The 230,686-nt window shown below is 71.6% G+C and carries 96 protein-coding genes (1 of these 96 only partly in view); 59 read left to right on the top strand and 37 right to left on the bottom strand.

Annotation, left to right across the window (positions count from 1 at the left end):
- The 21 genes from ACQEU1_RS09420 to ACQEU1_RS09320 form a co-directional block, all read left to right on the top strand.
- Positions 1 to 20,703, top strand: partial view of a type I polyketide synthase gene (locus ACQEU1_RS09420; RefSeq protein WP_433198384.1) — the 3' portion only. The gene continues 6,249 nt to the left of window position 1, outside the view; only the last 20,703 of its 26,952 coding nucleotides appear in the window; its start codon lies off the left edge, out of view; it ends in the stop codon at positions 20,701 to 20,703.
- A gap of 195 nt (positions 20,704 to 20,898) precedes the next feature.
- A complete protein-coding gene (locus ACQEU1_RS09415) occupies positions 20,899 to 41,451 on the top strand; it encodes a type I polyketide synthase (RefSeq protein ID WP_433198382.1) in 20,553 nt (6,850 codons plus the stop codon).
- A gap of 10 nt (positions 41,452 to 41,461) precedes the next feature.
- Complete coding sequence (locus tag ACQEU1_RS09410) at positions 41,462 to 61,864, top strand: type I polyketide synthase (protein ID WP_433198380.1); 20,403 nt, start codon at positions 41,462 to 41,464, stop codon at positions 61,862 to 61,864.
- A 265-nt stretch (positions 61,865 to 62,129) separates the two neighbouring features.
- Positions 62,130 to 68,408 carry an SDR family NAD(P)-dependent oxidoreductase gene (locus tag ACQEU1_RS09405; protein WP_433198378.1) on the top strand — a complete coding sequence of 2,093 codons (6,279 nt, stop codon included), beginning with the start codon at positions 62,130 to 62,132 and terminating at the stop codon, positions 68,406 to 68,408.
- A gap of 43 nt (positions 68,409 to 68,451) precedes the next feature.
- Complete coding sequence (locus tag ACQEU1_RS09400) at positions 68,452 to 88,098, top strand: type I polyketide synthase (RefSeq protein ID WP_433198376.1); 19,647 nt, start codon at positions 68,452 to 68,454, stop codon at positions 88,096 to 88,098.
- Positions 88,099 to 88,137: 39 nt separating this feature from the next.
- On the top strand, positions 88,138 to 103,017 hold the full coding sequence (locus tag ACQEU1_RS09395; protein WP_433198374.1) for an SDR family NAD(P)-dependent oxidoreductase: 14,880 nt from the start codon (positions 88,138 to 88,140) through the stop codon (positions 103,015 to 103,017).
- A 2-nt stretch (positions 103,018 to 103,019) separates the two neighbouring features.
- On the top strand, positions 103,020 to 113,777 hold the full coding sequence (locus tag ACQEU1_RS09390; protein WP_433198372.1) for an SDR family NAD(P)-dependent oxidoreductase: 10,758 nt from the start codon (positions 103,020 to 103,022) through the stop codon (positions 113,775 to 113,777).
- A gap of 111 nt (positions 113,778 to 113,888) precedes the next feature.
- Positions 113,889 to 114,683: a thioesterase II family protein gene (locus ACQEU1_RS09385; protein ID WP_433198370.1), complete on the top strand. Its 795-nt coding sequence runs from the start codon at positions 113,889 to 113,891 to the stop codon at positions 114,681 to 114,683.
- Positions 114,684 to 114,892: 209 nt separating this feature from the next.
- The gene (locus tag ACQEU1_RS09380) at positions 114,893 to 116,377 is read left to right on the top strand and encodes a class I adenylate-forming enzyme family protein (RefSeq protein ID WP_433198368.1); all 1,485 of its coding nucleotides are present in this window, start codon (positions 114,893 to 114,895) and stop codon (positions 116,375 to 116,377) included.
- Between the two features lie 136 nt (positions 116,378 to 116,513).
- Complete coding sequence (locus ACQEU1_RS09375; protein ID WP_433198366.1) at positions 116,514 to 117,407, top strand: ACP S-malonyltransferase; 894 nt, start codon at positions 116,514 to 116,516, stop codon at positions 117,405 to 117,407.
- A 9-nt stretch (positions 117,408 to 117,416) separates the two neighbouring features.
- On the top strand, positions 117,417 to 118,520 hold the full coding sequence (locus ACQEU1_RS09370; protein ID WP_433198364.1) for an agmatinase family protein: 1,104 nt from the start codon (positions 117,417 to 117,419) through the stop codon (positions 118,518 to 118,520).
- Between the two features lie 38 nt (positions 118,521 to 118,558).
- Entirely contained in the window at positions 118,559 to 119,779 is a 1,221-nt protein-coding gene (locus ACQEU1_RS09365) for a glycosyltransferase (RefSeq protein WP_433198362.1), read from the top strand.
- Between the two features lie 129 nt (positions 119,780 to 119,908).
- On the top strand, positions 119,909 to 120,781 hold the full coding sequence (locus ACQEU1_RS09360; RefSeq protein ID WP_433198360.1) for an aminoglycoside phosphotransferase family protein: 873 nt from the start codon (positions 119,909 to 119,911) through the stop codon (positions 120,779 to 120,781).
- Between the two features lie 192 nt (positions 120,782 to 120,973).
- On the top strand, positions 120,974 to 121,243 hold the full coding sequence (locus ACQEU1_RS09355) for a hypothetical protein (RefSeq protein ID WP_433198358.1): 270 nt from the start codon (positions 120,974 to 120,976) through the stop codon (positions 121,241 to 121,243).
- Between the two features lie 263 nt (positions 121,244 to 121,506).
- Entirely contained in the window at positions 121,507 to 128,058 is a 6,552-nt protein-coding gene (locus ACQEU1_RS09350; RefSeq protein ID WP_433198357.1) for an SDR family oxidoreductase, read from the top strand.
- A complete protein-coding gene (locus ACQEU1_RS09345; RefSeq protein ID WP_433198355.1) occupies positions 128,046 to 131,723 on the top strand; it encodes a beta-ketoacyl synthase N-terminal-like domain-containing protein in 3,678 nt (1,225 codons plus the stop codon). The genes ACQEU1_RS09350 and ACQEU1_RS09345 overlap by 13 nt, the downstream gene beginning before the upstream one ends.
- Entirely contained in the window at positions 131,723 to 131,983 is a 261-nt protein-coding gene (locus tag ACQEU1_RS09340; protein WP_036014077.1) for an acyl carrier protein, read from the top strand. The genes ACQEU1_RS09345 and ACQEU1_RS09340 overlap by 1 nt, the downstream gene beginning before the upstream one ends.
- Positions 131,976 to 132,743, top strand: coding sequence for an alpha/beta fold hydrolase (locus tag ACQEU1_RS09335; protein WP_433198352.1), 768 nt, complete (start codon positions 131,976 to 131,978; stop codon positions 132,741 to 132,743). Before ACQEU1_RS09340 ends, ACQEU1_RS09335 begins: the two co-directional genes overlap by 8 nt.
- On the top strand, positions 132,740 to 133,918 hold the full coding sequence (locus ACQEU1_RS09330; RefSeq protein ID WP_433198350.1) for a glycosyltransferase: 1,179 nt from the start codon (positions 132,740 to 132,742) through the stop codon (positions 133,916 to 133,918). The genes ACQEU1_RS09335 and ACQEU1_RS09330 overlap by 4 nt, the downstream gene beginning before the upstream one ends.
- On the top strand, positions 133,915 to 135,648 hold the full coding sequence (locus tag ACQEU1_RS09325) for a methyltransferase domain-containing protein (RefSeq protein WP_433198348.1): 1,734 nt from the start codon (positions 133,915 to 133,917) through the stop codon (positions 135,646 to 135,648). The genes ACQEU1_RS09330 and ACQEU1_RS09325 overlap by 4 nt, the downstream gene beginning before the upstream one ends.
- Complete coding sequence (locus ACQEU1_RS09320; RefSeq protein ID WP_433198346.1) at positions 135,645 to 136,415, top strand: hypothetical protein; 771 nt, start codon at positions 135,645 to 135,647, stop codon at positions 136,413 to 136,415. Before ACQEU1_RS09325 ends, ACQEU1_RS09320 begins: the two co-directional genes overlap by 4 nt.
- Here ACQEU1_RS09320 and ACQEU1_RS09315 read toward each other — a convergent pair.
- The 4 genes from ACQEU1_RS09315 to ACQEU1_RS09300 form a co-directional block, all read right to left on the bottom strand.
- Positions 136,393 to 138,633 carry a glycoside hydrolase family 3 N-terminal domain-containing protein gene (locus ACQEU1_RS09315; protein ID WP_433198344.1) on the bottom strand — a complete coding sequence of 747 codons (2,241 nt, stop codon included), beginning with the start codon at positions 138,631 to 138,633 and terminating at the stop codon, positions 136,393 to 136,395. The two genes, ACQEU1_RS09320 and ACQEU1_RS09315, sit on opposite strands and share 23 nt — an antisense overlap.
- A 257-nt stretch (positions 138,634 to 138,890) precedes the next feature.
- On the bottom strand, positions 138,891 to 139,388 hold the full coding sequence (locus tag ACQEU1_RS09310; RefSeq protein ID WP_433198342.1) for a COG4315 family predicted lipoprotein: 498 nt from the start codon (positions 139,386 to 139,388) through the stop codon (positions 138,891 to 138,893).
- A gap of 249 nt (positions 139,389 to 139,637) precedes the next feature.
- Positions 139,638 to 140,255 carry a TetR/AcrR family transcriptional regulator gene (locus ACQEU1_RS09305; RefSeq protein WP_433198340.1) on the bottom strand — a complete coding sequence of 206 codons (618 nt, stop codon included), beginning with the start codon at positions 140,253 to 140,255 and terminating at the stop codon, positions 139,638 to 139,640.
- Between the two features lie 91 nt (positions 140,256 to 140,346).
- Complete coding sequence (locus ACQEU1_RS09300) at positions 140,347 to 140,934, bottom strand: D-alanyl-D-alanine carboxypeptidase family protein (protein ID WP_433198338.1); 588 nt, start codon at positions 140,932 to 140,934, stop codon at positions 140,347 to 140,349.
- 280 nt (positions 140,935 to 141,214) lie between these two features.
- On the opposite strand from ACQEU1_RS09300, the gene ACQEU1_RS09295 reads away from it, so the two are divergent.
- From ACQEU1_RS09295 to ACQEU1_RS09280, 4 genes are all read left to right on the top strand, one after another.
- Positions 141,215 to 141,571, top strand: coding sequence for an SSI family serine proteinase inhibitor (locus tag ACQEU1_RS09295; RefSeq protein ID WP_433198336.1), 357 nt, complete (start codon positions 141,215 to 141,217; stop codon positions 141,569 to 141,571).
- 132 nt (positions 141,572 to 141,703) lie between these two features.
- Positions 141,704 to 142,801, top strand: coding sequence for a calcium:proton antiporter (locus ACQEU1_RS09290; RefSeq protein ID WP_433198334.1), 1,098 nt, complete (start codon positions 141,704 to 141,706; stop codon positions 142,799 to 142,801).
- A 136-nt stretch (positions 142,802 to 142,937) separates the two neighbouring features.
- Positions 142,938 to 144,272 carry an FAD-binding oxidoreductase gene (locus ACQEU1_RS09285; RefSeq protein WP_433198332.1) on the top strand — a complete coding sequence of 445 codons (1,335 nt, stop codon included), beginning with the start codon at positions 142,938 to 142,940 and terminating at the stop codon, positions 144,270 to 144,272.
- Positions 144,273 to 144,381: 109 nt separating this feature from the next.
- Positions 144,382 to 145,512, top strand: a complete 1,131-nt coding sequence (locus tag ACQEU1_RS09280; RefSeq protein WP_433198330.1) for a lipase family protein — start codon at positions 144,382 to 144,384, stop codon at positions 145,510 to 145,512.
- Here the strand turns inward: ACQEU1_RS09280 and ACQEU1_RS09275 are convergent.
- Positions 145,502 to 145,954: a DUF3291 domain-containing protein gene (locus ACQEU1_RS09275; RefSeq protein ID WP_433198328.1), complete on the bottom strand. Its 453-nt coding sequence runs from the start codon at positions 145,952 to 145,954 to the stop codon at positions 145,502 to 145,504. The two genes, ACQEU1_RS09280 and ACQEU1_RS09275, sit on opposite strands and share 11 nt — an antisense overlap.
- 25 nt (positions 145,955 to 145,979) lie before the next feature.
- Here ACQEU1_RS09275 and ACQEU1_RS09270 point away from each other — a divergent pair, with 25 nt between their 5' ends.
- The 13 genes from ACQEU1_RS09270 to ACQEU1_RS09210 all read left to right on the top strand — a co-directional run bounded on the left by ACQEU1_RS09270 (position 145,980) and on the right by ACQEU1_RS09210 (position 159,669).
- Positions 145,980 to 146,909 carry a D-2-hydroxyacid dehydrogenase family protein gene (locus tag ACQEU1_RS09270; protein ID WP_433198326.1) on the top strand — a complete coding sequence of 310 codons (930 nt, stop codon included), beginning with the start codon at positions 145,980 to 145,982 and terminating at the stop codon, positions 146,907 to 146,909.
- A gap of 34 nt (positions 146,910 to 146,943) precedes the next feature.
- Complete coding sequence (locus ACQEU1_RS09265; protein WP_433198324.1) at positions 146,944 to 147,399, top strand: SRPBCC family protein; 456 nt, start codon at positions 146,944 to 146,946, stop codon at positions 147,397 to 147,399.
- Between the two features lie 254 nt (positions 147,400 to 147,653).
- A complete protein-coding gene (locus ACQEU1_RS09260) occupies positions 147,654 to 148,742 on the top strand; it encodes a mandelate racemase/muconate lactonizing enzyme family protein (protein ID WP_433198322.1) in 1,089 nt (362 codons plus the stop codon).
- A 44-nt stretch (positions 148,743 to 148,786) separates the two neighbouring features.
- On the top strand, positions 148,787 to 150,742 hold the full coding sequence (locus ACQEU1_RS09255) for a fibronectin type III domain-containing protein (RefSeq protein ID WP_433198320.1): 1,956 nt from the start codon (positions 148,787 to 148,789) through the stop codon (positions 150,740 to 150,742).
- A gap of 17 nt (positions 150,743 to 150,759) precedes the next feature.
- The gene (locus tag ACQEU1_RS09250) at positions 150,760 to 151,719 is read left to right on the top strand and encodes a carbohydrate ABC transporter permease (protein WP_433198318.1); all 960 of its coding nucleotides are present in this window, start codon (positions 150,760 to 150,762) and stop codon (positions 151,717 to 151,719) included.
- A 10-nt stretch (positions 151,720 to 151,729) separates the two neighbouring features.
- Positions 151,730 to 152,611: a carbohydrate ABC transporter permease gene (locus ACQEU1_RS09245; RefSeq protein ID WP_433198316.1), complete on the top strand. Its 882-nt coding sequence runs from the start codon at positions 151,730 to 151,732 to the stop codon at positions 152,609 to 152,611.
- On the top strand, positions 152,608 to 154,761 hold the full coding sequence (locus ACQEU1_RS09240; protein ID WP_433198314.1) for a glycosyl hydrolase family 95 catalytic domain-containing protein: 2,154 nt from the start codon (positions 152,608 to 152,610) through the stop codon (positions 154,759 to 154,761). Before ACQEU1_RS09245 ends, ACQEU1_RS09240 begins: the two co-directional genes overlap by 4 nt.
- A complete protein-coding gene (locus ACQEU1_RS09235; protein ID WP_433198312.1) occupies positions 154,755 to 155,660 on the top strand; it encodes an acetylxylan esterase in 906 nt (301 codons plus the stop codon). The genes ACQEU1_RS09240 and ACQEU1_RS09235 overlap by 7 nt, the downstream gene beginning before the upstream one ends.
- The gene (locus tag ACQEU1_RS09230) at positions 155,657 to 157,003 is read left to right on the top strand and encodes an ABC transporter substrate-binding protein (RefSeq protein WP_433198310.1); all 1,347 of its coding nucleotides are present in this window, start codon (positions 155,657 to 155,659) and stop codon (positions 157,001 to 157,003) included. The genes ACQEU1_RS09235 and ACQEU1_RS09230 overlap by 4 nt, the downstream gene beginning before the upstream one ends.
- Positions 157,004 to 157,045: 42 nt before the next feature.
- A complete protein-coding gene (locus tag ACQEU1_RS09225; RefSeq protein ID WP_433198308.1) occupies positions 157,046 to 157,675 on the top strand; it encodes a GntR family transcriptional regulator in 630 nt (209 codons plus the stop codon).
- Positions 157,676 to 157,754: 79 nt separating this feature from the next.
- On the top strand, positions 157,755 to 158,882 hold the full coding sequence (locus tag ACQEU1_RS09220) for an MFS transporter (protein ID WP_433198306.1): 1,128 nt from the start codon (positions 157,755 to 157,757) through the stop codon (positions 158,880 to 158,882).
- The gene (locus tag ACQEU1_RS09215; RefSeq protein WP_433198304.1) at positions 158,879 to 159,298 is read left to right on the top strand and encodes a Dabb family protein; all 420 of its coding nucleotides are present in this window, start codon (positions 158,879 to 158,881) and stop codon (positions 159,296 to 159,298) included. Before ACQEU1_RS09220 ends, ACQEU1_RS09215 begins: the two co-directional genes overlap by 4 nt.
- Entirely contained in the window at positions 159,298 to 159,669 is a 372-nt protein-coding gene (locus tag ACQEU1_RS09210; RefSeq protein ID WP_433198302.1) for an ester cyclase, read from the top strand. The genes ACQEU1_RS09215 and ACQEU1_RS09210 overlap by 1 nt, the downstream gene beginning before the upstream one ends.
- Here the strand turns inward: ACQEU1_RS09210 and ACQEU1_RS09205 are convergent.
- Positions 159,666 to 162,263, bottom strand: coding sequence for a helix-turn-helix transcriptional regulator (locus ACQEU1_RS09205; RefSeq protein ID WP_433198300.1), 2,598 nt, complete (start codon positions 162,261 to 162,263; stop codon positions 159,666 to 159,668). The two genes, ACQEU1_RS09210 and ACQEU1_RS09205, sit on opposite strands and share 4 nt — an antisense overlap.
- A 140-nt stretch (positions 162,264 to 162,403) precedes the next feature.
- On the opposite strand from ACQEU1_RS09205, the gene ACQEU1_RS09200 reads away from it, so the two are divergent.
- From ACQEU1_RS09200 to ACQEU1_RS09190, 3 genes are all read left to right on the top strand, one after another.
- The gene (locus tag ACQEU1_RS09200) at positions 162,404 to 164,272 is read left to right on the top strand and encodes a protein-arginine deiminase family protein (protein ID WP_433198298.1); all 1,869 of its coding nucleotides are present in this window, start codon (positions 162,404 to 162,406) and stop codon (positions 164,270 to 164,272) included.
- A 25-nt stretch (positions 164,273 to 164,297) separates the two neighbouring features.
- Positions 164,298 to 165,662, top strand: coding sequence for a M14 family zinc carboxypeptidase (locus tag ACQEU1_RS09195; protein WP_433198296.1), 1,365 nt, complete (start codon positions 164,298 to 164,300; stop codon positions 165,660 to 165,662).
- A gap of 81 nt (positions 165,663 to 165,743) precedes the next feature.
- Positions 165,744 to 166,136, top strand: coding sequence for a DUF6292 family protein (locus tag ACQEU1_RS09190; protein ID WP_433198294.1), 393 nt, complete (start codon positions 165,744 to 165,746; stop codon positions 166,134 to 166,136).
- Between the two features lie 85 nt (positions 166,137 to 166,221).
- Here the strand turns inward: ACQEU1_RS09190 and ACQEU1_RS09185 are convergent, their stop codons facing one another.
- Both ACQEU1_RS09185 and ACQEU1_RS09180 read right to left on the bottom strand, forming a co-directional pair.
- A complete protein-coding gene (locus ACQEU1_RS09185) occupies positions 166,222 to 168,036 on the bottom strand; it encodes a ricin-type beta-trefoil lectin domain protein (protein WP_433198292.1) in 1,815 nt (604 codons plus the stop codon).
- A 46-nt stretch (positions 168,037 to 168,082) separates the two neighbouring features.
- A complete protein-coding gene (locus tag ACQEU1_RS09180) occupies positions 168,083 to 169,939 on the bottom strand; it encodes a discoidin domain-containing protein (RefSeq protein WP_433198290.1) in 1,857 nt (618 codons plus the stop codon).
- A 117-nt stretch (positions 169,940 to 170,056) separates the two neighbouring features.
- On the opposite strand from ACQEU1_RS09180, the gene ACQEU1_RS09175 reads away from it, so the two are divergent.
- Complete coding sequence (locus tag ACQEU1_RS09175) at positions 170,057 to 171,058, top strand: LacI family DNA-binding transcriptional regulator (RefSeq protein ID WP_433198288.1); 1,002 nt, start codon at positions 170,057 to 170,059, stop codon at positions 171,056 to 171,058.
- On the opposite strand, the gene ACQEU1_RS09170 is transcribed toward ACQEU1_RS09175, so the two are convergent.
- From ACQEU1_RS09170 to ACQEU1_RS09095, 16 genes are all read right to left on the bottom strand, one after another.
- Positions 171,055 to 171,495 carry a hypothetical protein gene (locus ACQEU1_RS09170; RefSeq protein WP_433198286.1) on the bottom strand — a complete coding sequence of 147 codons (441 nt, stop codon included), beginning with the start codon at positions 171,493 to 171,495 and terminating at the stop codon, positions 171,055 to 171,057. The genes ACQEU1_RS09175 and ACQEU1_RS09170 overlap by 4 nt on opposite strands.
- A 204-nt stretch (positions 171,496 to 171,699) precedes the next feature.
- Positions 171,700 to 171,975, bottom strand: coding sequence for a hypothetical protein (locus ACQEU1_RS09165; RefSeq protein ID WP_433198284.1), 276 nt, complete (start codon positions 171,973 to 171,975; stop codon positions 171,700 to 171,702).
- 40 nt (positions 171,976 to 172,015) lie between these two features.
- Positions 172,016 to 174,319 carry a glycosyl hydrolase family 95 catalytic domain-containing protein gene (locus ACQEU1_RS09160; RefSeq protein WP_433198282.1) on the bottom strand — a complete coding sequence of 768 codons (2,304 nt, stop codon included), beginning with the start codon at positions 174,317 to 174,319 and terminating at the stop codon, positions 172,016 to 172,018.
- A gap of 49 nt (positions 174,320 to 174,368) precedes the next feature.
- Complete coding sequence (locus ACQEU1_RS09155; RefSeq protein ID WP_433198280.1) at positions 174,369 to 176,504, bottom strand: hypothetical protein; 2,136 nt, start codon at positions 176,502 to 176,504, stop codon at positions 174,369 to 174,371.
- A 412-nt stretch (positions 176,505 to 176,916) separates the two neighbouring features.
- Positions 176,917 to 178,128, bottom strand: coding sequence for an ATP-grasp domain-containing protein (locus ACQEU1_RS09150; protein WP_433198278.1), 1,212 nt, complete (start codon positions 178,126 to 178,128; stop codon positions 176,917 to 176,919).
- The gene (locus ACQEU1_RS09145; protein WP_433198276.1) at positions 178,121 to 179,341 is read right to left on the bottom strand and encodes an MFS transporter; all 1,221 of its coding nucleotides are present in this window, start codon (positions 179,339 to 179,341) and stop codon (positions 178,121 to 178,123) included. The genes ACQEU1_RS09150 and ACQEU1_RS09145 overlap by 8 nt, the downstream gene beginning before the upstream one ends.
- Positions 179,338 to 180,447 carry an aminotransferase class V-fold PLP-dependent enzyme gene (locus ACQEU1_RS09140; protein ID WP_433198274.1) on the bottom strand — a complete coding sequence of 370 codons (1,110 nt, stop codon included), beginning with the start codon at positions 180,445 to 180,447 and terminating at the stop codon, positions 179,338 to 179,340. The genes ACQEU1_RS09145 and ACQEU1_RS09140 overlap by 4 nt, the downstream gene beginning before the upstream one ends.
- A gap of 10 nt (positions 180,448 to 180,457) precedes the next feature.
- Entirely contained in the window at positions 180,458 to 181,417 is a 960-nt protein-coding gene (locus tag ACQEU1_RS09135) for a proline dehydrogenase family protein (RefSeq protein WP_433198272.1), read from the bottom strand.
- Positions 181,414 to 182,541 (bottom strand): fatty acid desaturase, encoded by a 1,128-nt coding sequence (locus ACQEU1_RS09130; RefSeq protein ID WP_433198270.1) that lies wholly within the window; start codon positions 182,539 to 182,541, stop codon positions 181,414 to 181,416. Before ACQEU1_RS09130 ends, ACQEU1_RS09135 begins: the two co-directional genes overlap by 4 nt.
- A 136-nt stretch (positions 182,542 to 182,677) precedes the next feature.
- The gene (locus ACQEU1_RS09125; protein WP_433198268.1) at positions 182,678 to 184,573 is read right to left on the bottom strand and encodes a prolyl oligopeptidase family serine peptidase; all 1,896 of its coding nucleotides are present in this window, start codon (positions 184,571 to 184,573) and stop codon (positions 182,678 to 182,680) included.
- 28 nt (positions 184,574 to 184,601) lie between these two features.
- Positions 184,602 to 185,591, bottom strand: a complete 990-nt coding sequence (locus tag ACQEU1_RS09120) for an enolase C-terminal domain-like protein (RefSeq protein ID WP_433198266.1) — start codon at positions 185,589 to 185,591, stop codon at positions 184,602 to 184,604.
- On the bottom strand, positions 185,588 to 186,817 hold the full coding sequence (locus ACQEU1_RS09115) for an ATP-grasp domain-containing protein (protein ID WP_433198264.1): 1,230 nt from the start codon (positions 186,815 to 186,817) through the stop codon (positions 185,588 to 185,590). The genes ACQEU1_RS09120 and ACQEU1_RS09115 overlap by 4 nt, the downstream gene beginning before the upstream one ends.
- 27 nt (positions 186,818 to 186,844) lie before the next feature.
- The gene (locus tag ACQEU1_RS09110; protein WP_433198262.1) at positions 186,845 to 188,098 is read right to left on the bottom strand and encodes an ATP-grasp domain-containing protein; all 1,254 of its coding nucleotides are present in this window, start codon (positions 188,096 to 188,098) and stop codon (positions 186,845 to 186,847) included.
- A gap of 37 nt (positions 188,099 to 188,135) precedes the next feature.
- Positions 188,136 to 188,708 carry an aspartyl/asparaginyl beta-hydroxylase domain-containing protein gene (locus ACQEU1_RS09105; protein ID WP_433198260.1) on the bottom strand — a complete coding sequence of 191 codons (573 nt, stop codon included), beginning with the start codon at positions 188,706 to 188,708 and terminating at the stop codon, positions 188,136 to 188,138.
- Between the two features lie 49 nt (positions 188,709 to 188,757).
- Entirely contained in the window at positions 188,758 to 189,969 is a 1,212-nt protein-coding gene (locus ACQEU1_RS09100; RefSeq protein ID WP_433198258.1) for an MFS transporter, read from the bottom strand.
- Complete coding sequence (locus ACQEU1_RS09095; RefSeq protein ID WP_433198256.1) at positions 189,960 to 191,288, bottom strand: hypothetical protein; 1,329 nt, start codon at positions 191,286 to 191,288, stop codon at positions 189,960 to 189,962. Before ACQEU1_RS09095 ends, ACQEU1_RS09100 begins: the two co-directional genes overlap by 10 nt.
- Positions 191,289 to 191,909: 621 nt before the next feature.
- Between ACQEU1_RS09095 and ACQEU1_RS09090 the strand changes: the two genes are divergently transcribed.
- The 8 genes from ACQEU1_RS09090 to ACQEU1_RS09055 are packed head-to-tail and all read left to right on the top strand — an operon-like array spanning position 191,910 to position 205,799.
- A complete protein-coding gene (locus ACQEU1_RS09090; RefSeq protein ID WP_433198254.1) occupies positions 191,910 to 193,541 on the top strand; it encodes an MBL fold metallo-hydrolase in 1,632 nt (543 codons plus the stop codon).
- 2 nt (positions 193,542 to 193,543) lie between these two features.
- Positions 193,544 to 194,782, top strand: a complete 1,239-nt coding sequence (locus ACQEU1_RS09085) for a hypothetical protein (RefSeq protein WP_433198252.1) — start codon at positions 193,544 to 193,546, stop codon at positions 194,780 to 194,782.
- A 13-nt stretch (positions 194,783 to 194,795) separates the two neighbouring features.
- Positions 194,796 to 198,380 (top strand): non-ribosomal peptide synthetase, encoded by a 3,585-nt coding sequence (locus tag ACQEU1_RS09080; protein ID WP_433198250.1) that lies wholly within the window; start codon positions 194,796 to 194,798, stop codon positions 198,378 to 198,380.
- A complete protein-coding gene (locus ACQEU1_RS09075; protein ID WP_433198248.1) occupies positions 198,377 to 201,241 on the top strand; it encodes a type I polyketide synthase in 2,865 nt (954 codons plus the stop codon). The genes ACQEU1_RS09080 and ACQEU1_RS09075 overlap by 4 nt, the downstream gene beginning before the upstream one ends.
- Positions 201,238 to 202,935 (top strand): non-ribosomal peptide synthetase, encoded by a 1,698-nt coding sequence (locus ACQEU1_RS09070; RefSeq protein ID WP_433198246.1) that lies wholly within the window; start codon positions 201,238 to 201,240, stop codon positions 202,933 to 202,935. The genes ACQEU1_RS09075 and ACQEU1_RS09070 overlap by 4 nt, the downstream gene beginning before the upstream one ends.
- Entirely contained in the window at positions 202,932 to 203,687 is a 756-nt protein-coding gene (locus tag ACQEU1_RS09065; RefSeq protein ID WP_433198244.1) for a thioesterase II family protein, read from the top strand. The genes ACQEU1_RS09070 and ACQEU1_RS09065 overlap by 4 nt, the downstream gene beginning before the upstream one ends.
- Positions 203,684 to 204,511 carry a GNAT family N-acetyltransferase gene (locus ACQEU1_RS09060; protein WP_433198242.1) on the top strand — a complete coding sequence of 276 codons (828 nt, stop codon included), beginning with the start codon at positions 203,684 to 203,686 and terminating at the stop codon, positions 204,509 to 204,511. Before ACQEU1_RS09065 ends, ACQEU1_RS09060 begins: the two co-directional genes overlap by 4 nt.
- Positions 204,512 to 204,542: 31 nt before the next feature.
- Positions 204,543 to 205,799, top strand: a complete 1,257-nt coding sequence (locus tag ACQEU1_RS09055; protein ID WP_433198240.1) for an ATP-grasp domain-containing protein — start codon at positions 204,543 to 204,545, stop codon at positions 205,797 to 205,799.
- Here ACQEU1_RS09055 and ACQEU1_RS09050 read toward each other — a convergent pair.
- The 3 genes from ACQEU1_RS09050 to ACQEU1_RS09040 are packed head-to-tail and all read right to left on the bottom strand — an operon-like array spanning position 205,787 to position 209,438.
- Positions 205,787 to 207,622, bottom strand: a complete 1,836-nt coding sequence (locus ACQEU1_RS09050) for a glycoside hydrolase family 9 protein (RefSeq protein WP_433198238.1) — start codon at positions 207,620 to 207,622, stop codon at positions 205,787 to 205,789. The genes ACQEU1_RS09055 and ACQEU1_RS09050 overlap by 13 nt on opposite strands.
- Before the next feature lie 32 nt (positions 207,623 to 207,654).
- Complete coding sequence (locus ACQEU1_RS09045) at positions 207,655 to 208,776, bottom strand: sensor histidine kinase (protein ID WP_433198236.1); 1,122 nt, start codon at positions 208,774 to 208,776, stop codon at positions 207,655 to 207,657.
- Positions 208,773 to 209,438: a response regulator transcription factor gene (locus tag ACQEU1_RS09040; protein WP_433198234.1), complete on the bottom strand. Its 666-nt coding sequence runs from the start codon at positions 209,436 to 209,438 to the stop codon at positions 208,773 to 208,775. Before ACQEU1_RS09040 ends, ACQEU1_RS09045 begins: the two co-directional genes overlap by 4 nt.
- Positions 209,439 to 209,678: 240 nt before the next feature.
- Between ACQEU1_RS09040 and ACQEU1_RS09035 the strand changes: the two genes are divergently transcribed.
- Positions 209,679 to 210,173 carry a MarR family winged helix-turn-helix transcriptional regulator gene (locus ACQEU1_RS09035; RefSeq protein ID WP_433198232.1) on the top strand — a complete coding sequence of 165 codons (495 nt, stop codon included), beginning with the start codon at positions 209,679 to 209,681 and terminating at the stop codon, positions 210,171 to 210,173.
- A gap of 118 nt (positions 210,174 to 210,291) precedes the next feature.
- On the opposite strand, the gene ACQEU1_RS09030 is transcribed toward ACQEU1_RS09035, so the two are convergent.
- Positions 210,292 to 211,518, bottom strand: a complete 1,227-nt coding sequence (locus tag ACQEU1_RS09030; protein ID WP_433198230.1) for an FAD-dependent monooxygenase — start codon at positions 211,516 to 211,518, stop codon at positions 210,292 to 210,294.
- Between the two features lie 92 nt (positions 211,519 to 211,610).
- Positions 211,611 to 214,799: a BTAD domain-containing putative transcriptional regulator gene (locus ACQEU1_RS09025; protein ID WP_433198228.1), complete on the bottom strand. Its 3,189-nt coding sequence runs from the start codon at positions 214,797 to 214,799 to the stop codon at positions 211,611 to 211,613.
- A 135-nt stretch (positions 214,800 to 214,934) separates the two neighbouring features.
- Here ACQEU1_RS09025 and ACQEU1_RS09020 point away from each other — a divergent pair, with 135 nt between their 5' ends.
- From ACQEU1_RS09020 to ACQEU1_RS09010, 3 genes are all read left to right on the top strand, one after another.
- The gene (locus ACQEU1_RS09020; RefSeq protein ID WP_433198226.1) at positions 214,935 to 215,624 is read left to right on the top strand and encodes a DUF998 domain-containing protein; all 690 of its coding nucleotides are present in this window, start codon (positions 214,935 to 214,937) and stop codon (positions 215,622 to 215,624) included.
- A gap of 71 nt (positions 215,625 to 215,695) precedes the next feature.
- Positions 215,696 to 216,337: a TetR/AcrR family transcriptional regulator gene (locus tag ACQEU1_RS09015; protein ID WP_433198224.1), complete on the top strand. Its 642-nt coding sequence runs from the start codon at positions 215,696 to 215,698 to the stop codon at positions 216,335 to 216,337.
- Positions 216,334 to 218,781, top strand: a complete 2,448-nt coding sequence (locus ACQEU1_RS09010) for a carboxylesterase family protein (protein WP_433198222.1) — start codon at positions 216,334 to 216,336, stop codon at positions 218,779 to 218,781. Before ACQEU1_RS09015 ends, ACQEU1_RS09010 begins: the two co-directional genes overlap by 4 nt.
- 6 nt (positions 218,782 to 218,787) lie before the next feature.
- Here ACQEU1_RS09010 and ACQEU1_RS09005 read toward each other — a convergent pair whose 3' ends face one another.
- Genes ACQEU1_RS09005 through ACQEU1_RS08970 form a run of 8 tightly spaced genes read right to left on the bottom strand, consistent with a single transcriptional unit; the run spans position 218,788 to position 225,178 of the window.
- Positions 218,788 to 219,627 carry an LLM class flavin-dependent oxidoreductase gene (locus tag ACQEU1_RS09005; RefSeq protein WP_433198220.1) on the bottom strand — a complete coding sequence of 280 codons (840 nt, stop codon included), beginning with the start codon at positions 219,625 to 219,627 and terminating at the stop codon, positions 218,788 to 218,790.
- A complete protein-coding gene (locus ACQEU1_RS09000) occupies positions 219,624 to 220,979 on the bottom strand; it encodes a class I adenylate-forming enzyme family protein (protein WP_433198218.1) in 1,356 nt (451 codons plus the stop codon). Before ACQEU1_RS09000 ends, ACQEU1_RS09005 begins: the two co-directional genes overlap by 4 nt.
- Positions 220,976 to 221,500, bottom strand: a complete 525-nt coding sequence (locus ACQEU1_RS08995) for a hypothetical protein (RefSeq protein WP_433198216.1) — start codon at positions 221,498 to 221,500, stop codon at positions 220,976 to 220,978. The genes ACQEU1_RS09000 and ACQEU1_RS08995 overlap by 4 nt, the downstream gene beginning before the upstream one ends.
- Positions 221,500 to 222,621, bottom strand: coding sequence for a beta-ketoacyl synthase N-terminal-like domain-containing protein (locus tag ACQEU1_RS08990; protein WP_433198214.1), 1,122 nt, complete (start codon positions 222,619 to 222,621; stop codon positions 221,500 to 221,502). Before ACQEU1_RS08990 ends, ACQEU1_RS08995 begins: the two co-directional genes overlap by 1 nt.
- Positions 222,615 to 223,121: a 3-hydroxyacyl-ACP dehydratase FabZ family protein gene (locus ACQEU1_RS08985; protein ID WP_433198212.1), complete on the bottom strand. Its 507-nt coding sequence runs from the start codon at positions 223,119 to 223,121 to the stop codon at positions 222,615 to 222,617. The genes ACQEU1_RS08990 and ACQEU1_RS08985 overlap by 7 nt, the downstream gene beginning before the upstream one ends.
- Positions 223,090 to 223,545: an acyl-CoA thioesterase gene (locus ACQEU1_RS08980; protein ID WP_433198210.1), complete on the bottom strand. Its 456-nt coding sequence runs from the start codon at positions 223,543 to 223,545 to the stop codon at positions 223,090 to 223,092. Before ACQEU1_RS08980 ends, ACQEU1_RS08985 begins: the two co-directional genes overlap by 32 nt.
- Positions 223,542 to 224,918 (bottom strand): aminotransferase class III-fold pyridoxal phosphate-dependent enzyme, encoded by a 1,377-nt coding sequence (locus tag ACQEU1_RS08975; RefSeq protein WP_433198208.1) that lies wholly within the window; start codon positions 224,916 to 224,918, stop codon positions 223,542 to 223,544. The genes ACQEU1_RS08980 and ACQEU1_RS08975 overlap by 4 nt, the downstream gene beginning before the upstream one ends.
- On the bottom strand, positions 224,915 to 225,178 hold the full coding sequence (locus ACQEU1_RS08970; RefSeq protein WP_433198206.1) for an acyl carrier protein: 264 nt from the start codon (positions 225,176 to 225,178) through the stop codon (positions 224,915 to 224,917). The genes ACQEU1_RS08975 and ACQEU1_RS08970 overlap by 4 nt, the downstream gene beginning before the upstream one ends.
- A gap of 470 nt (positions 225,179 to 225,648) precedes the next feature.
- Here ACQEU1_RS08970 and ACQEU1_RS08965 point away from each other — a divergent pair, with 470 nt between their 5' ends.
- From ACQEU1_RS08965 to ACQEU1_RS08945, 5 genes are read left to right on the top strand one after another with little or no spacing between them, the layout of a single operon-like run.
- Positions 225,649 to 226,179, top strand: a complete 531-nt coding sequence (locus tag ACQEU1_RS08965) for a nucleoside 2-deoxyribosyltransferase (protein ID WP_433198201.1) — start codon at positions 225,649 to 225,651, stop codon at positions 226,177 to 226,179.
- 30 nt (positions 226,180 to 226,209) lie between these two features.
- Positions 226,210 to 227,061: a dihydroorotate dehydrogenase gene (locus ACQEU1_RS08960; RefSeq protein ID WP_433198199.1), complete on the top strand. Its 852-nt coding sequence runs from the start codon at positions 226,210 to 226,212 to the stop codon at positions 227,059 to 227,061.
- Positions 227,058 to 227,855 carry a creatininase family protein gene (locus tag ACQEU1_RS08955; RefSeq protein ID WP_433198197.1) on the top strand — a complete coding sequence of 266 codons (798 nt, stop codon included), beginning with the start codon at positions 227,058 to 227,060 and terminating at the stop codon, positions 227,853 to 227,855. Before ACQEU1_RS08960 ends, ACQEU1_RS08955 begins: the two co-directional genes overlap by 4 nt.
- Positions 227,852 to 229,171 carry a hypothetical protein gene (locus tag ACQEU1_RS08950; RefSeq protein WP_433198195.1) on the top strand — a complete coding sequence of 440 codons (1,320 nt, stop codon included), beginning with the start codon at positions 227,852 to 227,854 and terminating at the stop codon, positions 229,169 to 229,171. The genes ACQEU1_RS08955 and ACQEU1_RS08950 overlap by 4 nt, the downstream gene beginning before the upstream one ends.
- Before the next feature lie 41 nt (positions 229,172 to 229,212).
- Positions 229,213 to 230,658 (top strand): MFS transporter, encoded by a 1,446-nt coding sequence (locus ACQEU1_RS08945; protein WP_433198193.1) that lies wholly within the window; start codon positions 229,213 to 229,215, stop codon positions 230,656 to 230,658.
- Positions 230,659 to 230,686 lie beyond the last annotated feature (28 nt).

Below are 230,686 nucleotides of genomic sequence, written 5' to 3'. Positions count from 1 at the left end.
GCCGAGCTGGAGACCGTGCTGCGCGGCGAGTCCGAGCCAGCGACCGGCGGCCGGCTCGCGTTCCTGTTCACCGGACAGGGCAGCCAGCGGGCCGGGATGGGCCGGGAGCTGTACGACGCGTTCCCCGTCTTCGCGGACGCCTTCGACGACGTGTGCGACCTGGTCGACGTGCGGATCGACGACCAGGAGACGCTGAACCGCACGGAGTTCACGCAGCCGGCGATCTTCGCGCTCGAGGTGGCGTTGTTCCGGTTGGTGGAGTCGTGGGGTGTTCGGCCGGACTTCTTGGCTGGGCATTCGATTGGTGAGATCGCTGCGGCTCATGTGGCCGGGGTGTTGTCGCTGGAGGATGCGGCGACGTTGATCAGTGCGCGTGCGCGGTTGATGCAGGCGCTGCCGGAAGGCGGCGCGATGGTGGCTTTGCAGGCCACCGAGGCGGAGGTTTTGCCGCTGCTGACGGACCTTGTGTCGATTGCGGCGGTCAACGGGCCGAATTCTGTTGTGGTGGCGGGTGACGAGGCCGCTGTCGAGCAGGTGATAGCGCAGTTCGCGGACCGGAAGTCGAAGCGACTTGCCGTGTCGCACGCGTTCCACTCGCCGTTGATGGAACCGATGCTGGACGACTTCCGGGCCGTGGTGTCGAAGCTGACGTTCCACGAGCCTCGGATCGCGATGCTGGGCGAGGTGACGGACCCCGAGTACTGGGTTCGGCACGTCCGGGACGCGGTGCGGTTCGCCGACGCGATCACGACTCTGGAGGGTCGGGGCGTCTCGACGTTCCTGGAGCTGGGGCCGGACGGTGTGCTCACCGCGATGGGTGCGGAGAGCGTCACGGACGCGGTGCTGGTCGCCGGTTTGCGCAAGGGCAGGCCGGAGGCCGAGTCGCTGGTGCGCGCGGTCGGCACGGCGCACGCCCGCGGGATCGAGGTCGACTGGGCGGCGTACTTCGCCGGGTCCGGTGCGCGGCGGGTGGAGCTGCCGACGTACGCGTTCCAGCGCGAGTGGTTCTGGCTCGGCGCGGAGCCGCGTGACTCGGGCTGGGGATATCGGGTCGAGTGGCGGCCGGTCACCGTTTCCGGGCGGGCCACCGGACGGTGGTTGGTGGTCGCTGACCAGGACGAGTCGGCGTTGGTCGACGGGCTCGTGGCGCGTGGTCTTGATGTCGTCGTCGCGGGCCCGGACTCGGTGCCGGACGGCGACTTCGACGGTGTGTTGTCGTTGTGCGCGGACGTGTTCGACACGATCTCGCTGGTGCGTCGTCTCGACGTGAAGCTGTGGTGTGCGACGCGTGGCGCGGTGTCGACCGGTCGTGACGACGTCGTGGTCGATCCGGAGCTGACCCAGCTCTGGGGGCTCGGCCGGGCCGCCGCGCTGGAGCACTCGAACCGCTGGGGTGGCCTGGTCGACCTGCCAGAGCTGGACGACCGGGCGCTCGACCGCCTGGTCGCGGTGCTGGCGGGGAGCGAGGACCAGGTCGCGATCCGGCCGTCCGGTGTGTTCGGCAGGAGGCTGGTGTCGGCGAGCGTCGGCACCACCGAGTGGTCGCCGCGCGGCACGGTGCTGATCACCGGTGGCACCGGTGCGCTCGGCAGCCGGGTGGCGAGGTGGCTCGCGGGTGCGGGCGCCGAGCACCTGGTGCTGACGTCGCGCCGGGGCATGGACGCCCCTGGCGCGGCCGAACTGGTGGCGGAGCTGGGCGTTCCCGTCACGGTGGTCGCCTGCGACGTGGGGGATCGGGACGCGTTGGCGGCGGTGCTGGCGGAGTACCCGCCGGACGCTGTCGTGCACACGGCGGGCACCGAGATCTCCGCTCCGCTGGCGGAGCAGGACCTGGCCGAGTTCAAGCTGGTGCTGGCCGCGAAGGTCGACGGCGCCAGGAACCTCGACGCGCTGGTCGGCGACGTCGACGCGTTCGTGACGTTCTCGTCGATCTCCGGTATCTGGGGCAGTGGTGGCCAGGCTGCCTATGGCGCCGCGAACGCCTACCTCGACGGCCTCACGGAGTCGCGCCGGGCGCGTGGGCTGAACGCCGTGTCGGTCGCCTGGGGTGCGTGGGCCGACGGTGGCATGGCCACCGAAGGCGACACCGAGGAGCACCTGCGGGCGCGCGGAGTCCGTTTGATGGCGCCGGATCTGGCGCTCGCGGAGCTGCGGCGGGCGGTCGGGTCGAACGCCGGTGCGGTCGTGGTCGCGGATGTGGAGTGGGAGAAGTTCGCCCCGCTCTTCACGTCCGTGCGGCCGAGCCCGTTCCTGGGCGATCTTCCCCAGGTGCGGCAGGCCCTGTCGGCCGTTCCTGCCGGGAACGCGGACGTGGTGGCCCGGTTGCGAGGTCTGTCCGAGAGCGACCAGCGGCACCTGCTGGTGGAGCTGGTGCGCGAGCACGTGTCCGCCGTGCTGGGCGCGAAGGACGTCGTGGAGTCCGGGCGGGCGTTCAAGGACCTCGGGTTCGACTCGTTGACCGCGGTCGAGTTCCGCGGCGCCATTGCCACCGCTACCGGGCTGAAGCTGCCGGCCACGGTGGTGTTCGACTACCCGACGCCGGCCGCGCTGGCCGAGCACCTGCGGTCCGAGCTCGTCGGGGCCCAGCTGGAGGTGGTGGACGCGACGGCGGTCCGGTCGGACGAGCCGATCGCGATCGTGGCCATGGCCTGCCGGTACCCCGGTGGCGTCACGACCCCGGAAGCCCTGTGGCAGCTGCTGATCGACAACGGTGACGCCGTGACCGCGTTCCCTGCCGACCGCGGCTGGGACCTGGCGGACCTCTACGACCCGGACCCGGACGCCCCTGGCAAGTCGTACGCCCGTGAAGGCGCGTTCCTGCACGACGTGGCGTCGTTCGACCCGGCGTTCTTCGGGATCTCGCCGCGTGAGGCGCTGGCGATGGACCCGCAGCAGCGGTTGTTGCTGGAGACGTCGTGGGAGGCGTTCGAGCGGGCCGGGATCGATCCGACGTCGTTGCGGGGCGGTCAGGTCGGTGTCTTCGCGGGTACCAACGGCCAGGACTACGCGCTGCAGGTTGGTGCCGTGCCGGCGGAGCTGGAGGGCTACTTCGGGACCGGTAACGCGGCGAGTGTGTTCTCCGGCCGCATTTCTTACACCTTTGGTTTTGAGGGGCCTGCGGTCACGGTCGACACGGCGTGTTCGTCTTCGTTGGTGGCGTTGCACTTGGCGGTGCAGGCGCTGCGCAACGGTGAGTGTTCGTTGGCTCTTGCCGGTGGCGTGACGATCATGTCGTCGCCGGCTGCGTTCATCGACTTCTCCCGTCAGCGCGGACTCGCGCTGGACGGGCGGTGCAAGGCCTTCGCCGCCGGTGCCGACGGCACGGCGTGGGGCGAAGGCGTCGGCATGCTGCTCGTCGAGCGGTTGTCGGACGCTCAGCGCAACGGCCACGAAGTGCTGGCCGTGGTTCGTGGTTCCGCGATCAACCAGGACGGCGCGTCGAACGGTTTGACGGCGCCGAACGGTCCTTCGCAGCAGCGGGTGATCCGCAAGGCGCTGGCCAACGCCGGTTTGTCCACTTCGGATGTTGACGTGGTGGAGGCGCACGGCACGGGTACCGCGCTGGGTGACCCGATCGAGGCGCAGGCCCTGCTTGCCACTTACGGCCAGGACCGTGATGTGCCGCTGCTGCTCGGCTCGATGAAGTCGAACATCGGCCACACGCAGGCCGCCGCCGGTGTCGCCGCGGTCATGAAGGCCGTCCTGGCGATGCAGCACGGTGTGGTGCCCAAGACGTTGCACGTGGACGCGCCTTCGCCACAGATCGACTGGAGCGCCGGTGCGGTCGAGCTGGCCACGGAGACCGTGGCGTGGCCCGAGACGGGTCACGCGCGCCGGGTCGGTGTGTCGTCGTTCGGCTACAGCGGTACGAACGCGCACGCGATCATCGAGCAGGCTCCGGTGGTCGAAGGTGCTGTGGAGCGCGTTGCTCCCGCCGTGGTGCCGGTGGTGCTGTCGGGCAAGACTCCCGAGGCGTTGCAGGCGCAGGCGGCGTCGCTGCTGGAGTACTCGGGTGATCTGGCGGATCTCGGGTTCTCGCTGGCCACCGGCCGGGCCCGGCTGGAGCACCGGGCGGTGCTCGCGGTCACGGACGATCTGAGGGCCGAGCTGGAGACCGTGGTCAACGGCTCGTCGACCGCTGCCTCCGAGGGCCGGTTGGCGATCCTGTTCACCGGTCAGGGCAGTCAGCGGGCCGGGATGGGCCGCGAGCTCTACGACGCGTTCCCCGCTTACGCCAAGGCGTTCGACGAGATCGCTGCTCTGGTCGACGTGCGCGACGAGGACCTGGACCGAACCGAGTTCACCCAGCCGGCGATCTTCGCGCTGGAAGTGGCGCTCTACCGGTTGGTGGAGTCGTGGGGTGTTCGCCCGGACTTCCTGGCCGGCCATTCGATCGGTGAGATCGCGGCGGCCCACGTTTCCGGCGTGCTGTCGCTGGAGGACGCGGCGACGTTGATCAGCGCTCGTGCCCGTCTGATGCAGGCTCTGCCTGAGGGCGGCGCGATGGTCGCCTTGCAGGCCACCGAGGACGAGGTCACGCCACATCTGTCCGACCTGGTGTCGATCGCCGCGATCAACGGCCCGCAGTCGGTCGTCGTCGCGGGTGACGAGGCTGGGGTCGAGCAGGTCGTGGCGCAGTTCCCGGGCCGCAAGTCGAAGCGCCTGGCCGTGTCGCACGCGTTCCACTCGCCGTTGATGGACCCGATGCTGGACGACTTCCGGGCCGTGGTCTCGGAGTTGACGTTCAACGAGCCTCGGATCGCGATGCTGGGCGAGGTGACGGACCCCGAGTACTGGGTGCGGCACGTCCGTGGCACGGTCCGGTTCGCGGACGCTGTGCGGGCGCTGGAATCCGATGGTGTGTCGACGTTCCTGGAGCTGGGACCGGACGGTGTGCTCACGGCGATGGGTGCCGAGAGCGTCACGGACGCGGTGCTGGTCGCCGGGCTGCGCAAGGGACGGCCGGAGGCGGAGTCCCTGGTGCGGGCGGTCGGTGCGGTGCACAGCCGTGGCGTGCCGGTGGACTGGGCCGCGTACTTCGCGGGCTCCGGTGCACGGCGGGTGGAGCTGCCGACGTACGCGTTCCAGCGCGAGCGGTTCTGGCTCGAAGGCACCGGCGCGGTCGTCGGACTGGACTCGGCCGAGCACCCGTTGCTGGGCGCGGTCTTCCTGATGCCCGACGGTGGCGTGCTGGGTACGGCGAGGCTGTCCACGACGTCGCACCGCTGGCTGGCCGACCACGTGGTGGCCGGGTCCGTGGTGGTGCCGGGGACCGCGTTGCTGGAACTGGTGATCCGCACCGGCGACGAGGTCGGTTGCGGGCACGTGGAAGAGCTGCTGTTGCAGCAGCCACTGGTTTTGACCGACGCCGGTGTGAGCGTTCGGGTGTCCGTCGGTGAGCTCGACGGTGGAAGGCGTTCGGTCACCCTGCAGGCGCAGGACGGCGATGTCTGGACGACCCATGCGGTCGGTGTGCTGACGGAGTCCGAGGCAGCTGACTTCGAGCTGAACGAGTGGCCGCCGGCCGGTGCGACCGCGCTGGAGATCACTGATCTCTACGACGGTCTGGCCGCGAGCGGACTGCTGTACGGGCCGGTGTTCCGCGGGCTGAAGGCGGCGTGGAAGTCGGGCGACGACCTCTTCGCCGAGGTCGCGCTGCCCGAGTCCGAGCTGCGCCAGGCCGCTGGGTTCGGTGTGCACCCGGCGCTGCTGGACTCGGTGCTGCACGCGCTGGGGATCGAGCAGACCGGGACGGGCACGGTGCCGTTCTCGTGGAACGACGTGCACCTGTTCGCCTCCGGGGCCGCCGTGCTCCGCGCCCGGATCTCGTTCGCGAGCAACGGCTCCGTCACGGTGCTGGCCGCGGACGGTGCCGGTGCCCCGGTGCTGCGCGTCGACTCGCTGGCGTTGCGGGAGATCGGTTCGGTGCGCAAGGCCGCCGACCCGCTGTACGCGGTCGAGTGGACGGCGCTGCCGGTCGAGGAGCTCGAGTCGGTCACCGACGTGCTGGTGGTCCCGGAAGGTGACCCGCGCGCGGTGACGGCCGCGGTGCTGGCCGAGCTGCAGACGTTCCTGGCGAGCGACCGCGACCAGCTCGTGGTGGTGACCTCCGGCGCGGTGTCGGTGGGTGGCGAGGACGTGACCTCGCTCGCGCACGCCGCGGTGTCCGGCCTGGTGCGCTCGGCGCAGATCGAGAACCCGGACCGGCTGCTGCTGGTGGACACCGATGACCCCGCGACCGTGCCGCCGATCAGCGGCGAGCAGGAGTCGGCGGTGCGAGCGGGCCAGATCTTCGTGCCGCGCCTTGCCGCCGTCGCGCCGGCCGCCGAGGCCAGGACGCTCGACGGCACCGTGCTGATCACCGGTGGTACCGGTGGGCTGGGCGCGGAGCTGGCTCGTCACCTGGTTGCCGAGCACGGTGTTCGGCGTTTGGTGCTGACCTCTCGCCGTGGCCTGGCCGCGCCGGGCGCGGCCGAACTGGTGGCGGAGCTGGACGCGCAGGTCGACGTCGTGGCCTGTGACGTGTCCGACCGCTCTGCCCTGGCCGCGGTGCTCGCGGGGATCGAGGATCTCACCGGTGTCGTGCACACGGCCGGTGTGCTGGATGACGGCGTGCTGGAGTCGTTGACGCCGGAGCGGTTCGACACGGTGTTCGCGCCCAAGGTCGACGCCGCGTTGCACCTGCACGAGCTGACCCAGGACCTGGACCTGGCGATGTTCGTCCTGTTCTCGTCGGCATCGGGTGCGCTCGGCGCACCGGGCCAGGCGAACTACGCGGCTGCGAACACGTTCCTGGACGGCCTGGCGGCACATCGCCGGGCGCAGGGCCTGGCCGCGGTGTCGATGGCCTGGGGTGTCTGGGAGCAGACCACGGGCATGGGTGCGGGGCTGTCGGCCGCGGACCTGGCCCGGATCGCACGGGCGGGCATGCCGGCGTTGCCGATCGCGGACGGCATGGCGTTGTTCGACGCCGGTCTGCGCGCGGACGCGGCACTGGTGGTGCCGATGAAGCTCGACACCGCGGTGCTGCGGACGAGCGCTGAGGTTCCCGCGTTGCTGCGGGGCCTGGTGCGGGCACCGAAGCGTCGTACCGCGGCGAAGTCGTCGGCGGAGTCGCGCCAGTGGTCGGCCCAGTTGCGCGGACTGTCCACCGAGGACCAGGATCGCCTGCTGCTGGACCTGGTCCGCACGCAGGTGGCGACGGTGCTCGGGTACCGCGACCTGAACATGGTCGAGCCCGGACGTGGCCTGGTCGAGATGGGCTTGGACTCGTTGTCCGCGGTGGAGTTGCGCAACGCGCTCGGTGCCGCGACCGGTCTGCGCCTGCCGGCGACGGTGGTGTTCGACTACCCGACCTCGATCGCACTGGCGGCGCACCTGCGCACCGGCCTGGTGGGCGAGGAGGAGGTCGTCGAGGCGATCGTGCCAGTGCGCGTCACCGACGACGACCCGATCGTGATCGTCGGCATGGCCTGCCGCTTCCCCGGTGGCGTCACGTCGCCGGAGGACCTCTGGCGGCTGGTCGACTCCGGGACCGACGCCATCTCGTCCTTCCCGATCAACCGCGGCTGGGACGTCGACGGGCTCTACGACCCGAACCCCGACGCCGCCGGCAAGAGCTACACCCGTTCTGGTGGCTTCCTGCACGACGCGGGCGAGTTCGACCCCGCGCTGTTCGGCATCACCCGGCGCGAGGCGCTGGCGATGGACCCGCAGCAGCGACTGCTGCTGGAGATCTCCTGGGAGGCGTTCGAACGGGCGGGTATCGACCCGATTGGGGTGCGGGGCAGCAGGACGGGTGTGTTCGCCGGCCTGATGTACCACGACTACGCGACCGGGCCGATCACGATTCCCGAGGAGGTCAGCGGCTACGTCGGCACCGGTGTGTCCGGCAGCGTGCTGTCCGGCCGGGTGTCCTACACGTTCGGGCTGGAAGGCCCGGCCATCACCGTCGACACCGCGTGCTCGTCCTCGTTGGTGGCACTGCACCTGGCGGTTCAGGCGCTGCGGTCCGGTGAGTGCGACCTCGCGCTGGCCGGTGGTGTGACCGTGATGGCGACGCCGGAGACGTTCGTCGACTTCTCGCGTCAGCGCGGGCTGTCGGCGGATGGCCGGTCGAAGGCCTACGCGGCTTCGGCGGACGGTGTCGGCTGGTCCGAGGGCGTCGGCATGCTCCTGGTGGAGCGGCTGTCCGATGCTCGTCGCAACGGGCACGAGGTTCTTGCGGTCGTGCGGGGTTCGGCGGTGAACCAGGACGGCGCGTCGAGCACGTTGACGGCGCCGAACGGTCCGTCGCAGCAGCGGGTGATCCGGCAAGCGCTTGCGAACGCTGGTCTGTCCACTTCGGACGTCGATGTGATCGAGGGCCACGGCACCGGCACGAAGCTGGGTGACCCGATCGAGGCTCAGGCACTGCTCGCCACCTACGGTCAGGACCGCGAGCGGCCGGTGCTGCTCGGGTCGCTGAAGTCGAACATCGGCCACTCGCAGGCCGCGGCCGGCGTCGGTGGCGTGATCAAGATGGTGATGGCGCTGCAGCACGGCGTCGCGCCCAAGACGTTGCACGCGGAAGAGCCGACCCCGCACGTGGACTGGGAGTCCGGTGCTGTCGAGCTGCTGACCGAGACGCGGGACTGGCCCGTGGTCGACCGGCCGCGTCGTGCTGCGGTGTCGTCGTTCGGCATCGGTGGCACCAACGCGCACACGATCATCGAGCAGGCCCCGGCGTTCTCCGCGCCGGTCGTGGAGCGCAAGCCGTTGCCCGTGGTTCCGGTCGTGCTGTCCGGCAAGACCGCGGCTGCCGTGCAGGCCCAGGCGGATCGGCTGCTGGGCGTCACCGCTGATCTCGCGGATCTCGGGTTCTCGTCGGTGACGACCCGTGCGTTGCTGGAGCACCGTGCTGTGGTGGTCGCGGCGGATCACGATGATCTGCGTGCCGGGTTGCGGAACCTGTCTCCGGGTTCGGTGGCTGGTGGCCGGTTGGCGTTCCTGTTCACGGGTCAGGGCAGTCAGCGGGTTGGGATGGGCCGTGAGTTGTACGACGCGTTCCCTGCTTATGCGAAGGCTTTTGACGAGGTCGCGGCGTTGGTGGACGTCCGTGACGATCAGCTTGATCGGACCGAGTTCACGCAGCCGGCGATCTTCGCGCTCGAGGTGGCGTTGTTCCGACTGGTGGAGTCGTGGGGTGTTCGGCCTGACTTCCTGGCTGGGCACTCGATCGGTGAGATCGCTGCGGCTCACGTGGCCGGGGTGTTGTCGCTGGAGGATGCGGCGACGTTGATCAGCGCTCGTGCCCGTCTGATGCAGGCGTTGCCTGAGGGCGGCGCGATGGTGGCTTTGCAGGCCACTGAGGCGGAAGTGCTGCCGCACCTGACCGAGTTGGTGTCGATTGCGGCGGTCAACGGGCCGAATTCTGTTGTGGTCGCGGGTGATGAGGCTGCCGTTGAGCAGGTGGTGGCGCAGTTCGCTGATCGCAAGTCGAAGCGTTTGGCTGTGTCGCACGCGTTCCACTCGCCGTTGATGGATCCGATGTTGGACGACTTCCGGGCTGTGGTCTCGGGGTTGACGTTCCACGAGCCTCGGATCGCGATGCTGGGTGACGTCACCGATCCCGAGTACTGGGTGCGGCACGTTCGCGAGGCGGTCCGGTTCTCCGAGGCGGTCACGACCCTGGAGGACCAGGGCGTGTCGACGTTCCTGGAGCTGGGGCCGGACGGTGTGCTCACCGCGATGGGTGCGGAGAGCGTGACGGACGCGGTGCTGGTCGCTGGGCTGCGGAAGGGCCGGTCGGAGGCCGAGTCGCTGGTGCGGGCGTTGGGTGTCCTGCACGAGCGCGGGCAGGTCGTCGACTGGACCGCCTACTTCGCCGGTTCGGGTGCCGCGAAGACCGTGTTGCCGACCTACGCGTTCCAGCACGAGTGGTTCTGGCTCGGTGCGGAGTCGCGTGATTCCGGGTGGGGTTACCGGGTCGAGTGGAAGCCGGTCACCGTCTCCGGACGAGACGCCGGACGGTGGCTGGTGGTCGCCGACCAGGACGAGTCGGCGTTGGTCGACGGGCTCGTGGCGCGTGGCCTCGACGTGGTCGTCACGGGCCCGGGTTCGATGCCCGAAGGCGACTTCGACGGTGTGTTGTCGTTGTGCGCGGACGTGCTCGACACGGTGTCGTTGGCCCGTGGTCTTGACGTGAAGTTGTGGTGCGTCACCCGTGGTGCGGTGTCGACCGGCCGTGACGACGTCGTGGTCGTGCCGGAGCTGGCCCAGATCTGGGGCCTCGGCCGGGTGGTCGCGCTGGAGCACTCCGACCGCTGGGGTGGTCTGGTCGACCTGCCGTCCACTGTGGACGACGCGGTGCTCGACCGGCTCGTCGCGGTCCTGACGGGTGGCGAGGACGAGGTCGCGATCCGGGCCGACGGCGTATTCGGCCGCCGGCTCGCACCCGCCCAGGCCGGCACCGCCGAGTGGTCGCCTCGTGGCACGGTGCTGATCACCGGTGGTACGGGTGCGCTCGGCAGCCGGGTCGCGCGGTGGCTCGCGGGCGCCGGTGCTGAGCACCTGGTGCTGACGTCCCGCCGGGGCATGGACGCCCCTGGCGCGGCCGAACTGGTGGCGGAGCTGGGCATTCCGGTCACGGTGGTGGCCTGCGACGTGGCGGATCGCGACGCGGTCGCCGCCCTGCTCGCCGAGTACCCGCCGGACGCCGTCGTGCACGCGGCGGGCGTGGAGATCTTCTCGCCGCTGGCCGAGCAGGATCTGACCGAGTTCGGGAACGTGCTGGCCGCGAAGGTCGACGGTGCCAGGATTCTCGACGAGCTGGTCGGCGACGTGGACGCGTTCGTGCTGTTCTCGTCGATCGCGGGTGTCTGGGGTGCCGGCGGTCAGGCTGCCTACGCGGCCGCGAACGCCTACCTGGACGCCTTGGCCGAGTCGCGCCGGGCTCGTGGGCTGAGCGCGGTGTCGGTCGCCTGGGGTGCGTGGGCCGACGGTGGCATGGCCACCGAGGGCGGTGCCGAGGAGCACCTGCGGGCGCGTGGAATTCGTTTGATGGCGCCGGATCTGGCGCTGGCCGAGCTGCGTCGTGCGGTCGGCTCGAATGCCGGTGCGGTGGTCGTCGCGGATGTGGAGTGGGAGAAGTTCGCCCCGCTGTTCACGTCCGTGCGGCCGAGCCCGCTGCTGGCGGATCTTCCCCAGGTGCGCAAGGCACTGACTTCCGGTCCGGTCGGGAACCCCGACGTGGTCGCCCGGTTGCGGGGGCTGTCCGAGAGCGAGCAGCGGCACCTGCTGGTGGAGCTGGTGCGCGAGCAGGTCTCCGCTGTGCTGGGTGCGGACGACGCCGTCGACTCCGGGCGGGCGTTCAAGGACCTCGGGTTCGACTCGCTGACCGCGGTGGAGTTCCGCGGCGCGATCGCCACCGCGACCGGGCTGAAGCTGCCGGCCACGCTGGTGTTCGACTACCCGACGCCGGTCGTGCTCGCCGAGCACCTGCGGTCGGAGCTCGTCGGCGCACAGGTCGAGGTCGTGGAGACGGCCGCGGTCCGGACGGACGAGCCGATCGCGATCGTGGCGATGGCGTGCCGGTTCCCCGGTGGTGTCACGTCTCCCGAGCAGTTGTGGGACCTCGTGTTCGACGGTGTCGACACGGTGACCGGGTTCCCGGCCGACCGAGGCTGGGACCTGGCGGACCTGTACGACCCGGACCCGGACGCGGTGGGCAAGTCGTACGCCCGTGAGGGTGCGTTCGTCGACGGTGTCGGTGACTTCGACCCGGTGTTCTTCGGGATCTCGCCGCGTGAGGCGCTGGCGATGGATCCGCAGCAGCGGTTGTTGCTGGAGACGTCGTGGGAGGCCTTCGAACGGGCTGGGATCGACCCGACGTCGTTGCGGGGCGGTCAGGTCGGTGTCTTCGCGGGTACGAACGGGCAGGACTACGGCTCGCAGCTGATGTCGCTGCCGGCTGAGGTCGAGGGCTACTTCGGCACCGGCACGGCGGCGAGTGTGTTCTCCGGCCGGATCTCGTACACGTTCGGCTTCGAGGGGCCGGCGGTCACGGTTGACACCGCCTGCTCGTCGTCGCTGGTGGCTCTGCACCTCGCGGCCCAGGCGCTGCGCACCGGTGAGTGCGACCTGGCGTTGGCCGGTGGCGTGACGATCATGTCGTCGCCTGCGGCGTTCGTGGACTTCTCCCGTCAGCGCGGGCTTGCGATCGACGGGCGGTGCAAGGCCTTCGCGGACGGTGCCGATGGCACGTCGTGGGGCGAGGGTGCCGGCATGCTGCTCGTGGAGCGGTTGTCGGACGCTCAGCGCAACGGCCACGAGGTGCTGGCCGTCATCCGGGGCAGCGCCGTGAACCAGGACGGTGCCTCGAACGGATTGACGGCGCCGAACGGTCCGTCGCAGCAGCGGGTGATCCGCAAGGCGCTGGCGAACGCAGGTCTGTCCACTTCGGATGTTGACGTGGTGGAGGCGCACGGCACGGGTACGGCTTTGGGTGACCCGATCGAGGCGCAGGCCCTGCTGGCCACCTACGGCCAGGACCGCCAGACGCCGTTGCTGCTGGGTTCGGTGAAGTCGAACATCGGGCACACGCAGGCCGCCGCCGGTGTCGCCGCGGTGATCAAGGCCGTGCTGGCCATGCGGCACGGGATCGTGCCGAAGACGCTGCACGTGGACGAGCCGTCGGCGCAGATCGACTGGACCTCCGGTGCCGTTGAGCTGGCGACCGAGACCACGCCGTGGCCCGAGACGGGACGCGCCCGCCGGGTCGGTGTGTCGTCGTTCGGCTACAGCGGTACCAATGCGCACGCGATCATCGAGCAGGCTCCGGTGGTCGAGGGCACCGTGGTGGAGCGCGTCGCTCCGGCGGTGGTGCCGGTGGTGCTGTCGGGCAAGACGCCCGAGGCGCTGCAGGCCCAGGCGGACCAGTTGCTGGACTACTCCGGTGACCTGGCGGATCTCGGGTTCTCGTCGGTGACGACCCGTGCGTTGCTGGAGCACCGTGCGGTGGTCGTCGCTGCGGATCACGAGGATCTGCGTGCCGGGTTGCGCAACCTGTCTCCGGGGTCGGTGGCCGGTGGCCGGTTGGCGTTCTTGTTCACCGGTCAGGGCAGTCAGCGTGCCGGGATGGGTCGTGAGTTGTACGACGCGTTCCCTGCTTATGCGAAGGCTTTTGACGAGGTTGCGGCTCTGGTTGATGTGCGGGACGAGGAGTTGGACCGCACGGAGTTCACGCAGCCGGCGATCTTCGCGCTTGAGGTGGCGTTGTTCCGGTTGGTGGAGTCGTGGGGTGTTCGGCCTGACTTCTTGGCGGGGCATTCGATCGGTGAGATCGCTGCGGCTCATGTGGCTGGGGTGTTGTCGCTGGAGGACGCGGCGACGTTGATCTCGGCTCGTGCTCGTTTGATGCAGGCGTTGCCTGAGGGTGGCGCGATGGTGGCTTTGCAGGCCACCGAGGACGAGGTCCTGCCGCACCTGACCGAGCTGGTGTCCATTGCCGCGATCAACGGACCGAATGCCGTTGTGGTCGCAGGTGATGAGGCTGCCGTCGAGCAGGTGGTGGCGCAGTTCGCGGACCGCAAGTCGAAGCGTTTGGCTGTGTCGCACGCGTTCCACTCGCCGTTGATGGACCCGATGCTGGACGACTTCCGGGCCGTGGTCACGGGGCTGACGTTCAACCAGCCTCAGATTCCGATGCTCGGCGAGGTGACGGACCCCGAGTACTGGGTGCGGCACGTTCGCGAGGCGGTGCGGTTCGCTGACGCGGTCACGACTCTGGAAGGCCGGGGCGTCTCCACGTTCCTGGAACTGGGGCCGGACGGCGTGCTCACCGCGATGGGCGCCGAAAGTGTTACCGACGCGGTGCTGGTCGCTGGGCTGCGGAAGGGCAGGCCGGAGGCTGAGTCGTTGGTGCGGGCGGTCGGTGCGGTGCACAGCCGTGGCGTGGCGGTGGACTGGGCCGCGTACTTCGCGGGTTCCGGTGCGCGGCGGGTGGAGCTGCCGACGTACGCGTTCCAGCGCGAGCGGTTCTGGCTGGAGGGCTCCGGCCACGTGGCCGCAGCGAGCTCGGCCGTGCATCCGCTGCTGGACGCGGTGCTGCCGATGCCCGACGGCGGAGTGGTCGGCACCGCGAAGCTGACGCTCGGCACGCACCGCTGGCTGGCCGACCACGTGGTGGCCGGGTCCGTGGTGGTGCCGGGAACGGCGTTGCTGGAGCTGGCGATTCGCACCGGCGACGAGGTCGGTTGCGGGCACGTCGAAGAGCTGCTGTTGCAGCAGCCACTGGTTTTGACCGACGCCGGTGCGAGTGTGCGGGTGTCGGTCGGGGAGCTGGACGCCGGTCGGCGGTCGGTGTCCGTGCTGACGAACGAGGGCGACGTCTGGACGACCCACGCGGTCGGTGTGCTGACGGAGTCCGAAGCGTCGGACTTCGAGCTGAGCGAGTGGCCGCCTGCCGGCGCGACGGCGTTGGAGATCACCGATCTCTACGACGGGCTGGCCGAGGGTGGCTTGGCCTACGGGCCGGTGTTCCGCGGCCTGAAGGCGGCGTGGAAGTCGGGCGACGACCTCTTCGCCGAGGTCGAGCTGCCCGAGTCGGAGCAGCGCCACGCCGCAGGGTTCGGCGTGCATCCGGCCCTGCTCGACTCGGTGCTGCACGCGCTGGGGATCGGGCAGACCGGGACCGGCATGGTGCCGTTCTCCTGGAACGACGTGCACCTGTTCGCGTCCGGCGCCGCCGTGCTGCGGGCGCGGATCTCGCCGCAGGGCAACGGTGTGGTGTCGGTGCTGGCCGCGGACGGGGCCGGTGCCCCGGTGCTGCGCGCCGACTCGCTGACGTTGCGGGAGATCAGCTCCGTGCGCAAGGCCGCCGACCCGCTCTACGCGGTCGAGTGGACCGAGCTGCCGGCCGAGGACTTCGAGCAGGCCACTGATCTTCTGGTGGTCCCCGCGGGCGACACCCACGAGGTGATCGCCTCGGTGCTGGCCGAGCTGCACGCGTTCCTCGCGAGCGACCGCGACCAGCTCGTGGTCGTCACCTCCGGCGCCGTGTCGGTGGCGGGGGAGGACGTGACCTCGCTCGCGCACGCCGCGGTGTCCGGCCTGATCCGCACCGCGCAGTCCGAGAACCCGGACCGGTTCCTGCTGGTGGACACCGATGATCCCGCGACCGTCCCGCCGGTCAGCGGCGAACTCGAGACGGCGGTGCGGGCCGGCAAGGTCTACGTGCCGCGGCTCGTCGCCGTCGCACCGGCGGACGAGGCCAGGACGCTCGACGGCACCGTGCTGATCACCGGTGGTACCGGTGGGCTGGGTGCCGAGCTGGCGCGTCATCTCGTTGCCGAGCACGGGGTCCGGCACCTGGTGCTGACCTCTCGCCGTGGCCTGGACGCGCCGGGCGCGGCCGAGTTGGTCGCCGAGCTGGACGCGCAGGTCGATGTCGTGGCCTGTGACGTGTCTGATCGTGACGCGCTCGCGGCGGTGATCGCGGACATCGACTCGTTGAGCGGTGTCGTGCACACGGCCGGTGTGCTGGACGACGGCGTGCTGGAGTCGCTGACGCCGGAACGCTTCGCCACGGTGTTCGGTGCGAAGGCCGACGCCGCGTTGCACCTGCACGAGCTGACGCGCGATCGGGACCTGGCGATGTTCGTCCTGTTCTCGTCGTCGTCGGGCGTGCTCGGCGCTCCCGGCCAGGCGAACTACGCGGCGGCCAACACGTTCCTCGACGGCCTCGCCGCCCATCGCCGGGCACACGGCCTGGCCGCGGTGTCGATGGCCTGGGGCGTGTGGGAACAGACCACGGGCATGGGTGCCGGGCTGTCGGCCGCCGACCTCGCCCGGATCGCACGGGCGGGCATGCCCGCGCTGCCGATCGCGGACGGGATGGCGTTGTTCGACGCCGGCCTGCGCACGGATGCCGCGCTGGTGGTGCCGATGAAGCTCGACACCGCCGTGCTGCGGACGAGCGCAGACGTGCCACCGTTGCTGCGGGGCCTGGTCCGTGCGCCGAAGCGTCGTGCGGCCGCGAAGTCGTCGGCGGAGTCGCGGCAGTGGTCGAAGCAGCTGCATGGTCTGTCCACTGAGGACCAGGACAGGCTGCTGCTGGACCTGGTGCGCACGCAGGTGGCCACCGTGCTCGGCTACCGCGACCAGAACGTGGTCGAACCGGGGCGTGGCCTGGTCGAGATGGGCCTGGACTCGCTGTCCGCGGTCGAGCTCCGCAACGCGCTCGGCGCCGCGACGGGTCTGCGCCTGCCCGCGACGGTGGTGTTCGACTACCCGACCTCGATCGCACTGGCGACGCACCTCCGCACGGAACTCGTGGGAGAGGAAGAAGTCGTCGAGGCGGTCGTGCCCGTGAAGGTCGTCGACAACGACCCGATCGTGATCGTCGGCATGGCCTGCCGGTTCCCCGGCGGCGTCGCGTCGCCGGAGGACCTCTGGCGGCTGGTGGTCGACGGCGAGGACGCGATCTCCGGGTTCCCGACCAGCCGAGGCTGGGACATCGACGGGCTGTACGACCCGGACCCCGGTGCCATCGGCAAGACCTACACCCGGTCCGGCGGCTTCCTGCACGACGCCGACGAGTTCGATCCCGCGTTCTTCGGGATCTCACCGCGTGAGGCCCTCGCGATGGACCCGCAGCAACGACTGCTGCTGGAGACGTCGTGGGAGACGTTCGAACGCGCGGGCATCGACCCTGCGAAGGTGCGGGGGAGCAGGACGGGAGTGTTCGCCGGCCTGATGTACCACGACTACGCGACCGGGCTGGACGCCATCCCGGACGAGGTCGAGGGCTACCTCGGCACCGGTACCTCCGGCAGCGTCGTGTCCGGCCGCATCTCCTACACCTTCGGGCTGGAAGGCCCGGCGGTCACGGTCGACACCGCCTGCTCGTCGTCGCTCGTCGCCCTGCACTGGGCAGTACAGGCACTGCGGTCCGGTGAGTGCGACCTCGCGCTGGCCGGTGGCGTGACCGTCATGGCCACGCCGGAGACCTTCGTCGACTTCTCGCGTCAGCGCGGGCTCTCGGCGGACGGCCGGTCGAAGGCCTACGCGGCCTCCGCGGACGGCGTCGGCTGGTCCGAGGGCGTCGGCATGCTCCTGGTGGAACGGCTTTCGGACGCGCGCCGCAACGGGCACGAGGTGCTCGCGGTGGTGCGGGGTTCCGCGATCAACCAGGACGGCGCGTCGAGCACGCTGACCGCGCCGAACGGCCCGTCGCAGCAGCGGGTCATCCGCCAGGCGCTCGCCAACGCCGGTCTGTCCACTTCGGACGTCGACGTGATCGAGGGCCACGGCACCGGCACCCCGCTCGGTGACCCGATCGAGGCGCAGGCACTGCTCGCCACCTACGGCCAGGACCGCGACGAACCGGTGCTGCTCGGGTCGCTGAAGTCCAACATCGGCCACTCGCAGGCCGCGGCCGGCGTCGGCGGCGTGATCAAGATGGTGATGGCGCTCCGGCACGGCATCGCGCCGAAGACGCTGCACGCGGACGAGCCGACCCCGCACGTCGACTGGGCCTCCGGCTCGGTCGACCTGCTGACCGAGACGCGGGACTGGCCCGCCGTCGACCGGCCGCGCCGCGCCGCGGTGTCGTCGTTCGGCATCAGCGGGACCAACGCGCACACGATCATCGAGCAGGCTCCCGCCGCGGAACCGGCGAAGGCCGAGCGGAAGCCGTTGCCGCTGGTGCCGGTCGTGCTGTCGGCCAAGTCGCCGGAAGCGTTGCGGGAGCAGGCGGATCGCCTGGCCGGGTTCGCTCCGGTGGACCTGACGGACGTCGGCTTCTCGCTGGCGACGTCGCGGGCCCGGTTCGAGCACCGGGCCGTGGTGGTCGCCGCGGACCAGGACGACCTGGTTCGCGAACTGGCCTCGGTCGAACCCGTGGCGGTGGCACCCGGCCGGTTGGCGTTCCTGTTCACCGGCCAGGGCAGTCAGCGCGTGGGCATGGGTCGTGAGCTGTACAACGCGTTCCCGGCATATGCCAAGGCTTTTGACGAGGTCGCGGCTCTGGTCGATGTGCGGGACGAGGAGCTGGACCGCACGGAGTTCACCCAGCCGGCGATCTTCGCGCTGGAAGTGGCGTTGTTCCGGTTGGTGGAGTCGTGGGGTGTTCGGCCTGACTTCCTGGCTGGGCATTCGATCGGTGAGATCGCTGCGGCTCATGTGGCTGGGGTGTTGTCGCTGGAGGACGCGGCGACGTTGATCTCGGCTCGTGCTCGGTTGATGCAGGCTCTGCCTGAGGGCGGGGCGATGGTGGCTTTGCAGGCCACCGAGGACGAGGTCACGCCTCACCTGGGTGAGCTGGTCTCGCTGGCCGCGATCAACGGGCCGGACGCGGTGGTCGTCGCCGGTGACGAGGCCGCGGTGGAGCAGGTGGTCGCGCGGTTCGCGGACCGCAAGTCGAAGCGTTTGGCTGTGTCGCACGCGTTCCACTCGCCGTTGATGGACCCGATGCTCGATGACTTCCGTGCGGTGGTTTCGGAACTGACGTTCCACGAGCCGCAGATCGCGATGCTGGGCGAGGTGACGGACCCCGAGTACTGGGTGCGGCACGTGCGCGGCACGGTCCGGTTCGCCGACGCGGTCGCGGAGCTGGCGGAACGGGGTGTGTCGACGTTCCTGGAGCTCGGCCCGGACGCGGTGCTGTCCGCCATGGGTGGCGGGCCGGAGTTCGTGCCGGCCCTGCGCAAGGGCCGTGAGGAGACGCGGGCGCTGCTGACCGCGCTCGGCAAGGTGCACGCCCGAGGTGTCGAGGTCGACTGGGCGAAGTTCTTCGCCGGCACGGGTGCGCGGCGGGTCGACCTGCCCACGTACGCGTTCCAGCACGAGCACTTCTGGCTGGGCGGCGACACCCGGCGCCGGTCGGTGGAGTCCAACTACCGCTACCAGGTGGGCTGGACGCCCGTCGAGACCGGTGCTGCCGCGACCGGACGCTGGCTCGCCGTCGGCGAGGTGGACGCGGACGTGTTCGCCGGTCTGACCGCACGAGGCGTCGAGATCGTCCCGGTCAGCGCGTCGACCGACCGGACGATGCTGACCGAGCTGCTGATGACCGAAGGGCCGGCGGACGGGGTGCTGTCGTTCGTCGACGACGCCGCGTCGATGGTCGTGCTGGTGCAGGCGCTCGGCGACGCGGTGATCGACGCTCCACTGTGGAGCGTCACGCGGCACGCCGTGGTGGTGGGCGACGAGAGCGTCGACCCGGTGGCCGCCGGCCTGTGGGGCCTCGGCCGGGTGGTCGCGCTGGAGCACCCCGACCGCTGGGGCGGGTCGATCGACCTGCCGTCCACTGTGGACGAAAAGGCGCTCGACCGGTTCGTCGCCGTCCTGACGGGAACCGAGGACCAGGTCGCGATCCGGGCGGACGGCGTGTTCGGCCGCAGGCTCGCCGCCGCACCCGCGCACGCCGGTGCGGAGGAGTGGACGCCGCGCGGCACGGTGCTGATCACCGGCGGCACGGGTGCGCTGGGCGGGCACGTGGCCCGGTGGCTCGCGGGAGCGGGCGCCGAGCACCTGGTGCTCACCTCGCGCCGCGGCCCGGACGCGCCGGGTGCGCAGGACCTGGTCTCGGAGCTCGAAGGACTCGGCGCGAAGGTGACCGTGCTGGCGTGCGACATCGCCGACCGGTCGTCGGTCGAGTCGCTGGTGGAGCTGTACCCGCCGGACACCGTCGTGCACGCGGCGGGCACCGACCTGTTCTGCCCGATCGAGGAGCACGACCTGACGGAGTTCGGCGGCGTGCTGGCGGCCAAGGTCGACGGCGCGGTGCACCTGGACGAGCTGCTGGGCGACCGGGAGCTGGACGCGTTCGTGCTGTTCGCGTCGATCGCCGGCACGTGGGGCAGCGGCGGGCAGGCGGCGTACTCGGCCGCGAACGCCGCGCTCGACGGACTGGCCGAGTCGCGGCGGGCGCGCGGGCTCACGGCGCTGTCGGTGTCGTGGGGACCGTGGGCGGACGGCGGGATGGCGGACAGCGAGGTGGCGGAGCACCTGCGCCGCCGCGGCGTGACCGCGATGTCCGCCGAACGCGCGGTGTCCGCGTTGCGCGAGTCGATGGCGCAACGGGACACCACGATCACCCTGGCCGACGTGGACTGGACGCTCTTCTCCGCGGTGTTCGAGTCGGCGAGGCCGGCCCCGCTGCTCGCGAAGCTGACCGAGACGGCGGACAAGCCCGCCGCGCAGGACACCGGCCAGCCGGACCTGGTGCACAAGCTGGCCGCGGTCAGCCCGATGGAACGGGACCGGCTGCTGCTGGACGCCGTGCGGGCCAGGGTGGCCGCGGTGCTCGGCCACAGCGGGATCGACGCGGTGCAACCGGACCGCCCGTTCGGCGAGCTCGGCTTCGACTCGCTGTCCGCGGTGGAGCTGCGCAACACGCTGGGCGCGGCGACCGGGTTGTCGCTACCGGCCACGTTGATCTTCGACTACCCGACGTCGACCGCCCTGGTCGGCTACCTCAGCGACCAGATGGGGCTGACCGAACAGGTGGCCACTCCGGTGCTGGACGAGCTGGAACGGCTGGAGGGCGTCGCCGTGCGCACCGAACTGGACGACGACGTGCGCGCCAGTGTGGTGAAGCGGTTGCAGGCTCTCCTGGCCCGGTACACACCCGCAGAGGGTGAGGACGGCATCAACGACCGGCTCGACACGGCCGACGACGATGAGATCTTCGCCTTCATCGACAACGAGCTCGGCGCCTGAGAAAGGCCGTATTTCTAAGGTTTTCCCAACTGTTTCTTTAGGGATTTCCCGATTCTTTTCAGAACGGGGGCCGTAGGGGACGCGTAGGGGGCCGTCAGGGGTGTTGTCCCTGACGGCCCCCTCGTTAGTTTTCGGACCAGAGGTCTGTCGGACTTACCCCGAGACGTGCCGGTTGCCCTGAAGAGGTGGCGTTGAATGTCCAACGAGCAGAAGCTTCGCGACTACCTCAAGCGGGTGACGGCGGACCTGCACAACACACGCCAGCGCCTGCAGGCGGTGGAGGCGAAGGGGCATGAGCCCATCGCGATCGTCGCGATGGACTGCCGCTTCGCGGGTGGTGTCTCGTCCCCGGACGAGCTTTGGGACTTCGTCGTCGCGGAACGGGACGCCATCGCGCCGTTCCCGACCGACCGCGGCTGGGACGTCGAGACGCTCTACCACCCCGACCCCGACCACCAGGGCACGTCCTACGTCGCCGAGGGTGCCTTCGTCGACGGCGTGGCGGACTTCGATCCCGGGTTCTTCGGCATCTCGCCGCGCGAGGCCCTGGCGATGGACCCGCAGCAGCGCCTGCTGCTGGAGACCGCCTGGCAGACCTTCGAGCGGGCCGGCGTCGACCCGCAGACGTTGCGCGGCAGCCGGACCGGTGTGTTCACCTCCACCAACGGCCAGGACTACGTCACGCTGTTCGAGGGCGACACGCCGGACGGCCTGGAAGGGCACCTCGGCACCGGCAACGCGGCGAGCATGTTCTCGGGCCGCATCTCCTACACGTTCGGCTTCGAGGGCCCCGCGGTCACGCTCGACACGGCCTGCTCCGGCTCGCTCGTCGCCCTGCACCTCGCGGTTCAGGCGCTGCGCAACGGCGAGTGCGACCTGGCGCTCGCCGGCGGCGTGACGATCATGTCCTCGCCCGCCGCGTTCATCGACTTCTCCCGCCAGCGCGGCCTCGCGATGGACGGGCGCTGCAAGTCGTTCGCGGCCGCCGCGGACGGCACGGCGTGGGGCGAGGGCGTCGGCATGCTGCTCGTCGAGCGGCTCTCGGACGCCCAGCGCAACGGCCACCAGGTCCTCGCCGTCGTGCGCGGCATCGCGGTCAACCAGGACGGCGCGTCCAACGGCCTCACCGCCCCGAACGGCCCGTCGCAGCAGCGCGTCATCAAGCAGGCGCTGGCCGACGCGCGACTGTCCTCTGTGGACGTCGATGTGCTCGAGGCGCACGGCACGGGCACCGCGCTGGGTGACCCGATCGAGGCGCAGGCTGTGCTCGCCACCTACGGCCAGGACCGCGAGACCCCGCTGCTGCTGGCCTCGGTCAAGTCGAACATCGGTCACACGCAGGCCGCCGCCGGTGTCGCCGCCGTGATCAAGGCCGTCCAGTCGCTGCGGCACGGCCTGGTGCCGAAGACGCTGCACGTGGACGAGCCGTCGAAGCAGATCGACTGGACCGCCGGTGCCGTCGCGCTCGCCACGGAGGCCACGCCGTGGCCGGAGACGGGCCGTGCCCGCCGCGTGGGCGTGTCGTCGTTCGGCTACAGCGGCACCAACGCACACGCGATCCTGGAGCAGGCGCCCGAGCAGGACGCCACCGAGGAGCCGCGCGCCGAGCTGCCGGTCGTGCCGGTGCTGGTCTCCGGCAAGACCGAGAACGCCCTGCGCGCGAACGCCGCCAAGCTCGCCGAGGCGCTGCGGGACGGGGCCGACCTCACCGACCTCGCGTTCTCCGCCGCGACCCGGCGGACCCACCACGCCCACCGGGCCACGGTCGTCGCCACGGGGGCGGAGGACCTGCTCGCCGCGCTCGACGCGCTGGCCACCGACGCGCCTCTGCCGGAGGCGGCCGTCAAGGGCCGTACCGCGATCCTGTTCACCGGGCAGGGCAGCCAGCGCATCGCGATGGGGCAGCAGCTGCACGCCGCGTTCCCGGTGTTCGCCGAGGCGTTCGACGCCGTCCGCGCCCACCTGGACCCGAAGCTCGGCGAGGCACTGTCCACTCAGGACCTGCTGAACCGCACCGAGTTCACCCAGCCCGCCCTGTTCGCGATCGAGGTCGCGCTCTACCGCCTCGTCGAGTCGTGGGGCGTGCGCCCGGACTTCCTGGCCGGCCACTCGATCGGTGAGATCGCCGCCGCGCACGTCGCCGGCGTGCTGTCCCTGGAGGACGCGGCCGCACTGGTCAGCGCACGGGGCCGGCTCATGCAGGCGCTGCCGGGCAGCGGTGCCATGCTCGCGTTGCAGGCCACCGAGGAAGAGGTGCTGCCGCACCTCACCGACGCCGTCTCGATCGCCGCGGTCAACGGCCCGCGCGCTGTCGTCGTCGCGGGCGCCGAGGACGCCGTCGAGCGGATCGCCGCGCAGTTCCCGGACCGCAAGGCCAAGCGGCTCAGCGTGTCGCACGCGTTCCACTCGCCGCAGATGGACGGCATGCTCGACGACTTCCGCGCGGTGGTCTCGAAGCTGACGTTCAACGCCCCGTCGATCTCCATCGTGTCCACGCTGACCGGCGCGCTCGTCACGTCCGACGAGATCACCTCGCCGGAGTACTGGGTGCGGCACGTGCGCGAGGCCGTCCGGTTCGCCGACGCCGTGCGCGCACTGGAGACCGAAGGCGTCACGACGTTCCTCGAGCTCGGCCCGGACGGCGTGCTCACCGCGATGGGCGCGGACAGCGTCCAGAGCGCGGTGCTCGTGTCCGCGCTGCGCAAGGACCGCGACGAGGTCGCGACCATCGTGTCCGCGCTCGGCCGGATCCACGGCCGAGGCGTGCGCGTCGACTGGTCCGCCTACTTCGCGGGCTCCGGCGCGCAGGCGATCTCGTTGCCCACCTACGCGTTCCAGCGCGACCGGTTCTGGATCGACGCCACCGGCGCCGTGCACGACGTGACGGCCGCCGGTCTCGGCTCGGCCGACCACCCGCTGCTCGGCGCCGTGCTCTCCACCCCCAACGGCGGAACGCTGTTCACCGCCAGACTCTCCCGCTCCTCGCACGCCTGGCTCGCCGACCACGTCGTCGCGGGCAACGTCGTCGTTCCCGGCACCGCGATCGTCGAGCTCGCCATCCGCGCGGGCGACCAGATCAACTGCGGCTACCTGGACGAGCTGCTGCTGCAGGCACCGCTGGTGCTGCCGGCCAAGGGCGCGGTCACGCTGTGCATCTCGGTCGCCGAGGCGGACGCCTCCGGCCGCCGCGCGGTCACCGTCTACACGCGACCGGACGGCGAGGACGACGCCGCGTGGACCACCCACGCGATCGGTGTCCTGGCCGAGGACGAGGTGACGGCGGGCTTCGACCTGAAGACGTGGCCGCCGGCCGGCGCCGAGGAGATCGAGCTCGACGGCGTCTACGACGACCTCGCGGCCGCCGGTCTGGTGTACGGCCCGGTGTTCCGCGGCCTGCAGGCGGCCTGGCGCTCCGGCGACGACGTGTACGCCGAGGTGGCGCTGCCCGAGTCGGAGCACCGGCAGGCGGCCAAGTTCGGGCTGCACCCGGCGTTGCTGGACTCGGTGCTGCACGCACTGGGACTGGAGGCGGAGAAGGGCCAGGGCGGTTCGCTGCCGTTCTCCTGGAACGGTGTCAGCCTCTTCGCCTCCGGCGCCTCGGTGCTGCGCGCCAAGATCTCGCCGAGCGGGCAGGGCGACGCGGTCTCCGTCAAGGTCGCCGACGAGACCGGCACGCCGGTCGCGCAGGTCGACTCGCTGGTGCTGCGGCCGATCGGCGGTCAGCTCAAGGCGGGGTCCGGTCAGCCGGACTCGTTGTTCCGCATCGACTGGAACCCGCTCTCCTTGGAGCGCGAGGGCAGCGCGGTGCGCGTCGTCACGGTGGTCGCGCCGGACGGCGAGACCCGCGACGTCGTCGCCGGCGTGCTGGCCGACGTGCAGGCCTTCCTGGCCGAGGACCACGAGTCGGTGCTGGCCGTGGTCACGAGCGGCGGCGCGGCCGTGCTGCCCGGCGAGGACGTGCCGAACCTGGCGCACGCCGCGGTGTCCGGCCTCGTCCGGGCCGCGCAGTCCGAGCACGTCGACCGGATCGTGCTGATCGACGCCGACATGCCGGGTGAGCTCGACGACCTGCTGCCGGCCATCGCGGCCTCCGGCGAGAGCGAGGTCGCCGTCCGCGGCGGCAAGGCGTTCGTGCCGCGGCTCGCCCGTGGTTTCGCCGGCTCGGTCACGCCGTTCGCCGGCGACGAGCCGTGGCGCCTCGACTTCACCGAGCAGGGCACGTTCGACAACCTCGTCACCATCCCGTGGCCCCAGGCCATGGACGACCTGGAGCCCAACCAGGTCCGCATCGCCGTGCGCGCGGCGGGCGTCAACTTCCGCGACGTCATGAACGCGCTCGGCATGTACCCCGGCGACGCGGGCCTGATGGGCCTCGAGGCCGCCGGTGTCGTGCTCGCCGTCGGGTCCGAAGTGGACGGTCTCACGCCCGGCGACCGGGTGATGGGCATGATGGACGCCGCCTTCGGCCCGGTCGCGATCGCCGACGAGCGGATGGTCTGCCCGATGCCCGCGGGCTGGACCTACGCCGAGGCGGCCGGTGTCCCGCTGGTGTTCCTCACCGCGCTGTACGGCCTCGGCGACCTCGCCGGCCTGCAGGCGGGCGAGTCGGTCCTGATCCACGCCGCCGCCGGTGGTGTCGGCATGGCCGCGACGCAGGTCGCCCGCCAGCTCGGCGCCGAGGTGTTCGGCACCGCGAGCACCGGCAAGTGGCACATCCTGCGCCAGGCCGGGATCCCGGACGACCACATCGCGTCCTCGCGCACCACGGAGTTCGAGCAGCAGTTCGCCGCCGTCACCGGTGGCCGCGGCGTCGACGTCGTGCTGGACGCGCTGTCGGGCGAGTTCGTCGACGCCTCGCTGCGGCTGACCGGCATGGGCGGTGGCGGCCGGTTCGTCGAGATGGGCAAGACCGACGTCCGCGACGCCGACGAGGTCGCCACCCAGTACCCCGGTGTCCGCTACCGGGCGTTCGACCTGATCGAGGCAGGCCCCGACCGCATCCGCGAGATGCTCTACCAGCTCTACGACTGGTTCAGCGCGGGCGTGCTGCACCCGTCGCCGGTCACCGCGTGGGACCTGCACCGCGCACCGGAGGCGTTCCGGTACCTGGGCCAGGCCAAGAACATCGGCAAGGTCGTGCTCACGATTCCGGCACCGCTCGACCCCGAGGGCGCGGTGCTGGTCACCGGTGGCACGGGTGGTCTGGGCGCCGAGCTGGCACGTCACCTGGTGACCGTGCGCGGAGTCCGGCACCTGGTGCTGACGTCGCGGCGCGGCCTGGACGCGCCGGGTGCGGCCGAGCTGGTCGCGGAACTCGACGCACGAGTCGACGTCGTCGCCTGTGACGTCTCCGATCGCGATGCGCTCGCCGCGGTGATCGCCGGCATCGAGAACCTCACCGGTGTCGTGCACACGGCCGGTGTTCTCGACGACGGCGTGGTGGAGTCGCTGACGCCGGAACGCATCGGCACCGTCTTCGGCCCGAAGGCCGACGCCGCCCTGCACCTGCACGAGCTGACCCGTGACCGCGACCTGGCGATGTTCGCCCTGTTCTCGTCCACGGCCGGTGTGCTGGGGTCGCCGGGCCAGGCGAACTACGCGGCCGCCAACAGCTACCTCAACGGCCTCGCCGCCCACCGCCGTTCCCTCGGCCTGCCCGCCGTCTCGCTGGTGTGGGGCCTGTGGAGCTCGCACGTCGGCATGGGTTCCGGCCTGACCAAGGCGGACCTCGCCAGGATGGCGCGGGCCGGCATGCCGGCGATGTCGATCGCCGAGGGCTTCGCGCTCTACGACTCGGCGCTCGTGCTGGACGAGGCCGTCGCCGTGCCGATGAAGCTCGACCTCGCCGCGCTGCGCGGAGCCGACGACCTGCACCCGTTGCTGCGCGGCCTGGTCCGCACGCAGCACCGGCGTGCCTCGGCGGCGGGCGGCAAGTCCGAGCCGTCGTCGTGGACTACCCGGCTCGCCGGCCGTTCCCCGGCCGAGCAGGACGAACTGCTGCTGGAACTGGTGCGCGGCCAGGTCGCGGTGGTGCTCGGGTTCTCCTCGGCCCAGCAGGTCCAGGTGACCCGCGGACTGGTCGAGATGGGCCTGGACTCGTTGTCCGCGGTCGAGCTGCGCAACACGCTGAGCGTCGCGACGGGCCTGCGGCTGCCGGCCACCGTGGTGTTCGACTACCCGACGCCGCAGGCCCTCGCCGTGCACCTGCGCGGAGAGCTGGCCTCGTCGGCCGGCGAGGCGCCCGTGCAGGTGGTGGCCGCGACCGTGGGCTCGGACGAGCCGATCGCGATCGTGTCGATGGCCTGCCGCTTCCCCGGTGGCGTCCGGTCGCCGGAGGACCTGTGGAACCTCGTGGCCACGGGCGGTGACGCGATCGCGCCGTTGCCCGTCGACCGCGGCTGGCTGTTGCAGCACCTGGACTTCGACGTCGCCGGTGGCGGTTTCGTCGACCACGCCATGGACTTCGACGCCGACTTCTTCGGCATCTCGCCGCGCGAGGCGCTGGCGATGGAGCCCCAGCAGCGGTTGTTGCTGGAGACCTCGTGGGAGGTCTTCGAACGGGCCGGGATCGACCCGGCGACCGTGCGCGGCAGCCAGGCGGGCGTGTTCATCGGCGGTAGCGCCACGGACTACGGTTCCGCGGGCCAGGTCGTGCCGGACGAGCTGGCGGGGCTGCTGCTCACCGGCAGCACCCCGAGCGTGATGTCCGGCCGGATCGCCTACACCTTCGGTCTCGAAGGCCCCGCGCTCACCGTCGACACCGCGTGCTCGTCGTCCTTGGTCGCGATCCACCTGGCCACGCAGGCACTGCGCCGCGGCGAGTGCGACTTCGCGCTGGCCGGTGGCGTCATGGTGCTGTCGACGCCGTCGCTCTTCGCCGAGTTCGCCAAGCAGAACGGGCTCTCGCCGGACGGTCGCTGCAAGGCCTTCTCGGCCGACGCGGACGGCACCGGCTGGTCCGAGGGCGTCGGCATGATCATGCTCGAACGGCTGTCGGACGCGAAGCGCAACGGGCACGAGGTGCTCGCGGTGGTCCGCGGCTCGGCCGTCAACCAGGACGGTGCGTCGAGCACGCTGACCGCGCCGAACGGTCCGTCGCAGCAGCGAGTCATCCGCCAGGCGCTGGCCAACTCCGGTCTGTCCACTTCGGACGTAGACGTGGTCGAGGCGCACGGCACCGGCACGAAGCTCGGTGACCCGATCGAGGCGCAGGCCGTGCTCGCGACCTACGGTCAGGACCGCGAGGAGCCGATCCTCCTGGGTTCGCTCAAGTCGAACATCGGCCACTCGCAGTCCGCCGCCGGTGTCGGTGGCGTGATCAAGATGGTGATGGCGCTGCGGCACGGTGTCGTGCCGAAGACGCTGCACGCCGAGGAGCCTTCCCCGCACGTGGACTGGGAGTCCGGTGCGGTCGAGCTGCTGACCGAGTCGCGGTCGTGGCCGGACCGCGGGCGTCCGCGCCGTGCGGGTGTGTCGTCGTTCGGCATCGGTGGCACCAACGCGCACCTGATCGTCGAGCAGGCGCCGGCCGCCCGTCCGGTGACCGTCGAGCACAAGCCGTTGCCGCTGGTGCCGGTCGTGCTGTCGGCGAAGACGCCGGAAGCGGTGCGGGAGCAGGCGGAGCGCCTTGCTGGCGCGGAGCAGGTGGACCTGACGGACCTCGGCTTCTCGCTCGCGACGACGCGGGCCACGTTCGACCACCGGGCCGTCGTTGTCGCCGCCGACCAGGACGACCTGGTTCGCGAACTGGCCGCGGTCGAACCCGCGACGGTCGTGCCCGGTCGGCTGGCGTTCCTCTTCACGGGTCAGGGCAGCCAGCGGGCCGGGATGGGCCGTGAGCTGTACGACGCGTTCCCCGTCTACGCCAAGGCCTTCGACGAGGTCGCCGCGCTGGTGGACGTGCGGGACGACGAGCTGGACCGCACCGAGTTCACCCAGCCCGCGATCTTCGCGCTGGAAGTGGCGCTGTACCGCCTGGTCGAGTCGTGGGGCATCCGCCCGGACTTCCTGGCCGGGCACTCGATCGGTGAGATCGCGGCGGCTCACGTGGCCGGTGTCCTCTCGCTGACGGACGCGGCCACGTTGATCAGTGCGCGTGCTCGGTTGATGCAGGCGCTGCCTGAGGGTGGCGCGATGGTGGCTTTGCAGGCCACCGAGGAAGAAGTGCTGCCGCTGCTGGGCGACCTGGTGTCGCTCGCGGCGATCAACGGACTCAACGCCGTCGTGGTCGCGGGTGAGGAAACCGCCGTCGAGCAGGTCGTGGCGCAGTTCGCGGACCGCAAGTCCAAGCGCCTCAGCGTCTCGCACGCGTTCCACTCGCCGTTGATGGACCCGATGCTGGACGACTTCCGGGCCGTGGTCGCGGAACTGACGTTCAACGAGCCACAGATCGCGATGCTGGGCGACGTCACCGAGCCCGAGTACTGGGTGAGCCACGTCCGCGGCACCGTCCGGTTCGCCGACGCGGTCGCGGAGCTGCGGTCCCGGGACGTCACGACGTTCCTGGAGCTCGGCCCGGACGCGGTGCTGTCCGCGATGGGCGGCGGCGACGCGGCGTTCGTGCCGACCCTGCGCAAGGGCCGGCCGGAAGCGCGGTCGCTGGTGCAGGCGCTCGGCAGGGCGCACGCCCGCGGTGTCGAGGTCGACTGGACCGCCTACTTCGCCGGTTCCGGCGCGCGGCGGGTCGACCTGCCGACGTACCCGTTCCAGCGCGACCGGTTCTGGCTGGACTTCTCGACCTCCACGACCGGACAGGACTCGGCCCAGCACCCGTTGCTGGACGCGGTGTTCGCGATGCCCGACGGCGGGGTGCTCGGCACGGCGAGGTTGTCGTCGGAGACCCACCGGTGGCTCGCGGACCACGTCGTCGCGGGTGCCGCGGTGGTGCCGGGGACCGCGCTGGTCGAGCTGGTGGTCCGCACCGGTGACGAGGTCGGCTGCGGCCACGTCGAAGAGCTGTTGTTGCAGCAGCCGCTGGTGCTGACCGCTGTCGGCGTGAACGTGCGGGTGGTCGTCGGCGAGTTCGACGGCGGCCGGCGGCCGGTGACGGTGCTGGCGCAGGACGGCGACGTCTGGACGACGCACGCGATCGGTGTGCTGTCGGACGAGGCCGCCGCGGCCGGGTTCGACCTGAGCGCGTGGCCGCCCGCCGGTGCGAGTGAGCTGGACCTGTCGGACCTCTACGACGGCCTGGCCGAGGGTGGTCTCGCCTACGGGCCGGTGTTCCGCGGGCTGAAGGCGGCCTGGAAGGCGGGCGACGACCTGTTCGCCGAGGTCGCGCTGCCCGAGTCGGAACACCGTCAGGCCGCGAAGTTCGGTGTGCACCCGGCGTTGCTGGACTCGGTGCTGCACGCGTTGGGCCTGGAGGCGGACGAGGGCCAGGGCGCCTCGCTGCCGTTCTCGTGGAACGGCGTGACGCTGCACGCTGCCGGTGCCTCCGTGTTGCGGGCCCGGATCTCTCCGCGCGGGCAGGGTGAAGCGGTCTCGGTGAGCGTCGCCGATGGCGCCGGTGCGCCGGTGGCGCACATCGACTCGTTGGTGCTGCGTCCGATCGGCGGTCAGCTGCTGAAGTCGGGTGCGGGGCAGTCCGACTCGTTGTTCCGCGTCGAGTGGGCTCCGCTGTCCTTGGACCGTGCGGACGGTGCGCCGCGTCTGGTGACGCTGGTGGTGCCGGACGGCGAGGTCCGGGACGTCGTGGGCGGTGTGCTGACCGACGTGCGGGGCTTCCTGGCCGCGGACGAGGAGTCGGTGCTGGTCGTGGTGACCAGCGGAGCCGTGTCGGTGCTGCCCGGCGAGGACGTGACGGCGCTGGCGCAGGCCGCGGTGTCCGGCCTGGTCCGTGCCGCGCAGGCGGAGTACCTCGACCGGATCGTGCTCGTCGACGCTGATGTCGTCGACGACCTGGACGCTCTGCTGCCCGCTGTCGTCCTGTCGGGCGAGAGCGAGGTGGCCGTTCGTTCCGGTGCCGCCTACGCGCCTCGGCTGGCCCGCGGCTTCGCCGGTTCGGTGCTGCCGTTCGCGGGCGACGGTCCGTGGCGCCTGGACTTCACCGAGCAGGGCACCTTCGACAACCTCGTCACCATCCCGTGGCCCGCCGCCGAGTCCGAGCTGGGCGCCGGTGAGGTCAGGGTCGCCGTGCGTGCCGCCGGCGTGAACTTCCGCGACGTGATGAACGCGCTCGGCATGTATCCGGGTGACGCCGGCCTGATGGGTCTCGAAGGCGCGGGCGTCGTGCTGGAAGTGGGTTCCGGGGTCACCGACCTCGTGCCCGGCGACCGGGTGATGGGCATGTTCTCCGCCGCGTTCGCACCGGTGGCCGTCGCCGACCGCCGGCAGATCTGCCTGATCCCGGACGGCTGGTCGTACACCCAGGCGGCCGGTGTGCCGCTGGTGTACCTGACCGCGTTGTACGCGCTGGACGACCTGGGTTCGTTGCAGGCGGGGGAGAAGGTGCTGATCCACGCCGCCGCCGGTGGTGTGGGCATGGCCGCGACGCAGGTGGCCCAGCTGCTCGGTGCCGAGGTGTACGGCACCGCGAGCACCGGCAAGTGGGACGTGCTGCGGGCCGCCGGCCTGGACGACGACCACATCGCGTCGTCGCGCACGACGGACTTCGAGCAGCAGTTCATCGCCGCGACCGACGGCCGCGGTGTGGACGTGGTGCTCAACGCGTTGTCCGGTGAGTTCGTGGACTCGTCGCTGCGCCTGGTGGCGCAGGGGACGGCCGGCCGGTTCCTGGAGATGGGCAAGACGGACGTCCGTGACGGCGACGAGGTCGCCGCCGAGCACGCCGGTGTCCGGTACCGGGCGTTCGACCTGATCGAGGCCGGTTTCGACCGCATCGGCGAGCTGCTGACCCGGTTGTTCGAGTGGTTCAACGCGGGTGAGCTGCGTCCGCTGCCCGTGACGACGTGGGACCTGCACCGCGCCCCGGAGGCGTTCCGCTACCTGGGGCAGGCCAAGAACATCGGCAAGGTCGTGCTGACCGTGCCGGCTCCGCTGGACCCCGAGGGCACCGTGCTGATCACCGGTGGCACCGGTGGGCTGGGTGCGGAGCTGGCCCGTCATCTCGTTGCCGAGCACGGCGTTCGGCGTTTGGTGCTCACCTCTCGCCGCGGCCTGGCCGCGCCGGGTGCGGCCGAGCTGGTCGCCGAGCTGGACGCGCAGGTCGAGGTGGTGGCTTGTGACGTGTCCGATCGTGACGCGCTTGCGGCCGTGATCGCGGGGGTTGAGGACCTGACCGGTGTTGTGCACACGGCCGGTGTGCTCGATGACGGTGTGCTGGACTCGTTGACGCCGGAGCGTTTCGACACGGTGTTCGCGCCGAAGGTCGATGCGGCGTGGCACCTGCACGAGCTGACGCGCGACCGGGACCTGGCGATGTTCGTCCTGTTCTCGTCGACCGCCGGTCTGATGGGCTCTCCCGGCCAGGCCAACTACGCGGCCGCGAACACTTACCTGAACGGACTGGCCGCGCACCGCCGCTTCCTCGGCCTGCCGGGTGTCTCGCTCGCCTGGGGTCTGTGGAACCAGAGCACGGGCATGGGTGCCGGACTGTCCCGAGTGGACCTGGCTCGGATGACGCGTGCCGGGATGCCCGCGATGTCCGTCACCGAGGGCTTCGAGCTGTTCGACTCCGCGCTCGTGCTGGACGAACCGGTCGCCGTGCCGATGAAGCTCGACCTCGTCGCGTTGCGGGGCAGCAAGACCGACCTGCACCCGTTGCTGCGCGGCCTGGTCCGCGTGCCGGCGCGCAGGAACGCCGCCGGTGTCGTGGCGGGAGCGTCGCAGTGGAGCCAGAAGCTGGGCTCGCTGTCGGTCGCCGAGCAGGACGAGCTGTTGCTGGACCTCGTGCGTGGTCAGGTCGCGGTGGTGCTCGGGTTCTCGTCGGCCCAGCAGGTCCAGGTGACCCGCGGTCTGGTCGACATGGGACTCGACTCGCTGTCGGCGGTGGAGCTGCGCAACACGTTGAGCGTCGCGACGGGGCTGCGGCTGCCGGCGACGGTGGTGTTCGACTACCCGACCCCGCAAGCGCTCGCGGTGCACCTGCGCGGCGAGCTGGTGGGTACGGCCGACGACGCGCCGGTGCGCGCGGCGGTGACCGCTTCCGGGTCGGACGAGCCGATCGCGATCGTGTCGATGGCGTGCCGGTACCCCGGTGGGGTGGCCTCGCCGGAGGACATGTGGGAGCTGGTGTCCACGGGCCGTGACGCGATCTCGGCGTTGCCGGTCGACCGCGGCTGGCAGCTGCAGGACCTCGAGTTCGACGTGGCGGGCGGTGGTTTCGTCGACCACGCCATGGACTTCGACCGCGACTTCTTCGGGATCTCGCCGCGGGAAGCGCTCGCCATGGACCCCCAGCAGCGGTTGTTGCTGGAGACGACGTGGGAGACCTTCGAGCGGGCCGGGATCGACCCGGCGTCGGTGCGGGGCCGCCAGGCCGGTGTGTTCATCGGTGGCAGCTCGACCGACTACGGCACCGCGGGCCAGGTCGTTCCCGACGAGCTGGCGGGGCTGCTGCTCACGGGCAGCACGCCGAGCGTGATGTCCGGCCGGATCGCGTACACCTTCGGGCTGGAAGGCCCGGCGCTGACGGTCGACACGGCGTGTTCGTCGTCGCTGGTGGCGATTCACCTGGCCGTGCAGGCGTTGCGGCGCGGTGAGTGCGACTTCGCGCTCGCCGGTGGCGTGATGGTGCTGTCGACGCCGGCGATCTTCGCCGAGTTCGCGATGCAGAACGGGCTCTCGCCGGACGGCAAGTGCAAGGCGTTCTCGGCGGACGCGGACGGCACGGGCTGGTCCGAGGGCGTCGGCGTGATCATGCTCGAACGGCTGTCGGACGCTCGTCGCAACGGGCACGAGGTCCTTGCGGTGGTGCGGGGTTCGGCGGTGAACCAGGACGGTGCGTCGAGCACGCTGACGGCGCCGAACGGTCCGTCGCAGCAGCGGGTGATCCGGCAAGCGCTTGCGAACGCCGGTCTGTCCACTTCGGACGTCGACCTGGTCGAGGCGCACGGCACGGGCACGAAGCTGGGTGACCCGATCGAGGCGCAGGCCATCCTCGCCACCTACGGCCAGGACCGCGAGCAGCCGGTGCTGCTGGGCTCGCTGAAGTCCAACATCGGGCACTCGCAGTCGGCGGCCGGTGTCGCGGGCGTGATCAAGATGGTGATGGCGGTGCGGCACGGCGTCGCGCCGAAGACGTTGCACGCGGAAGAGCCGACGCCGCACGTGGACTGGGAGTCCGGGGCGGTCGAGCTGCTGACCGAGTCGCGGGAGTGGCCCGCGGTCAACCGGTCGCGCCGGGCGGGCGTGTCGTCGTTCGGCATCGGTGGCACCAACGCCCACCTGATCATCGAGCAGGCGCCCGCCGCCCGGCCGAGCAAGGCCGAGCACAAGCCGTTGCCGCTGGTGCCGGTCGTGCTGTCGGCCAAGTCGCCGGAGGCGTTGCGGGAGCAGGCTGATCGCCTTGCCGAGTCGGCGCCGGTGGACCTGACGGACCTCGGCTTCTCGCTCGCGACGACGCGGGCCCGGTTCGAGCACCGGGCCGTGGTGGTCGCCGCGGATCAGGACGACCTGGTCACTGGCCTCGGCGCGATGGAGCCGGCGACGGTCGTGCCTGGTCGCCTCGCGTTCCTCTTCACGGGGCAGGGCAGCCAGCGAGCCGGCATGGGTCGCGAGCTGTACGAGGCGTTCCCCGTGTACGCCAAGGCGTTCGACGAGGTCGCTGCTCTGGTCGACGTGCGGGACGAGGACCTCGACCGCACGGAGTTCACGCAGCCGGCGATCTTCGCGCTGGAAGTGGCCTTGTACCGGCTCGTCGAGTCGTGGGGTGTTCGCCCTGACTTCTTGGCTGGGCATTCGATCGGTGAGATCGCCGCGGCTCACGTCTCCGGTGTTCTTTCGCTGGAGGACGCGGCCACGTTGGTCAGCGCTCGGGCTCGCCTGATGCAGGCGTTGCCCGAGGGCGGCGCGATGGTGGCCCTGCAGGCCACCGAAGCGGAAGTGCTGCCGTTGCTGGGCGACCTGGTGTCGCTCGCGGCGGTCAACGGGCCGGACGCGGTGGTCGTCGCCGGTGACGAGGCCGCGGTGGAGCAGGTCGTCGCGCAGTTCGCGGACCGCAAGTCGAAGCGTTTGGCTGTGTCGCACGCGTTCCACTCGCCGTTGATGGACCCGATGCTGGACGACTTCCGTGCGGTGGTTTCGGAACTGACGTTCAACGAGCCGCAGATCGCCATGCTGGGCGACGTCACCGAGCCCGAGTACTGGGTGAGCCACGTCCGCAACACGGTCCGGTTCACCGACGCGATCACGGAGCTCGAAGCCCAGGACGTCACGACGTTCCTGGAGCTCGGCCCGGACGCGGTGCTGTCGGCCATGGCCGGTGGTGGCGCGGCGTTCGTGCCCGCCCTGCGCAGGGGTCGTGAAGAGGCGCGGTCGCTGCTGACCGCGCTCGGCCGGGTCCACGCCCGTGGTGTCGAGGTCGACTGGGCGAAGTTCTTCGCCGGTACCGGTGCCCGGCGGGTGGATCTGCCCACCTACGCGTTCCAGCGCGAGCGGTTGTGGCTGGAGACGGCCGTCACCCGCGCGCCCGACTCGATCGAGGCCCGGTTCTGGGACGCGGTCGAGCGGGAGGACCTGGAGTCGCTCGGCGCCTCGCTGAGCGAGGAGGACTCGCAAGCGTTTGACGCGGTGCTGCCGGTGCTCTCCCGCTGGCGGCGGGACAGCCGCGGTGAGTCCGTTGTGGAGGGTTGGCGTTACAAGGTCGAGTGGAAGCCGGTTCCGGCTGCCCGGACCGAGGTTTCCGGCCGTTGGCTGGCCGTGGGCGCCGACCCCGTCGTGGACTCGCTCGTCGCACGGGGCGTCGAGGTCGTCACCGTCACGGACCTGGCGACCGCGGCCGGACTCGGTGAGTTCGACGGCGTGCTGGCGTTCCCGGCCGACGTCACCGAGGCGCTCGCCACCACGCAGGCTCTTGCCGCCGTCGACGCGCCGCTCTGGCTGGTGACGCGGGAAGCCGTGTCGGTCGGCCGTGCGGACGACGCGGTCAACCCGGAAGCCGCGCAGCTGTGGGGCTTCGGCCGGGTCGCGGCGTTGGAGCTCTCCGAGCGCTGGGGTGGTCTGGTCGACCTGCCCGGCACGCTCGACGACCGCGCCCTGGACCGGTTCGCCTCCGTGCTGGCCGGGTCCGAGGACCAGGTCGCCGTGCGCGCCAGCGGTGTCTTCGGCCGCCGCCTGGTGCACGCACCGGTCGCCGGTGGTTCGGCCTGGACGCCGCGCGGCACGGTCCTGATCACCGGTGGCACCGGTGCGCTGGGCGGGCACGTGGCCCGGTGGCTCGCGGGAGCGGGTGCCGAGCACCTGGTCCTGACCTCTCGCCGTGGCCTCGACACGCCCGGTGCGGCTGCACTCTCGGCCGAGCTGGAGGCGTTGGGCGCACGGGTCACGATCGCCGCGTGCGACGCCGCTGACCGTGACGCCGTCGCCGCACTGGTCGCGGAGCACCCGCCCACGGCGGTGTTCCACGCGGCCGGCGTCGACCACACCGAGGCGGTCGAGGGGCACGACCCCGAGACGTTCCGGAAGGTGCTGGCGGGCAAGGTCTCCGGCGCGCGGAACCTGGACGAGCTGGTCGGCGAGGTCGACGCGTTCGTGCTGTTCTCGTCGATCGCGGGCATCTGGGGCAGCGGTGGCCAGTCGGCCTACGCCGCCGCGAACGCACACCTGGACGCGCTCGCCGAGTCCCGCCGCGCCCGTGGGCTGACCGCACTCGCGGTCGCCTGGGGCCCGTGGGCCGACGGCGGCATGGCCGTCGAGGGCGACGCCGCCGAGCAGCTGCGCCGCCGTGGCGTGGTCACGATGGACTCGGCCGCCGCCATGACCGCGCTGCGCCAGGCGATCCGGTCCGGCGACACCGCGGTCACGGTCGCGGACGTGGACTGGACCCGGTTCGCGCCGGTGTTCACCGCCGTCCGGCCGAGCCCGCTGCTGAGCGAGCTCCCGGAGGTCGCCGAGCAGACCGTCGCCACGGCAGGGGAGTCGTCACTGGCCCGCCGGATCGCCGAGCTGTCCGAGGGCGAGCAGCTGCACACGCTCGTGGAGCTGGTGCGCGAGCAGGTCGCGGCCGCGCTCGGCCACGGCTCCGCGGACGACGTCCGGCCCGACCGGGCGTTCAAGGACCTGGGCTTCGACTCGCTGACCGCGGTCGAGCTGCGCAACAGCCTCGCCGCGTCCACGGGTCTGGGCCTGTCGGCCACGCTCGTCTTCGACTACCCGAACACGGCCGCGCTCGCCGCGCACCTGCGTGGCGAACTGGTCGGCGCCCGGCCGGCCGAGCTGACGACCGCCACCACGGCCGTCGCGGACGACCCGATCGCGATCGTCGCCATGTCCTGCCGGTTCGCGGGCGGCGTCTCGTCGCCGGAGGAGCTGTGGAGGCTGCTGGTCGACGGTGGTGACGCGGTCACCGGCTTCCCGGCCGACCGGGGCTGGGACCTCGCCGGGCTGTACGACCCTGACCCGGACGCGCCGGGCAAGTCCTACGCCCGCGAGGGCGCGTTCCTGCACGCGGCAGGGGAGTTCGACCCCGGCTTCTTCGGGATCTCGCCGCGTGAGGCGCTCGCGATGGACCCGCAGCAGCGACTGCTGCTGGAGACCTCCTGGGAGGCGTTCGAGCGGGCCGGGATCGACCCGACCTCGTTGCGGGGCGGTCAGGTCGGTGTCTTCGCGGGCACCAACGGCCAGGACTACGGCTCGCAGCTCACGTCGCTGCCGGCCGAGCTGGAGGGCTACTTCGGCACCGGCAACGCGGCCAGCGTGTTCTCCGGCCGCATCTCCTACACCTTCGGCTTCGAGGGCCCGGCGGTCACCGTCGACACCGCGTGCTCTTCTTCGCTGGTGGCCCTGCACCTCGCGGCCCAGGCACTGCGCAACGGCGAGTGCGACCTCGCCCTGGCCGGCGGCGTGACGATCATGTCGACGCCCGCCGCGTTCGTGGACTTCTCGCGGCAGCGCGGACTCGCGGTCGACGGGCGCTGCAAGGCGTTCGCCGCCGGGGCCGACGGCACCGCGTGGGGTGAGGGTGTCGGCATGCTGCTCGTCGAGCGGCTGTCGGACGCCCAGCGCAACGGCCATGAGGTGCTCGCGATCGTCCGCGGCACCGCCGTCAACCAGGACGGCGCCTCCAACGGCCTGACCGCGCCGAACGGACCGTCGCAGCAGCGGGTGATCCGCAGGGCACTGGCCCGCGCGGGCGTCGCACCGTCCGATGTGGACGTCGTGGAGGCGCACGGCACGGGCACCGCGCTCGGTGACCCGATCGAGGCCCAGGCGCTGCTGGCCACCTACGGCCAGGACCGCCGGGCACCGCTGCTGCTCGGCTCGGTGAAGTCGAACATCGGCCACACGCAGGCCGCGTCCGGTGTCGCCGCCGTGATCAAGTCGGTGCTCGCGATGCGGCACGGTGTCGTGCCGAAGACGCTGCACGTGGACGAGCCGTCGCCGCAGATCGACTGGAGCTCCGGCGCGGTCGAGCTGGCCACCGAGACCGTGGCGTGGCCCGAGACGGGCCGCGCCCGCAGGGTCGGTGTGTCGTCGTTCGGCTACAGCGGCACCAACGCCCACGCGATCCTGGAGCAGGCACCGGCCACGCCGGCCGCGCCCCGCGCCGAGGTTCCCGTGGTGCCGGTCGTGCTGTCCGCCAGGACCCCGGCGGCGTTGCGCGCCCAGGCCACCAGGCTCCAGTCCGTTGTGGACACGGACCTGGCAGGCCTCGGCCTCACCCTCGCCACCGGCAGGGCGAACCTGGAGCACCGCGCGGTGATCATCGCCGGTGACCGGGACGACCTGGACCGCGGCCTGCTCGCGGTGGCCGGCGGCACCGACGCACCCGAGGTGGTGCGCGGCGGCACGGCGAACGGCAGGCTCGCCTTCCTGTTCACCGGCCAGGGCAGCCAGCGGATCGGCATGGGCCGCGAGCTCTACGAGACCCAGCCGGTGTTCGCCGACGCGTTCGACGAGGTCTGCGCCCGGTTCGACCTGCCGTTGCGCGACGTCGTCTTCGGCACCGACGCGGCGGCCCTGAACGAGACCGGCAACACCCAGCCCGCCCTGTTCGCGCTGGAAGTCGCGCTGTACCGCCTCTACGAGCACTGGGGCGTGCGGCCGGACTTCCTGGCAGGGCACTCGATCGGCGAGCTGGCCGCCGCGCACGTCTCCGGCGTGCTGACGCTGGACGACGCGGTGACGCTGGTCGCCGCACGCGGCCGGCTGATGCAGGCACTGCCCGCCGGTGGCGCGATGATCGCGTTGCAGGCAACCGAGGCCGAGGTCACGCCGCTGCTGGGCGACCGCGTGTCGCTCGCCGCGGTCAACGGGCCGCGCTCGGTCGTGGTCGCGGGTGACGAGGACGCCGTCGTGGAGGTCGTCGCGCGGTTCGCCGACCGGAAGTCCAAGCGGCTCAGCGTGTCGCACGCGTTCCACTCGCCGCGGATGGACGCCATGCTCGAGGAGTTCCGGGTCGTGGCCAAGGGACTTGCCTTCGCCGCGCCGCGGATCCCGATCGTCTCCACCCTGACCGGTCAGCTCGCCACCACGGCCGAGCTGACGTCGGCGGACTACTGGGTCCGCCACGTCCGCGAGGCCGTCCGGTTCGCCGACGCGGTCACGACGCTGGAAAGCGCCGGGGTGTCGACGTTCCTGGAGCTGGGCCCGGACGCGGTGCTCACCGCGATGGGCGCGGAGAGCGTGCGGGACGCGGTGCTCGTGCCGGCCCTGCGCGCCGACAAGCCCGAGCCCGGCACGGTCCTCACCGCGCTGGCCGGTCTGCACGTGCGCGGGATCCAGGTCGACTGGTCGCCGTTCTTCGCGGGCTCCGGCGCGCGGCGGACCGACCTGCCGACCTACCCGTTCCAGCGCGAGCGGTTCTGGCTGACCTCCGACGAGGCACCGGACACGGACAGCCTGCGGTACCGCGTCGAGTGGACCCCGGTCGCCGCCCACGGCGGGCAGCCGTCCGGACGTTGGCTCGTCGTCGGTGCCGAGGAGTCCGCGCTGATCCACGGCCTCGTGCACCGCGGCCTCGAGGTCGGCGCCATCGCGGCCTCGACCGACCGGGCCGCGCTCACCGAGGCGCTGACCGGTGTCGGAACGGTGGACGGCGTGCTGGCCCTGGCCGGTTCCGCCGAGGAGAACCTCGTGCTGGTGCAGGCACTCGGCGACGCGGGCTGCACCGCACCGCTGTGGGCCCTCACCCGCGGCGCTGTCTCCACCGGCGCCGACGACCCGGTGCGCGACCCGGCGCAGGCCCAGAACTGGGGCCTCGGCGTGGTCGCCGCGCTGGAGCACCCCGACCGCTGGGGCGGCCTCGCCGACGTGCCGGCCGAGTGGGACGACGTCGTGCTCGACCACCTGACCGACGTGCTCGCGGGCACCGAGGACCAGGTCGCCATCCGCGCCGACGGTGTGCTGGCCCGAAGGCTGGCGCACGCGCCGGCCGGACCGGCCACCGGCGGCTGGACGCCTCGCGGCACGGTGCTGGTGACCGGTGGCACCGGGGTGCTCGGCGGGCAGGTCGCCCGCTGGCTCGCCGGAGCAGGCGCCGAACACCTGGTGCTGACCGCGGACCACGACGGCCAGGCAGGCGAACTCCTCGCGGAGCTCGCGGACCTGGGCGCGCGGGCCACGGTGGCCCGGTGCGACGTGACCGACCGGGACCAGCTCGCCGCACTCGTCGGCGAACACACCCCGGACGCCGTCGTGCACGCCGTCGAGGTCACCCAGTCGACCCCGGTGGGAGAGCAGGACCTCACCGAGTTCTCCGCGGTCCTCTCCGCGAAGATCCTCGGTGCCGCCCACCTCGACGACCTGCTCGGACAGACGCCGCTCGACGCGTTCGTGGTGTTCTCCTCGACCGCCGGTGTCTGGGGCGCCGCGAACCAGGCGGCCTACGCCGCGGGCAGCGCGTTCCTCGACGCACTGGTGGACCGGCGCCGGGCCCGTGGCCTCGCCGGGGCATCGGTCGCCTGGGGCCCGTGGGCCGGCGGTGACCAGGACGAGCTGCTGCGCCGCAGCGGACTTCCTGCCATGGCACCGGAACGCGCCATCGCCGCGCTGCGGCAGGCCGTCGAGTCCGGGGACGGCGCGGTCACCCTGGCCGACGTCGAGTGGGCCCGGTTCGCGCCGATCTTCACGGCCGGCCGCCCGAGCCCGCTGATCGCGGACCTGCCCGAGGTGCGCCGCGCCGGTGACGAAGCGTCCGATGTGGACACCAGTGCCGCGTTGCGCGCCAAGCTCACGGCACTGCCCGCGGACGACCGCGACCGGCTGCTGCTCGACCTGGTGCGGGACGAGGCGGCCGCGGTGCTCGGGCACCAGTCCGCCGGTGCTGTCGAGGCCGACCGCGCGTTCCGCGAGCTCGGGTTCTCCTCGATCACCGCGGTCGAACTGCGCAACCGCCTCAACACCCTGACCGGGCTGCGGCTCCCCGCGACCCTGGTCTTCGACTACCCGACCCCGCTCGTCCTGGTCGACCTCCTGCGCACCGAGTTGATCGGTGACGCCGCGGAAGCCGAGGTGCGCCAGGCGCTCACGGGCCTCTCGCTGGAGAAGTTGCGCGAGGCCGGCCTGCTGGACGCGTTGCTGCGGCTCGCGAACGGCGAAGCGGAACCGGTCGACGACGAAGGGGACTCGATCGACGACATGGACATCGACAACCTCGTCGAGATGGCCCTCGACACCAAGAACTCCTGATCAGCCCGAAGTGCGGAGCGAAAAGATGACCACCTCGTCCAACGATAAGGTCGTTGCGGCACTGCGGGCGTCTCTGAAGGAGACCGAGCGCCTGCGCAAGCAGAACCAGCAGCTCGCGGCCGCCGCACGTGAACCCATCGCGATCGTGTCGATGAGCTGCCGGTACCCCGGTGGCGTGAGCTCGCCGGAAGACCTGTGGCACCTGGTGTCCACCGGGGGCGACGCCATCTCGGCGTTGCCGGCCGACCGCGGCTGGCTCGACGACGAGCTGACGTTCGGCGTCAGCGGCGGCGGGTTCCTGCACGACGCCGCCGAGTTCGACCCGGCGTTCTTCGGCATCTCGCCGCGCGAGGCCCTCGCGATGGACCCCCAGCAGCGCCTGCTGCTGGAGACCTCCTGGGAGGCCGTGGAACGCGCGGGCATCGACCCCAGGTCGTTGCGCGGCAGCCACACCGGTGTGTTCGTCGGCGGCAGCGCCACCGGCTACGGCACCGGTCTCGAAGAGGTGCCGGAGGGACTCGAAGGCCATCTGCTGACCGGCAGCACGCCCAGCGTGATGTCCGGCAGGGTCGCCTACACCCTCGGCTTCGAGGGCCCCGCGGTCACCATCGACACGGCGTGCTCCTCCTCGCTGGTCGCCATCCACCTCGCGGCGCAGTCGCTGCGCAACGGCGAGTGCTCGCTGGCGCTCGCCGGTGGCGTCATGGTCATGGCGAATCCCTCGGTGTTCGCCGAGTTCGACAAGCAGGGCGGCCTGTCGCAGGACGGCCGCTGCAAGGCGTTCTCCGCCACCGCGGACGGCACCGGCTGGTCCGAGGGCGCCGGCATCCTCCTGCTGGAGCGGCTCTCGGACGCCCAGCGCAACGGCCACCAGGTCCTCGCCGTGGTGCGGGGTTCGGCGATCAACCAGGACGGCGCGTCCAACGGTCTCACCGCCCCGAACGGCCCGGCGCAGCAGCGGGTCATCCGCCAGGCGCTCTCCGGCGCGAAGCTCACGCCGTCCGAGGTGGACGTCGTCGAGGCGCACGGCACCGGCACCCGGCTCGGTGACCCGATCGAGGCGCAGGCGATCCTCTCGACCTACGGCCAGGACCGCGAACGCCCGCTGCTGCTGGGTTCGCTGAAGTCCAACATCGGCCACTCGCAGGCCGCTGCGGGCGTCGGTGGCGTGATCAAGATGGTCATGGCCATCCGGCACGGCATCGCGCCCAGGACGCTGCACGTCTCCGAGCCGACCCCGCAGGTCGACTGGGAGGCGGGCGCCGTCGAGCTGCTGGTGCAGGAGCAGGCCTGGCCGGAGACCGGCCGTCCGCGCCGTGCCGCCGTGTCGTCGTTCGGTGTCAGCGGCACCAACGCGCACACGATCATCGAGCAGGCTCCCGAGTCCGAAGAGGACACTCGGGAGGCGCCGCAGACCGTCGGCGTTCTGCCGTGGGTGCTGTCCGCGCGTACCGCGGAGGCGTTGCGCGCTCAGGCTTCCCGGCTGCAGGGGATTGCCGGCGACCCGGTGGACACCGGCTTCTCGCTGGCCACCACGCGCACGCCGTTCGAGCACCGCGCCGTCGTCCTCGGCGACGTCGAGAGCGGTGTCGCCGCACTGGCCGCCGGCGAGCGCGCCGAGCACGTCGTGTCCGGCCGGACGGTCGAGGGCCGCACGGCCTTCCTGTTCACCGGTCAGGGCAGCCAGCGCGTGGGCATGGGCCGCGAGCTGTACGCCGCGTTCCCCGTCTACGCCAAGGCCTTTGACGAGGTCGCCGCGCTGGTCGATGTGCGGGACGAGGAGCTGGACCGCACGGAGTTCACCCAGCCGGCGATCTTCGCGCTGGAAGTGGCGTTGTACCGCCTGGTCGAGTCCTGGGGTGTTCGCCCGGACTTCCTGGCCGGCCACTCCATCGGCGAGATCGCCGCGGCCCACGTCGCCGGGGTGCTGTCGCTCGAAGACGCGGCCACGTTGATCAGCGCTCGTGCGCGGTTGATGCAGGCTCTGCCCGAGGGCGGCGCGATGGTGGCTTTGCAGGCCACCGAGGACGAGGTCCTGCCGCACCTGACCGACCTGGTGTCGATTGCCGCGATCAACGGTCCTCAGTCGGTCGTCGTCGCGGGTGACGAGGCCGCTGTCGAGCAGGTCGTGGCGCAGTTCGCGGACCGGAAGTCCAAGCGCCTGGCCGTTTCGCACGCGTTCCACTCGCCGTTGATGGAACCGATGCTCGACGACTTCCGCGCTGTGGTGTCGAAGCTGTCGTTCAGCACGCCGAAGATCGCCATGCTCGGTGAGGTGACGGACCCGGAGTACTGGGTGCGCCACGTGCGGGACGCGGTGCGGTTCGCCGACGCCGTGACGTCCCTGGAGGCCCAGGGCGTGCGGACGTTCCTGGAGATCGGCCCTGACGGCGTGCTGACCGCGATGGGCCAGGACTCCGTCACCGAGGCCGTGCTGGTCGCGGGGCAGCGCAAGGGTCGTGACGAGGTCGCCACGATCGTCCGCGCCGTCGCCGAGCTGCACGTGCGCGGTGTCAAGGTCGACTGGTCGGCGTTCTTCGTGGACGCGCGGCCGGTGGCCCTGCCGACCTACCCGTTCCAGCGCGAGCACTTCTGGCTGGAGGTCGGCACGTCGAGCGCGGCCGCCGCCGGTGGTGGCGAGGACTCCGAGTTCTGGGCCGCGGTGGAGAGCGGTGACCTGGAGTCGCTGGGTGACTCGCTGTCGCTCGGGCAGGAGGCGCTGGAGGCGCTCGCCGAGTGGCGGCGCAAGAGCAGGACGAGCAACAAGGTCGACGCGTGGCGGTACCGCGTCTCCTGGTTGCCGCTGACGAACCTCGGCGCCGCCACGGCGTCGGGACGGTGGCTGGTGCTCGGCACCGGTCACGACGAGATCGCCGCCGGTCTGACCGAACGCGGCGTCGAGGTGGTCCGGGTCGCGTACGACGCCGACCGGGCGACCCTCGCCGCGACGCTGCGGGAGGTCGGCGCGGTCGACGGGGTCCTGTCGCTGGTGGCCTTGACGGAGCCCGCGACCTCGACGCTCGTCGTGGTGCAGGCACTGGGTGACGCGGAGATCTCGGCCCCGCTGTGGGTCACGACCCGCGGCGCGGTGTCGACCGGCCGTTCCGACGGCGTGGTCGACCCGGCGCAGACCCAGGTGTGGGGCATCGGGTACGTGGTGGGTCTGGAGCACGCCGACCGCTGGGGCGGCGTCGTGGACCTGCCGGAGGTGCTGGACAAGCGGGCGATGGACCGCTTCGCGGCCGTGCTGGCCGGAACCGGCGGCGAGGACCAGGTCGCCGTCCGCGGCTCCGGTGTCTTCGGCCGCAGGCTCGGCCACGCCCCGCTCACGTCGGAGGGATCGGAATGGACGCCGAACGGCACGACCATCGTCACTGGTGGTACCGGGTCACTGGGTGGGCGTGTAGCTCGCTGGCTGGCTGGTTCTGGTTGTGAGCACGTAGTTCTGACGTCCCGCCGGGGCCCGGACGCGCCCGGCGCGGCCGAACTCCAGGCGGAGCTGGAAGAACTCGGCGCTCGGGTCTCGATCGTCGCGTGCGACGTGGCCGACCGCGACGCGGTCGCCGCCCTGCTCGCCGAGTACCCGCCGGACGCCGTGGTGCACGCGGCGGGCGCCGACTACCTGATGGCCATCGAGGACCACGGCCTCGCCGAGTTCGACGAGGTGTTGCGCGGCAAGGTCTCCGGCGCCGTCCACCTGGACGAGCTGCTCGGCGACGTGAACGCGTTCGTGGTGTTCTCGTCGATCGCCGGCACCTGGGGTTCCGGTGGGCAGGCCGCGTACTCGGCGGCCAGCGCGTTCCTCGACGGTCTGGCCGAGTCGCGGCGGGCTCGCGGCCTGGTCGCGACGTCGGTGTCGTGGGGTCCGTGGGCCGAGAGCGGCATGGCGACGGTCGGCGACACCGAGGAGCACCTGCGCAAGCGCGGTCTGACCTCGATGGCGCCGGAGCTCGCGATCACCGCGCTGGAGCGGGCGATCCGCTCCGGCGAGCCGGCCGTGACCGTGGTCGACATGGACTGGTCGAAGTTCACGCCCGCGTTCACGATGGCCCGCCAGAGTCCGTTGATCGGCGACCTGCCCGAGGTGCGCGCGGCGCTCGAAGCCGACGCGCCCGCACCCGCCACCAGCGAGTCCGAGCTGGCGCGCAAGCTGGTCGGCCTCACCGAATCGGAGCAGCGCGACGCCGTGGTCGAGCTGGTCCGCACGCACACCGCCGCCGTGCTGGCGTACTCGTCGGCCGACGCGATCGAGACCGGGCGCGCGTTCCGCGAGCTGGGCTTCGACTCGCTGACCGCGGTCGACCTGCGCAACCGGCTCACCGCCGACACCGGTCTGCGGCTGCCCGCGACGCTGGTGTTCGACTACCCGAACGCGGCGGTGCTGGCCGCGTTCCTGCACGGCGAGCTCGTCGGCGCGCAGACCGAGACCGAGGCCACGACGGTCTCCTCGCACGACGGCGAACCGATCGCCATCGTCGCGATGAGCTGCCGGTACGCCGGTGACGTGATGTCGCCGGAGGACCTGTGGAAGCTCGTCGCCACCGGCACCGACGCGGTCTCCGGCATGCCGGCCGACCGCGGCTGGGACCTGGAGGCGTTGTACGACCCCGATCCCACCCGCCAGGGCACCTCGTACGCCCGCGAGGGCGGCTTCCTGCACGACGCACCGATGTTCGACCCGACGTTCTTCGGCATCTCGCCGCGCGAGGCGACCGCGATGGACCCGCAGCAGCGCCTGCTGCTGGAGACCTCGTGGGAGGCCTTCGAACGGGCCGGGATCGACCCGAACTCGTTGCGCGGCAGCCGGACCGGCGTGTTCGCCGGTACCAACAACCACGACTACCTCCAGCTGCTGGAGGAGGTGCCGGACGGCCTCGAAGGCCACCTCGGCACCGGTAACGCGGCCAGCATCGTGTCCGGCCGCGTGTCCTACACGTTCGGCCTCGAAGGCCCTGCCGTCACGGTCGACACCGCCTGCTCGTCCTCGCTGGTGGCGCTGCACCTCGCCGTGCAGGCGCTGCGTGCCGGCGACTGCGACCTGGCGCTCGCCGGTGGTGTCACGGTGATGGCGACGCCCGGCACGTTCATCGACTTCTCCCGCCAGCGCGGACTCGCGGTCGACGGGCGCTGCAAGGCGTTCGCCGACGCGGCCGACGGCACCGGCTGGGGCGAGGGCGTCGGCATGCTGCTCGTCGAGCGGCTGTCCGACGCGCAGCGCAACGGCCACCAGGTGCTCGCGGTCGTCCGCGGTACCGCGGTCAACCAGGACGGCGCGTCCAACGGGCTCACCGCCCCGAACGGCCCGTCGCAGCAGCGGGTCATCCGGCACGCGCTCGGCAACGCCGGCCTCGCACCGTCCGAAGTGGACGTCGTCGAGGCGCACGGCACGGGTACCGCTCTGGGTGACCCGATCGAGGCGCAGGCGATCCTCTCGACCTACGGCCAGGACCGCGAACGCCCGCTGCTGCTGGGGTCGCTGAAGTCCAACATCGGCCACACCCAGTCGGCGTCCGGCGTCGGCGGCGTGATCAAGATGGTCATGGCCATGCAGCACGGGCTCGTGCCGCAGACGCTGCACGTGGACGAGCCGTCTTCGCAGGTCGACTGGTCGGCCGGCGCGGTCGAGCTGGTGACCTCGCCCGTCGAGTGGCCTGCGACCGGGCGTCCGCGCCGGGCCGCCGTGTCGTCGTTCGGGTTCAGCGGCACCAACGCGCACGCCGTGATCGAGCAGGCGCCGCAGGCCGAGATCTCCCCGGTCGAGCGCACGCCGCTGCCCGCCGTGCCGGTCGTGCTGTCCGGCAGGACCGCCGCCGCGCTGCGGGCGCAGGCCGCCCGGCTCCAGTCCGCTGTGGACGGTGCGGACCTGACCGACCTCGCCTTCTCGCTCGCCACCACCCGTGCCCAGCTGGAGCACCGGGCGACCGTCGTCGCCCGCGACCACGCGGAGCTGCTCGCCGGCCTGGCCGACGTGGCCGCCGGTCGCGGTGAGCGCGGCATGCCCGGCGAGGGCCGCACGGCCTTCCTCTTCACCGGGCAGGGCAGCCAGCGCCTCGGCATGGGACGCGAGCTGTACGAGGCGTTCCCGGTGTTCGCCGACGCGTTCGACGCCGTCTGCGCGCAGCTCGACGGCCTGCTGGACCGGCCGTTGCGCGACGTCGTGTTCGGTGACGCCGAGGCGCTCGACCAGACCGGCTACACGCAGCCCGCGATCTTCGCGATCGAGGTCGCGTTGTTCCGGACCGTGCAGGCCTGGGGTGTCCGCCCCGACTTCCTGGCGGGCCACTCCATCGGCGAGATCGCCGCGGCCCACGTCGCCGGGGTGCTCTCGCTGGAGGACGCGGCCAAGCTGGTCGCCGCGCGCGGCCGGTTGATGCAGGCGCTGCCCACCGGTGGCGCGATGGTCGCGTTGCAGGCCACCGAAGACGAGGTCACGCCGCACTTGGGTGACCTGGTGTCGCTGGCGGCGATCAACGGGCCGTCGTCCGTGGTCGTCGCGGGTGACGAAGAGGCCGTGCAGCAGGTCGTCGCGCAGTTCGCGGACCGCAAGTCCAAGCGGCTCACGGTGTCGCACGCGTTCCACTCGCCGTTGATGGACCCGATGCTCGACGACTTCCGCGCGGTGGTCTCGAAGCTGACGTTCAACGCTCCGAAGATCGCGATGCTGGGCGAGGTGACGGACCCCGAGTACTGGGTGAGCCACGTCCGCGGCACGGTCCGGTTCGCCGAGACCGTCACCACGCTGGAGGGCCGGGGCGTCCGGACCTTCGTGGAGCTGGGCCCCGACGGCGTGCTCACCGCGATGGGCGCCGAGAGCGTTCAGGACGCGGTGCTGGTCAGCGCGCTGCGCAAGGACCGCGACGAGGTGCCGACGATCCTGCGGGCAGTCGGCGTCCTGCACAACCGCGGTGTCGCCGTCGACTGGGCGGCCTTCTACGAGGGCACCGGCGCGCAGCGCGTCGAGCTGCCCACCTACGCGTTCCAGCGCGAACGGTTCTGGTTCGACGTCACGCCCGCGAAGGCCAAGGACACCTCGGCCTACCGCGTCGCGTGGCAGCAGGCCGTCAACCCCGGCACCGCCATGGCCTACGGCCGCTGGCTCGTCGTCGGGGACGCGGAGATCGCCATCGGCCTCGCCGACCGCGGGCTCGACGTCGTCGCGATCGACGACGTGGCCGACCTGCCGGAGGAGGAGTTCGACGGCGTCCTGTCCGCGGCGGGCGTCGAGTCGGCGCTGCTGCTGGTGCAGCGGACGACCGCACCGCTGTGGTGCGTCACCCGCGGCGCGGAGTCCACTCCGGACGCCGCCCAGGTCTGGGGCTTCGGCCGGGTCGCCGCGCTGGAGCACCCCGGCCGCTGGGGCGGCCTGATCGACCTGCCGTCCACTGTGGACGACCCTGCGCTCGACCGGCTCGCCACCGCGCTCACCGGCACCGAGGACCAGGTCTCCATCCGCGACAACGGGATCTACGTCCGCCGTCTCAAGCACGCCTCCGTCGAGGCAGGCAGCTGGGCGCCGCGCGGCACCGTGCTCGTCACCGGTGGCACCGGCACGCTCGGCGGGCACGTCGCCCGCTGGCTCGCCGCCGAGGGCGCAGAGCACCTCGTGCTGACTTCTCGCCGCGGCGAGGACGCACCCGGTGCGGCCGCGCTGCAGGCCGAGCTCGGCGACAAGGTCACCATCGTCGCGTGCGACGTGACGGACCGGGCCGCGATGTCCGCGCTGGTCGAGGAGTTCTCGCCCAGCTCGGTGTTGCACCTGGCCGGCATCGGCCAGGACAGCGCGCTCGCCGACACCGATCCCGCTCTGCTGGACGAGGTCCGCTCTGCTCGTGTCGAGGGCGCCCGGCTGCTGGACGAGCTGGTCGGCGACGTCGACGCGTTCGTGCTGTTCTCGTCGACCTCCGGCGTGTGGGGTGCGGGCCGGCAGTGCGGTTACGCGGCCGGTGACGCGTTCCTGGACGCGCTGGCCGAGTCGCGCCGCGCCCGCGGCCTCGCCGCGCTGTCGATCTCGTGGGGCCCGTGGGCCACGTCGAACGTCGAGTGGGCGGACCTGCTGCGGCGTCAGGGCGTCATGCCGCTGGCTCCGTCGGCGGCCCTCACCGCGTTGCGCAACGCCCTGGCCTGGAAGCTGACCTCGCTCGTCGTGGCGGACGTCGACTGGGCGCGGTTCGCCCCGGCGTTCACCGCGACCCGGCCGAGCCCGCTGCTCGGCGACCTGCCCGAGGTCGTGGCCGCGCTGAAGCCCGCGACCGAGGACGACGCCGCCGCGTCCGAACTGGTCGTGCGCCTGCGCGGCCTGTCCGCGGCCGAGCAGGAGGCGGCGCTCGTCGACCTGGTGCTCGCCGAGGTCGCCGCCGTGCTCGGCTACGCGTCCGTGGACTCGATCGAACCGGGCCTCGCGTTCCGCGACCTGGGCTTCGACTCGCTGACCGCCGTCGAGCTGCGCACCAGGCTGGCCGAGGCGACCGGACTCCGGCTGCCCGCCACCCTCGTGTTCGACTACCCCAACATGGCCACGCTGGCAGCGCACCTGCGCGACGAGCTCCTCGGCAGCGAAGCCGGTGGCGCGATCGTCGCCGCGCAGGGTCTGCTGTCCGACGAGCCGATCGCCATCGTGGGTATGGGGTGCCGTCTGCCGGGTGACGTCTGGACGCCGGAAGACCTGTGGCGCCTGGTGTCCACGGGCAGCGACGCCGTTGGTGGCTGGCCCACGGACCGCGGCTGGGACCTGGAGAACCTGTACGACCCGGACCCCGACCACGAGGGCACCTCGTACGCCCGCGAGGGTGGGTTCCTCTACCAGGCTGGTGAGTTCGACGCCGGCTTCTTCGGGATCAACCCGCGTGAGGCGCTGGCGATGGACCCGCAGCAGCGCATGCTGCTGGAGACGTCGTGGGAGGCCGTCGAGCGGGCCGGGATCGACCCGGAGTCGTTGCGCGGCAGCCGGACCGGTGTGTTCACCGGTACGAACGGGCAGGACTACGCGGCGGCGACCTTTGAGCTGCCGCCCGGTATCGAGGGCTACCTCGGTACGGGTGTGGCGGCCAGTGTCGTGTCCGGTCGCATCTCGTACGCCTTGGGCCTGGAAGGTCCGGCGGTCACGGTCGACACCGCGTGCTCGGCTTCGCTCGTCGCGATTCACCTTGCGGTGCAGGCACTGCGTGCTGGTGAGTGCGATCTGGCGCTGGCCGGTGGCGCGTCGATGATGTCGACGCCCGGTGCTTTCATCGACTTCTCCCGTCAGCGCGGCCTCGCGGTCGACGGTCGCTGCAAGTCGTTCGCGGCCGCCGCCGACGGCACCGGCTGGGGCGAGGGCGTCGGCATCCTGCTCGTGGAGCGGCTGTCCGACGCGCAGGCCAACGGACACCAGGTGCTCGCGGTGATCCGTGGCTCCGCGGTGAACCAGGACGGTGCGTCCAACGGTCTGACCGCGCCCAACGGTCCCTCGCAGCAGCGGGTCATCCGCCAGGCGCTGGCCAACGCCGGTCTGTCCACTTCGGACGTCGACCTGGTCGAGGCGCACGGCACCGGCACGAAGCTCGGTGACCCGATCGAGGCGCAGGCCCTGCTCTCCACCTACGGCCGGGACCGCGACGTCCCGCTGTACCTGGGCTCGCTGAAGTCCAACATCGGCCACACGCAGGCCGCGGCCGGTGTCTCCGGTGTCATCAAGATGGTGATGGCGCTGCAGAACGGGGTGCTGCCGAAGACGCTGCACGTCGATGAGCCGTCGCCGCACATCGACTGGACCTCCGGTTCGGTGGAGCTGCTCACGGAGAACCAGGACTGGCCGGAGACCGGCCGTCCGCGTCGCGCGGCGGTGTCCGCGTTCGGCATGAGCGGCACCAACGCGCACCTGATCGTCGAGCAGGCTCCGCCGGTCCAGGCCGTGGCCGCCGAGGCGACCAGGACCGTGCCGATGGTTCCCGTCGTGCTGTCGGCGAAGTCCGCCGAGGCGCTCAAGGGCCAGGCGGCGGCGCTGCTCGCCGGGGTCGACGCCACGTGGTCGCTGACCGACGTCGCGCACTCCGCCCTGCTGCGCACCCCGATGCCGCACCGGGCGGCCGTGGTCGCCGCCGACCACGACGACCTGGTCCGCGGCCTCACCGCCATCACCGCAGGGCAGGGGCTCGGCACGGTGGCGGACGGCAAGCTGGCCTTCCTCTTCACGGGCCAGGGCAGCCAGCGGGCCGGGATGGGTCGTGAGCTGTACGACGCGTTCCCGGTGTACGCCAGGGCGTTCGACGAGGTCGCGGCGCTGGTGGACGTGCGGGACGAGGAGCTCGACCGCACCGAGTTCACCCAGCCGGCGATCTTCGCCCTCGAAGTGGCGCTCTACCGTCTCGTCGAGTCGTGGGGTGTGCGGCCGGACTTCCTGGCCGGTCACTCCATCGGCGAGATCGCGGCCGCTCACGTCTCCGGTGTGTTGTCATTGACGGACGCGGCCACGTTGATCAGTGCTCGGGCTCGCCTGATGCAGGCGTTGCCCGAGGGCGGCGCGATGATCGCGTTGCAGGCCAACGAGGACGAGGTCACGCCGCACCTGACCGAGGTGGTGTCGCTCGCGGCGATCAACGGCCCCAACGCCGTTGTGGTCGCCGGTGAGGAAACCGCCGTCGAGCAGGTCGTCGCGCAGTTCCCGGACCGCAAGTCCAAGCGCCTGGCTGTGTCGCACGCGTTCCACTCGCCGTTGATGGATCCGATGCTGGACGACTTCCGGGCCGTGGTCTCGGAGTTGACGTTCAACGAGCCTCGGATCGCGATGCTCGGCGAGGTGACGGACCCGGAGTACTGGGTGCGCCACGTCCGCAACGCGGTCCGGTTCGCCGACGCCGTGCAGACCCTCACCGACGAGGGCGTGCGGACGTTCCTGGAGCTGGGTCCGGACGCCGTGCTGGCCGCGATGGCCGACGTGCCGGTGATCCCGGCCCTGCGCAAGGACCGGTCCGAGGTCCTCGGCGTCACCACCGCGCTCGGCGCCCTGCACACCGCCGGTGTGCGGGTCGACTGGGACGCGTTCTTCGCCGGCACCGGCGCGCGGCGGGTCGATCTGCCGACCTACGCGTTCCAGCGGCAGAAGTTCTGGCTGGAGTCGACCGGGTTCCCCGCCCTCGAAGGCGGTGCGGACTCCGCCGAGCTCAAGTTCTGGGAGGCCGTCGAACGGGAGGACTTCAGCCTGGTCGGCAGCACCCTCGCGCTGGACGAGAGCGAACTGGGCGTCGTGCTGCCCGCGCTGTCGTCGTGGCGCAAGGCCCGCCGCGCCAACAACAAGATCGACAGCTGGCGTTACCGCGCCTCCTGGCTGCCGCTGACCGACCTGGGCGCGTCGACGTTGACGGGCCGCTGGGCCGTGGTGGTGCCGGAAGGCGTCGCGGCGGAGGAGATCACCGCCGGGCTGACGGCTCGCGGTGCCGACGTCGTCACGGTCGCGAGCGCCGGCCGCGCCGCGCTCACCACGGCGTTCGCCGGACTCGGCGAGCTCGAAGGCGTGCTGGCGCTCACCGGGCTCACCGCGTCCGTCGAGGTCGTGCAGGCGCTCGGCGACGCGGGTGTCGCGGCGCCGCTCTGGATCGCGACGCGCGGCGCGGTGTCGACCGGCCGGTCCGACGGCGTGGTCGATCCGGCGCAGACCGGCATCTGGGGCATGGGTTACGTGGTCGGCCTCGAGCACCCCGAACGCTGGGGTGGCCTGGTCGACCTGCCCGAGACGCTCGACGACAGGGCGTTCGACCGGATCGCGAGTGTCCTCAACGGACTGGAGGACCAGGTCGCGGTCCGCGCCTCCGGCGTCTTCGGCCGCCGGCTGGTGCACGCGCCGCTGGGTGACAGGCTGTCCGACTGGTCGCCGCGCGGCACGGTCCTGGTCACCGGTGGTACCGGTGCGCTCGGTGGCCGGGTGGCTCGCTGGCTGGCCGAGAACGGTGCCGAGCACCTCGTGTTGACGTCCCGCCGCGGTCTGGCGGCGCCGGGTGCGGCAGAACTCCAGGCAGAGCTGGAAGAGCTCGGTGCTCGGGTCACGATCGCCGCGTGCGACGTGGCGGACCGGGACGCGGTCACCAGCCTGGTCACCGAGTTCCCGCCGAACGCCGTGGTGCACGCCGCCGGTGCCGACTACACGATGGCCCTGGCTGACCACGACCTGCAGACGTTCGACGACGTGCTGCGGGCCAAGGTCTCCGGCGCGGTCGTGCTGGACGAGGTGCTGGGCGAGCTGGACGCGTTCGTCGTGTTCTCCTCGATCGCCGGTACCTGGGGTTCCGGCGGGCAGGCCGCGTACTCCGCGGCCAGCGCGTTCCTCGACGGTCTGGCCGAGTCGCGACGTGCTCGCGGCAAGGTCGCGACGTCCGTCTCGTGGGGTCCGTGGGCCGAGGCCGGCATGGCCACGGTCGGCGACACCGAGGAGCACCTGCGCAAGCGCGGCCTGATCTCGATGCCGCCGGCGATGACGCTCACCGCGCTGGAGCGGGCGATCCGCTCCGGCGAGCCGACCGTGACCGTCGTGAACATGGAGTGGGAGAAGTTCACGCCCGCGTTCACGCTGGCCCGCCCGAGCCCGCTCATCGGCGACCTGCCGGAGGTGCGTGCCGCGCTGGCCGAGGAGGCGGGCACCGAGGCGGACTCGGAGCTCGCCCGCAGCCTGGTGGCGCTCTCCGAGCAGGAGCAGCACACCCTGCTGGTCGACCTGGTGCGCACGCAGGTCTCGTCCGTGCTCGGCCACGCCTCGGTCGACGCGGTCGAGAAGGACAGGGCGTTCCAGGAGCTCGGCTTCGACTCGCTGACGGCCGTCGAGCTGCGCAACACCCTCACCACCGCGACCGGGCTGCGGTTGCCGGCGACGCTGGTCTTCGACTACCCGAACGCCGTCGTGCTGGCCGGTCACCTGCGCACCGAACTCCTCGGTGCGGCACCGAAGGCCGACGAGGTCGCGACCGTCACGGCGAGCACCGACGAGCCGATCGCGATCGTCGCGATGAGCTGCCGGTTCGCCGGTGACGTGGCGTCGCCCGAAGACCTGTGGCGGATGGTCGTGGCCGGCGAGGACGCGATCACCGGGTTCCCGGCCGATCGAGGCTGGGACGTCGAGAACCTGTACCACCCGGACCCCGACCACCAGGGCACGTCCTATGCCCGCGAAGGTGCGTTCCTGCACAACGCGGCCAAGTTCGACCCGACGTTCTTCGGCATCTCGCCGCGGGAAGCCACGGCGATGGACCCGCAGCAGCGGTTGCTGCTGGAGACGTCCTGGGAGGCCTTCGAACGGGCCGGGATCGACCCGGCGGTGGTGCGCGGCAGCCAGACCGGTGTGTTCGTGGGCAGCAACGGCCAGGACTACCTGGGGTTGCTGGAGGAGATCCCGGAGGGCGTCGAGGGTCACCTCGGCACCGGCAACGCGGCGGCCATCGCCTCTGGCCGCATCTCCTACACGTTCGGGCTGGAAGGCCCGGCCGTCACCGTCGACACCGCCTGCTCCTCCTCGTTGGTGGCGCTGCACATGGCGGTGCAGTCGCTGCGGTCCGGCGAGTGCGACCTGGCGCTGGCCGGTGGTGTGACGGTCATGTCCACGCCGGGCACGTTCATCGACTTCTCGCGTCAGCGCGGGCTCGCGGTGGACGGTCGCTGCAAGTCGTTCGCGGCCGCCGCCGACGGCACCGGCTGGGGTGAGGGTGTCGGCATGCTGCTCGTCGAGCGGCTGTCGGACGCCCAGCGCAACGGCCACCAGGTGCTGGCCGTGGTCCGCGGTTCCGCGGTGAACCAGGACGGCGCCTCGAACGGCCTGACCGCGCCGAACGGTCCGTCGCAGCAGCGGGTGATCCGCAAGGCGCTGGCCAACGCCGGTCTGTCCACTTCGGACGTTGATGTGGTCGAGGCGCACGGCACGGGCACCGCGCTGGGCGACCCGATCGAGGCGCAGGCGCTGCTGGCGACCTACGGCCAGGACCGGGAGACCCCGCTGCTGCTGGGGTCGGTCAAGTCGAACATCGGTCACACGCAGGCCGCTGCCGGTGTCGGCGGCATCATCAAGATGGTCATGGCCATGCGGCACGGCCAGGTGCCGAAGACGTTGCACGTGGACGAGCCGTCGCCGGCGATCGACTGGACGGCCGGTTCGGTCGAGCTGGTCACCTCGCAGGTGGCGTGGCCGGAGACCGGACGCCCGCGCAGGGCAGCCGTGTCGTCGTTCGGCGTCAGCGGCACCAACGCCCACACGATCATCGAGCAGGCGCCTCCGGTCGAGGCTCCGGCCGTCGAACGGGTCGCTCCGCCGGTCGTGCCGTTCGTGGTGTCGGCGAAGAACGCGGCCGCGCTGGCCGAGCAGGCGGCCAACCTGACCGAGCTGCTGGAACAGTCCGATGTGGACACCGTGGACGTGGCCTACTCGCTGGCCACCTCCCGCGCGACGCTCGCGCACCGGCTGGTCGTCGTCGCCGAGGACCGTGCCGCCGCGATCGAAGCCCTCACGGCGGCGAGCAGCGGCGGTAGCAGGAACAACCTCGTGGACGCACCGCTGGCGATGCTGTTCACCGGGCAGGGCAGCCAGTGGTCGGGCATGGGTGCCCAGCTGTACGGCGCGTTCCCGGTGTTCGCGGACGCGTTCGACGCGGTGTGCGCCGAGCTCGACGGCCTGCTGGACCGGCCGTTGCGCGAGGTGGTGTTCGGCGACGCCGAGGCGCTCGACCAGACCGGCTACACGCAGCCCGCGCTGTTCGCGCTGGAAGTGGCGTTGTACCGGTTGGTGGAGTCGTGGGGTGTCCGCCCGGACTTCGTGGGCGGTCACTCGATCGGCGAGCTCGCGGCGGCGCACGTCGCCGGGGTGCTCACGCTCGCGGACGCGGCCAAGCTGGTCGAGGCGCGCGGACGGCTCATGCAGGCCCTGCCGGCCGGTGGCGCGATGATCGCGTTGCAGGCCGGTGAGGACGAGGTCGCGCCGCTGCTCACCGAGCTCGTCTCCATCGCGGCCGTCAACGGCCCCGACGCGCTGGTCGTCGCCGGTGACGAGGCCGCGGTCGAGCAGGTGGTCGCGCAGTTCCCGAACCGCAAGTCCAAGCGCCTGGCCGTGTCGCACGCGTTCCACTCGCCGTTGATGGACCCGATGCTGGACGACTTCCGCGAGGTCGTCGGACAGCTGACGTTCAGCGCGCCGAAGATCTCGATGCTGGGCGACGTGACGGACCCGGAGTACTGGGTGCGGCACGTGCGGGACGCGGTGCGGTTCGCCGACGCCGTCGTCGCGTTGCAGGGCAAGGGCGTCCGGACGTTCCTGGAGATCGGGCCGGACGGCGTGCTGACCGCGATGGGCGCCGACAGCCTCACCGACGCGGTGCTGGTGGCGTCGCAGCGCAAGGGCCGGGACGAGGTCGCGACCCTGGTGCGGGCACTCGGTGCCCTGCACGTCCGCGGTGTCCGCGTCGACTGGGCCGGCTACTTCGCGAAGTCCGGCGCCCAGCGCGTCGACCTGCCGACCTACGCGTTCCAGCGGGACCGCTACTGGCTGGTCGACAGCGGTGACCTCCGCGCGCTGCCCGAGGTGGGCCGCGCGCCGGAGATCCCGGCAGAGGCCAGGATGAGCGACTCGCCGCTCGCGGCCAGGATCGTCGCGATGTCCGAGGCCGAGCAGCTCGCCGTGCTCACGGAGCTGGTGCAGGTCGAGGTCGCCACCGTGCTCGGGTTCGCCTCACCGCAGGCGGTCGAGCCGGGACTCGCGTTCCGGGAGCTCGGGTTCGACTCGCTCACGGCGGTCGAGCTGCGCGGCAGGCTGAACGACGTCATCGGGCTGAAGCTGCCCGCCACGCTGGTGTTCGACTACCCGAACCTGGCGACGCTCACCGCGTTCCTGCGCGAGGAGCTGATGGGCGCCCGGCCGGACGCGCTCACGCCGGCTACGGTGCGCCGCGGCTTCGACGAGCCGATCGCCATCGTGGGCATGGGCTGCCGCCTGCCGGGTGACGTGCAGTCGCCGGAAGACCTGTGGCAGATGGTGTTCACCGGCAGCGACGGCGTCGGAGAATGGCCCACGGACCGGGGCTGGGACCTGGAGAACCTCTACGACCCAGACCCCGACCACGAGGGCACGTCCTACGTGACGCGCGGTGGCTTCCTCTACGACGCCGGTCAGTTCGACGCCGCGTTCTTCGGGATCAACCCGCGTGAGGCGCTGGCGATGGACCCGCAGCAGCGCATGCTGCTGGAGACCTCCTGGGAGGCCATGGAACGCGCCGGGCTGGACCCGGAGTCGTTGCGGGGCAGCAGGACCGGTGTCTTCACGGGGACGAACGGCCAGGACTACGCGGCGGCGACGTTCGAGCTGCCACCGGGCATCGAGGGCTACCTCGGAACGGGTGTCGCGGCCAGTGTCGTGTCGGGCCGCATCTCCTACACCCTCGGGCTGGAAGGCCCGGCGGTCACGGTCGACACCGCGTGCTCGGCTTCGCTGGTCGCGATTCACCTCGCGGTGCAGGCGCTGCGGGCCGGTGAGTGCGACCTGGCGCTGGCCGGTGGTGCGTCGATGATGTCGACGCCCGGTGCGTTCATCGACTTCTCCCGTCAGCGCGGTCTGGCCGAGGACGGCACGTGCAAGTCCTTCGCCGCGGCGGCGGACGGCACTGCCTGGGGTGAAGGTGTCGGCATGCTCCTGGTGGAGCGGCTGTCCGACGCGCAGGCCAACGGGCACCAGGTGCTCGCGGTGATCCGCGGTTCCGCGGTGAACCAGGACGGTGCGTCGAACGGCTTGACGGCGCCGAACGGTCCTTCGCAGCAACGGGTCATCCGCCAAGCGCTTGCGGCCGCCGGTCTGTCCACTTCGGACGTCGACGCTGTCGAGGCGCACGGCACCGGCACGAAGCTCGGTGACCCGATCGAGGCGCAGGCACTGCTCTCGACCTACGGCCAGCAGCGCGAACTGCCGTTGCTGCTCGGTTCGCTCAAGTCGAACATCGGCCACACCCAGGCCGCCGCTGGTGTCTCCGGTGTCATCAAGATGGTGATGGCGCTGCAGAACGGCGTGCTGCCGAAGACGCTGCACGTGGACGAGCCGTCGCCGCACATCGACTGGACCTCCGGTTCGGTGGAGCTGCTGACGGAGAACCAGGAGTGGCCGGAGACCGGCCGTCCGCGTCGCGCGGCGGTGTCGGCGTTCGGCATGAGCGGTACGAACGCGCACCTCATCCTCGAACAGGCTCCGCCGGTGCAGACCGTCGCCGTCGAGGCGACCAGGACCGTGCCGGTGGTTCCGGTGGTGCTGTCGGCGAAGACGCCGGAAGCGTTGCGGGAGCAGGCGGTTCGGCTGGCCGAGTCGGTGCCGGTGGACCTGACGGACCTCGGTTACTCGTTGGCCACCACGCGGGCCAAGTTCGACTACCGGGCCGCGGTGGTCGCCGCGGACCGGGACGACCTGGTCAGGGGCCTCGGCGCGGTGGAGCCCGTGGCGGTCGTGCCGGGCCGGTCGGCGTTCCTGTTCACCGGTCAGGGCAGCCAGCGGGCCGGCATGGGCCGTGAGCTGTACGAGGCGTTCCCGGCTTACGCCAAGGCGTTTGACGAGGTCGCGGCTCTGGTGGACGTGCGGGACGAGGAACTGGACCGCACGGAGTTCACCCAGCCCGCGATCTTCGCACTGGAGGTCGCGCTCTACCGCCTCGTCGAGTCGTGGGGCATCCGCCCGGACTTCCTGGCGGGCCACTCGATCGGTGAGATCGCGGCAGCTCACGTCTCGGGCGTGCTGTCGCTGGAGGACGCGGCGACGTTGGTCAGTGCTCGTGCGCGGTTGATGCAGGCTCTGCCCGAGGGCGGGGCGATGGTGGCCTTGCAGGCGACCGAGGCCGAGGTCACGCCTCACCTCGGCGACCTGGTGTCGCTGGCCGCGATCAACGGGCCGTCGTCCGTGGTCGTCGCGGGTGACGAAAGCGCTGTGCAGCAGGTGATCGCGCAGTTCCCGGACCGCAAGTCGAAGCGGCTCAGTGTTTCGCACGCGTTCCACTCGCCGTTGATGGACCCGATGCTGGACGACTTCCGCGAGGTCGTCGGACAGCTCACCTTCAACGAACCGAGGATCGCCATGCTGGGCGATGTGACGGACCCGGAGTACTGGGTGCGCCACGTCCGCGGCACGGTCCGCTTCGCCGACGCGATGCAGACCCTCGGCGACGAGGGCGTGCGGACGTTCCTCGAACTGGGCCCGGACGGCGTGCTCGCCGCGATGGCCGACGTGCCGGTGATCCCGGCGCTGCGCAAGGACCGCTCCGAGGTCACCACGCTCACCGCGGCGCTCGGCGCGCTGTACACCGCCGGGGTGCGGATCGACTGGGAGGCCTTCTACGCCGGCGCGAACGCGCAGCGGGTGGACCTGCCGACCTACGCGTTCCAGCGGCAGCGGTTCTGGCTGGAGTCGACCGCCTTCCCGGCGCTCGGGAACGAAGAGGACGCGGCGGAGGCCAAGTTCTGGCAGGCCGTCGAGGAGGGCGACATCGGCCTGGTCGGCAGCACCCTGTCGCTCGACGAGAGCGTGCTCGGCGAGGTCCTGCCCGCGCTGTCGACGTGGCGCAAGGCCCGCAGGACCACCGGCAAGCTCGACGGCTGGCGCTACCACGTCGAGTGGAAGTCGGTGCCGCAGAACAAGGTGCGGGCCGAGGGCCGCTGGCTCGCGGTCGTGCCGGGCAACACCGGGCACCCGCTGCTCGCCGGGCTCGAAGCCCGCGGCCTGGAGGTCGTGCCGGTGGCGTGGGAGAACGACCGCGCCGCGCTGGCCACGGCGTTCGAGAAGGCCGCCACCGACGGACCGGTGGCCGGTGTGCTCGCACTGTCCACCGAGGTCACGTCCGTCGTGCTGGCCGTGCAGGCACTCGGTGACGCCGGTGTCGAGGCCCCGCTGTGGGTCGCGACGCGGGGTGCGGTGTCGACCGGCAGGTCCGACGGCGTGGTCGACCCGGCCCAGTCGACGATCTGGGGCGCCGGCTACGTGGCCGCGCTGGAGCACCCCGACCGCTGGGGTGGTCTGGTCGACCTGCCGGAGACGCTGGACGACCGGGCGTTCGACCGGATCGCCGGTGTGCTGGCGGGCGGCGAGGACCAGGTCGCGGTCAGGGCGTCGGGTGTGTTCGGCCGCAGGCTGACGCACGCGCAGCCGGGGGACAAGCTGTCCGACTGGTCGCCGCGCGGCACCGTGCTCGTCACCGGTGGTACCGGTGCGCTGGGCGGCCGGGTGGCTCGCTGGCTGGCCGAGAACGGTGCCGAGCACCTGGTGCTGACGTCCCGCCGCGGTCTGGCCGCGCCGGGTGCGGCGGAACTCCAGGCCGAACTGGAAGAGCTCGGCGCACAGGTCACGATCGCCGCCTGCGACGTGTCCGACCGGGACGCGGTGACCAGCCTGGTCACCGAGTTCCCGCCGAACGCCGTGGTGCACGCGGCGGGTGCCGACCACTACCAGGCGATCGACGACCACGACCTGCGGACGTTCGAGGACGTGCTGAACGCGAAGGTGTCCGGCGCGGTCGTGCTGGACGAGGTGCTGGGTGAGCTGGACGCGTTCGTCGTGTTCTCCTCGATCGCCGGCACGTGGGGCAGTGGTGGCCAGTCCGCCTACTCGGCGGCCAGCGCGTTCCTCGACGGTCTGGCGGAGTCCAGGCGGGCGCGCGGCCTGGTCGCGACCTCCGTCTCGTGGGGTCCGTGGGCCGAGGCCGGCATGGCCACGGTCGGCGACACCGAGGAGCACCTGCGCCGGCGTGGCCTGATCGCGATGGCGCCCGCGCTGACGCTCACCGCGCTGGAACGGGCCATCCGCTCCAGCAGGCCGACGGTGACCGTGGTGAACGTCGAGTGGGACAAGTTCGCACCCGCGTTCACGATGGCCCGCACCAGCCCGCTGCTCGGCGACCTGCCCGAGGTGGCCGCCGCGCTGGCCGAGGACGACGTCGTCGAGACCGAGTCCGGGCTGAGCGCCCAGCTGGCCGCCCTGTCCGAGCCGGAGCAGCACGCGTTGCTGGTCGACCTGGTCCGCACCAGGGTCGCGGCGGTGCTCGGGCACGACTCGGCCGACGCGGTCGCGAAGGACCGGGCGTTCCAGGAACTGGGCTTCGACTCGCTCACGGCGGTGGAGCTGCGCAACAACCTCACCACCGCCACGGGCCTGAAGCTGCCCGCGACGCTGGTGTTCGACCACCCCAGTGCCGAACCCCTGGCCAAGTTCCTGCACTCGCAGCTCGTGGTCGGCGGCGCGACCGTGCCGGTGCTCGACGAGCTGGACCGGCTGGAGGCCGTGCTCGCCGGCGCGACCCCTGACAACCTGACCCGGACGAAGATCACCATCAAGCTCCAGGCGCTGGTCAGCCAGTGGGGCTCGGGCAAGGGCGAGGCGGCGGAGAGCCTCGACGGCGCCTCGGACGACGACCTGTTCGCGCTGATCAACGAGGAGCTCGGGAGGTAACCGCACCACCTGGAACGACCCCCTCGCTACCCCTCTCGGACCTGGTCCGAGGGGGGTAGCGCTATTTGTACTGGGCATTTTATTAGACATTTCCGCTGGGGGAGCGTAGGGGCCGGTTAGGGGTTGAGGGTGATTGGGTGCACGGACAGAATCGGTTCGTGAACTGGAGTTTCTCCGCAGCGTCGGGCGGGATCCTTCGGTTTTACGCATGTCGTTCTCTGCGCCGGAATTCACCTAGTATCCAGTAGCGAAGAGGTACTCTTAAATGGCGAATGAAGAGACGCTCCGGGAGTATCTCAAGCTGGCGACGGCGGATCTCAAGGCCACCCGGCAGCGCCTTCGCGAGCTTGAGGAAGGCGACAGGGAACCGATCGCGATCGTCGCCATGAGTTGCCGCTACCCCGGCGGGGTTCGCACGCCGGAGGATTTGTGGCAGCTCGTCGCCACCGGCGGGGACGCGATTTCCCCGCTGCCCGGCGACCGCGGCTGGGGCACCGAGAACGGTGGCTTCGGCGTCGAGGGCGGCGGCTTCCTCTACGACGCGGGCGATTTCGAGCCCGCCTTCTTCGGCATTTCCCCGCGTGAGGCCCTCGCGATGGACCCGCAGCAACGCCTGCTGCTGGAGACGTCGTGGGAGGTCTTCGAACGCGCGGGCATCGACCCGCGGAGCCTGCGCGGCAGCCAGACCGGTGTGTTCGTCGGTGGCAGCGCGATGGGCTACGGGATCGGCCTGACCGAGGTGCCCGACGAGGTCGCCGGCCACCTGCTCACCGGCGCGGCCCCCAGCGTGCTGTCCGGCCGCATCTCCTACACGTTCGGCCTCGAAGGCCCCGCCGTCACCGTCGACACCGCCTGCTCCTCGTCCCTCACCGCCCTGCACCTCGCGGTCATGGCGCTGCGCAACGGCGAGTGCTCGCTCGCCCTCGCGGGCGGCGTGATGGTGATGAGCACCCCGGCCGTGTTCGTCGAGTTCGACAAGCAGGGCGGCCTGTCGCAGGACGGCCGCTGCCGCGCCTTCGCCGACGCCGCCGACGGCACCGGCTGGTCGGAGGGCGTCGGCCTGCTGCTCGTCGAACGCCTCTCCGACGCGCGCCGCAACGGCCACGAGGTCCTCGCGGTCGTCCGCGGCAGCGCGGTCAACCAGGACGGCGCGTCCAACGGCCTCACCGCCCCCAACGGCCCGTCGCAGCAGCGCGTGATCCTCCAGGCGCTGGCCAACGCCACGCTCTCGCCGTCCGACGTGGACGTCGTCGAGGCGCACGGCACCGGCACCCGGCTCGGCGACCCGATCGAGGCGCAGGCCATCCTCGCCACCTACGGCCAGGACCGCGAACGCCCGGTGCTGCTCGGCTCGCTCAAGTCCAACATCGGCCACGCCCAGGCCGCCGCCGGTGTCGGTGGCGTGATCAAGATGGTGCTGGCGCTGCAGCACGGCCTGGCGCCGCAGACCCTGCACATCGACGAGCCCTCGCACCAGGTCGACTGGGCCGACGGCGACCTGACCCTGCTCACCGAGGCCCAGCCGTGGCCGGAGACCGGCCGGCCGCGCCGCGCGGGCGTGTCGTCGTTCGGCGTGAGCGGCACCAACGCGCACGTCGTCCTGGAGCAGGCCCCGGCCGCCGACACCGCCGAGGTGACCCGCACCGAGCGCCCGGTCCGGCCGTGGCTGCTCTCCGCGCGCACCGAGGACGGGCTGCGCGAGCAGGCCCGCAAGCTGCGCGAGCGGCTCGACACCACCGACGCGCACGTCGACGACGTGGCGTTCTCGCTCGCCACCACCCGCACCGCGCTCGCCCAGCGGGCCGTCGTCGTCGGCACGGACCGCGCCGCACTCCTCGCCGGCCTCGACGCCCTGGTGGACGGCGGCAACGCCGCCTCCGTGGTGCGCGGTGCCGCCGCGGACGGCGGCCTGGCCGTGCTGTTCACCGGCCAGGGCAGCCAGCGGCTCGGCATGGGCCGCGAGCTGTACGAGGCGTTCCCGGTGTACGCCAAGGCGTTCGACGAGGTCTGCGCCGGATTCCAGCAGCCGGTCCTCGAAGCCGTGTTCGGCACCGACGCCGCCGCGCTCGACCAGACCGGCCTCACCCAGCCCGCGCTGTTCGCGCTGGAGGTGGCGCTGTACCGGCTCGTCGAGTCGTGGGGCGTCAAGCCGGACTTCCTGGCCGGCCACTCGATCGGTGAGCTCGCCGCCGCGCACGTCGCGGGCGTGCTGTCCCTCGAAGACGCCACGACGCTGGTCGAGGCACGCGGCCGCCTGATGCAGGCGCTGCCCACCGGTGGCGCGATGATCGCGTTGCAGGCCACCGAGAACGAGGTCGAGGGCCTGCTCACCGACCGGGTCTCGCTCGCCGCGATCAACGGCCCCTCCTCGATCGTGCTGGCCGGTGACGAGGACGCGGTCGAGGCCGTCGTCGCGCGGTTCGCCGACCGCAAGTCCAAGCGCCTCACCGTGTCGCACGCGTTCCACTCGCCGCACATGGACGCGATGCTCGACGACTTCCGCGCGGTCGCGGAACAGCTGACCTACCAGGCGCCGACGATCCCGATCGTCTCCACCGCCACCGGCAAGGTCGCCACCGCCGCCGAGCTGACCACCCCCGACTACTGGGTGCGGCACGTCCGCACCGCCGTCCGCTTCGCCGACGCGGTCACCGCGCTGGAGAACGCCGGTGTGGCGACGTTCCTCGAGCTCGGCCCGGACGGCGTGCTGACCGCCATGGGCGCCGAGACCGTCACCAAGGGCGTGCTCGTCGCGTCGCTGCGCAAGGACCGTCCCGAGGCGGCCGCGATCACGACCGCGCTGGCCGGTCTGCACGTGCGCGGCACCCGGATCGACTGGCGGCAGTTCTTCGACGGCACCGGCGCGCGCCGCGTCGACCTGCCGACCTACGCGTTCGACCGCCAGCGGTTGTGGCTGGTGGACAACGGTTCCGTCGCCGACGTCACCTCCGCGGGCCTGCTGGCCGCCGACCACCCGTTGCTCGGCGCGGTCCTGCCGCTGCCCGGCGGCGGTGTGCTGTGCACCGCCCGGCTCTCGGTCCCCACGCACTCCTGGCTCGCCGACCACGTGGTCTCGGGCAACGTCGTGGTGCCCGGCACCGCGCTGGTGGAGCTCGCGATCAAGGCGGGCGACCAGGTCGGCTGCGGCCACCTCGAGGAGCTGCTGCTGCAGACCCCGCTGGTGCTGCCCGAGAACGGCGGGATCAGCCTGCACGTCGAGCTCGGCGCGCCCGGCGACGACCCCGGCCGTCGCCTGATCACCGTGTACTCGCGGACTGACGACGACGACACCACGTGGGTCGTGCACGCCACCGGCGCCCTGACCGACGAGCCCGCGACGCCCGCGTTCGAACTGACGACGTGGCCGCCCGCCGGTGCCGTCTCCCTCGACCTGACCAGCCTTTACGAGGACCTCGCCGAGGTCGGACTGAGCTACGGCCCGGTGTTCCGCGGGCTGGTGAACGCCTGGCGCAGCGGCGACGACGTGTTCGCGGAAGTCGCGCTGCCCGAGGCGGAACAGCGCCGGGCCGCCGCTTTCGGCGTGCACCCGGCGCTGCTCGACTCCGTGCTGCACACCCTCGGCATCCCCTCCGGTGACGCCGCTGAGGAGGGCGGCACCGCCTCGCTTCCGTTCGCCTGGAACGGGGTCAGCCTCTTCGCCGCCGGTGCCCAGGTGCTGCGCGCCCGCGTCCGCCCTGCCGGCGACGGCATCAGCGTGGACGTCGCCGACGGCGCCGGGAACCCGGTCGCCCGCGTCGACTCCCTGGTGCTGCGGCCGATCAGCGGCGAGCAGTTCCGCGCCCGTGGCGGCACCGACTCGCTCTACCGCGTCGACTGGACGCAACTGGCCCCGGCCGAGGGCGGCGCACCGGCGGACGTCACGGTGCTCACCGTCTCGTCCTCCACCAACGTGCACGAGGTGACGTCGGAACTCCTCACCGGCCTCAGGTCCTACCTGGACGGTGAGCGCTCCGACGACGCGCTGCTCGTCGTCGTGACCCGCAACGCGGTCGCCGCGCTGCCCGGCGAGGACATCGCGGTCCCCGCCCAGGCCGCGGCCTCCGGCCTGGTCCGCTCGGCGCAGACCGAGCATCCCGGCGCGATCGTCCTCGTGGACCTCGACGCCAGGACCGAGCTCGACACCGTGCTGCCCGCCATCCTGGCCGGGGACGAGCCCGAGCTCGCCGCCCGCGCGGGTGTGCTGCACGCGCCGCGGCTGGTGCGCGCGAACACCGGCTCGATCCCGGCGGCACCGGACGGCCCGTGGCGGCTCGACTTCACCACGGCCGGCACCGTCGACAACCTCACGCCCATCGCCTGGCCGCCCGCCGCGGCACCGCTGGAGGCAGGCGAGGTCCGCATCGCCATCCGCGCCGCCGGCGTCAACTTCCGCGACGTCATGAACGTGCTCGGCATGTACCCCGGTGACGCCGGGATCATGGGCCTCGAAGGCGCGGGCGTCGTGCTCGAGGTGGGTGCGGGCGTCACCGACCTCACCCCCGGCGACCGGGTGATGGGCATGTTCAACGCCGCGTTCGCCCCCGTCGTGGTCGCGGACCGCCGCAAGGTCTGCCCGATCCCGGACGGCTGGTCGTTCACCCAGGCCGCCGGTGTGCCGCTGGTGTTCCTCACCGCGCTGTACGCCCTGGACGACCTCGGTGGCCTGAAGGCCGGCGAGAAGATCCTCGTGCACGCCGCTGCCGGTGGTGTCGGCATGGCTGCCACGCAGATCGCCCAGCACCTCGGCGCCGAGGTGTTCGGCACCGCGAGCACGGGCAAGCAGGACGTGCTGCGCGCCGCCGGGCTCGCCGACGACCACATCGCGTCCTCGCGCACCACCGACTTCGAGCACGAGTTCACCATCGCGACGGACGGCCACGGCGTCGACGTCGTCCTCAACGCGCTCTCCGGCGAGTTCGTCGACTCCTCGATGCGGCTCGTGGCGCAGGGCGAGCCCGGCCGGTTCCTGGAGATGGGCAAGACCGACGTCCGCGACCCCGCGGAGGTCGACCGCCGGCACGGGGTCGCCTACACCGCGTTCGACCTGTTCGAAGCCGGTCCCGACCGCATCGGCGAGCTGCTGCACCGCCTGTACGAGTGGTTCAGCGCCGGTTCGCTGCGGCCCTTGCCCGTCACGACCTGGGACCTGCACCGCGCGCCGGAGGCGTTCCGCTACCTGGGCCAGGCCAAGCACGTCGGCAAGGTCGTGCTGACCATCCCTGCGCCGCTGAACCCCGAAGGCACCGTGCTGGTCACCGGCGGTACCGGGGGACTGGGCGCGCTGGTCGCCCGGCACCTCGTCACCGAGCACGGCGTCCGCCACCTCGTGCTCACCTCCCGCCGCGGCGCCGATGCGCCCGGCGCGACCGACCTGGCCGCGGAGCTCACCGGGCTCGGCGCGGACGTGCAGCTCGCGGCGTGCGACGTGTCCGACCACGCGGCGGTGGCCGCACTGCTGAAGGCGATCCCGGCCGAGCACCCGCTCACCGGTGTCGTGCACGCGGCCGGTGTGCTGGCCGACGGCGTGCTCGGCTCGCTCACGCCGGAACGACTGTCCACCGTGCTCGGTCCGAAGTCGGACGCCGCCGCGCACCTGCACGAGCTGACGGCGGGGGACGACCTCGCGATGTTCGTGGTGTTCTCCTCCGCGTCCGGCCTCATGGGCGGTGCGGGACAGGCGAACTACGCCGCGGCCAACACCTACCTCGACGCGCTCGCCGTGCACCGGCGTTCGCGCGGACTCCCGGCGATCTCGCTGGCCTGGGGCCCGTGGGACCAGACCGCGGGCATGGGCGCGTCGTTGTCCGACAACGACATCGCCCGCATGGCCCGCTCCGGCATGCCGGTGCTGACCGCCGCGGACGGCCTCGCGCTCTTCGACCTCGCCCGCACCACCGACGACGCGGTGCTCGCGCCGGTCAAGCTCGACCTCGGCACGTTGCGCGCCGCCGGGGAGGTGCACCCGTTGCTGCGCGGCCTGGTCCGCACGCAGACCAAGCGGGGCAGTGCCGCCACCGGCGCGGCGGAACCGGCCTCCTGGTCGCAGCGGCTCGCCGGCCGGTCGAAGGCCGAGCAGGACGAACTGCTGCTGGACCTCGTGATCGGCCAGGTCGCGGTGGTGCTCGGCTACGAGTCACCGCAGGACATCAAGCCCACGCTGGCGTTCAAGGAGCTCGGCTTCGACTCGCTGTCCGCGGTCGAGTTCCGCAACATGCTCTCCGCCGCGACCGGCGTCAAGCTGCCCGCCACGCTGGTCTTCAACTACCCCAACGCCGTCGAGCTCGCCGCGCACCTGCGCACCGAGCTGGCGGACGACGACAGCTCCACGTCGCCGCTGCTCGACGAGCTCGACCGACTCGACCTCGCCCTCGCCGCCGTCGGCCAGGACGACCCGCTGCGCGACCAGCTCGCGGACCGGCTGCGCCAGGCCCTGGCGCGGCTGACCGAGAGCGGCGCGGCAGAAGGCGAGACGAAGCCCGCCCTGGAAGAGGCGAGCTTCGACGAGCTCTTCGCCTTCATCGACAACAACCTCAGCTCCTCGTGACCTTCCTCGCCCAGCCTGCCCGTTAAAGAGGAGACGAACCCGCATGTCCAACGAAGACAAGGTCCTCGGCTACCTGCGAAAGGTGACGAGCGAGCTCGACGACGCCAAGCGCAGGCTGCGCGAGCTCGACCGAGATGGCCAGGAGCCCATCGCCATCGTCGGCATGGGCTGCCGGTTCCCGGGCGGGATCTCCTCTCCTGACGACCTGATCCGGTTCGTCGTGGAGGGCGGGGACGCGATCGGCGGCATGCCGACCGACCGCGGCTGGGACCTCACCGTGGACGACGACCAGGAGGCCGCGGGCACCTCCTACGTCGGCACCGGCGGGTTCCTGCACGACGCGGGCCAGTTCGACGCCGGCTTCTTCGGCATCTCCCCGCGCGAGGCGCTGGCGATGGACCCGCAGCAGCGGATCCTGCTGGAGACCTCGTGGGAGACGCTGGAGCACGCGGGCATCGACCCGACCACGTTGCGCGGCAGCAAGACCGGTGTCTTCGTCGGCGCGGCGCAGTACCAGTACGGCGCCGCCGCGTCCTCCGAGGAGGAGGAAGGCGCCGAGGGCTACATGCTGACCGGCAACGCGACCAGCGTCGCGTCCGGCCGCATCTCCTACTCGCTGGGCCTGGAAGGTCCCGCGGTCACCATCGACACCGCGTGCTCCTCGTCGCTCGTGGCACTGCACCTCGCGATCCAGGCGCTGCGCAGCGGCGAGTGCTCGCTCGCGCTCGCGGGCGGTGTCGCGGTCATGGCCACGCCCGGCATGTTCGTCGAGTTCTCCCGCCAGAAGGGACTCGCCACCGACGGCCGCTGCAAGGCGTTCTCCGAGGACGCGGACGGCACCGGCTGGGCGGAGGGCGTCGGCCTGCTGCTCGTGGAGAAGCTGTCGGACGCGCGCCGCAACGGCCACGAGGTCCTCGCCGTCGTGCGGGGCAGCGCGATCAACCAGGACGGCGCCTCCAACGGGCTGAGCGCCCCCAACGGCCTCGCCCAGGAACGCGTCATCAAGGACGCCCTGTCGAGCGGCAAGCTCAAGCCGGCCGACGTGGACGTCGTCGAGGCGCACGGCACCGGCACCAAGCTCGGCGACCCGATCGAGGCGCAGGCCCTGCTCGCCACCTACGGCCGCCAGCGCGAGATCCCGTTGCTGCTGGGCTCCTTCAAGTCCAACATCGGGCACGCCCAGGCGGCCGCCGGTGTCGCGGGCATCATCAAGATGGTCATGGCGATCCGCGACGGCGTCGTCCCCAGGACGTTGCACGCGGAGAACCCGACCTCGCACGTCGACTGGTCCTCCGGCGCGGTCGAGCTCGTCACCGGCAACCGCGCGTGGCCGGAGACCGGGCGTCCGCGCCGTGCCGCCGTGTCGTCGTTCGGCATCAGCGGCACCAACGCCCACACCATCATCGAGCAGGCCCCGGCCCTGGCCGACGAGCCGGTCGAGCGTCCCTCGCTCCCGGTCGTGCCGCTGGTGCTCTCCGGCCAGACCCTGGACGCGTTGCGCGGGCAGGCCGACCGGCTCGCCGCCACCGCGGCCGAGGCCGACCCTGCCGACCTGGCGTTCTCCCTGCTCGGCCGCACCCAGTTCGACCACCGCGCCGTGGTCGTCGGCGACCCGGTCGCGGGGCTGCGCGGGCTGGTCACCGACGACCCCGCCGCCGGTGTCGTCAGGGGTGTCGCGGACGTGCGCGGCAAGGTCGCGTTCGTGTTCCCCGGCCAGGGTGCGCAGTGGGCAGGCATGGCCGTGGAGCTGCTGGACACCAACGAGGTGTTCCGCGCCAGGATGGCCGAGTGCGAGCAGGCTCTCTCGTCCTATGTGGACTGGTCGCTGGCGGACGTGCTGCGGCAGGTTCCCGGTGCGCCGGGCTTCGAGCGGGCGGACGTCGTGCAGTCCGCGTCGTGGGCGGTCATGGTGTCGCTCGCGCAGGTGTGGCGCTCGTTCGGCGTCACGCCCTCCACCGTGATCGGCGGCTCGCAGGGCGAGATCGCCGCCGCGTGCGTCGCGGGAGCGCTCTCGCTGGACGACGCGGCCCGCGTGATCGCGTTGCGCGGCAAGGCGTTGAACTCGCTGTCCGGTGTCGGCGGCATGGTGTCGGTGCTGCTGCCGGTCGCCGAGGTCCGCGAGCGCCTGACCCGGTGGGAGGGCAGGATCTCCGTCGCGACGGTCAACGGCCCGAACGCGACCGTGGTCTCCGGCGACAACGACGCGCTGGACGAGTTGCTGGCCGCGTGCGAGGCGGACGAGGTCCGCGCCCGCCGGCTCGCGATCGACTACCCCTCGCACTCCGCCCAGGTCGAGGTCGTCCGCGACGAGATGGCCGCGGCGCTCGCACCGGTCCGGCCGGTCGCGGCCGAGATCCCGTTCCTCTCCACGGTCACCGGCCGGCTGGTCGACGGCACCGAGCTGGGGGCCGAGTACTGGTACACCAACCTGCGCGAGACGGTCGAGTTCGAGCAGGGCGTGCGCGCGCTCGTCGAGAGCGGCCACCGGTTCTTCCTGGAGATGAGCCCGCACCCCGTCCTCACCATGTCCGTGCAGGACGTCGTGGACGAGACCGGCGTCGACGCCGTCGTGACCGGTTCGCTGCGCCGCGACGAGGGCGGCCTGCCCCGGCTGCTGAACTCGGTCGCGCAGGCGCACGTCCGCGGCCTGCCGGTCGACTGGGCGTCGATGCTGCCCGGTGCGCGCCGGATCCCGTTGCCCACCTACGCCTTCCAGCGCCGCCGCTACTGGCTGACCGGCGACGGCACGGCCGTCGTCGACGTGACCTCCGCCGGTCTCGGCGAGGTCGACCACCCGCTGTTCGGCGCGGTGGTCGAGCTGCCCGACGACGGCGGCGTGCTGTTCACCGGCCGCATCTCGGCGAGCACCCACCCGTGGCTCGCCGACCACGTCGTGTCGGGCCTGATCTTCGTTCCCGGCACGGCCTTCGTCGACCTCGCCATCCGCGCGGGCGACCACGTGGGCTGCGCGTCGCTCGACGAGCTGACCCTGCGCGCCCCGCTGGTGCTCCCGAGCCACGGCGGCGTCCAGCTGCAGCTCGCCGTCGCCGAGGCCGACCAGTCAGGGCGCCGGACGTTCACCGTCTCCAGCCGCCCCGACGACGGCACGTGGACCCGCCACGCCTCCGGTGTGCTGGCCCCGGCCGGCTCCGCCGCCGCCGCCGACCTGACCGAGTGGCCGCCCGCGAACGCCGAGGAGGTCGACCTCACCGGCTCGTACGACGCGCTCGCCGCCGCCGGCCTGCACTACGGCCCGGTGTTCCAGGGCCTGCGCGGGGTCTGGCGGGACGGCGAGACCGTCTACGCCGAGGCCTCGTTGCCCGAGGGCACCGACGTCACCGGCTTCGGCCTGCACCCCGCGCTGCTCGACGCGGCGCTGCACTCCTTGGCGCACAGCGGTTTCCTCGGTTCCTCTGACGGCCCCTACCTGCCGTTCTCGTGGAACGACGTGGAGCTGCTCGCCACCGGCGCCACCTCGGTGCGGGTCCGGATGACCAGGGCGGGCACCGACGCGGTGTCGCTGCTGGTGGCCGACGGCGGCGGGCACGCCACCGCGGCCGTCGGATCGCTGGTGCTGCGGCCGATCTCGGCCGACCAGCTCCGCGTCACCGCGCCGGACGCGTTGTTCCAGCTCACCTGGGTGCCCGTGCAGGCGTCCGGCGACGACGCCGGCGAGTTCGTCGTGCAGCCGGTTCTCGGCGGCAACGCCCTGGACGTCGTGCACGCCACCACCCACTCCGTCCTGCGGACGCTGCAGGACTGGTTGTCCGAAGACCGCGACGAGCGCCTGGTGTTCGTCACGACCGGCGCGGTCGCCCTGCCCGGCGAGGACGTCACCGACCTCGCCGCCGCCACGGCCCGCGGCCTGGTGCGCTCGGCCCAGTCCGAGAACCCCGGCCGGTTCGTGCTCGTCGACACCGACGGCCTGGCCACCTCCGAGGCCGCCCTCGCCACCGCGCTGGCCGCCGACGAGTCCGAGCTGGTGATCCGCGACGGCGCGGTGTCCGCGCCCCGGCTCGCCAAGCCCACGTCCGTCGTGGACCGTCCGGTGCTCGACGCCGAGGGCGCCGTGCTCATCACGGGCGGCACCGGCGTGCTGGGCGGCCTGGTCGCCAAGCACCTCGTCACCGAGCACGGTGTCCGCCACCTGGTGTTGACCTCGCGCCAGGGCAACGCCGCCGCCGGAGCCCTCGACCTGGTCCGCGAACTGACCGAACTCGGTGCGGACGCCTACGTCGCGGCCTGCGACGCCGCCGACCGGGACGCGCTGGCCGCCGTGCTGGACGGCATCCGGCAGGAGCGCCCGCTCACCGGTGTCGTGCACGCCGCCGGTGTCCTCGACGACGGCGTGCTCGCGTCGCTCACGCCCGAGCGGATCGACGCCGTGCTGGCGCCCAAGGCCGACGCCGCCTGGCACCTGCACGAGCTCACCTCCGGCGACGACCTCGCGCTGTTCGTCTCCTTCTCCTCGGCCGCGGGCGTGCTCGGCTCGCCCGGCCAGGGCAACTACGCCGCCGCCAACGCGTTCCTCGACGCACTGACCGCGCACCGCCGCGCGTCCGGCCGCCCCGCCACGTCCCTCGCCTGGGGCCTGTGGGAGCGTGCGAGCGGCCTGTCCGCCGCGATGGGCGCCGGTGGTCAGGAACGCCTGGCCCGCGGTGGCTTCCACGCGTTGACGGACGAAGAGGGCCTGGCCCTGTTCGACGCCGCGCTGGGCACCGGCCACGACCTCCTGCTGCCGGTCCGCGTCACGCTCAGCGCGTTGCGCGCGGGCGACGGCACGGTGCCGCGGTTGTGGCGCGGCCTGGTCCGCACGCCGGCCCGTCGTCGCGCCCGCGCCGCCGACGAGGCGGCCGTGGCCGGCCTGGTGGGCCGGATCATGGCGTTGCCCGCCGAGGAACGCGTCTCCGAGGTGCTGGAGATCGTCTGCGCCTACGTCGCCGCCGTGCTCGGCTACTCCTCCCCGGCGGACGTCGCTCCGGACCGGGCGTTCAAGGAGCTCGGCTTCGACTCGCTGACCGCCGTCGAGCTGCGCAACCAGCTGGGCGCCGCGACCGGCCTGAAGCTGCCCGCCACGCTGGTGTTCGACTACCCGACCGCCGCCGTGCTGACCGAGTTCCTCTGCGGAGAACTGCTCGGCACCGCGCCCGAGGTCGTCGCCACGACCGCCCGCGCCACCACCGACGAGCCGATGGCGATCGTGTCGATGGCCTGCCGCTTCCCCGGCGGCATCGCCTCGCCGGAGGACCTGTGGCGGGTGATGACCGACGGCATTGACGCCATCTCGCCGTTCCCGACCGACCGCGGCTGGGACATCGACCTGCTGCGCCTCGTCACGGACTCCGACGAGGGCGGCTTCCTGCACAACGCCAGCGAGTTCGACTCGTCCTTCTTCGGCATCACGCCGCGCGAGGCCCTCGCGATGGACCCGCAGCAGCGACTGCTGCTGGAGGTGTCCTACGAGACGTTCGAACGCGCGGGCATCGACCCGGCGACGCTGCGCGGCAGCCGCACGGGTGTCTACACCGGACTGATGTACCACGACTACGTCAACGGGCTCACCACGATCCCGGAGGAGGTGTCGGGCTACCTCAGCACCGGCAACTCCGGCAGCGTGGCGTCCGGCCGGGTCTCCTACACGTTCGGCCTGGAAGGCCCCGCGGTCACCATCGACACCGCGTGCTCCTCCTCGCTGGTGGCGCTGCACCTGGCCGTCCGCGCGCTGCGCGCCGGTGAGTGCGACATGGCCCTGGTCGGCGGTGTCGCGGTGATGGCGACGCCGGGCGTGTTCGTCGACTTCGCGAGCCAGGGCGGCATGGCGGCAGACGGCCGCTGCAAGCCGTTCGCCGCCGCGGCCGACGGCGCGAGCTGGTCGGAGGGTGTCGGCCTGCTGCTCGTCGAGCGCCTGTCCGATGCGCGCCGCAACGGCCACCAGGTGCTGGCGGTCGTCCGCGGCACCGCGGTCAACCAGGACGGCGCGTCCAACGGCCTCACCGCCCCCAACGGCCCGTCCCAGCAACGCGTGATCCGCCAGGCGCTCACCGACGCCGGTCTGTCCACTTCGGACGTCGACGTGGTCGAGGCGCACGGCACCGGCACGAGGCTGGGCGACCCGATCGAGGCGCAGGCCCTGCTGGCCACCTACGGCCAGGACCGCGAGACCCCGCTGCTGCTGGGCGCGCTCAAGTCGAACCTCGGCCACACGCAGGCCGCCGCGGGTGCCGCCGGCGTCATCAAGATGGTGCTCGCGATGCAGCACGGCGTGCTGCCCAAGACGCTGCACACCGACGCGCCGACGCCGCACGTCGACTGGACCGCGGGCGCCGTCGAGCTGCTCACCGAGCAGCGGGACTGGCCGTCGACCGGCCGTCCGCGCCGCGCCGGTGTGTCGTCGTTCGGCATCGGCGGCACCAACGCACACACGATCATCGAGCAGGCGCCCGCCGAGAAGGCCGCCGCCGCACCCCGCGTCGCGCCGCCGGTCACCCCGGTGGTGCTGTCGGCCAGGACCGCCGACGCGCTGCGCGGCCAGGCCGCGAACCTGGCGTCCCTGACCGACGTCGACCTGACCGACCTCGCGTTCTCCGCCGCCACCACCCGCGCGCACCTGGAGCACCGCGCGGTCGTGGTCGCCACCGGCCACGCCGAGCTGCTCGACGGCCTGCGCACCCTGGACGTCCAGGACTCCGTCGTGCCCGGCAGGCTCGCGTTCCTCTTCACGGGGCAGGGCAGCCAGCGGGCCGGCATGGGCCGCGAGCTGTACGACGCGTACCCGGTGTACGCCAAGGCGTTCGACGAGGTCGCCGCCCTGGTGGACATCAGGGACGACCAGCTGGACCGCACGGAGTTCGCGCAGCCCGCGATCTTCGCGCTGGAAGTGGCTTTGTACCGGCTCGTCGAGTCGTGGGGCGTCAAGCCGGACTTCCTGGCCGGCCACTCGATCGGTGAGATCGCGGCGGCCCACGTCTCCGGCGTGCTGTCGCTCGCCGACGCGGCCACGTTGATCAACGCCCGCGCCCGGCTCATGCAGGCGCTGCCCGAGGGCGGCGTGATGGTGGCGTTGCAGGCCTCCGAGGACGAGGTCGCACCGCACCTGACCGATCTGGTGTCGCTCGCCGCGATCAACGGACCCTCGTCCGTGGTCGTCGCCGGTGACGAAGAGGCGGTGCGGCAGGTCGTCGCCCGCTTCCCGGACCGCAAGTCCAAGCAGCTCAACGTCTCGCACGCGTTCCACTCGCCGCTGATGGACCCGATGCTCGACGACTTCCGCGCGGTGGTCTCGCAGCTGACGTTCAACGAGCCCAAGATCTCGATGCCGGGCGACGTGACGGACCCGGAGTACTGGGTGCGGCACGTGCGCGGCACCGTCCGGTTCGCCGACGCCGTGACCTCCCTGGAGGCCCAGGGCGTGCGGACGTTCCTGGAGATCGGCCCGGACGGCGTGCTGACCGCGATGGCCGCGGACAGCGTGAAGGACGCGAAGCTGGTGGCGGGTCTGCGCAGGGACCGCCAGGAGGCCAAGGCGATCGTGACCGCGCTCGGCGCGTTGCACGCCCGCGGCGTCCGCGTCGACTGGGCCGGGTTCTTCGCCGGCACCGGTGCCCGCCGCGTCGACCTGCCCACCTACGCGTTCCAGCACCAGCAGTACTGGCTGGAGCGGCCGGTCGTGGCCGCCGGGGTCGACGACCTCGAGGCCCGGTTCTGGGAGACCGTCGACCGCGAGGACCTGGAGTCGTTCGCGAAGTCCCTGTCCCTGCCGGTCGAAGAGGTCGGCGGGATCGTGCCGGCCCTGGCGCAGTGGCGCAGGAGCCGCCGCGCCGAGTCCACTGTGGAGGGATGGCGCTACCAGGTCGAGTGGCGGCACGTGCAGACCGGTTCCACCACCGTCACCGGCCGCTGGCTGGTCGTCGGGCCGCAGGAGCTCGCCCTGCCCGGCGTCGAGATCGTCCGCGTCGAGGCCTCGGCCGACCGCGCGGAGCTGAAGACGAGGCTGGAGTCCGCCGGTGCGATCGACGGCGTGCTGTCGACCTGCACGGACGTCGCCGAGGTGCTCGCACTGGTGCAGGCGCACGGCGACGCCGGGCTCACCGCGCCGCTGTGGTGCACGACCCGCGGCGCCGTCGCGGCCGGTCGCTCGGACGCGGTCACGGCACCGGACCAGGCCACGATCTGGGGCGTCGGCATGGTCGCCGGGCTGGAGCACCCTGACTTCTGGGGCGGTCTGGTCGACCTGCCGGAGGAGCTCGACCAGCGCGGGTACGAGCGGCTCGCCGCCGTGCTCGCCGGCGCCGAGGACCAGGTCGCCCTGCGCGCCTCCGGCGTCTTCGCCCGTCGTCTCGCCCACGCTCAGATCGCTGACGCCGCAGGGGACTTCGCCCCGCGCGGCACCGTGCTCGTCACCGGCGGCACCGGCGCGCTCGGCGCACGGGTCGCCCACTGGCTCGCCGAGGCGGGCGCTGAGCACCTGGTGCTCACGTCCCGCCGCGGTCCGGACGCGCCCGGCGCGGCCGAGTTGGCGGCCTCGCTCGAACAGCTGGGTGTCCGCGTCACGCTGGCCGCGTGCGACGTCGCCGACCGCGACTCCGTGGCCGCCCTCGTGGCGCAGTACCCGCCCAACGCCGTCATCCACGCCGCGGGCGCGGAGCACTTCACGCCGATCGCCGAGTACGACCACGCGGACTTCGCGAACCTGCTGGCCCCCAAGGTCGACGGCGCCCGGCACCTCGACGAGCTCGTCGGCGAGGTCGACGCGTTCGTGCTGTTCTCCTCGATCGCCGGCACCTGGGGCAGTGGCGGCCAGTCCGCCTACGCCGCCGCGAACGCCTACCTCGACGCCCTCGCGTCGGCCCGCCGCGCCCGCGGCCTCACCGCGCTGTCGGTCGGCTGGGGCGCCTGGGCCGACGGCGGCATGGCCGACGGCGAGGCGGGGGAGCAGCTGCGCCGCCGCGGCGTCACGCCGATGAACCCGAACTCCGCGCTGACCGCGTTGCGCCAGGCGATCCGGCACGACGACACCGTCGTGGCGGTCGCGGACATCGACTGGGCGAAGTTCGGCCAGATCTTCACCACGCTGCGCCCGAGCCCGCTGATCGGCGACCTCCCCGAGGTCCAGGCGGCCCTCGCGCAGGAGGCGCCGGCCGAGGTGCGGCAGGACTCCGCGTTCGCCGGGCTGTCCGCCCAGGACCGGGCGCGCGCCCTGCTGGAGCTCGTGCGCACCCAGGCCGCGCTGGTCTGCGGGTACTCCTCCGCCGACGAGGTGTCGAGCACCCGCTCGTTCCGCGAGCTGGGCTTCGACTCGCTGACCGCGGTGGAGCTGCGCAACCGCCTCACCGCCGAGACCGGTCTCGCACTGCCCGCCACGCTGGCGTTCGACTACCCGAGCCCGGCCGCGCTGGCCGAGTACCTCGACGGCGAACTGGGCGGCGCGAGCGCGAGCCGTGCCGTCGTCACGGCCAACACGCCGGTGGACGACGAGCCGATCGCGATCGTCGCGATGTCCTGCCGCTTCCCGGGCGGGGTCACCTCGCCCGAGCAGCTCTGGCAGCTGGTCGACGAGGGCCGCGACGCGATCTCGCCGTTCCCCGCCGACCGCGGCTGGGACGTGGGCGCGTTGTTCGACGCCGACCCGGACAGCAAGGGCTCGTCCTACGTCGTCGAAGGCGGCTTCCTGGACGGCATCAGCAAGTTCGACCCTGCGTTCTTCGGCATCTCGCCGCGCGAGGCCCTCGCGATGGACCCGCAGCAGCGGTTGCTGCTGGAGACGTCGTGGGAGGCGTTCGAACGCGCGGGCATCGACCCGACCTCGTTGCGCGGCGAGCAGATCGGTGTCTTCGCCGGCACCGCGCACCAGGACTACTCCGCGCTGCTCGTCGCGGGCGGCGACAACGTCGAGGGCTACCTCGGCACCGGCAACATCACCAGCGTCCACTCCGGCCGCGTCGCCTACACGTTCGGGCTGGAGGGCCCGGCCGTCACGGTCGACACCGCGTGCTCGTCGTCGCTGGTGGCACTGCACCTCGCCGCTGCGGCACTGCGCAGCGGCGAGTGCACGATGGCGCTGGCCGGCGGCGTGACGATCATGTCCACGCCCGGCACGTTCATCGAGTTCTCCCGCCAGCGCGGCCTCTCCACCAACGGCCGCTGCAAGGCGTTCGCGGAGTCCGCGGACGGCACCGGCTGGGGTGAGGGCGTCGGCATGCTGCTCGTCGAGCGGCTCTCGGACGCCCAGCGCAACGGCCACCAGATCCTCGCCGTCGTGCGGGGTTCGGCGATCAACCAGGACGGCGCGTCCAACGGCCTCACCGCCCCGAACGGCCCGGCGCAGCAACGCGTGATCCGCCAGGCACTCGCGAACGCCGGTCTGTCCACTTCGGACGTCGACGTGGTCGAGGCGCACGGCACCGGCACCGTTCTCGGTGACCCGATCGAGGCGCAGGCCGTGCTCGCCACCTACGGCCAGGACCGCGAGATCCCGCTGCTGCTCGGCTCGCTGAAGTCCAACATCGGTCACGCCCAGTCGGCGGCCGGCGTCGGCGGCATCATCAAGATGGTCATGGCGATCCGGCACGGCGTCGCCCCGAAGACGCTGCACGTCGACAACCCCACCCCCAAGGTCGACTGGACCTCCGGCGCGGTGGAGCTGCTGACCCAGGCCCGCGACTGGCCGGAGACCGGCCGTCCGCGCCGCGCCGCCGTGTCGTCGTTCGGCATCAGCGGCACCAACGCGCACACGATCATCGAGCAGGCCCCGTCCACCGAGGTCGAGCAGACCGAGCGGACCGAGTCGCCGGTGCTGCCGCTGGTGCTGTCGGCGAAGACCCCGCAGGCGTTGGCGGAGCAGGCCGAACGCCTCCTCGGCCACCTCGAGGGCACCGTGGCCGGCCTGACCGACCTCGCGTTCTCCGCGGCCACCACCCGCGCCCGGCTGGAGCACGGCGCGGCCGTGGTCGGCACCGGCCGCGAGGACCTGGTGCGCGGCCTGACCGCGCTGGCAGGCGGCACCCAGGACGCGAGCCTGGTGCGCGGCGAGGCCACCGAGGGCAGGCTGGCGGTGCTGTTCACCGGTCAGGGCAGCCAGCGGCTCGGCATGGGCCGCGACCTCTACGACGCGTTCCCCGCGTTCGCCGAGGCGTTCGACGCGGTCTGCGCGCACTTCGAGGTGCCGGTCGGCGAGACCGTGTTCGGCATCGACGCCGCCGCGCTGAACCAGACCGGACTCACCCAGCCCGCGCTGTTCGCGATCGAGGTCGCGTTGTTCCGGCTGGTGGAGTCGTGGGGTGTCCGCCCTGACTTCGTGGGCGGTCACTCGATCGGCGAGCTGGCCGCGGCGCACGTCGCCGGGGTGCTCACGCTCGAAGACGCCACCAAGCTGGTCGAGGCACGCGGACGACTCATGCAGGCGTTGCCCGCCGGTGGCGCGATGGTCGCCTTGCAGGCCACCGAGGACGAGGTCACGCCTCACCTGTCCGACCTGGTGTCGATCGCCGCGGTCAACGGGCCGACGTCCGTCGTCATCGCCGGCGACGAGGACGCAGTGCAGCAGGTCGTCGCGCAGTTCGGCGACCGGAAGTCCAAGCGGCTCAGCGTGTCGCACGCGTTCCACTCGCCGTTGATGGACCCGATGCTGGACGACTTCCGGGCCGTGGTGGCGAAGCTGACGTTCAGCGAGCCCAAGATCGGGATGCTCGGCGACGTCACGAACCCCGAGCACTGGGTCCGCCACGTCCGGGAGGCCGTGCGGTTCGCGGCCACCGTGCGGGACCTCGAAAGCCGTGGTGTCACGACGTTCCTGGAGCTCGGGCCGGACGCGGTGCTCACCGCGATGGCCGCCGAGAGCGTCACCGAGGCGGTGCTGGTGCCCGCGTTGCGCGCCGACCGTCCCGAGACGACGACGCTCGTCAAGGCACTCGGCTCGCTGCACGTGCGGGGCATCGCGATCGACTGGCCCGCGTTCTTCGCCGGCACCGGCGCCCGCCGCGTCGAGCTGCCGACCTACGCGTTCCAGCACGAGAGCTTCTGGCCGCAGCCCGCGCAGGGCTGGGCCGACGTCACGGCCATCGGCCTGCGCGAGGTCGGCCACCCGATGCTCGGCGCCGCCCTGTCGCTCGCCGAGGGGGACGGCCTCGTCCTCACCGGCCGCCTGTCGACGGACTCCCAGCCGTGGCTCGCCGACCACGTCGTGCTCGGCTCGGTCCTGGTGCCCGGCACCGCGTTCGTCGAGCTCGCCCTGCACGCGGGGGAGCAGGTCGGCTGCGACCTGCTCGAGGAGCTCACCCTCGAAGCCCCGCTGGCGATCGACGGCGACGTCGCGATCCAGCTCACCGTCGGCGCGGCCGACGAGCACGGCCGCCGGTCGCTGCAGGTGCACTCCAGCGTCGCGGACGGCCCGTGGACCCGGCACGCGAGCGGCTCGCTCGCCACCGGCGACGGCACGCGGACCAGCCTCACCGAGTGGCCGCCCGCAGGCGAAGCCGTTGACCTGACCGGCTTCTACGAGTCGATGGCCGACTCCGGCTACGGCTACGGCCCGGCGTTCCAGGGCCTGACGGGCGTCTGGGTCGCGGGCGACGAGGTGTACGCGGAGGTCGCGCTGCCCGCCGAGGGCACCGGCTTCGACCTGCACCCGGCCCTGCTCGACGCCGCGCTGCACGCCACCCGGTTCGGCGGGCTGCTGCCCGGCGGCGACAAGGCGCGCATCCCGTTCGCCTGGTCCGGCGTCTCGCTGCACGCGGTCGGCGCCACCGCCCTGCGCGTCCGGCTGTCGCGGGGCCGGGGCGAGGGCATCACCCTCGCCGTGGCCGACCAGACCGGTGCCCCGGTCGCGCACGTCGAGTCGCTGGTCCTGCGCGAGGTGTCCGCCGACGCGGTGAACGCCAAGTCGCACAACGACTCGCTGTTCCGCGTCGAGTGGCGGACGGTGTCGCCCGACGCCGAACCGGTCTCCGTGCTGGACATCGCGTCCATCGAGGACCTGCAGACCCTGACCGAGGTGCCGGAAGCCGTGGTGGCCCAGGCCACCGGCGCGCGGCAGGCGCTCGCCCTGGCCCAGGCCTGGCTGGCCGACGACCGCTTCGCCCAGAGCCGCCTGGTGTTCGCCACCACCGGTGCCGTCGCCACGACGGCGGGCGAGGACGTCACCGACCCGGCCGCCTCCTCCGTGTGGGGCCTGATCCGCTCCGCCCAGACCGAGAACCCCGACCGGTTCGTCCTCGCCGACCTCGACGGCACTCCCGAGGCGCGCACCGCGTTGCCGGCCGCTCTGGCCGACGGCGCGCCGCAGCTGGCACTGCGCGCCGGGACCGTCTCCGTGCCGCGCCTGGCCAGGGTCACCGAGCCCGCCGGGGCACGGCGGGAGCTCGACCCGGCCGGCACCGTCCTGATCACCGGCGCCACCGGCGCCCTGGGCGGCCTCGTCGCCCAGCACCTGGTGACGAACCACGGCGTCACGAACCTGCTGCTCGTCAGCAGGCGCGGCGCGGACGCGCCCGGCGCCGCCGAACTGGCCGCGAAGCTGGTCGAACTCGGTGCCACGCCGACGTTCGCCGCCTGCGACGTCGCCGACCGCGCCGCCGTCGAACGACTGCTCGCCGACGTGCCCGCCGAGCACCCGCTGACCGGTGTCGTGCACACCGCGGGCGTCCTGGACGACGGCACGTTCGAATCACTCACCCCCGAGCGGCTGGACGCGGTGGCCCTGCCCAAGGCCGAGGCCGCCCGCCACCTGCACGAGCTGACCGGCGACCTGGCGATGTTCGTGCTGTTCTCCTCGCTCTCCGGCACCTACGGCACCGCGGGCCAGGCGAACTACGCCGCCGCGAACGCCTACCTCGACGGCCTCGCCCAGCACCGCAGGGCCCAGGGCCTCGAAGCCACGTCACTGGCCTGGGGCCTGTGGCAGACCGACACGGGCATGGCCACCGACCGGGCCGGCCGGGGCGGCATCGGCACGCTGTCCACTGTGGACGGCCTGGCGCTGTTCGACGCCGCACTGGCCTCCGGCGAGGCCTGCCTCGTCCCGGTGCGCCTGGACCTCGCGGTACTGCGGACTTACCCGACCGTGCCGGTGATCCTGCAGGGTCTCGTGCGCCCGGCCCGCCGGGCCGCTCGCGCCGCCGACTCCGCCGCCCGCCTCGGCCTCGCCGAGCTGGCGGGCCCGCAGCGCGCCGAGGCCGTGCTCGACCTGGTCCGCACGCAGGTCGCGGCCGTGCTCGGCTACGACTCGCCGGACGCGGTCCCGGCCGCCAGGGCGTTCAAGGAGCTGGGCTTCGACTCGCTCACCGCGGTCGAGCTCCGCAACGGCCTCAACGCCGTCACGGGGATGCGCCTGCCCGCCACGCTGGTGTTCGACTACCCGAACGCCGCCACGCTGGCCGACCACCTCGTCGCCGAGATGTTCGGCGCCGACGAGGCCCCGGCCGCCGCGGTGCGCGCCGCGAAGGTCGCCGACGACGAGCCCATCGCGATCGTCGCGATGAGCTGCCGCTACCCCGGTGGCGTGCGCAGCCCCGAGCAGCTGTGGGACCTGGTCGCCGCCGGTCAGGACGGCATCTCGCCGTTCCCCGCCGACCGCGGCTGGGACCTGGAGAACCTGTTCGACGACGACGCCGACACCCCCGGCACGACCTACGCCCGCGAGGGTGGCTTCCTGCACGACGCCGCGCAGTTCGACCCGGCGTTCTTCGGGATGGGCCCGCGCGAGGCGATCGCCACCGACCCGCAGCAGCGCCTGCTGCTCGAAACCTCCTGGGAGACCTTCGAACGGGCGGGCATCGACCCGACGTCCGTGCGCGGCAGCAGGACCGGTGTCTTCGCCGGCGTCATGTACTACGACTACGCCTCCCGCCTCGCCCTGATCCCGGCGGAGGTCGAGGGCTTCGTCGGCACCGGCAACTCCGCCAGCGTCATCTCCGGCCGCGTCTCCTACACCTTCGGGCTGGAAGGCCCGGCGGTCACGGTCGACACGGCGTGCTCGTCCTCGTTGGTGGCGCTGCACCTCGCGGTGCAGGCGTTGCGCAGCGGGGAGTGCGACCTCGCGCTGGCCGGTGGCGTCACGGTGATGCCGTCGCCCGGCACGTTCACCTCGTTCGCCCGTCAGCGCGGCCTGGCCGCCGATGGCAGGGTCAAGTCGTTCGCCGCCGGCGCCGACGGCACGGCCTGGGGCGAAGGCGTCGGCGTGCTGCTCGTCGAGCGGCTCTCCGACGCCCGCCGCAACGGCCACCCGGTGCTCGCCATCGTCCGCGGCACGGCCGTCAACCAGGACGGCGCGTCCAACGGCCTCACCGCCCCCAACGGCCCGTCGCAGCAGCGCGTGATCCGGCAGGCGCTGGCCAACGCGCGGCTCGGAGCGTCCGAAGTGGACGTCGTCGAGGCGCACGGCACCGGCACCACGCTGGGAGACCCGATCGAGGCGCAGGCCCTGCTGGCCACCTACGGCCAGGAGCGCGACGGCGGCGAGCCGCTGTGGCTGGGCTCGATCAAGTCCAACATCGGCCACACCCAGGCCGCCGCCGGTGCCGCCGGTGTGATCAAGATGGTCGAGGCGATGCGCCGCGGCGTGCTGCCGAAGACGCTCAACGTCGACGCGCCGTCCCCGCACATCGACTGGACCGAGGGCGAGGTCGAGCTGCTGACCGAGCAGCGCGACTGGCCGTCCACCGGACGTCCGCGCCGCGCCGCCGTGTCGTCGTTCGGCATCAGCGGCACCAACGCCCACGCGATCATCGAGCAGGCGCCGGACGAGGCGGTCGCCGAACTCCCGGCGATCACCGAGCAGGTCGTCCCGGTGCTGCTCTCGGCCCGCGGCGAGGAAGCCCTGAAGGCGCAGGCGGCCCAGCTGCACGCGCACATCACCGCGAACCCCGGCTTCGACCTGGTCGAGGCCGCGGGAACCCTGGCCACGCGCCGTGCGGCGCTGGAACACCGCGCCGCGTTCGTCGCCGGCTCCCGGATCGAGCTGCTGGACAAGCTCAGCGCGTTCGACGCGAGCACCGGCAACGCCGACGGCGCGGGCAAGGTGGCGTTCCTCTTCACCGGCCAGGGCAGCCAGCGACTCGGCATGGGCCGCGAGCTGTACGACGCCTTCCCGGTGTTCGCCGAGGCCTTCGACGCGGTGTGCGACCGGTTCGCCGAGCCGGTGCGCGACGTCGTGTTCGGCATCGACGCCGAAGCGCTGGACCAGACCGGGATGACGCAGCCCGCGCTGTTCGCCGTCGAGGTGGCGCTCTACCGGCTCCTGGAGAGCTGGGGCGTGCGGGCCGACTACCTGGCAGGCCACTCGATCGGTGAGCTCGCCGCCGCCCACGTGGCAGGGGTGCTCTCGCTGGACGACGCGACGACGCTCGTCGCCGCCCGCGGCCGGCTCATGCAGGCGCTGCCGCCCGGTGGTCTGATGATCTCCATCCGCGCGGCCGAGTCCGACGTGCTGCCGCTGCTGACCGAGGGCGTCTCGATCGCCGCCGTCAACGGGCCGCGGTCCGTCGTCGTCGCCGGTGACGAGGACGGGGTCCTCTCCGTGGCGGGAACGCTGTCGGAGCAGGGCTTCAAGACCAAGCGGCTGCGGGTGTCGCACGCGTTCCACTCGCCGTTGATGGACCCGATGCTGGACGAGTTCCGCGCTGTGGTCTCGGGTCTGACGTTCAACGAGCCTCAGATCGCGATGCTGGGGGAGGTGACGGACCCGGAGCACTGGGTGCGCCACGTCCGCGACGCCGTCCGGTTCGCCGACGCGCTCACCACGCTCACCGGTCTCGGCGTGACGACCTTCCTGGAGGTCGGCCCGGACGGGGTGCTCACCGCGATGGCCGCGGAGGCCGACGTGACCGCGGTGCCGGTGTTGCGCAAGGACCGCGCCGAGGTCGCCACGCTCACCACCGCGATCGGTGAGCTGCACGTCCGCGGCATCTCCGTGGACTGGCGGGCGTTCTTCGCCGGACGCGCCACCCGCCAGGCCGACCTGCCCACCTACGCGTTCCAGACTTCTCGCTACTGGCTGGAGGACGCGGCCGTCCCGGTCGACGTGTCGTCCGCGGGCCTGGCCTCCGCCGGTCACCCGCTGCTCGGCGCGGCCGTGCCGCTGGCCGACTCCGACGGCTTCCTGTTCACCGGCAGGCTCTCGCTGGAGACCCACCCGTGGCTCGCCGAGCACGAGGTCTTCGACGTGGTCCTGTTGCCCGGCACCGCTTTCGTGGAACTGGCGCTGCACGCCGGCGAACAGGTCGGCTGCGGCACGCTGGACGAGCTGACGCTGCAGGCACCGCTGGTGCTGCCGCGCACCGGGTCCGTCCAGCTGCAGGTCGTGGTCGGCGCGCCCGAGTCGGGTGTGCGGCCGGTCGTGGTGCACAGCCGCATCGACGACGAGCCGTGGACGCGGCACGCCACCGGTGCGCTGACGGAGTCGGGGAACGCGGGCTTCGAGCTGACCCAGTGGCCCCCGGCGGGCGCCGAGCAGATCGACGTGACGGGGACCTACGACGGGTTCGCGGACGCCGGGTTCGGGTACGGGCCGCTGTTCCAGGGCCTCACCGCGGCCTGGCGGAGCGGCGACGAGGTCTTCGCCGAGGTGTCGCTGCCCGCCGCCGCGGACACCGACGGCTACGGCGTCCACCCTGCTCTGCTGGACGCCACGCTGCACGGCATCGGCGCGGGCGGCCTGCTCTCCGGCGGCGCGCTCCTGCCGTTCGCCTGGCGCGGGGTCCGGCTGCACTCCACGGGCGCGAGGTCGGTGCGGGTCAAGCTGACCGCGACCGGCGAGTCCGTGGCCATCCAGCTCGCCGACGGCACCGGAGCCCCGGTCGCGTCCGTCGAATCCCTCGCCCTGCGGGCGATCTCGGCCGACCAGCTGGCCGGTCCGGCGCAGCACGCCGAGTCGCTGTACCGGGTCGAGTGGACCTCGGTCACGGCCGGCACGCCCGAGTCCGGCGTCAAGTACGCCGTGCTCGGCAACGACGAGCTCAAGGTCGGCGCGGGCCTGGAAGCCGCGGGCGTGCACCTGGTGCCCGCCGCCGCCGCCGACGTGGTCTTCGTGTCCTGCACGACGGCCCAGGACGGCTCGGTCCGCGCGGTCACGGCGGGCGTGCTCGACCTGCTCCGCACGTGGCTGACCGAGGAGCACGACGCGCACCTGGTGCTGGTCACCAGGAACGCGGTCGCGGTCCGGCCCGGCGACGACGTGGCCGACCTGGCCGGCGCCGCCGCACGGGGCCTGGTCCGCTCGGCGCAGGCCGAGAACCCCGGCCTGTTCCTCCTCGTCGACCTGGACGAGGCGGACGCCTCCTACCAGGCGTTGACGGCCGCACTGGCCGCCGGCGAGCAGGAACTGGCGCTGCGCGACGGCGCCGCGTTCGCACCGAGGCTCGCCAGGGCGGCCGCGCCCGAGCAGCCGGCCGTCCTCGACCCGAACGGGACCGTGCTCGTCACGGGAGCCACGGGCACGCTCGGCGGGCTGGTGGCCGAGCACCTCGTTTCCCAGCACGGAGTTCGCCACCTGGTCCTCACCAGCAGGCGCGGCCTGGCCGCCCCCGGTGCGGAGGACCTGCGCGACCGGCTGGCGGCGAGCGGTGCCGAGGTGGACTTCGTCGCCTGCGACGTCGCCGACCGCGACGCCGTGACCGCGCTGCTGGCCGGGGTACCTGCCGAGCACCCGCTGACCGCCGTCGTGCACACCGCCGGTGTGCTGGACGACGGCACGATCACCTCGCTCACCGCCGAGCAGTTCGACCGCGTGCTGCGGCCGAAGGTCGACGCCGCGCAGACGTTGCACGAGCTGACCCGCGACCTGGACCTCGCCGCGTTCGTCCTGTTCTCCTCGACCGGCGGTGTCTTCGGTGCCGCGGGCCAGGGCAACTACGCCGCGGCGAACTCCTACCTGGACGGCCTGGCCCAGCACCGCAAGGCGACCGGGCTGGCCGCGACCTCGGTCGCGTGGGGCCTGTGGGCCAGCTCGGGCGGCATGGACGCCGACCTCGCCGAGGCCGACCTCCAGCGCATGGCCAGGGCCGGCGTCGCGCCGCTCACCCCGGCGGAAGGCCTGGCGCTGTTCGACATCGCGCTCGGCCACGACCTGGCCGCGCTGGTGCCGATCAACCTCGACACCGCCGTCCTGCGCACGCAGGCCGCGGCCGGGACGCTGGCACCGCTGCTGCGCGGCCTGGTCCGGATGCCCGCCCGCCGGGCCACCGAAGCGGTCAGCGAGGCGCCGGCGGCGAGCAGGCTCGCCGGACTGTCCGGTGCGGACCGCGACAAGGCTCTGCTCGACCTGGTCCGCGGCCACGCCGCCGCGGTGCTCGGCTACGACTCCCACACGGCGGTCGAACCCGGCAGGGGCTTCCTGGAGCTGGGCTTCGACTCGCTGACCGCCGTCGAGTTCCGCAACCAGGTCAGCGCGGCGATCGGGGTGCGCCTGCCGGCCACGCTGATCTTCGACTACCCGTCACCGAACGCGCTCGCCCAGTACCTCGGCACGGTCGTGCCCGCCGAGGACGTGGCGTCGCCGGTGCACACCGAACTGGACCGGCTGGCCGCCGCGCTCGCGACGGCCGCGCCGGACGAGACCGAACGACGGCAGGTGGCCGAGAGGCTGCGTTCCCTGCTCGCCGAGTGGGACACGGGTGCTTCCGCGGAAGTGACCGAGGACGACCTCGACTCCGTGACCGCCGACGAGCTCTTCGACCTGCTCGACAACGAGCTGTCATGACCCACGTGACCGACGCCGCTGCCCCGAGGAGATGACCACGTGGCGACTGAGGACAAGTACCTCGAGTACCTGAAGCGGGCCACCGCCGACCTGCGCGAGGCGCGCAAGCGCCTGCGCGACGTCGAGGACAAGGCGACCGAACCCATCGCGATCGTGGCGATGTCGTGCCGCCTGCCGGGTGGGGTGTCCACCCCGGAGGACCTGTGGGAGCTCGTTTCGGGCGGCCACGACGCGATCGCCGGCGTCCCTGCCGACCGCGGCTGGCAGGTGGAGGACATCCCGCTGGAGGGCGGGTTCCTCGACGGCGCCAGCGAGTTCGACCCTGCCTTCTTCGGGATCTCGCCGCGCGAGGCGCTCGGGACGGACCCGCAGCAGCGGTTGCTGCTGGAGACGTCGTGGGAGGCCTTCGAACGCGCGGGCATCGACCCCACGACGTTGCGGGGCAGCCGGACCGGCGTGTTCGCCGGTCTGATGTACCACGACTACGTCATGCGGGACATCGCGCCGCCGGAGGGCGTCGAGGCGTACCTCGGCAACGGCAGCGCGGGCAGCATCGCCACCGGTCGAATCGCTTACACGCTGGGACTTGAAGGTCCGGCCGTCACCATCGACACGGCGTGCTCGTCGTCGTTGGTGGCACTGCACTGGGCCGTGCAGGCCCTGCGGCTGGGCGAGTGCGACATGGCACTGGCCGGCGGTGTGGCCGTGATGTCCACGCCCGGCACGTTCATCGACTTCGCCCGTCAGGGCGCGCTGGCCGCAGACGGGCGCTGCAAGGCGTTCGCGGCCGAGGCGGACGGCACCGGCTGGGGCGAGGGCGCCGGCATGCTCCTGGTGGAGCGGCTGTCCGACGCCGTCGCCAACGGCCACCCCGTGCTCGCCGTGGTGCGCGGCAGCGCGATCAACCAGGACGGCGCGTCGAGCGGCCTGACCGCCCCGAACGGGCCCGCGCAGCAGCGGGTCATCCGGCAGGCGCTCGCGTCCGCCGGTCTGTCCACTTCGGACGTCGACGCGGTCGAGGCGCACGGCACGGGTACCCGGCTGGGCGACCCGATCGAGGCGCAGGCGCTGCTCGCCACCTACGGCCAGGAACGCGCGGAGCCGTTGTGGCTGGGATCGTTGAAGTCCAACGTCGGTCACACCCAGGCCGCCGCGGGTGTCGCGGGCGTCATCAAGATGGTCATGGCGCTGCGGCACGGCGTGCTGCCCAAGACCCTGCACGCCGACACGCCGACGCCGCAGGTCGACTGGACCGAAGGCAACGTCAGGCTGCTGACCGAGTCGCGCGAGTGGCCCGCCTCCGACCGTCCGCGCCGCGTGGGCGTGTCGTCGTTCGGCATCAGCGGCACCAACGCACACACGATCATCGAGCAGGCGCCGGACGCCGCGGAACCCGGTGAGCACACCGGTCCGGCGACCGTGCCGTTCGTGCTGTCCGGCAAGTCCGAGCAGGCACTGCGCGCGCAGGCCGCCAAGCTCCGCGACCACCTGACGGCCAACCCCGGGCTGAACCCGCGCGACCTCGCCTGGTCGCTCGCCACCACCCGCACCGCGCACAGCCACCGCGCCGCGATCGTCGGCCGCGACCTGGCCGACGTGACGCGCGGGCTCGGCAACCTGTCCAGCGGTGTCGCGACCGAGGCCGGTCTCGCGTTCCTGTTCACCGGTCAGGGCAGCCAGCGCGCAGGGATGGGCCGCGAGCTGCACGCCGCGTTCCCCGTGTACGCGCAGGCTTTCGACGAGGTCGCCGCGCTGGTGGACGTGCGGGACGACCAGCTCGACCGCACCGAGTTCACGCAGCCCGCGATCTTCGCGCTGGAAGTGGCGCTGTACCGCCTGGTCGAGTCCTGGGGCATCCGCCCGGACTTCCTGGCAGGGCACTCGATCGGTGAGATCGCGGCCGCCCACGTGGCCGGCGTGCTGTCGCTGAAGGACGCGGCGACGCTGGTCAGTGCTCGTGCGCGGTTGATGCAGGCTCTGCCCGAGGGCGGGGCGATGGTGGCACTGCAGGCCACCGAGGCCGAGGTCACGCCTCACCTCACCGACCTGGTGTCGCTGGCCGCGATCAACGGGCCGTCGTCCGTGGTCGTCGCCGGTGCCGAAGACGCCGTGCAGCAGGTGATCGCGCAGTTCCCGGACCGGAAGTCCAAGCGGCTCAGCGTGTCGCACGCGTTCCACTCGCCGTTGATGGACCCGATGCTGGACGACTTCCGCGCTGTCGTGTCGGAGCTGACGTTCAGCGCGCCGAAGATCGCGATGCTCGGTGACGTCACGGACCCGGAGTACTGGGTGCGCCACGTCCGCGACACCGTCCGGTTCGCCGACACGATGGCCGAGCTGGAGTCGCGGCACGTCCGCACGTTCCTGGAGATCGGCCCGGACGGCGTGCTGGCCGCGATGGCCGACGTGCCGATCATCCCGTTGCTGCGCAAGGACCGCCCCGAGGCCGACACCGTCGCGGCCGCGGTCGGCGCCCTGCACGTCAGCGGCGTCGCACTCGACTGGGCCGCGTTCTTCGGCGGCGGCAACCGGGTCGACCTGCCCACCTACGCGTTCCAGCGCGAGCGCTACTGGCTCGCCGAGGTGCAGGGCGTCCGCCTCGGCGCGTCGATCCACCCGCTGCTCGGCTCCGCGGTGTCGCTCGCCGACTCGGACGGCCTGGTCCTGAGCGGCCACCTCTCGCTGGACACCCACGAGTGGCTCGCCGACCACGCGGTGCAGGGCGTGGTCCTGCTGCCCGGCACCGCGTTCGTCGAGCTGGCGATCCGGGCCGGCGACGAGGTCGGCTGCGACCTGCTGGAGGAGCTCACCCTCGAAGCACCCCTGGTCGTGCCGGAGCACGGCATCGTGCAGGTCCAGGTCGCCGTCGGCGGCCCGGACGGCGCCGGCCGCCGCTCGCTGACCGTCCACTCGCGACTCGACGGGCCGTGGACCCGGCACGCCACCGGCACGTTGCTGCCGGCCGCGCTCGCCCCCGCCCACGACCTGTCCGAGTGGCCGCCCGCCGCCGAGCAGGTCCCCACCGACGCGCTCTACGACGGCCTGGCGAACGCCGGGCTGGTCTACGGCCCGCTGTTCCAGGGCGTTCAGGCGGTCTGGCGGCGCGGGGACGAGCTGTTCGCCGAGATCTCCGTCGACGCCGAGATCGAGGCGTTCGGCCTGCACCCCGCCCTGCTGGACGCGGCCCTGCACCCGCTGGCACTGGTCACCGAAGGCGCCGCCCAGCTCCCGTTCTCGTGGAGCAACGTCGCCCTGCACGCCGTCGGTGCCACCGAGCTGCGCGTGCGGCTGGTCCCCAGCGGGGCCGGCGTCGAGATCCACGTCGCCGACGGCACCGGCGCCCCCGTCGCCACCATCGGATCGCTGGTGCTGCGCGAGGTCGGGCAGCTCGCCCAGTCCTCCGTCGAGTCGCTCTTCCACGTCGGCTGGTCGCCGATCGCGGTCGGGGACGCGCAGGCCACCATCGTCGAGGCCGGCCTGGACGTCGACCTGGCGACGATCGACACCGTGCCCGACGTCGTGCTGGTCTCGTTGCACTCCACCGGGTTCCGTGCCGACGAGGTCCACGACGCCGCGCAGGCCGCGCTGCGGCTGGTCCAGGCGTGGCTCGCGGACGACCGGTTCGCCGCCGCCCGCCTGGCCTTCCTGACCGGCGACCTGGCCGAGGACGGCCCCGGCAGCGCGGTGCACGGCCTGATCCGCTCCGCCCAGAGCGAGCACCCGAACCGCTTCCTGCTCGTCGAGAGCGACGGTTCCGAGGCCTCCCAGCAGGTCCTGCCGGCGGCAGTGCTCGCCGACGAGACCCAGCTGCAGCTCCGCGACGGCGCTGTCCGCGCGGCCCGGCTCGCCCGCAGCCCGCAGGTCCGCGCCGACGCGCCCGTGCTCGACGGGACCGTCCTGATCACCGGCGGCACCACCGGGCTCGGCGCGTTGTTCGCCCGGCACCTCGTCACCGAGTACGGCGTGCGGCAGCTGCTGCTGATCTCCCGTCGTGGCCCGGAGTCGCCCGGCGCGGCCGAGCTGGTCGCCGACCTGGAGAACCTCGGCGCCACGGTCGCGGTCGCGGCCTGCGACGCGGCGGACCGCGACGCGCTCGCCGCCCTGCTGGCCGAGCACCCGGTCACCGCCGTCGTGCACTCCGCCGGGGTGCTGGACGACGGCGTGGTCGAGTCGCTGACCCCCGAGCAGCTCACCCGCGTGCTGCGGCCGAAGGTCGACGGCGCGATCAACCTGCACGACCTGACCGCGGACCTCAAGGCGTTCGTGGTGTTCTCCTCCTCCGCCTGCGCGCTGGGCAACGCCGGCCAGGCCAACTACGCCGCGGCCAACTCGGTGCTGGACAACCTGGTCCGGCACCGCCAGGCCACCGGTCAGCACGGCCTGGCGCTCGCCTGGGGCCTGTGGACCGGTGTCGGCGGCATGGACGTCGACGACGCCACGGTCAAGCTGATGACCCGCATGGGCGCACGTCCGCTGACCGAGTCCGAGGGCCTGGCGTTGTTCGACGCCGCGTTCACCTCCGGCCTGCCGGTCCAGGTGCCCGTGCACCTCGACACCAAGGTCCTGAGTGGACTCGACGGCGTGTCCGCGTTGCTGCGCGGGCTGGTCCGCCCGGCGAAGCGCTCTGCCCGCACCGCGGCCGCCAGCGCCGCCCAGGCCGTGCTGTCGCGCGCCGAGCTGATCGACATCGTCCGCCACCACGTGGCCGAGGTCCTCGGCTACGGCTCCGGTGACGACGTGGAACCGTTGCTCGCGTTCAAGGAGCTGGGCTTCGACTCGCTCACCGCGGTCGAGCTGCGCAACCGCCTCAACGGCCACACCGGCCTGCGGCTGCCCGCCACCCTGGTCTTCGACTACCCGACGCCGCTCGCGCTCGCCGAGCACCTGCGCGAGGAACTGGGTGGCGCCGAGACCACCGCCACGGTGACCGAGCCGGTCGTCCTCGCCAACGACGAGCCGATCGCCATCATCGGCATGAGCTGCCGGTTCCCCGGCGGCATCTCCTCGCCGGAAGACCTGTGGCGCCTCGTCGACGAGGGCGCGGACGCCATCACGCGCTTCCCGGCCAACCGCGGCTGGGACCTCGAAGGCCTGTACAACGAGGACCCCGACCACCCCGGCACGTCCTACGTCCGCGACGGCGGCTTCCTGCACGACGCCGCCGAGTTCGACCCCGCGTTCTTCGGCATCAGCCCGCGCGAGGCCCTCGCGCTGGACCCGCAGCACCGGCTGCTGCTGGAGACCACCTGGGAGGCCTTCGAACGCGGCGGCATCGACCCCGCGTCCGTGCGCGGCACCCGCACCGGTGTGTTCGCCGGGATCATGTACCACGACTACTCGTCGGTGGTGGAGCGCGGCGTCGAGGAGGTCGAGGGCTACCTCGGCACCGGCGGCAGCCTCGCGTCCGGCCGCGTCTCCTACACGTTCGGGCTGGAAGGCCCGGCCGTCACGGTCGACACCGCGTGCTCGTCTTCGTTGGTGGCACTGCACTTGGCCGTGCAGGCGCTGCGCAACGGCGAGTGCTCGCTGGCCCTGGCCGGTGGCGTCACCGTGATGGCGACCCCGTCCACGTTCGTCGGCTTCTCCCGTCAGCGCGGTCTCGCGCCGGACGGCCGTTCCAAGTCCTTCGCGGGCGCCGCGGACGGCACGAGCTGGAGTGAAGGCGCCGGCATGCTGCTCGTCGAGCGGCTGTCGGACGCCCGCCGCAACGGCCACCCGGTGCTCGCCATCGTGCGGGGCAGCGCGGTCAACCAGGACGGCGCGTCCAACGGCCTCACCGCCCCCAACGGCCCGTCGCAGCGCCGCGTGATCCAGCAGGCGCTGGCCAGCGCCCGACTGTCCACTAAGGACGTCGACCTGGTCGAGGCCCACGGCACCGGCACCAGGCTCGGCGACCCGATCGAGGCCCAGGCCCTGCTGGCCACCTACGGCCAGGACCGCTCCATCCCGCTGCTGCTCGGCTCGATCAAGTCGAACATGGGCCACCCGCAGGCCGCGGCCGGTGTCGCGGGCATCATCAAGGTCGTCGAGGCGATGCGGCACGGTGTCGTGCCGAAGACGTTGCACGTCGACGTGCCGACCCCCGAGGTCGACTGGACCGCCGGCGCCGTCGAGCTGACCACGGCCGCGCGTCCGTGGCCGGAGACCGGCCGCGCTCGTCGTGCCGGTGTGTCGTCGTTCGGCATCAGCGGCACCAACGCCCACGTGATCATCGAGCAGCCGCCGGCCGAGGACGCCCCCGAACCCCGTGAGGTCCAGGAGCTCCCGCGGCCGTGGGTGCTCTCCGGCAAGACCCCCGCCGCCCTGCGCGGTCAGGCGCTCGCGCTCGCCGCGCACGTCGAGGCGCACCCGGAGCTGGACCCGCTGGACATCGGCCACTCGCTGCTGACCACCCGCACCGCTCACGAACACCGGGCCGTGGTCGTCTCCGGCGAGAACGTGCTGCGCGACCTGGCCTCGGTCGGTCGCGCGGAGGCCGCCGGCGGCAAGCTGGCGTTCCTGTTCACCGGTCAGGGCAGCCAGCGGCTCGGCATGGGCCGCGAGCTGTACGACGCGGTGCCGGAGTTCGCCAGGGCCTTCGACGAGGTGCGGTCGCACTTCGACCTCCCGTTGCGCGACATCGTGTTCGGCACCGACGCCGAGGCGCTCGACCAGACCGCCGTCACGCAGCCCGCCCTGTTCGCGATCGAGGTCGCGCTGTTCCGCACGCTGGAGCACTGGGGGATGACCCCGGACTTCCTGGCGGGCCACTCGATCGGCGAGATCGCCGCGGCCCACGTCGCGGGCGTCCTCTCGCTCGAAGACGCCTCCGTGCTGGTCGAGGCTCGTGGCCGGCTGATGCAGGCGCTGCCGGCCGGTGGCGCGATGGTGGCGTTGCAGGCCACCGAGGACGAGGTCACGCCTCACCTGTCCGACCTGGTGTCGATCGCCGCGATCAACGGCCCCGACTCCGTCGTCGTGGCGGGGGAGGAGAACGCGGTCCAGCAGGTGATCGCGCAGTTCTCCGACCGGAAGTCCAAGCGGCTCAGCGTGTCGCACGCGTTCCACTCGCCGTTGATGGACCCGATGCTGGACGACTTCCGGGCCGTGGTGGCGAAGCTGACGTTCAGCGAGCCCCGCATCCCGATGCAGGGCAGCGTCTCCGACCCGGAGTACTGGGTGCGGCACGTGCGCGACGCCGTCCGGTTCGCCGACACGATGCGGGCGCTGGAGGAGGCGGGCGCCGGGACGTTCGTGGAGGTCGGCCCGGACGGCGTGCTGGCCGCGATGGCCGACGTGCCGGTGTTCCCGGTGCTGCGCAAGGACCGTCCCGAGGTCACCACCCTGCTCCAGGCCGTCGGCCAGGCCTACGCGGCCGGTGCGGACGTCGACTGGGCGAAGCTGCTCGACGGCGGCCGCAGGGTCGACCTGCCCACCTACGCGTTCCAGCGCCAGCTCTTCTGGCCCACGGCCGGGGTGGCGTTCGGCGACGTGACCTCCGTCGGTCTCGGCGACGCCGACCACCCGCTGCTGGGTGCGGCGGTGTCCCTGCCCGACGGCCACCTGTTCACCGCCCGGCTCTCCGTTGAGACCCACCCGTGGCTCGCCGACCACGTCGTGTCCGGCACCGTTCTGGTGCCCGGCACCGCGTTCGCCGAGATGGCGTTCCGCGCCGGTGCGGAGGTCGGCTGCGACCTGGTCGAGGAACTGACCCTGGAAGCGCCGCTCGCGCTGCACGGTCCGGTCCAGCTGCGGCTGGCCCTCGGCGAGGCCGACGACGACGGCCGCCGTTCGCTGACCGTGCACTCGCGGCCGGAGGGCGACGAGCCGTGGACCCGGCACGCCACCGGATCGCTGCTGCCGCAGGCGCCGCGGGCGGGCTTCTCGCTCGCCCAGTGGCCGCCCGCCGCGCAGTCCGTTGCGGTGGAGGAGATCTACCCCGGTCTCGCGGCCGCCGGACTGGAGTACGGCCCGGCCTTCCAGGGCCTGCGCGCCGCGTGGCGTCAGGGCGACGAGATCTTCGCCGAGGTCGCGCTGGACGGCACGGCCGACCGGTTCGGTCTGCACCCGGCGTTGTTCGACTCGGTGCTGCACGCTCTCTCCCTGGGCGCGGCGGCGGGGGAGACCCGGCTGCCGTTCGCGTGGCGGGGCGTCGCCCTGCACGCGGAAGGCGCCACGGCCCTGCGCGTGCGCCTCACCAAGGCCGGCGAGGGCTTCGCGCTGGAGATCGCCGACGGCACCGGCGCGCCGGTCGCCTCGGTGGACTCGCTGGTGCTGCGGGCGTTCTCGCCCGACGAGGTCGGCGCGCCGCCGGTGAGCCGCTCGCTCTTCCAGATCGACTGGGTGCCGGTCACCGGCACCGACGAGATCGGCGTGGTCGAGGCGGAGATCGCCGAGGAGTCCGTGTCCGCCGCGGTGCACCAGGCGTTGGCGTCGGTGCGCGCCTGGCTCGCCGAGGACCGTCCCGCCGAGCGGCTGGTCTTCGTCACCCGCGAGGCGGTCGCGGTCAAGCCCGGCGACGACGTGACCGACCTGGTCGGTGCCGCCGTGCGCGGCCTGGTGCGGTCGGCGCAGTCCGAGAACCCCGGCCGGTTCGTGCTGGTGGACACCGACGACACGCTCGACCTCGCCGCCGCGCTGGCGACCGGTGAGCCCGAGATCGCGGTGCGCCAAGGCGTCGCGCTCGCCCCGAGGCTCGCGCGTGCTTCATCCACTGTGGACGCGAAGCTGTCGTTCGACGGCACGGTGCTGGTCACCGGCGCCACCGGTGCGCTGGGTGCGGTCTTCGCGAAGCACCTCGTCACCGAGTACGGCGTGCGCGACCTGCTGCTCACCTCGCGGCGCGGCCCGGACGCCCCCGGCGCCACCGAGCTGCGCGACGACCTGGTCGCGCTGGGCGCGTCGGCCGAGATCGTCGCCTGCGACGTCGCCGACTTCGCCGCGCTGAAGAACCTCCTGGACGACCGGGTCGTGAACGCCGTCGTGCACACCGCCGGTGTGCTGGACGACGCCACGATCGCCTCGCTGACCCCGGAGCAGATCGAGACCGTGTTGCGCCCCAAGGTGGACGCGGCGCGCAACCTGCACGAGCTGACCCGCGACCTGTCCGCGTTCGTCGTCTTCTCCTCGGCGGCGGGCACGTTCGGCAACGCGGGCCAGGGCAACTACGCCGCCGCCAACGCCTACCTCGACGCCCTCGCGCAACACCGCGTGGCACAGGGACTTCCGGCGCTGTCGCTCGCGTGGGGCCTGTGGGAGGACACCGGCGGCATGACCGCCGCCCACCTCAGCCGCCTGGCCACGCTGTCGGCGGACGAGGGCGTCCGGTTGTTCGACCTGGCCCCTTCCACCGGGAACCCGGTCGTGGTGCCGATGCGCCTCGACGTCGCCGCGCTCAAGGGCACGGCCGTCGCGCCGCTGCTCAGCGGGCTCGTCCGCACGACCCGCAGGGCCGCCACCGCGGTGGCCGGTGACGCGGGGCTGCGCGACCGGCTCGCCGGGCTCAGCGCCGCCGAGCAGGACGCCGTGCTGCTCGACCTGGTGCGCGGCCAAGCGGCCGACGTGCTCGGCTACGGCGGCGCGGACGACGTGGACGCCGTCCGGTCGTTCCGGGAGCTGGGCTTCGACTCGCTCACCGCGGTCGAGCTGCGCAACCGGATCGCGGCCGACACCGGCCTGCGGCTGCCCGCGACGCTGGTCTTCGACTACCCGTCACCTCTCGCGCTGGTCGAGCACCTGCGTGCCGAGCTCGGCGGAGCGGCCACCGAGGTGACCGGCCCGGTGACGGTCGACGTCGTGGACGACGAGCCGATCGCCATCGTCGGCATCGGCTGCCGCTTCCCCGGCGGCGTCACGTCCCCCGAGGACCTGTGGCGCCTGCTGGAGGACGGCGGCGACGCCATCGGCGGCTTCCCGACCGACCGCGGCTGGGACATCGAGAACCTGTACCACCCGGACCCGAGCCACCAGGGCACCTCGTACTCGCGTGAGGGCGGCTTCCTCTACAACGCCAGCGAGTTCGACCCCGCGTTCTTCGGCATCAACCCGAAGGAGGCGCTGGCGATGGACCCGCAGCAGCGCCTGCTGCTGCAGACGTCCTGGGAAGCCCTCGAACGCGCTGGCATCGACCCGCACACGTTGCGCGGCAGCCGGACCGGCGTGTTCGCCGGCGTCATGTACCACGACTACGCGTCACGGCTGCGGTCCGTGCCGGACGGCATCGAGGGCTACCTCGGCACCGGCAGCTCGGGCAGCGTCATCTCCGGCCGCGTGTCCTACACGTTCGGCCTGGAGGGCCCGGCCGTCACGGTCGACACCGCGTGCTCCTCTTCGCTGGTGGCCCTGCACCTCGCCGTGCAGGCGTTGCGCAGCGGTGAGTGCACGCTGGCGCTGGCCGGCGGTGTGACCGTCATGGCCACGCCCGGCACGTTCATCGGCTTCAGCCGCCAGCGCGGTCTCGCCGCCGACGGCCGCTGCAAGGCGTTCTCCGCCGACGCGGACGGCACCGGCTGGGGCGAGGGCGCGGGCATGCTGCTCGTCGAACGCCTCTCCGACGCCCGCCGCAACGGCCACCCGGTGCTCGCCATCGTGCGGGGCAGCGCGATCAACCAGGACGGCGCCTCCAACGGCCTCACCGCACCCAACGGCCCGTCCCAGCAACGCGTGATCCGCCAGGCGCTCGCGAACGCCGGTCTGTCCACTTCGGACGTCGACGCGGTCGAGGCGCACGGCACTGGCACCTCGCTGGGCGACCCGATCGAGGCGCAGGCCCTGCTCGCCACCTACGGCCAGGACCGCGAGCAGCCGCTGCTGCTCGGCTCGATCAAGTCCAACCTCGGCCACACCCAGGCCGCGGCGGGCGTCGCGGGCATCATCAAGATGGTCATGGCGCTGCGCCACGGCGTGCTGCCGAAGACGTTGCACGTCGGGGAGCCCTCGCCGCGCATCGACTGGACCGCGGGCGCGGTCGAGCTGCTCACCGAGCCGGTCGCGTGGCCGTCGGTCGACCGGCCGCGCCGGGCCGCGGTGTCGTCGTTCGGCATCAGCGGCACCAACGCCCACACGATCATCGAGCAGGCACCGGACGAGGAGCCGGTCGAGACCGGCGCCGACGTCGAGCTGCCGTGGATGCTCTCGGCGCGGACCGCCGGGTCGTTGCGCGGCCAGGTCGAGCGGCTCGGACAGCACCTGCGGGACCGTGACCTGCGCACGCTCGACGTCGCGTACTCGCTGGCCACCAGCAGGTCCAGCTTCGAGCACCGCGCGTTCGTGGTCCAGCCGGGCACCGACGGGCCCGGCGGGCTCGACGACGTGACGCTGACCGGTGTGGCCGGCCACGGCAAGCTCGCGTTCCTGTTCACCGGCCAGGGCAGCCAGCGGCTCGGCATGGGCCGCGACCTGTACGACCGGTTCCCGGTGTTCGCCGAGGCCTTCGACGCCGCGTGCGCCGAGCTGGACGCGCCGGTGCAGGAGGTCGTCTTCGGCATCGACGTCAACGCGCTCAACGAGACCGGCACGACGCAGCCCGCGCTGTTCGCCATCGAGGTCGCGCTGTACCGGCTGTTCGAGCACTGGGGCGTCAAGCCGGACTTCCTGGCGGGCCACTCCATCGGCGAGATCGCGGCCGCCCACGTCGCCGGGGTGCTGTCCCTGGCCGACGCGGGCAAGCTGGTCAGCGCTCGCGGTCGCCTCATGCAGGCACTGCCGACCGGCGGCGCGATGGTCGCTTTGCAGGCCACCGAGGACGAGGTCGCCGGTCACCTGACCGACGCCGTGTCCATCGCGGCCATCAACGGCCCCAGCGCGATCGTCCTCGCCGGCGCGGAAGACGCCGTGCAGCAGGTGGTCGAGCAGTTCCCGGACCGGAAGTCCAAGCGGCTCAGTGTTTCGCACGCGTTCCACTCGCCGTTGATGGACCCGATGCTGGACGACTTCCGGGCCGTGGTCTCGGGTCTGACGTTCAGCGAGCCCAAGATCGCGTTGCTCGGCGACGTGACGGACCCGGAGTACTGGGTGCGGCACGTGCGCGACACCGTCCGGTTCGCCGAGGCCGTCACGACGCTCGAAGCCAAGGGCGTGCGGACGTTCGTGGAGCTCGGCCCGGACGCCGTGCTCACCGCGATGGGCGCGGAGAGCGCCGCGGAGGCCGTGTTCGTGCCGTCGCTGCGCAAGGGCCGCGCCGAGGTCCAGACCCTGTTCCACGCGCTCGGCACCGCCTACGTTCGGGGCGCGAAGATCGACTGGACGACGTTCTTCGCGGGCACCGACGCCCGGCGCGTCGACCTGCCGACCTACGCGTTCGACGACGAGCGCTACTGGCTGAACGACGGCTCGTCCGCCGCCGGCCAGGGGCTCGCCGCGACCGGGCACCCGTTGCTCGGCGCCGGAATCGGGCTGCCCGACTCCGACGGCCACCTCTTCACCGGCTCCCTCGGCCGGGGCAGCCTGCCGTGGCTCGGCGACCACGCGGTCTCCGGCACGGTCCTGCTGCCCGGCACCGCGTTCGTCGAGATGGCGCTGCGGGCAGGCGAGGAAGCGGGCTGCGGGGTGCTCGAGGAGCTCACCCTCGCCGCGCCGCTCGTCCTGCCCGAGCACGGCACCGTCCAGGTGCAGGTGCTCGTCGGCGGACCCGACCACGAGGACCGGCGCACGGTCACCGTCCACTCGCGACTCGACGACGAGCCGTGGACCCGGCACGCCACCGGTGTGCTGGCGGTGGCGGGGGACCTGCCGGCCGGTGGACTGGACGTGTGGCCGCCGCTCGACGCCATGCAGGTCGACGTCGGCGGTCTCTACGACGGCTTCGACGCCATCGGCCTGGAGTACGGCCCGGCGTTCCAGGGCCTCAAGGCCGCCTGGCGCCGTGACGACGAGGTGTTCGCCGAGATCAGCATCGACGCCGAGGACACCGAGGCGTTCGGGCTGCACCCGGCTCTGCTCGACGCGTCGCTGCACGCCGTCGGCCTCGGTGAGTTCTTCGAGAACACCGGCCAGGCACGGCTCCCGTTCGCCTGGAGCGGCGTCCGGGTGCACGCGGTCGGCGCCTCGGCGCTGCGGATCCGGATGGCCAAGTCCGGCGCGGACTCGGTGACGCTGGAGATCGCGGACCCGACCGGCGCGCCGGTCGCCTCGGTCGAGTCGCTGGTGCTGCGGCCGCTCGCGACCGACCAGCTCGGCGGCGGCTTCACCCGCTCGCTCTACCGGGTCGACTGGACGCCGACCACCAGCCCGGCCGCCTCCGCGGCCACCTGGGCGGTGCTCGGCCCGGACGACCTGAAGCTCGGCCACGCGCTGGACCTCCCGGTGCACGCCACCCTCGCCGAGATCGGCGAGGCGGACGCGGTGCTCGTCTCCGCGGTGGCGGACCTGGCCGTCGGCGACGGGTACGCGGACGCCACACGGGCCGGTGTCGAACGGATCCTCGGCCTCGCTCAGGACTGGATCGCCCAGGACCGTGACGCTCGACTGGTCGTGGTGACGAAGGGCGACATCGCAGGTGCGGCCGTGCACGGTCTGATCCGCTCGGCGCAGGCCGAGAACCCGGACCGGTTCGTGCAGGTGGAACTGGACGACCACGAGGACTCGCCGCGCGCACTGGCCGCCGCGCTCGCCACCGGTGAGCCGCGGATCGCGATCCGCGAGGGCGCGCTGCACGTGCCGAGGCTGGCACGGGTGCGGGCCGCCGAGGGCGCGAAGCCGGAGTTCCGCGAGGGCGGCACGGTGCTGCTGACCGGTGCGACGGGCGCGCTCGGCGCGTTGTTCGCCAAGCACCTGATCACCGAGTACGGCGTCGACGGCCTCCTGCTCACCAGCAGGCGCGGTCTGGACGCGCCCGGTGCGCCCGAGTTGCGCGACGAGCTGCGCGCCCTGGGTGCGACGGTCGAGATCGCCGCGTGCGACGTGGCCGACCGGGAAGCGTTGGCAGCACTGCTGTCCGAGCACCCGGTCACCGCCGTGGTGCACGCCGCCGGTGTGCTCGACGACGGCGTGCTGACCTCGCTCACCCCGGAACGGCTGGAGAAGGTGCTGCGGCCCAAGGTGGACGCGGCCTGGAACCTGCACGAGCTGACCGGCGACCTGGACGCGTTCGTCCTGTTCTCGTCCGCCGCCGGCACGTTCGGCAACCCGGGCCAGGCCAACTACGCCGCCGCGAACTCGTTCCTCGACGCACTCGCCCAGCACCGTCTCGACCAGGGCAAGCCCGCTCTGTCGCTCGGCTGGGGCCTCTGGGAGGACACCGGCGGCATGACCGCCGACTCCGCCAGGCTCGGCACCGCACTGTCCGAAGAGGAGGGTGTGGCGCTCTTCGACACCGCGCTCGCCGGAGCGGACGCCGCGGTCGTGCCGATGCACCTCGACACCTCCGGCATCGGCGACCGGGTGCCCGCCCTGCTCAGCGGACTGGTCCGCGGCAAGGCGCGGCGCGCGGAGGCCGCGGCGGCCGAGGAACCGCTCAGCAAGCGGATCGCCGGTCTGTCCGACGGCGACCGCGACCAGCTGCTGCTCGACGTCGTGCGCTCGCACGTCGCCAAGGCGCTGGGCCTGGCCGGTCCGGACGCGGTCGACGAGCACCGCGCGTTCCAGGACCTCGGCTTCGACTCGCTCAGCGCGGTCGAGCTGCGCAACAGCCTGAACGCCGCCACGGGCCTGAAACTGCCCGCCACGCTGGTGTTCGACTACCCGACCCCGGCGGCGCTGGTCGACCAGCTGCGCGACGAGGTCAAACCCGACACACCCGCCGGGGCGCCACTGGCACTCGGCGACCTGGACCGGCTCGCGGCCGAGCTGATCGAGCTCGGCAAGGACGAGACCGCCCGCGCACGAATCACCGAACGGCTGCAAGCCGTGCTCGCCGGACTGGCGGCGCCGGAGTCCGACGCGGACCTCGACGCGGCCAGCGACGACGAACTCTTCGACCTGCTCGACCAGGAGCTGACGTGACGATGGACAACGAGGAAAAGCTCCGCGACTACCTCAAGCGCGCCACAGCGGACCTGCGCCAGGTCAAGCGCCGCCTCAAGGAGGTCGAGGACGCGGACCGGGAGCCCATCGCCATAGTCGGCATGGCCTGCCGCTACCCCGGCGGGATCAGCAGCCCGGAGGACCTGTGGGACCTGGTCGCCGGCGAGCGCGACGCGATCGCGCCGCTGCCGACCGACCGCGGCTGGGACATCGACGGCCTGTTCGGCGACGACCCCGAGGCGACCGGCCAGAGCTACGTCGCGAAGGGCGGGTTCCTCTACGACGCCAGCGAGTTCGACCCGGCGTTCTTCGGGATCTCTCCCCGTGAGGCGCTGGCGATGGACCCGCAGCAGCGGCTGCTGCTGGAGGCGTCGTGGGAGGCCTTCGAACGCGCGGGCATCGACCCGGCCGCGGTCAAGGGCACCAAGACGGGCGTCTACGCCGGCGTGATGTACCACGACTACGCGACCGGGCTGACCGAGGTGCCGGAGGAGGTCGGCGGCTACCTGAGCACCGGCACGTCCGGCAGCGTCGTCTCCGGCCGGGTCGCGTACACGCTCGGCCTGGAGGGCCCCGCCGTCACGATCGACACGGCGTGCTCGTCGTCGCTCGTCGCGCTGCACTGGGCGATCCAGGCGCTGCGCAAGGGCGAGTGCACGCTCGCGCTCGCCGGTGGCGTCACGGTGATGGCCACGCCCGGCACGTTCCTCGAGTTCTCCCGCCAGAAGGGGCTCGCGTCCGACGGCCGCTGCAAGGCGTTCGCGGCGTCGGCCGACGGCACCGGCTGGGGCGAGGGCGTCGGCATGCTCCTGGTGGAGCGGCTGTCCGACGCGCAACGCCTGGGCCACAACGTGCTCGCGGTCATCCGCGGCAGCGCGATCAACCAGGACGGCGCCTCCAACGGCCTCACCGCGCCCAACGGCGCCTCGCAGCGCCGCGTCATCACCCAGGCGCTCGCGGACGCCGGTCTGTCGACCCGCCAGGTGGACCTGGTGGAGGCGCACGGCACCGGCACCAGGCTCGGCGACCCGATCGAGGCCCAGGCGCTGCTCGGCACCTACGGCCAGGACCGCGCGGAACCGCTGCGGCTCGGGTCGATCAAGTCGAACTTCGGCCACACCCAGGCCGCCGCCGGCGTCGCGGGCATCATCAAGATGGTCATGGCCATCCGCCACGGCGTGATGCCGAAGACCCTGCACGTGGACGAGCCGTCCCCGCACATCGACTGGTCGGTGGGCGCGGTCGAGCTGCTGACCGAGCAGCGCGCCTGGCCGGAGACCGGCGAACCGCGCCGTGCCGCCGTGTCGTCGTTCGGGTTCAGCGGCACCAACGCCCACACGATCATCGAGCAGGCGCCGGAGTCCGAAGTGGACTCCCAGCCCACCGGCGTCGAGCAGGTGCTGCCCTGGGTGCTGTCCGCCCACGGCGAGACCGCGCTGCGGGCCCAGGCCGAGCAGCTGCGCGAGTACCTGACCACCGCGGACGCGTCCGCCGCCGACATCGGCTACTCGCTCGCCACCACCCGCTCCCGCTTCCCGCACCGCGCGGTGCTGCTCGGCACCGGCAAGGCCGACTTCGCGCTGGACGCGCTGATCGGCTCCGAGGTCACGGCCGACGTCGTCGAGGGCGTCGCCGACGTCCGCGGCAAGGTCGCGTTCGTGTTCCCCGGCCAGGGCTCGCAGTGGGTCGGCATGGCCCTGGACCTGTTGGACACCAACGAGGTGTTCCGCACCCGGATGACCGAGTGCGAGCAGGCTCTGTCGTCCTACGTGGACTGGTCGCTGATCGGCGTGCTGCGCGAGGCTCCCGGCGCGCCGGGCTTCGACCGCGTCGACGTCGTGCAGCCCGCGCTGTGGGCCGTGATGGTGTCGCTGGCCCAGGTCTGGCGTTCGCTGGGCGTCACGCCCGCCGCCGTCGTCGGCAGCTCGCAGGGCGAGATCGCCGCCGCGTGCGTCGCGGGAGCGCTCTCGCTGGACGACGCGGCGCGCGTGGTCGCGTTGCGCAGCCAGGCACTCGGCGCGTTGTCCGGCCTCGGCGGCATGGTGTCGGTCGCGCTGCCGGTCGCGGCGGTCCGCGAACGCCTGACCCGCTGGGAGGGCAAGCTCTCCGTCGCCACGGTCAACGGCCCGCGCGCCACCGTGGTCTCCGGCGACAACGACGCGCTGGAAGAGCTGCTGGCCTCGTGCGAGGCCGACGAGGTCCGCGCCCGCCGCATCGCGGTGGACTACGCCTCGCACTCCGCGCACGTCGAGATCATCCGCGACGAGCTGGCGAAGCTCCTCGCCCCGGTCAAGCCCGTCGCGGCCGAGATCCCGTTCTACTCCACGGTCACCGGCCTGCCGGTCGACGGCACCAAGCTCGACGCCGAGTACTGGTACACGAACCTGCGCGAGACGGTCGAGTTCGAGCAGGGCGTGCGGCTGCTGGTCGAGAAGGGCCACCGGTTCTTCCTGGAGATGAGCCCGCACCCGGTGCTCACCATGTCCGTGCAGGACATCGTCGACGAGACCGGCACCGAGGCCGTCGTGCTCGGCTCGCTGCGCCGCGACGAGGGCGGCCTGCCCCGGCTGCTGACCTCGCTGGCCCAGGCCCACGTCCGCGGCCTGCCGCTCGACTGGGAGGCGGTGTTCGCCGGCCACGGCGCCCGCGCGGTCGAGCTGCCCACCTACGCGTTCCAGCGCCAGTCGTTCTGGCTCGACACCGGCGGTTCCGGCTACGGCGACGTGTCCACGGTCGGCCTCGCCGTCACCGACCACGCGCTGCTCGGCGCCGCCGTCACGCTGCCGGACTCCGGCGGCTACCTGTTCACCGGCAGGCTCTCCCAGCGCACCCACCCGTGGCTCACCGACCACCGCGTCAACGACGTGGTCCTGCTGCCCGGCACCGCGTTCGTGGAGCTCGCCATCCGCGCGGGCGACCAGGTCGGCTGCGGCGTGCTGGACGAGCTCACCCTGGAAGCGCCGCTGGTGCTGGGCGAGCACGAGGCCGTCGTGATCCGCGTGGCGCTCGACGAGGCCGACGAGACCGGCGTGCGCGCCGTCTCGGTGTTCTCCCGCGTCGAGCACGCGGACGACGACGAACCGTGGACCCGGCACGCCACCGGCACCCTGGTCGCCGACGGCGGTGCCACCGCCGCGGACCTGACCGCGTGGCCGCCGCCGGGAGCGGAGCCCGTCGACACCTCCGGGCTGTACGACGGACTCGCCGCCATCGGCCTGGGCTACGGCCCGGCGTTCCGCGGCCTGCGTGCCGCGTGGCGCAGCGGCGACGAGGTGTTCGCCGAGGTCGCACTGCCCGACAGCGTGAAGGTGGCCGGCTTCGGCCTGCACCCCGCGCTGCTCGACGCCGCGCTGCACGCCGTGGGCCTCGGTAGCTTCCTGGACGTCACCACCACGCCGTGGTTGCCGTTCTCCTGGACCGGCGTGAGGTTGGACGCCGCCGGTGCCGCCGCGCTCCGGGTGCGGATCGCCGCCGTGGGCACGGGTTCCGTGTCCGTCACCGTCGCCGACGAGACCGGTCAGCCGGTCGCCTCGGCCGACGAACTGGTGCTGCGGCCCATCTCGCAGCAGCAGTCCGCCACCGGGACGGGCAGGTCGCTGTTCCGCCTCGACTGGCAGGTGCTGCCGGTCGAGGCCGACCAGACCCGGCTCACCGACGTGCCGGACGTCGAGGTGGTCACGCTCGGAGCCTCCGCACAGAACGCCGACAACGTCCGCGCGGCCGTGGACTCCGCCCTGGAGCGCGCGCAGTCCTCCCTCAACACCGAGTCCCGCCTCGTCTTCCTCACCTCCGGCGCCGTCCCGGCCGGCGAGATCACCGACCTCGCCGGTGCCGCGGTCTGGGGCCTGATCCGCTCCGCCCAGACCGAGAACCCCGACCGCTTCGTCCTGGTCGACACCGACGACACCCCCGCGTCGGCCGCCGTGCTGGCCGCCGCCGTGGCCACCGGCGAACCCGAGCTCGCGATCCGCGACGGCGTCGTCCGCGTCCCCAGGCTGACCCGCGCCGCGGTGTCCACTTCGGACGCACCCGCGTTCCGCGACGACGGCAGGGTGCTGGTCACCGGCGCCACCGGCGTGCTGGGCGCGCTGCTGGCCCGTCACCTCGTCACCGTGCACGGCGTGCGCGACCTGGTGCTGACCAGCAGGCGCGGCCTCGACGCCCCCGGCGCCGCCGACCTGCGCGACGAACTCGCCGCGCTCGGCGCCGCGGTCACGATCGCTGCCTGCGACGCCGCCGACCGCGACGCGCTGGCCGCGTTGCTGGCCGAGCACCCGGTGACCGCCGTCGTGCACACCGCCGGTGTCCTCGACGACGGCGTGTTGTCCTCGCTCACGCCCGAGCGCCTGGACCTCGTGCTGCGGCCCAAGGTCGACGCGGTGCTGAACCTGCACGAGCTGACCGGCGAGCTGGACGCGTTCGTGCTGTTCTCCTCCGCGGCCGGCACGTTCGGCAACGCGGGCCAGGCCAACTACGCCGCCGCCAACGCCTTCCTGGACGCGTTCGCCGTGCAGCGCAGGGCCGCAGGGCTGCCCGCGCTGTCCCTGGCCTGGGGCCTGTGGGAGCAGGCCAGCGAGATGACCGGCGAGATGGCCGACACCGACCGCGGCCGCGTGGGCGCCGGTCTGTCCTCTGCCGAGGGTCTGGCGCTGTTCGACGCCACCCTCGCCGCCACCGAACCGGTCCTCGTGCCGATGCACCTGGACACCGCCGGGCTGCGCGGCGCGGGTGCCTCGGTGCCGCCGCTGCTGCGCGGCTTCACCCGTGCGCCGGGCAGGCGCACCGCGTCGGCCGCCGACCAGGCCGCCGCGTCGTCGCTGGCCCAGCAGCTGTCCGCGTTGCCGCACAACGAGCAGCTCCGGACGCTCATCACGCTGATTGGCACGCACGTCTCGGCGGTGCTCGGCTTCTCCTCCACCGAGTCCGTCGACTCGTCGAAGGCGTTCCGGGAACTGGGTTTCGACTCGCTGACGGCCGTCGAGCTGCGCAACCGGATCAACGCCGCCACCGGCCTCAAGCTGCCCGCCACCCTGGTCTTCGACTACCCGACCTCGGACGTGCTCGCCGAGCACCTGCGCGACAAGATCGTCGGCGCGGGCGGTGGCGCGGCCGTCATCAGGGCGGCGACCTCCGGAGCGGACGATGACCAGATCGCCATCGTCGCGATGGCCTGCCGGTTCCCCGGCGGCGTCAAGACGCCGGAGGACCTGTGGGCGCTGCTCGCGGGCGGCGGTGACGCGATCGGCGGGTTCCCGCCGGACCGCGGCTGGAACATCGACTACCTGACCGAGGCCTCGAACGCCGCCGAGGGCGGGTTCATCTACGACGCCAGCGAGTTCGACCCGGCGTTCTTCGGCATCAACCCGCGCGAAGCCCTCGCCATGGACCCCCAGCAGCGCCTGCTGATGGAGACCTCGTGGGAGGCCGTCGAACGGGCCGGCATCGACCCGTCGTCGTTGCGCGGCAGCCAGACCGGCGTGTTCGCCGGCATGATGTACCACGACTACGGCACCCGGCTCACCTCGCTGCCGGAGGAGGTCGGCGGCTACTTCGGCACCGGCACCGCTGGCAGCGTCGCCTCCGGCCGCATCGCCTACACCCTCGGGCTCGAAGGCCCGGCGGTCACCGTCGACACCGCGTGCTCGTCCTCGCTGGTCGCGCTGCACCTCGCCGCGCAGGCCCTGCGCAGCGGCGAGTGCGACCTGGCCCTGGCCGGCGGCGTCACGGTGATGGCCACGCCCGGCGTGTTCGTCGAGTTCAGCACCCAGGGCGCCATGGCCCCCGACTCGCGCTGCAAGCCGTTCGCGGCCGCCGCGGACGGGTCGAGCTGGGGCGAGGGCGCGGGCATGCTCGTCGTCGAACGGCTCTCCGACGCCCGCCGCAACGGCCACCCGGTGCTCGCCGTCCTCAAGGGCACGGCGGTCAACCAGGATGGCGCCTCCAACGGCCTCACCGCGCCCAACGGTCCCTCGCAGCAGCGGGTGATCCGCCAGGCGCTGGCCAACGCCGGTCTGTCCACTTCGGACGTCGACGCGGTCGAGGCGCACGGCACCGGCACCAAGCTGGGCGACCCGATCGAGGCCCAGGCGATCCTGGAGACCTACGGCCAGAACCGGTCCACGCCGGTGCTGCTGGGCGCGGTCAAGTCCAACCTCGGCCACACCCAGGCCGCCGCCGGTGTCGCGGGCGTCATCAAGATGGTCATGGCGATGCGGCACGGCGTCCTGCCGAAGACGCTGCACGTCGACGCGCCGTCCCCGCACATCGACTGGACGTCCGGCGCCGTCACGCTCGTGACGGAGACGACCCCGTGGCCGGAGACCGGCCGCACCCGCCGCTCGGCGGTGTCGTCGTTCGGCATCAGCGGCACCAACGCGCACGTCGTGCTGGAGCAGGCCCCCGAGACGGCTGAGGAGCCGGGGGAGTGGACGACACTGCCGTTCGTGCTGTCCGGCAAGACCCCCGAGGCGCTCGCCGCCCAGGCCGGCAAGCTGCGCGACCACCTGACCGCCCACCCCGACGCCGACCCGGCCGGCGTGGCCTTCTCGCTCGCCACGACCCGGTCGTTGCTCGACCACCGCACCGCCGTCGTCGCGGGTGACCGCGACGAACTGCTGGCAGCGCTGGAGAACCCGGCGATCGCGACCCCGGCCGGTGGCCGCCTGGCGTTCCTGTTCACCGGTCAGGGCAGCCAGCGTTCCGGCATGGGCCGTGAGCTGTACGAGGCGTTCCCGGCTTATGCCAAGGCGTTTGACGAGGTTGCCGCGCTGGTCGACGTGCGGGACGAGGAACTGGACCGCACGGAGTTCACCCAGCCCGCGATCTTCGCCCTGGAAGTCGCTCTGTACCGCCTGGTCGAGTCGTGGGGCATCCGCCCGGACTTCCTCGCCGGGCACTCGATCGGCGAGATCGCGGCCGCTCACGTCTCCGGCGTGCTCTCGCTGGAGGACGCGGCCACGTTGGTCAGCGCTCGGGCTCGCCTCATGCAGGCGCTGCCCGAGGGTGGCGCGATGATCGCCCTGCAGGCCACCGAGGACGAGGTCACGCCCCTTCTGTCCGATGTGGTCTCCCTGGCCGCGATCAACGGGCCCAACGCCGTTGTGGTCGCGGGTGACGAGACCGCTGTCGAGCAGGTCGTGGCGCAGTTCGCGGACCGCAAGTCCAAGCGCCTCAGCGTCTCGCACGCGTTCCACTCGCCGTTGATGGACCCGATGCTGGACGACTTCCGGGCCGTGGTCGCGGAACTGACGTTCAACGAGCCACAGATCGCGATGCTGGGCGACGTCACCGACCCCGAGTACTGGGTGCGGCACGTGCGCGGCACGGTTCGCTTCGCGGACGCGATGCAGACCCTCACCGACGAGGGCGTGCGGACGTTCCTGGAGCTGGGCCCGGACGGCGTGCTGGCCGCGATGGCCGACGCACCCGTCATCCCGGCCCTGCGCAAGGACCGCTCCGAGGTCCTCGGCATCACCACCGCGGTCGCGGCGCTGCACACCCGTGGCGTCAAGATCGACTGGTCGACGTTCTTCGCCGGTGCGAGCGTCGTCGACCTGCCGACGTACGCGTTCCAGCGCGAGCGGTACTGGCTGGAGGCCCCGGCGGGCGCCGACGACGGCACCGCGGCCGGGCTCGGCCTGGGCGCGGGCAACCACCCGCTGCTCGGCGCCGAGGTCTCGCTGCCGGAGTCGGGCGCGCTCGTGTTCAGCGGCCGGATCTCGCTGCACACCCACCCCTGGCTCGCCGGCCACGCCGTCAACGGTGTGGTGCTGCTGCCCGGGACCGCCTTCGTCGAGATGGCGCTCCAGGCCGGTGCCGGTGACGTGCTGGAGGAGCTGACCCTCGAAGCGCCGCTGGTCCTCTCCGGGCACGCCGGGGTGGCGTTGCGGGTCATGGTCGGAGAGGAAGACGCCGGCCGTCGCACGGTGTCCGTCTACTCGCGGATCGCCGAGGACGGCCCGTGGACCCGGCACGCGACCGGTGCGCTGGCCAAGGCGGCCGACGAGGCCGGAGACGACCTCGCGGCGTGGCCGCCCGCCGGAGCCGAGCAGGTCGAGGTGGACGGGCTCTACGACGACTTCGCCGCACTGGGCCTCGAGTACGGCCCGGCGTTCCAGGGCCTGAAGGCCGCCTGGCGCCGCGGTGACGAGGTCTTCGCGGAGGTCGCGCTGGACGCCGACACCACCGCGTTCGGCCTGCACCCCGCGTTGCTCGACGCCGCCCTGCACGCCATCAGGATCGGCGACTTCGTCGACGGCACGCGGCTGCCTTTCTCGTTCAGCGGGGTCCGCCTGCACGCCGTCGGCGCGCGGGAGCTGCGGGTCCGGATGGCCGGTGCGGGCACGGATGCGGTGTCGCTGCTGGTCGCCGACACGACCGGTGCGCCGGTCGCGTCCATCGACTCGCTGGTGCTGCGCCCGTTGGCACTCGCCCCGGTCGCCACCGACTCGCTGTTCCACGTCGAGTGGGTGCCGGTTCCGTCCGGGACCGCCGACGTCGAGGTGGTCGAGATCGCCGGCACGGTGTCGGAAGCCGTGCACACCGCGCTCGCGAAGGTGCGGGAGCACGCCGACTCCGACGCCCTGGTGGCGTTCGTGACGCGCGGCGCGGTCGCGGTCCGGCCCGGCGACGACGTGACCGACCTGGCGGGCGCCGCCGTGCGCGGGCTGGTCAAGTCCGCCCAGGCCGAGTACCCCGGCCGGTTCGTGCTGGTGGACCTGGCCGAGGGCGCGGAGCTCGTGCTCAGCGCCGACGAGCCCGACATCGCGGTCCGCGACGGCCAGGCCTTCGCGCCGCGGCTCACCCGCACGGTGTCCGAAGTGGACAGCGAAGCGGGCATCGGCACCGGACCCGTGCTGATCACCGGTGCCTCCGGTGGCCTCGGCGCGTTGTTCGCCCGCCACCTCGTCACCGAGCACGGCGTGCGGAACCTGGTGCTGGCCAGCAGGCGCGGCCAGGACGCACCCGGAGCGGAAGAGCTGCGGGCCGAGCTGACCGAGCTCGGCGCCGGCGTCGAGCTCGTGGCCTGCGACGTGGCCGACCGTGCCGCGGTCGCCGCGCTGCTCGCCGCCCACCCGGTGCGCGCCGTCGTGCACACCGCCGGTGTGCTGGCCGACGCCACCATCGGTTCGATGACCGCCGACCAGGTCGACCAGGTCCTGCGGCCGAAGGTCGACGCCGTGCGCAACCTGCACGAGCTCGCGGGCGACCTGGACGCGTTCGTGGTGTTCTCCTCGGCCGCGGGCACGTTCGGCACGCCCGGCCAGGGCAACTACGCCGCTGCCAACGCCTACCTGGACGCCGTCGCCCAGCAACGCCGGGCGCGCGGCCAGGCAGGACTGTCGCTGGCCTGGGGCCTGTGGGACGACCTCGGTGGCATGACCGCCGACCAGGCCAGGCTGGGACGTGCCGGTGTCGCGGCACTCGGCGCGGCGGAGGGACTCGCGCTGTTCGACCGCGCCGTCCGCGGCGCGCAGCCGGTCGTGGTGCCGATGAAGCTCGACACCGCCGGTCTGCGCGGCGCGGGCGCGGGACTGCCCGCCCTGCTGCGCGGCCTGGTCCGCACCACGACGAGGCGTGCCGCGTCCGTCACCGCCAAGCTGGACCTGCGCAGTCTGTCCACTGAGGACCGCGCGACGGCGTTGCTGGACACCGTCCTGACGCACACCGCCGCCGTGCTGGGCTACGGCACGAAGCGGGTCGAGCCGGACCAGCAGTTCCTGGAGCTGGGCTTCGACTCGCTCACCTCGGTCGAGCTGCGCAACGTGCTGAACGAGGTCACCGGGCTGCGGCTGCCGCCGACCCTGCTGTTCGACCACCCGACGCCCGCGCTGGTCGCCGAGCACCTCGGCCGTGAGATCGAGGTGCCGGAGGCCAAGGCCGCCACGGCCACGGCCGGCACGCTCGGCCTGCTGTCCCGGCAGGCGAGCGAGACCGGGCGCGGCGAGGACTTCATGGGCCTGCTGATGGCGATGTCGGCGTTCCGGCCGTCGTTCACCGGCCCGGAGGACCTGCCGGAGCCGTTGCACCGCATCAAGATGGCGAAGGGCGAGGGCAAGCCCGGCCTGATCTGCTTCCCGCCGATCCTCGCCAACTCCGGACCCCAGGTCTACGCGCGGTTCGCGCACGCGTTGCGCGACGAGCGGGACGTCTCGGTGGTCTCGACCCCCGGTTTCCTCGCGGGGGAGCTGGTGCCCGCGTCCATCGACGCCATCGTCCGGGCGCAGGCCCAGGCGGTGCTCGAGCAGGCGGAGGGCGAGCCGTTCGTGCTCGTCGGCCACTCCTCGGGCGGCACGCTGGCGCACGGCGTGGCCGCGCACCTGGAGAGCATCGGCAAGCCCGCCGCGGCTCTCGTGCTGATGGACATCTTCCGGCACGACCGCGAGTCCCTGTCCCGCGTGCACCCCGAGTTCGTCGGCGGCGCACCGGAGGACGGCGACTCGGAAGGAGGAATCCCCGCACCGGGCGAGGCCGAGGTGCTCGACGACCAGCGACTGACCGCCATGGGTGCGTACTGCCGCATCTACGCGGGCTGGACGCCGACGGCCATCAGCACTCCGACGCTGCTCGTGAGGGCGACGGAACCGCTGCCCGGCACCGAGCCCGGCAGCGACTGGAAGTCGGCCTGGGACTTCGAGCACACCGCACTGGACACCCCCGGCACGCACTTCTCGATGATGGGCGAGCACGCGGCCACCACCGCGGCGGCCGTGCACTCGTGGTTGTCCGAACAGCGGTGATGACCAACAACGCAATCCGTGGCGCGTGACGGGAAAACAATCTGCAAACAACCTGCGTTCAGCCTGGAGGTATGCGCACTTCCGGTGACGTCGCGAGAGGAACGATCTGCCATGCTACCGGCAGCAGCTGTGGACACCTCCCTGTGGATCCGACGATTTCATCCCAGCCCGGACGCCAATGTCCGGTTGCTCTGCCTTCCGCACGCGGGAGGTTCGGCTAGCTTCTACTACCCGGTGTCGGAATCATTGACGCCCGGTGTGGAGGTGCTGGCGGTTCAATACCCCGGCAGGCAGGACCGCCGGAACGAGCCGTGCGTCGAATCCGTCACAGAATTGGCAGATCTGATCGTCGACGCGCTCCTGCTGTCTCCTGACGAAAGGCCGGTCGCGCTCTTCGGGCACAGCATGGGCGCCACCGTCGCCTTCGAGGTGGCGCGCCGGCTGGAGCGGCAGGGACGGCCCCCGGTCGCCCTGTTCGCCTCGGGCAGGCGCGCCCCCTCGCGGTACCGCGACGACCAGGTGCACCTTCGGGACGACAACGCGATCGTCGCGGAGCTGCAGACGTTGAGCGGCACCGACTCCAGGCTGCTCGGCAACGAGGACCTGTTGCGCCTGGTCATCCCGGTCGTCAGGTCCGACTACAAAGCCGTGGAGACCTACCGCTGCGACCCCGGTGCGAAGGTGTCGTGCCCGGTGAGCGTGCTGGTCGGCGACAGCGATCCCAAGGCGACCATCGAGGAAGCCAGGGCGTGGTCGGAACACACCGCCAGCGCGTTCGAACTCCAGGTGTACCCCGGTGGGCACTTTTACCTCAGCACGCACCAGGATCGCGTGACGGATCTCCTGCTGGACCGGTTGGTGGACGCACCCGCTGCAATTCTGGGGCGCCCTAGGGGTCTTCTTTAGGGGTCTCCTTATATTGGGTAGGGGTTCCCCTGTCGTAGCGTGAACAAATACGATTGTTTCGATAAGGCTCCGGCGGCGCGGATGTTCAGCTCGCAGGACCGCAGTTTTTCAGAACCACATTTTTGCTGCTGAGCGGTGTCGTGCCGCCTGCACGAACGACACACGCTTCTCCGCAGCCCGTCGAGCAAGAGGAAGGAGGAGTGACGCAGATGACCGCGAAACTCTTCTCGACCGACTCTGTGCAGACCTATTCCGAGATCGAACAGAACGCTCTGCGCGTGGCCGACGTGCTGGGTGAGAACGGCATCGGCCACGGCTGCCGGGTGATGCTGAAGGCGGGCAACTCGGCCGGCTGGGTCGTCACCCTGCTCGCGCTGATGCACACCGGGGCGTCCATCGTCATGGTGGACAGCCAGCAGCGCGCCGAGCAGACGCGCCGGATCGCCGACCAGGCCGGCGTCAAGATGTGCATCGTCGACGAGGACGCGCCCCTGGTCCACGACCAGAGCAAGATCTACGTCTACGAGCTGCTCGTCGCCGCCGCCAGCCGCATCCCGTTGCGCGACAAGCTCGACTTCACCGAATGGGCCGAGCGCCCGGACGGGCTGCTCATGTGGTCGTCCGGCTCGACGGGCAACGCCAAGGGGATCGTGAAGTCCGGCGGCAAGTTCCTCGAGAACCTCCGCCGCAACGCGGCCCAGGTCGGGCACCGCGAGGGTGACGTGCTGATGCCGTTGCTGCCGTTCTCGCACCAGTACGGCCTGTCCATGGTGCTGATCGCGTGGCAGGAGCGCTGCTCCCTCGTGGTAGCGCCCTACCGCCGGATCGACCGCTCCCTGGTGATGGCCGGCCAGACCGGGGTCACCGTCGTGGACGCCACCCCGTCGACGTACCGCAGCATGCTCAACATCGTGGAGAAGCGCCAGGACGCCGGGCTCAACCTCGTCACGGTGCGCATGTTCTGCAGCGGCGCGGCCCCGCTCGACCCCGCGCTGAGCCAGGACTACGTCGCGAGGTTCGGCATGCCGTTGCTCGACAGCTACGGCAGCACCGAGATGGGCAACGTCTCGTTCGCCACGATCGAGAACCCCTTCGTCTGCGGCAAGGCCATGGACGGCCTGGCGCTCAAGGTCGTCGACGACGACGGCAACGAGGTGCCCCCCGGCGAGATCGGCGAGGTGCTCGTCTACACCCCGGACGTCATGGAGGGCTACCTCGCCGAGGACGGCACGCTCGTGCCGCACAAGGAGACGTGGTACCAGACCGGCGACTTCGGCAGCCTGGACGAGCACGGCAACCTGTCGGTGTACGGCAGGAAGTTCGCCGTCACGCGCATGGGGTACACGCTCTACCCGGAGATCATCGAGCGCACGGTCGCCGAGAAGGGCTGTTCGGCCAAGGTCGTCTCCGTTCCCGACAGCCGTCGCGGCTGCCAGCTGGTGTTCTTCGTGGAGGACACGCTGAACCGCGCGCCGCGGTTCTGGCGCGAGCTGCTCTGCAAGGTGCTCCCGGCCTACGAGTGGCCCAACCGCGTGCAGGTGGTCGACCGTTTCCCGCTCAACGCCAACGGAAAGCCCGACCGCCTGCGGATGGAGCAGATCGCGCTGGAGAGCGTCGAGGGCGTGACCGGCGAGAGCCTGGAGAGCGTGTCCGGCGAGACCCTCGAGGAAGAGGCCGCGCGCCTGAGCGTCTGAGCCGCAGATGTCCGTCAGCACAACCGAGTTGTCAGAACCACTGGGCATCCAGGGGAGGGAGGGGAACACCGTGGAGGACGAAGAGAACACAACGACCGAGGCTGAACAGGGTCGCACCGCCATCGTGTTTCCTGGCATGGGACCGTCCAGCTTCGCTGACGTCGGCAGGTACATGGTGCTCGACCGCTACGCCCGCCGGCGGCTGGCCGCCGCCGACGAGGCGTTGGGGTACTCGGTGCTGGAACGCTTCCGCGGCGCCGACGACGAGTACTCCGAGGCGACGCAGATCGCGTTCCTGATCAACTCGGTGGCGCTGGCCGACCGGGCGGTCGACGTGATGGGGCTGACGCCCGACGTGTGCGTCGGCCCCAGCTTCGGCCAGAAGGCGGCGACCGCGTTCGTCGGGTCGCTGCCGTTCGCCGACGTCGTGCGGATGACGGCGGAGCTCGCCCGGTGCGAGGAGGAGTTCTTCTCCACCCAGTACTCCGACGTCATCACGCAGTCCTTCGTCCGCGCGCCCAAGGAGCGGACGATGGAGATCCTCGCGGACATGGAAGAACGAGGGGAGTGGCACGAGGTCTCCGGTTACCTCGACTCCGACTTCTACTTCGTGTCCGTCCGGGAGTCCTTTTTGGACGACTTCAAGCAGCGCATCCGTTCGGCGGGCGGGTACTCCATGTACTCGATGCGCCCGCCGGTGCACGCGAGGGCCTTCGGGGACCTGCGCCGCAAGGCGGAGGACGAGGTGTTCTCCCGGTACGAGGTCGCTGCGCCCCGGATCCCGGTCATCGCCGACCAGGACGGTTCCGTCGTCACCTCCGCCGACGACATGCGCACGATGCTGCTCGACACGTTCGACCAGCCGATCAACTGGCCGGACGTCGTGACCGGGCTGCAGGCGGAAGGCGTGTCCGAACTCTGGTTCACCGGGGCCGACAACCTCTTCCACCGGCTGCACTGCACCACCAAGAACTTCCGTGTGACCGCCGTGACACCGAAGACAGCACTAAAACCCGCGAAAAAGAGCTGAGGCACTACCGTGATCGACGAGAGCTGGCCGCACCGGATCCAACCGTCCATCAACCCGCAACGGACACCAGGACCGATCGACCTTCGCCGGAACTTCGCCCAGCCCGCGTACTCGGGCCTCGCGACCTTCATGGGTGTGCCGGTCTGCCTGACGCAGGAGGACCTGCGCGCCGGTGAGGTCGACGTCGCGATCATGGGCGTTCCGCTCGACCAGTCCGTCGGTCACCGCGGCGCCGCCTTCGGCCCGCGCGCCATCCGCTCCGAGGAGCGGTACCTGTTCAACAACTACGAGGACCTGGTGCACGCCTCCACGAGGGTGCACCCGTTCCAGCAGCTGCGAGTCGTGGACTACGGCGACGCCGCCGTGGATCCGTTCAGCCACCCCAACTCCATGGCGCCCATCAAGGAGATGGTCACGGAGATCGCCTCGGTGGGCGCCACCCCGATCCTGCTCGGCGGCGACCACACGCTGCTGTGGCCGAGCGTCGCCGCGCTCAACGAGGTGCACGGACCCGGTTCCGTCGCGGTCGTGCACTTCGACGCCCACCCCGACTGCCACGCCGAGGTCTACGGCAACACGGTCAGCCACACGACGCCGATCTACCGGCTCATCGAGGACGAGAAGATCCCCGGCACGAACATCGTGCAGTGCGGTCTGCGCGCCCACTCCGCGCCCGACGACAAGCAGTTCAACTGGATGCGGCGGCAGGGCATGAAGTCCCACTTCATGGCCGAGATCGAGCGGATCGGGATGAACGCGGTGATCGACAAGCTCATCGCCGACGTCTCGCACGTGCCCAACGTCTACCTGTCCCTCGACATCGATGTCCTGGACCCCAGCCACGCGCCCGGCACCGGCACCCCCGAGCCGGCCGGGCTGACCACCCGTGAGCTCTTCCCCGCGCTGCGCAGGCTGGCGCACGAGACCAACGTGATCGGCATGGACGTCGTCGAGGTGGCGCCGAACATCGACCCCGGCTACTCCACGGCGCTGAACGCCCGGCGAGCGGTGTTCGAGGTCATCACCGGGCTCGCCATGCGCAAGATGCAGATCAGCAGCACCAACTACGCGAACCCGATCGTTTCCGGGCAGGTCAAGTTCCCGATGAAGTGAACGATCCCGTTCCGTTCTCGAGAGAGGCTGGGTTCGCAATGCGAGTCCTCACCAGCATCACCGGATCGCAGGGCCACGCGCGGGACATGCTCCCGCTCGTGCGCGCCATCGCCGAAGCGGGCCACGAGGTCCTGGTCGTGCTGCCGCCCTCGCTGGCACCGGTCTACGCCAACGAGGCCGTGCGCGTCGAAGCGGTCCTGCCGGAGATGTCCGAGTCGATCATGGCGGTGATCCAGGCCGGCGCGGAGACACGGGCCCGCGAGGCCGCGGAGTCCGGGCTGCCCGAGCGCCCGCCACCTCCGATGACCGTGTTCGACGAGATGCTGGTGATGGCCGGCGGACCGCACATCACCCCGACCTACCGCCTGATCATGGCTCTGGCCAAGGAGTTCCAGCCTGACATCGTGGTCAGGGACTCGGCGGAGGTCGCCATCACCCTGGTCGCGGAGGAACTCGGGCTGCCGCACGTCGCGGGGCCGTCCGGGACCACGCCTCTGATCGACATCGAGCGTCTCGTCGGCCCGCTCAACGAGCGCAGGGAGGAACTGGGGCTGACGCCCAAGTCCGACCCCGGCGCGCTGTACCGCTACGGCCGGTTCGACTCGGTGCCGGAGCGGTACGCGTTCTCGGCGTTCGACCTGCCCGCCGCGATCCGGTACCGGCAGCCGGCCATCGTCGCCCGCGACGAGGTCCTGTCCCGTGAGATCGCCGACCTGTCCACCGACAAGCCGCTCGTCGTCGCCGCCATGGGCACCGTGCTGAAGGCGCTGTGGGAGTACGCCCAGTACGGCCCGCCGTCCGACGTCGACCCGTTCAAGGTGCTGCTGCAGTCCCTGGCGACCGGACTGTCCGAACTGGACTGCTACGCGGTGCTCGCCACCGGCGGCCTGCCCACCGACGGCGTCACCTTCGGACCCAACGTGCACGTCGTGGACCAGATGGCCCAGCCGCTGCTGCTGCAGTGCTCGGACCTGTTCATCACCCACGGCGGCTACAACAGCATCCGCGAGGCGATGATCGCCGGAACCCCGATGGCGGTGCTGCCGCAGTTCGGGGACCAGCCGTTCAACGCCGACCAGCTGGAGAAGCTGGGGCTGGGCCTGACGGTCCCCGCGACCACCGCCGCCGCGGTGCACGACACCTGCCAGGCCGTGCTGGGTTCGTCGGCGATCAGGCAGGAGGTCCGGCGCGCCCGCCAGGAGATGCTGGCCCTGCCGCCGGTCGAGTCCGCCCTGCCGTACCTGGAGTCGCTCGTCTAGACCCTCGCGCACGACCGACGTGCCCATCTGCCAAGCGCAGGTGGGCACGTCGACGTCGGTAAACCGGTTGCCCCGCCCGGCGGAACTGGTGTTGCATCGTGCGGCACCGGACCTCTGGGGAGCTGATCGATGCAGGACGGCGAGATCGCCATCGACCTGACCTTGGTGGACGAGCTTATCCGCACGCAGTTCCCGCGCTGGCACGGGTTGCCGTTGCGCGAGGTGCGGCACGGCGGCACCAGCCACGCGATGTACCGGCTGGGCGACGAACTCACGGTGCGGCTGCCCCGGCGGGAGTGGGCCTGGAACGAGGCGGCCAAGGAAGCCGCGATCGTCCCGCTGGTAGCGCCACACGTACCGGTCGCGGTACCGGAACCCGTAGCGCTGGGCCTGCCGGACGACCACTACCCGTACCAGTGGTCGGTGGTGCGCTGGATCGAAGGCGAGCTGGCACCGATCGAGGCCGTCAGCGAGGACACGCCGCTCGCGCTCGCCGAGGTGATCCGGTCGCTGCACGGCATGGACGCGACCGGCGTGACGTGGACCCCGAACCGGGGCCGCCCCATGACCTCTGACGACGACGAAGCCGTTCGCGTCAACATCAAGGCCCTCGGCGGCAGCCCCCGCCTCACCGCCGTCTGGGAGAACGCACTCGCCGCCCCGCGCTGGTCCGAGCCCGCCCGCTGGCAGCACTCCGACCTGCACGCCGGCAACCTGCTGTTCCGCGAGGGCAAGCTCGTCGGCGTGATCGACTGGGGCAGCGCGGGCGTCGGCGACCCGGCGGCCAACCTCATGACAGCCTGGCTCTACCTGGACGAACGCGGCCGCGCGCGGTTCCGGCGGGAGCTGAGCGAGTTCGACGACGCCACCTGGGCGCGGGCGGGCGGCTGGGCGCTGCACCTCGCCGTGCTGGCGCTGCCGTACTACCGCGACACCAACCGGTTCCTGGCGGACATCGCGACCCGCACGCTCGACCAGCTCTGCCCTGGCTGGGACGGCTGATTTGTCCGTTGTGGACGGACTGCTCCGCTGCCGGTTCCCGCAGTGACGGGGACGCGGTCCTGCTCCCGCTCCTCGTAGAGGCCAGGGACCAGGCAGAACGGGACTTCGCGGTCGTGCCGAGACTTGCGCCGCACGTGCCGGTTGCCGTGCCGGAACCGCTGGAACCAGAGGAACCCACCGAGAACTACGCGTGTGCCGCAGGCGTTGCGGGGGATCGATACCTCCGGTGAGGCCTGGGCGACCTACCGCGGCAGGCACGACATCTCCGTCGGCGACGCCAGTGTGCGGTGGGCGATCGTGAAGCTGGGCGGGAACACGAGACTGACCGCTCGCTGGGAGGACACCGTCGCCGCGCTGGCGCGGGCCTGCCCGGTGGGTGCACGCCGATCTGCGCGGCGGAACCCGTTCGTGGCGGGCATCGCGCGGCACGCGTTGGGCCAGTTGCTCGGCGATCGCCGCTGAATCTGGATCTTGGTGAACGGGCGGTGTCTGCCCGTCTGGACGCTGCGGAAGCGTTGTCCGGGCCATAGCACATCGCGCTATCCGCGAACCGGAGTAAGGCGCCCCGCCATCTGGTGCCATTCGTCAGGTTACGTATGTGAGAAAGTTTCACTACCCCCCTCGACGCCGCCTCCGGTTTGTGCGTACGGTGAGCGCGCTGTAACCGTACCGGTCAGTAGTAACCCTAGCTGAATTCCTTTCTCCCCACCCTGCAGGGTGAGGAAGTGAGCGCAGTGAACATGCTGTCGGATCGAGATCGGGTGCTGTGCCTGAGCCCTTTCAGCGCCCCCAACCCGGCCCTCGTGGTCGCCGCCGAACGGGCGGGCGCACTCGGTGTGCTCGACCTCGGGGCCCACGCCGCCGCTGACCTCGCGCGCGTCGCCGCACGACACCCGCGCTCGTTCGGGGTGCGGCTGCACGGGCCCTTGGCGGTGCCTCTGCCGGAGGCGGTCGACACGGTCGTGGTCGATCTTGCCCGCTGTCGGCCGAACCTCGCTGAACTGGGCGAACGTCGTGTGCTGGCGGTGGTCACCTCGGTGGCGGAGGCCGTTGCGGCGATCGAGCTCGGGGTTGCCGGGTTGATCGCGAAGGGTGCCGAGTCCGGCGGCCGAGTGGGTGGTTCGCCCGCGTTCGTGTTGCTCCAGCAGGTGCTCGCGCTGACCGATCTGCCGGTCTGGGTGGCCGGGTCGATCGGGCCCGACACGGCTGCCGCGGCGGTTGCCGGCGGTGCTCGTGGAGTGGTGCTGGAAGGGCAGCTCGCGCTCGTGGCGGAGGCCCGAAAACATATTTCCGGCGAAATTGTCAACGCGGTCCGGATGATGGACGGCGCCGACACCGTCGTGAACGACGGGTTACGCGTGCATGTTCGTCAAAACACGCTCGAAATTGGTCAAGAAGGTTCCTTTGCTGATTCTTACCGTACCTCGTTTGGGACCGTCGGAGGCGTGGTAGGGGCCATTCAGCGGGGTGTGACCGAGAATCTCACCCTGGCGGGTGAGCGGCGGTCCATCCGGCCGGCCGGACCGTTCTGCGACCGGGTGCCGGGCCTGCGCTACCCCATCGCGCAGGGGCCGATGACGCGCGTCAGCGACCAGCCCGCGTTCGCCGCGGCGGTGGCCGAGGGCGGCGCGCTGCCGTTCCTCGCGCTCGCGCTGATGGAGGGCGACGCCGTCCGCGAACTCCTCGACGAGACGGCGGCCAGGCTCGGCGAACGGCCGTGGGGCGTCGGTCTGCTCGGCTTCGCGCCGGCCGAGCTCAGGGCACGGCAGATGGCGGCCGTGCTGGCCGTGAAACCGAGGTACGCGATCGTCGCCGGTGGCACGCCCGCGCAGGCGCGCGAGCTGGAGGACGCCGGCATCGAGGCGTTCCTGCACGTGCCGTCGCCCGCGCTGCTGCGCCGGTTCCTGGACGAGGGCGCGCGCAAGTTCGTCTTCGAGGGCTCGGAGTGCGGCGGGCACACGGGTCCGCGCACCAGCTTCACGTTGTGGCAGCAGCAGATCGACGTGCTCAAGGGGCGGGAGAAGGGCGTGACGGCCCTCTTCGCCGGTGGCATCCACGACGCCCGCTCGGCCGCGATGATCGACGCCATGACCGCGCCGATCGCGGCGAACGGCGCGGCGGTCGGCGTGCTCGTCGGCACCGCCTACCTGTTCACCGAAGAGGCGGTCCAGCACGGCGCGATCCAGCCCGTGTTCCAGCAGGTCGCGCTGGAGTGCGAGGACACCGCGCTGCTGGAGACCTCGCCCGGCCACGCCGTCCGTTGCGCGCAGACGTCCTATGTGGACACCTTCGAGCAGGCACGCGCGGAACTCAAGGGCCTCTCGAAGCAGGAGAGCTGGGAGCAGCTCGAACAGCTCAACCTCGGCAGGCTCCGGCTCGCCAGCCGCGGCCTCGTGCGCGAGGACGGCGTGCTCAAGGAGGTCGGCGAGGACGAGCAGCGCCGCGAGGGCATGTTCATGATCGGCCAGGTCGCGACGCTGCGGCACGAGCGCACCACGATCGCGAAGCTGCACGAGGACATCACGTCCGGCGTCGTCCCCGGCACCGAACACCGGCCCACCGAGACGCGACCGCTCGACGTCGCCATCGTCGGCATGGCCGCGATCATGCCGGGCGCGCGCGACGTCGCCGAGTTCTGGGCGAACGTGCTGGCGGGCACCGACTCCATCACCGAGATCCCGCCGGACCGCTGGTCGCCCGAACGCTACGGCAGCCCGTTCCGCTGGGGAGGCTTCCTCCCGCGCACGGCGTTCGACCCGCTTGCGTACGGGATCCCGCCCGCCTCGCTGACCTCCATCGAACCGGCCCAGCTGCTCGCGCTCGAAGTCTCCGCGCGGGCGCTCGACGACGCCGGGTACGCCACCCGCGTCTTCGACCGCGAACGCACGTCGGTGATCTTCGGCGCGGAGGCCGGTGCCGACCTCGCGAACGCCTACACGGTCCGCACCGCGCTGCCCGCACTGGGCATCCGCGGCCTCGACGACCACCTGCCGTCGCTGACCGAGGACTCGTTCCCCGGCGTGCTCGGCAACGTGATCGCGGGCCGCGTCGCGAACCGGCTCGACCTCGGCGGCGCGAACTACACCGTCGACGCCGCCTGCGCGTCCAGCCTCGCCGCGCTCGACGTGGCCTGCAAGGAGCTCGTCGGCGGCACCAGCGACATGGTCGTGTGCGGCGCGGTCGACCTGCACAACAGCGCGCACGACTACGAGATGTTCGCGTCCGTGAAAGCCTTGTCCGCCAAGGGACGCTGCGCCACGTTCGACTCGGCCGCGGACGGCATCGCGCTCGGCGAGGGCGTCGCGGCGGTGGTGCTGAAGCGGCTCGCCGACGCCGAACGCGACGGCGACCGGGTGTACGCGGTGATCAAGGGCATCGGCGCGTCGAGCGACGGCCGGTCGCGGGGTCTCACCGCACCACGCCCCGAAGGCCAGCAGCGCGCCCTCACCAGGGCCTACGCGTCGGCCGGGTTGCCGGTCACCGACGTCGGCCTGGTCGAGGCGCACGGCACCGGCACCGTCGTCGGCGACAAGACCGAGCTCGCCGCGCTCACCGAGATGTTCGCCGGCGTCGAACCCGGCACCTGCACGATCGGCTCGGTCAAGTCGCAGATCGGCCACACCAAGTGCGCCGCCGGGCTCGCGGGCGTGATCAAGGCGTCGCTGGCCGTGCACACCGGCATCCGCCCCGGCACGCTGCACGTCAAGCAGCCCAACGCCTTCTGGGACGCGGCCACCAGCCCGTTCGCGTTCGGCCACCGCACCTGGGCGAGCTCCCGGAGGATCGCGGGCGTCAGCGCGTTCGGGTTCGGCGGCACGAACTTCCACACCGTCATCGCGGGCTACACCGGCGCCGACGAACCCCGGCACGGCCTGACCGCCTGGCCCGCCGAACTCTTCCTGGTCCGCGGCGACGACCAGGCTGCCGCACAACGGGAAGCGGCTCGCCTCAAGGCACTGGTCGACGACCGCACGCCGTTGCGAGAGCTGGCAGCGGCCTGTGGCAGCGGAACCGTCCAGGCCGCGTTCGTGGTCAGCGATCACGACGCGGTGCGGAAAGCCCTGGCAGACGTCGAGGCCTGGCGCGCGTCGGATCTCGTGTCGCTCAGGACCGGCGAACGGCCGCAGGTCGCGTTCCTGTACCCCGGTCAGGGCAGCCAGCGGCCGGGCATGCTGCTCGACCTCGTCACGGCTTTCCCACGCCTGCAGGACTTCCTCGACGCGCGGCACGAGCAGGTGATGTACCCGCCGGCCGCGTTGACCGCCGACGACGTGGCCCGGCAGCGCGCCGAGATCACCGACACGCGCAACGCCCAGCCGACGCTCGGCATCGCCGGACTGATGGTCACCTCGCTGCTCGACTCGGTCGGCGTGCGGCCGGATCTGGCCGGTGGCCACAGCTACGGCGAACTGGTGGCGCTGTCGGCGGCCGGTGTCTTCGACGCTCAGGACCTGCTGAAACTCAGCGCCGCACGGGCTGAAGCGATGCTGGACGCGGTCGGCGACGATCCCGGCACGATGGCGGCGGTGACGGCCTCGGTCGACGCCGTGGAAGCGTTGCTGCCCAACGACGTCGTGGTCGCCAACCACAACTCGCCCGACCAGGTCGTGATCTCCGGCCCGACCGAGGCCGTGCACCGCGCGGCCGACCGGCTCCGGGACGCCGGGCTGACCGTCAAGAACATCCCGGTCGCGGCCGCGTTCCACAGCCCGTTGATGGCCGGCGCGCGCGACCGGTTCGCCCTGAAGCTCGACGAGGTCGAGACCGGCGAGCCGCGGTTCCCGGTGTGGTCGAACGTGTCCGCCGAGCCGCACACCGACGTCCGCGACAGACTGTCCGCGCAGCTCGCGGGCCGCGTCCGGTTCGTGGACCAGATCGAGTCGATGTACGAGGCGGGCGCGCGGATCTTCGTCGAGGCCGGACCCGGCGGCGTCCTCACGTCGCTGGTCGGCAGGACCCTCGGCGACCGGCCGCACCAGGCGTTGCGCTGCGACGACCACGTGACGTTCCTGCGCACGCTCGCCGCACTCGCGGTCGCCGGTGTCGAGGTGGACACCGCGCCGCTGTTCGAGGACAGGGCCGAACCCGCCACGGCCGTGCCGCCACGGCCGGGCTGGTACGTCGATGGAGGTCTCGTGCGGGACGCGAACGGCAACGCACTGCCCGGCGGGCTGCGGCCCGCGACCGAGTTCCCGACCCTGAAGGTGGGTTCGGGCCTGGGACGTGACGAGATCATCGAGAAGTTCCTCGACGGCATGCGGGACGCGGTCAGCGCCCAGCGCGACGTCCTGCTGAGCTACCTCGGCACCGCGCCCGCCGAGGTGCCGGCACCTCGGCAGGTGATCGACCAGCAGCCCGTCGTGGTCGCGGAGGTCCCCAAGCCCCAGGAAGACGTCGGCGCTGTCGTGCTGCGGACGATCAGCACCCGCACCGGCTACCCGGTCGAGATGCTGCAGCCCGGCCTGGACCTCGAAGCCGACCTCTCGATCGACTCGATCAAGCGCACCGAGATCGTCGGCGAGCTGGTCGCCGAGCTGGGTGCGGCCGGATCGATCGACGAACTGGCGCAGCTCAAGACGATCGAGGGGATCGTCGGCTGGTTCGGCGCGGCGGCTCCGGTCGCCGCACCGGGCAAGGACGTGCGGGCCGTGGTGCTGAGGACGATCAGCACGCGGACGGGCTACCCGGTGGAGATGTTGCAGCCGGGGCTGGACCTGGAAGCCGACCTGTCGATCGACTCGATCAAACGAGCGGAGATCGTGGGCGAGCTGGCCCAGGAACTCGGCGCGGCGGGGGAGATCGACGAGCTGGCGCAGCTGAAGACGATCGACGGCATCGTGGGCTGGTTCGGCGAAACGCCCGCGCTCCCAACACCGCCGCTCACCACCGCTGCCCCCGCCGAGATCGAAGCGTCTCCAGCCGGGCAGCACCTGACGCCGCTCCCGCGTCCCGGCCGGTTGGTGCGGCTGGTGCCCCAGGTCGTCCTGACCGACCCCGCCACCCCCGCCGATCTCGCCGGCAAGTCGGTGCTGATCATCGACGACAACGGCATCGGCCTCGAGCTCGCCGACCTCCTCGAACGCCACGAGGCCGTCCCGCGCATCGAGCCCGCCTTCCCCGCCGACCTGAGCGGCGTCGACGTCGTCGTGCGGCTCCAGGCACGGCTGCCGGAGGCGTTCAGCGAGGTCAAGGCGTGCGTGACGAACGGCGTCGCGCTCGTCGTGGTGACCACCGGCGGCGGCACGTTCGGCTTCGACCACCAGCCCGACGAGCTGCCCGCGGACATCGGCCTGCACGGCCTGATCCGCACGGCCGCGCTGGAGTACCCGGACCTCGTCGTGCGCTCGGTCGACGTCAACCCCAAGGAGAGCCACCGCGACATCGCCACCGCGCTGCTCGCCGAGATCGGGCCCGGCCCGGCCGTCGTCGGCTGCACGGCGGGTCGCCGCCAGGTGATCGAGGCCGTCGAAACCGAGCTCCCGCGGGGAGAACTCGGCCTCGACGCCGACAGCGTCGTGCTGCTGACCGGCGGCGCCCGCGGCATCACGGCACTGGCCGCGACCGCGCTCGCCGAGCGGACCGGGTGCCACGTCGAGCTGATCGGCCGCACGCCGATCGCCGCCGAGGACCACCGGCTGAGCCACGCCACCACCGAGCCCGAGCTGGTGAAGGCGTTGTTCGAGCTGGGGGAGAAGACCGGCGTCCCGGCCAGGGCGCGCAAGGTCCTCGCCGAGCGCGAGGTCCGCGCCACCATGGAACGGTTGCGCGACAAGGCTTCCTCCGTGCGCTACCACGAGTGCGACGTCACCGACGCCGACGCCGTCAGCCGGGTGGTCGAGGACATCAAGGCGAGGTTCGGCCGGCTCGACGGCGTCGTCCACGGCGCGGGCGTGCTGGACGACAAGCTGATCGAGGCCAAGACCCAGGAGTCGTTCGACCGGGTCTGGGCGACGAAGGTGGGCGGCGCCAAGGCGTTCACCGACGGCTTCCTGGTGCTGTTCGGCAGCGTCAGCGGGGTGTTCGGCAACCGCGGCCAGGCCGACTACTCGGCCGCCAACGACGCGCTCGACCGGATGGCTCGGTTCTGGGGCACCCAACGGCGGGTCGTCGCCGTCGACTGGGGTCCCTGGGCCGGTGCGGGCATGGCCGTCGGGCTCGCCGACGAGTACGCACGGCGTGGCATCCCGTTGATCGAACCGGAGCAGGGCGTCACCGCGCTGCTGAACGAGATCGCGACCGGCCAGGACGTGCAGGTGGTCTACCGATGGGAGGCATAGCGATCGTCGGGATCGGCGCCGTCTTCCCCGGCGCCCCGGACGCGGCGGCCTTCTGGCGCAACATCGCCGGCGGCGTCGACGCGATCGGGCAGATCCCGGCCGGCCGCTGGGACCCGGCCACCTACTACGACCAGGACAGCCGCTCCGGCGACCGGTTCTACTGCCGGCGGGGCGGGTTCGTCGACGACCTCGCCGAGTTCGACCCCACCAGGTTCGGCATCATGCCGTCCACTGTGGACGGCGCGGAACCCGACCAGCTGCTCGCCCTCGCCACGGCCGCCGAGGCCATCGCGGACGCGGGTGGGGAGTCGATCCTGCCGGCACGGGACCGCGTCGGCGTGGTCGTCGGGCGCGGCGGCTACCTCACGCCCGGCTGTGAGCGGCTCGACCAGCGGGTCCGGCTCGCCGACGAGGTCGTGTCCGTCGTCAAGGACCTGTTCCCGCACCTCGGCGGTGCCGAGATCGACACGGTCCGGCAGGCCATCCGGGAGCGGTTCGGGCCGGAGCAGCCCGAGTCGTCGATCGGGCTCGTGCCGAACCTCGCCGCGTCCCGCATCGCCAACCGGTTCGACCTCAAGGGCACCGCCTACACCGTCGACGCGGCCTGCGCGTCCGGCCTGGTCGCCGTCGAGCACGCCGTCCGCGAGCTCCAGGAGGGCCGCGCGGACGCCATGCTCGCGGGTGCCGTCCACGTCTGCCACCACCCCACGCTGTGGAGTGTGTTCACGCAGCTCAGGGCGTTGAGCCCGACCGAACGCATCCGGCCGTTCGACGCGAACGCCGACGGCACGCTGCTGTCCGAGGGCGTCGGCATGGTCGTGCTCAAGCGCCTCGAAGACGTCCGCGACGAACGCGTCTACGCCGTCATCCGCGGCATCGGCTCCGCGAGCGACGGCCGCGCGACCAGCATGATGACGCCGAACCCCGAGGGCCAGCTCCTCGCCGTGCAACGGGCCTGGGCCAGCGCCGGACTCGATCCGCACGAGCAGGCACCCGGTCTGATCGAGGCGCACGGCACCGCCACTCCCGCCGGGGACGCCGCCGAGCTGCGGACGATGATCGCCGCGTTCGGCGCGCAGGGCGACGAGATCGGCATCGGCACGGTCAAGTCGATGATCGGCCACGCCATGCCCGCCGCCGGGATGGCCGGGCTGATCAAGGCCGCGCTCGCCCTGCACCACAACACTCTTCCGCCGACCCTGCACGTCGAGCACCCGCACGGCAGCTTGACCGGCACCAGGTTCACGCCCGTGACGAGTGCTCGCGAGTGGACCGGACGGCATCGCGCGGTCGTCAACGCGTTCGGGTTCGGCGGGATCAACGCCCACGCGGTCCTCGACGGTCACACCATCGCGAAGCCGCGCAAGCCGGTGCTGACGTTCGCCGCCGACACCGCCGACGAGCTGGCGAGCGCTCTGCGGGAACGCCGGACGTCCACCGCCGACCGGGCGTTCCGGCTCGCCATCGGCAACCCGGACGACCGCAAGCTCAAGCTCGCCGAACGGGTCCTCCAGCAGGGCAAGGCGTGGCCCGGCCGGCACGACATCTGGTTCAGCCCGCAGCCGTTGCTGACGAGTACCGACCAGGTCGCGTTCGTGTTCCCCGGCTTCGAGCGCGAGTTCAGCGGCGAGGTCGTGGACCACGCGGTCGACCTGCTCCAGGACGGCCGCGCCCAGGCCCGCGAACTCATGGCGCTCGGCATCACGCCCGGCGCGCTCGCCGGGCACAGCATGGGCGAGTGGACGGCGATGGTCGTCGGCGGCATCTACCCGACGATCGACCAGTTCGTCTCCGCGCTCGGACCGGGCGCGGTCGCCGTGGTCGACATCGCCTACGCCGCACTGGGGTGCTCGGCCGACACCGCCGAGCGGTACCTGATCGACGGCGTCACGATCAGCCACGACAACTGCCCGCACCAGTCGGTCGTCTGCGGGCCGATCGACCGGCTCGAAGAAGTGCTGGTGACGCTGAAGGCCAACGGCGTGATGGCGCAGCTGATGCCGTTCCGCACCGGCTTCCACACCCCGGCGCTCGCCCCGTACCTCGGGCGCGCCAAGGAGATGCTCGACGCCCTGCCCGTGCGCACGTCGGACATCCCGGTGTGGTCGGCGAACTCCCTGGAACCGATGGCCGCCGCCGACGTCCGCGAACTGGTGCTGCGGCACCTGGTCGAGCCCGTCCGGTTCCGGCCGTTGCTGGAACGGTTGCACGGCAACGGCTTCCGCGCGTTCGTCCAGATCGGACAGGGCAGCCTGCCGGGGTTCATCGGCGACACCCTGAACGACAGGCCGCACATCGCCGTCAACGCCGACATCGCGCCGGAGGCGTTGTGGGCGTTCGGGCTCAAGCGCGGCACGGCGCACAAGGTCAAGCTGCGGCTCGGCCCGCAGAAGATCAAGGTCGACCCGCTGGCCACCCAGCCCGTCCTGGGCACCGAGACCGTGCCGGCCGACAGCCCGATGTCCGCGGCCGTCAACAAGCTCCTCGCGCACACCAACGCCGTGGCTCGCGAGGTCGTCGGCGCACTACGGCCGAACGAGGCGGGGTTCACCCGCGAGTTCTCGCTGCGAACGATGCCGGAGCTGGTCGACCACTCGGTGTTCCCGCAGGCACCCGGCTGGCCCGACCTCGCCGACGGGTTCCCGATCGTGCCCGCGACCGGCCTGCTGGAGGTGTTCGCCGACGCCGCGCGCCGGCTCACCGGCGGCACGGTGCACGGGTTCGCTCAGGTCAGGGCCAAGCGCTGGCTCACCGCGCTGCCCGCGACGACCGTCAAGATCTCGGCGCGGTCCGAAGGCCACGACCGGGTCGCCGTGAAGGTCGGCGACTACGCCGAGGGCGTCGTGCTGATGTCCCCGCAGACGCCCGAACGCGTCGGCAGGCAGCTCGAAGGCGTGCGCGAGGCGCCGGTGTCGGCCGGTGAGCTGTACAAGGACAACTGGATGTTCCACGGGCCGGCGTTCGCGGGCGTCACCAAGATCGACTGCTTGGCGGACAACGGGATCGCGGGCGTGCTGACCCCGCTGCCCGCGCCCGGAGCGTTGCTGGACAGCGCGGGGCAGCTGATCGGCCACTGGATGCAGGTCTGCCACACGGTCGACCAGACGGTGCTGCCGACCGGGATCGAGCGGGTCACGTTCCACGGCCCTGCCCCGACCGGCGACGTGCACTGCACCGCGTGGATCCGCGAGCTGACCGACCAGACCATGGTCGGCGACCTCGAACTGACCGTGAACGGCGTGCTGTGGTGCCGGATCACCGGCTGGACCACCCGCCGGTTCACCACGGACGACCGGATCTGGCAGGTGAAGCTCAAGCCGGGCACCGAAATGCTCTGCACGAGCGACGGTGAGTGGCTGCGGGTGACCGAGAACTGGTCCGACAGCGCCACCCGCGACCTGATCATGCGCCGCTACCTGAACTCGGCGGAGCGGGCGCACTACGGAGACCTGGACGTGCCCGCCCAACGCGACTGGCTGCTGCGCGTGATCGCGGTGAAGGACGCCGTGCGCACCTGGCTGTGGGGCCGCGGCGCGGGTCCGGTCTACCCGGCGGAACTGACCGTGACCGCCGACGAACGGGTGCGCGGGGCCTTCGCCGTCCCGCGCGTCGAAGTCACCAGTGAACGAGGGCACGCCGCGGCCCGCGTGCGAACGGAGATCTGATGGACGAGGTGCTGCAGCAGGTCGCGAAGCTGATCACCGAGGTGGTCGGTCCCGACTTCCTGCTGGGCGTGGAGATCACCCGCGACACCACGTTCAGCGACGACCTGGGCCTGGAGTCGATCGAGTTCGTCGCGCTGGCGGACAAGCTCAACGCCCACTACGGCGTCGATCTCGTGGCCTTCCTGGCGGACATGGACATCGACGAGATCATGGCGATGTCCGTCGGCCGGCTCGTCGACCACATCACGGCCCGTGTCTGACGTCCACGCCCGAGGGCTGCGGTTCCACGTGCAGCGGCTCGGGCCGTCAGAAGGCCCGGCCGTGGTGTTCGTGCACGGCCTGGTGATGGACAACCTGTCGAGCTTCTACTACACGCTCGCCGCGCCGCTGGCCCAGGCCGGGTTCGGCACCGTGCTGTTCGACCTGCGCGGTCACGGCCTGTCCGAGCGCCCGCCGTCCGGGTACACGCCGGAGGAGAGCGCGCTCGACCTGGTCGCGGTGCTGGACGAGATCGGCGTGACCGAGCCCGTCTACCTGCTGGGCAACAGCTACGGCGGGGTCGTCGCGATGCACGCGGCCGTCCAGGCGCCCGACCGGGTCGGCGGCGTCGTGCTGGTCGAGTCGGCGGTCGGCGGAGTGGTCGGCGACGCGTGGTTCGAGGACATCACCAACACGCTGACGGTCGCGGCGCTCGGCCTGGAGTTCGACCGCACCCAGGACCAGCTGATGGCACTGGGGCAGCGCAAGATCGCGAAGCTCGCGGTGAACGCGAACGCGTTGCTCAACGGCACGACGCTGATCGACGACCTCGGGTCCGGTGCCAAGCTCGACCTGACCGAGGTGCGGTGCCCGGTGCTCGGCGTCTACGGCGCGGAGTCCGAGCTGATCGGGGCCGCCGCCGAGCTCCGCGAGCGCATCCCGTCGTGCCGCCTGCACATCGTGTCCGGGCTGGGCCACACGGTGCTCCGCGAGGCCACCCCCGAACTGCTCGACGTGCTCTTCGACTGGCTCCCGTCATGAGCCGGTTCCTGTTCGTGGTGCCGCCGCTGACCGGCCACGTCAACCCGACCGCCTCGGTGGGCGGCGAACTGCTGGCGCGCGGGCACGAGGTCGCGTGGGTCGGGCACCCCGGCACGTTGAAGAAGCTGTTGCCGGACAACGCGAGGATCTTCCCGGCGATCGACGACGAGCTGGAGGCCGACATCCGCGCGAAGCGGGAGCGGTGGCTCGCGCTGCGCGGGATGGCGGTGCTCAAGTTCTTCTGGGAGGAGTTCCTGATCCCGCTCGGGCACTCGATGGTCCCCGGCGTCGAGGCGGCGGTGCGGGCGTTCGGGCCGGACGTGCTGGTCGCGGACCAGCAGGCGCTGGCAGGGCCGGTGGTGGCCGGGAGCGCGGGGATTCCGTGGGTGACGTCGGCGAGCACGTCGGCGGAGCTGGTGAATCCACTGAGGACGATGCCGAAGGTCGACGCCTGGGTGCGGGACCTGTTGCACGACTTCGCCGGCGGGGACGTCAGGTTCTCCGACCGGCTGGTGCTGGTGTACAGCTCGAAGGCGTTGGTGGCGGGGGAGTTCGGCGACGAGGTGGCCTTCGTGGGGCCCGCGCTCGCGCACCGGGTGGAGCGCGGGAGCTTCCCGTGGGACTGGCTGGTCGGAGCGCCGGGTGACCTGGTGGGGGCTGGGGCGCTGGGAAGTGCGGCGGAGTGGCGGCGCTGCGTGCTCGTGTCCCTCGGCACCCTCAACGGCCCCGCCGGTGAGCGTTTCCTCGGCCAGGCCCTGGAAGCGGTCGCCGGGCTGCCGGTCAAGGTGGTCATGGTCGCCGAACCGCGCCCCGCGCCGTCCAACGTCCTCATCCTCCCGTCCGTCCCGCAGCTCGCGCTCATGCCGCACCTCGACGCCGTCGTCACGCACGGCGGCCACAACACGGTGTGCGAGGCGCTGGCGCACGGACTCCCGTTGGTCGTGGCCCCGATCCGGGACGACCAGCCCACGGTCGCCGCGCAGGTCGTCGAGGCGGGCGCGGGCGTCCGGCTCACGTACTCGCGGGCGCGGGCAGCAGACATCAGCAGCGCACTGACCTCGGTGCTGGACGAGCCGGAGTACGCGGCCGCCGCCGGAGCAGTGCGCGACTCGTTCCTGGCGGCGGGCGGCGCGGCAGCCGCGGCCGACCGACTCGAAAAGGTGGTGGCCGGGTGATCCTCACCGTGGTGGTCGTGCTGGTCGTCCTGCTGGACGTCCTGCGCCTGCGATCCCGCGCGTCCAAGCTGCGTGTGCTCGCACCGGGTGCGAACGAGCACACGCTTCTCACCGCCACCGGGGTCCACCCGGAGGGCTCGTGGGAGACCGATGACGACCTCGTGGACCTGGTGCCGCGGGACCTGCCGACGGTGGCGGCGCTCGACCTGCTCGGCGCGGTCGATCCCGGTAAGTACCGCGACGACCAGTGGGCGCGCGGGATCAGCGCGTCCCAGGCCGTGCTGGTGCGGGACAGGTACGCGGAGGAGATCAACGCCGACGACCCCACCGAGTTCGTGGCGTTCGTGCGGCGGGTCAAGGACCACGTGCACGCGAAGGTCGACATCGCCGTCGCGCCGGGGCTGAAGGCCGGGCCGTACGACCTCGGGTACCGCGCGGCGACGCTGCGGCGCCTCGGGAAGCGGCCGTCGTTGTGGATCGCGGGCTCGGTCATCGGGTACGCGACCGTCGTCGGCGCGCTGATCACCAACTGGCAGTGGGGACTCGTCGCCCTCGCGGCCTACTGGGCGCACCCGGTCCTGGTCTTCGCCGGCACGCCCCTGCAGCCGCGCGACCTGTGGGTGCCGCGCGTCCTGCGCACGCCGTACCTGTGGTTCAAGACGTCCGGCGGCAAGAAGTCCACCGCCGAGAAGCGCCAGGCCGAGCACCTCAAGGCCGCCGCGCCCTGGTACGAGGAGAACCGCGACAAGAACTTCCACGAGGCGCCGCGCGCCGACTGCCCGTCCTGCGGCAGCACCGACCTGCGCCGCTGGGTCACGGCCTCCGACCTGGTGCAGCGCAAGCCCGGCAAGTTCACCATGGACCGGTGTGTCCGATGTGGACACGTCTGGCAGAACCCGCGGCTCACCGGCGAAGGTCTCGGCTTCTACTACCGCGACTTCTACGACGGCCTCGGCGAGACGTCGGCGGAGGCGGTGTTCTCCGGCAAGACCGACCCGTACTACGGCCGGGCGCGCATGGTGGAGCCGTTCAGCAAGCCGGAACGGTGGCTGGACGTCGGCTCCGGGCACGCGCACTTCTGCCTGGGCGCCAAGGAAGTGCTGCCGCACACCAAGTTCGACGGGCTCGACCAGGGCGCGGCGATCGAGGACGCGGCCAGGCTCGGCCGGATCGAGCAGTCCTACCGGGGCAGCTTCCAGGACTTCGCGGCCGAGCTCAAGGGCCGCTACGACGTGATCAGCATGCACCACTACCTGGAACACGTGCGCGATCCGTGGGAGGAGCTCGACACCGCGGCGGACGTGCTGCCGCAGGGCGGGTACCTGCTGATCGAGCTGCCCGACCCGGAGTGGCGCCTCGGCCGGTTGTTCGGCCAGTACTGGATGCCGTGGTTCCAGCCGCAGCACCAGCACATGATGCCGATCGGCAACCTCCAGCACGCGCTCGCCGACCGCGGTCTGACCACCGTGGCCACCGAACGCAAGGAAGCCCACCTCTGCAACGACTTCACGCTCGCGTTGCTGCTCTGGCTGGGCGACAAGGCGCCGCGCACGCCCGCGCCGTGGCGGCCGGAGAAGGTGCGGCTGCGCCGGACCCGCAGCTTCCTGGTGTGGACGTTCGGCATCCCGGCGTTCTTCGTCGCGCTGGCGCTGGACCAGACCGTCAACCGGTTCGTGGCCGCCCGCACCGGCAACGGCAACGCCTACCGCCTGCTGGCCCAGAAGTCATGACGGACATCGCGGACCGGCCGGAGATCGCGCCGGAGCTGAGGCTCGTGCCGCACGCGTTCCGGCGCACGTTCGGCAGGCCGGCGCAGGGCGTCTGGTACGCGCCGGGCGTGCTGAACCTGCTGGGCGGGGCGATCAAGGTTCCGGCGAAGTGGGGCGCGATCGTGGCGGGGGACCGGCGCGACGACGGCCTGCTGGAACTGGTGTCGGTGAACCGGCCGACCGAACGCGCGCTGCTGCCGTCCGACGACGTCCCGCCCTGGGCCCAGGGCGTCGAACCCACCGGTGGTGCCGCGCTGATGTGCAGCGTGGACCTGCCGAAGGGGAGTGGCCTGTCGGCGGCGGAGGCCCTGCGCACCGCCGTCGCGCTGGCCCTGAGCGATCTGGCGGGCGAGCCGCACGAGCAGGAGACCGAGGTGCTCGACCTGCCCGGCCAACGGCTGCTGGTCGTCGACACGCGCATCCGCCGGGACGAACCGCAGGCTGAACAGCCGTACACCCCGGGGTCGCGCGACCTCGGGGCTGAGCTCACGGCCTACCACCGCGCCCAGCGCCCGGATCCCGAGCAGGACGCGGTGGTCGAGGCCGCGTTGCAGGCAGGCGCACGCGGCGCGAGCATGCTGATCGACCCACCGGGCAGGCCCGCTGTCGCACTGGTCGACGCGGACCTCGTCCCGGCGGTCCGGAAGGCGATCACGAAGGCGGTGGAGATCCCTCCCCGCTACCTCACGATCACGCCCGGCCCCTTCAAGGCAGCGGCTTTACGGTGAACTCGGCCCGGCGCAGGTCCTTCGAGCTCGGTCCCACGAGCAGGACGAACTCGCCGGGCTCCACCACCCGCACCCCGGCGGCGTCGACGATCGTGCAGTCCGACACCGGCAGCTCCAGGTCGACCTTCACGGTCTCACCCGGTGCGACGTCGACCTGCCTGAACGTCTTCAGCTCCTTGTCCGCCCAGCTCACGGACGTGACGGCGTCGCTCACGTAGACCTGCACGGTCTCGCGCGACGGCCGCGACCCGGTGTTGGTGAGCGTGATCGACGCCCGCACCGTCTCGTCCGGGCGCAGCACCGCCGTCTCCACGTGCAGGTCGCCGTACTCGACCGTGGTGTACGACAGGCCCTCGCCGAACACGAACGCCGGGTCCTGCGTCAGGTCGGCGTACCGCGTGCCGTGCTGGCCGCGGATCTGGTTGTAGTACGTCGGCTGCTGCCCGGCGTGCGCCGCGAACGAGATCGGCAGGCGCCCGCTCGGCTCGATCAGCCCGTGCAGCACCTCGGCGATCGCCCTGCCGCCCTGCATGCCGGGGTTCGCGACCCACAGCAGCGCGGCGGCGTTGCGCGCGGACGGCGGCAGCACCAGCGGCTTCGACGCGAGCAGCACCACGATCAACGGCTTGCCGGTCTCGGCCAGCGCGTCGAGCAGCGCGATCTGGCCGCCGATCAGGTCGAGCGTGGCGGTGGACCGGCCCTCGCCGACCAGTTCGATCTGGTCACCGACGACCGCGACCACGTAGTCGGCGTCGTCGGCCGCCGCGACCGCCTCGGCGATCAGCTGGGCGTCCGGCGCGCAGGCCTGCACGATCTTCGGGCGCGGCTGGCCGTCCGGGAACGTGTCGCCCTCGGGGTCCGGCTCCAGCGTCAGGATGTCGGCGCCGCGGGCGTAGGTGACCTCGCCCGACGACAGCTCGCGCAGTCCGTCGAGGACGGTCGTGATCATCTCGCGCGGATGGCCGTTGGGCAGCCAGTCGGCCTGGCCGGACGAGCCGGCCCAGTCGCCGAGCTGCGTCTGCGCGTCGTCCGCGAGCGGGCCGACGACCGCGATCTTGCCCTTGGCCTGCGCGAACGGCAGCACGCCGTCGTTGCGCAGCAGCACCAGCGACCGGCGCGCGACCTGCAGGTTCAGCGCCACGTGGTCGTCGTGGTTGATCATGACCCGCTGGCGTTCGGCGTCGGGCCTGCGCGGGTTCTCGAACAGCCCCAGGTCGAACTTGAGCGTCAGGATGCGGGTGACCGCGCGGTCCAGGTCGGACTCGGCGAGCAGCCCCTCCTCGACGGCCTGCAGCGCGCCGTCGAAGAACTGCGGCGTCGTCATGATCATGTCGTTGCCGGCCTTCACGGCGGCCGCGGCGGCGTGCATGTAGTCGGGCTGCAGCTTCTGCTCCCAGACCATGCGGCCGACGTTGTCCCAGTCCGTGATCAGGGTGCCCTGGTACCCCCACTCGCCGCGGAGCACCTCGTCCAGCAGCCACGAGTTGACCGTGATCGGCACGCCGTCGGTCGTCTGGTAGCCGAGCATGAACGTCGCGCAGCCCTCGCGGGCCACCTTCTCGAACGGCGGCAGGAACCACGACCGCAGCTTGCGCCGTGACAGGTCCGCCTCGCTCGCGTCGCGCCCGCCCTGGGTCTCCGAGTACCCGGCGAAGTGCTTCGCGGTCGCGAGGATCGCCGTCTCGTCGGCCAGGCCGTCGCCCTGGTAGCCGCGCACCATCGCGGCCGCGAGCTCACCGATCAGCACGGGGTCCTCGCCGAACGTCTCGTCCACGCGACCCCAGCGCAGGTCCCGCGAGATGCACAGGACCGGAGAGAACGTCCAGTGCACGCCGGTCGCGGCGGCCTCGACGGCGGTGACGCGGGCGACCTGCTCGACGAGCGCCGGGTCCCACGACGCGGCCATGCCGAGCTGGGTCGGGAAGATCGTCGAGCCCTCGTAGAACGAGTGGCCGTGGATGCAGTCCTCGGCGATCAGCAGCGGCACGCGCAGGCGTGTCTGCGTGGTGAGGTCTTGCGCGCGCAGCACTCGTTCCGGCGAGGTGTGCAGGATCGACCCGACGTGCTTGCGCAGCACGTGGTCGTCCAGGTCCTCCCGCGAGTCCAGCTGCATCATCTGACCCACCTTCTCGGCCAGCGTCATGCGGCCGAGGAGGTCGGCGACCCGCTCTGCGGTGGGCAGCGTGGCGTCGAGGTAGGGCACGTCGTCGCGATCCATGTGGTCTCCGAGAGGGCTCGTGCGGCGGCAGCGTCTATGGGAGCGCTCTCACAGTAGATACCTGAAACCGGTTCCGCGCGGAACCGGTTTCAGGATTTCCGGTACAAACGAATCGGTTGAGTAACCCGAACGCGACAAACCGGCAACCCTTCGGAGCTGCCGGTTCCAGTGTGTGGCCTCGGCGTCACTGCGCGCTGTCGCGCGAGGCGCCGGAATTTCGGGCCGCGGCGCGGCTCGGAACGCTGCCGAGTCGCGCGCTATTTGGTCGCTTTCGTCCCACTTGGTGAGATCGCGAACCACTTGTCGTCCACGCCGTGGCCGGTCGTGTCGCCCGCCTGCTCGTCGTCCACGTACCGGTAGACCGGCTTGCCCGCGATGGTCACCTGCTCCAGGCCGTCCGGGCGCTTCGTCGTGCCGAGGAGCGCCTGGTCCACTCCCGGCGCCTCGATCCTGCCGCCCGCCGCGAGCAACGGCGGCCACACGAGGGTGCAGTCGGGTTCGAGACAGGTCGGCTTGGACGGTCCGTCCTGGACGGTGAAGTAGAGCGTGTAGCGCTCGCGGTCGGCGACGACGGCACCGACCGCGGGCGACTCCTCGACCTGCAGTTTCGCGATGTCTCCCGGCAACACCTTGGTGGGCCCCACGACCGGACCGGCAGCGGCCTCCGGTTCGGCGGGTGAGGCGGTCTCCTCCTCCGGCGGTGCGGAGCAGGCACCCAGGCACACGAGAAGCACGAGAACGGCGAAACGGCTCACACGGGGGATTACGGACAACGGTGCGTCAGTGGTTCATCGGCAGCGGGGCGGCCCGGCACGCGTGTCGTAGGCCTCGACGTCCGCGACCGCGGTGACGCCGGTCGGATGCCGCCGATGACGTGCACGTGCCGGCCGAGCGCCGTGACGCTGTGCACCTGACGCGGGCCGGCGGCGATCGGGGCGCGCACACCGGACCTCACGCCGGGCGAACTGGGGGATCCCGCGTGAACTGCCGGCGACCCTCGGGAGCTAGCTGCGCGTGATCGCCGCGAGCATCAGGTCGCGGATCTCGGCGGCGATCTCGTCGATGGCGAGCGGTGGTTCGTGCGCCTGCCACTCGCGCAGCAGGCCCGTGATCGCGCCGACGAGCGCGATGGCCGTGAGCCGGTAGGAGCGTTGAGGGGCCACGCCCGCCGCCGCCGCTCTCAGCGCCTCCGACTCGATGAACTCCGCCCAGGTGTTCACCCACCGCACGTGCTGCTGCTCGATCTCCGCGTTCACGCCCACGGCCTCGACGTAGTTGAGGCGCGGTGCGCGCGGGTCGGCCGTGACGCTGCGGACGAAGACCTCCAGCAGCGTCGTGATCCGGGTGCCCAGGTCGGCGCTCGCCAGTTCGGCCATCGCCGTGCGGACCTCGGTGAACGCGGTGGCGTTGATCAGGTCGTGCAGCTCGCGCAGCAGTTCTTCCTTGGAGGCGAACTCCTCGTAGAAGTTGCGCGTGGAGACGCCCGCCTCGGTGCACAGCTCGGAGATCCTGGTCGCGGTGAACCCGGCGCTCGTGAACAGCTGGAGGCCCGCCTGCAGCAGCTTCGCCCGGCGTTCCGCCCTGCGCTGCTCGGGTGAGATTCCGCCGTAGGCACGGGCCACCGGGGGCGCTCCGATCTGGTAACTGGGCTTGTCAGATTACGTCCGCGCAACCTCGCCCGCACGTCAGGCGTCTAGACCTTTGCGCGGGGGTTCAGCTTCCCGTCGCACTGGGGAGGAGGGCGGGGCAACCCGTCCCGGGGTAGTCGGCGTTGTACTCGAAATGCCACTGCTCGTTTTCGTAACGGCGGCACCAGCCGAGGGTGTTGCCGTTTTTCTCGACCCATTGGGCGGATTCGACCGGCTGAACGTCGACCGCGATTCCGATCACGTGCATGGAACGGTCGGGCGGGTTCAGCACGTACTTCGACGCCAATTCTTCGGTGCCGAACTTCTTGACCGCCTCGTCGAACTCCGCCTGCTGCTGCGCACGGCTGCGCTTGCCGTCGTTCAGGCAGAGCGTGACGCCCTGCTCAGAGGCCTTCTGGCGGAGCTTCAGCCATGCCTGGAGCACCTCGGGCCGGAGGCCTTCCGGCTTCTCGTCGAAGTAGCGCGCGTCGATCGCGCAGTTCGGTCCGTCCTTCGGGCCCGGCACTTCTTCGTAGATCGCGAGCGGCTTTCCCGGATGGCGGTCGAACACGAGCGTCAATCTGCCCAGGTAACCCAGCGCGCCGCCGGCGGAAACCACGAGTGTGACGATCAGCAGCACGCCGAACACGACGCGTCTGGAGGTCTTGGACATGAATCGGATAATACGTCGTTTGCCGCGGTGGTCTGTCAGCAACCCGTAACAGTCCGTCGGCGGCTGCGTCCCGGTGAACGTGGCGAGCGACACATCCGTTCGGCCCAACCATACTTTCGATGCAGTGGGTGAATGTGATCGGTGAACAGTTCCTGGCCCCTTTCGCGGCGGTGATTCCGGGTGGCAACATCTGCGGCGGCCGAGAACCGGCCCGTTTTTGTGAGGTCTCAGGAGGACCGCTTTCATGTCCGGCCGCATTTGTGCGTTCGTTGCTCTGTTCGTGTCGCTTTTCGCCTTCGCCGGCACCGCCCAGGCCGCTCCAGCGGCACGCGGGACCACCGCTCTGGTGCTGACCGCCCAGTACTCCGAGTTCGACGGCAACGCCTTCAAGGCCACCGTCCTGACCTGCGAACGAGGTGACCAGCACCCGCGCAGGGCCCTCGCCTGCGCGACGCTCGCCTCCGCCGGTGTGCAGCTCGCGACCATGCGGGCGGACGACCGGGCGTGCACCTTCCACTACGCGCCCGTCGAGGTCGCGATGTTCGGGTTCTGGCGCGGCCAGCCCGTGAACGAGGTGCACACCTACCCGAACTCGTGCGTGATGGTGGCGCACACGGGTGCCCTCTTCGATTTCTGACGATCGAACACGGCACCAAAAAGAAATGTGGGGCGGGGCGCGGCAGGGGCGCTCCGCTCCACATTTTCTTGCGGCCGAAATCACTGCTGCGCCGAATGGCGGAAGGCCAGTCCGGTATGCGAAGGTGTGATCATGGCCGCCGCCCCGCGCTTCCCGCTGCTCCACTGGACGACCATCACCCCGATCGCCGGCGTGCTCCTGCTCGCCCTCTTCTGGGGACGTGACCTCGGGGGCGTGCTCGTCGCGCTCGTCGCCGTCGTCCTCGCCGCGACCGTGCTCGCCGCCGTGCACCACGCGGAGGTGGTCGCGCTGCGGGTCGGCGAACCCTTCGGCTCCCTGGTCCTCGCGGTCGCGGTGACGATCATCGAGGTGGCCCTGATCGTCACGTTGATGGTGTCCGGCGGCCCCGAGGCGTCGTCACTGGCCCGCGACACCGTGTTCGCCGCGGTCATGATCACCACGAACGGCATCGTCGGCATCGCGCTGCTGCTCGGCGCGCTGAAGCACCACACGATCCTGTTCAACGCGGAGGGTAGCGGCGGCGCGCTCGCCACCGTGATCACCCTCGCCACGCTCACCCTGGTGCTGCCGACGTTCACCACCTCGACGCCCGGCCCGGAGTTCTCCGGCCCGCAGCTCGCGTTCGCGGCGTTCGCGTCGCTGGGCCTGTACGCGATGTTCGTGTTCACCCAGACCGTCCGGCACCGCGACTTCTTCCTCCCCGTCGACGAGGACGGCGTGATCGAGGCCGACGAGCACGCCGAGGCGCCGACCGGCAAGGCCGCGCTGACCTCGCTCGCGTTCCTGCTCGTCGCCCTGATCGCGGTGGTCGGCCTGGCCAAGATCGAGTCGCCCGCGATCGAGGCGGGCGTGCGCGCGGCGGGGTTCCCGCAGTCGTTCGTCGGCGTCGTGATCGCGTTGCTCGTCCTGCTGCCGGAGACCATCGCCGCCGCGCGGGCCGCGTTGCGCGACCGGATCCAGACCAGCATCAACCTCGGCTACGGGTCGGCGATCGCGTCCATCGGCCTCACCATCCCGACCATCGCGCTGGCGACGATCTGGCTGGACGGGCCGTTGATGCTCGGGCTCGGGCCGATGCAGATGATCCTGCTGCTGCTGACGGTGCTGGTCAGCGTCCTGACGATCGTGCCGGGCCGGGCGACGCGTCTGCAGGGTGGCGTGCACCTGCTTCTGCTGGCGGCGTTCCTGTTCCTGGCTGTGAACCCGTAGCCGGTCTTCGTCCCGGTCGCTTGATCCGTTGTGCCCCGGTTTGTCCGACTCCTACGTTCGTGGGATGTTGCGTCGCAGGGCACTTCTGCAAACGGCCGCGCTCGGAGCTGTGTCGGCAGTAGTCGGAAAGTCCACAATGGACGTCCAGCTGATCAGGCCCGGCGACGCCGCCTACAGAGACGCCAAGCTCGGCTACTTCACGCACTACGACGCCCAACGCCCGAGCGCGATCGCCCGCGTCGTGTCGCCGGCGGACGTCCAGCGCTGCATCGAGATCGCGCGTGCCGACCGGACCCGCATCACCGCACGGTGCGGCGGACACAGCTATCCCGGCTACTCCACGGCGGACGGCGCGCTGGTCGTGGACGTGCGCGGACTCAACAGGATCGACGTGCGCGCGGACGGCACGGTCGAGGTCGGCGCGGGCGTGCTGCTGATGGACCTCTACATCGCGCTGGCCGGCGCCGGGCGGATGATGCCGGCCGGCACGTGCGCGACCGTGGGCATCTCAGGGTTGACGTTGGGCGGCGGCATCGGGGTGACCGCGCGGGCGTTCGGGCTCACCTGCGACCGGCTGGTCAGTGCGCGGATCGTGACGCCGGACGGGGTTCATCGCACCGTGTCGGCTGCCGAGAACGCTGACCTGTTCTGGGCGTTGCGCGGCGGTGGTGGCGGGAACTTCGGCATCGTCACGTCGTTCGTGTTCCGCACCGAGCCCGCGCGCAACCTGACGACGTTCACGCTCCAGTTCCCCTCGGCCGCGCTGCCGTCGTTGCTGAGCGTGTGGCCGGACTGGCAGGGCAAGGCGCCGGATGCGGTGACCTCGACCGTTGGCGTGGGCAGCGGCGCGAACCCGCACGTCGAGGTCGGCGGCTGTTTCGTCGGCTCGCCCACCCAGCTCAAACCGCTGCTCGACGACCTGGTGCGCCGGGTCGGCTCGCAGCCGTCCTCGCGGCGGGAGACCGAGCAGAGCTTCCTGTCGGCGATGGAACGGTTCGCGTGGTGCCGGGTGAACGACGGCTCGTGCAGGCCGAGCTGGAACGGCGGCGGGGGCTCGCAGTCGCGCGGCAGCTACGTGGCCACGTCGCGCATGCTGACCAAGCCGATCAGCGACCCGCAGCAGCTCGCCGACATCTTCAAGAGCACGCCCAACTCGTACAACATGATCGACGCCCTGGGCGGTGCGGTGGCGCGTGGGCCCGCTTCCGCGTTCCCGCACCGCACGGCGCTGGCGAGCATCCAGGTGGAGTGCACGCTGGCCGCGGGGGAGGCGAACGCGCGGCGGGCCATGGGTGTGGCGCGCGACGAGCTCGGGAAGATGTTCGGCGCCAACGGGTACGTGAACTACCTCGACCCGCAGATGCCGAACTGGGCGCAGGCGTACTACGGCTCGTCGCTGACCCGGCTTCGCGAGGTGGTGCGGAAGTACGACCCGGACCGGGTGTTCGCGTTCGCCCAGGGGATCGCGTGACTCCCCGCGCCACCCGAACGTGAATCCATCAAGCCGAACAGCCTATTGCTCCGCTGCTGCGTTCAGCCCTACATTGCGGTAACGCCGGTTACCACAAAGGGGTCCAACGATGCAGCTCCGCGCCGTGCTCGCCGCCGTCCTCCTGTTATTCACCCTGGTCACACCCGCTTCCGCGGCCGCGCCGGGTGAGTTGGTCAGCAGCAGGGAGGTGGCGTGGCACCCGGAACCGCTCAGGCTGCTCCCGGCGCCGGTGAAGGCCTACGACATCCGGTACCGCTCGACGACAGCCACGGGCGGGAGCACGGTCGTGTCGGGCATGGTGCTCGTGTCGCCGTTGCCGTGGAACAACGGGCCGCGGCCGATCGTGGCGTACGCGATGGGTACGCAGGGCATGGGCGACCAGTGCGCGCCGTCGCGGCAGCTGCAGGGCGGGACCGAGGTCGAGATCGCGTTCCTCGCGCAGGCGATGCTCAAGGGGTGGGCGGTCGCCGTGACCGACTACGAAGGCCTTGGCACGCCTGGGGATCACACGTACGCGGTGTCGCGTTCGGAGGGACGCGCGCTGCTCGACGTGGCGCGGGCGGCGAGTGGCGTTTCCGGTCTGTCCGCTGACGCGCCGGTCGGCGTTTTCGGCTACTCGCAGGGAGGTCAGGCCGCGTCGTCCGCCGCCGAGCAGTGGAAGTCCTATGCGCCGGAGCTGAACGTCGTCGGCGTCGCGGCCGGGGGAGTACCGGCCGACCTGAACGCGGTCGCGAAGTTCAACGACGGCAACGCCGGCTCGGGTCTGGTGTTCGCTGCCGCCGCGGGCTACGCCGCCGCCTACCCGGAGCTGCCGCTGTCGGACGTGCTGAACGCGCGGGGCAAGCAGGTGATCGACCGGATCCGTGCGGCGTGCGTCGCCGAGATCGCGTTGGTGGCGCCGTTCACGCGGCTGAACTCGCTCACCACCACGCCGGACGTCATCCAGAACCCGTTGTGGCAGAAGAGGTTGAAGGAGAACACGCTCGGCTCGGTCAAGCCCGCCGCGCCCGTCTACCTCTACCACGGCACGCTCGACGAGCTGATCCCGTTCGGCGTCGGGCAGAAGCTGCGCTCGCAGTGGTGCTCGCTCGGCGCCGACGTGCAGTGGACGCCGCTGCCGCTGCTCGGGCACGTCACCGCCGTCAGCGCGTGGGGCACGAACGCCATGAACTGGCTGGGCGACCGCTTCGCCGGCAGGCAGACCCGCCCTAACTGCTAGGACACGGGAACCGGCGCCGGAAGGTGAACCCCTCCGGCGTCGGGCCCTCCGCGTGAACCAGCTCCAACTTCGCCAGGCCTTCCTCGGTCGTCGGCCGGTGCCCGGCGGGGATCCACCACATGACGTCGAGCGCGCTCCCCGGCTCGAACCACTGCTCGGTGCGCTTCACCGCCTCGAGGTGGACGCCGCCGAACGCGAACGCCCACAACGACTCCACCGACTCCCACACGCTCAGGTTGTAGGCCTCCCGCATCGGGTCGCGTCCCAGCCGCAGCAGGTCGTTCATCATCCGCTCCGAGGTCGGCCGCCACACGAACCCCGGCGCCTCGACAGCGAGGTCGTTGATCGCGTCCACCCGGCTCGCGAACCCGCGCATCCTCCAGTGGTCGAACGCCCACCGCCCGGTCGAGATGTTGGCCTGTGCCAGGTGGAAGGCTCCCATGTGCCTACTCTGACATGATCAGGCCATGCGGTGTGTGGTGCTCGACGACTACCAGGGCGTGGCGCTCGCGAACGCCGACTGGTCAGGCCTCGACGTGACGGTGCAGCGCGAGCACCTGGCTGATCCCGCGGCCGCGCTGGCCGATGCCGAGTGCGTCGTGATCATGCGCGAACGCACGCCCTTCGACGCGGCGCTGATCGCGCGGCTGCCCCGGTTGAAGCTGCTGATCACCAGCGGCATGCGCAACGCCGCGATCGACCTGGACGCGGCCCGCGCCGCGGGCGTCACCGTCTGCGGCACCGGCAGCGCCAAGACCCCGCCGGCCGAGCTGACCTGGGCGTTGCTCCTCGGCCTCGCCCGGCACGTCGCGGCCGAGAACGCAGCCTTCCACGCCGGTGGCCCGTGGCAGAGCACGGTCGGCACCGACCTCGCCGGTCGCACGCTGGGCCTGCTCGGCTTCGGCCACATCGGCCGTGCCGTCGCCCGCGTGGGCCGGGCGTTCGGCATGGACATGGTGGCGTGGAGCCAGAACCTGACCCTCGAGAAAGTCGAACCCGAGGGCGTGCGGCTCGCGTCGGGCCTGCACGACCTGCTGGCGCAGAGCGACTTCGCGTCCATCCACGTCGTGCTGAGCGACCGCACCCGCGGCCTGGTCGACGCGGCCGCGCTGGCCTGCCTGAAGCCCACGTCGTTCCTGGTCAACACCTCCCGCGCGGCGATCGTCGACCCGGATGCGTTGCTGGAGGCGCTGCGGACCGGCCGCATCGCCGGCGCGGGCCTCGACGTCTTCGAGGTGGAGCCGCTCCCGCTGACCGACGAGCTGCGCGCGTTGCCCACCGTCCTCGCCACCCCGCACCTCGGCTACGTCACCGAGGCCAACTACCGCACCTACTTCACCGAGGCCGTGGAGAACATCCACGCCTTCCTCGCGGGTGAACCGATCCGGCAGCTCTAGCCCAGAGTTACCTACCGGTAGTAAGTTCGGCTTCATGACGCCGGACGCCTCCGCGCACATCGATGTCGCCGCCCCGCCGCAGCGGGTGTTCGAGCTGGTCAGCTCGCTGCGCGAGCTCGGCCGGTGCGCCGAGGAGTACTCCGGCGGCCGCTGGCTGAACGCACCGGGTCCGCAGGTCGGCGCCCGGTTCCGCGGCGTCAACCGGCGCGGCTGGCGGGTCTGGCCCACCACGTCCACCGTCACCGACTGCACGGAGACGCGGTTCGCGTTCGAGGTGAGGTCGCTGGGGCTCGCGGTGTCGCGCTGGCAGTACGACATCGAGGAGACGCCCGAGGGGTGCCGCGTCACCGAGTCGACCTGGGACCGCAGGCCCGGCTGGTACGTGCCGATCACCCAGCTGGCCACCGGAGTGCGGGACCGCGCCGTGACGAACCAGCGCAACATCGAGGCGACCCTGCAACGGCTGAAGCACGCCGCCGAGTCGGCTTGATCGTTCCTGTCCACTTCGCGGCAACCGGACAGAAACACTCACATATTCACTCACACTCCAACATGCCTCAACAGCACTGATCAGGGCGTTGAGCTGCAGACATCGGAGGACCGGAACGAGATCCGGTTGCGGTGAGTCATTGAAAACGCTCTCATGGGCGTGGGACGGTGGCCAAACGACCGTTGACACGCTTGTGATGCCCTTGTTCAATCCCCGTCAAATATCCTATAGGATCAGAGATCCGAGGAGTTGGCGTGGCGAAGGTCGTGCGTGCTCAGGCGTTCCAGGTCGACGTCCCGGTCGAGACGGTGCGCACCGACGCGGTCCAGCAGTTCGTCCAGCAGGAGACCGTGTTCGTCGAGGTCACGACGGACGACGGGCTCACCGGCCTGGGCTACGCCTACACGATCGGCACGGGCGGCAGTTCGGTCCTCGCCCTCCTGAAAGACCACCTGCTGCCGCGTCTCGAAGGCGTTGACGCACGCCGGATCGAGCACGTCTGGCACGACCTGTTCGCGTCCACGCGGTCGACGACGGTCGGTGCGATCACCTCGCTCGCCCTCGCGGCCGTCGACACCGCGTTGTGGGACCTGAAGTGCCTGCGCGCCCAGGAACCGTTGTGGCGCATGGCAGGCGGGTTCCGCCAAGACGTGCCGCTGTACGACACTGAGGGCGGGTGGCTGCACCTCAGCACCGAAGAGCTCGTCGCGGGCGCCAAGGAGACGGCCGCGCAGGGCTGGCAGGGCATCAAGGTGAAGGTCGGCAAGCCGGACCTGACCGAGGACGTCGAACGCCTCGAAGCCGTCCGGGCTGCGGTCGGCGAGCGGTTCGCGATCATGGTGGACGCCAATCAGTCCATGACCGGTGCGGAGGCGATCCGCCGGGCCGACGCGTTTCGCGACGTCAACCTGACCTGGCTGGAAGAGCCGCTGCCGGCCGACGACGTCAGCGGGCACACCAGGCTCGCGAGGACCACGCCGATCCCGATCGCGGTGGGGGAGTCGCTCTACTCGGTGGCGCAGTTCCGCGAGTACCTCGAACGGGGCGCGGCCTCGGTGATCCAGGTCGACGCGGCCCGGATCGGTGGCATCACGCCGTTCCTGAAGGTCGCGCACGTCGCCGAGGCGTTCAACGCGGACGTCTGCCCGCATTTCCTGATGGAGCTGCACGTCAGCCTCGCGGCGGCGCTGCCCAACGGGAAGTTCGTCGAGCACATCCCGCAGCTGCGGGCGATCACCAAGAGCGAGATGACCATCCACAACGGACACGCGCTCGCCCCTGACTCACCGGGTCTCGGCATCGACTGGGACCGCGACGCGATGGACGACCTCCGCGCCAGATGAGCAGCAGTCGCTGAAACAGCACGAGAAATCACAAAGGAGTGGTCTTGAGAGCGTTAGGTGTCGTTGCCGGCCTGCTCGCGTCGCTGATCGCGGTCCCGGCGGCCCAAGCCCAAGCACCCGCGACCCAGCAGACCGCGGCCAAAGCCGAGAAGCCCTACATGGGCTGGAGCAGCTGGACGTTGCAGGCGACCAACTACCCCGGCGTCAACCCGGACGGCCCGGCCAGCTGGCTGAACGAGAAGAACGTGCTGGCGCAGGCGGACGTGCTGGCCGCGAAGTTCAAGAAGGCCGGCTACGACCACGTGAACGTCGACGCGGGCTGGCTCGGCTCGTTCGACGAGTACGGCAGGCCGGTGGTGGACGCGAAGAAGTTCCCGCGTGGCTTCAAGTTCCTGGGCGACTACATCCACGGCAAGGGGATGAAGTTCGGCTCCTACCTCGCGGTCGGCCTGGACCCCAAGGCGTACAACGACGGCAAGACGCCGATCTTCAACGCGCCCGGCTGCACCACCAAGGACGTCGTCTACCCCGACCTGCGCAAGACCAACGGGTGGGACTCGGCCTACAAGATGGACTTCGCGAACCCGTGCTCGCAGAAGTACATCGACTCGCTCGCGCAGACGCTCGCGGGCTGGGGCGTCGACTTCCTCAAGCTCGACGGCGTCGGTCCCGGCAGCTTCCGCGGCGGCGAGCGCTACGACAACACCAGCGACGTCAAGGCGTGGAACTCGGCGCTGAAGAGCACCGGGCGGCCGATCGAGTTCCTCATCTCGTGGGCGCTCAGCCACCGCCAGGCCGACGTGTGGAAGGCCAACACCAACGGCTGGCGCGTCGACACAGACGTCGAGTGCTACTGCGACACGCTCGTCACCTGGAACGCCTCGGTGAAGCAGCGCTGGAACGACGTCGTGCAGTGGATCGACGACGCGGGCCCCGGCCACTGGAACAACCTCGACAGCCTCGCCGTCGGCAACGGGCAGATGGACGGCCTGACCGAGGCGGAACGCCAGAGCTACATGACGTTGTGGTCGATCTCGTCCTCGCCGCTGTACATCGGCGACGACCTGACGAAGATCGACGACTACGGCTACAAGCTGCTGACCAACGACGAGGTCATCCGCATCAACCAGGCCGGCATCCCCGCCCGCCCGGTCGACCAGTTCTCCGACCAGCAGGTCTGGTACGCCCGCAACCGCGACGGCAGCTACACCGTGGCGCTGTTCAACCTGGGCTCGCGCCCGGCGTCCGTCACGGCCGACTTCGCCAAGCTCGGCATCAGCGGCAACGCCAAGGTCCGCGACGTGTGGGCCAGGAAGGACGTCGGCCAGAAGTCCGGCTCCATCACCGAGGAACTGCCGGTGCACGGCTCGAAGCTGTTCACGATCACCCCGCGCTCCTCGGTCGCGCCGGGCGTCGTGCAGGGCACCGCGGCCACGCCGAACAGCGTCTCCCTGCAGTGGTACGGCAAGACCGGCGTCCGGTACGACGTCTACGCGGGCAACAAGAAGGTCGCCACCACCACGGACACCAAGGCGACGATCAACGGCCTCACCCCGGCCACGGCCTACGAGTTCACCGTCGTGCAGAACGGCGCGCGCTCCAAGCCCGTGAACTTCGTGACGCCCCAGGAAAGCGTGACGTACGAGGCGGAGAAGGGCAGCCCCGGCGGCGGCGCGACCGTCTACGGCTGCGCGTGCTCCGGCGGTAGCAAGGTCGGGTACATCGGCGGCAGCGGCAACCTCACCATGCCGACGATCGTCGCGCCCCGGGAGGGCACGTACCTCGCCGAGCTCGCCTACATCTCCGCCGACGCCAGCAGGACCGGCGTGATCACCGTCAACGGCACCAGCTTCAAGCTGCCGGTCGCCGGCTCCAACGACGACGACTGGAACACGCCGCAGAAGGTCACCGTGCCCCTCTACCTGTTGAAGGGCAACAACACCGTCCGGATCGGCAACCCGGACGACTCCGTGTTCGACGTCGACAGCATTCGCATCTGAGTGGACCAGGAGGCGTCGTGGTGACAACCGTGCAGGACTCCAGCGCCCAGGTCGTGCGTGGCCCCGCCACCGCGACGTCTCCGCCCCGCAAACGCCGGGGCCCCGCCTCGCGCCGCCACGACACGTGGGTCGCGTGGCTGCTCGTCGCCCCCGCGCTCGCCGGGTTCGGCGTGTTCTTCGCCTACCCGATGCTGCGGGGCGTCTACCTCAGCTTCACCGAGTTCCACATCCTCAGCCCGCCCGTGTGGACGGGCCTCGACAACATCGTCGAGCTGATCAACGACACCCGGTTCTGGCACTCGCTGGGCGTCACCGCCTACTTCGTGGTGCTGTCGGTGGTGCTGGGCATCGGCGTCTCGCTGCTCACCGCCGTCGTGCTGCACCGGCTGGGGGTCAACACGACGGTCCGCGGGCTGATGATCCTGCCGTTCCTCATCTCCGGCGTCGTCACGGCGCTGGTGTGGACGTGGATGCTCGACCCGCAGCTCGGCATCGTGAACCAGCTGATCACCTGGGTCACCGGCGAACCGGTCATGTTCTTCGCGTCCGACGACTGGGCGGTGCCCACGCTGGCCGCGCTGAACGTCTGGAAGACCATGGGCTACAACGCGGTCCTCATCTTCGCGGGCCTGCAGACCATTCCGGCGTCGATCTACGAGGCCGGGCGGATCGACGGCGCGTCGGAGTGGCAGCTGTTCCGCTCGCTCACGTTGCCGTTGCTGCGGCCCATCCTGGTGATGGTCGTGATCCTCAACGTGATCAGCTCGACCCAGGTCTTCGACATCGTCCAGGTCAGCACCAAGGGCGGTCCGGCGGACGCGTCGCTGGTGCTGCAGATGTACATCTACGACAAGGCCTTCGGCCAGTTCGACTTCGGTTACGCCGCAACGATGTCGCTCGCGTTGTTCCTGCTGCTCGTCGCGGTCACGTTCACGCAGATGCGGATGGCTCGCGCCGGCGAGTCCGACACCGACTAGAGGAGGCTCGGTGAACCTCTCGATGAAACTCGGCAGGAGCGTTGCCTGGGGCTACCTGGTCGTCGTGCTGCTGGTCACGATCTTCCCGTTCTACTGGATGCTGCGCACCGCGCTGTCCAACAACTTCGCGATGTCGACCGACCCGTCGTCGTTGCTGCCGGTGCACTTAACGTGGGGCCCGTTCAAGCGCGCCCTGGGTCTGGCGAGCCCCGCCGAGGCGGCCGCGGAAGGCGGCTCGGGTGCCAGCATCGATCTCGCGCTGGCGTTGTGGAACTCCGTCGTGTACGCCGGGATCCTGACGATCCTGACGGTCGGGTTGTCGGCGCTGGCCGCCTACGCGTTCGCCCGGTTGCGGTGGAAGGGCCGCGACTTCGTCTTCGGGCTGCTGCTGACGGCGTTGATGGTGCCGTCGGTGTTCACCCTGCTGCCGAACTTCGTGCTGATGAAGGACCTCGGGCTGCTCAACACGTTCGGCGGCATGATCCTGCCGGCCGCGCTGTTCTCCGCGTTCAACATCTTCTTCCTGCGGCAGTTCATGCTCGGGCTCTCGCACGAGGTCGAGGAGGCCGCGATCATCGACGGCGCCGGGCCGCTGCGGGTGTGCTTCCGGATCGTGCTGCCGATGAGCGTCGCGCCGATGGCGACCCTGACGCTGCTGCAGTTCATCACCACCTGGAACGACTACTTCTGGCCGTTGCTCGTCACCAACGACGAGTCGGTCCGTCCGCTCACCCTCGCGCTCGCGGTGTTCAAGCAGTCCTCACCGCAGGCGTCACTGGACTGGGCGGGCCTGATGGCGGCGACGCTGGTCGCGGCGCTGCCGATGTTGCTGCTGTTCGTGGTGTTCGGGCGGCGGCTGGTCAACTCCATCGGCTTCACGGGGATCAAGTGAGACTGCACTGGCCGGCAGCGGCGCAAGAGTGGACCGAGGCGCTGCCCGTGGGCAACGGCCGTCTCGGCGCGATGGTGTTCGGCGGGGCCGGCCGGTCCCGCGTGCAGGTCAACGACGCGACCGTCTGGTCGGGGACCCAGGACGGACCTTCGCGTGCGCTGGCCGGCGTGCTGGCCACCGGTGCCGGTCCCGAACGGCTCGCGCAGGTGCGGGAGGCGATCTTCGGCGGTGACCTGGAACGGGCGACGTCGTTGCTGATGTCGTTCGAGGGCCCGTACAGCCAGACGTTCCTGTCGTACGTGGACCTGTGGATCACGCTGCCGGAGGGCGAGTCGCACGGCCGCACGCTGGACCTCGCGACCGGAGTGGTCACCGAACGGCTGACCATCGACGGCGTCGAGGTCACCAGGCGCGTGTGGGCGTCGGAAACCGCGCTGTGCGTGGAGATCACCGGTGCCGTGCCGTCCGAAGTGGACGTCTCGACGCCGCTGCGGGAGATCAGCCGGGACGGCCTGGACGTCGTGGTCGAGATCCCCGCCGACTCGGCTCCGCGGCACGAGCCGCAGGTCGACGCGCCCGTCTACGGCAACGGCGGACGTGGTTCGGTGACGGTGAAGATCACCGAGGGCGAGCGCTGGCTGCTCACCCTCACGAGCTCGACCACCGCGCAGACGTGGCAGGGGCGGCGGCACGGCAACCACATGACGCTGATGGACGCCTGCGAGGTGCGGTTCGGCGACCTGCCCGAGGTCGTGGACGTGCCGGAGCTGTTGGCCGGCAAGGACGAGCAGCTCATCGCCTCCGTCCTGTTCGCGTACGGCCGGTACCTGCTGGTCTCGTCGTCACGGCCGGGCGCGCCGCCCGCGAACCTGCAGGGGCTGTGGAACGCCGACCTGCGGCCCGCCTGGTCGTCCAACTACACGATCAACATCAACACCCAGATGAACTACTGGGCGGCCGAGGTCACCGGGCTCGCCGAGTGCCACGACCCGTTGCTGGAGCTGCTGGAGAAGCTCGCGGTGACCGGCGCGGACGTCGCCTCACAGCTCTACGGGGCGCGGGGCTGGGTGGCGCACCACAACACCGACGCGTGGGGATGGGCGCTGCCGGTCGGCATGGGCCACGGCGCGCCGTCGTGGGCGATCTGGCAGATGGGCGGCGCCTGGCTGGTCCAGCACGCCTGGGACCACTACGACTTCGCCCGCACCTGGTCCACTTTGGAGCGTGCGTGGCCGTTGCTGCGCGGCTGTGCGGAGTTCTGCCTCGACTGGCTGGTCGAGGGCCCGGACGGCTACCTCGACACGTGCCCGTCGACCTCGCCGGAGAACTGGTTCCTGGTCGACGGCGAGCCGCAGGCGCTGACGTGGTCCGTGACGATGGACGTGGTGCTGATCCGGGCCGTGTTCGAACGGACGTTGGCGCTGGCCCTGGCGTCGGGCCGCGCCGATCCGCTGTTGGCGGAGATCTCGGCCGCGCTGCCTCGCCTCCGGCCCGTGCCGGTGTTCGGCGGACGGCTGGGGGAGTGGGCCGGCGACTTCGTGGAGGAGGACGCCACGCACCGGCACATGTCGCACATGGTGTCCGTGTACCCGCTCGGCCAGATCGTCGCCGGCACCCCACTGGGCGACGCGGCCTTCGAGGTCCTGCACCGGCGCGGCAACGGCGCGATGGGCTGGTCGTGGGCCTGGAAGATGGCGCTGCGGGCCCGGTTGGGCGACGGCGACACCGTGCGTTCGCTGCTGCTGGAGGCCTCGCAGCCGTTCACCGGCGACCGGCACCGCGACGCGCCGGTCGACGGGTCCGAGTGGGGCGGCCTGCTGCCGAACCTGTTCAGCACGCACCCGCCGTTCCAGATCGACGGCAACTACGGCTTCACCGCGGCCCTCGCCGAGGTCGTGGTGCAGAGCCACACCGGCGTGGTCGACGTGCTGCCCGCGCTGCCGTCCGGCTGGTCGACCGGCGCGGCGCGCGGCCTGCGCTGCCGCGGTGGGCTGTCGATCGACGTGACCTGGGACGACGGCGACGTGACGGTGCGGCTGCGGCGGATCTCCGGTGACGCGGCGGAGTTCGTGCCGGTGAGCATCGGCGGCGAGGTCACCGAGGTCGTTGTGAGCGATGTCGTGGAAGTGCGCGGGAGGATCTCTTGCTGACCGACCTGACCCTGGACGCGCTGCGGGAGTACCGCAGCGGCTACGTCCGCCCGGCCGACTTCGACGAGTTCTGGGACTCCACGCTCGCCGACGCGCGGTCGCTCGACCTGGCAGTCGAGGCGGTGTGGGTGGACACCCCGCTGCGCACTCTCGACGTGTACGACGTGTCGTTCGCGGGCTTCGGCGGCGAGCGGATCCACGCCTGGCTGCGCCTGCCGAAAGGCGCAGCCGACCTTCCCGCTGTCGTGCAGTACCACGGCTACGGCGGCAACCGGGGGAGCGCGGTCGAGAACCTGACCTGGGCGAGCGCCGGGTTCGCGCACCTCCAGGTCCAGGTGCGCGACCAGCGCGGCGGCACCGGGTTCATGACCCGCGGCATCGAAGACCGCTCCACCTACTTCTACCGCCGCGTCTTCACCGACGCCGTCCGGGCCGTGGACGCCGTGCGGACGCTGGGACACGCCGACGTGGCCGTGCTCGGCAACAGCCAGGGCGGCGGCATCGCACTCGCCGTGGCGGGCCTGGTCCCCGACCTCAAGGCCTTGCACGCGCAGGCCCCGTTCCTGTGCGACTTCCGGCGGGCGTTGAACGTGGCCGGCAAGCCGCCCTTCACCGAGCTGACCACCTACATCGCCGAGAACCGGCGATCCGGCGTGTTCCCAGCACTGTCCTATTTCGACGGTGTGGGGTTCGCCGCCAGAGCCACGGCCCCCGCGTGGTTCTCGGTCGGCCTGATGGACGACATCGTGCCGCCGTCCACCGTGTTCGGCGCCTACCACGCCTACGCCGGACCCAAGGAGATTGCCGTCTGGGAGCACAGCGCCCACGAGGCGGGCGGCTCCGACGACCTCGACATCGCACTCGACGCCTTCCGATCCCGTCTCTTGGAGAAGCCATGAAAATCGCCGCCGCTGCCCTCGTCGCAGCAACAGCCCTGGTGGTCGCGGGCTGCGGGAGTTCCGATCAGGGCTCCGGCAGCAACACCGTGAACTGGTGGACGTGGGACGACAAGCAGGCCGTCGCCTACGGGGAGTGCGAGAAGGCGTTCGAGGCCGCCAACCCCGGCACGGACATCAAGATCACCCGCTACAACGTCGACGACTACTTCACCAAGCTCACCGCGGGCTTCGTCGCCGGCACCGCCCCCGACGCGTTCCAGAACTCCGTCCAGTTCCTGCAGGCCTACGCCTCGCAGCACCAGCTGATGCCGCTGGACGACCTGATCACCAAGTCCTCTGTGGACCTGAAGAAGTTCTCCGTCGGCGTCGACACCTGGAAGTTCACCGACGGCAAGCAGTACGCCCTGCCGCTCGACTGGGCCGCCTCCGCCCTCTACTACAACGCCGACATGCTCGCCAAGGCAGGCGTCCCCGAGGCCGACGTCCAGAAGCTCACCTGGAACCCCGACGACGGCGGCACGTTCGACAAGGTCGTGGCCCGCCTGACGATCGACAAGAACGGCAGGCACGGCGACGAACCGGGCTTCGACAAGACCCAGATCGCCACCTACGGCATCGGCGCCATGGCGGGCCGCAGCTTCATCGGCGAGACGTCCTGGGCCCCGTTCGTGAACACGCTCGGCTGGCGCCTGGGCGACAAGGACCAGTGGCCGACGAAGTTCAACTACACCGACCCGCGCTTCACCAAGACCATGAAGTGGGTCCTCTCGCTCACCGACCGCGGCTTCTCCCCGAAGCTCGGCACCTTCACCACCGGCAACCAGTCCACCATCTCCGACGTCGACCTGATCGGCTCCGGCAAGGTCGCCATGACCATGGGCGGCTCCTGGTCCGCGCCGTCGTTCGGCAAGATCCCCGGCGTCAAGGTCGGCATCGCCCCCACCGTCCTCGGCCCGGACGGCAAGCGTTCCGTCCTCTCCAACTCCAACGGCAACAACATCTGGGCGGGCACCAAGAACCCGGACCTGACCTGGAAGTGGGTCAGCTTCATGGGCAGCGAGGAGTGCCAGACCAAGGCGGGCGCCACCGGCACGTTCTTCCCGTCGATTCCGGCCGCCATGGACAACACCGTGACCTCGATGAAGTCCCAGGGCGTGGACCTGACCGTCTTCAACCAGTACGTCAAGGACGACGTCCTCTACCCGTCCACCGCCTACGCCAACGGCAGCGCGGTCCAGTCCGGCGAACAACCGCTCTTCGAGGCGTACTTCGCGGGCCAGCGCTCCGACGACGTGTTCGCCGAGATGGAACGCGTCTCGCAGGAGATACTGGCCAAGAACTAGACGGGAGTCTCAGGAGTGGTGTTGCGGATACCGGCCAGGCGCGTGCTAGCGGATGACGTCTACGAGCAGATCCGCGCCCTGATCATGAGCGACGGCATGACCCCGGGCGCCAGGGTGAACATAGACGAGCTGGCCCGCCGGCTGGACGTCTCCCCGACCCCGGTCCGAGAAGCACTGGCACGCCTCGAATCCGAGGAACTGGTCAGCAGGCTCCCGTTGCGCGGCTACAGCGTGACGGACCTGCTGAACCGCAAACAGGTGGCCGACCTCTACGCCCTCCGTCTCCTGCTGGAACCCCCGTCAGCGGCGCTGGCCGCGATCAACATGACCCCGGAAGCCGTCGAGCAGGTGGAGGAGGAACTCGCCACCTGCCCGGCGGCCCCCGCCGACAACGCCTACGACGACTACAAGAACCTCACCGCCCACGACCAACGGCTGCACGAACTGATCCTGCGGATCGCGGGCAACGAGGCGGTCCTCCAGTCGTTCGTGAAGACGCACTGCCACCTGCACCTGTTCCGGCTGAACTTCCAGCAGCCGTTCGGGGTGCAGACGATCACGGAGCACCGCGCGATCGTGGACGCGCTGACCGCCAGGGATCCGGAGGCGGCGAGCGCGGCGATGACCGCGCACCTGGAGATCGCCAGGGCAAGGCTGCTGGACCGCATGTAGCACGACCACCGCGTAGGCGACGTACCTACGTAACGCCTACCGACGCGAACACGGACCGGCCGGCGCCAAGCTGGCTCTCGTGACAACACGAACTGCGCCAACGCGAACGGCACGGGCGGTGGTCCTAGCCTCCGCCACCCTCACCATCATGGCCGCGGCCATCATCGCCCCCAGCCTCCCCGCGATGGGCGAGGTGTACGGCGAGGGCGTCCTGGTCCGCCTGGCCCTCACCATCACCTCCCTGGCCATCGCGGTCAGCGCACCGGCAGCGGGCGCGATAGCGGACCGAACAGGCCGCAAACCCCTGCTGACCGCCGGCCTGGTCCTCTACGCCACCGCGGGCACCGCGGGGTACTTCGTCACGAACCTGCCCCTCCTCCTGACCACCAGGGCGATCCTGGGCCTGGCAGTCGGCGGCATCATGACCGCGGTGAGCGCCCTGATCGCGGACTGGTTCGAAGGCAAGGAGCGCGGCAAGTTCCTCGGCTACCAGCAAGCGGCGGCAAGCCTGGGCGGAGTCGTCTTCCTCCCGCTGGCGGGAATCCTCGCGGCACAGGACTGGCGCCTCCCGTTCTGGCTCTACAGCGTGGCCGCCGTCATCGCCGCGGCAGCCGCAACGGGCCTGACCAACGACCGCCCCGAGCGCAGAACCACCCAGAAGCACCCGATCCCCAGACAGGCGCTCGCGATCTACGCGATGGCTCTGACAGCCACCCTCATCTTCTACATGGCGCCGACCCAGCTGCCGTTCCTGCTCAGGTCGATGAACGCCACCCCGACCACCATCGGCATCGTCATCGCCGGCAGCACGGCGGCGAGCGTCGCGGGCGCCCTGCTCTACCCGAAGCTGAACACCCGCCACACCACCGCGATCAGCGTGGCACTGCTCGGCGCGGGCTGGCTCACCATCGGCAGCGCTCCCGACACCGCCCTGATCACGGTGGGACTGCTGATCGGCGGCCTGGGCGTGGGCCTGGTGGTCCCGAACCTCAACACCACCCTCGCCGACCTGGCCGAACCGTCCCAGCGGGGCCGCGTCCTGAGCGGGCTGGTGGCGGGCATCTTCCTCGGCCAGTTCCTCTCACCACTGGCACTCGAACCCCTGATCCGGGCAACGGGCATCGCAGGCGCCTTCACCTGGACCGGAGCAGCAACGACCGCAGCGGCGGCAGCACTCGCCCTCGTCTACAAGGAGAACAGGTCATGATCTACCACGGCAACCGCCTCACCCTGCGCAAGGACGCCTCGCCCGAGCAGATCGAGGAAGCCCTCGAGAGCCTGCGCAACCAGGGACGCGTGATCCCGAGCGTCAAGTCCTTCGTGGTCGGTCGCGACTACGGCGGCGAGTACGAGTGGGGCGCCACGTTCGTCATCGAGGACCTGGAGGGGTACTGGGAGTACCTGATCCACCCCGCGCACCGCAACACCGACCGCGTCGGACTGCCGCTCGTCGACAAGTTCGTCTCGTTCGACATCACCGACGACGAGGACCCCGAGATGGGCGCGAAGATCGCGGCCCTGCACCAGAAGCGGTACGACAGCGACCCCGAGCTCACCCAGCTCGTGTCGAACCTGGGCGAGTACACGGGCAGCGCCGCCCCCGGACACCACGGAGACAAGTGATGCTGACCCAAACCTGGCTCGACTTCTGGAACGGCGATCTCGCCAAGGCCGACGACATCGTCGCCGAGCAGATCGTGTGGCACGTGGCGCCGCTGACCGGTGGTCCGCAGCAGGACCACAGCGGTAAGGCGAATCTCGTCGAGTGGGTCCGCAGCTCGCACGAGAACACGCCCGGCCTGAAGTTCACCATCGACGTGGGCCCGATCGAGCAGGCGCCGTTCACCGTCGTCCGCTGGTTCGCCGAGGCGGGCGAGTTCTCCTTCTACGGCACGGACATCCTCCGCGTCGAGGACGGCAGGATCGCCGAGTACTGGCTCAACGCGGACAGCCTGTGGGCCGCCCAACAGCTCGGGCTCGTGCCGAGGACCTAGAACAGCCCGGCCAGCTGACGGCGTGAGTTGATGCCCACCTTGCGGTAGATGTTGCGCAGGTGGGCATCGACCGTGCGGGGGCTGAGGAACAACCGGGCCGCCACCTCCTTCGACGTGGCACCGGACGCGACCAGCCGCGCGATGTGCGTCTCCTGCATCGTCAACGACTCCACCGCGTCGGCGGAACGGCTCCGCGCCACCTCGCCCGTCGCCTGCAGCTCCACCGCCGCGCGGGCGGCGAACGCCTCCATCCCGATCTCACCGAACAGATCGTGGGCCGCACGCAGCTGAACCCGCGCGTCGACCCGCCGGCCCGCCCGCCGCAACCACTCCCCGTACACGAGATGCGCCCGCCCCAGGTGAGGACGAGCGGAACTGGCCGACAGCCGCTCCACCGCCGTCACGAAACACGACTCCTCGCCGACGACGAGCGCCTGCGCGTAAGCCGCCACACCAGCCGCCCACGAGGTGCCGCAAGGAGAAGTCCGGGCGACCAGGCCGGCCAGTGCCTCCTCCGCCAGGTCCGTCTCGCCGCACCGCACGGCCGCCTCGACCAGCTCGGGCAACGCACTCCCCGCCAGGTAGAGATCGCCGGGCTCGACGGCGGCGCGGGCAGCGGCCAACGCCACCGGGTAGTCACCGAGTCCGTTGTGCAGCACGGCAGACGCCCACGAGGTGTTGGCGACCAGCACCCCGGCCCGCCGGGAAGCCTCCCGCGCCGTGTGCTCGGACTCCGCGAGCACCTGCTGCGCCTGCCCGCGGTAGGCCGCCAGGTGCAACCGCGCGTACCGCAACGGCGGCAGCCCCAGGGCGTCCGCGACCGCCTCCTCCTCGGCGATGGCGGACACCGCTGCCCCGAAGTCCCCGCGCAGCACCGAGCCGACCGCCGACTGCGCCAGCCCGAGCCGCAGCACGAACGGCGAACCGGCCTGCTGCCCGGTCTTCATCAGCCACTCGGTCACCGCGGAGTGCACCCCGGTGTCCCACAACTCACCCGCGAGCATCGTCGCCAGCGCCGGGTGCCGGGTCCACGCCATCTCGTCGCCGGAGAACACCCGCCGCAGCAGCGGAACGGCCGCCGCGTGTTCCTCGTCCGCGAGCAGCACCAACGCTTCCAGCACGTCCGAACCACGAGGAAGCCCGCGAGCCTCCAGGACCACCGCGTCCATCACGCCGCTGGGACGCCCGAACGCCAACGCGATCTCCAACGCGTCCAGCACCCGGTCGCGCACGTCGGCACCGGCGGCCCGAGCCGCCCGCAACACGAACTCGGGCCCGTCGTTCGAAACCGAGCGCACGAACGCGATCCGGCCGCGCAACAGATCCGCCCGGGAGTCCTCACCCGAACACGTCGACAGCAGCTCAACCGCCACGTCCACGGCGCCGGCGTCCAGCTTCGCCTCGGCCGCGGCCAACGTCCGCGCGGCGCGCAACGAGGGATCGAGCGACAGAGCCGCCGACCGTTCCAGGAAAGCCGCGGCGGCCGCCACCCCGCCACGAGACCGCGCCCGATCCGCCGACAGCTCCAGCTCGGCGGCCAGCGAGTCGTCCGGCCCGGTCCCGGCCGCGGCGAGGTGCCACACCCGCCGATCAGGATCGGCCACCGGATCAGTGGCCGCGGCCAGCGCCAGGTGCACCGCCTGCCGTTCGGCGGCGGACGCGGCCAGGTACACGGCCGACCGCGCCAGCGGGTGGCAGAACCGCACCCGCGCCGAGACGCCGACCAGCCCGGACGCCTCCACCTCCGCTCCGGCCACCGCCACGTCGATCCCCAGCCCGCGCGCGGCCGCCCACAGCAGGCCGGGTTCCCCGGTCGGGTCGGCACTGGCGACGGTCAGCAGCAGCCGCGCCGGGTCCGGCAACCGGGCGGCCCGCTCCTGGAAGCTGCGTTCGATCCTGCTCGGCACCGACGCGACGTCCGGCATCGCGAACCCGCCCGCCCTGGGCAGTTCCAGCAACGCCAACGGGTTCCCGCGCGCCTCCGACAACAGCCGTTCGCGCACCTTGTCGTCCACCACCGCGGACGTCAGCAACGCCCGCGCGTCGGCGTCGGCCAGGCCACGCACCTCCAGGCCGGGCAGTTCGTCCATCCGGGACGGTGCGCCGGGCCGTGCCGCGAACACCAGCACCACGGCCTCGGACGCGAGCCGCCGCCCCAGGAACGCGAACACCCCGGCCGACGCCTCGTCCAGCCAGTGCGCGTCGTCCACCAGGCACAGCAGCGGGCCTGACCGGCTCAGCAGGTCCAGGGTGGCCATGCCGACCCGCAGCACATCAGGTTTTCCGATGGCCAGCCCGAACGCGACGTCGAGCGCCTCCCGGTGGTGACCGGACGACGAGCCCAGCAGCGGCTGGCACAGCTGGTGCAGCGCGGCGAACGGCAGCGAGGTCTCGTACTCCGACCCGGACGCCTCCAGCACCCGGAAACCCGCCGCCCCGCGCACGTGACCGAGCAGCGTGCTCTTGCCGATGCCCGCCTCGCCCCGCAGCACAAGGGCACCGCCCCGGCCTTCGAGGCCTGCGGCGAGCATCCCGGACAGACAACGGATCTCGTCGTCCCGCCCGAGCAGCGAGGGGGTGGTGAGCACGTCCATGACCGAACCGTATGCGAGGCCAACCGAGACGCGTCACCCGTTCGGCCCACGACCTGAGGTGGATGCGTAGTCGCCTGAAGTCGGATGCGTCGGCATTGCGAATTTCAATAGCCTGAGGAACACACGAGGGGGAACTTGTGATGCGACGTGTTCTGGCGGCCACCGCGGTGGCCGCACTGACGAGCGTGATCTTCACGGGGGTACCGGCGCAGGCCGCGCCGGGAGCGACGCTGCTGGCCGACACGAACCGCGACGGCGGGGTCGACTGGGCCGACCAGGCCGGCAAGACGAGGTGGACCACCACCAGAGGCGCGATCTTCCTGCCCAACCTGGACGACGACGCGAAGCGCTGCGAGGTGACCGAGGAGGACCTCAGGGACCGCGCCATCGCCGTCGACGAACGCCTCGCGGCCTGCAACGACGCCCAGGACGACGTCCTCAACGGCCCGCAGGACGCCCAGGACCTCGCCCCGCTGCGCACGATGCCGCGCAGCACCCAGGCCGGCGGCACCATCGAGCTCGGCGCGAACCAGGGCCGGTACGCCCGCCTGTGGGTCGAACGGAACGGCACCTGGACGTCCCTCGGCGACAAGGGCGCGCTCACCGCCGCCGAACTCCGCAAGGGCGTCAAGCTCGGCCTGGAGGGCAAGGACGTCATCCGGGACAAGGCCGTCTGGGACGGCACCGTCACCGTCACGCTGAAGTCCGGCGGCGGCACCGACCCGGTCCAGCTCAGGGTCGCCCCGCTGATCATGCAGAACGACCTGAAGGCACCGAGCAGGGTCGTCACCTCGAAGCCCATCAGCCCGGGCCTCGACGCGGGCTACCCCGAGTTCCTCGCCGGCCTCAAGGCGGCGGTCAAGGCCGCGAACCTGCCGGACGAGACCCTTCAGATCGTCGAGAACGACGACCGCTGGTTCCAGGACATCTTCGAGCCCACCACGGCGTCCATGCCGGGACCGAACGGAAGACCGCAGGTCATGCGGGTGCTGTTGCGCAGCGCCAACTACCGGCCGGGCATGGAGTTCGAGGGCGTCCACTACCCGCCCGCCCTGCGTCCCGCCGGCCGTGTCGTGTTCAGCGCCCTGCGCGGCCCGGACGTCGGTGTCGTCCAGCAGTACACGCCCGACCGCACCGAGGCCGTCGACGACAGCCTCAACTCCACCGGCAACTACGAGAGCCTGCCACCGTACCGGGGTCACGAGCTGGGCCGGCCGCTCTTCGGCAGCACGGCGGGACGCATGCCCGACCCGACGTTCGCCAGGATGATCGGCTCGCAGTACGCGGACCCGGTCGTCATCGACACGTCCTGGCTCGCCGTCGGCCACTCCGACGAGACCGTGCACGCCATCCCGGCCCGCAACGCGCGCGGCTGGACGCTGATGGTCGCCGACCCGAGGCTCGCCCTCGACGTCCTGCGCAAGGCCACAAAGGACGGTCACGGCGGCGCGGTCCTGTTCGAGGGCACCAGCGAGCGGGACAAGCCCACGATCGACCAGGCGCTGGCCGACCAGGAGTTCCTGCGGCGCAACGAGACCGCGGCGAAGCACATCGACACCCAGCTCGCCGTGCTCACCAGGGAGACCGGCCTGGCCGACCGCGAGCTGGTCAGGGTTCCCGTGCTGTTCCAGGAGTTCCGCTGGCCGGAGCTGACCGCGGCGGCAGGCGAGCTCACCGCGTCCGGCCGGATCACCCGCGAGCAGCTCACCGGCCTGAGCGAGCGGATGCGCAGGGGAGAGGCACCGGAAGCGGTGTTCGTCGCGCACTCCGCGGGCATCCCCAACGGCATCTCGCTCGGCGGCGGCGTTTTCGGCGCCCCGGACCCCCACGGACCGCGCGTCGGCGGCACGGACCTGTTCCAGGCCAGGACGGAACAGGCGTTGAGCGGCACCGCGGTCAAGATCAAGTGGGTGGAGGATTGGGACTTCCTGCACGCCGGTGCGGGAGAGGTGCACTGCGGGACCACCGCGTTCCGCGAGCCGACCAGGGCGGACTGGTGGCGCGCCTGATGGAGTCACAGGGGGTTTCACCGGAATGAAGAGGCTGAGCCTCGCGCTGGCGGGCGCCGCCAGCGCGGCTTTGTTGATGGGCACGTCGGTGGCGGCGCCACCGGAGCAGCCGACGGCGCAGGAAGGCGCCACCTACGTCTACCGCGTCCCCGCGCCGCTGGGGCAGAAGGCACAGGACCTGCTGGCCCGGGGGTTCGACGTCCTCGAACAACGCGACGGCGACGACCTGTTCGTGCTCGGGTCGAAGGCCACGCACACCGACCTCGCCGACGCCGGGTTCGCCGGCGAGGTCGAGTCGGTCATGGCCCCGCCGTCGAACGACCTGAAGACGCGCGGCCACGGCGTCACCGAGACCTACTACGGCGGCTACCGCACGATCAACGCGCACTACGCCCACCTCGACCAGGTGGCGTTCAAGTACGCGGGCCTCGCGAAGGTCGTCGACTACGGCGACTCGTGGCGCAAGACCCAGGGCGCCGGCGGCTACGACCTCAAGGCCGTCTGCCTCACGAAGTGGCGTCCCGGCGACTGCAGGCTGTCGCCCAACTCCCGCAAGCCGCGCATGGTCGTCTCCGGCCAGATCCACGCCCGCGAGATCACCACCGGCGACATGGCGTGGCGCTGGATCGACCACCTCACCCAGGGCTACGGCAAGGACGCCGAGGTCACCTCGCTGCTCGACACCACCGAGGTCTGGGTCATCCCGATCGCGAACCCGGACGGCGTGCAGATCGTGCAGTCCGGCGGCGACTCGCCCAAGCTGCAACGCAAGAACGCCAACTACACCAACGGCCCGAAGGACTGCCCGACGACGCAGGACCCGAACGCCCAGATCGGCATCGACGTCAACCGGAACTTCGACGCGCAGTGGGGTGACAACGGCACGTCGTCCGACCCGTGCCACCAGGTCTACCGCGGGCCGAGCCCGGACTCCGAGGTCGAGACCAGGGCGCTCGAGAAGCTCATGCGGTCGCTCTTCCCGGACACCCGCGGCCCCGGCCTGACCGACCCGGCGGACCCGAAGACCCGCGGCATGGTCGTCACCATGCACGCCGCGCTCAACGTCGTGCTGCTGCCGTGGGGCTACACCACCACGCCGTCGCCGAACGACGGACCGCTGCGCGCGATGGCGAAGGACATGGCGCAGCTCGCCGGGCCCGAGTGGCAGTACGGCCAGCCGGGCGAGCTGCTCTACACCGCGGGCGGCTCGATCGACGACTGGGTGTACGGCGAGCTCGGCGTGCCGCACTACACGTGGGAGATCGGCAACTGGGAGGGCGAGTGCACCGGGTTCCTGCCCGCGTACTCGTGCCAGGACGGCCACTGGGCCAAGGTCAGGCCGATGCTGACCTACGCCACGAAGAAGGCCGCGAACCCCTACGGCGGGTGACCGACCGGATACCCGTACGGATGTCCTGCATCACGTTTCCTGGACACCCCGTACGGGTATCCACCCGGCATGGACCGCGGCATGACCATTGACTTCGGCTTCGACATCGACTTCGACGACTCTGCGGCGCGGCAACTCCGCCGGTACGTCCGCGAGGTCGTCACCGGGCTCGGCCTGCGCGGTGACAGCTCGTGCTTCGAGCTCACCCCGCTGCCCGGCGCCTACATCGCACTGGACGGGCGGCTCGCCGAGCACCCCGACCACTACGTGGCGCTCGTGTGGAAGGAACGCGCGGGCTGGTCGGTCGCGATCGAGGACCGGCTGGGGGAGCTCGTCGAGGTGGCCCACCTCGACGGCCTGCACCCCTCGCCCGCGTCGGTCGTCGCCTGGGTGAAGGAACTGCTGCACGGCGACAAGCGGTCGAACCGGGACTTCGCCGCGTTCCTCCCGGCACCGCGCACCGCGTTGTCCTAGAGGCTGTCGTCCTGGGCTCAGGACGAGCGAAAGGCCGGTGTCCGCCGTCTTCGGACACCGGCCTTTCGCCGTCCTACCTATTCACCTACACGGGCACGGTCCACCGCTGGTTGGCCCCGCCCGTGCAGTCCCAGATCTGCAACTTCGCGCCGTGGGCGTTGTTGTTGCCGATCACGTCGAGACACTTGTTGCTGCCCGCGTTCACCAACGTGCCGCCGGACGCCGTCCACCTCTGGTTCGGACCGCCGAAGCAGTCCCAGAGCTGCACCGCCGAGCCGTTCGCCGTGCCGTTGCCGGTCACGTCGAGGCACTTGCCCAGGCCGCGCACCGTGCCGTCCGAGGACAGCGTCCACGTCTGGTTCGGGCCGCTGAAGCAGTCCCAGATCTGCGGCAGGTTGCCGTTGGTGGTCGAGCCGTTCGTCACGTCCAGGCACTTGCCGCCCAGACCCGTGATCGCGCCGGTGCGGCCCGTCGGCGGCTGGCCGGGATCGAGGTTGCCCGGCCACGTGAACGTCGCCATCGCGCCGGCCGGCAGGGTGTAGCCGAACGTCTGGCCGTTGTACTGCACGCGGAAGTTCTGCTGACCGCCCGAGTTCAGCGCGACGAGCACGATCTGGCCGTCCGGGTTGCGGAAGGCGACGTTCTGCACGCCACCCTCGCCGTAGCCGGTCGAGTCGATGCGGACCGCGCCGGGCTTCACGAACTTCGACAGGTGACCGAGGACGTAGTACTCGGCGTTGTACGTGACGTTGCCGCCCGCCGTGGTGACGACGCCCGTGCAGTTGGTGCAGCTGCCGATGACCGGGCCGTTGTTCTGGTCCAGGGCCATGTTCCAGATCGCCACGGACCGCGCGTGGTTGCGGGTAGCGCCGATCGCGAGGTTGATGCCCTGCCAGCGCAACGTGTCGCGGAACGTCGCCGCGTCGCTGGACGACTTCGTGCCGGAGCACTCGGTGAAGAAGATGTCCTTGCCCGGCTGGTTGTTCTTCACGACCGACTGGCCGCTCGGGTTGCCGCCGTAGCAGTGCCACGCCGAGCCGATCACGTTGTTGCCCGCGCCGTTGTTGACGGTCTGCGGGTAGTTCGTGTCGTCCCAGTTGTGGTCGTAGCCGAGCAGGCGGGCCTGCTCACCGGCCGCGCGCAGCTTCGGCACCAGCGTGTTGATGACGTTGACCTGCTGCTGCGCCGACATCCTCATGCCGGGGTAGCCCGGCGGTTCGAAGTTCGGCTCGTTCTGCACGGACAGGTAGTCGATCGGGATGCCGGCGGCCTTGTACGCCTGGGCGAACTTGACCAGGTAGTCGGCGTAGACCCCGATGCGGCTGTCGTTCAGCTGGCCCTGGATGAGGCTGTTGTTGTTCTTCATCCACGCCGGCGCGCTCCACGGGGTCGCCATGAAGGAGACCTGCGGGTTGAGCTGCTTGGCCTGCTGCAACAACGGCAGGATGTACGCGCGGTCGTGGTCGATGGAGAACCGCGACAGCGACGGGTCCGCGGCGCCGTCGTTGTAGGTGTAGAAGTTCCGCGAGAAGTCCGACGCGCCGATCGGCTGGCGGACGAAGCTCAGCCCGATGCCGTTCGACGTGTTGAACAGGTTGTTCATGATCTCGTTGCGGCGCGGGGAGTTGAAGATGTTCCACGCCGCCGCGTCGGTGAACGACGCGCCGAAGCCCACCATGGACTGGAAGGTGGAGTTCGGGTTCACGGTGATCGTCGACCCGGAACCGCCCGAGCCGAACGTCACGTCCCCTTGCTTGGTGAGGGCGTTGACCTTGTCACCTGTCGTCAGCCAGACGCTCGCGTTGGTCGCCGCGGTGGCGGCGGGGGAGGACACGAGTGTGCTTCCCACCGTCACCACGGCCGCCGCGATCGCGATGCCGCGCCAACGTTTTGTCATCATTGACATAGCGCTCCTTGCAGGGGTGTAAGCGCCCGATAGCAGTTATTCAGTTGTAGAGCCGGAAATCGGCGATGCTCCACCAGTTGCTCGCGGCACCGGTGGACGTGATGCGGACGTACCGCGCGCTGGTGCGGCGGACGTCGATGGTGGTCAGCTGGCCGACACCCTCACCGGACGCGATCCTGCGCCAGCTCGTGCCGTTGTCGCTGACCGAGAGCTCCCAGTCGCGGGCGTAGTCGCCGAGGTTGCCGCCGGAGTCGACCGCGACGCGGCGGAAGTCCTTGCGGCGCCCCAGATCGACCTGGAGGAACTGGCCGGGCGCCTGGGCGCCGTTGTTGGACCAGCGGGTCGAGGCGTCGTCGTCGATCGCGAGCGCGCCGTCCGGAGTCGCGGTCGCACCGGCCAGCGAGACCTGGTCGAGCCTGCTCCTGTGCTGGGTGGTCCAGGTGAACGTCGCCAGCGCGCCGCCGGGCAGGGTGTACTCGAACGTGCGGTCGCCGACGTTGACCGCGAACGACCGCGGGTCGTCGTTCTGGTTGTGCACCACGAGGGCCGTGGAGCCGTCCGGGTTGCGGAACGCGGCGTCCATGATCTGGCCGTTCCAGCCGGTGGTGCCGAACGACGTGCTGGCGATCCGGCGCGCGCCCGGCTTCACGAACTTCGACAGGTGGCCGATCGTGTAGTACTCGGCGTCGGTGACGACCGACCCGTCCGGCTGCACGGTGACGAGGCCGGTGCAGGTGGCGCAGCCGCCCAGGTGCGGGCCGCCGGTGCTGTCGAGCGCGATGTTCCAGTTGACGGCGCTGCGGGCCCAGTTGCGGGTGGTGCCGAGGACGACGTTGCGGGCGTGCCAGCGCAGGGTGTCGCTGAAGACCTTCTCCGGCGGGTCGGCCGCGCCCTTGGAACCGGAGCACTCGGTGAACCAGATGCCCTTGTCCGGGAAGGCGTTGTGCAACGCGGTCTGCGCGCTCGGGTCGCCGTAGTAGCAGTGGTAGGCGGTGCCCGCGACCCACTTCGCGGCCTTGGACCGCAGGATCTGGTACGGGTAGTCGGCTTCCGCCGTGCCGTCGTTGGGGTGCGTGGCCCAGTTGTGGTCGAAGCCGAGGATCTTGGTGCGCGGGCTGGCGAACCTCAGCTTCGGGCCGAGCGCCTCGATCACCTGGACCTGCGCGGCGACGCCCATGTCGGTGCCGGGGTAGGCGTCGGGCTTGCGGTTCTGCGGCTCGTTCTGCACGGACAGGAAGTCGATCGGCACGCCGGCTTTCGCATACGCCTGAACGAACTTCACGAGGTAGCGCGCGTACGCGTCGTAGATCTTCGGGTCGTCCTTGAGCTTGCCGCCGACCAGCGAGTCGTTGTCCTTCATCCACGCGGGCGGGCTCCACGGCGTGGCCATGACCTTGAGCCTCGGGTTCAGGCGCTTCGCCTCGCGCAGCAACGGGAGGATCTTCGCCTCGTCGTGGCGGATGCTGAAGTGCTTGAGCGGGAAGTCCGTCTGCCCGGCCGGGACGTCGTCGTAGGTGTAGTGCTCCCGCGCCGCCGTGAAGTCGGACGAGCCGACGGGCTGGCGCAGGAAGCTGACGCCGATGCCGTCCTCCGGGTCGAACAGCTTGCGCATGGTCTCGGCGCGGGCGGCAGGGGTCAGGCCCGCGAGGACCTCGGCGGACGAGTCGGTGATGGACGCGCCGAAGCCGTCGATCTCCTGGTAGCGGCGGTCGGGGTCGACCACGATCGTCGGGTGCGCCGACTCGCTGGTGCCGAACGTGACGCGCGGGCGTTCGTGCATCAGCTCCGCCCGGTCCGGGGTGGTGACCCAGACGCGGACCTGCGGGGCGCTGGAGGCCTCGGCTGCCGGTACGGCGGTGAGGCCGACTACCAGGGCGACGATCGCGGTTGTTCTCATTGACGTCCTAACGACATGTAACACGTCTAGATCACTGTGAAACGCTGGTGTTTCAGGATGAAACACCTGGGTGTGGCGATCGTCAATGGTTCTGCGGAGTTCCGGTACAGTGACCTGGTGGAACGCAAGATCGAGAACGTGAAACAACGCGCGAGCCTGCGGGACATCGCGGCGGAGACCGGTGTCTCGATCGCGACCGTCTCCCGCGTGCTGAACGATCACGTCAACGTGGCCCAGCGGACCCGTGACCTGGTCCTCCAAGCCGTCGAACGCCGCAGGCAGGTGGTTCCGGAGCAGCGCACGCGCACGGTCTACGTCCGCTGCCCGTACGTCCTCACCGACTACTTCGGCCTGATCGTGTCGTCGATCGCCGAAACGCTGAAACTGCACGGCCTGCGCATGCTGCTGGACGCGGGCGAGTCAGGTCAGGGCTCTGCCGCGTTGCGCGCGCTGCCGGACATGACCGACGTCGACGCGGCGATCCTCATCCTGCCGCCGGAGGAGGGCGACGACCTGGTCGCGCTGTCCCGCGCCGGCTACCCGTTCGTCGTGGTCGACCCGCGCATCCTGCCGTTGCCCGACATCGCCTCGGTGTCCGCCGCGCACTTCGCGGGCGCACGAGCCGTCGCCGACCACCTCATCGCCCTCGGGCACCGCGACATCGCCGTGATCGCGGGCCCGGAGGAGTGGCTCGCCGGAGACGCGCGCCTCGCCGGCCACCGGGCGTCGCTGGCGCAGGCGGGCGTGCTGCTGTCTCCTAGCCGGTTGCGGCACGTGGAACCCACGACCGCGCACGGCAGGACGGCGGCTGTGGAACTGCTCGCGCTGGAGCCCCGCCCGACCGCCGTCGTGTGCTTCAACGACAAGGTCGCCGTCGGCACGTTGCAGGCCGCGCGCGAGTACGGCCTCCGGGTGCCGGAAGACCTGTCGGTGGCCGGGTTCGACGACATCGACCTGGCCGAGGCGACCAACCCGCGCCTCACGACCGTGCGGCAACCGTTGCAGGAGATGGGAAGCATCGCCGTCACGCAGCTCATGCGCGTGCTGGACGGACATCGGCCAGAGGCGTTGCACATCGAACTGGCGACGACGCTGGTGGTGCGGGACTCCACGGCCTAGTGCAGGACGGCCCAGGTGCGGTCAGCCGGGTCGACCAGGACCTCGAGGTTCTGCTCGCCGCGGTAGTGGTTGCACTGGTGGTGCACCTCGAAACCGCTGTCCTCCAGCGGAATCCACAGCTTCAGCTCGTGCGTGACGGACTCGCCGTCGAAGTCCTTGGTGCTGCTCACGACCTCGGCGGTGGTGGCGGTTCCCCTGGCGCGCAGGGCGGTGGTCCGGCTCGCGGACGTGCCGGCCGACGACCACACCCGGTACATGACGAACACGCCGACGAGCACGACCAGTTCCGAGAGGACGATCGCCCACCACGGGCCGCCGGAGAAGGGGAGCGCGACCACGCCGACGGCCAGCGCGGCCGCCACGGTGCCCGCGAACGCTCGTTGCGCGACGGCGGTGGCCGGGTTCGTCAGCACGACTTCGGCCGGGGTTGTGGTCACGCCGTGATCCTAGTGGTGTGGCTCGGAACGTTGCCGGGGGAATGCGCGGGCGGACGGGCGCATCGCGGTGCCGCCCCCACGCCGTCGTACTGGTTGTACGGGGGCGTGGGGGCGGTGCCGCGAGGTGCCCTGCCGAGCGTGGATTACCTCGCCAACGTTCCGAGACACGCCACTAGATCGGCCGCACCGCTCTGCCGCGATAGATCAACGTCCTTGGTGCAGCACGCCCCATCTGCCGGTACGGCTGTTGACGACGAGGTGGACCTGTCCGCCGTTGCGGGCCACCTCCAGGCAGTCCTCGCGGTGGCAGCGGTGCACCAAAATGACCTGGCCGTCCCGCACCGCGCGATGCATGAGCTCGCCGGTCCGGTACAGCTCGTTCGCCACCCCGCCGGACTCCGCGAGGGACCGGAGCCACAGCCCGCTGTACCGGTTCGAAGCCAACTTCGTCATGTCGACCTCGAAGAGGTGTGTGGCCATCGGCGGAGCGTAGCGGCCGATGACCACACACCGCGGCAGATCAGGGACGCAACGTCACCGACTGGCCCTTGTTCAGCCTGACCTTCTTCTTCCAGGTGCCGAAGCGGACCTCGGTCTCCGTGCCGCCGACGCTGCGCACGGTCACACTGGTGACCCTGCTGTCCTTCCACGTCAGGTCGACGCTGAAGCCGCCGCGCGCGCCGATCCCGGTCACCGAACCGGTCTTCCACGCCTTGGGCAGCGCGGGGAGCAGTTCGATCACGCCGGGGCGGCCGTACAGCAGCATCTCCAGCATCGCGGCCGGAGCGCCCAGGTTCGCGTCGATCTGGAAGATCGAACGGTCGCCGAAGCTGTACATGTCGAAGAAGTTGGGCGCCGTGCCGTTCGCGTGGTCGATCGAAGGCCGGATGACCTTCTGGATCAGCTCGTACGAGCGGTCGGCGTCCTTCAGCCTCGCCCAGCAGGCCGCGCGCCACGCGAGGCCCCAGCCGAAGCTCTCCATGCCGCGGGTGATCAGGTGCTGCTTCACGCCGTCGAGGATCGCGGCGGGGGAGTCGTCGCGGTTGATGCGGTCACCGGGGAAGAAGCCGACCAGTGGCGACAGGTGGCGGTGCGTGGTCTCGCCGAGGTCGTCGGGCGACATCCACTCCTGCAGCATGCCGGTCTTCGGGCTGACGACCGGCAGGTAGAGCTTGTCGCGCAGCGCGGACATCCTGCGTCCGTACGCCTGGTCGCGGCGCAGCACCTCGGTCGCGGTGCGGTACGTGCCGAAGAGGTGGTGCACCAGCTCCTGGTTGTAGGTGTTGCCCCTGGTGTCCTGCGGGCCGTGCTCCGGTGACCAGTCGTGGTCGTCGACGAGGCCGTCCGGGGTCTCGACGAGCCTGGCCTCCCAGAACTCGCAGGCGCCCTTGAGCAACGGGTAGATCTTGGCCAGGTAGTCGCGGTCGAGCGTGTACTCGTAGTGCTCGTACAACGACATGCAGAGCCACGCGTTGCCGCCGGGGTGCCACCACCAGCCGCTGCCGCCGTAGATGTTGGTGGAGAAGGCGATCGCCCAGCCGGCCACGCGGTTGTTGGTGTTGCGGAAGCGGTTGCGCTCGTCCTGGTACACGGCCTGCGTGGTGCCGGTCCACGCCGGCAGCTGGGAGACGCAGTAGTCGGCGAGCGCCTCGAACGTGTCCGACAGCGCGGCCCGGTCCGCGAGCCAGTAGTTCATCTGGATGTTGATGTCGGTGTGGTAGTCGCTGTACCAGTCCGGGTTGTTGTTCGACAGCCACAGACCCTGCAGGTTGATCGGCAGGTTGTCCCGCGACGCCGTGATGGCGAGGTAGCGGCCGAACTGGAGGTAGCTCGCCTCCAGCTCCGGGTCGGGCGTCGCGCTCGACGCCCTGGCCCGCAGGCGGGTCCAGGTGTCCATCGCGCGCTGGGCGTCGGTGGAGCGGCCGAGGTCGACGCGCTGCCGGTCGTACTTCTTGCGGTAGTCGGCGACGTGCGTGCGCAGCAGGGCGTCCGCCTTGGCGCGCACCCCGGCCTTCTCCAGCGCGAGCTTCGCCGGCTCCACCAACGGGTCCATGAACCCGGCGGTGTGGTCGGGGACGTAGTTCGTGCCGCCGGAGAACACGATCACGAGGTCCGAGCAGCCGGTGAACGACAGCTTCGCGCCGTCCAGCTTGACCGTCCCATCAGGACTGAACGCCGTGACGACACCCGCGTACGCCAGCTTGTTCGCGAACGAACCGGTGAAGACGGCGGCGGTGTGCGGCGAGTCGCCCACGGTCGGTTCGCCGTGCGCGCCGACGAGGTCGACCGTGCCGGTCTGGTTCGGGCCGGCGAGCCGGACGACCACCACGTCGTCCGGGTGGCTCGAGTAGATCTCGCGGCGGTACTGCTTGCCGCCGTAGGTGTACCTCGTGGTGACGAGGCCGTTGCTCAGGTCGAGCTCGCGGCGGTAGTTCGTGGCGCCCGCGTGGCCGGGGACGTTCACGTAGAGCTTGGCGAGCATGGAGAACGTGCCGAAGTGCGTCGGGTCGTACGGCAGCTGGCCGTCGCCTTCGAGGGCGTCGTTCAGCTCGCCGGTCCACAGCGTGACGTCGGTCAGGTACAGGAAGTCCTTCTCGACGCCACCGCCGACGAGCGCGCCGAGGCGCCCGTTGCCGATCGGGAGACCCTGCTCGATGATCTTCGCCTCGTCGGCGGGAGCGGGATACCAGAGCGTGGTCGGGTCGGCGGTGAGCGGGTTGCCGCCCGGCCGGTACGGCTCGGCGTGCGAGGTGAAGGTGGGCAGGACCACTGCGCCCAGGCCGAGGGCGCCGGTGGCCTTGAGGAACGTGCGGCGTGAGGTCATCTTTGAGCTCCGGGGAGGTTCATCGGGTGACTCCTGGCAACGGGCCTGGTCAGGGGGTGGGGAGCGACGCCACGTGCACGGCGTTGTCCGGCCCGCGCACGGCGACCCAGGACGAGCCGTTCGTGCCGGCCGCCGCGCCGACCGCGCCGGTGAGCGCGTTGCTCACGAACTGGTCGCGCTTGAACCACCAGGTGCCCGCGCCGTCGACGAGGTCCTGCTGCCACAGCGTGTAGTCGCTGCCGCGCACGAACACGTTGACCCGGTCCCCGTTCGCGAGGGCCGTCGGGCTGCCGCTGATCACGCCGCCGAGCGAGGTCCACGCGGACCAGCCGTTCGCGGTGCGCTTGCGGTACCAGGCGGAGTCGTCCTGCAGCCGGACCGTGACGAACGTGCCGGCGGACACCGTCGCGGCCGACGGCCTGCCGTAGATCTGCTGGTTGCCGGGCGAACCGACCGACGTCCAGGTGGCGTTGCTCTTGTCGCGCGTCCACACGCGACCGTCGGCGCCGCGGCCGAAGAGGCTCCAGCTGTCCGGACCGGTGAACGCGACCGACACCGAGTCGGTCAGGCTGCCGCCGAGCGAGGACCAGTTGCCCCACTTGTTGTTCGCGAAGGTCCGTTGGTAGGCCACGTTGTCCGTGCCGCGCACGAAGAGGTCGATGCGGCCGTTGGCACTGGCGAACGCCGAAGGCTGGCCGAGGATCTGACCGTTCTTGGGGCCGCCGAGCACGACCCAGTTGCGCCACTCGCCGTTGACCATCGACCGCTGCGTGAGGCGGCCGGACTTGTCCCGCGCGAACGTGGCCATCGTCTTGTCGTCCCAGCGAACCAGCGCCGGGCTGGCCGAGGTCTCGCCACCGACGTCGGTGCCGGGCACCGCCGTCTCGCCGCGCAGCTTGAGGAACGCGGTGCCGTGTGCGGGAACCGTGACGGTGATCTTGTCGGTCGTCGTGCCCTTGTCGGCGCGCGCCCGCAGGTCCCGGACGCTGACGGTGCCCTTGAGGCCGGTGTCGGCGACGTTGACCGAGAACTCCGCCGGCTGGTCGTTGCGGTTCAGCACCGCCACGGCCCGCTCGCCCTTGCCCTGCAACACCTTGCTGTACACGTCGACGTTGTTCGAGCCCGCGACCCGCACGCCCTGGATGGCCAGCGGGTCCTGGTCCACCGCGATGATCTCGGGGTTCTTCAGCGTGTCGATCATCGACTGCGGCAGCGTGCGCGGGTCCGACCCGATGATGAGCGGCGAGGCCATCACCGACCACATGACGAGCTGCGAGGTCGACTCCTCCTCGTTGAGCTCGTACGTCCCCTGCTCCGTCTTGCGCATCGGAATCAGGTAGTCGGGGTCGTTGTAGTGACCGGGCCCCTGCGCGCCGGGCCGGTAGAGGTTGCGGTCCATGTTGCGCAGCACGTCGCGCCAGATGCCTTCGTACGGCGTGCCGAACGCGACGTCGGTGCTCGTCCGCCACGAGTCACCGACACGCGGCCCGTACGTGTAAGCCACGTACGCCGTCTGGTCCCAGCGGTGCGGCACACCCCACTCGTCCGTGACGGGGTTGCACAGGTTGAGGATCATCTTCCGCCCGGCCTTCTGCACGGCGGCGGAGAACTGCGTGAAGGCGACGGCCGGGTCCATGTTCTGCGCGATGCCGCACAGGAAGTCGATCTTGATGGCGTCGAACTTCCACCCGGCGAACTGCCTGGCGTCGGCCTCGTAGTACCCACCACCACTGCCGGCGGCGCAGTTCTTGCCGTCCCAGGCCCCGGCATCGGTGTAGATGCCCGCCTTCAACCCCTTGGCGTGCAGCTTCTCCGTGAGCTTGGAGAACCCGGACGGGAACCGCGCGGGGTCGGGCACCAGCGAACCCCTGCCGTCCCGCGGCGGGCTGGCGTTCCACCCGCCGTCGATCCACACGATGTCGTACCCGGCCTTCGCCAGGCCACTGCTCACGAGGTGGTCGGCCACCCCGAGCACCTTCTCCTCCGACGCCGCCCCAACGGCGAAGTAGGAGTTCCACCCCATGTACGGCGTGCGCGCGACGCCGGAGTCGTAGTAAGTGGGCGCCCCTTGGTCGACGCCCGCGTGCTCAACGGGGCCGGACGTGGCAGCAGGAGCGGCGGCGACCGCCGTGGGCACCACCAACGCGAACGCGATGGCGGCCGCGGACAGCAGGGTTCTCGGCATACCCGTACCTCTCGTCGTCGAGTGGCCAAAGCATGCTTCGGTCACCCGATCGCGTCAAGAATAAATACTAAATTAAGTTTAGAAATCCCTGCGCCCGTACGCACCGTAACAGCCCTCCGACCTATGGCAACGGTCTGCGCCTGATCCGGCGGCATCCTGTCCGATCCAGGCCAAGGTCCTCGGAGGTGTCGAGTGTTCAGGGGCAGCCGAGTTGCCCCCGAACACACGTCTGCCCGGCTCGTCGTACGAGCCGGGCAGGAGGTGACGAGAGGGAGGGTGGAGGGAGGGTCTGTGCCTGGCGTCCCCGGCGAGGGTTCTGGCAGGCGGCATCGCTCGCACCCCGCCTGGCCGAAACGCCGGCTTCACCAACGCAGACACCGCGTGCAAGCCGTGCGCTCGCGGGCGGCACCCGCTACACGGTGAAGGGGATCGTCGCGGCCAGCTTGATGTCGAACGTGGTCGCCGTGATCGCCTCCTGCGCCGCCGCGACCGCGCTCTCGGCGGTCGAGCCGGTGGCCCGTGCGTGCGCCAGGCGGGACCACGAACCGGACAGGCCGGTCAGGTCGGTGCCCGGCTCGTGCAGCGCCGTCACGGTGGGCGGGGCGGTCATGCCCGCGAAGGTGCCCGCGGCCGTGGGAGGCGCGTACCAGATGGCCTCGTGGTGGGAGGGCTTCGGGCGGGCCTCCTCCAGGACCGGCCGGCGCAGCGTCTGGCGGACCTGCAGGTCGACGAGGTCCACGCCCGTGGCGTCGCGGACCAGGTCGAAGATGAAGTCGCCGCCGATGCGCAGGTGGGTCTCGATGATCCGCGGGCCTGCGGTGGTCAGGACCACCTCGGTGTGCGTGGCGCCCAGCTGGACGTCCAGGGCCTTGAGCACGTCGGTCACGTAGTTCTCGATGGCCGCCTGGTCCGCCGGGTCCAGCTCGGCCGGGCAGACGTGGCCCAGTTCGATCAACGAGTGGGGGTCCGAGTACTTCTTCGTGATGGCGACGACCACGTGCTCACCGTTGTCGCTGAACGACTCGACGCTGAACTGCGCGCCCACGTGGAACTGCTCGACCATCACCTCCGCCCGCGTGACGCCCAGGAAGTCACCCGACGCGACGGCGTAGGCCTCGGTCGCCTCGGACACGGACCGCACCACCCGGACGCCGCAGCTGCCGGAGGCCGCGACGGGCTTGACGACCAGCGGGTAGCCGTGGCGCGTGCCGAAGTCGATGATGTCCGAGGGCGAGGTGACCAGGGCGGCGGCCGTGTCGTCCACGCCGGAGGAACGCAGGCGCTCGCGCATCGCGTCCTTGTCGGACACCGCGCGGACCGTGCTCGGGTGGTGGGTCGGCACGCCGAGCGCGGCGCCCACGGCGGCGGCGCGTTCCTGGTCGAGCTCCCAGAACGCGCCGATGCGGGTGACCGGTTCCGGGATCGCCCTGGCCTGGGCGACGACCTCCTCGATCGGCGCGCCCTTGGGGATGGCGATGATGCGCTGGTGGCCTTCCGGCACGCCGAACTTGGTCAGGCTCTCCGGGCGGCAGATCAGGCTCGTGGTCACATCGGGATGCGCGCGCAGCAGCGTCCCGTAGTCGATGTTGGGGCCGTGCCCGAAGATCAGGACGTGCTCAGACATGTGTCACTTCCGATGTGGTGGTCGTCGGCCTGAAGGCCATGATCATGAGCGCTGTCGCGGCGGCGAACAGGGCCGCCAGGATCACCCAGCCGAGGGCGGCGGCCGGGAGCACCACCGCGGTGATGAGCACGGGGCCGAACACCAGCTCGGTGCTCGCTCCCGCGCTGAAGAGCGACAGGTAACGGCCGCGCGCCGCGGGAGGCGCCATGGCGTAGGACATCTCCCACGCCGCGATGGTGTGCATGTTCTCGCCGATGGTCAGGGCGACGACGGCGGCCGCGGCCAGCACGAGCGCCCAGCCGGTGTGCTCCGCCACCAGGAACAGCGCGCAGGACAGCAGCATGAACGCACAGCCGCGACGCAGCATCCTGGCCGCCTGCGCGACCCCCTTGAGGTTGCGGGACAACGTGATCTGCAGCAGCACCGTCAGCACGGTGTTCACCGCGAGCAGCAGCGGACCCACCGGGCCCGGCAGGCCCTGGCGCACGATCCACAGCGGCAGCAGGACGAACAGGATCGCGTCGTGCAGCAACAGGATCGCGTTCGCGGACGTGAGCACGAGGAAGCGCAGGTCGCGGAACGGAGTGCGCGGCGCGCGGTCCTCCTCGGCCGGCGCGGTGCGGGTCACCTTGCCGATCAGCAGCATCGCGCCCGCCGCGGACAGCAGCGCCAGCGCGTCCAGCACGAACGCCGCCTGGAACCCCAGCCGGGAGCCGGTCAGCTGGGCCAGCGCCGTGACGAGGAACCCGCCGGTGAGACCGATGTTGTTGAACGCCCGCAACGTCGCGGTCGTCCTGGCCCTGGTCGACTCGTCCTCCACCTCGCCGACCACGACCTGCAACAGCGGCAGGCACGCACGGGTCGCGGCGGCGATGACGGTCGTGACGACCAGATAGCCCACGACCTCGGTGACGAACACGTAGCTCACGAACCCGGTGGCGCGCACCACCATGAGTCCTATGTAGACGCGGTTGGGGCCCACCCGGTCGGCGAGACTGCCGAACGGCACGGGGGACAGCAGTCCCGCGACGTTCGCGATCGAGAGCACGAGACCGACCGTGACCGCCTCGATGCCGAGCATCGGCACGAAGTACAGCATCGGCACGGCCAGGAACAGGCCGATGGTCAGCGAGTCGATCCCGGCGCAGAACGTGAGCAGCCTGCCGGACCTGGTCCGCGGGACCAGGCCCTCGGTGAGCACCTTCACGTTCACGGCTGGAGGATCTCGGCGAGCGCCTGGCCTGCCGCGGCCACGTCGTCGAGGGTGTTGTAGTGGTGCACGGACAACCGGACGGCCGTCTCGACGCCGCGTTCGGCCATGTAGATCGGCGTGTGGTTGCCGGTGATCTTCCAGCCGTTGATGCCGCGTTCGGCGAGACCGTCGCGGATGCGTTCCGCCGGCACACCGGAGTGGTGGAACGAGGCGATTCCCGAGTGGACGGTGCCGGGCTCGATCCGGTCGACCGGGAGCTCGGCCAGCGTCGCGCGCAACGCCTGGTAGATCTCCTGGTCCGCGTAGGTGACGTCGGCGAGCGCGGCGTGGAAGCCGAGCGCGGACGCGGTGGTCCGTTCGGCGAGCTCGAGCGACCGGGCGCTCGTGTCGTCGACCACGTACCTCTCCGGGGAGACGACGTGGGCGACGTGCAGGTCGTGCGTCTCCACCTGCAGCGCGTCGCGCAGTTCCGGTGCCACGTAGGCGAACCCGGTGCCGCGCGGACCGCGCAGGAACTTGCGGCCGGCACCGGTGAGGAGCTGGCACCCGATCTCGGCGACGTCGATCGGCACCTGGCCGATCGACTGGCACGCGTCGACCGCGTAGAACGCGCGCTGCCCCGCGAGGATCCGGCCGATCTCGGCGACCGGGTTCACGATGCCGCAGCCGGACGGGATGTGGGTGATCGAGACGAAAGCCACGTCGCCGTTGACGTTGGCGGCCATCCACTCCAGGTCGAGATCACCGGTGGCGGTGGTCGGGATGATCTCGATCGCGCAGCCGGTGCGGTCGCGCAGGACGTGCAACGAGATCAGGTTGCCCGCGTACTCGTAGGGGCTCACCCAGACCCTGTCCGCGGGGCCCAGCTGAAGCCGTGACACCACCCGAACCCACGCCCGCGTCGCGCTGTCGAAGAACGCGACGTCGCCGACCGGGGCACCCACGAGGTGCGCGATGCGCTCGTACAGCTCGTGTTGCAGGACCTTGTCGTAGTGGAGCTCGGTCTCGTACGCACCGTGCTCCACCTCCCTGCGCACGCAGTCGAGCATCGCGTCGGCGACGGCGGCCGGCATGATGCCCGCGCCCGCGGTGTTCAGGTGGATCATGTGAGCTCCTTCAGTACTGCGCGCCGAAGACGACCCGATCGGGGTCGGCCAGGTCGGCGAGCGCGGTGATCACGGTCGGCGGGTGCTCTGCGACCCGGTGCAGCAGGTGCAGCCACCAGTTCTCGCCGTAGGTCAGGTAGACCCGGCAAGCAGTTCCTGCCTCGCGGTGTGCGCGCAGCAGTTCGGGTTGCACGCCGTGCAGCATCTCGATCTCGTCGACGCGGTCCAGCAGCCCCTGGTTCCGCGCGAGGCCGAGCAACGTCGCGTCGTGCGTCGCCAGGGCGAGCCGGGTGCCCGCGCCGGCGAACCGCTCCGCCAGCTCGAGGTACCGGTCGGTGAGCTCGCCCCCGCGGGGGAGCGCGACGTCGGCCGGTTCGGCGTACACGCCCTTGACCAGCCTCACCTTCGCCCCGGTCGCGGCGACGGCGGGGAGGTCGTCCGCGGTGCGGTGCAGGTGCGCCTGGACGGTCACCCCGACGTTGTCGTGGTGCTGGGCCAGCTTGAAGAACACGTCGAGGATGTCGTCGACGAGCTCCGAGCGCTCCATGCTGATCACGACCGACGAGTCGTGCCGCGCGGCGGTCTCCAGGATCCTGGCGGTGTTGTCCAGCGCCAGTCCCGGTGACCGCAGCATGCCGACGGCAGTGAGGTCGAAGCCGAGCTGGACGGGCACGGGCGTCCTGGCGAGCAGCGAGAGGTAGCCGGTGACGACGGCCTCGATCTCGGCCGGGTCGGTGATCTCCTCACCGACCGCCTCGACGGAGGTCAGGTATCCCTTGCCGGTCAGCGTGACCACTCGGTCGAGGACCTCGTCCTCGTCCGCGGCGGCCACGAACCGGCGTGCGGCCGGAGCGAACGCGGTGCGCAACGGGGAGCCGGGCGCGGCGAACGCCGAGCGCAGTTCCGGGTTCGCCGCGAACGAGCGCAGGCTTCGCCCCGCCGCGCCGAAGTCGGTGCTGTCGATGGTCATTTGCCGGCCTTTCCCGCGGTGATCATCATCAGGGTGGCGAAGCTCGGGCCCGCGGTGTGGTCGCCGCCGTTCTGCCGCCACTGCCGGTACTTGACCGCGTAGCTGACGACCGTCTCCTTGCCCCTGCGGTCCGCCGGTCGCGTGAACACGCCCGCCCACAGGCTGTCCCACCGCGCGTAGCCGGGGTCGTTCAGCAGCACCTCGTGCGCGCGCTTGAGGTTCCAGAACGGCAGGCCGGTGTTGAGGTGGTGCACCAGGTGGAAGCGGTCGTTGTGCCTGCTGAAGAGGAACCGCTCCCACAACCTGCCGTGGCGGTTGCGGGTGAGCAGCACGCGCTTGGACTCGCCCTCCGGCATCGGGTAGTGCTCGGCCAGCTCGGAGATCCAGCCCACGGCGACGCTGGTCGTGCACAGCGGCACGAACCAGAACAACAGGAGCTCGGGCAGGAAGCCGAAGTACGCGCAGACGCCGATGATGAGCGCCCACTCGGCGGCGAAGATCGCCCGTTCCGCCTTGATCGGCATCGGCTGGGACATCTGGGGGACCGACGGGTCGAGGTGGAACCGTTCGCGGATCAGGTACTTGAGGTAGGAGAAGATCCTCAGGCCCAGCAGCGAGAACACGACCTCGCGCAGCACGAGCGTCCGGCTCGACCTCGCCGGGTCGTAGAGGCCCAGGTCGAGGTGGAAGCGGTAGTCGGGGTCGAGGTCGGGGTCACCGAGGTTGCGGTGGTGCAGCCCGACGTGCGTGTTGCGGTAGGGCCCCTGGAGCTGGAAGACCAGGTAGCCGCTCAGCACGGTGCCGCCGAGGACGTTCAGGACCGGGTTGGACGCGAACGTCTTGTGCGACGACTCGTGCAGCAGGTGTGCGAGAAAGCGTTGCGTGGTACCGATCAGCACCGCGGAGAGCGGGAAGAACCACCACGAGACGCCCACGCAGAGGAAGACCGAGAACGCGATCAGCGCGAACTCGAAGAGGACGGCGAGGGGGCCGTGCCAGTTGTCCGTGCGGCACAGGGCCTTCAGGCCGCGCCGGACCTCAGGGGTCAACCGGTCGAACGTGAGCTCGTCGAACCGCCAATCGGCTGTGTCGTCCGGATCGGCGACGGTTTCCGCTAACGACATCGTCTTCTTTCCTCACTGGGTCGTGTCCTGCGGGTCTGGTTCGAGGAGAGTCACGGCCGGGAGTCCGGGGCCTCGGCCGCGACCGTCTCGGACGGACTTGCAGGACACGACCTGGGCGAGCCGGACGCGTCCGGGTTCAGTCGCCCACCGCCGGGGCGAACCCGAACGCGCGGCCGTAGAGCCGCAGTTCGGCCCTCAGGCATTCGGCGATCGTGTCCGCCCGGCGGAAGCCGTGTCTCTCCCCGGGAAATGTCAGGTACTCGTGCGGGACGCCACCGGCCGCGAGACCGGCGACCAGCGCCTCCGCCTGGGCAGGCGGGCACACCGTGTCGTCCAGCCCTTGGCACAGCAGGATCTCCGCGGTGATCCGGCCCACGTGGTGCACGGGCGAGCGGTCGCGGTAGTCGGCGCGGCGGTCGGGCCACGGCCCGACCAGGCCGTCGAGGTAGCGCGACTCGAAGTCGTGGGTGCCTCGGGTGCGCCAGCCCTCGAGGTCGAGCACGGGGTAGTGGATCGTGGCGGCGCGGTAGAGGTCGGGCACGGTCGTCAGCGAGGCCGCGGCGGTCCAGCCGCCCGCGCTCCCGCCGCGGATCGCGACGCGGTCGGTGACCCCCTCCGCGAGCAGGGCACGGGCGACGGTCGCGCAGTCGGCGACGTCGACCAGGCCCCAGTTCTCGCGCAGCCCTTCGCGGTAGACGCGGCCGAAGCCGGTCGACCCGCGGTACTGCACGTCCACCACGCCGATGCCCCGGCTGGTGAAGTAGGAGATCTCCGTGTTGAGCACGCGGTGGCTTCTGCTCGTCGGTCCACCGTGGACGAACACGACGTACGGCGGCAGCTCGCCGTCCGGTCCGGTGTGGCCGGGGTTGGCCGGCGGGTACAGGTGGGAGTGGACGCCGTCGTCGACGCGGTGCACGGGAACGGAGAAGTGCTCGTCGTGCGCACCCGCGATCTGACGCAGCACCTGGTGCTCTCCCGTGGCGGGATCGATCAGCACCACCGCGCGGCGGTGCCGTGGCCCCGCCGCGACGACCGCGACCCGTTCGCCGTCGGTGGCGGGGTAGAACCACTCGGTGTACGGGCTGGCGACGTCGCGCAGCCCGGCGTTGGAGACGACACCCAGATGGCGGCCGCTCGTGCCGTGGAACACCGCCGTCGTCCCGTCCGCGAGCGGGAGTGCCCAGCGCAACCCGATGCGCCACAACGCTTCGCCGAACTCCTCTGGCCGTTCGCACAACGGCGTCACGTCGCCGTCGGCGGTGACGCGGTGGAGGTTCCACCAGCCGGTGCGGTCGGTGAGGGCGAGCAGCGTGCCGTCCGGTGCCCAGTCCGCCTGCGTCACCGACTCCGCCGGCCCGCCGAGCACCACCGCGGGCGCGCCGAGCGTGCCGTCCGCCGCGATCCCGGCGACGAGCAGTTCCGTGCCGTCCCAGGGCATCGCCGGGTGGTTCCAGCCGAGCCACGCCACCTGGTCGCCCCGAGGCGAGACCCGCGGCCCGGTCATGAAGTCGTGCGACGCGGCGAGCACGCGCACGCGTGCGGGGTCGTCGGCCGCGCCGCCGTCGAGCGGCAGGGCGACGAGGTGCCGCGTCACCTTGGTCGCGGCGGCGTCGAGCACCGTCTCCCGCAGGCAGAGGACCTCGTCGCCGCGGACCGAGAAGTCCGCGTACCGCAGGGAGATCTCGCCGTCCGCCGGGCTCAGCGGCACCGGCTCGCCGCCGTCGACGGCGCGGTACACGCGGTCGTCGCCGAAGGAGGAGAAGATCACGTCCGTGGCGGACGTCGCGGTCCACGGGCGTCCGCCGTACTCGATCACCTTGGAGCGCACGTCCCAGCCGGGCAGGACCTCCACCGGACCGCCGGCGGTGTGCCGCATCAACGCGTTGCGGCCGCCCTCCGCCGGAAGGGTCTCGGTCCACCAGGCCTCGGTGCCGGCGAACCCGACCCACTCCAGCAGGGCCTCCCCGGCGGCCACCGCGTCGGCGTCGATCGGGGACGGCCAGGCGCCGTACGGCGTCGTGATCGTGTCCATCTGTGGCGGATTTCCTCTCACGACCAGGTCAGGCGGCGATGACCGGCACGCCGGGCGCCGAGCTGTCGAGCCGGTAGGACATGACGGGTTCGGTGTCCACGAGCCAGAAGTGGCCGTCGAGGTCGGTCCAGTCGCACAGACCGGCGACCTGCGCGGCGTAGGCGATGGCGCGTGGCGGTTCGAGGAAGCAGCCGAGCATCCTGGTCGCACCCCGCTCGGCCAGGTCCGTGAGCACCGCACGGCCCGGCAGCAGTCCGCCGAGGCGCATGAGCTTCGTGTTGGCGCCGTCGGCGATGGCGATCGCCGCGGCGACGTCCGCCGCGGTGTTGACGCCCTCGTCGAGGATCACGGCCGTGCCCGGCAGCGCCGCCCGGATCTCGGCGAGCAGGCTCCTGTCGCGCACCGGGTCCTCCAGCACCGCCGGCGCGATCTCGGTGACGACAGCGCGCAGGCGCTGCCAGTCGGCCGCGTCCCAGCCGCAGTTGACGTCGAGGATCACCGGGCCGGGCACGCCCACGAGACCCGCGAGCACGGCGTCGTCGTCCCGGCCGCCGAGCTTGATCTTCACCGGCCGCACCGCCGCCGGGATCTCCTCGCCGATCGGCACGGTGTGCAGCAAGCGCACCTCGCCGGGCTCCGGCAGGTCGACGAGGCGCCACACCGGCACCCCGGCCTGCTTCGCGGCGCGGTCGAGGAAGGCCATCTCCACCAGCATCCTGGCGGGGCCGGAGGCGAGGTCGCCCGCCGCGAGCAACGCCGCGCAGAGCTCCGCCGTGGTCCTCGGACCGCGCGCGTCGACCTGCGCGGCGAGCGCGGCGGCCTCCTGCGCGATCTGCCGCGAGTCCTGGCCGTACCCGAGGTCGGCCGCGATCTCGCCGAGCCCCGACTCGCCGTCACCGGAGACGACGAGGCGGACGATGTCGACGGACTCGATCGTCATGTGCGAGATCTCGAAGGACCGGCGCAGCGGCAGCGGTTCGACGCTGACGTCGATCGTCAGGCGGGTGTCGCTGATCATGCGGGCTCCACCTCGAACTCGACGGACTCCACGAGCTCGGCCGCGAGCCTGCGGGCGGCACCGGGCGTCTCGGCGCCCACGACCACCGCGCCGACCCTGTCCTCGCCCGAGCTGAACGGCCGCACCACGTCTCCCTCGCCGACGGCGAGCTCCGCGTAGAGCACGGCCGGGTGCGCCTTGACCGCGTCCCACCCGGAGATCGCGGTGATCCGCCCGGCGGGCGGCACGAAGTACCGCGACGCCGCGGCACCGGTGGTGTTGAAGAACTTCGGCGGGTCGCCGGCGTCGAGCGCGTCGTCGTACGCGAGCCCGTACAGCTCGATGCCGGGGATGGTGTGCTCCAGCATCTTGTGGATCCAGCCACCGCCGATGCGGGCGTGCACCTCGCCGAGCACGACCCCGCCGCTGTTGAGCCACAGCTCGACGTGGAACAGCCCGTGCGTCAGGCCGAGCGCCTTCAGCGCGGCGACCACCGTCGCCTCGATGCGTTCCCCGTCCGCCCTCGGCAGCCCGGACGGCAGCACGTGGCCGATCTCCACGAAGTACGGCGGCGGGAGCTTCTCCTTGGCCGTCACCGCGAACACGTGCGGTTCACCGCCGAGGAACACGCCCTCGACGCTGAACTCTGCACCGGTGACGAACTCCTCGACGAGGAACTCGTCGGGGTTCGGGAGCGCGGCGACGGCCTCGGCCAGCTCCGCCCCGCCGGACGCGAGCTTCACGCCCTCGCTGCTGGAACCGTCCCTGGGCTTGACGACCCACGGGCCGGGGACCGACGCGGCGAACTCCTCCGCGTCGGCGAGACTCCGGCAGACCCTGACCCGGGGCTGGCGGAATCCCGCCGCGGTCAGCGCCTCACGGCACGAGTCCTTGGTGCGGATCCGCCGGACGGCGTCCGGGTCGTTGCCCGGCAGCCCCAGGGACGTGGCCGTCTCGGCGACGGCGACCTGGGCCATCTCCCTGACCCCGAAGACGACGTCGAACCCCTGGCCCGCAGCCCACTTGGCGACCGCACCGGGGTCGGTGTGGTCGACCGCGGAGGCGGCGTCGGCGGCCGCGCTGACGGCGGGGGTCGCCGCGAGCGTCTCCTCCAGGTTGGTGACGTGCGTGGTCAGGCCGCGGGCGGCGGCCTGACGCAGCGCGGCCACGGCGACGTCGACGCTGAGCGTCATGTCCCCGCCGCCACCGACCAGGAGCAGCCGGCGTTCTTCGGGTGGAGTGGTCATCCTCGTCGTCCTCGGGAGATAGCCGGCTCAGCGCAGCCGGAAGATGGCGTCCTTGAGTTGCTGCACGCGCTCGTAGTCGCGTTCGAGCTGGTCCGCCGAGTCGGTGGCCAGGTGCACGCCGAGGGTGCTGGTGTAGAGGTCGACGGTCGGCTTGATCCGCCCGCCCGCCTTGATCTTCACCCGCAGGTTGGTCAGCGAGGGCAGCGCCTCGAGCTGGGCCAGCGCGCCGGGGTCGATCTCCTCGACGGTCCCGTCCAGCTCGGTCGCCGTGATGACCAGGGCGCCGAACCTGTTGCGGCTGAACACCTTGCCCGCGTACCGGTCGAGGAACTCCTGCGGCCGGACCGCGGCGAGGGCGACCAGGTGGGCCTGGTCCACGCCCGTGCAGGCCCGCTGGAACTCCGGTGCGAGGCTGCCGCTGAGCCGGGCGCCGACCTCCACCAGTGCGGGCCCGTCCTCGGTGATGATCACCTCGGCGTGCGTCGGTCCCGACTGGACGCCGAGGGCGTCGAGCGCGGACGAGGTGTACTCGACCAGCGCCGCGACCTCGGGGGAGGCCGGGTCGAGCAGGTCCTCGCGGTCGTAGATGTTGTGCGTGCCCTGAAGCCGCTTGCGGTAGCGCGAGACACCGTTGGTGTACCGCTTCCCGCCGACGGTCACCATGTCCACCGTGTACTCGGTGCCCGCGAGGTACGACTGCACGAGCGCCTCGCGGTTGCGGGTCTCGAAGATGTCGCTCGCCCCGAGGACGACCTCGGCCGCCTTGCGGACCTCGTCGGGGGAGGAGCACACGGCCACGCCGTCGGTCGCGGCCGACGCGAGCGGCTTCACCACGACGGGGTACTCCCCGCGCTGCTCCGCCCACTCGACGATCGCCTCGGGGTCGGAGCTCTTGAACTGCTCCGCGCACCGCACCCCGGCACGCCGCAACGCCTCGATCATCTCGTACTTGTCGCGGCGGGCCCGCCAGGAGGCGGGGTCGTTGCCGGGCAGGCCGAGCAGCGCGTTCAGGCGGTCCGTCCACTCGACGCCGGGCTCCTGCCCGGTGACCACGGCGACCGGCGCGTACTCGGCGAGCACCCTCGCCGCCGCCTCCGGTGAGGTGCAGACGATGTTGGCGCGGTACGCCGACAGGTCGGGCAGGGTCATGGACGTCATCAGCTCGGCGCTGCTCTGCACGTGCACCACGTCCGCGCCGATGGCGGTGAACGCGGGCGGAAGGAAGTTGCCCGTGGTGTAGCCGTCGACGATCACGGCGACCGGGCGTGACTGTCCAGTCATGTGGGGGAGTCCTCCGTTGTGGGTCGGCGTGGTCAGATCACTCGACGATGGTCATCGTCAGGTGGATCCGGGTGTCGCCTCCCGCGTTGTAGGCGGAGTGGTGCAGCTTGGTGTTGAGGATGTGGATCCGGCCGTCGGTCGGGACGTGGTACGTCTCTCCGTTGCGGCGCAGCAGAAGCCGGGCGTCCTCGTTGGTCTTGATCGCCATGTGCGCGACGCGCGAGGCGTCGGTGTGCATGTGGTAGATCTCCGACGGGTGCAGCGCGACGAGCCGCATGCGGCCGATCTGGAACGTGAGGCTCTGGTAGATCTCGTAGAAGTAGGTGTCCTTCAGCTCCTCGTTGAAGAAGCCGAAGTCCGCCTCCTCGAAGTTCTTCTGGCCCGTCGCCTGGTCGAACTGCCCGTTGCCCGCGTCGTGCCACGGGTCCTGCGCGTCCCGGCGGTGGGTCAGGCCGAGCCTGCGCAGGCGGTGCTCGGGGTTGGCCGGGTCCGTCACCGGCACGCGGTCGACGACCTGCTGGTAGGCCTCGGTGATCTTCTCCGGGTCGAACTGGAGACCGGGCACGAGTTCGATCATGTCCGTGCGGGTTCCCGCGTCGGTCAGAGTCACTGGTCTGCCTTTCTGGTGGGAGTCACCGGTCGCGGCGCGACCAGGGCGATCACAGGTGCGCGGGTCGCCAACGCCGCAGGGCGAACGAGACCAGCGGTGAGCTGAGGAGACCCACGGCGGCGAAGCCGGCCGCGATGAGCAGCCAGGCGGGCCAGCCGTAGGTGATGGCCAGGCCGAGCACGGCGGGCGCCAGTGCCTCGGCGACACCGCCGCCGAGTCCGAACACACCCGAGTACTGCCCCTGGGCGTGCGGCGCGGCGAGGCCGAACGAGTACTCCATCGCCGCGGCCGCGTGCCACAGCTCCCCGAGCGTGTAGACGGCCGTGGACAACAGGAGCAGCCCGATGGCGACCTCGGCGTTCTGCGTGCCCGCGGTCGCCATGAGGACGAGGCCCGCCGCGACCGCGAGTCCCGCCCACCGCATCCGGACGCCCGCGGTGACGTGGTCGGAGACGTTGCGGCTGAGCACCACCTGCAACGTGATGATCATGGCGGTGTTCAGCACGAGCGCGACCGACACCATCCACTTGGGAGCTTCGGTGTGCTCGACGACCCAGAGGGGCAGCAGGAACGTGGGCACCGCGTAGTGCAGTGACATCAGGCTGTTCAGCGCGGTCGCGGCCAGGTACGGACGGTCGCGCAGCGCGATCCAGCGGCCGGAGTCCGCCGACGTGTGCGAGGGGGCGACCCGCGGCAGCCGCACGAGCATCGCCGCGCCCGCGAGGAACGACAGCGCGCGCCCGACGATCAGCACCAGGTACGCCGGCTTGCTGTCGATCTGCAGGGCGATGCCGGCGGCGAGCGAGCCGAGGGCGATCGCGAGGTTCACCACCGAGCGGAGGTAGGCGCGGTACGCGGCGGGGTTCTCGCCACCGAAGTGCCGGACCAGCGGAGCCTTGCTGGACTTGTCGGCGGCGAACACGAGTCCGATCAGGACGGACACCACGAGGTACGCGCCGAGCGAGGTGACGAAGGTGAAGCAGATCATCGCCGCGGCGCCGACGATCATGACGACGATCTGGGTCTCCCGCGCCCCGTAGCGGTCGGCGATCCTGCCGCCGAGGATCCCGGCCACGAGCCCGGTCATCGCACCGAGGAAGAGCCCGAGCGCGACCTGGGTCATCGGCAGGCCGACGATGCGGGTGAAGTAGAGGACGCTGCCCGCCATGAACATGCCGCTGCCGACCGCGTTCACGAAGTGGGCGATGGCGAGCGCCCGTTGCTCCCTGGTGTCGGGGAGCAGTCCGGTGATCACTGCCACGGCAGGTCCCGGTGGTCCTCGGCCGGCCAGTTCTCCCGCTGCCACGCCCGGAGCTCCCGCACGGGGCCTCCGGACGGCGCGATGAGCAGGCGTTCGCCGAACCAGTCCCGCAGCTCCTCGAACCGGCTCAGCATCGCCTCCTCCGAGTCCGCGGACACGAGCACCTGCGCGATGCGCGCGTTGGTGCTGCCCACGGCGTCGGAGAGCACCTGGCCGAAGGCGGCCTCCACCCGGACGTGCTCGACGCCGGGCAGCGCGCGCATCTCCGCCGGCGACGGGCAGTGGAACAACGTGCCCGGTCTGCCCATCAGGAAGGTGCTGCCGACTGTCTCCGGGCGCACCTTCACGTCTATCTCCGGCTTGATGCCGAGCAACGGCAGCAGGGCGCCCTCGCCGAGGTGCACGCCGAACTTGACCTGCACCTCCTCGTGCACCAGTGCGCCACCGCGGCGGGCGGCGCACTCGCCGAACGTCAGGGTGCCGGTCTTCTCGTCGTGGAAGAGCTCGAGGTGGAAGACGCCGTCACGCAGGCCGAGCGCGCTGATCGCCTTGTGCACGAAGGGTTCGCCCAGCTCGTACGCCCACGCCTCGCTGCTGGGGTCGAACCGGCGCAGCACCAGGGGGAGCGCGGAGTCGACGGTCGTGAGGCACGGGACGCTGTAGCGGCCGAGCGCGCAGAACAGGATCTCGCCGTCGTGCACGATCCCGTCGGCGACCCACTCGTCGCCCGTGACGAACTCCTCCAGGGTGAACGTGCGCTGGCCGGTGTGGTCCGCGCGGTACTTCGCACTGAGCGCGCGCAGCCGGGCGATGTCCTCGACCACCGACGTCATCGTGGTCGCGGCGCCGGCGATGGGCTTGAGCACCGCCTTGCCGAACGGCAGTTCGTCGAGGTCGCCGAGGTCGTGGATGTCGTCGATGACGTGGGACCGCGCGGCGGGGAGCCCCGCCTCCAGGATCCGCTGCTTCTGCAGCGACTTGTCGCGGAAGTGCAGTGCGGTGACGGGGTCGATGGCTCGGGCACCGAGGTGCTGGGCGAGCAGGCCCGCGGTGACCATGGCCCACTCGTCGGTGGTCTGCACGGCGTCGAACCGCCGTCCCGCGTACCCGTTGCGGTGCAGTGCTCCGAGCACGGCCTCCGGGCTCGACACGCTGTCCACGCGCAGCACGGTCACGCCCGCGGGGATCGGCTGGAGCGCGTAGTCGCGCTGGCCGCCGCCTTCGACGAGGACGGTCTCGACGTCGTGGCGCACGCAGGCCTCGAGCACGTACTTGTCGACGCCGAGCACCAAGACCAATGGACGAGTCAAAGCGGGCATGGACACACCGCATTTCGTTGCGGCCGGAGCGATCCCGGCTGGAGAAACTGGGCAGCACAGCAAAGCGAGCCGGCTGACCTTGCCCCCGGAAAAAGACTCGCCCCCCGAACCCGGCCGAGCAGCGCAAAGAAACCGCCCAACCCTGGATTCGCTGAATGTATATGCCAGTCGAGATGGGTCGTCAAGGCGGCCGGAGGGCAGGAGGCAGGAAACCCTGAAGTGCCGATTAGAAAATCAAATACTTGACATGGCGTCTCCGGAGGCGCTTAGACTTGGAATCAGCTCTGCGCCCGAGGGCCATTAGGGGTGGTGTCATCACTCGGGTGGAGTAATCAAAGGGGAGAAGTAGCAGCTTGCAGTCAGGGGAAGAGTCAGCCGAGGCGCGAACGGCCTGATCAGCTAGTCCGTTCGAGTCGAATCGGCCACATCCACGCACGTCGTTGCGTGGTCACTGGTAGATGCGTCAGCTCGCCGGCCGCGGTCGTGGCCGGTCGTCGCTGCGCGCGCCGATCATCGACCTGAATCCCGCACACGTGCGTGGAGTGCCTTTCCGGTGCCCTCCGCAAGTGAATTTGTCGACCCATTCGACGGCCTTGTCGAGCCTGTATGGAGAGAGAGAAAATGACTTCGGACACTTCGGCAGGGCGCTACCTCGCGACATCTACTGTTGTGCAGCCGCTCATCCACCGTTGGTATGCGCTTCCGTACTTCGCCGCACCGCACACGGGTGCGCTCAACCTCGCGAAGAGGCAGCTTCCCGCATTGCGCAGCTACCTCGCGGCACCGCACACGCACGAGGCAGCTCTTCGCAATCCGGACATGTTCGGCTCGCCATTCGTGAATCCGCGCGGTGGTGGTGTCGCGGCGATCGAGGAGCTGGTCGAGACCACCCTGAAGGAGGGCAGGCCGCGCCTGCAGCTCGCGGAGGACATCGACACCATGCGCGCGATCCTGCGCGAGAAGGCGGTCGGAGGGTCTCTCGCCGGGCTGTACGCGGAGCTGCCGCCGAGCCTGCACGGGATCTCCGAGCTCGTCTACGACACCGCGAACAGCCCCTCGCTGCGCTTCTTCGAGCCGCTGCTCTACCGCACGGCCGCGCTGCAGCCGGAGGCGCAGTGCATCTCGCTGCTGCCGCGGCACGACCCGGACCAGCCCTTCATCTACGGCTCGCCCATCTTCTCGCAGGGCCGCGCCGAGCTGAAGGTGCCGTTCTCCGCGCCCGAGCTGGGCGAGCTGTTCGCCGGCCACCGCCGCCGCGTCGACGTCGAGGCGCTGGTCGAGCTCTTCGAGCTGGAGGGCGTGCAGAAGGACATCTTCCGCGGCCTCTTCGTCGACCGCGAGCCGAGGCCCTACGAGCACGCAGAGCCCGGCCAGGTCCGCGTCCGCTACTTCGGGCACGCCAGCGTGCTGATGGAGTACGAGGGCTTCACGGTCATGACCGACCCGACCCTCGGCTACGACGACGACGGCTGGGACCACTTCACGATCGCGGACCTGCCAGAGCGGATCGACGTCGTGGTGATCAGCCACGGCCACTCCGACCACCTCTCGCTGGAGACGCTGCTGCAGCTGCGCGACCGCATCGGCACGATCGTGGTCCCGATGACGTCCGGCGGCACGCTGCCCGACTACAACATCCGCGTCTTCCTGGAGAGCTTCGGCTTCCGCAACGTGGTCGAGCTCGGCGAGGTGCAGTCGGCGGACTTCGGCGAGGCGCGGATCACCGCGCTGCCGTTCCTCGGCGAGCACGGCGACCTCGACATCCGCGGCAAGATGGTGCCGATGGTGCGCATCGGCGGCCGCGGCTTCCTGTTCGCCACCGACACCTCTCCCATGGACCCGTCGATCTACGAGCTCGTCGGCAGGGAGATCGGCACCGTCGACGCGCTGTTCATCGGCCTCGAATGCGTCGGCGCGCCGATGAGCTGGCTCTACGGCCCGCTGCTCGACAAGCCCATCAACCGCAAGGACGACCTGGCCCGCGGCCTGAAGGGCTCGTTCGCCGAGCCCGCGGACAAGGTGGCGCAGCAGGTCGGCGCCCGCAACGTCTTCGTGTACGCGCTCGGCATGGAGCCGTGGCTCAAGCACCTCACCGGGTGCTGGTACGACCCCGAGGCCGAGCAGATCCAGCAGTCGGAGATCCTCACCGAGCTCTGCGCGAAGCGCGGCGTGTCGTCGGAGCTGCTGTACATGGCGGCGGAACGCAGCTGGCCCGCCGGCAGCGACGCCGTCGCGCCGAAGAAGTCCCGTTAACCGTGCGCAGACTGGCGGTCGCCTACGAACAGGGCTCGGCGGGCCCCGCGGAACTCTCCGCGGCGGCCCGCGCGCTCGGCGTCGAGCCGGTGCTCGTGGTCGACTCCGCGTCGGCCCACGTCGCCCAGGTGCTGCCCGCGCTGCGTCGCCGCTTCACCCTCGTGGACACCGCCGGTGCGCCGACGGCCGAGGCGGCCGCCGAGGTCGTGGCGACCGGCGTCCACGGGGTCGTGACGTTCAGCGACCTGTGCCTGCCGATCGCCGCCGCCGTCGCCGAACGCCTCGGCACGCCGCACTGGCACTCCGCCGCCGTCACGGCCGTGCTGCAGGACAAGGCGGCGCAACGTGAGGCGTTCGCGGCCCGCGGGCTGGACGTCGTGCGGCACGCCGTGATCACCTCCGAGTCCGATGTGGACGGTGCGATCGCCGCGACCGGGCTGCCCGCCGTGCTCAAGCCCGCGGGCGGAACCGGCGGTCTGCGCGTGACCGGCGTCGAAAGCCTGGACGCCGCAAGGGAAACGGCGCGCCGGTTCCTGCCGGACGGTCCGCTCGTCGCCGAGGAGCTGCTGGTCGGCGATCCCGGCGTCGCCGGTCCGGAGTTCGGCGACTACGTCTCGGTCGAGGCCGCCGTGCACGAGGGCCGCGTGCTCCCGCTCGGTGTCGTCGGAAAGCTCCCGCTGGCACGGCCGTTCCGCGAGCGCGGGTTCTTCGTGCCCTCGACCGTCGACCAGGCCACGACCGCACGCGTGGTCGAGGTCGCGGAGGCCGCGGTGCTCGCCCTCGGCATCCGCACGGGGATCGTCCACACCGAACTGAAGCTCACCGCCGCCGGGCCGCGCCTCATCGAGGTCAACGGCAGGGCGGGCGGGCACGTCCCCGACCTGTTCGACCGCGCGTTCGGCTACTCCGTCGTCGAGGCGGCCTTCCGGCTCGCGCTCGGCGAGGCACCCGCACCGCCGGAGCAGGCCGGTGCGGGCGTCATCTACCAGTACGTGTTCCTGCCGCCGACCGACGCGACCGCCGTCGAGGGAGTCGACGGCCTCGCCGACCTGCACGCGCTCGCCGGGGTCGACCTGGTCGACGTCCGGGTGGGGCCAGGGCACGAGGTCGCCTGGCACGGCGGGGCGTTCAGCAGGCTGGGCAAGGTCTACGGCCGCGTGCCCGACCACAGCGCGCTCACCGAGCTCGTCGTCCGCATCGAGGACACCGCGAAGTTCCGCTTCACCCGCACCTGCCAGTAGGAGAGAGCACCTCATGGTCCACACCGCCGCGACCAACCAGGCGCTGTCGCAGGCCCAGCACCGGCTGTGGCTCGCGGCGCGGGTCGAACCGGACAGCTTCGAGTTCACCGTCCCGTGGGCGGTGCGCGTCCGCGGAGCCCTCGACGCCGACGCGCTGTCCGCCGCGTGGACGGCGGTGCTGACCCGGCACGCCGAGCTGCGGCTGCGGATCGTCGAGTCCGCCGGCGTGCCCGGCCGTGCCCTGTGGCCGGTCGAGAGCATGCCCGCACGGGTGCGGGAGATCGCCGCGGACGAGCTGGACGCCGTGCTGCACGCCGCCGCCACCAGGGTGTTCGACGTCGGCGCGGCACCGCTGGCGGAGCTGGAGGTGCTGCGGCTGGCCGACGACGACCACGTCGTCCTGCTGACCGCGCACCACATCGTGACCGACGGCCGGACCGTGCGGCTGGTGACCGGCGACCTGTTCGCGCACTACGCGGGCACGGCGGAGGCGGCGCAGGCGCCGTCGTACGCGGAGTACGCCGCGTGGGAGGCGACCTCGCCCCGTCCCGCGGCCGAGAAGGTCGAGGCGTGGCTCGAAGAACTGCGCGTGCCGGTGGCGGACCGCCCGCTGGGGCTGGGTTCCGCGCGTCCCACCGACGGCAAGCGCGGCGCCGAGGTGCGGGTGCCGGTCGACGCCGAGCTGTGGCGCCGGGTGCTCGACACCGCCCGCGAGCTGCGCACCACGCCCCAGGTGATCGGCATGGCCGCACTGGGCATCACGCTGCGCCGCTACACCGGTGCGCGCGAGGTCGTGCTCGGGTCCACGATGGACACCCGCACCGCCGCGTTCGCCGACACCGCCGGGATGTTCATCAACCCGACCCCCGTCCGGCTGAGCGTCGAGGACGACAGCACGGCCGCCGACCACCTCGCCGCGGCGCACCGGGCGTTGCTGCGGGCGTTCACGTTCCGGCACGTGCCGTTCGACGAGGTCGTGCGGGGACTGGGCGCCGCGTCCACCGGCGGACGGTCGCCGGTGTTCCAGGTGCTGTTCAACTACGCGGCCCACCAGAGCGCGCTGAGCGTGCCGGGCCTGGAGCTCACGCCGGTCAGGTTCCCGACCGAGGTGTCGAAGTACGACCTGACGGTCTGGCTGCGCGCGGGCGAGGACACCGCCGAGTTCGGGTCGATCTACCGCGCCGACCAGTACACCGAGGCGCAGGTGGAGCAGCTGACCACGCACCTGCGCACCGTGCTCGCCGGCCTGGTGTCCCCGGCGGGGCCGATCGGCGAGCTGCCGATGCTCGACGACGACACCGTCGCGGAGCTGCTCGCGCTGGGCGATGGCGGACCCGTCGCGGCCGGTGCGGACGTCACGGTGGTCGAGAAGGCCGCCGAGGCCGACCCGGAACGCCCCGCCGTCGTCCACGCGGGCGAGACCCTCGACCACCGGTCGCTGCAGGCCTGGGCGGGCTCGGTCGCGCGCAGGCTCAACGAGTTCGGCGTCGGCGGCGGTGCGACCGTCGGCATCCTCACCGAACGCTCGCCCGCGATGGTCGCGGCGGCGCTCGGCGTTCTCCGCGCGGGTGCGGCGTACCTGCCGCTCGACCCGGCCGTGCCGGACGAGCGCATCGCGGCCGTGCTCGCGGACGCGGGCGTGAGCCACGTGCTGACGACCGAGGAGACGGTCCACCGGATCTCGCGCAGCCTCGTGACGTTGCGCGTCGACCAGGCGCGCGACCTGCCGACCCAGGACCACAGCGCGCCGGTCTCCGCGAGCGACCCCGCCTACCTGATCTACACGTCGGGTACGACCGGGGAACCCAAGGGCGTCGTGGTCGAGCACGGCCAGCTCGCGGCGTCGACCGCGGCCCGCCGGGCCGCCTACCCCGGCACCCCGGTGTTCCTGCACGTGTCGCCCCTGGCGTTCGACTCCTCGGCCGCGGGCCTGTGGGGCACGCTGACGAGCGGCGGCACGCTCGTGATCGCCGGCCTGGACGACGTCCGCGACCCCAAGCGGCTGCTCGCGCTGATCGAGGAGCACGGCGTCACCGACCTGCTGTGCGTGCCCGCGCTCTACGACCTCGTGCTGTCCTGCGCGGGTGACGGGTCGGCGCTGCGCACGCTGCGCCGGGTCGTCGTCGCCGGTGAGGCGCTGCCGGAGCCGTTGCTGGCCAGGCACTTCGCCGTCGCGCCGGACGCCCAGCTGGTCAACGAGTACGGCCCGACCGAGACGACGGTCTGGGCCACCCACCGGGTGTACGACGCGCCGGCCCCGGTGACGATCGGCCGTCCGATCCCCGGCACCCGCCTGTACGTCGTGGACGACCGCGGTGAGCTCGCGCCGCCGGGCGCGGTCGGCGAGCTGCGCATCGGCGGCGCCGGTGTCGCGCGCGGCTACCGCGGCCGGCCGGAGGACCCGGCGTTCGGTGCCGACAGGTTCACCGCAGGCAGGACCTACCGCACCGGCGACCGGGTGCGCTGGACCCCGGCGGGCGAGCTCGAGTTCCTCGGCCGGGCGGACCAGCAGGTGAAGATCCGCGGGCACCGCGTCGAGCTCGGCGCCGTCGAGGCGGCGCTGTCCGAGCTGGACGGCGTGCGCGGCGCGGTCGTGCGGCCCGACCCCACGGGCACGCACCTGCTCGGGTTCGTCGTCGCCGCTGCCGGGTTCGACGCCACGGCCGCGCGGCGCCGGCTCGCGGCACGGCTGCCCGAGCCGATGGTGCCGAAGGCGCTGCGGGTGCTCGACGCGTTCCCGTTGACGCCCAACGGGAAGGTCGACCACGACGCGTTGCTGGTCGAGGACGAGCCGGTCGGCTCGCCGAAGGCCGCCGCTCCCGCCGATGACGTGGTGGGCCTGGTGTCGGCCGCGTGGTGCGCGGTTCTCGGTGTGACCGAGGTTCCGGTCGACGTGAACTTCTTCGACGTCGGTGGGCATTCGTTGCTGGTTCCGCTGTTGCAGGTGGAGATCACGGCGCGGACCGGCGTGGAGCTGTCCATTCCGGACCTGTTCACGGAGGCGTCCGTCCTGGCGCAGGTGGAGCTCGTGAGCGGGGTGGCGGCGGTGCCCGCCAGTGCTGACGACGTGGCCGGTCTGGTTTCGGCGGCGTGGTGCGCGGTGCTGGGCGTGACCGAGGTTCCGGTCGACGTGAACTTCTTCGACGTCGGTGGGCATTCGTTGCTGGTGCCGTTGTTGCAGGTGGAGATCACGACGCGGACGGGTGTCGAGGTGTCCATCGCGGACCTGTTCACGGAGGCGACGGTGACCTCGCAGATCGAGCTCGTGCGCGGCGCCGCCGCGGTGCCGGCCACCACTGATGACGTGGTGGGTCAGGTGTCGGCGGCGTGGTGCGCGGTTCTCGGTGTGACCGAGGTTCCGCTGGAGGAGAACTTCTTCGACGTGGGCGGGCATTCGTTGCTGGTTCCGCTGTTGCAGGTGGAGATCACGACGCGGACGGGTGTCGAGGTGTCCATCGCGGACCTCTTCACGGCCGCGACGGTGACCTCGCAGGCCGACCTCGTGCGCGGGACCGGCCCGGCACCGCAGGACGCGGGCGGAGACCGGCGCTCCCGGCTCGCGGCGCGGGCCCGGCGCGGCACGGAGGTGACGCGGTGACCCGCGACGATGCGTTCGACGTCGCCGTCACCGGGCTGTACTCCCGCCTGCCCGGTCCGGCGGATCCCGGGGAGTGGATGGCCGCGGTCGGTGCCGGTGAGGTGTTCACCGGCCCGCGCGACCTCGACGAGCTGATCGCCGCCGGTGTGCCAGAGGCACGCGTGCGCGACTCCGAGTACGTGCCGGTGTGCGGGTACCTCCCGGACGCCGACCGGTTCGAGACGGCGTTGTTCGGCATGAGCCCGCGGGACGCCGAGATGACCGACCCGCAGCACCGGTTGATGCTCGAGGCCGCGTGGGCGGCGCTGGAGGACGCCGGGCGCGACCCGCTCGACGCGAGCGTGCGCACCGGCGTGTACGCGAGCTCCAGCAGCAGTGCCTACCAGCGGCGGATTCTCGTGGGCGGGGAACTGCCGCACGACATGCACGACCGGCTCGAGGTGGGCACCGGCCAGGACTACATGGCGACCCGGATCGCCTACAAGCTCGGCTCGCGCGGACCGGCGCTGACCGTGCAGACGGCGTGCTCGTCGTCGTTGGTCGCGCTGCACACGGCCGTGCAGGCGCTGCTCGGCGGCGACTGCGACCAGGCGCTGGTGGTCGCCGCGTCCATCGGGTTCCCGCAGGAGGGGCACCTGCGGGTGCGCGGCGGGATCATGTCCGCGGGAGGTGCCTGCCGGCCGTTCGACGCGGGCGCCGACGGCACGCTGGCGGGCTCCGGCGTGGTCGCGCTGGTGCTGCGCAGGCTCGCCGACGTGGACGGAGCCGCTCCGCACGGGATCATCCTCGGCACCGCGGTGAACAACGACGGCCAGGCCAAGGCGGGCTACAACGCGCCGTCCGCGATCGGCCAGGAGGCCGTGATCAGGGCCGCGCTGCGGACCGCCGACGTGCCGGCGGCGTCGCTCGGGTACCTGGAGGCGCACGCGACCGGCACCTACGTCGGTGACCCGATCGAGTGGAAGGCGATGTGCGCCGCGCTCGACGGCGTGCCGGAGGGGCAGATCAGGCTCGGCGCGGTCAAGGCGAACATCGGTCACCTCGACGCGGCGTCCGGCCTGGCGTCGGTGGCGAAGACGTTGCGCGTGCTGCGGGACGGCGTGATCCCGCCGGTGGCGGGGTTCACCGAGCTGAACCCGATGCTCGCCACGCGCGGCGCGCCCGTGTCCGTGCCGACGGAGGCCACCGCGTGGCAGGGACCCGAACCGCGGCGGGCGGGCGTGAGCTCGTTCGGCATCGGCGGCACGAACGCCCACGTGATCCTCCAACAGGCGCCACCGCGGCCCGAAGCGCCGTCGGAACCCTTGCGGGACAGCATCTTCGTGCTCTCGGCAGCGGACTCGGACGCCCTCGGCCGATCGGCGGAGCGGCTCGCGGACCACGTGGCGAACGCCCGCCTGGACGACGTCGCGCACACCCTCGTGCACGGGCGCGCGGCGCTGAACCACCGGCTCGCGGTCGTCGGCCGCACGCCGGACGAGGTCGCGCGACGGCTGCGCACCGAACGCACGACCGGGGTCCGGCCGCTGACGGGACCGGCGCCCCTGGTGTTCCTGTTCCCTGGACAGGGATCGACGCCGCTGGGCATGGGCCTCGCGTGGCGCGACCGGTTGCCGGGCTTCGCGGAGTTCGTCGAGGAGTGCCTCGCCGAACTGCCCGCCGTCCTCGCGGGCGACGTCCGCCGCGCCCTGTACGACAGGACGAGCCGCAGCTGGCGCTACGGCAGGACGGACATCGCGCAGCCCGCCCTGTTCGTGCTGGAGCACTCCGCCACGCAGGCGTTGCGCGGACTCGGTCTGCGGCCGGCCGCCGTCGCCGGGCACAGCCTGGGAGAGCTCACGTCGGCGTGCGTCGCCGGGGTGCTCACCCGCGGCGACGCGCTGAGGCTCGTGACCGCGCGCGGCAAGCTCATGCAGGACTGCCCCAAGGGCCGGATGCTCGCCGTCGGCTGCGGCGAGGCGGACGTGCGCAAGCTCCTGGACGAGAGCGGCGCCCAGCTGGAGATCGCGGCGGTCAACACGTCCGACAGCTGCGTCGTGTCCGGGACGGCCGCCGCCGTCGAGGCGTTCACCGCGCACCTCGGCGACCGGGTGTTCCACCGCCAGCTCACCACGTTGCACGGGTTCCACAGCGCACTGGTCGAAGGCGCGATCCCCGGCCTGGAGGCCGAGCTCGCCGGCATCACCGCCCGCCCGGCCGCCGTGCCGTTCCTGGCCAACGCCACCGGAGAGCTCGTCGACGCCGGCACTCCGGTGAACACGGCGATGTTCGCCGAGTCCGCCCGTGGCACCGTGCGGTTCGCGGACGGTCTCAACGCGCTCGCGCAACGGTTCCCCGGCGCGGTCGCCGTCGAGGTCGGTCCCGGCCGCGCACTCAGCGGGTCGGCCACCGCGGAGGGCCTCACCGGTGTCGCGCTCGCGTCGAGCCGTGACGACGACGCCCCGCTCACGGGCCTCGCCGCGCTGTGGACCCTGGGACAGCCGGTCGACCTGACCCGGCTCGTCCCCGCCGGCACACCGGCGCGGCTGCCCGGCTACCCGTTCCACGGGCGGGTCTCGACCGCTCCGGAGGCGGGCAGGGCCGTGCAGGCGCCGGAGCCCGTCGAGGCGGTCACGGCGGAGGACAGCACGCCCAGGGCGTTGCTGACGTCGCTGTGGCAGGAGTGGCTCGGCTACCCGGACCTCACCGACGACGCCGACTTCTTCGCGATCGGCGGTGACTCCCTGGTCCTCATCCGCCTGATCCGCCGGCTGAGCGCGGCACTGGACGTCAAGATCGCCGTCAGGGAGTTCGCCGCGGCCCGCACGCTGGGCGACCAGATCGCCCTCGTCGAGGCCGCCACCACGAAGGACGAGTCATGACCGGACTGCCCGAACACTTCGAGCGGGTCGCCGCCGCGCACCCGGACAAGATCGCGGTGCACGACGCGGGAGGATCGCTGACCTACGGCGAGCTCCTGCGCGCCGCGACCGAGGCGGCGTGGGCCCTGCGGGCGTGGGACGTCGAGCCCGGCGATCGCGTCGGCGTCTACGGCCAGGCAGGCCGCGACTCGATCGTGGCGATGCTGGGCACCGCGTTCGCCGGCGCTTCTTACGTGCCGATCGACCCGACCTACCCCGCCGAACGCGCGCGGTGGATGGCCGAGACCGCGGGGGCGAGGCTGCTCCTGCTGACCGACGACCACTCGGCCGACCTCGGTCTGCCCGCACGACACGTCAAGGAGATGGCGGGCCACGCCCCGGCGGAGCTCGCCCCGAGCGCGCCGGACGCCGTTCTCTACACGATGTACACGTCCGGTTCGAGCGGGCAGCCGAAGCCGGTCGCGGTGCCGCAGCGCGGGATCGTCCGGCTGGCACGCCCGAGCCTGTTCTCCGTCGGGCCGGACGACGGCGTGCTCGCCACGGCGACCCTCGCGTTCGACTCCTCGGCACTGGAGATCTGGTGCTCGCTGCTGTCGGGCGCCACGGTGTTCTGCGTCCGCGCCTCGGCGTCGTCGCTGCACGCGCTCGCCACGACCATGGCCGATCCGCGCGTGACGGTCGCGCACCCGAGCCCGTCGATCTTCGCGCTGATGGTGGACCACCACCTGGACGCACTGGGGTCGTTGCGGCTGGTGACCTCCGGCGGTGACGTCATGTCCGTCACACACGCCACCCGGCTGCTCGCGGCGCACCCCGGCGTCCGGCTGGTCAACACCTACGGCCCGACCGAGGCGAGCGTGATCTCCGCGGCGTTCGACGTGGCGCGGTGGGACGGCGCCGAGTGCGCCACGATGCCGATCGGGTTCCCCGCGGCGGGCGCCGAGCTGTCCGTCGTGGACGAAGACCTGCGGGAGGTCGAGGACGGCACGCCCGGCGAGCTGCTGATCGGCGGCGACCGGCTGGCGCTCGGGTACGCGGGCGAGCCGGACCTGACCGCGAGCCGCTTCGTCCCGTTCGCGGGCGCCACCGCCTACCGGACGGGGGACCGGGTGCGCCTGCTCCCCAGCGGCGCGCTGGAGTTCCTGGGGCGTCTCGACGACGAGGTGAAGGTCCGCGGCTACCGGGTGAACCCCGCCGAGTCGGCCGCGGTGCTCGCCGCCGACCCCGCGGTCGCCGAGGCCGTCGTCGTGGCGGTCGGCGAACCGGGAGCGAGGTCGCTCGTCGGGTTCGTCCGCTCCGATGCCGCGGTCGCCGACCTGCGCGAACGGGCGTGGGCCCGCGCGCCGCGGCACGTGGTGCCCGAGCACGTCGTCGTGGTGGCGGAGTTCCCCACGGGTCCGACCGGCAAGGTCGACAAGCGAGCGCTGGCCGAGCTGTGGGAACGCGGTCGCGAGGTTCCCGCCGAGGACGACTCCCTCCAGGGCGACGCCGCCGAACTGGCCAGGCTGTGGACGAAGCTCGCGGGCGGGCCACCGGAGCCGGGACAGGACTTCTTCCACTCCGGCGGCACCTCGCTCGGCCTGATCAGGCTCATCGAGGAGATCTCCGCACGGTACGGCGTCGAGCTGGACTTCGCCGAGGTCTACGGCATGCGCTCGTTCGACGAGCTGCGCGACATGGTGGTGTCGTCATGACCTGGCTGCGCAACCCCGATCCCCGCCCGGACGCGGCGGCGGTGCTGGTGTGCTTCCCGCACGCGGCGGGCTCGGCGTCGTTCTTCCGCCCGTGGGCGGCGGAGCTGACCGGGTTCGACCTGCACGCGGTGCAGTACCCCGGACGTGCCGACAGGTTCACCGACGACCTCCCCACCGACCTGACGGCCATGGCGCGGGGCGTGCGGGAGTCGCTGGCCCCGCTGACCGGCCGCCCGATCGTCCTCTTCGGACACAGCATGGGCGCGGTCGTCGCGTACGAGGTGGCGCGCCTGCTGGAGACGTCGGGGGTGGAGGTGGCGCACCTGCTCGTGTCCGGTGCCCGTGCCGCGCACGATCCCGAGTTCGCTCCGGTCGGTGCGGCGCAGCGCAGCGACGAGAGCATCATGGCCTCGCTCGCGAGGCTCGGCGGTACGGAGGCGGAGCTCTTCGCCGACCCGCTGCTGGCCGAGCTCGCCATGCCGTACGTGCGGGCGGACTTCGTGATGTTCGAGAACTACCGGTACGTGCCGGGCGAGGCGTTGCGCTGCCCGGTGACCGCGGTGAACGGCACCGGCGACAGCCACTGCTCGCCGGAGCGCGCCGGCCGCTGGGCGGAGCTCACGACCGGTGAGTTCGGCGCGCACACGTTGCCGGGGGAGCACTTCTACCTGATCGAGCACCCGCCCCACGACGTGCTGAGATCACTAGGCTGGCCTCACGTGCAAGATCGACTGCTGCCGGAGGCGCTGTGAGCTGGACCGTTCGCCGACTGGACCTGACCGACCTCGACGCGTGCCTCGACCTCGGCACCGACCGGGAGTGGCCCCTCGAGGACCACAAGTGGCGGCTGCTGTTCTCGATCGGCCGCGTGTACGGCATCGACGACCCGGACGGCGGGCTGGCGGCCGTGGTCGTGGGCGCTCCCTACGGCAGTGACGTCAACGCGATCAGCATGATGCTGGTCTCGCGCAAGCAGGCGCGGAAGGGACTCGGCACCCAGGTGCTGAGCCACGCGCTCGCCGACGTCGACGCCAAGAGCGCGTTGCTCACCGCGACCCCGATGGGCAAGCCGCTGTACGAGAAGCTCGGCTTCCGTTCGGTCGGCCTGTGCTCGACGGTGCGCGGCACCCCGGCGTCGCCGATCGCGCCGTCCGGGCGTTCCCGTCCGTTCACCGCCGCCGACCTGCCCGCCGTGACCGCGCTCGACACCGATGTCTTCGGCGCGCCGCGCACGGAGCTGATCGCGGCGCTGCCGGAGTTCTGCGACACGTTCCGCGTGGTCGACGGCCCGGACGGCGTCATCGCGTTCGGCGGCGCGTGGCCGAACGTCGGCACGACGGTCCTCGGCCCCGTCACCGCCCCGGACCCCGAGACGGCGATCGCGTTGCTGGACGACCTGGCCGCGGCCTCGCCCGGCGTGCTGCGCCTCGACGTCGACCACCGCGCCCCGCACGTGCTGCGGTGGGCCGAACAGGCCGGTCTCGAGCACCGCTTCACCGTCGACGTCATGGTCCTCGGCCCGTACGAGACCGGTGACCCCCGCAGCCACACCCCGGTCATGCTGGCCCTCGGCTGACCGGCACGTCCCCCTACCCGAAAGCGCCTCGATGACCACCCAGCCCCTCGCCGTGATCGTCGACGGCTACTCGACCGGCAACTTCCTCCCCGCCGCCTTCGCCAAGGCCGGTGTGTCCGTCCTGCACGTGCGCAGCTCGGCCGAACCGATGGCCTCCATGCTCGCGCCGAACCTGGCCGAGTACGTGGACGAGCTGGTCTGCGCCGGCCCGGAGGACGTCGGCACGACGGTGGCGGCACTGGCCGAGCTGAAGCCGGTCGCGGTGCTGGCGGGCCAGGAACCGGGCGTGCCGCTGGCCGACCTGCTGAGCGAACGCCTCGGGCTCGCGTCCAACGGCTCCGCGCTCTCCACGGCCCGCCGCGACAAGTACGAGATGATCGAGGCGTTGCGCGCCAAGGGCATCCGCTGCGCGGACCAGCTCCGCACGACGAGCCCCGCCGAGGCCGTCGCGTGGGCCCGCGAGCGCGGCGAGTACCCCGTGGTGGTGAAGCCGCTCAGCTCGGCGTCCTCGGACGGCGTCAGCGTCTGCCGCGACGAGGCCGAGGTCGAGAGGGCGGCCCAGGAGGTGCTGGGGACCGTCGACATCTTCGACCACCGCAACACCGAGGTCCTCGTGCAGTCCTACTTGGACGGAACCGAGTACATCGTCGACACCGTGTCGGCCAACGGCGAGCACTACCTGTGCGGCGTCTGGCAGTACGACAAGACCACGACCGCCACCGGCAAGCGGATCTACGACCGCGACGTCCTGCTGGACTCCGGCGAACACCCCGTGCCGGAACTGATGGCCTACCTGGAGACCGTCCTCGCGGCTCTCGGCATCGAGCACGGCCCGGCGCACGCCGAGGTGATGATGACCGCGCAGGGCCCGGCGCTGGTGGAGATCGGCGCGCGCCTGAACGGCAACATGACCCCCGGCTTCCACGACGTCTGCCTGCCGGCGAACCAGGCCGACCTGATCGTGCTCGCCTACACGGACCCGCAGAAGTTCGTCGCCACGTACGGCAACCGCCGCTACGACCGCGTCCAGCCCGCAGTCGTGCACAACACGAGCACGGACCAGGACGGCGTGGTCACGGGGGTGGACCAGGAGGCGGTGGACGCCATCGCGGCGCTGCCCGGCGTGCACCTCGTGAGCGTGAAGCTCGGTCCCGGCAAGCGCATCCGCCCGACCACCGACCTGCTGTCGAGCCCGCTGCGGATCTTCCTCACCGCACCGGACGCCGCCGACCTGGCCGCCGCGTACGACGCCATCCAGGAGCTCAAGGACCGGGTCTACCTGACCTGAGCGGCGAGGGTGAACGCCAGCAGTGCCGTCGAGGTGAAGTCGATGGCGACCTCGGCGCTCGCCCACGCCCCGGCGTGGTCGAGGAACCGCGCGCCGTTCCCGTCGAACTCCGCGTAGGGGTTCGTGCCGTCCGCGGGGCAGGCGCGCAACGCCGGGAACGCGTTGAGCTCCTCGAAGTGCTGCGCGCCGTTCGGCCCGTTGACCACCGCTCCGACCGGGACCTCGGCGGTCAGGTTCGCGACCTGGTGCGACGGGCAGCGCACCGAGGCCGACCCGGCGCCGACGACGAACGACACGCCCCACGGGTTGGCTCCCAGCGCCCAGTTCCGCTGCCAGGTCACGAGGTCGTCGAAGGCGCGGTCTCCGGTGAGCTTCCTGTTCAGCAGCCCGCTGATCACCAGTCCGAACGCGTGGGGCACCGAGTCGAAGTCCACATAGGACACACCGGCGCGGAACGGGTCGTCGCCGGCCGTCGAGGCGGCGGCGCGCAACGGCCTGCGGAGGTCGTCGACCAGTCGTTCGCGCTGCTGCTGGTCGACGAGCCCGGCGAGATCGGCGTGGGCCATCGCGCTCACGTCCGCGAGGCCGGCCGGGCCGCGGCTGTCGGAGTCCAGGTACCGCTCGGCCCACTGCCGGGCCTCCGCGGTCCAGTCGTCGGCGCGTGAGTCGCCCAGGGCGCGGGCGGCGAGTGCCAGTTCCGTCGCGCCGAACTCCAGGTCGTCCAGCCACGAGCTCTCGGGGTAGTACTCGGGCGGGTACGCCGTGACGAGCGCGGCGGGACCGCGGTCGGCCCGTGCGTAGACCTGCGCCGCGATCCCGAGGTGCTCGACCGCGCGGGCCCGGTCGGCCTGGGCGTTCACCTGCGCGGACAGCGCGAAGGCGGCAGCGACCCTGCCGGCGAGGTTCGGGCTGACCGGCTCACCGGGCCGGCTGGCCGGGAACACCGGACGGTGCTTCACGTGGTGGTCGGGCGATCCGGGAGGAGCGTCGAGCCGGTCGTCGTCCTCGGGCAGCCGCCACACGTCGTGGTCGGTGCGCACGGTCTCGTTGCCGACGCCGATGCCGACCTGGGCGTACAGCACGTCACCCGTCCACATCCGCGCCAGCCAGTCGATGCCGTGCCGTGCCTCGGCCGCGAGCGCGGACCCGCCGGTGCCGTCGCGCTGGGCCAGCAGCAGCTGCGCGGTCGAGTAGGAGGTGGTGTGGGTGAACTTCAGGAAGTCACCCGCGTCGAACCAGCCTCCCTCCACGTCGACCGGCCCGCCGGTGCGGGTGAGTTCCTGGTCGAGCAGCCGGTGGGCCTCCATGTCGATCCGGGGCGGGGCGTAGACCTCCGCGGCGCGGTCGGCGAGGTGGGACGGCTTGCGGTGCAACAGGGTCTCGTCGACGTCGGCGCCGTCGCGCTGCGATCGGAAGAACCGCACGTTGTCCGCGGCGAGCGGGTCGAACAGGTCTTTCGCCGCCGCCACCCGGAACTCGGGTGAGCGGCCGGAGGCGGTGCCGCTGACCTCGACGTGGTAGCTGCCGGGTGCGTGGAGCGCCGAGAGGTCGAGCACCCTGACCGTGCGGAACGTGCTGTTCCACGGACGCTCCCTGGCACCGGCCACCCCGCTGAGCACCGTCCTCCCGGCCCGGTCGACCACGCGGAACTCCGCCTTGTCCACGGGCAGCTTCGCCATGAGGTAGGCGTGCTTCGCCTCGTGCGGCGCGTACCCGACCTGGTCGACCCGGATCACGGCCTGTTCCGCGCCGGTCCGCGGGGACCCGCAGGCGGTGGCGGTGAGCAGCGCCACCAGCGCCACCGCGATCTTCGACTTCGTCATGCCGCAAGACTGCGGCGCCGGTCATGAGGAAATCATGAGGACGGCAGCCGCAGCTCGGCCACCACGCCCCCTCCGGCCCGGTCGGCCAGCCGCACCGAACCTCCGTGCAGCCGCGCCACCCAGCGCACGATCGCGAGCCCGATGCCGTTGCCCGCCGACTCGGACCGGCCGAGACCGGGGCCCGAGTCCACCACGGACAGCAGCCCCTCCGACACCGACACCTCGACGTCCCCGCCGCCGTGCCGCAGCGCGTTGTCGACGAGGTTGCGCACGGCCTGGGCGAGCAGTTCGGGGTCGCCGTGCACGACCACCGGCGCGGTCGTCACGCGCACGCCGCCCGGACCCAGTTCGTCCGCCACCTGCTCGACGAGCTGGTCGAACCGCAACGGCGTGCGCTCGATCTCCTGCGTGCCGCCCCGCACCCGTGCTCGGGTGAGCAGACCGGTGACCAGCCGTCCCAGCCGATCCACGAGCCGCCGGACCTCCGCGGGATCCCGCACGTCCCCGTCCACGACCAGGCGCAGGGTCGCCAGCGGGGTGCGCAGTTCGTGCGCCGCCTCGGCCAGGAACTGCTCCTGCTCGCCGAGGCTGCGCACAGCGGGCCGCATGCTCAGCTTCGACAGCAGGTGTCCGGCACCCGCCGCGACGAGCACGAGGGCGAGACAGCCGATCCACAGCCACCGGACGAGCACCGCGTGACCGTCGTCCGGAGGCCCCGCGCTGACGGCCACCACCGCGCCGATCCGGCTCTCGTCCCAGACGGGCGCGACGGCCATCCGTTCGTCCGGACCGCCGGTCAGCACGACGTCCTCGGTGCTCAGGACCTGCTCGAACGTCGCGGGGTCCACCGCTCGCGGACGGCCGAGCTCGACGCGGGTCTCCCAGCGGTCGCCCGTGCGGGCCAGCACCGCGAGCCCGGCGGCCTCGCGCGCGAGGTAGTCCTCGCCGAGCGGTTCGAGGTGCAACGTCCCGTTCTGGAAGTAGACCGCCCTGGACAGCCCCGTCGCCTGCCGGTCGATCCCGGCGTCCACCGCGTCCTCACGCGAGCGCTGGTCGATCACGCCGGCGAGCACCGCCAGCACCGCCAGGCAGATCGCGGTCGTGAGCGTGAACAACGCGGTCAGCTGCCAGCGCAACCGCCGCAGGCGGTTCACCGCGCCACGTCGACGACGAAGCCGGCACCGCGGGCCGTGCCGATCACGGGAGGATCTCCCAGCTTGCGCCGAAGCCCGGCAATGACGACATCGACCACATTGGACATCGGCTCGGCCATCTCGTCCCAGCAGTGCTCGATGAACTCCGATCGCGACACCACGTGTCCCACCCTCGTGAGGAGGAGCTCGAGCACCGCGAACTCCTTGCCCGTCAACGACAACAGGACACCGTCACGCCGGACGCGCCGCCGGGGGAGGTCCATCTCCACCCCCAGCGCCCGCAGTACCGTCGCGCGCGGCGGCTCCACCCGCCGGCACAACGCGCCGACCCGCACCGCGAGCTCCTCCAGTGCGAAGGGCTTGCCGAGGTAGTCGTCCGCTCCGCCGGTGAACCCCGCGATCCGGTCCGGCACCGCGTCCAGCGCGGTCAGCACCAGCACGGGAGTCCTGTCCTGCCGGGCCCTCCACTGCCGCAGCAGGTCGAGACCGTCGCCACCGGGAAGCCCGCGGTCGAGCACCACGCAGTCGTAGCCGTGCACCGAATGCTTGAGGTCGGCCTCCTGGACCCCGGTGGCCCAGTCCACCGCGAACCCGCTCGCGCGCAACCCGCCCACGACCGCCCGTCCCAGCTCGTGGTCGTCCTCGACCAGCAGCACCCGCATGCGGCGGACGGTACCGGGCGGTGCGGTGACGGGCCTGCTCGCCCGAAGCGGGGGAGCCGTCACCGACGCCGGACGACCTCCTCCTGCCGGACACTCCGCTCCAGCACGCTCGCCGAGAGCGCAGCCGAAGCGCGGATCAGGGACGGCACGGCCGGGTGGCGAACTCCCGGAACGAATCGGGCACCGGTGTAGCGTGCCGTCTGGTAACCAGACGAATGCGGTCACTGAGGGAGTGCATCGGTGTCAGCGACGAGCGGGCAGGTGGACGCCGAGCCGGCGATTCCCGAGCTCGATCCGACCACGCTCTCGGTCCAGCGGCTGGTGAACGCCTCGCGGGAGCTGACCAACCGGACGGCGCGGCGGATGAACGTCCACCCCACGGACATGAGCGCGCTGGCCCTGCTGGAGCAGTTCGGTCCCATGGGCACGGCGGAGCTCGCTGATCGTCTCGGTCTCCGGGTGGCCTCCACCACGACGGTGATCGACCGGCTGGAGCGGGCAGGGCACGTGCAGCGGACGCCGCACGAGAAGGACCGCCGCAGGATCGTGGTGCGGTCGACGCCGACCGCGCACCGGGCGAGCCTGGCGCTCCTGCTCCCCGCGATCGAGGGGATCGACGCGGTGGGGCGAGCACTCGATCCCCGCGATCGCGAGGTCGTCGCCACCTACCTCGAGATGGTCCTGCAGGTGATGTACGCCGCGCCGGAACAGGGGTCTGAGCCTCTGGCCGAGTAGGGGCCGACGGCCTACCGCGTCCCGGCCGCGCTGAGGAACTCCGTCACGAGCCTGGCGATCTCGCCGGTTGCCCTCAGGGGCACCGCGCCGGTGTGGATCACGCGGTCGGCGGACGCGGTCACGGCCCGGTGGTGCGGGGCGTGGTCCCGGCGGCCGTGAGGGCGGGGTAGTCGGGCAGCACGAAGCTGTCGGCCTGGGTCGTCGAGAGGCGGTCGAACACCGCGAGCTTCTGCACCGGCTTGCTGCCCATGACGCGCGCGGCCGTGTGCAGAGCCCTGATCCCCGCGCGGGTTCGGGGATGCACCAGGCGGGGCCCGCCGGGCGGGAGCTTCTGGGCGCGCTCGACGTAGGGGCGCATCGTCCGTTCGAACGCGGCGAATGCGGCTGCGGGATCGCCGGCGGTCGCGAGCTCACCCGCGAGCACGTAGGCGCCGACGAGGGCGAGGCTCGTGCTCATCCCGCTCAGCGGAGAGGCGCAGTAGGCGGCGTCGCCGAGCAGCCCGACCCGGCCGCGGCTCCAGCGGGGCAGGCGGACCTGGCCGACCGCGTCGAAGTAGTAGGGCGCGTCGAGCCCGTCCAGCACTCGCGGGGCGACCCATCCCGCGTCGGCGAACGTGCGGCGCAGCACCTCGGTCACCTCGTGCTGGGGCAGGTCCTCCAGCCCGCGCACGGTGCTGGTGAAGCTCAGCAGAGCGCGGGTGGTGCCGAGGTTGTCCGGGCGCGTCATGACCACGCGGGAACCGGGGGCGTTGTACCAGCGCCAGTAGTCGTTGTCCTCGCTGGTGCGCGGGATCGTCAGGTAGGCGCTGTACAGGTCCAGGCGGCTGATCCCGGCCTCCGGCATGATCAACCGGCGGGTGCGGGAAGCGAGCCCTTCGGCGATCACGACGACGTCGAACGACGCCTTCGCGGAGTTCCTGAACGTCACCTCGACCTGGTCGCCGGTGTCGTCGAGACCGGTGATCTGGTCCCCGAACACGTACTCGGTGCCGCCGGCGGTGCCGTCGCAGACGATCCGGGAGAGCTCGCCCCGCAGGATCTCCAGCTCCGCCGTCGCCCCGTCGACCCTCGACGCCGACCGGGGGAAGACCGCGACCTGCCTGCCCCGGTCGTCGACGAACTCGAGGCCCTCCTCGCCGGTGCGGGACGCGAGCATGGTCTGCTCGAGCCCCATCCGCCGCACGACCTCACGGGCGGCACCGCGGACGTCGATGTTGTGACCGGTGTCGCGCAGTTCGGCGAAGCGTTCCACCACGGTCGTGCGCCACCCGGCCTTGGTGAGCCAGAAGGCCAGAGCCGGCCCGGCCACGCTGGCGCCGGAGATGAGAATGCTGGGGGCTGGCACGGCGGATGCACGTCCTCACGTCGGGGTCTGAGTGCTGCGGTGACAGCTGCCAGAAGGGGCGACGGGCCAAAGTTACCACATTTGTCTAACTACTAGATGATTGGTGTGAACAGGGCGACGTGAGAGGCCTGCTCGCCGTCCAGCTCCCACCCGGCTGCGTAAGCGGCTGCGAATCCCTCCGCTCCCAGCACGTTCTTGCTGCGAACGGTGAGATCGAGGATCTGCGGATCCGTGCGGTCGTGCGTGCCCCTCAAGCGTGACGCGGCGCCGAGCAGCAGAGCGGCGTCGTGGTGTTGTCGAAGGGCCTCGGCTCGTGCCGCCGCGGTGACCAGGACGAGTGCGACGACCGGCAGTTCCTGAGTGGACAACGCCGCTTCGTGTGCCGCCGCCAACGGTGCTGCAGAGCGGGGCACGTCGCCCACCGCGAGACACCACGCCGCTCGTGCGTTGCAGACCAGCGTCCTGGTGTGCGCGGTGGAATCCTTGTGCAGAAGGCGTTCCGCGTTTACGAGCAACTCGTCCCCTTCGGCGAGATCGCCGAGTCTCACGCGCAGTTCGGCTTCTCGGGCGTTGACGACGATCAGCATCTCCGCCGAGGACGCGCGTGCCGCCCGCTGCCGTGCCGAGTCGAGCAGCGCCACGGCCTCGCCGGTGGCACCGCGCCGGAAGTGAAGATCGATCCACCGCAGATCGCGGTACAGCCGGTCGCTCAGGCTCAGCGAGCCGAACCCGCCCGCCAGCGCCTCGGCTTCGAGCAGGTCGGCGAGTGCGCCGTCGAGGTCGTCGTACCGCAGCAGCCGGGCACGCATCGAGAGCACCGCCGCCCGGCCCCAGCTGTCGCCGGCCTGCCGGTAGCGGTCGAGAGCCGCGTCCACGTGGTGGCGCATCCGTTCGAGCTCACCCGCGTTCTCGGCGATCTCGGCCTGGAACAGGTGGGCGAGCCCCGCCAGCCAGACGTCGTTGCCCTCGGCCAGCCGCCCGAAGTGGTCCAGCGCTGCCTCCTGGTCGTGCAGGAAGAGCAGAACGGGGCCGAACACCGCGTACTGACCGGGCAGCTTCCGGTGTGAGAGCAGCCGGTGGGCGAGTTCCACGACGTCGCCGCCGTCGGTGACGGCGGTGCCAGGGGTGATGTCCGCCAGGGAGTCCGCGCGGTTGATCAGGTCGACGGCCAGGAGGCAGTCCCGTTCCGGTGTCGGCTCCGCGCCGGGCAGTGCCAGCACCTCGCCGAGCCGGTCGGAGCCTTCGGAGTGCCGGCCGGACATCTGCCAGAACCACGTGAGGGACAGGGAGAGCGCGATCGCTCCCGCCGCGTCGTGGGTGGCGCACAGGTGGCGCAACGCGGCCAGCGCGTTGGGGTACTCGGCGTCGATGTCCCGCACGGCGCTGAGCTGGCCGGGGCCGCGCAGCCGGGCGTCGTGGTGGGCCATCACCGCGATCGAGTGGGCCGCGGCCAGGTCGCGGGTCGTGCTCAGCGTCCCACCCTCGGCGAGCCGGCCGACGCCGTACTCGCGGATGGTCTCGAGCATCCGGTAGCGGCCGGCCGCGAGGTGCAGCAGGGACCTGTCGACGAGCGCGGCGAGCAGGCCGGGTACCTCGTCGGCCGGGATGCCGGTGTCCGCGCAGACCGCCGCGGCCGCCGCCGTGGTGATGCCGCCGGGCAACACGGAGATCCTCTCCGCGACGGTGCGTTCGTGCTCGCCGAGCAGGTCCCAGCTCCAGGTGACGACCGCGTGCAGCGTGCGGTGCCGGAGCACCGGGGTGCGGCTTCCCGCGGCGAGCAGGCGGAACCGGTCGGACAGCCCGCCCGCCACGTCCTCCAGCGACAACGCGCGCAGCCGGGCGGCGGCCAGTTCCAGGGCCAGCGGCAACCCGTCCAGACCGCGAACGATCCTCACGACATCGGACACCGTGGACTCGTCCACCGCGAAGCCGGGCCGCACGGCCGCGGCGCGTTCGGCGAACAACCGCACGGAGGACGCCAGCCGGGCCTGCTCGGGGCCGTCCCGGTGGTCCGGCAGCGCCAGCGGGCCCAGCGGCACCAGCACCTCACCGTCGACGGCCAGGGGTTCGCGGCTGGTCGCGAGCACGCGCACACCCCGGCACCGCGTCAGGAGCCTCGTGATCAGCCGGGCCACCGCATCGACGACGTGCTCGCAGTTGTCGAACAGCAGCAGGCATTCCCGTCCGCTGAGCTCGTCGACGAGCAGGTCCGCCTCGTCACCCTGCGGTGGCCTGCGGGTGTCGAGCATCGTGCCGCCACGCAGCCCGATGCCGGACAGCACTGCGGCGGCGGTCTTCTCGGGTGCGGTCACCAGGGTGAGATCGATCATCCACGTGCCGTCGCGGAACGGGAGGCGGCGGGCGGCCTCCACGGCCAGGCGCGTCTTGCCCGCTCCACCGGGCCCCAGCACGGTGACCAGCCGTCCGGAGGCGAGCAGCGCGGTGATCCGCGCCAGGTCGTCGTCGCGACCGACGAAGCTGGTGAGCGGTTCGGGGAGGGTGCTCGGCGGGGAGGGGACCGCGGTCTGCGGCGGGGAACGCAGCAGCCGCAGGTGGCGTTCCGCCAACGCGCTCCCGGGGTCGGCGCCGAGGACGTCGGCCAGGGTCTCGCGCACCCGTTCGAAGACCGCCAGCGCCTCCGCCTGACGGCCCTGGGCGGCCAGTGCGTCCATCAGGAGCGCGGCCACCCGTTCGTCGATCTCGTGTTCGCGGGCCAGGCCGGTGAGCCGGGCCTCCGCCGTGCCGGCGCGGCCGAGGGCGAGTTCGGCGTCGGCGAGGTCGACGGCCGCGTCGACCGACACTCGGGTCAGCCGGACCGCCGTCGACGGCGCCGCGGCCGCGAGAACCGCCGGTTCGGCTCCAGGACGATCACCCCACAGGTCCAGCGCGTCGGTCAGCAGTGCGCACGCCGCCACCGGGTCTCCCGCGGAGAGCCTCTGCCTGCCGGAGGAGACGAGTCGCTCGAAGTGCAGCACGTCGACGTCGGCGGCATCCACCTCCAGCCTGTACCCGTCGGCGGCGCGGGTCACGACCACGTCGTCCGGGCCGAGTGCGCGCCGCAGCCGGGACACCAGCATCTGCAGGGCGGCGGGACCCGGCGGCGCCTCACCGGGCCAGACGGCATCCGTCAGGACAGCCGCCTCGACCGCGCGGCCACCCGCCAGCGCGAGCCGCACCAGGAGGCTGCGCAGGCGTGCGCCCGCGAGGTGCACGGGTAGGTCACCGCGGTAGACCAGCAACTCACCGAGCAGTGCGACGCGAAGCCGTGGTCGGCCGTCCATCAGGGGATCTTCGCCTGTGCGACCGCGACGACCCAAATCAGGGGCGGGTCGTGTCAGCGCGATGTTGGTCTCGTGTTGGCGGCCGATTCCATCCTGCACCGGTCACCTGACGGATCGTCGATCACGGGGGAAACCTTGTCCGAGAACGTTCTGCAGAACGCCGCTCACCACCAGCCGCGTTCGTCGTCCGCGCCCGGCAACCGCAGGGCGGGAACGGTGCTGATGGCCAGCGCGGCCATCTACTTCTCCGCCGAGTTCATCGCCGCGGCGGCGTGGACGGACCCGCCGTACAGCTACACCCACCACTTCATCAGCAACCTGGGGGTCCACGGCCCGACGACGGCGTTCGGCCAGTTCATGTACTCACCGCTCGCCTGGGTCATGAACACCGGGTTCGTCCTCTTCGGACTCACGGCGCTGGCCGGCGTCGTGTTGTTGCGCGGCCTGCCAGGCAAGCGTCGCCGGCTGCACCTCCTGCTGGCGGTTCTGCTGGCGGCGGGAGGTGTGACGCTGGGGTTCTTCCCGGGCTCTGGCGAGACACCGGCCGACGGCGTCGACTACCACGCCTTGGGGGCCTTCGCGGCCTTCCTCGGCGGCAACGTGCTCTCGATCCTCCTCGGCGGCGCCCATCGCGCTCTGGGCTTCTCCCGCCGTCTGGGGATCGGTCTGAAGGTGGCCGGCGTGTACGGCCTGCTGTCGATTCCCGCGTACCTGGCCGTGACCGCGTCGGAGAAGGGGATTCTCATCGGCCTGGTCGAGCGGGGCATCGTCGACCCGTTCCTGATCGGCTTCCTCGTCCTGGGAGCGGCACTGCGCAGGACCTGACCGGGAGGGCCGCGAGCAAGCTGTGGGCTGAATGGTCTACGCTCCAACCAATCGATTGATTGGAGTTCGGGGTGCCGGACGAGGAGTGGCGGCAGGGCCGGCTGGCGAGCGCCGACGTCGTGCTGCCAGAGGGAACGACACCGACGGGCACGCGGGGGAGGGTGCTGCACGCCGCGCTGGGCCTGTTCGCCGCTCGCGGGTTCCACGGCACCTCGATCCGCGAGATCGGCGCGGCCGCCGGCATCAACTCCGCGACCCTGTACGGCTACTACAGCTCCAAGGAGCAGGTGCTGGCCGAGCTCGTCCTCATCGGGCACAGCGAGCTCCACCGGCGACTGCTCGCCGCGGTCGCCGACGTCCCCGGTCCCAGCGAGCGGCTCGCCGCCTTGGTGCGCACGCACGTGCTGGCGCACACCGACTTCTCGTTGCTGTCGGTCGTGACCGGCAGCGAGTTGCACGTGCTCTCGGCCGAACTGGCGGCGCCCTCGCTGGCGTTGCGCGCGGCGTCCGAACGGCTGCTGCTGGACGTGCTCGCCGACGGGGTGGCGGACGGCAGCTTCGACGTGCCCGACGTGCGGCTGGCCGCACGGGCGATCGGAGGAATGGGGCAGCGGGTGGGCAACTGGTTCGCTCCGGACCAGGAGCACACCCGTGAGCAGGTGGCCGACGCCTACGTGCGCTTCGCCCTGCGGGTCGCCGGAGGTGCCGGGTGAACCGCTCCCGGCTCGGCGCCGTGCTGTGGGTCCTGGTGGCGCAGTACTTCGTGCTGCTGTTCGTGGTCGAGTCCCGGTGGACCACCCCCTACAGCTGGGTGCGCAACGCGATCAGCGACCTGGGCGCCGCCACCTGCTTCCAGGCCTCCTCGTCCGGCAGCTGGATCTGCTCGCCGTGGCACGTGGTGTCGGGGGTGTCCTGGACCCTGGCCGGTCTGTGCCTGACCGCCGGTGCGCTGTTGGTCAGGCCGCTGTTCCCGGACGTGCGGACGGCCCGTGTTGGGTTGACGCTCTTCGCGGTGTCCGGACTGGGGATCGCCGTCGTCGGCCTGAGCCCCGAGGACACCGCGAAGGTGCCGCACTTCCTCGGCGCCGTCGTCGCGATCGTCGTGGGCGAGGCGGCCATGTTGCTGACCGGTTTCGCTCTGGCGGGCACGGACCGGTGGCGTCGTCTCGGGCGCGGCGGTGTCGTCGGCGCGATCGTGGCGATGGTGGCGTTCGTGCTGATGATCTCCCAGGTGGGCGGCCCTGGGCTGTTCGGCCTGTGGGAGCGGATCGCCGCGTTCCCCGTGCTGCTGTGGGCCGTGGTGTGCGGTGCCGCGGTGCTCACCCGGCCGTCGGAGCGCCGGATCCTGGTGCCGCGGTGGTGGATTCCGCTCGCCCTGATCGCCGCCGGGGCGTTCGTCCTGCTCCACCTGAACCAGAGCCCGTTCTGGGGCTGGGGGATCGTGGTCGAGCTGCTCGTCGGCCTGGCCGTGCTGGCCCGGAGCTGGCTGGCGCGCCGGGCCGTGGTCCAGGTGCTCGCCTGGCTGGTCGCGGCGACGCTCGTCTTCGTCACCGCGGTGGCGGCGTACCCGGCACCAGCGCACCGCTCGGCAGGTCCTCCGGGTGCTGCGGCGACCGCCGCTGTGTCCACCCAGGACGGACCGGTGTCCGGCGTGTACAACGAGGACCGGAGTGTCGAGATCTTCGCGGGCGTGCCCTACGCGGCACCTCCGGTGGGCGACCTGCGGTGGAAGCCGCCGCAACCGTCGGCGCACCGGACGGCCGTGCTGACCGCGAACCGCTTTGCCGACTCCCCGGTGCAGTCCTCGTCCGGGTTCGCGACCAGGGCGCTGACGACCGTGCGGGCCGTACCGCTGGCGAACACCCTGGTGAACCCGTACCCGTCCAGTGAGGACTCGCTGTACCTCAACATCTGGCGCGCCACCGAGCCGAAGTCCGCGAAACTCCCCGTCCTGGTCTACGTTCCCGGCGGCGGGTTCGTGAGCGGATCCGGCTCGCTGCCCGTCTACGACGGCGAGAACCTGGCCCGGCGCGGTGACGTCCTCACGGTCACCGTCAACTACCGGCTCGGCGTCTTCGGCTTCCTGTCCCACCCCGACCTGGCCGCGGAGTCCGAGCACGGCACGTCCGGCAACTACGGCGTCCTCGACCAGATCGCCGCACTGCGGTGGGTCAAGGACAACATCGCCGCGTTCGGCGGCGACCCGGACCGCGTCACGATCGCCGGCGAGTCCGCAGGAGGCGAGAGCGTGTGCATCCTCTCCGTCACCCCGCTCACCCGTGACCTCGTCGACGGCGTGATCGGCAGCAGCGGAGCCTGCATGGGCACCACCGGCGACACCGCCAGAGGCGACCAGGCCGACACCAGACAGGCCGCCGAGGCCGCCGGCCGGCGCCTGACCACCGACCTGGGCGGCGCCTCGATAGCCGACCTGCGCGCCATGCCGGCTGAGGACGTCTTCGCCGCAGCCCGCAAGATCCCCGGCCACTGGCGGCCGTCGATCGACGGCCACGTGCTGACCAAGACCCCGGCGGACGTCTACGCCGAGGGCGGCCAGCACGACGTGCCGATCCTGGCCGGCAGCAACGCCGACGAGGCGTCCCTGACCCTGCTCAGCCCACCGGACACCGACCCCGCCGGATACCGCCGCACCGCCGAGGAACGCTACGGCGACCAGGCGGAGACGTTCCTGAAGCTCTACCCCGGCGACACGGAGGACCAGGTCCTGTCAGCGACGCTGCAGGCGGCCACCGACCAGGTCATGACCCGAGCGGCCCACCGCTGGACCACGCTGCAGTCCCGCACCGGCACCTCCGCCGCCTACCGCTACTTCTTCACCCACGTCCCACCCGACCCGGCGCTGGCACAGTTCGGCGCCTACCACGGCGCCGAGGTGATGTACGCGTACGACAACCTGGGAAAGGACGGCAACGCCCGGTACACCGCCACCGACCTCCGGCTCCGGGACCAGATGAGCGGCTACTGGGTCAACTTCGCCCGCACCGGCGACCCGAACGGCCCCGGACTGCCGCCTTGGTCCAGAACGCAGGACGCCCCCGAGAGCGTCATGGAACTGGGCGCGGACAGCCGCATGGTTCCCCGGCCGCGCGCCGAGCAGATCGACTTCTGGATGACCTACACCGGTCCCATCGCCTGAGTCGCCTCATGCCAGCGCCTCCGCCGCGGCTGTCAGCAGCGCGAGGGCCGCGGAGACATCGGTCGGCGCGATGCGCGAACTCACGGTGAGGTGGGTCGCGCCCGCGTCGTGCCAGCGCTTCGCGGTCGCCGCCCAGGTGTTCGCACGGGCAGTCGTCGTCGCCAGCCGGGCCTCCACGCCGAAGGTCTCGCGGTCGCGACCCGCGCGGTCCACCTCGGTGAGCAGGTCCGCGATGAGTTCGGCGCCTCGGCTCACGCCCGTGCCCAGCACGGCGGACATCGTGAAGCCGTCCGCCAGGCCGGCCGCGCGGCGCAGCACGTGGGGAGGCGGGCGGCCGAGCGACCGTGCCGAGCCGCCGCCCAGCCACACCGGAATCGGGTGTGGGGGCGGCGGGGACAGTCGTACGCCGCGCAGGGTGATGTGGTCGCTGTCGTAGCGGACCTCGGTTCCCGTCCACAACAGGCGCATGGCCTCGATCTGGTGCTCCATCAGGCGCCCGCGGGTGGCGGGGTCGGTGCCGGACGCGATGGTCTCGGCCGTGTTCCACCCCGCTACCGCCAGCAGTCTCAGCCTGCCGTTGCTGAGCAGGTTCACCTGCGCCGCCTGTTTCGCGGCCAGTGCGGCGGAGCGCAGAGGTAGCACGGTCACGGCGCACAGGCCGAGGTTGGTGGTCACCGCGCTCAGGAAGCCGGTCAGGGTGAGGCTCTCGTAGGAGGGAGAGGTGGACAGGAGGTGCTCCGGCACGGTCAGGTAGTCGTAGCCGAGGTCCTCGGCCGCCTCGGCGAAGACCCTGATCTCGTCCGGGTCGGTGAGGTCGGGGAGCACACATCCGAGCTGTGGTCTCATTTGCGGAAGGCTCCTGGTTCCGCGGTCGAGACGAGGATCGAGCGGGGGCGTTCGGCCGGGAGCAGCATGGCGTTGAGCCGGCGGCGCACCGTCGACTCCGCGTCCGGTCGTGGGGCGGTCATGTCCAGGTGCAGGTCCAGCACCACCGATCCGTCGTCGGCGCGCACCAGCCGCGGCACGCACCTGGTCACGCCGGGGATCGAACACGCTGCCTCGCGCACGGTGCGGAGGGAGACCTTTTCGCCGCGCAGTACCACGAAGTCCGACAGTCTGCCGCGGAAGTGCAGGTAGCCGTCGTCGACGTGGAACAGGTCGCCGGTGGCCACCACGCCGGGACGGATCAGCGAGCTGGAGCCGGCTTCGCCCACTCGGCGCAGCATCACGGTGCTGGACTCCACCAGCAGTTCGCCCGCGTCGCCGTCGAGTGCGCGCAACGACACCGTCACGCCTGGCAGCGGCTTGCCGACGGAGCCGTGGCGGTGTGCGGGTTCGGCGTGGGCGGCCAGAGTGGAGACCCTCGGGCCCGCTTCGGTCAGGCCGTAGGTGACGTACAGCTCGCCTTCGGGCCTGGCGGACAGCAGTCGTGCCACCTCGATCTCGTCCAGGTGGTCGCCGCCGACGGTGATCACCCTCGTGCGCCGGGGAACCGCGTCGGGGTGTTCGAGCAGCTGGCGGACGATCGTCGGGGTGAGCGACGAGTGGGTGATGTCGTGCCGTTCCGCGGTCGAGCGGTAGTCGCCTGGCACGAACGGTGGTCCGGAGATGATCAGACGCGCTCCGGTGACGTAGGCGGCCAGCATTTGCGCCACCATCGCGTAGGAGTAGTGCAACGGCAGGTTGATCAGCACGGTGTCGTGCCGGGTCAGGCCGATCGCGGTGGCGTGGCGAGTGGCGTTGCGCAACAGCGCGCCGGTGCGGTGCAGGCAGGCGCTGAACCTGCCGGAGGTGCCCGACGTCGACAGCATCACATCGCCTGCCGCATAGGGCCGGGCCAGGCCGGTGGTCGGTACCGCGGTCGCGGTGCCGACGCGGTGGTGCGGTCCCGAGTCCGGTGCGATGCGGGTGGTGATGATGACCCGTGCGCCCACGTGCCCGGCCAGTGTGCGCATGCGGTGCCACGGGGTGCTGGGCGACACCGCCAGCGGTACCAGGCCCAGCAGTTGGGTGGCGAGCAGCACCTGCACGAGGTGCACGCCGTTGGTCATGCAGAGAATCACGCAGTCGCCGGGGGAGAGCCGCAGTGCTGCCAGGTCCGCGAGGACGTCGTCCACGGTGACGGAGTCCTTGCGCGGGTGCAGATCTCGTGCGTTCGCCAGGAACGCCGTGACTTTGCCGTGCTCCAGTGCGGTCACGCCGTCACCTCGGTGAGCAGCGCGGACACGTGCGCGGGGCGGTCACGTCCTGGGGCGAGCACGACAGAGCGCACGGTGTGGACGTTCTCGTCCAGTTCGTGGCCGACCACCACCACGTGCCGCGCTTGTGCGGATTCGAGCCAATGCCGCGCCACGCACAACGCCGCCTGCACCGCGTGGCCGGGGTGCATCGCCAGGACCAGCGACGGACCGCGCAGTCCCCAGCGGATGCACGGAAGTCCCGCCACCAGACCGGGATTCGCGCCGGCGAACCGCAACGGCGACACCCGTCCGCGCGCGCTGCCATCCGCGATCCCGGCCATCGTGGACGCCGTCGCGGTCGCGCTCATCGCCAGCACCGCGACGTCCGTCCCGTCGAGCTCTTCCCGGCAGCGCTCGAGCGCGTCGCCCACGACCGCGGCGGCCAGCCAGGCGACGGGATCGGCGTAGAACGAGGGCTTGTTCGCGGCGTGCCGCGAAAGGTCCTCCGCGGACATGGCGGCGGAGCTCAGCACCCGCATCACCGATCCCCTCCTGGCAGGTCGAACAGCAGACAGGTGTCGAATCCGCCGAACCCGAGCGTCACGCTCATCCCCGCGCCCCTGCCGATGGGCCGCGCCCGGCGGATCGGCACCGGCAGGGTCAGTTCGGGCACCGGGTCGCGCAGGCCGTGCACCGGAGGCACGACCCCGTTGCGCAGCGCGAGAACCGTTGCGATCGCCTCGATGCCACCCGTGGCACCGAGACTGTGCCCGAACGCGCCCTTGGTGCCGAACAACGTCGGTCCGCGGGTGCCGAACACGTCCTGCAGGCTGGAGATCTCCACGCTGTCGTTGAGCGGAGTGCCGGTTCCGTGGACGTTCACCACCGCGACGTCCTGAGGCGTGGAGCCCGCGGCGGCCAGGCAGCGCCGCAGAGCCGCCTTCACGCTGGCACCGGACGTGTCCGGTGCGGTGAGCCCGGACGCGTCGTTGGCCGCTCCAGTGCCGCGCAGCCGCGCCAACACGCGCGCGCCCCGCTGCGCGGCGGATTCCTCCGACTCCAGCACCAGGAGACCCGCGCCCTCACCGAGCGTCATGCCGTCGTGGGCCCGGTCGAAGGCCCGCGTCGAGGTCGGGCTCATCGTGCCCAACGCCGTGTGCCCCAGCCGCTTCGCGTCGGTGATCACGTCGACCCCGCCCGCAACGCAGATCCGGCTGTGCCCGGACCGGATGAGCGCGTGCGCCACCGCCACGCTGTCCGACGCCGCCGAACACGCCGTCGTCACCGTCAGCGGACGCATGGGGTGGCCGGCCTCCTCGGCCGCGCGCTCGGCCCAGCCGGACAGGGGAACCCGTGCGTCCAACGTGGCACCGAAACTCGTGCCGAGCACGACCGTGACATCAGGATCCGCCGGGTGCAGCCCGGCGTTCTCGAAGACGGCCCGCAGCGTCGTCACGGCCAGCACGTGCTGTCGCCGCACCGGATCGGCCAGCGAGGCGACAGCGGGCACGGTGGCCGCCAGGTCACTGCGCAGCCGGTGCGCGGACGGCACCGGCGCCACACCGGTCTCGCCCGCGCACAACCGCGCCCACACGCCGTCCAGGTCGTCCCCGAGCGGCGTGTGCCAGGCCATCCCGGTGACCAGCGTGCCGCTCACCACGGCGGCGAGTGGGACGGGTCGACCTTCGCCCGGCTCATCGCGCCGCGGAACGCCGCAACCGACCGCCCGTCGACCGCGGCCGTCGCGCTGAAGGTGAAGGCACGCCCGGAGAAACGCTCTGCCCGCACGTCCAGCACCACCTGGTCTCCTGGCACGACGGGCAGCTTGAACCGCGACTTCACGGTGCCGACCAGAGTGACCTCGTCGTCCTCCAACGGCGGCGCGCTCAGCTGGTACAGCAGCACGCCGGACTGGCAGAACGCCTGCATCGTGTGACTTCCCGGCAACACCACACCTGGCAGAAGCGCGCGCTCAGGCAAGTGGCCCGACAACGCGCTCATCTCCGCGGAGACCGCGAACATGCTCCGCAGGAAGACTCCGGGCTCGTGGTCCAGCACCCGGTCGATGAACAACCGGGGGTGCCGGCCCCGCACCAGGTCCTTGACGGCCGAAATGCCGAGTGGCCGCTCAGTCCGCGGTTCCGCTCGAGCTGTGTGCATGGTGTTCGTCATTCGAGGTGAGTCCTTTCAAAGTTGTCCGCAGCGACGACGGCAGGGCGGCAGGCCGCCGTGATCCCCGGTCCACGGCGGCGAACGAGAGCGTTCCCGCCACCAGCGGCTCCGCCGTGCCGTCGCCGTCCTCGCGCGAGAGGGTGACCGCGATCCGGAACCACGCCGCACCGACGTGGTCGACCCGCGAACGTCCGGTGACCACGTCGCGGTACACCGCGCTCGCCCTGTAGCGCAGCCGCAGCTCGACGGCGACCAGGTCGACTCCGGCCGCCTCGAACGCGGCGAGCCCGACGCCGGCCGTCTCCAGGTCGTCCAGCCCCGCCGTTTCCAGCAGCGAGGCGTAGCGGGAGAAGTGGACGATGCCGGTCGCGTCGGTGTCGACGTGCTCGATCCGGGTCCGGAAGGGCGTCATCGCGTGCGCTGGAAGGCGAGCGTGCCGTCGACGAGCCGGTCGACGATCTCGTCGGCCTGCTCGAACTCGGTCACCAGCGCGGGAGCGACGCGCATCGTCGGGTACACGTACCGCAGACCGTTCGACCTCTTCCCCGCACCGGCCATGAACTCGACGTAGACACCTGCCCTGATCAACGCGGTCCGCAGGTCGGCGAGCCGGGGGGCCGCCTCGCGCGCGAGCTCGACGCCCAGCATCACCCCCTGGCCGCGCGCCTCGGTGAACACGTCGGGGAACCGGCGGACCAAAGTGGACTGCAGACGCATGGTCAGGTGCTGGCCGAGCGCGGCCGACCGCTCCAGCAGCCCCGCCTCGACGATGTGCTCCAGCCCGTCGCCGACCACCGCACACGTCAGCGGGCGGAGGTCCGAAGTGGACACCGCGCCGGAGGCGCGCACCCGCAGGTCCCGCCGGGCGATCACCATCGACGTGGACAGCGCCCCCATGCCGAGGTACTTGCCGATCACGGTGATGTCGGTCGGCACCGGCCCCGAATCGTCGCGCATCGCGAAGAACGCACCTGTCTTCGCGAACGTGAGGATCTCGTCCGCGACGAGGAGCACCCCGTGGGCCGCGCACAACCGGGAGAGGGTCCTGAGGTAGCCGGGAGGCGGCTCGATGATGCCCGCGTCTCCCTGGACCGGCTCGACCACGACCGCGAGCGTCCTGTCCGCGTTGGCCGAGAAGTAGTCGGCCAGCGCCTGCGGCGAGCCGAACGGGATGTGCCGCACCTGGACGCCGTGCTGGTCCAGTGGTGCGGGGCCGGGCAACCCGACCTGGTAGTGGCGCCGGTTCAGCAACGGCACGAGCCCGCTGGTCCAGCCGTGCCAAGCTCCCTCGAACGCCACGATCGTGTCGCGCTGTTCCATCCCCGGCCAGTAGCGCAGCCGCCGGACGTCGAAGCGCGACTCGAGCACCAGCCGCAACGCCAGCTCGTTGCCCTCCGATCCCGAGTTCCGGCCGCTCACGTGGTACTCGCCGGACGGGAAGTGCTCGGTGAACAACCCCGAGTCGCCGAACAGCCTGTTCAGCAGCCTCGCGCGCTCCGCCGAGCCGATCTCGTCCGTCGCGTGCCCGGCTTCTTCGGCGCCGCGCCGCAGGGCGCGCAGCACGACCTCGTGGCCCGTGCCCAGACAGGCGCTCGCGTAGCCACCACTCGCGTCGAGCAGGCGCAGCACCTCGCCCTGCTCGTCGGCGACGTCGAGCTCGATGCCGCGCGCGCTCAGCGAGGTGAACGGCAGCGGCGACCGCCCGTAGTGGTCGAGGTGCAGTTCACGGCCCTTGCGCAGCTCGTCGAGGTCTGCGCCGGGAAACACCTCCTGTCGCGCCGTCACGCGCGGTCCGCCTGGCCGCCGGCGAGACCGTCCACGAGCGACACCACGTCGCCGAGCGTCTCGAGCTTGTCCGCGGCGAACTCCTCGTCGGAGATCCGCACGCCGAAGACCTCCTCGCACTGCACCCTCAGCTCGACGAAACCGAGCGAGTCCATTCCGTACCCCTCCCGCAGCTCGTCCTCCGGGCGCATGAGCTCCGGCGGGATTTCGACGAGCACGTCGGACACGAGAATTCGCTTGATTGCCTGCAAGGTGTCCATGACAAGTTCCCCCAGGTGAATAAATGTGCGCCTTGAAGCGCCCGCAGTTGCACAGTTCGCCTGCCGGCGGTGTCGGGCTGATCAGCCGCAACGGTGACCGAGAACGCTCGGTGCGCGGCCAGGAATCTGACTTCGATCGACATTGCCCGGATCGCGGTGGAGTTGTCAAGCGCGTCCCCGTCGTGGCTGAATCCGAGGGCGCGACCTCTCGTCGCCGATCAGGAAACCGAAATAGGTAATCCTCTCCGCTCGGGGTTTACCAGTCCCTGGGCCGGTCGGGGGAACTTGCTTGCCGATTCGGTGTCGCTTGCTGCTAGCTTCGATTCGGGGACGGAATTCAACCTGGGGAAGTTCAGTCTCGGACGGTCCGGTGAGTCGACTCGGGCACGTCCGGACATCGCACATCGCGTTCATTTCGCGATCGAGAGGTCTGCGGCCTCTTCGTATTCGGCTTTGGGGGACGATCAGTCGTGGTCAGGTCCGAAGGCGCTCTCGCGGGCGTGAAGGTGTTCATTGGTGGCCCGATCCAGCACGCGATCCTTCCGGATGGCTTTCTGGAACGGCTGGAGGTCGCGCTGAGCACCGCCATCGGCAGTGTGCAGCGCGCGGCCGGCACGGTGCTGTCGGCGCACGTCGCCGAGCGGTTCGGCGCCGACACCCCGCTGTTCACTCCCGCCCAGGTCGCCGAACGCGACTTCGGCTGGATGCTCGAGTGCGACGTGTTCGTACCGGTCTTGCCGGTTCTCGACGACGGCGACCTGCTCAGAACCGACGGCACGCACGTCGAACTCGGCTGGGCGAGCGCACTCGGCAAGCCGATCGTGGGCGTCACCGCCCAGCCGTTCGCCGACTCGGCCAGCCACCTGCTCAAGGGCATCGGTCAGGTCGCAAACGCCCGGTTCGTCGACATCGGCGAGTTCACAACCTCGCCGGACCTGCTCGTCGAAACCGTCGTCACCGCGCTGCGGGAACGCCCGATGGCCGCTTCCCGTGCGCTCTGACGACCGACACCTCGTGACGAGGAGGAACCCGTGCCCGGTGTGACCGTGCTCGGCCTGGACCTGACGAACCCGGTGATGGTCGCGTCCGGCCTGCTCACCGACCAGGAGCGCAACATCCGCAAGCTCATCGAGGCGGGGGCGGGGGCCGTCGTCACCAAGACGATCCACCCGAACCCGCCCGCACACCTGGACGAGCGCATCGTCCGGCTCCCGACGGGAATGCTGAACAGCACCACGTACACCAAACGTCCGGTCGACCTCTGGCTGAGGTGGCTGCGCGGGTTCGCGGAAGACGGGCTGCCGGTGATCGCGTCGGTGCACGCCGACACACCAGTAGACCTGGGAGAACTCGCGGTCCGCGTCGAGCTCGCCGGCTGCCGTGCGCTGGAGCTGGGCATCTCCTGCCTCAACGAGGAGGACGGGCTGTCCGACACCCCGGAACGGGTCTTCGCCTACACCCGCGCGGTGCGCGACCACACCAGCCTGCCGTTCTCCGTCAAGCTCGCGAGCGGCGAAGGCCTGCGTGAACGGGCGACCGCCGCGGCCGAGGCGGGCGCGGACGCGATCACGCTCAGCGACACGATCCCCGGCGCCGCGGTCGACCCCGAATCCGGCCGGCTCGTGCTCGGCGGCGTCTTCGGCTACTCCGGCCCGGCCATCAAACCGCTCGTGCTCGCCTCCGTGTGGGAACTGCGTCGCCACGGGTTCGCGTTGCCGGTGCTGGGCTGCGGCGGGGTGAGCTCCGGTCGCGACGTGCACGACTACCTGGCGGTCGGCGCGACGGCGGTGCAGGTCTACACGGCCCTGCACACCGACATGTACGAAACGCTCGACCGGATCGTCACCGCCACGGTGGCAGGCGCGCCGCGGGTGTCCGGGTGAAGCCGCGGTCGAACGGCCGGGCCTTCGCCGACCTGTGCAGCCCTGAGGTGCACGACGCGGTCGAGGCGCAGACGCTGGTGTGGCCGGTCGGGTCGATCGAGCAGCACGGCCCGCACCTGCCGTTGTCGGTCGACCTGGTGATCGCCGAGGCCTTCGCGCAGCAGATCGCGCGTGAGCTCGCCGCGTTCGCGCTGCCGGTCCAGCCCGTTGCCGCCCGGTCGCTGCCGCAGAGCGGTGGCGGCCTCGCCTTCCCGGGCACCGTGTTCGTGCGCGGCGGCACGCTCATCGACTTCCTCGCCGACACGATCCGGTCGCTGTGCGCACTGCCCGTCCGCCGGCTGCTGATCGTCAACGGCCACTTCGAAAACGAACCGTTCGTGTTCGAGGCGCTCGACCAGATCGCGTGCGAACGCGCCGGGCACGAACCGGAGCTCATCGCGCTGAGCTGGTGGAGCCTGGTCGACGACGGATGGCTGCGCGCGCGGCTCCCCGCGTTCCCCGGCTGGCACGCCGAACACGGGGGTCTCACCGAGACCAGCCTGATGCTGTACCTGCGTCCCGACCTCGTCACCGCGTCCCGGCCCTGCCACGACGACCCGCCGCGGCCTGGGATCTACCTGCACCCCGCCGACACCGCGAGCACCACGAACAACGGCGTCCTGTCGTCGACGACCGGCGCGAACGCCGAGCTGGGCGAAGAGCTGTTCTGGCACGTGGTCGGCAACGCCATGGCACTGGTGACCGGTGGCCACGGCCTGCTGCGCCCCTCACCCGCGGAAAGGACCCGGCCGTGACCGAGCACGTCCCGACGGTCTGCGTGAGCAACGCGATCGACACCTACCGCGCTTTCCTCGCCCCCGCCGACGACGTCGAGGAACACCTGGCCGGGTGCTTCGCCCAGCAGGACCAGGCGTTGTACTGGGCGCCGACGGCCAAGCTGCTGGTCACCTACGAACCCGTGCGCGACCTGGAGTGGCAGGCCGGGTTCCTGGGTCTGGGCGAGGTCGTCAACATCAGCCCGGCGAAGACGGCCGGCTCGCTGTTCGCGGACGTTCTCGCCGACCCGTCCGCGGTCGAGGCGATCGTCCGGTACGCGGGCCCCGGTCGTCGTGTGCGGCTGATCCCGCACACGACGACCGCAGAGCTGTGGCAGTTCGCCGACGTGCTGGCGCGCGAGCACGGGATCCGCGTCGACCTGCCCGAGAGCACCCCCGACCAGGCGCTGCGCGACCTGCTCGACACCAAGACCGGACTGCGGGACCTGGCAGCCGGACTGGGCATGGCCACTGGGCCGTTCCGGTTGCCCGACGGGGTGCACTGCACGAGCACCGAGGACGTCGTAGCCGCTGTGGGCCGGTTCCTCGACAGCGGCACGCCGTGCATCGTGAAGGCCGATCGCGGCGAGGCGAGCACCGGGCTGCTGGTGTTCAAACCGGGTCACGACCGAGCCGCGATCTCCGGAGAAGTGCTGGCCAGCCCGTTCTACGGCACCGGTCCGGTGGTCGTGGAGGAGTTCATCTCCGGAGCCGTCGAGTTCCCGTCGATCGAATTCGTGGTGCCCGCGAATGGGGAACCTTTCGTGTTCTCGGTTACCGAAATGCTGTTCGAAGGGGAAACGCACGTCCGAGGTGACGTGACCGCGCGAGAGCTGGAACAGCGGTGGTGGTGCGCACCGTTCGCGGAAGGCGGATTGCGGCTCGCTTCGGCGATGCGCGACCGCGGCTATCGCGGGCACTTCGGGATCGACGCCATCGCCAGGGACGGCGAGGTGTTCATGCACGACCTCAACGCCCGCCGCACCGGATCGACGCACCTGCACGAATTCGGGGTCGAGGTGCTCGGCCCGAATTACCTCGACACGCACGTGGTCGGACACTTCGTCTGCCACGGCTTGCCCACCGACATGCCGCTCGACCAACTGCTCGGCGCGCTGGGCGACCTGGTGCGGTCGCCGAAGAATGCCGACACCGGCATCGTCCCCGCAGAATTGTGCGGGCTGTCCACCGGTCGGGTGAGCCTTGTGGCTTTCTGCCGGAACCTGGCAGAGTTTCACGACATGATTACGACTGCTCGCGCGGCATTGCGCGATTTTACCGGTGAACACAAGTGAATTCCCAGGTTTCCGCGGACCGGGGTTCGGCCTATCGGTGGATGGTTCTCCTCACCGTTCTCGGCTGTTTCCTCCCGGCCGCGATCGACGTGACGATCCTCAACATCGCGGTACCCGCGCTCAGCACGCAGATGCAGGTGTCCGCGCGCGAAATGCTGTGGATCGTCGACGTGTACTCGCTGACCATGATCGGGCTGGTGCTGGTCACCGGACCTCTCGGCGACCGGATCGGCCACAAGCGGCTGCTGCTCATCGGGCTGACCGTGTTCGGTGCGTCGTCAGGACTGTCGTCGCTGGCCACGACACCGGGGATGCTGATCGCCGGCCGGGTCGCGGTGGCGATCGGCTCGGCGATGATCATCCCGGCCACGCTGGCGATCATCCGGCAGACGTTCCACGAGGGCAGGGGCCACTCGTTCGCCATCGGCGCGTGGAGCGCGGTGGCCGCCGGGGCCTCCGCGCTCGGGCCGGTCGCCGGCGGGTTCCTGCTCAACCACTTCTGGTGGGGGTCGATCTTCCTCGTCAACGTGCCCATCGCGGCGATCGCGATCCCGGTCGTCGCGGTGCTCCTGCGCAACGAGGTGCCCGAGACCAAACAGCCGTGGGAGGTGACCTCGCCGACGCTCGCGATCGTCGGCTCGCTGGGCATCGCCTACGGGATCATCGCGCTGGCACACGAACGGGTGTCCGTCGTCGAGGTCGCGGGCCCCGGCCTGCTGGGTCTCGTGGCCGCGGTGCTGTTCACGCGGCGGCAACTCAGCCTGCCGCACCCGATGCTCGACCTGCGCCTGTTCCGGTCGCCGAAGTTCCGCGCCGGTGCGGTCGCGTCGATCCTGCCCGTGCTCGTGATGGTCGGGTTCGAACTGCAACTGGTGCAGTACCTGCAGTTCGCGCTCGGCATGTCGCCCGGCGCCGCCGCCATCGGGTTGCTGCCCATGCCGATCGCCGCGCTCGTCGCGGGACCTCTGGCAGGGGTGATCGTGCCGAGGACCGGGCCCAGGGCCGGCATCGCGGTGGGCCTCACGCTGGCCGCGGCCGGGTACGCGCTGGTCGCGATGTCCGCCGCCGAGCACGACGGGGTGGCCTTCGGCGCGGGCCTGGTGCTGGTCGGAGCCGGGCACGGCGCGGTGCAGATGATCGCGTCCGACCTGATCATGACCGGAGCGAGCGCCGACCAGGCCGGTGCCGCGGCCGCGATCGAGTCGGTGTCCTTCGAGGCGGGGGCCGGGCTCGGTGTCCCGGTGATCGGCACGTTCACCGGGTTCGTCTACCGGTCCTACCTGCCAGACGATGTCACGGGCGGGGCGTCGGACTCCGTCGCGAGTGCCGTCTCCGCCGCGCACCAGGCAGGCGGAGAGGCCGGCCGGGCGCTGGCCAAGGCCGCCGGCGAGGCGTTCATCAGCGGCTTCCGGCTCGTCGCCGTCCTGTGTGCCGCCCTGGTGGCGGTGACGGTCGCGGTGTCGGTGCCCCGCGAAGAGCGGTTTTGACCCGCATCGGGAGTTCAGCCCGCGGGTG

It is taken from the genome of Lentzea sp. CA-135723 (assembly GCF_050936595.1).
In the GTDB taxonomy this organism is placed as follows: Bacteria; Actinomycetota; Actinomycetes; order Mycobacteriales; family Pseudonocardiaceae; genus Lentzea.
Note: the sequence above shows the minus strand (reverse complement) of the source record. Positions and strands in the feature narration are given on the sequence as shown.

Excerpts from the sequence above, each read along its gene's own strand:
- ACQEU1_RS09200 (WP_433198298.1), top strand. The coding sequence starts at position 162,404 with ATGCGACGTGTTCTGGCGGCCACCGCGGTGGCCGCACTGACGAGCGTG.
- ACQEU1_RS09115 (WP_433198264.1), bottom strand. The coding sequence starts at position 186,817 with ATGACCACTCCACCCGAAGAACGCCGGCTGCTCCTGGTCGGTGGCGGC.
- ACQEU1_RS09405 (WP_433198378.1), top strand. The coding sequence starts at position 62,130 with ATGGCGAATGAAGAGACGCTCCGGGAGTATCTCAAGCTGGCGACGGCG.
- ACQEU1_RS09040 (WP_433198234.1), bottom strand. The coding sequence starts at position 209,438 with ATGCGGGTGCTGCTGGTCGAGGACGACCACGAGCTGGGACGGGCGGTC.
- ACQEU1_RS09190 (WP_433198294.1), top strand. The coding sequence starts at position 165,744 with ATGACCATTGACTTCGGCTTCGACATCGACTTCGACGACTCTGCGGCG.
- ACQEU1_RS09330 (WP_433198350.1), top strand. The coding sequence starts at position 132,740 with ATGAGCCGGTTCCTGTTCGTGGTGCCGCCGCTGACCGGCCACGTCAAC.
- ACQEU1_RS09315 (WP_433198344.1), bottom strand. The coding sequence starts at position 138,633 with ATGGATCGCGACGACGTGCCCTACCTCGACGCCACGCTGCCCACCGCA.
- ACQEU1_RS09380 (WP_433198368.1), top strand. The coding sequence starts at position 114,893 with ATGACCGCGAAACTCTTCTCGACCGACTCTGTGCAGACCTATTCCGAG.
- ACQEU1_RS09090 (WP_433198254.1), top strand. The coding sequence starts at position 191,910 with ATGACTTCGGACACTTCGGCAGGGCGCTACCTCGCGACATCTACTGTT.
- ACQEU1_RS09270 (WP_433198326.1), top strand. The coding sequence starts at position 145,980 with ATGCGGTGTGTGGTGCTCGACGACTACCAGGGCGTGGCGCTCGCGAAC.
- ACQEU1_RS09375 (WP_433198366.1), top strand. The coding sequence starts at position 116,514 with ATGGGACCGTCCAGCTTCGCTGACGTCGGCAGGTACATGGTGCTCGAC.
- ACQEU1_RS09055 (WP_433198240.1), top strand. The coding sequence starts at position 204,543 with ATGACCACCCAGCCCCTCGCCGTGATCGTCGACGGCTACTCGACCGGC.
- ACQEU1_RS09180 (WP_433198290.1), bottom strand. The coding sequence starts at position 169,939 with ATGAGAACAACCGCGATCGTCGCCCTGGTAGTCGGCCTCACCGCCGTA.
- ACQEU1_RS09400 (WP_433198376.1), top strand. The coding sequence starts at position 68,452 with ATGTCCAACGAAGACAAGGTCCTCGGCTACCTGCGAAAGGTGACGAGC.
- ACQEU1_RS09385 (WP_433198370.1), top strand. The coding sequence starts at position 113,889 with ATGCTACCGGCAGCAGCTGTGGACACCTCCCTGTGGATCCGACGATTT.
- ACQEU1_RS09160 (WP_433198282.1), bottom strand. The coding sequence starts at position 174,319 with ATGACCTCACGCCGCACGTTCCTCAAGGCCACCGGCGCCCTCGGCCTG.
- ACQEU1_RS09025 (WP_433198228.1), bottom strand. The coding sequence starts at position 214,799 with ATGGACGGCCGACCACGGCTTCGCGTCGCACTGCTCGGTGAGTTGCTG.
- ACQEU1_RS09365 (WP_433198362.1), top strand. The coding sequence starts at position 118,559 with ATGCGAGTCCTCACCAGCATCACCGGATCGCAGGGCCACGCGCGGGAC.
- ACQEU1_RS09195 (WP_433198296.1), top strand. The coding sequence starts at position 164,298 with ATGAAGAGGCTGAGCCTCGCGCTGGCGGGCGCCGCCAGCGCGGCTTTG.
- ACQEU1_RS09215 (WP_433198304.1), top strand. The coding sequence starts at position 158,879 with ATGATCTACCACGGCAACCGCCTCACCCTGCGCAAGGACGCCTCGCCC.
- ACQEU1_RS09360 (WP_433198360.1), top strand. The coding sequence starts at position 119,909 with ATGCAGGACGGCGAGATCGCCATCGACCTGACCTTGGTGGACGAGCTT.
- ACQEU1_RS08995 (WP_433198216.1), bottom strand. The coding sequence starts at position 221,500 with ATGCGGGTGCTGAGCTCCGCCGCCATGTCCGCGGAGGACCTTTCGCGG.
- ACQEU1_RS09135 (WP_433198272.1), bottom strand. The coding sequence starts at position 181,417 with ATGACCATCGACAGCACCGACTTCGGCGCGGCGGGGCGAAGCCTGCGC.
- ACQEU1_RS08985 (WP_433198212.1), bottom strand. The coding sequence starts at position 223,121 with ATGCACACAGCTCGAGCGGAACCGCGGACTGAGCGGCCACTCGGCATT.
- ACQEU1_RS09005 (WP_433198220.1), bottom strand. The coding sequence starts at position 219,627 with ATGAGACCACAGCTCGGATGTGTGCTCCCCGACCTCACCGACCCGGAC.
- ACQEU1_RS09165 (WP_433198284.1), bottom strand. The coding sequence starts at position 171,975 with ATGGCCACACACCTCTTCGAGGTCGACATGACGAAGTTGGCTTCGAAC.
- ACQEU1_RS09300 (WP_433198338.1), bottom strand. The coding sequence starts at position 140,934 with ATGTCCAAGACCTCCAGACGCGTCGTGTTCGGCGTGCTGCTGATCGTC.
- ACQEU1_RS09050 (WP_433198238.1), bottom strand. The coding sequence starts at position 207,622 with ATGACGAAGTCGAAGATCGCGGTGGCGCTGGTGGCGCTGCTCACCGCC.
- ACQEU1_RS09140 (WP_433198274.1), bottom strand. The coding sequence starts at position 180,447 with ATGATCCACCTGAACACCGCGGGCGCGGGCATCATGCCGGCCGCCGTC.
- ACQEU1_RS09205 (WP_433198300.1), bottom strand. The coding sequence starts at position 162,263 with ATGGACGTGCTCACCACCCCCTCGCTGCTCGGGCGGGACGACGAGATC.
- ACQEU1_RS09125 (WP_433198268.1), bottom strand. The coding sequence starts at position 184,573 with ATGGACACGATCACGACGCCGTACGGCGCCTGGCCGTCCCCGATCGAC.
- ACQEU1_RS09290 (WP_433198334.1), top strand. The coding sequence starts at position 141,704 with ATGGCCGCCGCCCCGCGCTTCCCGCTGCTCCACTGGACGACCATCACC.
- ACQEU1_RS09265 (WP_433198324.1), top strand. The coding sequence starts at position 146,944 with ATGACGCCGGACGCCTCCGCGCACATCGATGTCGCCGCCCCGCCGCAG.
- ACQEU1_RS09340 (WP_036014077.1), top strand. The coding sequence starts at position 131,723 with ATGGACGAGGTGCTGCAGCAGGTCGCGAAGCTGATCACCGAGGTGGTC.
- ACQEU1_RS08945 (WP_433198193.1), top strand. The coding sequence starts at position 229,213 with ATGGTTCTCCTCACCGTTCTCGGCTGTTTCCTCCCGGCCGCGATCGAC.
- ACQEU1_RS09390 (WP_433198372.1), top strand. The coding sequence starts at position 103,020 with ATGGACAACGAGGAAAAGCTCCGCGACTACCTCAAGCGCGCCACAGCG.
- ACQEU1_RS09130 (WP_433198270.1), bottom strand. The coding sequence starts at position 182,541 with ATGTCGTTAGCGGAAACCGTCGCCGATCCGGACGACACAGCCGATTGG.
- ACQEU1_RS09080 (WP_433198250.1), top strand. The coding sequence starts at position 194,796 with ATGGTCCACACCGCCGCGACCAACCAGGCGCTGTCGCAGGCCCAGCAC.
- ACQEU1_RS09345 (WP_433198355.1), top strand. The coding sequence starts at position 128,046 with ATGGGAGGCATAGCGATCGTCGGGATCGGCGCCGTCTTCCCCGGCGCC.
- ACQEU1_RS09280 (WP_433198330.1), top strand. The coding sequence starts at position 144,382 with ATGCAGCTCCGCGCCGTGCTCGCCGCCGTCCTCCTGTTATTCACCCTG.
- ACQEU1_RS09210 (WP_433198302.1), top strand. The coding sequence starts at position 159,298 with ATGCTGACCCAAACCTGGCTCGACTTCTGGAACGGCGATCTCGCCAAG.
- ACQEU1_RS08970 (WP_433198206.1), bottom strand. The coding sequence starts at position 225,178 with ATGGACACCTTGCAGGCAATCAAGCGAATTCTCGTGTCCGACGTGCTC.
- ACQEU1_RS09415 (WP_433198382.1), top strand. The coding sequence starts at position 20,899 with ATGTCCAACGAGCAGAAGCTTCGCGACTACCTCAAGCGGGTGACGGCG.
- ACQEU1_RS09155 (WP_433198280.1), bottom strand. The coding sequence starts at position 176,504 with ATGCCGAGAACCCTGCTGTCCGCGGCCGCCATCGCGTTCGCGTTGGTG.
- ACQEU1_RS09095 (WP_433198256.1), bottom strand. The coding sequence starts at position 191,288 with ATGCCCGCTTTGACTCGTCCATTGGTCTTGGTGCTCGGCGTCGACAAG.
- ACQEU1_RS09230 (WP_433198310.1), top strand. The coding sequence starts at position 155,657 with ATGAAAATCGCCGCCGCTGCCCTCGTCGCAGCAACAGCCCTGGTGGTC.
- ACQEU1_RS09150 (WP_433198278.1), bottom strand. The coding sequence starts at position 178,128 with ATGTCTGAGCACGTCCTGATCTTCGGGCACGGCCCCAACATCGACTAC.
- ACQEU1_RS09065 (WP_433198244.1), top strand. The coding sequence starts at position 202,932 with ATGACCTGGCTGCGCAACCCCGATCCCCGCCCGGACGCGGCGGCGGTG.
- ACQEU1_RS09185 (WP_433198292.1), bottom strand. The coding sequence starts at position 168,036 with ATGATGACAAAACGTTGGCGCGGCATCGCGATCGCGGCGGCCGTGGTG.
- ACQEU1_RS09110 (WP_433198262.1), bottom strand. The coding sequence starts at position 188,098 with ATGACTGGACAGTCACGCCCGGTCGCCGTGATCGTCGACGGCTACACC.
- ACQEU1_RS09070 (WP_433198246.1), top strand. The coding sequence starts at position 201,238 with ATGACCGGACTGCCCGAACACTTCGAGCGGGTCGCCGCCGCGCACCCG.
- ACQEU1_RS09120 (WP_433198266.1), bottom strand. The coding sequence starts at position 185,591 with ATGATCAGCGACACCCGCCTGACGATCGACGTCAGCGTCGAACCGCTG.
- ACQEU1_RS09320 (WP_433198346.1), top strand. The coding sequence starts at position 135,645 with ATGACGGACATCGCGGACCGGCCGGAGATCGCGCCGGAGCTGAGGCTC.
- ACQEU1_RS09285 (WP_433198332.1), top strand. The coding sequence starts at position 142,938 with ATGGACGTCCAGCTGATCAGGCCCGGCGACGCCGCCTACAGAGACGCC.
- ACQEU1_RS09275 (WP_433198328.1), bottom strand. The coding sequence starts at position 145,954 with ATGGGAGCCTTCCACCTGGCACAGGCCAACATCTCGACCGGGCGGTGG.
- ACQEU1_RS08980 (WP_433198210.1), bottom strand. The coding sequence starts at position 223,545 with ATGACGCCCTTCCGGACCCGGATCGAGCACGTCGACACCGACGCGACC.